This window comes from Desulfolithobacter dissulfuricans, from assembly GCF_025998535.1.
In the GTDB taxonomy this organism is placed as follows: domain Bacteria; phylum Desulfobacterota; class Desulfobulbia; order Desulfobulbales; family Desulfobulbaceae; genus Desulfolithobacter; species Desulfolithobacter dissulfuricans.
Genome location: NZ_AP024233.1, coordinates 57,672 through 288,357 on the forward strand (window position 1 = coordinate 57,672; position 230,686 = coordinate 288,357).

Genomic DNA, 230,686 nt, shown 5'->3' on the forward strand with positions numbered 1-230,686 from the left:
GCCGGGATCGTGCGCAGGGAATTTGGCATCGATCCGGATGAGATCGTCATCGGTAGTGTTGCCCGGTTGGATCCGGTAAAAAATTTTCCCGGTTTGGTCGGGGCCTTTGCAGCGGCCGTCCAAAAAGGGCTGGCTGCCAGGCTGTTTATAGTCGGGGACGGTCCCCAGATGGATGAACTCCGCACACTTGCCATTGAGTCGGGCTGCGGAAACTCCGTGCTCTTTGCCGGCCGCCGAAGCGATGTGCCCCTGTGTCTGCGTGCCATGGATATCTACGTGCAACCTTCATTTTATGAGGGTTTTTCCATGACCATTCTGGAGGCGTTGAGTACAGGGCTGCCGGTTATCTCTTATGATGTTGGAGGAACGCATGAAATGGTGCGTGACGGGTATAATGGGATGCTGCTGAGCGACAAAGAGGACAAAGCCCTGGCTGAGGCCATGCTGTATCTGGCTGTAGACGAACAGCAGCGGCTGGAGATGGGAAAAAAAGGCCGTGCATTGATTGAAGGGAATTTTTCACTTGCCGGCATGATACAAAAATATGACGAACTTTTCAGTTTTTCTCCTGGGGAAGAAAATCTTGCCTGATGGCATTTTGTTCACATGGAATTCAATGCACCCATAATAATTCTGGAACATGGTGGAGTCGCGCGAGGCTGTGAGCCGGTAACTGTAGGGATACCCCTGCCCAGGGGAATGCTGATGGATACGGTTGGTCTGGTTCTGCTGGATCCGGAGAGGGGACGATTACCACTGCAGAGCCAACCTCTTGCCCGCTGGCAGGACGGCAGCCTCAAGTGGATTCTGCTCGATTTTCAGGCCCGGATTCCGGCTAATGCTGCAAAAGAACTGCTGCTGGAAAATAAGGTAACCCGCCAGGAGAATCCGTCGCCACAGTTGATGCTCAATGAGCAGGCAACAGAGCTGGTCATTGACAGCGGAGCTGCCCGTTTTCATGTCAGTACGGATATTTTAAGACCTTTTTCCCGAGTTGTGGTTGATGGGCGCGAGCTGCTTTCCGGACAGGGTTCTTCTGTTATCCTGACAGACCAGGATGGCGGGAAAAACCAGGCTACTGTTTCCTCATGGGAGTGGGAAGCCAGGGGACCTTTACGAGCTACCGTGAAACTGACGGGAATCTTTCTGTCTGAAAAAAAAACAGAACAGCTTTCTTTTATTGCCCGTCTTTCCTTTTTTGCAGGTCTTTCCACCTGCCAGATTGATCTTACGCTATGGAACCCGCGGGCAGCTGAACATCCGGGCGGGTTGTGGGACCTGGGGGATTCCGGTTCCTTCTTTTTCGATGATTTTTCCTTGCACCTGTTTCCGCTTGTTTCGAAAATGAAAAACATTGAGTACCTGGTGGAAGGAAAGCACTCCCAGCAGCAGGCTGAGAAGGCGGATCTGCAGATTTACCAGGACAGCAGCGGCGGTAAAAACTGGCAGAGCAGGAACCACGTCAACCGGAATAACGAAGTAAAAACATCTTTCCGTGGATATCGGGTTACTGTCGCAGGGGACAGGGTTATAGAGGGGCTGCGGGCTGAACCTTGTATTCGTATTCTAGGGGAAGATACATGTATAAGCGGTGGCGTAAGATATTTCTGGCAGAATTTCCCCAAGGCTCTTGAGGCTGATCAGAACAGAATTACCGTCCGTTTTTTTCCGGACCGGTTTGCCGATTTGTTCGAGTTGCAGGGTGGAGAGCGCAAGACCCATACCTGCCTGTTTGATTTTGGCAAAAAGGATCTGGCCGAATTGAGAGGATGGCTCCATGCTCCACTTGAGGTACGATCAACACCTGAATGGTATGCCGGTTCTCAGGCTATCCCCTACCTTATTCCGGCTGACCGGAATCGGGAAAAAGAACTCCAGAAACTCATTCAACCTGCCATAGAAGGGGGAAAAACTTTTTTTGACCGGCGTGAAATAATAGATGAATACGGATGGCGAAATTTCGGCGACTGGTATGCCGACCATGAAGCCGTCGGTTATAAAGGCCCCCAGCCTCTCGTTGCCCACTATAACAATCAGTATGATGGTATTTTCGGCACGACTTGTCAGTACCTGCAGGGAGGTGATTATCGGTGGTATCTGCTCGGTGATCAGTTATGCCGCCATGTGCGGGATATAGATATTTACCATACCGACAGGGACAAACCGGAATTCAACAAGGGGCTGTTGTGGCATACCGAGCATTACCTGCCTGCGGAAACCGCTACCCACCGCTGTTTTTCCAGAAGACATGCCGAGGCCCGCGATCTGAACTGCTATGGTGGCGGGCCGGCCATGTCTCACAATTATGCCGTTGGCCTGCTGTATCATTATTATCTCACAGGTGAGACTGCTTCAAAGGAAGCGGTGCTGGACCTGGCGGAATTTATCCATAATGTAATACGAAGCCGGACAACGCTGACCTATTTTCTTGTTGAGCTGGCCCGAAAGACAAGAACTGCCCTTAAAGGCTTGCTTAAGGGTCGGGCAATGGTGGATTTTGACAAGGTGTACTCAATGAATGGCCCTGGCCGCGGTTCCGGGAATTCACTCAGTACCCTGATGACAGCCTATGAGTTGACAGGTGACAAAAAGTATCTTCAGGCAGCGGAAGATGTAATTCAAATTTGTATTCATCCGGCAGACGACATTGACAAGATGGATATGCTGGATGTCGAAAACAGGTGGATGTACACGGTGTTCCTGCAGGCCCTGGGTAAATACCTCGATATTACAGCGGACGATGGCGCAGTACAGTTGTGGGAGTATGCGCGCGACAGCCTGCTCCATTACGGCCACTGGATGCTGGACAATGAATATCTCTACCTGGATACCCCTGAAAAACTGGAATTTCCCAATGAGACCTGGGCGGCCCAGGAAATACGAAAGTGTAACGTACTTTTATATGCAGCAAAATACAGCGCTCCGAAGGAACGGCAGCAGTTCTTTGACAAGGCCGTTTTCTTTTACCAGGGCTGCCTGGAGCAGCTACAGTCCTATGAAACAAGGGATCTAACCCGTCCCATAACCCTGTTGCTGCAGAATTGTCTCATGATACAATTCTTTCGTGAGCACCCAGGTACTGCAGCCGCAACCACCATGGCCCCAAGAGACAAGAAAAGGCCGCTTTTCTATAATTTAAGGAAAAGCCTGCTTTTCAGGCAGTTTTGGCATGTGATAAGGACTATCTCGCCCCGAGATGAGCTTGAATTTATCCGCTGGCGGATGAAATAGGACCGGTCATGGGCAAGTTTGCGATTATTTTCCTCCTGACTTTTGGGGGTGGCATTTTTGCAACCCTGGCAATTGACGCCTCCTGGGGGGTATATGCCTGGATAATCGAGTATTTTTTCAACCCTAAGATCAGGTGGTGGTATCATCAGCTTCCTGAACTCCGTTATTCCTTCCTCATTATTCTCAGCATTCTTGTCTCCTGGTTCATCAGGAGAAAAAAATATTCGCATAACCGCTTGCTGGACCTTCCCCAGACCAAGTGGATTGCAGCCATGGTGGCCATGTGCGGCCTGATAAACTTCTGGGCGGCCTGGCCGGAAATGCACTGGCTCTATTTTACTGCATTTGCCAAGCTGGTGGTTATTATTGCTGTTGTTTATAAGGTGATTGATACACCCCTCAAGCTGGAACGTATGATTTGGGCTTACATGTTTGGCGCTTTTTACATAGGATGGATTGCCTTTTCCTATGGTCGTACATCAGGGGGGCGGCTTGAAGGAGTTGGTTTTACCGATGGTATGGATGTCAATGCCGTTGCGGCTGCGATTTCATCCGTCATTCCTCTTGTTGTCTACTATGTGTTTTATGAGGAAAAAATCATTTTACGTGTCATCACTGTTGGTTTTCTGGCATTTATGCTGAATGCACTGATCATTGCCAACAGCCGTGGCGGGTTTCTTGGCTTGGTTGTTGCCATGGCATATTATTTTCTTCGCACCTTTTTTTCCTCAGTGTCTGGCAAAGAGGCTAAGAGATTCCAGTTTATTTTGATGGGCTGCTGTGCTGTCGGGATGTTTTTTTATCTTGCTGATGCTGCTTTCTGGGAACGGATGTCCACTCTGGGACAGGCGGCCGATCAGGCCAAAACCACTGCCGGCAGGACATATTTCTGGGTTAAGACTTTTGATCTTGTTCGCGAACATCCCTTTGGAGTCGGTATATGGGGGTACCAGTACCTCAGCCCGGAATTCATTCCCCCTGAAATGTTGACCTATGGCGAATTTGGTGCTCGCCGGGCCGTCCACTCAACCATTTTTCAGAGTTTTGCGGAATATGGTTATCTCGGTTTACTTTTGTTGGGGGGCCTTGTTGTCTCCAATTTCAGGTTTATCTGGAGGGTCCAGAAATGGTTACTGGCAGAGAATCTGCATAAACTGTATTTGAAATCAGTTTCCATTGAAAGTGCATTTGTCGCGTTCCTTGTTCCGGCTCTTTTTATAGATCGATTGTATGCCCAGTCTCTTTACATCGACATCGCCCTTATAGCATGTTTTGGTAATATCTATATGCTCCAGCTCCAGAAGAAGGATAATGAACAATAATGATGTCGTAAAAGTAATTATCAATGCCGACGACCTCGGCATGGATGCGCGAACCAATGAACTTGTGTTTGAGCTGATGGCAAAGAAGAAAATTACCTCTGCCACTATTATGGCCAATGGATCTGCATGCGAAGAGGCCGTGGCCTTGCATGAAAAATTTCCTGCTTGTTCCTTTGGTGTGCATTTGAACCTGACTTCCGGTATGCCGTTATCTGGCAATTTGGCATCCCTGGCACCTATTACAGATAGTGATGGGAGGTTTACCGGTCTTGACTCCCTTCTTTATGCTCCAAAAACGAGGATACTCATAAAAGGAGTTTATAATGAATTATCCTTGCAGATAAAGAAGTTACTGTCCTTGGGCTTGGACATAAGTCATATAGATTCTCATCAGCATATTCATAATATTCCCAGTATTTTTCCTGCGGTAAAGATGTTGCAGAAAAAATATGGTATACGGAGGATCCGGTTATCAAAAAATCTTTATTTACCTGATGATCATAATGTAATGCGTTACTTGAAGAAAAAAGCATTCAATTTTATTTTGAAAAAAATCGATAATTCTTTATCGACCGACCTGTTTACAGGTTTTGATACATTTTACCAGATCGGTAAAAGGGAAATGGTTGGATGTAACAGTGTAGAGGTAATGGTACATCTAAGAGAAGACTTTCAGCGTTGGTCAGATTATAAGATGTTGCAGAGTTCATGGGAAAGTGATTTGGTTTTTCCAGTTAAATTGATTTCTTACAATCAAATTAACTGAATTTGTATTGTTATGAATCCGACAATCGCTCACTGGTTATTTTTTGTTCCTGTTCGCTTGCTGCGTGGAGAGCCTATCTTGCAGTCGCTTTCTTTTGTGCGAAAATTCAGGATGATGGAGAGGGCGGAATTGTATCGGGTTCAGTTTGAGCTTTTACAGGCGCAGGTAACGCGTGCATATGATAACGTTCCGTATTTTCGTAATAGATGGAATTCACTGTTGGGTAATAAAGGCCAGGTTTCAACTTTACAGGACTTTGCCCGTCTTCCGATCATTGAAAAAAAAGATATTAAAGAGAATCGCGGGTTACTTGCCAATCCAGAAATAAAAAAATTTGATGTCAGGGGGACCAGTGGTTCTACCGGGACACCTTTGCAGTTCATAAAGGACAGACGGGCAACAGCCTTCATGGACGCTGTCATGTATGATGCATATTCCTGGCACGGAATTAACCTTGGAGATCGGCAGGCACGATTCTGGGGAATGCCCCATGATAAAAAAAATGAAACAATTGCCAGGTTAAAGGATTTTCTCATGAACAGGAAGCGGTTGTCCGCATTCCAGTTGTCGCAAGTTGAATACCAGAGATTTGCGGACCTTTTGAAAATCTGGCGTCCTCATTACTGTTATGGCTATCCGAGCCTGTTGTGTGAATTTGCTGGTTTTATTCTGTCGCATGACATCAATTTAGCTTCTCTTCGCATGAAAGCGGTTATTTGCACGGGAGAAGAACTGAAGGAGCAACAGAAAAAACTTTTAGGGCAAACTTTTCATTGCCCTGTAGTGAATGAGTATGGGTGTACAGAGGTTGGTGTCATAGGCTTTGAATGTACTGAGGGAAATATGCATGAAATGTCGCCCAATATTTATTTTGAGATTTTGAAGGGTGGGCAGCCGGTGCTTGACCAGGAAGGCGAGGTAGTTGTCACCGAACTGCATGCACAGACCTCTCCCTTTATTCGCTATAAAACAGGGGATCGTGGCATTCGCAGCAGTTCGACCTGTTCCTGCGGCTTGCCGTACCCGGTAATAAAAATTTTATCAGGTCGCATTGACGACTATATCCTCACGCCGGATGGGAGGAAAGTGTATGATGCAATTCTGGCATATACTCTGAAAAAGGGAATAAAAAAGTTTAAAGCTGTGCAACGGGACACAGGAACGCTTGAAATTATGATTGTCCCTGACCAGGGACTGACCGGGGAGCTATTAGAAACCTATGAAAAAAAATTTAAGAAGCACATATCTTCTGAAATGGAGTTTGTTTTTGTGAAAGTAGAAAATATCCCCAAGAGCGATCTGGCAAGTTACGTTATTTTAGGTCAGAAATTCATTAGGATGAGCAATAGCGATACATCTCCCATATTGCCGTCTGTTACAGTCGTCGTGCCTGTGAAAAATGAGGCAGCGTATATTAATCAGTGTTTACAGTCGCTGGTCAGTCAGGATTATCCGCAGGGCAAGGTCACTATTGTCGTTGTAGATAATGGATCAACTGATGGCACTCTGGAGATTGTCAGGTCCTACAGCGACAGGGTTGTTTTACTGGAAAAAAAAGACGGTACTATTGCGTCGTTGAGAAATTATGGTGCCCGATATCGGGACAGTGAGCTGATAGCTTTTCTTGATGGTGATTGTGTGGCTCCGATTAATTGGTTAAGTACAGGTAGCAAGATGTTAATGGCTGGTGAACGTCTATCATGCGTTGGCTTTGCCATGGCTCCTCCTGAAGAGAACAGTAGTTTTGTTGAAAAAATATGGTACGGTCTCGGAAATTCCAGTAGGCATGTGGGTACGGTTGAAGTTGATTGGCTGTGCAGCTTTAATTTAATGGTTAAAAAGAGTTTTTTTGATCGTGTTAATGGGTTTGATGAGCAACTTGAGACTGGCGAAGATTTTGATTTTGGCATTAGGCTGAATAAGATATCCAACGTATTGTTTTGTGATGATATTTTAATAGATCATCTAGATAATGTTTCGGGCTGGATAGTTTTTTTTAAGAAAGAGTTCTGGCGTGGTCGTGGTGCTCTATGGAATTACATGCGAAGCAAGGATAGAAGACGAGAATTTGTAAGCGTTGTGGTGCCGGTCACATATGTTTTAGTTTTATTGGCCTTCTTGATACTTTTCGTGATGGGGAGTATTTTTTCTCTATCCTGTTTGTTTTTCGTTCTGTTTTTGCCTCTTGTTGCCCTCTGCAAAAAGAAAGTTTTCACTATGGATACTCTGTTGCCAGGATGGTTGTTTTATTTTGTCTATTTAGTTGCTAGGGGAGTTTCTGCTTTTTGGAGGAAATAGTGGATCGAAAATTGCGAGCACTCTCTTGGCAGAGTAAAAAATCTTGGTTTAATTTTTGTTCCCTGTGGGGAAAGGAGAGTATGTCATGAATTTAAGGTGGACATGTTCCTGTTTTGTTTGTTTTGGCGTGTTGTTGGTTCCGAACTTATCATTATCTGCAGATTGGCAGCAAGCTTTGGAGGCGCAATTTGATATCGTTGAGACATTCGACCAATTACAGGACTGGCGGGGTGGCAACTATACGAGGGGCAGGAATCTTGATCAAGCTAATATGCCGAAAAAATTAGACGGATCGATTTCAATTTGGAATATGTTTGACTACTGGCCCACTGAACCCTCCCCAAACGATTGGATAGCTCATCATAGCGATGCGGATGTATGGCGTGCAACAGGGAAGTCATTACGAATGACTATGTGGGGGACAACAGGCCCTGGTCGTCTCGGAGCCTATTTCGGTGGAAGCAGTGTTGGTAGCATTGACCCGTACAGCACAAGTGGAGTGGTGACCTCTGGCTATCAGCAAGATGTTTATTTGTTTGAGATGATAAAGTTTGAACCTAATGCTTTCCCAAAAGATGCTGACGGTAATTATGCATATTATGCTTATTTTAAGTGGTTTGTTTTGTCAACAGGCAATACCGCTGCTAATGTGTGCGTAGAGGGTAGAGATGACTGTACTTACGGTGCATCTAACGTTCACACTATGTTGTACAGAAATGTAGATGACCAGCAGTTTAAGTTAGAGTATTATAATGACGCTAACTGGCCAGACTTTCCTGCAGATTTTCAAATGTGGAAGCCACTTAATAATATAGGAAACTTGAAAGAGTATATTGAAAATGAAAGGTGGTTTGGGCTAGAAGTGCATGTCCACATGGGTACTCCTGGGCAATATGATGGATACCAAGAGTATTGGATTTATGATGATACAGGTACAGAGCATTATGTCGGAAAATCACAGGGGATGATAATGATGACCGCCGCGCCAGGCCATGAGGATTGGGGATTTAATTATTTTTTTCAAGGTGGCAATATATCATACGGCTCTGTAGCCGATGAGCAAGGTTTAGATGTTAGTTTTTTTGTGGATGATATTATCATCGATGACCAGCGTATAGGCCCCGCTTATTTTCAGTTACTTTCCGGGAATGCGGTGAACAGTATGAACGTAACAGATGTAGAGCCTTCTCCGGGTATCTGGCTGAACAATTAACCTTATTAGTATTTATTGCATCTGGTTATTAATGGGTAGGCATTGGTCTGCCCATTATTGTTTATGATCCTGGTACGTGGAAAACATGAGCCAAAATCTGAAAAAATTTTTCCTTATATTTGGTCTGTTGCTCATTGCCGCTACGGCAGGCTCTGTTTATTGGCAACTTTCTCCTGGCAAATTTATTATTCACGGTGGGCGGTTGCTCGTGGCTCGGGTGTTGGGTACCGTTTATTTGAGCGACAATGCTGACGCCCGGAGAATACGGGTCAACTATTATCATGGAGGGGCTCGCACCCAGGATTATGTTGCTCCCGGTAACTCGTGGAAAAAACTTGATCAAGCGATTCCTGGCTTCACCTTTCTTGATGACTTGAGCAGGAATTACAGCCTGCCGTCAGAAGTACCATTTATTTATGAGGATTTGAAAGCTCCCTACTTGGTACTGTTGCGTACAAAATACGGCTTAGACGCGATTACGGCTGATTCTCCGGATGAGTTTTCGTCTATGCTGCAGCTGGGTAAATGGGTTGGTTCACTCTGGGATCATGGGGTCGATCCTTTGCCTGAAGAAGGGAAATATGATCCTCTTGCTATTTTGAGCAAATCGGAGCAGGGGAGCTCCTACTGGTGCGAGATCGCAGCTATCGTCATGGTCCAGGCCGCGACATCAATGGGATGGCCGTCCAGATTGGTTACAGCCTCTCGTGACGGATATCGTTGGGAACATGCTGTTGCAGAGCTCTGGTCAAATCAATTTGAGAAATGGTTTGTCATTGATGCCGATTATAATATTTTTTACATGGCCGATGGAAAGCCACTGTCAGCGTATGAATTATGTCGCTTCGGGCCGACCCTGCAGCAGAAGGGTAAGCTGCAGGTAAAAAAAATTGCTCCAATGAAGCCAAGTCTGAAACTCCAGGATTTGCTGCCTTATTATCGCTATGTCCATATTGATTTGCGGAACGACTGGTATTCCCGCAAACTGCGCCGGGGAAGTCCGGCCGGCGGTGACTTGGCGACTTGGTGGACGGCCCGGCCCGGCCTTGAACATCTTTTGACGGCAAAGAAGCGTGTCGATGACCAGTCTGTCTTTGACTGGCCTGTAAACATCGTATCAATTATTCCCGAAAAGCTCTCGTACAAAAAAAATAGTGATAATCCTGAACTTTATCTATCTTTATCAGGATATAGTCCTTATTTTGAGAGATTTCAAATTTCGTTGGATACTGCTGAATTTAAGAATTTGCAGGGTAGTATCTTTAGGATAGATTTGCAATCCGGAAGACATTGCCTGAGAGCGAGGATGATAACATCGGCCGGAAGTGCAGGGCCAGTAAGTTCAGTCTGTTTTGAGTATCAGTAATGAAGTTATATGGATATTAAACAACTTATTAAAAATATTTTTTCTAACTGGGGCATCTATGCATTAAGCATGATTGTCTCAATATTTCTTACTCCATTTATTATAGGATCATTGGGAAAAGGGTATTATGGTATATGGGTGCTGATTAATAGTTTAGTTGGTTATATGAATATCCTTGATTTTGGGGTTAGGCCAGCTGTTAACAGATATGTAGCAAAATATATCGGACTAGATGACAATGACGGTATTAGGCGTGTTATTTCCTCGTCAAGTATTATTCTGCTAGGAGTTGCTTGCATAGTGGTTGTCATCACATTTATTTTTGCTCATTTTTTGCCATTAATCTTTAATATTCATGAGTTAGATTTTCATGCCATTAAACTTTCGTTAATCGTTGTCGGGTTGGGTTTCGCTATTAGTTTGCCGTTGCAAATATCTGGCGCAGTTCTTGGAGCGTATGAGAGGTATGATATTCAGAATTTGAATAAATTTTTGATGCTAATAGCTCGGACTTTATTGATTGTTTATTTTTTGAAAAATAATAAAGGAATATTGTGCTTATCTCTTATTGTGTCGATAACCGGAATTGTTCAGTACTTGTTGGATTATATATCAGTTTCGACAATTTTTCACAAAGTGACGATTTCTTTGGGTTATTTTGACCCTGATCTTCTAAAGAAAATTTTATCGTTCGGATTTTTTAGTTTTATTATCCAAGTTAGTCTCCAGATTACTTATTATATAGATGTGACTGTTGTTGGTGTATTTTTATCAACATCTGCTGTTGCGGTATATTCGATATCGGCATCATTGGTTGAATATAGCAGGCAGCTTGTTGGTAATATGACTAGAGTATTTACACCTTCTTTGACAAAGCTTTTTTATAAAAAACGTGTGGATAAGATTTCAGAATATTATGTAGTGGCCACGCATTATACATCTGCTATATCTTTTCCGCTTGTTGCTGGTTTGGCAATACTGGGAGATGAGTTTATATTGCTTTGGGTAGGGGATGGCTTTTCGTCATCATATAGTATTATGTTGATTCTGTTGATTCCTCAAATAGTTGGACTTTCGCAGCAAATGTCAGCTCAGGTAATGTTTGGGTTTGGTAGAAATGACGTTTTGGCTTATCTTGAGATGGTATCTGCGTTTTTTAATTTGTGTTTAAGTATTGTTTTGGTGAAATTATTAGGGATGATTGGGGTGGCGTTGGCTACAGCTGTTCCTCTTCTAATAACGCATACTTTTCTTCTGCCATATATCGTTTGTCGTCGTTTAGATTTGTCAATAAGTAAATACATAAAAGACGGATATTTTAAGTCAATTCTCAATACATCAATCATGGCATTATATATTCTTTGTGTTAAAAGTATTTGGCCATCAGATTCTTGGATTGTTTTCTTGTCAACAGTAACTACTGCCGTACTGCTATATGGCTCAACGGGTTGGTTTATTTTGTTAGATGTCCGGACTAGAGAGAAAATATTAAGATATGTTAATGGGTTAAGTCAATATAATGTTTGATCTGTCTATTATTGTTTGCACTTATAATCGTGCGATCTCTCTCCAGAGGCTTGTAGATGGTTTTTGCCGTTGTATTGCGCCATCAGATTTAACTTGGGAACTGATTATAGTTGATAATAACTCCACTGATAATACATATTCTGTCCTGGAGGAAGCAAAAGAAAGTCTTGAGAATGTGACATATGTTAAGGAGCTGAAACAGGGGCTTTCGTTCGCAAGAAACAGGGGGATAGTTGAGGCAACGGGGCGTTTTCTTTTTTTTATGGATGATGACGCTGTTCCCTGTAGGAAATTTTTAGTTGCAATTCAGGAGGCTTTTGATCGATTTCCTGGGATTAGATGTTTTGGGACTAGGGTGATTTCATACTTCCCAAATAAGCCTGAATGGTTTGCGGTTGAGGGGCCTTATGCGTTAACTGGTATATTGGGAATATTTGACTTGGGGGACGAGGCAAGGCCGTTAACAGAAAGGGACCCAAATCCCCTAGGTTCCGGTTTATTAATTGAAAAGGAAATATTTTCCGAGGTAGGCTATTTCGACACGGATTTAGGGGTCAAGGGGGGGCAAAAATATCCAAGGCGTTCAGAGGATAGTGAGTTGATGAGGAGGGTCAGGGAGAAAGGGATTACTATTTGCTATCTCCCAAAACCGTTAGTGCACCACTATCCAGACTTGAATCGTTTTAATATGAAACATCTTAAAAAAATGTATATTGGAAGTGGGCTCGGAATTGGCGAAACTGTAAAATTCGAGGGGAAAAGAATATTTGGCGTTCCTCGATATTATTTGCGTGTTCTTTTGTCATGTTTTGGTAAATTTGTATGGTTTTATCTGCATGGAAATGGTGAGGCCTATGTTTATTATAAAACTCGATTCTGGCTTCATTTGGGGATGGTGTTAGGATCTTTAAGATTTCCCTTCTTCTCCTCAAAAACATAGCATTTTTCTGAATTAAAAAAAGGCAGTGCGTCGGTGGTAAAAACACACTGCCTGCCTTAATAATTTTGCCTGTAGATTATGGCGCTGGTGTAATCTTAATCCAGCATAGCTTAGTGTATGGGTCACTACCTGTAAATGTCAATGTTAGCCTTGAGTCTTTGACTTGTATAGTTTGTGTCCTTGTTATCCATGGATTTGATGAATCAACCCCTTCCTGATTTATTATAGTAACTCCTTCTGCATGTACGCTATTGAGTTCTTCTGGGGTTGGCCATGCGGGATCTCCTACTGATACTTCAACATCATAACTTCCGTTTGGAACAGATATTTCCCAAATCGCAGTTGGGTTGACAGCAATAAATGTATCATAAGCTTGGTCAGGAGACAATGTGCTATTTCTGTCTCTGATCGCTTCAATGTCATTGTTTATCCATCCATAACCATCGGTAGTGTTAAAGTCGTTTCCTGTGTCGGGAAGATAATCACTTGGAATTTCAGAGGTCTCTGGTTGGAAGTTAATGGCGTAACTTGCCGTGCTTTCAGTTGTGCTCGGTACTACCTGGAAATCTTGTACAGTGGAAATAAATTCGATGATCTGCTGTGGTGCAGAAAGTATTTCTGGGCTACCGTCTGATGGGACGGCAGCGATCTGGACAAAAAATGGGTATTGGTCTACGTCAAAACTGCAGGTAAGGGATGATGTTGTTGCCGGGTTTTCGTAGTTCTCGCAAGCGACGGTTTTGTTGGTCATCTGATCGTCATAGGCGTAATACATTTTATAGCCGCTGATACCGGAGGAATCGGCGATATTCCAGCTAATGGTCAAGGTTTGGCTTGATGCCAGTGAAATTGCAGGCATAAGCAGGGTCAATACGATAGCCCCCCAGATTCCTTTTTTACTCATGGTAACCTCACTTGATGGATAATCCGTTTTGGCAGCAAAAGTCGTTTCTTTTGTGTTTTTTTTGGACCTGTTTGTTAATATGCAAATTAGGTGCCTGTTTGAGCTGCTGCCCCGGTGGAGAAGGTTGTACAAGCGGTGTGCCTGTTCGGCATCAGTGAATTACAGGCATAATACATTTACCGCCTTTAAGAACTTTAATTTTTAGAAATCTGCCAGTGTGGAATATTCAGGGTCTGTGATCATGCTTCCAGAAGTGCTGGAAAGAAACTTTGAGTATTAAGAGTGCAATTTGTCAGACTGTGAACAGATCTTTTCCCGCGCAGATGCATTGATAAAAAACATCAGGGCAGTACGCCGATTTTGATCTTGAGCATTCTTTAAGAATGATCAGGTCGAAAGTATAAACCTGCTCCAGGAGATATTCAATGAAAAGGAAGAAAATTCTGTTCGTTTCTTACTACTATCCTCCGGCCGCTGGCCAGGCGCTTCCAGGAACCCAGCGCAGCGTGAAATTTATTCGCTACATGGATAGGTTTGAAAAATATGTTATGACAGTACGGCCAGAGTTGTATCCTGGTTATTTTACTCTGGACCATCCTGCCAGCTTGCCGGTGAATGGAGAGCAGATCGTCAGGACCGAAGTTTACGATATTTTCCAATTTTTAGTAAAGGTCAAAAACAGGCTACTGTTTCGACAGAATGGATCTGGTGCAGATGAAAATGAGCAGGATACAGGATCATCGGCTTGTAGTGGCGTATGCGGAAATGGAAATGCAGGGACTTTTCAAAAGTTGAAAGATATTGTTTCCGCTATGCTGACCTATCCAGATGAGGCAAACTGTTGGATTTTGCCTGCTGTCAGAAAAGGCAGAAAGTTGATAAAACAGGAAGGTGTTGATTATGTCTTTGCCACCGGCAAGCCGTGGTCTGCGCTTATTGTTGCTTTTTTCCTGAAAAAAAAAGGAGTTCAGCTCGTTATTGATTTTCGAGATCCCTGGGTCAATAACCCTTTTGAAACCAATATTTCAGGAGTGAGAAAAGCTGTTGATAAATTTCTCGAGAAAAAAGTGGTTCGAAAAGCCGACAGGGTTTTGCTGAATACTGAAGATCTGCGGCAGGAGTTTCTGAGACGTTACCCGACAGAACCAAAAGAAAAGTTTATTACCATGACAAATGGATATGATGCTGCCGACTTTGCTGTCAGTCTACAGGCCCCGAAAGACGGGGTGGCTTGTGAAGATAGAGATAACCTGGTTTTGACGCATGCCGGTCTGCTCTATGGTCTGCGTGATCCTATTGCCGTATTTAAGGCACTGGATCGGTATTATCAGCAATATAAAGAAAATCCTGAGGTAAATGTCATCTTTCGTCAGCTGGGAGACATTACTCTGGATTATAATTACCAGGATTATCTGCAATTCGATTCAAATGTAGAGGTATTTGACAATGTTGGGCAGGTACCATACAGCGAGTGCCTCGGCTATTTGTCCAGGTCGGATGTGCTCCTGATTATACAGCCTGATACAAAAACACAGATCCCCTCCAAGCTGTTTGAGTATATTTTCTTGAACAAGCCCATTCTGACCATTGCGCCACTGGATGGGGCGCTGGCCGCCATGATTAAACAGTACGGATTCGGTAAAATTTACGATCCCAGCGATGTAGATGGTATTCTGTCGTACTTTCATGATAAGGTGAAGGAGAAAAAGGAAAAGGGATACCTGCGCTGTGATTATGTTCATAGAGAGCGCTTTGATATAAAAAACATTACGGCTGAGTTTGAGCAGCTGCTGTTGGACGGGGCTGTCGCTTGAGATATGAGAAGCTACAGGGTGCGGTCGACTTGCGGATTTCTCCTGTTGCTCTTCAACTTTTTCCTTTCCATGAATGGTATTGTGCATGGTGCGACAGAGGAAGAGAGCCAGCAGGTTTATCGAGTTGAGATCTCCCGAGATACTGTAGTTTCATCGGTTCCCGGTGAACAGTCCGGTAATTGCGGTAAAAATAAAAGATTAAAAGTGAAGAGCCTGCAGGAGATGGTGCTCTTTGACATTGACTACCGTGCTGTACAGGGCAGGCTCATCTCTTCCGCTCTGCTTCATGTTCGTTCTGCTTCCCCGGTTAAAGCACCCCTTGCCCGGATAAGCGTATCTTCACTGGCCAGTCCTTGGGTGGAGGGCAATTCATCACGATATAAACCTGAAACAGGTAGTTCCTGTTTCAGGCAGGCCCGTTACCAGCAGCAGGAGTGGGCGTATCCAGGGAGTGATCTGATGGATGTTGTGCTGGGCCGGGGGAATACACTGTGGCGGTTTGCAGACTGTACTATGCCGGATGCTCAGGGGTGGCAAACCTGTGCAGTTGATCCAGCTGTAGTCGCAGCCCGTGTGAGTGGCCTGAGTTACGGTTTCTGTATGTATGATGACCTCGGTACAACCTGGTCGATTGTTTCCGGAAAGTTTGCAGAGGATATCCTGCCCAATCGTTTTTTTTACAGCCGGGAATCGTTGATAGGCAAGCCATTTCTGGAAATCCGTGTGGGGGACAGGGATACTGTTGCACCGCAGTCGGTGGAGAATGTTGACGTTGTTACCAATGGTCTTCCTGCCGGTGAAGCCGTTGTTTCCTGGAAGACTCCTTCTGATTACGGTGGAGGCAGAACCCTTGGTTTTCATGTAGAATATGAACGCGGAGATGGAACCAGGGCTGCATTCCCCCGTTATCTGGTTCCAATGGCCAGTCAGACCGGCGAAACTGTCCGCATGCGTATCAGGGATTTGTCTTTTGAAGGGGGCGAGACCATTACGCTCTCGATTACTGCTGTGGACAGTGTGGGGAACAGGAGTGCGCCGTTCATAAAGAACATTACCCTTGCCTCGGATCCCAGCCGTGCAGAACTGGAGGAATCTGACATCACGCCATTCTCTTCCTCAACAGACCTGCCTGTGGTTCATGGTCTTAAAGTTTCCGTTGTTGATGTTCTGGATAAGATAGACCCTGTTACCGGGAAAATGATTCCTGTTCAACAGCACGGGTATAAAGGCGGGAACCATCTCTATTCAGCCGAGAAACGGCTTGTACGCCTGCAATCTGCACGAAACGAATTTGTTGCTTTTCAGTTGAACCTGAACGGAGATTCGCCTCGTGTCAGGGTGTCAATGGCCAAGTATATTGACCCACATAAGGCCAACAATTTTGACCCATTTCGAGGCTGAAACGGCAGCCGTTTGGCTGTATCCTCTCTCCTTTTCCCAACCATACAAACCGGGAGGAGGAGGCAACCTTGAAGGGGTGGAACATGATACACAAAATCAAAGCGTTACATAGCAATGGGTCGGGGATGTCCATCCGTGGCATTGCGCGACGGCTGGGGATCTCCCGCAACACGGTCCGGAAGTACCTGGCCATGTCCGAGGAGGAGATCCAGGCCCGGCAGAGCAACCGTGAGAGGCGCAAGCTCCTCGATCCCCACCGGGCCTACATCCGGCATCTCATGGAGTCGTTTCCCGGCTTGAGCGCGGTGAAGATCCACCGCAAACTTAAGGAGAAACACCCTGACCTGCCGGTGTCGATCCGTACGGTGCGAAGATACGTGGCCCGGCTCAAGCAGACCTCCACGCTCAAGCAGGAGCGCTATTACGAGCCGGTTCTGGACATGGTCCCCGGGGTCCAATGCCAGGTGGACCCCGGCGAGTTGCGGGGAGTCCTGGTGGCCGGCCAGCCGACGACCGTCTACTTCGTGGTCTTTGTCCTCTCCTATTCGAGGCTGATGTACGTGGGGCTTTCTCCCCGGCCTATCGACACCGGCACGTTCATCCGCATGCACGACGCAGCGTTTCGGTACTTCGGCGGTCGGCCCGAGGAGTGCGTCTACGACCAGACCAGGCTGGTGGTGATCAAGGAACGCTACCGGGAGCTGACCCTCAACGAGCAGTTCCATGGCTATGCCACCGTAGCCGGTTTCCGGATCCGGGCCTGCGAGGGATACGACCCCGAGAGCAAGGGCAAGGTGGAAGCCGGGGTCCGGTACTTAAAGGGTAATGGACTGGCCGGGGAGCATTTTGACTCCTGGGCCGACCTGGAAGCCTATATGGCCGAATGGCTCGACGCCACGGCCAACGCCAGAAAGCACGGCAGCACTGGCGAGTCACCGCGGCAGCGCTACGAGCGGGACGAACGCGGCCACATGCGGCCGTACCTCACCCCGAGCATCGACTTCACCCCCGCCTGCCGGGAGACCCGCAAGGCGGACAAGACCGGGCTCGTCTCCTGGAAGAGCAACCGTTACTCGGTGCCCATGCGTTACCAGCGCGCCACGGTGGGGGTGCGCGAGGAGCAGGACTTCCTGGTGTTCCTGGACCTGGAGACCGGCGAGGAGATCACGCGGCACGCCCTGTGTCACGGCCGGGGCCAGGTGATCAAGAAGAAGTCCCACTACCGGGACAAGGCCCGGCGGATCGCCGACTGCGAGGCGGAGATCCAGCGCCGCCTGGGCGACGACGGCATCCGCATGAGCGCCCTGCTCAAGAAGGGCGCGCCGGACATCTACAAGGACCAGCTGACCGGCCTGATCCGCCTGCTGGACCGCCACGGGATCCCGGCCCCCCTGCTGGCGCATCTCCTCGACCAGCCGCGCCTGACCACCTCCCGCATTGAGGACTACCTGGAGGCGTACCGGAAGCGCCCGGACCTGCTCGACGAACTGCGGACAGGCCAGGAGCCCCGGGAGCGGCCGGCAGCCGCGGCCGACAGCGCCACCAGGGCCATGCTGCGCCCATACGCCGCTATCTGCGAGACAGGGGAGGTGAGCGATGCCGTCCATTGAGACCACCGTTGCCAAGTTCCGCGGCCTGCGCTGTACCAGCATCGCCGCCGGCCTCCCGGACCTGCTCGCCGCCGCCGAGACCAACGAGGTCTCATACCTGGAGTTCGCCGACATGCTGGTGGAGCACGAGCGCCGGCAGCGCAACCACAAGCGCATCCTCCGCAACCGCAAGGCGGCGGGCTTCCCCACAATCAAGCGGCTGGAGGAGTTCGACTACAGATACCAGACCACCATCACCAAGCGCCAGGTCAACGCCCTGCTCGATTTCTCCTTCATCGACAACCGCGAGAACCTGATCTTCATCGGCCCCCCGGGCGTGGGCAAGACCCACCTGGCCATCGGCATCGGCCACAAGGCCGTCGAGGCCGGCTACAAGGTCCTCTTCACCCGGGCCGCCGAACTGGTGGAGTCACTCGACCTGGCCCTGGCCAAGGGCGAGCTCAAGGCCAGGATAACGGCCCTGGCCAAAAACGACCTCCTGATCATCGACGAGCTCGGCTACCTGCCCATGAACAAAACCGCGCTCTACAACCTCTTCCAGCTCGTCAACAGCCTGTACGAGTACCGCTCCATCGTCGTCACCACCAACAAGGAGTTCACCGCCTGGGGCGACTTCTTCCACGACGACAACGTGGCGGTGCCCATCATCGACCGCCTGGTCCACCACTCCCGCGTCTTCATGCTCGGCGGCGAGAGCTACAGGCTGCGCCAGAAGCTGACAGGGTGACCGCCATGCAGGAGCGTCACGACAACGCATATCGCCTCCGTGGTCTCGACCTGGAACTCTCCCAGCCCGCTCTCCTTTCGGGCACCGGACAGGCTCTTGGCCAGGGGCCTCGGGTGGGTCAATTTTTTTGTCCGGGTGGGTCAATTTTGTCGTCCGGTAGTGGGTCAGTTTTTTTGGCTATTGACAGTCAGGGTAACCTTGAACTTTCCTGGTCATCCGAGGATCAAAACCAGGGTGTATCGATTTTCTTATGTGGAGTTGCCGAGCAAGGACTTGGGGCCAACACGCTATCTTCCCGATCCGCTTGTTGAGGAAAGGGGAGAGTTCGTAGTTCCGTCAAATGTCGGCCCTGTCAAGATTCCTGGTCAGCAAAACGTTTCTCTGCTCTGTGAGTTGTATGTTCCGCATGATTTTCCGGCCGGAACTGTTCTGGGGCAGCTGTCTATTACTTCCGGTCCGGAGACTTTCGAGATTCCTGTAATGCTAACAGTATGGAATTTTACCTTGCCCAACAAACTCTCGTTTGTTCCGGAGATGAACGCCTATGGAACGGTCTCTCCTTTTGAGGGGTATGACTATTACCGGCTGGCCCACGAGCATCGGACCTGCCTTAATCGCCTGCCCTACGGTTGGACAGGTAACCCTGCCTTTGCACCAAAGTGGGATGGAGAAAGGTTTACATGGACATCCTGGGACCGGGCCGTTGGACCGCTGCTTGACGGTACGGCCTTCCAAGGTCTGCCCCGCAGTGAGGAGCCGGTTGATGTTTTTTATCTTCCTTTTAATGAAAACTGGCCCGTCAATCTGTTTGATCATTATACGCCTTCGTACTGGGCAGACAGCGCGTTTGATGCGAATTATGAAGATGAACTCACCCGGGCCTTTTCCCTGTTTGCCGAACACTGTAATGAAAAGGCCTGGCATGAAACTATGCTGCAGTTTTACCTGAACAATAAATTACGGTACAGGCGGAAGAATCCAGCAAGCTCCGCACCCTGGACTTTTGATGAGCCTGTAGACCTGAAAGACTTCTGGGCGCTGCGTTGGTATGGCAACCTTTTTCACGCTGCAGTGGCAGCAAGCAGTGGGAAAGCTAAGCTTTGCTATAGGGCTGATATTTCGTACTCCCAGTTCGGTAGGAACACTCTTGTGGGGGTGACTGATATGGAGTATCTAGGCGGAAATACTCCCCAGAAAATCAGGATGAAAGAGAATGACGCATTACTTGCTGAAGGTTATTTTGCAGAATATGGAAACGTGAACCGGATTAACGCGGAAAATACCCTGCCGGTTCTCTGGTGCCTGGCTGCCTGGAGCAGGGGAGCAATCGGGGTGCTACCCTGGCAAACTGTGGGGACCAGTCGCAGCTGGCTCCTCGCTGATCAGAATGCACTGTTTTATCCAACGGAAAATGGTCCGGTGCCATCGTTGCGTCTGAAAGCATTTACCAGGGGGCAGCAGGATGTTGAATATCTTGTTCTATACAGTTTTGCTCATGACCAGCCGTTTCGGGTAACTGCTGGACTGCTTAAGAGTGAACTCGGGGACTGCAGTCGAGTGTGTACAGAAGTTCTGCAGAAGATGCAGGCCTGCAGAAGTTTCAGCCTGTAAGTCCTGCCAGATTGTGGGAACTGCGTTACAGAGTCGGGCGGATGGTTTCAGAAAAGTCCCCACCATACCAGAGGGAGCTTGTACGTCGAAACAGGCTGATCAGGGAAGGTGTTTCATTGCCGGAGATTGGCTATGTGCCCTCGGCACCACCGGTTGTGCCGCTGAAGCCGGCCTGTGACAGGTTTGCCCCCCGCTAAAAACGGACATAAACAAATTCCTGTACTTCGGGCTGGATGTACATGAGAATAAAAAAAACTTGAATGAAATAGAATGTAATTATTGCATTGACTTTGATATAGTGAATAATTTGTTTTCTGTGGTGCTGCTTCATTTGGCTACCTGTTAAAAATTCTTCGCAGAATTCTCTTGAAACGCCACTGGTACTGGATCTGTATTTCTCCTATTATAGCCTGTTGCAGATAAAACCAGAATTTAAGCGGGGGAGAGATGTTGATTTTTGAGCCGATGGGTTCATATCCGAGTTGTGTTAGTGTCTCTCCGGCAACGGTTTCAAACACATTGATCTGAAATGATGATAGATCCGTCATCCATTTTTGGGTAAGCCGTATGTCCGGTTTCCTGAACACATTTTTGCTCTGTTTCCGTTTGGTAATTACAGTTGAGTGTTCATAGTAATTCGTTAACTCACTCGCGTAGGGTTCATCGATGAAATCGCATATTTTTTTCAGCTCTTCCACATGGTTTCCGATCAGGTCTTCAAACTTGATAATATAGCACCTTTCCTGGTGCTGTCGGGCAAATTCCAGTTGGGTGTTGACCTCGCGCTGCCAGCGGAGGGCCCCATAGTATGTATTTACTCCAAGTCCCCACATGTTTTTGATGTAGGAGTTGGCAACAGCCCTTCCGTCTCGAATTATGAATATGATTCTGGCATCTGGAAAGGCAGCGCTCAGCGGGCCGAGACAGTGTGTAAGGTCTGGATCTTTTAATCCCCACCTCTTTTTCTTATTCTGTTCAAGAAATTTTTCCAGGTTTGCCCCCAATGACTCTTCCATGGCAAGGTCGATGTCTGCCATGATCTGTTCGCGGGTTCTTCCTTCACTGAAAATTTTTGTGACACCAGGAATTTCATTGCGGATAAAGATGTCCGGATGAACGGTGAGGATTCTGCACAATAACGTTGTTCCCGACCGTTGTGTGCCGATGATGAAAATGGGAGGCTTCATTGGGCGTCCTGCTGGAGTTGAATGGATGTGTTTGAATAGGGAGGTTAGGTATCAGTTTTTCAGCAATAATAGCGCTGAGTCTCTTGTTACCATCGATGTTCGGATGACCATCTCGAAAAAACAGTTTTTTTTGTTCCTTACCTTTGCGTAATTGTTCATATTCCTGGAAAACAGGAATATAGGGGATATTGTTCACCCTGCAGAATTCTTGCAGGTTTTTATTCTGGTATACTCCTCCGAATTCATCAGTGATAATCCGACCGTCTATCAGTATGAAGTGAGCACCATCTTTGTTAACATCTGATTGAAATTGTTGTAAAATTCTTAAGGTGACCGGCCAGGCCTTCTCGCGCATTACTTTTTTTCTGGCTTCCCTGGGATCTGTAATATTTGTGTTATCCTCGGTGGTTTCCTGGTTGAGCCGAAAGCGTATTTGCTCGAGAAGCGTATTGGCCTCGTTATATAACCTGCTTTCAAGGAGTTTGTTGGCCAGGAGGCGAAAGAGCAGGGATGATTTTTTTATGCGTGCCATTATGCTGGTCTCATCAACCGGCTGGGGAGGCACAAAGATTAGCTCATTGTTTTTGTTAATTTCAAAATAGGGGGATCGTGTTCTTTTGTGCGTCTCGAAAATATTGTCATGGAAGTCACTCATGAAATAACAGATGACGATATCCGGTGAAAAATATTTACCAATATATTTATAGGTGAGGTATTGACTTACTGTGGAGTCCTCAGCTGACGCCATATTAAGGACTTCAACAGTAATGCTTGGCTGCTTCCGGTTGATGTAGGTCTCAAGCAGGCTGGGAATAGTGTACTCTATCGGTACGCCTTCCGCTGTGGTCAGCGAATCTCCATAAATATGAATTCGCAGTGTGTTTTCTTTTTTCTGCCGGGTTCGCTCTATATCATGGAACCCCTGGCTGTTACTTCTGAAGATATTTGAATAACCTTTCTCGACATATCCATATGTCTCCTGGTTAGGGCAGAATCTGTCTCCCATGACAGGGTCATGGTAATAACAGGTGTTGTCGACCGGGATAAAAATTCTGGTCCATAGTTCGGCAACGCCTGTGGCAATCAGGAAATCAATACTAATAAAGAGTGACCAGAGAAGAAGTTTGCCTTTGTTCACGATTGCTGTTCAGTCTTTCTCTGGAGTTTGATATTGTGGTGTGTCTGTTTTTTATTTGGATTGTTCTGCCAGTTCAGCCAGAAAAAGAAGAAATTTTTCGCCAAGTATTCTCTGCCCTTTTTCATTGAGATGTCCGCCATCAGTTGTATAGGTGGGTACGAGCTCAAAGTTTACTATTCCTCCTTTCTTGACCACGCGTCTGCTGCCATCTGGGTTTGTTGATTCATGTTTTGCAAGATCGAAAATAGGTAATTCGTTCTCATATGTTGCAAGGAGCAGTTCATTGAATCGGTTAGCAGAACTGTGGTCATACTGATTAACCTTGCCGATGATTTTTTTAATGATATCTTTAACTCGCTTTTCCAGGCCACTCAATCCAGGTGCATAGCATGTCAGCGGAGTTGTAACAACGGCAAAGGTAGTGTTAGGGTATTTTTTGATCAGGTAATTCATTGTTGCACTGTACTTGTCAAAAACATCTTTGATATCTGTTTCAGGATTAAAGTCAACAAAACAGAACTTGAAGAAAGCTATGTCAGTGGAGTCACCATAGCCTGCTTCAATCTGTTCGCGAAATCCGTCGATCTTGGTGTAGGGATAAAAATTTTTTCCTACCCCGCCATGGACAAGCGCAGGCTTTGTGATGATTTTTCCAACATTTTTGGTCAGCAGTATGTTGAGTTTGATATTTTGATGTTCTTCAAGAATCAAGGTCAATCCCTGCAGGATGTTATTGCCGACAGAATGGTGGCCAAAGAATATCTTTTTCTGTGCAAGTTTGTCCCAGGTTGATTGTGGCACGTCCTGCAGTGAACTGTAAGCGGGTCGAGGCCCGCTGGCAGCTGACGCCGTCATTACCGAGCATATCATGACAAGGATGAACAGTACCATGGGAAAGATTTTGTGGTCTGCACACATGTTACGCCTCTTTCTGTTAAGCTTATCTGAAGGTATATGAAGGACGAGTTTAAATGTACTGTAAAAAAGTTTTTATTACAACCCGGTCAAGATCTGTTCAAAGCGTTGTATAAATAGTAATCTTCTGTTTTCAGAGGAAAAATCCATGATCGGGATGTGGATTAGGTGTTGGGAAAGAAAGCGCGTGTTTTCGTATCCACAGGGAAAGGTCGCCTGCATATTGCGGTAATAGTTTGGCGGATCAGGCCAGGCATTGAAGAGAAAGTATCCTGATCGATTGAGTTTCTGCAGGAAAAGATGAATATTTGAAATGCCGGACATTGTGAAAGATAGAAAGGCATACGACGGTACAGTCTCCGGTCTAACATGGATGAGTTGTATCTCCGGGTATTGTCTCAGGCTGTTATAAAGGTCTTTCCAGGCCCATCCTTGTTTCTGGTGTACTTTGTCAACCTGGTTCAGATTTTTGAGGAATCGCCGGGTAATTAAAGTGCTCGGCAGTCCGGTTTCCAGAGAGCAGGTCAGGTTTTCCTGCATGGGAGGCTCAGACCCCAGTGGAGGAGTCCGACTCTTCAGATAAGCATGAATGATACGAAGTGCTTTTATGGTTGAGAGGTATTCCCGTGGTGAGCTGCGGGCAGCGGCACCATCTGTAGTGCAGGGCAATGGTTTGCGTGATAACACGATTCCCCCGTGTTCATTCCCCAGTACTGTTTTGTACATGGAGAGTATTACCCAGTCACCAAAAGAACCCGCTGGTGTCTGGTTGCAGGAACCGCCGAAGGCCCGAGCACAGTCCTCAATGATGAGCAGGTCCGGATATTCAGCTTTAATCAGGGCTATGTCAGGATTGATATAGCCAAAGGAATGATCAATGAGAAGGCTGGCATCTGCCGGGGAGTGGTTATTCAGATAGTCGCGCAGCAGGTTAACGCGCATGTGCATGGTTTGAGGATCAACATCTATATGAACAGGAATTTTGCCTGCCTGAAGAACCAGTGCGGAAATTTCAGGACAGATAAAGCCGGGTAAAACGACAGTGGATCGTTTTTCATGCTTCAGTGCCTGAAAAAGTAATGTCCCGGCCCGTTTGCCCAAATAGATACACGGATATTGCGGAAATATTTCCTTTAGGCGGTGTCGCACTTGTGAAAATATCTCTGCGTAACCAAGCATGGATTGTTATTTTCAGGTTTTTCAGTGGTGTTGTTATGGGGCTGAAGGGCCCATGTCACACCCTGGCCGAGGATAGCAGGCCGTTGAAAAGCTGCCGCGCTTGATGATCCTGCGTCAAAATTCGGCTCAGGTAAGCAAGCTCGAAGTCTGCGCTTATCTGCGAAACTCCGAAATGCTCCTGCACTCCGTGTACACTACGCTTTTTCGCCTCATTTTTCCTTGTCTCATCTTCGTTCGCTACGTTTTTCAATGGTCTGATAGCCTATTGTTTTCGTTTGAGGATTTTTCGTAATCTTGTTTCCATATTCATTTTCTTGACAAGGGATCGCAGGGCTTCTTCTGTGGAGCTTAGGAAGCGCTGCAACTTTACCGCAACTCTCCAGAAACCTGGAGATGTAATGCGGGCCTCATAAGCGTCACATGAGTCATTGCCCAGAATTTTTTTGTATTCATTCTCTCCGAAACCAAAATTCAGTTCAGTCGGTTTGTCATGTTTGTAGAGATCCTGTAGGGCAAGAAAGTTTAATACAGAGCCGACCCCTGACTTTGAAAATGCAGGATCGTATCCGCATTCAGCATGATGGAAAACCCCATTGTATTGAAAACCAATCAGAAATGCCACGGGCTTCCTGTCAATTTGGATGAGATAGCTGCGCAACCATCCTCTTTCGGCTATATGCTGGTAAAATGCGATATCCCGGTCACTGTTTCTTGTTTTGGTGCCGAAAGTTTTAGCCTGCCATGTTTTTGGAAACAACGTATTGATGGCATTGAGGAAGTCTGGAACATGTGAAGGTTTCGTGGTTTTTAGGAACTCCACCCGGTCCGGAAATTTTTTATACAGACTGCGGACTCTACGACGAATTTTACCCCGGGTTTTGCCCTTGAGAGAGGCAAGCCAGGTTTCATAGGAATCTCCCAGGATGTGTTTCCGTATTTTTTCTGTTTTAGGTGAGGTAAATGTGAGTTTAAAATTCATGATCTGAAACTTGTTGTTTTTGCATTGTTCGTACAGGCGAGAGCTGCGGGTCAGATTTTCCAGGAGAATCAGATCAAAAGCGGAGTGCTGTTTTTTCAGAACATGGAAAATTGTTTCTATGCAATGGTAGGTATCAGCATGTCGTGAAAAAATAAAATCGCTATCCAGGACTTTCAGCAGCCGGACCTTGGGGCCGGGAAAATGAAACACACTGAAGGTGAAAGTAAGTCGGGTTTCAAGAATCAGGCACGGGGCCACGCATTCTATTGTGTTTTCATGAAGCAGTAAAATAATGAGCGGTTTGGCGTTCCCGGTTTTTTCCAGGTGATATTGTATGATTTCCGGATCCTGCCAGAAGCTGAAGTGTTCCGCGTGTTCACTCAGGAACTGTTTCCATGCAGGGGTGATCTTCTGAAGGTCATGAATGCTGGAAATAAGCTGTATCGTGTCAGGATGATTTTTTCCTGCAGGCTGTTTCATGGGCATATGGCATGTACCCCGTGTTGAAGATCTATGCTACGGTTTTTCAGAGCAGGAAGTATCATCTCCATAATAAATGGTACTTTTTCGTTGTTGTCGTGCAGAAGAACAATGTCCCGTGGTTGAAGAGTGTTTATGAGGCGGTTACCTATCGTGGAGGCAGTATCCTGTTTGTTGACTCCCCATTCACCTCCCTCATTGGACCATAGAACCGTTTTTAATCCTTGTGTTCTGGCAAGCAGAAGGGTGATGGGTGAAATAAAGCCTGCTGGTGGACGATAAAGAATCGGTTTATTGCCGGTTTTTTCTTCAATAATTTGCTGGCATCGGATAATGTCTCTTAAATATACTTTAAAAGAGGGTATCTTTTTATAATGGTGTGAGTAGGTATGGTTGCCGATGGTATGTCCCCGTTGAACAATCATTTCAAAGATATTGGGGAACATCGCAACTTTTTCCCCAATCACAAAAAAAACCGCATGAACATTATACTCTTCTAGCTGCTCCAGTATCCGAGGAGTAATTTTTTCGTCCGGGCCATCATCAAAGGTGAGAATAACAGCGTTGCCCGCAGAGGATGGAAGCCTGTGTACAAGAAAACTGTCTGGAATGAGAGATTTTATAGTATTTTTTATATATCCCGGCGAAAACATTAGATACTGGGCTGCTCTCTGTTTGGGTGGTTATCTGTCAAAAAAACAGACTTGATATTCTGCTTAGTTTTTCCATATCGCAGGCAAATAATAAAAATCCTAACGCCACATACTGAAAGGTAATGATGTTGCTTATCCCGTATGCAACTGGAGAGTTATGAACAAATTTTTTAATATTTCTGCTGGTATGTTTCTTGATGAAGTGGGTATACCCGTTCAGTATGGCCAGTCCGATGCCATGATAGAGACCCCAGAGGATAAAGTTCAGTCCGTCGCCGTGCCAGAGACCACAGACAAGGAAGGTGATCACAATGCAGATATTTGAAATTGTGACGGGCTTTTTCCGAAGTTTCTGGATGTTTCGAAATTTTCTTGCCAGTGGCCAGTAAATGTAATCGGTGAGCCAGGTGGTCAGTGACATGTGCCAGTTTGCCCAGAATTGTTGAAGATTTCGTTTGAAAAAAGGATAATTAAAGTTCTCCGGTAGATCAATCCCGACCATTCTTCCACATCCGATAGCCATGTCCGTGTAGCCGGAAAAATTAAAGTATATATACAGCATGTAGGCGTAGACGCCGATAACAATGTCTGTCTGTCTGGCTGTGCTTATATCCAGGGCTGCAATCGAGAACGGGTACAAAGAATCGCCGAGGACAATTTTTTTGAAAAGACCTGTTATGATTCGCTGGATACCCTTAAGCAGATTACGGCGCAAGTCTGAACCGGTGGCAATACTTTCTGCAAAGGCTGTATATCGGTTAATGGGTCCACTGAAAAAACTTGGAAAAAAAAGTGTGTAGTTGATGAATGTCAGCAGATTGAGATCGTGAATTTTTCCATTTCTGCTTTCGACGAGAAAATGTATGAATTTGAAGGAGAAATATGAAACTCCTATAAAAAATATGTGCTGTCCGGATGCAGAAAGAGGCAAGCCTCCTTGAAGAAGGTTGTTAAAGAATGATTGAATGATTGAATATTTGAAATAACAGAGAAAAAGTATGATCATCACAATTACAACTGTGATAATCCTGTTTTTCTTGATGCCTTTGTTTTCTGCAAGGTATCTTCCTGTGAAGTAGACAATGGCTGTCAGTGCGAGTAGGAGGGGAATAAGAACTGAGGAATTACTGACTGCAAGGCTGATAACCAGTAGGCTTACAGATATCATGAAACAGTTTCTGGTTAGGAGGCTTGCTTGAGTCCTCTGAAAAACTGTATAACAGGCAATGAAAATGACGGTAATGAGCCAGAATATTGTACCGGCATATGGTGTAATAGTCATTGCGCGTCCTTGGATATCCCTTCCTGTCTATTCTTGCTGGAATGGGTATGGGGCTCGAGTCTTGGTATGTGGTCGAGCCGGGGAAATCAGTTTTCAGGCCACCGGTAGTCTGATTAGCGCGATCGGCGCCTAACTTTGATGCCGATCTACTCTTATAGGTTTTGCAAACTTGGCTTTATGAATTTTATACGTTAGTACGAATGTACGATGTGTTTAACGGTGTCGTTGCCGCTGTTGCACTGGGTTTGTCCTTAAAAATGCACAGAAATAGAACCCTAATTTAACCGAGTTTCAGGCTAGCTTTCAACATGTATCTGTTATGAAGTAAATGATAACTATTTTATAGTACGGTATCAACGCGGGGGTTACAAATAACTGAAGGGAATATTCTGAGAGAAAATTACGCACACCCTTGCGGAGTTGGGCAGAATAGCCGCATCCTCCTCAGAAAACTGAGCGATCATCGTTTTTTTGTCTCTGCTAAACAATTTGGGCCGGATCCATTCCTGGAGTCCGGCCCATGCTTTCCACGTTTCAGGTAGCCTGAAAAAATATTTCTCTATAGAGTCGATATAAGGCTACCTTGAAAAATTGTATTTCGGAGTCTCGCAGGCTCGCTTACCTCGTCCTATCTCTGCGTCACAGCAAAATGAAAAATGCTCACATATGCTTAATATGCTGCGCTTTTTAATTTTGCTGTTCCTCGGAGTCTCCGCTTACCTGATCTTGAACGAAAATCCTAATTTTTCAAGGCACCCATAAGATAATCTTTACCTTGTTAATATATTCATTTTATTTCTATAATGTTGTTTATTTGAGGTGCAACGAGTTTGTTCCCGATAATTATTTCCCCAGTATATTCTCCCTCTTGACCATCGCTTGTGTAGGCAGTGATGGTGAATCTGTATGTCAGCTGTGGGTCGAGTCCGCTAATGGTGAAGCGTGTTACGTTGCCCACGTCTATGGGCGAGTTTCCTTCTGGCAGGCCTGTGCCGTCGTATGGCGGACCGGAGTCGCCAGTTTTGTAATAGAGTTTGTAGCCTGCCACTGGTTCAGGGTTGAGGCTCCAGATGAAGGTGACCGTGTCGCTTGTGGGCTCGGCAATGGAAACAGTCATGGTGGCGGTGTTGGAGTCCTGGATGCCATCATTCGCCTTGAAGGTAAAGGAATAGGACGCGTCCATGGAATCCGATAACAGTATGGTGAATTCTCCTGTTGCCGGATTGGTAAGGGTTACTGCGCTCAGCGGATCCGAGACGATGGTATAGGTCAGGGTATCGTTGTCTGCGTCTTCGGCTGTGAGGAAACCTGTAACAGACTGGCCTCGGGTTCCATTCATGGTGCCGTTGTTAGCCACTGGTGGGGTGTTGGTCGTTGCAATAGTGACGCTAACAGTGGCCGTGTTCGAGGTTGTAATGCCATCGCTGACAGCGAAAGTGAATGAGTCTGTTCCGCTGGCGTTCTGGTTTGGAGTGTAGGTGAACGCGCCGGTATTCTGGTCGGTTATGGTTGCCGTGCCAAGCGATCCGTTGCTGACGATGGTGTATGTGAGCGGATCCTTTTCCGGGTCGCTGGCCTGGAGTTGACCGTTGACCGGTGTGTTGCTTATCGTGCTCAGGGAGACATCGTAGGCTGTCGGCTGATCGTTTGTCGGCGTGATGGTGATGGAGACCGTTGCCGTGTTAGAGCTTGAGCTGCCGTCGCTTACGGACCAGGTGAAGGAATCGGTGCCGAAAAAGTCCGGGTTGGGCGTGTAGACAAAACTGCCGCTGGCACTGTCCGTGATGACGGCGAGTCCATGTTGTGCGTTGGACTGTAAGGTGTAGGTTAAGGTTGTTGAGTCGATATCCGCGGCGAGCAGGTTACCTGCCAGGGCGGTGTCTTCAGGACCGGAGAGGGTGACATCCTCTGCTGTTGGCGGGTCGTTCGCCGGGGTAATGGTGATGGCGACTGAGGCTGCATTGGATGTGCCGTTGTCATCAGTGGCGACGAACGTGAAGGTGTCGTTTCCGTTAACGTTGGGATTGGGCGTATAGGTATAGCTTCCTGACGTTCCATCCAGGGTGACAGTTCCCAGGCTGGGAAGAGCCTGTAGCTGATAGGTTATTGGCAGTCCGGACGAGTTTGTAGCGGTGACTGTGCCGGTTATCGTCTGGTCTTCGAGAGTGCTGATAGAACTGTCCAGGGCCACCGGTGGCTCTGCAGGTGGAGCGATTGTGGTGACTGGTTCAAGGATGACTTCCGGAGCATACGGGCTTTCATCGGTGCCTATATAGGCCGTAATGGTAAAATAATAGGTCGTGTTGTCGTCCAGGTTCGTGACTGTGTAGGTCGTTACATTGCCGACATCGATGGAGTTGGCATACGGCGGGCCAGAGGTTCCGGTGTTGTAATAGATGGTGTAGCCTTCCACCGGCTCGGGGTTCGCGGTCCAGGTGAACGTGGCATCCCGGGCAAAAGAAGGTATTGCCGACAGGAGAAAGCACACCGAAGCGAAGAGCGTGATGAGTGTTATGAAGTGTTTTCTTTTGCCCATTATGCAGCCAGTGAGTTGGTATTTTTTTATTTTTTGTTGAACAGCAGAAGTTTGTAGATTGCCGGCAGAATCCGAGAGGCCTTGTACTGTTGTTCGGTCATGATCTGTACCCTTGCCGTGGCGGTGTCCTGCTTACCGCTGTCGTCAGTAATGGTCAGCGTGATGGTATAGGTGCCTACGGCGCTATAGGTATGACTTGCGATCGGGCCGGTTCCTGTGGAACCGTCGCCGAAGTTCCAGCTGTACTGGACAATGGTCCCTGTTGTTGTAGATGGGGTGGAACTGGTGGCATCAGCTGTAACATACAGCGGCGCCGTGCCTGTGGTGCTGTTCAGCGAAATTATGGCTGTTGGCTCCGGGGTTGTCGTGCCGGTGTCGGTTGGGGCCGAAACAATGACCGGCAGGGTGGCACTGGCCGTTGCTCCGGCAGAGTCTTGAACTGTCAGCTCGGCGGTATAGTTGCCTGCTGCCAGGTACACGTGTGAGACCTGGGCCCCGGTTGCTGTGGATCCGTCGCCGAAATTCCACACGTAGGTCAGGGGATCGTTATCCGGGTCGGATGATCCTGATCCGTCGAAACTGATGGTCAAAGGGCTGGTGCCAACGGTGGTGCTGGCGGATATTGCCGCAACCGGTGGATTGTTGGGATTTGAAAGGTCGGTAACAGCAATTTGCACCGAGGTTGTCTGTATGGCGCCGGTATCGTCCTGTATGGTAAGGGAGACAGTGTATTCTCCTGCAGCAACAAAGGTGTGTTCTGTTACAGATTCGTAACTAGAAGCACTTCCGTCGCCGAAATTCCAGGTGTAGTTTGTAATGGTTCCACTACTGGTGGAGCCTGTGGCGTCAAAGGAGTAGGTGAAAGAGTTTTGGGTCTGCGCATACTGGATAGAGGGGACAAGCGCATCGTTGAAATATACTGTGAACGGTTGCGAGTGGGGGCTCTCTTCACCCGTGGTTGAGAAAGTGGTCATGGTGAAGGTGGTGCTGTTGTCGGCAACTTCGACGTCGCAGAGCATGGATGTCGCGTTGGGGTCGTTGATTTCACAGACATTGTTACCTGTCGCGTCATACAGCCGGTAGCCGGCGATGGTCACGTCAGAGTATTGCGCCGCGGTCCAGGTGATTTCAAGATGACGTTGCACAGCCAGAGCCGGGCCCGTGAGCATCAGGCTGAAGAGTATAAGGAGCGGCAGGAGGATTCTCATATTATGTACTGGGAGTTGAAGTTGCTGAAAAGTCCATTTATGACACGCTGATTGTCTAGCAGGATTCGTGCCATGGTGCACCTGCTTGTGGCTGGAGCCGTGGACAGAGGAACATCGGATGCTGTCTGCAGGTGGCCCGGGGCGAAGGCAGGGTGGAACACGTCATCTCCTGCAGACTATCTGGGCTGTTGCTGTTCGGCCATGGCCCATTGAAGCCATGAGAGCTGCTTGCCGGAAAAATCGTCTTTTTTTCTTTCGATGAATTGTTTCAGCAGGTCAAGGCTGTCAAAGGTTATGGAATAGTAGCCAGACGAATAGGCGCCGTGTCCGAGAAGGGAGGCCTTGCCGTTGTCGGCGAACTTCAGGATAAGTTCGTGGTTTTCATAGGAAGTGGCGGTGTCAGTGCGGGTAATGTTGCCATATTCTTCCCTGGTTTTGTCATTGTAATATTGCTGGACCAGGACAATAACCAGAATCAGGGCTGCGGTGGCCAGTAATCCGGCAATGCGGGTGGAGGTCCGGTTGTTGAAGAGGTCCCTGATGGACCAGGGGATCAGTTTGGTAATCGACGATTCTATGTCGCTGTGCGATGCCAGGACCGGTTCCAGCACTTTGCCGGTGTATTTTTCAATGGTGGATACCGCCTCACTGTCCGAAGGGTCGATCATGGCGATTTTGAGGGTATTATGTTCGCCGGTGGAGAGTGGTATCGCATTGTATTTTCTGCAGATATGTCTCGGCAGGATTTTTTTGACTTCTGGTGAAAACTCCTCCTTCACCCTGACGATATCAAGGCCAAGTTGTCTTGCCAGGGCCGAGTGGAGTTGTTCTTCCGAGATAATATTCATCTTGATCAGAAGATAACCCAGTCTGCGATTCCCCCGACCTGCAACTGCAGGGCCTTGTCCAGGTCTTCCTGGGTAATTACTCCAGCGGAAAGAAGCAGTTCGCCAAGACGTTGTTTTGTCGCCATTGTGCACCTTCTGGTAAAGATATATTCTTTGTTGTGTTCAAGACACCCCAAGATAATTATAGGCCACCGGAGAGTCCTTTTGCAAGGCAGGACTTGCAGGAGGTGAATTGTATCTGATTGGAGCTGCAGGGAAATTGGTCAGGGAAGGGATTGCAGGAGGTCCTCTATTGTCTGGCGCAGTAGGGGATCGCTGGTTTTCGTTTTTGCCTTGAGCAGGTTTTGCCTGGCAGGAGCTACTTGTTTCTGCTTCAGCTGGACCATGGCCAGGTGATAGAGAATCTGCGGATTATCCGGTTCAAGGCCGACGGCTTCTTCCAGGAGCCAGCCGGCCCGGACGGGCAGGTTTTTTTTGTAATAAACCCAGCCCAGCGTATCTGCGATGGCTGCATTGTCAGCAAGCCTGTCATAGGCTAGGGTGGCCAGACGCAGGGTTTCGTCTATATTTTCCGGTTGGTGTTCAAGGTAGAGCCAGGCCAGGTTATTGGCCAGCAGGGGAGAATCCGGTCTCTGGGACAAGGCTTCCTGAAGCAGGCCGATGGCTTTTTCAGGTTGTCCGGTGGAATTATAATACGACGCCAGTTTGATCTGTGCTTCCTCGAAGTTTTTAATACGGCTGGTCGCCTGCAGGAGTACCTGTTCCAGCTTTTCGGAGTGTTGAGGATACAGTTTAAAAAGTTGCAGGTATGTTTCCTTCATCTCGGGGTTTGCCTGGAGAGCCTGTTCGAAAGCATTTACGGCTTCTTCTTGGTTGCCAGCTGATAACAGGGTGAGGCCGTAGATATGGTACAGGTAGGCGGTGTTTCGGGCTTGGGCCTGGGCCTGTCTGAGAAATTTCAGGGCTTCTTCCTGGCGGCCCTGCTGGCAGAGAAGCCGGGTGTAGAGGAGGGTGGCATCAGCCAGGCTGGGTTCTTTGTCGATCAACTTCTGGAGGAGTGCCAGGGCCTGCTGTGGTTTGCCGGTGGTCGAAGAGATGATGCCTGCATAGTACACTGGGCCGGTCAGTGTCGAGTCAAGCAGAAAGGCCTTGTGAAGCCCTGTAAGAGCGTCGGTGTATTGTTTTCGCGCCAGCTGGATATTGCCCTGGATCTGGAAGGCCCGGGCATTTTCCGGTTCTCGCTCCTGGATACGCTGCACATGTTCAAGGGCCAGGTCGTACTCTCCGGTTTTGTAATAATAATCGGCAAGGGTTAGTTCGGCGGCGGTGAAATAGGAGTTCTGGGTCAAAGATGTAATCAGGCTCTTCTGGCCCAGGTTGTTCTGGCCGCTGGCCAGGTGCGCCAGGGCCAGTAGGTAATGGGCAATCGGCAGGCGGGGCTCTTTTTCCAGGGCCAGCTCCAGCTGAGATGCTGCAACCAGGTACTCTCCGGTATTCAGGTAGTATTTGCCCTTTAGCAGCAGAAAATCCACGTCCTGGTTTTCTGCTGGCGACAGCGTGGCCAGCAGGCTCTCTGCCTGGTCAAACTGTTCATCCAGGAGCAGGCTTTCCAGTTCCATTTTTTTGTAGAAACGGTTCTGGGGTGCTTGTTCCATCAGTTTTTTGTAGATGGACGCGGCCCTGGCGTAGTCGCCAGCCTCCAGAAACAGCTCAGCCCGTTGGACTTGGAGGTGCTGGTTGTTTGGAGCCTGGTCCAGGGCCTGCTGGAAAAAAAGATCAGCCTTTTCCCGCTCTCCTGTCAGCAGCCAGTAGTTGCCCATCTGCAGGAGAATCTCAGGAGATTTTGGCTGCTGAGCTGCCAGCTGTTCATAGACGGCGGCCGCTGCTGCGGTTTTATTCTGGCCCAGAAGGATAATGGCCAGTCGGGCCAGGGCCATCTGATTGCCCGGATCAAGGGCCAGTGCCTTCCGGTACTCATCGGTGGCAGGGAGGTAGCGTTCCTGGGCCGCAAGCAGGTCGCCGTGGAGGATCAGGTTGTCAGGGTCGTCTGGAAAAGATTTGAGTTTCTCCCAGCTGGCACGTGCTCCGGCCAGATCGAAAATTTGAAGTTGGAGCTTCAGGAGGTTGCGCAGTGTTTCCTGTGAATCCGGGTGGCTGGCAAGGTGTTTCTGGAAAGCCTGAAGAGCCTTGGGGTATTGGCCGCTCAGTTCGTAGGATTTGGCCAGGTTGTAATAAATATCGGGAGTCTCCGGGTTCAGGGAGAGCAGTTCGGTCCAGGTGGCAATGGCCTGGGCATACTGTCGAGAGGCCATATATTCCTTCGCCTGGCTGTAGAGCCGCTGGTTGCGCTGTTCTGGAGATTCACTGCAGGAAGCGCAAGCCAAAGCCGTTCCGATCAGCAATACGAGGAGAGGAATCCGGGCAGAATACAAGTTAGTGCCTGTCCAGAAATGGTCTTTCGGAGTCTCGCAGGCTCGCTTACCTCGCCCGATCTCTGCGTCATGCTCAAAAAATAATGCTCGGAATATTACGCATATGCCTGCGCTTATTTTTTTCGCATTCCTTGATCTCGAACGAAAATCCTCATTTCTGGACAGACACAAGTTACCATGCCTTGCTCGGAAAGAGTCCAAAACAGCTGAAATCGTATGTTCAAACTGTCGAGCCAGCGAGTGTCTCACGATCTGGATCCAAAGATGATATTGAGAAAAATCAGGCAGAAGAACCCGATAACAAGGGACAGGACCTTGTGGGACAGGGCGTAGTCAAAAAGTTTGAAGGGCAGGTCCAGGATCCAGGGTAGGCTGACCTCGCCTGATCCTCTGAAAGAGGCCCGGTCAGGGGCCTGTTGCCGGATGTTGTCGGATTCTGTATGTGGCTGGAACGTGTAACCACTGCCGGGCACTGCGAAGGATCTCGGGGGGAGGCCTGTATCAGCTTGTTTCTCTGGACTAATACTGTCTGTAATTCCTGGAAGGAGGCTATACCATTTTTGTTGTCACCCCTCGGGCTGGATCCGGCCTGGGCGGGCCTTGGAGCGGTCGATACCTGTCCCTGGACGGTTGCCAGTCGCTGCTGGAGCTTGCCAACCTCCCGTGCCAGACCATTTTGTTGTGCCAGAGTGTTTTTGATAGCCTGTATCCGCTGCCTTTCGCCTGATGCATTGGTCATAAGATCGATCATGCCTGACTGATACGAGCTGCCGAGCAACACCTTGGCCCGCTCCTGTATCTTTGCATATTCATCCAGGAGTTTTTTGATGCGCAGGTTGGCATACAGAAAGTTGGCAAAGGGGTCCTGGCTCGCGGTCAGCGGGTTCCTGAACAGGGAAAAGATGGGCATATTACTTTCGATAATGTCGGCAGGCACGAAGTTGTCCGAAGCCGGCAGCAGGATCGGTGGCGAGAGCGTCTTTTCTGTAAAGAGGTTAAGGTTATCCTGAACAGTGAAGGCAACCTGCCTTGAGCGGGCAGGAGCGTTTTCGCGCAGCAATACCGGGCTGTTCTCGGCCGGGTCCAGATAATATCCCCAGGCTGTCGGCCGGAGTGCAGCCAATGAGCACCCACAGGCGAGGCTCATGAAAAAGAAGAGGCGGAGTATCAGCACAGTATGAATGGAGTGAGATTGTGACGGCAATGATTGCTGGGCCGGGAACCGTTGTCGGCATTATGCGTCTGGCAGCGCAGCTATGCTGTATCGCTGTGGAAAATGTAAAGAGATATTTTATCTGTAAAGAGGTCCTGGAGCAAGGGTTATTTTTGTTTCAGGCTAGGAACACTGGTGCAGGGCATAGGAAGTCTGGTTGTTTCTGGAGACGGAGGGCGAAGGGAGGATGCGGTCTGGTGGTTGCAGCCAGAAGAGACAGGTGGGGCAGTCCGCACGGGCACTGCCCCGTCCTTGAGCAATTATTCTTCGACAGTTACTTCATCTTCTATTTTTTTGATAATTTTTTTGCCGATGCCTTTGACCTTGATAAGGTCCTCGATTGTTTTGAAGTTGCCTTTCTCCTGACGGTACCTGATGATAGCCTCGGCTTTGGCCTTTCCTATGCCGGGTAGGGTGGCCAGTTCCTTGGCATCGGCGGAGTTGATGTTGACCTTGGCAAAGGCGGCGGTGGCCAGGAAGAGGAGCAGGACGAGGGCGAGACAGATTCTTTTCATGGAGACCTCCGTGGTGAAAATAGTGGATGAGAAGGTTGATATGAGGTAAGTGTAGGGGCGCGACTTTTGATGTGTCAAGGTGTAAAAAGTATACAAAATTGAAGTGTTATGATTTTTCGTTGTCCTGCAATGTCTCTCGGCGAAAGGGATTGCGGGAAAAAATTATGGAGCCGTGGTATGGTTTCTTTTTGTTCTTCAGAAACGAGCAGGTAATAGAGTAGGGATATGCAGAAAAACAACAACACAAGTGAATATTCCGAGACCCTTGTCGTGCACTTTCGGCGGGCCGAAATGCTGCGCCAGGAGGCGGTGGGGCTGGTCTCCCTGGATTTGAATATCCGGCAGCTATGTGATCTGGAGCAACTGCTCAACCGGGCCTATTATCCCCTGTCAGGCTATCTGGGCCGGGCGAACTATGAAAGTGTGCTCGAGAAAATGCGCCTTGCCGACGGCACGGTCTGGCCGATACCGGTCTGTCTGGACGTGTCCGGCGAATTTGCCGAAAAACTGCAGCCAGGACAGCGACTGGCGCTCAATGACCAGGAGGGATTTCTGCTGGCCCTGCTCACCATCGAGGAGATCTGGCAATCGGACAAGCGGGCCGAGGCCCAGGCCGTGTATGGAACAGACGACCCGGCTGCCCATCCCGGTGTCAAGGCCCTTTACGAGCAGGTGGGAGAATACTACGTCGCCGGGTCGGTGGAAGGGGTTACCCTGCCCATTCATTACGATTTTCGTGATCTCCGGTTGACGCCCTCGGAGACGCACCGCCGTTTTACCCAGTATGGCTGGCGCCGGGTGCTTGGTTTCCATACCAGGGAATACCTGCACTGCGCCCACCGGGAAATGGTTCTGGCGGCGGCCCGGGAAGCGGGGGCCAGTATTTTTCTCCATCCTGTGGTGGGGCTTGAGCATCCCGGTAACATGGAGCATTACACCCATGTCCACTGTTACCAGGAGTTTGTGAAGCATTTTCCCAACAACATGATCATGCTGGGGATCACCCCGCTTGCCGAACGGTTTGCCGGGCCCCGTGAGGCCCTCTGGCACGCCCTGATCCGCCGGAACTACGGTTGCAGCCATTTCATGGTCGCGGAAGACCATGGTGATCCCTTTGCCGGTACCGGGCAGGAGCTGTTCTATCCCCGCCATGCGGCGCAGGAGCTGGTGGATTCGTTCAGTGAGGAATGTGGCATCAAGATGGTGCCGCAGCGGCAGATGGGCTACGTGGAGGATAAGGCGCAGTACGTGTTTCTGGACCAGGTCCAGAATGAAACGGTCAAGAACATCACCTCCGAGGAGTTGAAACGGCGCCTGGAGTGGGGGCTGGAGATACCGGACTGGTTCTCCTATCCGGAAGTGGTGGAGGAACTCAAGCGCGCCTTCCCGCCCCGCTCCAAACAGGGGTTTACTATTTTTCTCACCGGGCTCTCCGGCTCGGGAAAATCCACCATTGCCAAGGTCCTCATGGTGCGGTTCATGGAGATGCGCGATCGGCCGGTGACCCTGCTTGACGGTGATATTGTCCGGAAAAACCTCTCCTCGGAACTGAGCTTTAGCAAGGAGCACCGGAACCTAAACGTGACCCGCATCGGGTTCGTGGCCTCTGAGATCACCAAGAACGGCGGGATAGCCCTGTGTGCGCCCATCGCTCCCTACGAGGAGTCCCGCCAGGCAAACCGTGAGCTGATCAGCCGCTACGGCGGCTATATCGAGGTCTATGTCGCCACTCCGCTGGAGGTGTGTGAGCAGCGGGATCGCAAGGGGTTGTACGCCAAGGCCCGGGCCGGGCTGGTCAAGGGGGTTACCGGTGTCTCGGATCCCTATATCCCGCCCTCCAATCCCGAGATTGTCATCGATACCACCCGGCTGACTCCTGCCGAGGCCGTGCAGGAAATCTTTCTCTATCTCGAAGAACAGGGGTACATCAGGTAGTTTCGTGCAGGTCAGAAACAGACACTGGCTGGTTCTTTTCCTTATTTTTTTCGGTATTCCATTTTTTTTCTGGGGCGGACCGGGATACCATGCCGCCCGCTCCTTCAAGGCAGCCTGGGATCTCGGTCATATCCTCTTCTTCGGATGTTTCTCCTGGCTTGTCTTCCAGTATTATCAGACCCGGGAAGAGCTGCGATGTACCCTGCGGCTGTTCCTGGGCATCTTTATTCTCGTCCTGGTCCTTGGGATCGGGGTCGAGTTCATGCAGCTGGGCATTACCGGCCGTCATCCAGACCCTTATGATGTCCTGCGCAACCAGCTTGGATGCCTGGTGGCCTATGTTTTTTTCTGCTGCCGGAAGGAAAAATATCTTACCCTGCTGCGCACAACGGTACTGCTCATGCTGCTGCTTGCCGCCTGGCCCCTTTGCCGGGCACTGATCGACGAGCTGATCGCCAGAGAACAGTTCCCTGTCCTTGCCGATTTCGAGACCCCCTTTGAACTTGCAAGGTGGCGCGAGGGGAGGCAGCTGGCCTTTGACCGGACCCTGGCCCGCCATGGCAGAAAATCCATGCGGGTCCAGCTCAGCACGGCCATGTATTCGGGAACAGCTCTTTTCTACTTCCCCCATGACTGGCGTGGATATCGCTGGCTATCGTTGAGTGTGTACAATCCAGAGCCGGAGCCTGTTACCCTTCACTGCCGGATCCACGATCGGTGGCACAACAAATCCGGCCAGGCCTTTTCTGACCGTTTTCACGACAAATTTATCCTCCGGCCAGGGTGGAATGACCTGCGGATCAGCCTGGAGGCGGTCCGCCTCGCTCCGGCGGGACGCGAAATGGACATGCAGTATATTGAAAGTTTTGGTATATTTGTGATTCGGCGTGCAAAACCAATGGTGCTCCATGTCGATTATGTCTATCTTTCCAACTGAGATGCCGTGAGATTCTATCGCCCTCACTCCTTTTTCGCCCTCCTGCTGACCGGCTTTGTCTTTGTCTCCCTGCCGCTCTTGACCGCCCTGTACAGTTCGGTGCAGGTCATGGAAGACCTGGTGCAGCAGTCTGCGTTTGCCGTCTATCGTTCCGTGGATCGGGTTTCCAACAGTCGGCACCTGGTTGAACTGCTCCTTGACCAGGAACGCAAGGCCAGGCTGTACAACGTGCTGGGCGAGCCGTCCCAACTCGATGCGGTCAATCAAATACATGAGCAGGTTGCGGATATCCTGGAGCATTTTTCCATGGGCAGTGAAGATGCGGATCTCCTTGAACAGCTGGAGCAGTTGCGCGCCATGGAACAGTACCAGGTGGCGGTGCTCAACCGGATGACCTCGGGGCCGGAACTGCGCAAGAAAGAGCTGGAACAGGTGCTGGCCAGGTACCGCGATCTGAATGCCCTGGCCCTCAACGTGGCCCAGGCCAGCAATCAGCTGATGATTTCAGAGGTCGAGGCGCTTAAGGAAAAGGTTCGGGAGAACAAACAGATGCTTGCATGGCAGACCTCCGGTCTCATTGGTTTTTCTCTCCTGCTCATCGCCCTCTTCGTGGTCCTTATCTCCAAGCCGGTGGCCCAGATCGACCGGGGTATCGAACAGCTCGGTGATGGCGATTTCCAGACTCCCATCCACGTCTCCGGGCCCAAGGATCTGGAGGTCCTGGGGCAGAAACTGGACTGGCTTCGTAAGCGTCTGGCCCAGCTGGACCGGGAGAAGGTCAAGCTGGTGGCCCATATCTCCCACGAACTCAAGACCCCTCTTTCCTCCATCAAGGAGGGGGCCGGGCTGCTCAAGGAGGAGGTGGTCGGCGCCATGAACAGTCGTCAGCAGGATGTGGTCAGGATTCTTGATAAAAACTGTACCAAGCTACAGAAGCTCATCGAGAATATCCTTGATTTCAACATGGCCCAGGCGAGAAAAATACCCCTGGAGAAAAAACCGGTGCGGCTTGATGCGGTGATCGATGAGGTGGTTGCCGACCAGCGCAACTCCATCATTGCCCGCAGGATCAAACTGGATGTCCAGGTCTCCAAGGCTGTGGTCTCCGGTGACCGTACCCAGCTGAAGACCATTTTCGATAACCTGCTCTCCAATGCGATAAAGTTTGTCGCCGATGAGGGCGAGATCTCCATTCGGATGCATCAGGAAGACCGCAAGGTCACGGTGATGGTCGAAGACAACGGACCGGGTATCCGCGATCAGGAACGGTCCCGCATTTTTTCACCCTTTTACCAGGGAAAGAGCGCGAAAAGTACGGTGGTCAAGGGCTCTGGCCTCGGACTTGCAATTGCTAAAGAGTATGTGCAGAACCACGGCGGCTCAATCCGTCTGCTGTCCTCCCGCCAGGGGGCCAGATTTGCCGTGATTCTGCCACTGACCTCATGATGGGATTAACCTATGAAATTAACGTGTACCTGTCTGCTGCTGGCCTTTTTTCTTGTCGGTTGTGCCGAACTGGGGACACAGGGGAACGGTTCTGCCGGAAAATCGGTGCCGGCGGTGGTGTTTCAGTCCACCGATGCCAGTTACATCCTCGCCTGCATGGAGGAATTGCAGGGTATTAAAAGGAGTGAGTTCAATCGCTATTTCAAGACGCTGGCTGCCGGTATCGATCAGCGGCCCGACCGGGACAAGCTCCGTCTGATCTGTTTGAGCCTTAATCCAAAGGCCAGTTATAAACAGTTCCGGCTGGGGTTCACGCTTCTGCAACGCTATATCGAGTCCCATCCGGAAAACCGCGCTGACCTGAAAGGGTTGCTGGCTTTAGCGGCTCGCCTCGATCAGGCCAAGATCCAGCGCTGGACCGGCAGGAAAAAGCTCGAGGAAGAAAAAAAGGCCCTGGAGCAGAAAATTGACGAGTTGACCAATGAGCTGCAGCAGCGCGAGGTACGGATCCACGAGTTGCAGCAGCAGATCGAACAGCTGAAAAACATCGAGAACATCATAAAGAGTAGGGAACATTCCGCTGTGGGGACAGGTAGTTATGACTGACGGGCACACAATTTTACTGGTGGATGACGAGGCCGATCTGCTCAGTCTCTGGAAGCTCAGGCTGGAGAGCCATGGTTTTCAGGTGGAAACCGCGCTCAGCGGTGAAGAGGCGCTGGCCAAGATGCCGATCATTAATCCGCACCTGGTAATAACCGATCTGCGGATGCCGGGAATCGACGGGCTGGCCCTGTATGAGGCGGTACGCGAACGCAATCGCAGCGTCCCGGTCATTATCATCACCGCCCACGGTTCCATCCCCGAGGCCGTCGAGGCTACCAGGCAGGGCGTGTTCTCCTTTCTCACCAAGCCCATTGACGGCAAGGATCTGATCGAGGAGGCAGCCCGGGCCATCCGGCTTTCGGCCGGCGGAGGCGGGTCCGAGGAGGATGAGGAAGAGTGGCGCTCGGGCATCATCGGCAAGAGCGCGGTCATGGAGGAGCTTCTCTCCCGGGCAAGGCTGGTGGCAGAGACCGATGCCACAGTCCTGATCCGGGGCGAGAGCGGTACTGGCAAGGAGTTGCTGGCCATTGCCATTCACCGGGCAAGCTCCCGCAAAGATGGCCCTTTTATCCCGGTGAACTGCACGGCCATTCCCGAATCCCTGCTTGAATCCGAGCTTTTCGGCCATGTCAAGGGGTCGTTCACCGGCGCCACCAAAAGCTATGCCGGGCTGTTTCTCTCTGCCGACAAGGGGACGCTGTTCCTCGATGAAATCGGCGATATGCCGCTGCACCTGCAGGTCAAGCTGCTGCGGGTCCTGCAGGAGCGCCAGGTACGGCCGGTGGGCTCCACCCAGCCCGTACCGGTGGACGTGCGCATCATCTCCGCCACCCACCGGAACCTGGAAGAGGCCATCGAGAAAAAACAGTTCCGGGAGGACCTGTTCTACCGCCTCAACGTGGTTGGCCTGGAGCTGCCCCCCCTGCACGAGCGCAAGGAGGATATTCCCGTGCTGGCCGAATACTTTATCGACCAGCTCTCCAAAAACGGTGAGAAGAAGGTCAAGGGGTTCACCCCGGATGCCATGCAGACCCTGCTGGACGCGGCCTGGCCCGGCAATGTGCGCCAGCTCTACAATGTTATCGAGCATGCCGTGGCCCTGGCCACCTCGCCGCTCATTTCCGAAGACCTGCTCCATGACGCCATCAAGCAACATCAGAAAAAGATTCTTCCCCTGGCCGAGGCCCGCCGGCGGTTCGAGCAACAGTACCTGGTGCAGCTCCTGCAGACCACCCGGGGCAATGTCTCCCAGGCTGCCCGTATTGCCCGCCGCAACCGGACCGATTTCTACAAACTCCTTAACCGGCACCATATTGTGCCGTCCCTGTTCAAGTCCTGAGCCGCACGGTCTGCCAACGGCGCGGGCTGACCAGCGGCCGTCTTCCTCCGGCCGGATCTGGCCTACGGGCCTGCTTCCCAGCCTCTGTCGCAAAAACGCGACTTCATTTCGTTCTTCAGCAGGCAACGGACGCAGCAGGGCCGCATGACGTTGTCGCAAAAACGCGACTTGCTTTTTGCCGGGAGGCTCCGGGAGCAGGCTCCGGAGAGATCCTCTCTTCGCCCTGTCCGGTGGATATCCCTGATCTGGCCGCAGCTGGCTCGGCCAGCCTGGAGAGTCGGCAGGCTCTGGTCTCGATCATCAATACGCTGCTCCTCGGCTTGAATTAGCCACAGCGTCGGAGCGGTGCGGCTTGGCCTGGACACATGGAATCAGGCCGCATCCCAACGGTTCCCATGATTAATTCCGTCGAAATAATTGACAGATGGTGCTGTATACAGTAATCTTTCTCGAACCTGAATCCGGGTGATTCGCCTGGTTCGGGCCGAGTATTGGCCATCGTCGTACGCTGTTCCAGACCGTATCGGCCATCTTTCCCCCTTTCTTGTCATCAATGGATTGCAGGCAGTCTGCCGGTGTACAGCTGTATGCCTGAGCGTCGTGCACATGATGTAACTTTGGATTGTGGAGTTCGTATGTCAAAAAAAGCCATGGAGATGAACCCGGCCTTCAGCGCAGAAGTTGTTGCCGAGCCCGGCGGATCGCATCTCAACAGTTGTTTTTCCTGTGGTGCCTGCAGCGGCGCCTGTCCTGTCAGCCAGGCCATTCCGGAATTTGATCCCCGCAAGATAATCCACATGGTCCGCATGGGCATGGAAGAGCGGCTCCTGGGATCGGATATGCTCTGGTACTGTTCCAGCTGCCGCAGCTGTGTCTTTGTCTGTCCCCAGGATGTCAGCTTTGCCGATATCATGGGCGCGCTCTCCCGACTGGCCCTGAAAAAGGGTTTTGTCACTCCGCAGCAGCTGGTGGAAAAGGGCAAGGCTGCCCAGGTACAGCGCGATCTCTGTGTCTCCTGTCTGACCTGTGTCCGGGTCTGCCCCTGGGATATTCCGAAAATTGACGAGGGCGGCTTTGCCACCATCGATGTGGAAGCCTGCCGGGCGTGCGGCATCTGTGTGGCCGAATGTCCCGCCCAGGCCATCGTGCTCAATGAGTCTGAAGACGAAAAGCTGATCGCTGCCTGCGGCGCCTGATACGACGAGGAACGAGAAATGAGTTTTACACCAGATATTCGTGTTTTCAGCTGTCATTACACCTCGCAGCAGGGCTGTGTGCATGAGGGAAAGGAGCTCGCCGAGCTGGGTTTTCCAGAAAATGTCCGCCTGACCCGGGTGACCTGCACCGGCAAGCTTGAGGTGGTTACCCTGCTCAAGGCCTTTGAAGAGGGTGCCGATGGCGTTTATGTGGTAGGCTGTCCGGTGGATGGCTGCCATAACGTGAAAGGCTCGCAGCGGGCGGCCAAGAGGGTGGCCGCTGTCCGGGATGCCCTCAAGGAGCTCGACGTGGAGCCGGGCCGGGTGGAGATGTACCATCTGCCCCGTGGCCTGCACCCCGAATTCATCGATGCGGCCCGGGAGATGAACGAGCGCATCCAGGGGTTTGGCCCCAGCCCATTCAAGTAACCAGCATGGCTGGACCAGGTAAGCGACCGAAGGGAGACTCCGGGTAAGCGACCGAAGGGAGACTCCGGGTAAGCGACCGAAGGGAGACTCCGGATTTCGGCACTGTCCAGCCACAACCAGCTATGAAAATCACCCTGCAATTACTTAAGGTTGTGGTGATTTTTGGATAAACACAACAGTATTGAGATCCCTGATAAATGATATATGCGCCGGCCAGCCTGACCCGGCCGGGTGCAACAGAGTGACGAACCACAGGAGCTATTCATGATTGTAGCCGAGCGGAAACCGCTTTCTGAAATACTGGACATGGTGAAGGATTGTACGAAGATTCTGGTTCTGGCCTGCCGGGGCTGTGTTACGGTTTGCTCGGCCGGTGGCGAACGGGAAGCGGAAATCCTGGCCTCTCTTATCCGTCTTGGCATGAAGAAAAACGGTCGGGACGCCGAGGTGATCGTGGGCTCGCTGGTCCGCCAGTGTGACCGGGAGTATGTGGACACCATCGATGCCTGGAAGGGGCAGTACGATGCCATTGTCTCCACGGCCTGCGGGGTCGGGGTCAACTTTATCGCCAACCTGCGTCCGGAGGACAATGTCTTTCCTGCCCTCAACACCACTTTTTTCGGTGGTTCCGCCGAGCAGGGGATCTGGAGCGAGCAGTGTGCCGGCTGCGGAGACTGTGTCCTGCACCTCACCGGTGGTCTCTGTCCGGTGGCCCGTTGTGCCAAGAGCCTGATGAACGGTCCCTGTGGCGGTTCCGTCGATGGCCATTGCGAGATCCATCCGGAAGTGGACTGTGTCTGGCAGATGATCTATGACCGCATGGGACGGCTTGACCGGCAGAAGGAGCTGGTTGATTCCGCGCCTATCCGTGACTGGTCCACGGCCGGCCATGGTGGGCCCAGAAAACAGGTCCGGGAAGATCTGACCGTCTGAGAGTTTAAAACACGGTCTGGCCATGCTGCGGCGCCTGAGCCCCTTTTTTGTCGGTTTCCGGGTCGTCTCTCTTCCCGTCGGCCTCCGGGCGCCTTTTTTGCACACCATCTGAAAGAAATCATGACCTGCGCATTTCGAAATGACTGAGTTATCGCTTCGAGATGCGCAGCGCCTCGTCCTGGCCCATTGCGCGCCGCTCTCCTCCACCACGCTTCCGCTTCAGTACGGATATGGCCGCGTTCTGGCCGCATCACTTAAAAGTACCCGCCCCAAACCCTCCTATTCCCAGTCCACCCGGGACGGTTTTGCCGTGCCCGGCGTGAGTGCGGCAGAGCTGCGGGACCGCGCTGTCACTTTTCGCCTGACCGGGGAGATTGCCGCCGGTACCCTGGAAAGCGGCGCCCTGGCCCCGGGCTGTGTTATGCGGATCATGACCGGCGGTATGGTTCCGCGCCGCTGCGAACGGGTTGTACCCTTTGAAGACTGCCATGAAGAGGGAGAGCGGGTGGTGATACCCGCCAGCGCCCTCAGGCGGCAACAGACCTTTATCCGCAAAAAAGGCAGTGTCATGGGACGCGGCCGGGTGCTCGTTTCCAGAGGCACCAGGTTGCAGCCGGATCACTCCCTGCTCCTGGCGGAAAACGGCTATCACGAGGTCCCGGTCTACCGGCGGCCGCGGGTCTGGCTGCTGTGTACAGGCAGTGAACTGGTCAAGCCGGGCGGCGAAATCCTGCCCGGGCAGAAGATATCGGGCAATTCCGTCCTGCTCTCCGGACTGCTGGAAGCAGACGGCACCGGTTGCGAGGTGGCGGATCCGGTACCGGACGAGGCCGGGGCCATTGGTTCTGCCATCCGGGGTATCCTGCAACAGGAGCCCGACGTTCTGGTGACGACCGGTGGTATGGGGCCGGGAAAGTTTGATCTCATCGAACAGGTTTTCCAGGAGCTTGGCGGCCAGGTGCTCTATAACAGCCTTCGGGTTCGGCCTGGCAAGGCGACCCTCTTTGGTCTCCTGGGCCGGGTACGCTGTTTTGCCCTGCCCGGTCCGCCTCCGGCGGTCCGGCTGCTCTATCACGAGCTGGTCGCGCCAGCATTGCGAAGCCTGCAGGGGTTCTCCCGCCCGCTGCCCCTTCGGGTTCGGGCCTGGCTGAGCGAGTCGCTCTGTCTGCGCGGACAGGGTGTCATGAACATGAAAGGCGCGGTTGCCACTCTCCAGGATGGCCGGCTTGTGGTCCGCCAGGCCGGATTTCAGGACCGGGTCAACGCTATTCTGCTCTTTTCCGGCCGCAAAAAGACCTACCGGGCAGGCGATACCGTGTCCCTGCACCTGGTCGGTCCCCTGGCCTGACCCCAGCACCATCGACCAACGTAACCTGCCGGGTTATGTGATCCCTCCATAGGAGACCATCGCTCCATCTGTCCACTACCACCATGCCAGGTCTTCAGCACCCACCCCACGATCTTCATCCGCCCAAAAGACAATGTCTTTTCTACAGGTTATCCCTGAGGCTTCATCCCCTGGCAGGAAGGACAGAACCAGGTGGCCCTCCCGCCAAGCGCTGTCTTTTCAATGGGCGACCGGCAGTGTGGGCAGGGGTCTCCCGCCCGGTCATATACGCTGAGCTGGAGCTGGAAATAACCCGGCTTGCCACTGGAGCCCAGGAAATCGGAAATGGTACTGCCGCCGGCCCTGATGGCTGCCCGCAGGATCTCAGGAGTGGCGCCGGCGATCTGTTCCCATTGCTCCGGGTCAAGAAGGTTGACCGGAGTGGCCGGGTGTATTCTGGCGGCAAAAAGAATCTCATTGGCGTAGATATTGCCGATTCCAGCTACGCGTCGGCTGTCCATTAAAAAATTCTTTACCGGCTGTCGCCTCCCCGTGGCCAGGTGGGCCAGGGCTTCGCCGGTGAAGCCCCGCTCCAGTGGTTCCAGACCCCGCGAGCTGGAAAAATCATCTTCCATCTCCCTGGCATGTTTCCCCGGCCAGACCTCCACGCTGCCGAACCGGCGGCTGTCATTGAGCCGCAGCTCCAGGTCGTTGTCGAGCAGGAGACGGAGATGGTCGTGGCGCTCGCGGGGGGAGGCGGCTGGAAAGAGGCCCAGTCGTCCGGTCATCCCGAGGTGGATGACCAGCACGGCCTTGTTGCTCATCCGCAGGAGCAGGTATTTTGCCCGCCGGTCAATGGTCTCGATACGCTGGCCGCTGATCTCACGTTCCAGCAGTTCTCCAGGGATGGGAAAACGGAGCGGTTTGTCGCCCCAGCGGACCCGGACGACTCGTCGGTCCGGCAGGTGAGGCAGCAGGCCACGGCGGGTCACTTCAACTTCAGGAAGTTCTGGCATGGATCATGTAATCGTTGTGCAAGGGTGGTCTGTCCGGTCAGATGGCTGTCCAAGGTGACGGCCAGGATATAGGGTTCCAGGTCATATAGCATGACCTCGGCTGCCGGGGCAAGATCCAGGATTCGGAAGACAAGGAGAAGATCCTCTTTTCCGGCCCGGGCCGCAATGAGGCTGGTATCACCGAAAATGGCCGACCGGTCATGGAGGAAGCATTTCTTGATGGCCTCCTTGGCCGTCCAGATCATGGTCAGCAGTTTCTGCTCCGGGGCGTCTATCATCCGGGCCAGTATTTTTTTTTCTCCCGGGCTGGTGAACCGATCCTGGACGCCAGTGAGTCTGGCGCTGATCTCCTGGAGGTCCAGGCCACAGGGCACGTGTGCCGCCATCCCGCCCGCGTGGCGTCCGGAGTGGGTGATGGAGAGGAACAGCGGCTGGTTTGTCTTGCTTTCCTGTCTCTCAGGAAAAGGACGCCCCCCGGGTTCCATGCCTATGGCCAGTGACTGCAGTCGTTCCCTGTTCCGGCCGAGCAGTGTGAGGGCCGCCAGCTTGGCAACGATCCGGCCGGCCAGCCATTCCCGGCGTCGTTTTTCCCTGGAGAAGTCGTGGAAGCGCGTCAGCTCCCGCCTGTCCAGCACCTCTTCCGGCGGGTGGTTTTGGTACAGGGTGTCCTGGGGTGCCAGGGTGATGCAGTGGCGGACAGGGCTCTCCTGCAGGGAAATCCACGGTGCAGAAAGGGACAGGGAGGCAGGGAAGGGCGGAAACTCCCGGCTGGATCCTGGCTCTGGGTGGTGGTATATGGCTTCTTTTCCGGTCACGTCGACGGTGGGCTTGTTTTGTTTTTTCATCGCTTTGGTACCGTGGCAGCGGGATGGGAGGTTGTCGGTTATTTTACCCTATGCTTCCAGCGGTTTTTCAGGCTATAATACCGGAACTTTGTGGCTGCGCCTCCACCATTTTCTCTTTCTGAGAGTTTTTTATGGATTTTCTTGGCAATATCACCTCATTTGACGTCATTGTCGGGCTGATTTTTTTCTTTTTCCTCATCCGCGGGGGCTGGATCGGCTTCATGCGTCAGCTGGCCGCCTTTCTGGCCCTGGTAGGCAGTTACTGGGTTGCCGGCAGGTATACCAGCGAGATCGAACCCTATGTGAGCCGGGTGATGGATAATCCCAAGCTGATTTTCCTGGTCAGCTTCAGTCTGCTTTTTCTGGTCATGGCCATGCTCTTTATCCTCGGTGGCAAGGTGTTGCGCCGGGTCATGGAAATTTCCCTGCTCGGCTGGTTCGATCGCTTTCTCGGCCTCCTGCTTGGCGGGGTCAAGGGTATGGTGGTTGTTTCGCTCATGTACATGATCCTGGCCTCCAGCCTTTCCGGCTCAAACGAGCTGCTCCGCAAATCCCTCACCTCACCCTACCTGGCCCGGGGAGCCAATATCCTCTATGGCCTGCTTAACGATCCCCAGGTCCGGGCGCTTTTTCTACCCAAAGAGCCGGCCATCAAGGCGGAACCTGTTCCCGAGCACCGCGACCAGTATCAGGAGGAGTAATACCACCTGGCCAGTCGCCCGGGTGAGACTCCCAGGAGGCTGGCCGCCTGGATAAGCTGGTTGCGGAGTGTGGTCCGCACAAGTCCCAGCCGTTCCCAGCGGCGGGCCGAGGTGGTGACCCTGGCCCGGGCAAGCCGGATCCGGCCGATCTTTCGCAGTTGCCGGACCAGGGCAACGTCTTCCATGAGCGGCCAGTCCGGAAAGCCTCCGGCCTGAAAATAGGTTTCCCGCAGCATGAACAGGGCCTGGTCACCGTAGGGTTTCTGCAGCAGATGTGAACGGAGATTGGCCCCGAACTCGATGAGCCGAAAGCCCTTTTCCGGAGAGCCGATTCCGATCCGGAAGGCCCCGGCCGCGGTCCGGGGCCTGGCCAGGATCTCGAGCACATGGGTGGTCCAGTTGCCGGGCAGCAGTGTGTCGGCATGGAGGAAGAGCAGTATCCCCCCCGCGCGGCAAGGGCGCCCAGGTGCTGCTGAACCCCGCGCCCGGATGGGGAGCTGAGCAGTTGAACCGGAAAGGAAGCGGCGATGTCCCGGGTCTGGTCCGTGCTGCCGCCATCCACCACCAGGATTTCTTCTCCCGGGTGTGGGATCAGTTGTTCCAGGGTGGTGGCGATGGTTCCGGCTTCATTGTACACCGGGATGATGATGGAGATGGGCAAGGTCATCGGGTCGGTCGATATCACGGTGTCGAGGAAGAAGAGAGCAGCTCAGGCCGGCTTCCCGGATCCGCTCCATGGTCCGGGCGAAGACCCGGGAGCTGCCCCAGGGAATATTTTCAAACAGGTGTCGCAGCGCATGGACCTTTACCCCCCTGTGAATACCGATGAGATAGTAGCCGCCATCCACCGCCGGACCGAGCACGGCATCCTTGTGGCGGAGCCTGTCCAGAGCGGTGGCCAGCAGGTCGGGGTCGAGAAACGGGCAGTCGGATCCGACCAGGAGGATCCGACTGCCCCCGGCTTCGATCATGGTTTCCAGGGCATGGGCCATGCGCTCGCCCAGGGTTGCTCCCTCCTGGACATGGTAGGTCGCCTCACTACCCAGCCACTGCTGCATCAGCGATATGTCGGCGCCGGTATAAAAGATATGCAGATCAACCGGACGGAGGCTGGCAAGTATTCGGCCGCTGGTCATCATCCGTTCGGTGAGCGTTCTGTGCAGGTCTGTCGCCCCTTCCGGGCCCAGGGCAGGGATCAACCGGGTCTTGACTTCACCCGGCCGGGGATATCTGGTAAAGATAATGAGCTGTTCTGCGTGGAGGGTATCCATGGTGCCATGGTAAAATACTCCCGCCAAAAAGCCAATGAAAAGACCTGCCCGGACAGCCGAGATGATGCCGGAATGAAAAGAGGCTCCTCCGATCCTCGACCTGGAACGAAAATTCTCATTTTTCAAGGTAACCAAGAGAATGAAACGTGGACTACGCCGGAAAAAGACACCGGACGCCTACCGGGAACGGGTGTACCGGAGGGTGGCGGGCAGCGGACTGGTCTCCACCTTTGTCCGCATGGTGGAGACCGATCTCCATATCCTGGCCAGTTGCCCTGTGGAGGACCCGGCCCTGCTACTGGTTACCGAAACCCGGCGACAGCTTGAACACTACATTGCTGATCACCCCCTCTTTCTTGAATCCCTGATCCCGCTGCCCGATGATCCGCAGGCACCACCGCTGATCCGGGAGATGCTGTTGGCAGGCCGGCAGGCCGGGGTCGGGCCTATGGCGGCCGTAGCCGGGGTGGTAGCCGAGGCCGTGGGCCGTGGGCTGCTGGCAAGGGACGATGTCGCCGAGGTGATCGTGGAGAACGGTGGTGACATCTTCCTGGCCCGGCAGGTGGCAAGTGTGGTTTCGGTCTATGCCGGCGAATCCCCCTTAAGCGGACGGGTGGGGCTACGGATAGCAGCGCAGCGGATGCCGCTTGGGGTCTGCTGTTCCTCCGGGGCCATCGGCCACTCGCTCAGTCTTGGGCAGGCGGACGCGGTGGTGGTGACCGCCCCGTCCACTGCCCTGGCCGATGCCGCGGCCACACGCCTTGGTAACGAGGCCACGGGTCGAAGGCCGGTGGAGCGGGCCCTGGAGGTTGCCCGCGGGATCAAGGGGATCTCAGGGGTGCTCGTTATCGTCGGTGAGCAGCTTGGCGCCTGGGGCGATATTGAATTGGTGAAACCCTGAGTCAGCAGCCGGCCTCGGCCAGCAATGCTTCCCGGTGGCAGCGGGCAAAGAGGGTCACGTCCTCCTCCCAGGAGGCCATGCGGTTGATGCCCGCCTCACTCAGCCGTTTGTTCTCAAGGATCGAGTTGGTCGGGCGGGGGGCCGGAGTGGGGTAGTCGGCCGTGGTGCAGGGTTCGAGTCGGTACGGGATCTCCATGGCGCGCAGGAAGTGATCCGCACCGGCAAACCAGGTGGAAAAGCCCTCGGCCGTGGCATGGACAATGCCCGTCATGTCCGTTGGCAGCAGGGCCTCGATCTGCCTGGCCAGGCGCCAGGTCCAGGTGAGCGAGCCATACTGGTCGTCCACGACCCGCAGGGTGCGCCCGGGGTCGGCCAGGGCCAGCCGCAGCATGGTCTTGAGGAAATTCGGCCCGCCCATGCCGTAGAGCCAGGCCGTGCGCAGGATGAGAAAGTTATCCATCTCCCGGGCAATGGCCTGTTCGCCGGCCAGCTTGCTCCGGCCGTAGGTTGACAGCGGCTCGGTGGGATCTCCTTCCACCCAGGCCTGGGGGACCGGTTTTCTGCCGTCAAAGACATAATCGGTGGAGATATGGATGAGTCGGGCTCCCTGCCTCCTGGCGGCCCGGGCCAGGTGGGCCGGCCCGGAACCATTGACCGCCATGCATCGCTCCCTGTCTTCCTCGGCCTGGTCCACCCGGGTGTAGGCGGCGCAGTTGATTATCAAACCCGGGGCCAGGGCCTGGACTACCTCCGTCACCTGGTCCGGATCGGTGATGTCCAGCCGGGCGGAGGTCAGAGCGTCGACGCTATGTTTTTCAGAAAGAACGGCCTGGCAGTCCTGGCCGAGCTGGCCGCCTCCACCGGTGATCAGGATCTTCACTGTTCGGCCCGTCCATCGGGAATGGTATCCTGGAGCAGCTGCATGAGGTACTGGCCATACTGGTTCTTCAGCATTTTTGTCGCCAGTCGCTCCACCTGTTCCCGGTCGATATAACCCAGCCGGTAGGCGATCTCTTCCAGGCAGGCGATCTTGAGTCCCTGGCGTTCCTGGACTGCCTGGACATAGCTGGCTGCCTGCTGGAGGGAGTCGTGGGTGCCGGTGTCGAGCCAGCAGAAACCCCGCCCCAGCAGTTCCACCTTCAGCTTGCCTCGTTGCAGATAGGTGTTGTTGACATCGGTTATCTCCAGTTCGCCCCGGGCCGATGGTTTGATGGAGGCGGCAATGTCGACCACCTCGTTATCGTAAAAATAGAGCCCCGGGACTGCATAGCGTGACTTGGGATGGGCCGGTTTTTCTTCGATGCCGATCACCCTGTTGTTCCGGTCAAACTCGACCACGCCGTAGCGCTGGGGATCCTTGACCAGGTAGCCGAAGATGATGCCGCCGTCGGTGAGCTGGCTGCACCGCTTGACAATGTCGGCAAACCCGTGGCCGAAAAAGATATTGTCCCCCAGGACCAGGCAGACCGAATCGTTACCGATGAAATCGCGACCGATGACAAAGGCCTGGGCCAGCCCTTCGGGCCGTGGCTGCTCGGCATAGGAGATGTTGAGCCCCAGGTCGTGGCCGTTACCGAAGAGTTCGGAGAACCGGGGCAGGTCATAGGGCGTGGAGATGATCAGGATATCCCGGATACCGGCCAGCATGAGCACGGAAAGGGGGTAGTAGATCATCGGCTTGTCGTAGACCGGGATAAGCTGCTTGCTGATGACCCGGGTCAGGGGATAGAGGCGGGTGCCGGAGCCGCCGGCAAGAACGATACCCTTCATTGATCGAGATTCCTTGAATGCCCCCTTTGACTACTGCGCCAGGGATTTTGATGAATTGATGCTTCTAACTGGACCAAATCCTTGGAATAATATACCATAAGACGTGATGATTCTTCATACATCAAAATCCATTCGATAGCAACAGAGGTTTCCTATGGCTGCTCCCCTTAGCTGTTTTACCGCCTATGACGTCCGTGGTCGGCTTCCCGACGAGCTCAACAGTGATATTGTCCGCCGGATCGGTCTGGCCTTTGCTGACCAGTTCGGTATGCGCAGGGTGGTTGTCGGCCGTGACATGCGGCTCTCCAGCCCCGAGCTGGCGCAGGCCCTGGTGGAGGTCCTGACTTCCCAAGGCATCGATGTGGTCGATATCGGGCTCTGCGGCACGGAAGAGGTCTACTTTACCGTGTTTGCCGGAGAAAAGGAAGGGATCGACGGCGGCATCATGGTCACGGCCAGCCATAATCCGGCCGATTATAACGGCATGAAACTGGTCCAGCGCGGCGCCCGGCCCGTCTCCCGGGACTCGGGCCTGGATGCGGTGGCCGAAAAAGCAGCCTCCGAGTCCTGGTTCGCCGACATGCAGGCCCATTTTTCCGGTCGGCCCGGGACCTGTATCCGGGCCGAGGACAAGTCCGCCTATATCGACCACCTGCTTTCCTATGTGGATGTCTCGGCCCTGCCGCCGCTCAAGCTGTTGGTCAACCCGGGCAACGGCTGTGCCGGACCGGTGGTGGACCTGCTGGCGGAAAAACTGCCGTTCGAGTTTGTCCGGCTGTACTGGGAGCCGGACGGAACTTTCCCCAATGGCGTGCCCAACCCCCTGCTGCCGGAAAAGCGCGAGGCTACGGCCCGGGCCGTGCGGGAACACGGCGCGGACCTGGGAATCGCCTGGGACGGCGATTTTGACCGCTGTTTCTTCTACGACCATACCGGCCGGTTCATCGAGGGATACTATATGGTGGGGCTCCTGGCCGTGGCCATGCTGGCCAGGCATCCCGGGGCCACCATTCTCCATGATCCGCGGCTGGTCTGGAACACCATCGAGATGGTGACCGAGGCCGGCGGCTTCCCGGTGATGACCAAGACCGGTCACGCCTTCATAAAGGAGCGGATGCGTGAGCTCGATGCGGTCTACGGGGGCGAGATGTCGGCCCACCATTATTTCCGTGATTTTGGCTACTGTGATTCCGGGATGATCCCCTGGCTCTTGGTGGCCCAGCTCATGGGCCGCAGCGGGACGCCGCTGGCCGACATGGTGGATGCGCGGATGGAGAGATACCCGGTCAGTGGGGAGATAAACTCCCGGGTTTCGGATCCGGACGCGGTGATTGCCCGGGTGGAGGAGCGCTACGGTGATGGCGAGAAGGACTACACCGACGGGCTCAGCGTGAGTTATCCCCGCTATCGTTTCAATCTCCGCAAGTCCAATACCGAGCCGGTGCTGCGGCTCAACGTGGAAACCCGGGGTGACCGGGCCCTGCTCAGGGAAAAGACCGACGAGCTCCTGGCCCTGATCCGCTCCTGATAAGCGGCCCGCAAGGAATCGTCCTCGCCGGTCCTGTCTTAACAATGATGTAAAGGAGTCCTGCATGTCCATACAACCCGTGATTCTTGCCGGTGGCACCGGTACCCGGCTCTGGCCTCTGTCCCGCGAGCTCTATCCCAAGCAGGTCATCCGGCTGCTGGATGATCTTTCGCTCCTCCAGGCGACCCTTGAGCGGGTGGCCCTGCTGCCCGGGGTTTTGCCACCTGTTATCGTGGTCGGCGAAGAGCACCGGTTTCTGGTGAAGAACCAGGTGGAGGAATTGGGGACCTTTCCCCGTTATCATCTTCTTCTCGAGTCGGCGGGCCGCAATACGGCTCCGGCCGTCTGTGGCGCGGCCCTGTATGGCCGGCAACATGTGGGTGATGATGCGGTTCTCCTGGTATTGCCCGCCGATCACCTGGTGACCCGGCCCGAGGCCTTTGTCAAGGCAGTGACCCGGGCGGAAGTCCTGGCCCGGGACGGCTACCTGACCACCTTTGGCATCGTCCCCGAACGGCCGGAGACCGGCTATGGCTACATCGCCCGGGGGCAGGGGAGCCGGGTGGAAAAGTTTGTCGAGAAACCGGATCTGGAGACAGCGAAAGAGTATGTGGCCAGCGGTCGCTACTTCTGGAACTCAGGAATGTTTGCCTTTACCATTGAAACGCTTGTCCAGGAGATGGAGCGGTATGCGCCACAGATCGTGGAATCCATGAAGGAGGCCGTGGCCCGGGGAACGAGCGATGGGGTCTTCTTCCGGTTCGCGTCCGAGCAGATGGCCCGGTGCCCGTCCGACTCCATCGATTACGCCCTGATGGAGAAAACCGACCGGGCCGCCATGGTGGAGGCCGATATGGGCTGGAGTGATATCGGCTCCTGGCAGACCCTGTACGAGGTCTCGGACAAGGATGACCGGGGCAATGTCCTCCACGGTGATGTTGTGGCCGAGGATGTGGAGAACTGCCTTATCCGGGCCGAGGATACCCTGGTGGCGGCTCTGGGGCTGCGCGACACCATGATCCTCGAGACCGCGGATGCGGTGCTGGTGGCGCCGCTGGAGCGCTCCCAGGATGTGAAGAAGATCGTCGAGCGGCTGAAAAAGGAGGGCCGGGATGAATTCCGCTTCCACCGGACCGTGTACCGGCCGTGGGGCAGCTATACCAGCCTGGAGCTGGCCGGTCGGTTCCAGATCAAGCGGATATCCGTCAATCCCGGGGCCAAGCTCTCCCTGCAGATGCACCATCATCGGCATGAGCACTGGGTGGTGGTGGCGGGTACGGCCCGGGTGACCGTGGGGGACGAAGAGATTCTCCTGTTTGAAAATCAGTCCACCTATATTCCGGCCGGCTGCCGCCACCGGCTGGAAAATCCCGGCGTGATTCCCCTGGAACTCATTGAGGTCCAGATCGGCAGCTACCTGGGTGAGGATGATATCGTCCGCTTTGATGACGTGTATGGCCGGCAGGAGGAAACAGCCGGCGCTTCCCGGCAGGATGCTCAGTAGAGGGGCTGGTTCCGGGTCTCTGGATAGAGCTTGTGGAAGGCCTTGACGTAGTGTGAAATGGCCTTTTTGTCGTACTGGGCCACGTGGAAGAACTCGATGCCGCTCTGGTGCCGTTCGGCCACGGTCTTGGTATGGACAACCCGGCCCATCACGTCCACCAGCTCATCTTTGAGGCCCATGGTCAGCATGACCTGTTGGCCCAGGGCCAGGGGCAGGTGGGTCTCGATGAGCACCCCACCTTCACTGACATTGATGGTCCTGCCCATGGAGTATTCGCCCTGTTTCCCCTCCTTGTCCACCACAAGGTAGTCCAGGAGGTTCAGGGACTCCGGTCGAATCTCGCGCCTTCGTTCTTCAGTCATGGAATCTCTGTTCAGGTGGTTATAGTTTCGACCGCCGCTGTTCTCTGCCGTCCGGGTATTGGGGCATTCGCCCTCGCTGCCAGTATATTTTCCCGGACTTGAAAAGTCTACATTGTTCCATCTTTCTTGTCAAACCGTGCTTCCCTGAACAGGTCCGGGGGTCCGGGCGGCTCGCCATATTTTCACATGTTTGTAATTTTTTTTGACAGAATTGACATTATTGTGAAGATGTGTTGGCGGCGAGCGCCACCTTATTTGGGCGGTAAAAGTATTAAAATCAATATATTATGATTTTTGTTCGGGTCTGGCATACCATTTGATAACCTCTCCGTAACTGGTTTCCTGTGTCAGGCTGTGGAGGGTCTGGCGCAGGTGGTTTGAACTGTACTTTGTACTGTCTCTGAAAAAGATCAGAGGGGGAGCAGTGCATAACCAAAAAACAAGCAAAAGAAAAAAATGAGGAGAGTGTCTTATGAATTCCGGTGATACCGCCTTCATGCTGGTGGCAACCGCCATGGTCATGCTCATGACTCCCGGCCTGGCACTTTTTTACGGGGGGCTGGTCAGGTCGAAGAACGTGTTGTCCACGACCATGCAGAGTTTTTTCTGTCTGGGTATTATTTCCATTATCTGGGTGCTCTATGGCTACACCCTCTCCTTTGGTCCGGATATCGGCGGCTTTGTCGGCGGCCTCAAGTATCTCGGTCTCAAGGGTGTGGGGACGGGTATCGGCCCCTATTCCGATACCATTCCGGATCTGCTCTTTGTCGCCTTTCAGCTGATGTTCGCGATTATCACGCCGGCACTGATCACCGGCGCCTATGCCGAGCGGATGAAATTCACCGCCTTTGTTCTGTTCACTATTCTCTGGTCGACCCTGGTCTATTTTCCGGTCTGTCACTGGGTCTGGGGCGGTGGCTGGCTCGGTGAGATGGGGGCGCTGGATTTTGCCGGCGGCACGGTTATTCATATCAATTCCGGCGCCGCAGCGCTGGTGGCAGCCATTGTTATCGGCAAGCGCAAGGGCTGGGGGCGGGAAGCCATGCATCCGCATAACCTGCCCATGACCATTCTGGGTGCCGGAGTACTCTGGTTTGGCTGGTTCGGCTTCAATGCCGGATCTGCCCTCTCCGCCGGGCCCATAGCCGTTCTGGCCCTGTTCACCACCCAGGTGGCCACCGGCGCTGGCGCCGTGTCCTGGGTCCTGGCCGAATGGAAAATCCAGGGAAAACCCACTACTCTGGGCGCTGCGTCCGGTGCAGTGGCCGGCCTGGTCGCCATTACTCCGGGGGCCGGTTTTGTCGGGCCCATGTCCGCCATTCTGATCGGTCTGGTCGCCGGGGCGCTGTGTTACCTGGCTGTCCTGGCCAAGTCGCGGCTTGGTTATGACGATGCCCTGGACGTGGTCGGCGTCCACGGTGTTGGCGGCCTCTGGGGTGCGCTGGCCACCGGTATCTTTGCCTCCACGGCCTGGAATCCCGATGGAGCCAACGGTCTGCTGTACGGTAATGCCAATCAGCTGGTCATCCAGGCCATTGGTGCTGCGGCCGCTATCGGGTACTCGGTTGTCCTGACCTACATCATTCTCAAGGTCATTGACCTGATGATAGGACTGCGGGCAGATCAGGAAGACGAGGTCCAGGGTCTGGACGTGAGCGATCACAAAGAGGTCGGCTATACTTTCTGATCACTGAAAACGACCCGCCGGTCCGAAATCAGTTCTTCGGGCCGGCGGCCTGGCCTGCCGTCCAGCCGCGTCTTGTCTGGATGGAGGTGAATTGTTCCTTGATAATTTTGCTCTCTTCGTTACAATAATGTCTTAAATTTTACATTTTTGTAAATATTAAGATAAATGTAACCACAGGAGGGAGCAGTTATGAATGCAGCGGATACCGCCTTTATCCTGGCGGCAGCTGGACTGGTATTGTTGATGACCCCGGGTCTGGCCCTTTTCTATGCCGGGATGGTACGGAGCAACAACGTGCTCGGCACCATCATGCAGAGCCTGATCATGATTTCGATCATTTCGTTTGAATGGGTCTATATCGGCTACACCATGTCCTTTGGTCCGGATATCGGCGGTTTCATCGGCGATCTGTCCTGGTTTGCCCTCAAGGGGGTGACAACGGCGCCCAGTGACACCTATGCCACCACGATCCCGCAGATCGTGTTCATGATTTACCAGTGCATGTTCGCGGTGATCACTCCGGCGCTCATCACCGGTGCCTTCGCCGAACGGGTCCGTTTCGCCCCGTTCGTGGTCTTCAGCCTCCTGTGGGCCATCCTGGTCTACAATCCGGTCTGTCACTGGATCTGGGGGTCTGGCGGCTGGCTCGGCAAGATGGGAGTTCTGGACTTTGCCGGCGGCCTGGTGGTTCATGTAACCTGTGGGGCGGCGGCCCTGGCAGCGATTCTGGTCATCGGTCCGCGTCGGGGGTATGGTAAGGAAAATTTCATGCCCCACAACCTGCCCATGACCATGCTGGGTACCGGGTTGCTCTGGTTTGGCTGGTTCGGCTTCAACGGCGGTTCGGCCCTGGCGGCGGACAACGTGGCCGCCACGGCCTTTGTGGCCACCCATCTGGCCGGCATGGCGGGTATGGCCATGTGGACCATTATGGAATGGATAAAGCTTGGCAAACCGACTACCCTGGGAGCAGCATCCGGGGCCATTGCCGGCCTGGTCTGCTACCTGGCGGTCAGCGCCAAGACGCGGCTCGGCTATGACGACAGTCTCGACGTGGTCGGTATCCACGGCGTGGGCGGCGCGGTCGGCACCCTGCTGCTGGGGGTCTTTGCCTCCAGGGCGGTGAACCCGGGCGGCGTGGACGGCCTGATCGCCGGTGCCACCTCCCAGCTGGTCAGCCAGTTTATCGGTGTGGTCGTGGTCGGGGTCTACGCCTTTGTGGTCAGCTATGTCCTGGTCAAGGTGATTCACGCCACCATGGGGCTCAGGGTCAGCGAGGAATCCGAGGTCCAGGGCCTGGATTATGCCGAGCATTCGGAAACAGCGTACAATTAAAAAAAACATTCTGATTACCATCAATCTTCAGCATTGAAACCGGTGTCGGCCTCCCTTGTTTCACGGGACGCCATAAACCCGTCCCTGGGGGCTTGACTGTGGCCATCCAGGCCACAGACACCCGTGAAACAAGGGAGGCCGACACCTTCATCCATCGAAGGATGAATTTCAGTGGCAATTACAAAAAACATTGTCCCTGGTCGCTCGCCGTCCGTCACGGATTTGGGAGAATGTCTGGAGAGCCATGGGGCATGGATCCGCAAGGGTCCGGCCCCTGCCACAACAAACCATGAAACTCACCCAGGCAACACCAGGCCCCGGGGTGAGTTTCGGATAAACCGAAAGAGGGTATCTATGAAAAAGATCGAGGCCATTATCAAGCCGTTCAAGCTTGATGACGTGAAAGAGGCCCTGAATGGAATCGGCATCAAGGGAATGACCATCTCCGAGGTCAAGGGATACGGCCGTCAGAAGGGACATACGGAGATTTACCGAGGAGCGGAGTATGTCGTTGATTTTTTGCCTAAAATAAAGATTGAAATTATCACCGACACTGACCAGGTGGACAAGGTGATCGAGACCATCATCGAGGCCGCCAGGACCGGCAAGATCGGCGACGGCAAGATCTTCGTCCTGCCGGTGGAAAAGGTGGTCCGGGTGCGGACCGGAGAGACCGACCACGAGGCCATCTGATGTTGGCATATCCGGTCTGTTTTGCTGCTCCGGCAGGGTCTGACGCTGTCTGTCTTCGACACACTGCGGGGCATGGGTCCTGCGGGACCGCAAGGTGAGTGGACAACAGAAAAATCTGCGGGTCCAGCGGGAGGCCCTGGAAGAGCTGTGGCGCCTGGGACTTTCCGGGCACGAGCTCCTGAGCCGGCACACGACCCTGGTCGACCAGTTCATCATCGACCAGTTCCAGGCTTCCGAGGCCGTGGCCAGGGCCCGCGGCAATATCGCCCTTATAGCTCTCGGTGGCTACGGCCGCCGGGAGCTGTATCCGTTTTCAGACATCGATCTTTTGCTCCTGCACGACTGGAAGGCCGGCCGGTACATGCAGGATGTGGCCGAATCCATCCTCTATCCCCTTTGGGATGCCAATTTCGATGTGGGCCATTCGGTCCGTTCGGTCAAGGGGGCGGTCAACTTCGCCCGGGAGGATTTCATCTTTCAGGTCTCCCTCCTGGATGCCCGTTTCCTGGCCGGGTCGGAAGAGCTCTTTGACAAACTGTGGAAACGCTATCGGGCCAAGCTGCTCGACGGCAAGCGCAACCGTTTTGTCCAGACCATGGACCATTTCCGGGAGCAGCGGCGGGAGAAATATGGGAGCCACGCCTACCTGCTGGAGCCGCATATCAAGGAAGGCAAGGGTGGTATGCGCGATATCCAGGCCATGCTCTGGGTGGCCAAGGCGGTCTTTGGGCTGCCCGATCTCAGGGCCATTGAAGAGTCCGGCATGCTCCAGGCCGAGGAATGCCGTGCCTTCCAGGAGTCCTGGGACATGCTGGCCCGGATTCGTAACCGGCTCCATTACGTGAGCCGGCGCAAGAACGACCAGCTGATCTTTGAGTACCAGGAAGAGATCGCCACTGCTTTTGGCTATCATGACCAGGAGGGGCTGCTCGGGGTGGAGCAGTTCATGCGCCAGGTGTATGGTCATCTGCAGACCATTGCCGTGACCACGGATTATTTCTTCGAGCATGTGCATGAAGTGCTGGGGATCACCGGTACCGGGCGGGATGAAAAAAATCTGGAAAAGGCCGTCGTGCTCCGGGCCGGGACCATCCGGCTGGCGCGCCCCGATGAACTGGTCCAGCGGCCCTATCTCCTGATGCGGCTTTTCCTCCAGGCCGGGCGGACCGGTATGCCGCTCCACCACCGGACCCGGCAGCTGGTCAGTGCGCACCTCGGCCTGGTGGATGACCGGTTCCGGAGTTCCAGGCGGGTGGCCGGGATCTTCCTCGATCTTCTCATGGGGCCCGACCCCATGCCGGTTCTGGAAACCATGCTGGAGACCGGTCTGCTGACGGCCTACATCCCGGAGTTCGCCCGGGTGGAATCCCTGGCCCAGCATGATCTCTACCATATCTATACCGTGGATCGGCACCAGCTGCAGGCTGTGTCCGAACTAACCCGGCTCAAGCAGGAGGAGGATTCGGACCTGTTCCTCTCCCTGGCCTCCCCGCACCTGGTCTATCTCGCCGCGCTCCTGCACGATATCGGCAAGGGACAGGGAGTGGATCACAGCGTGCTCGGGGCCGAGCTGGTAGAGGATATCGGCCGTAGGCTCGGACTCCCGGCAGAGGAGCGGGCCTGTCTTTCTTTTCTGATCCGCTACCATCTCTACCTGCCGGAAAACGCCATGCGCCGCGATCTGGAAGACCAGGCCTTCATCGAGCAGGCCGCCGGCCTGATCGGCGATGTGGATCGGCTGACCATGCTCTACCTGCTCACCATTGCCGATTCCCGGGCCACAGGACCATCGGCCTGGTCGAGCTGGAAGGCGACCCTGCTGGCCGACATGTTTCTCAAGGTCAAGACCTGCCTCGAGGCCGGCTGCGGAAACGGGGACGAGGTGGATGACGGCTCCGAGGAGCAGGGCGTCAACTGGTTGCGCGAGCAGGTGCACTCTCTCCTTGAACCGGGTGAAGAGCTGCGGATGGATGTGGCCGGTCTCCCGGCCGACTACCTGACCAGTTTTACCCCCGAGATGGTGGTCCGTCACCTGCGCCTGCACCGGGATCAGGCCACGGTGCTGCAGCAGAAGGTGCTGATCTTTCCCGAGGCCAGGCCTGGGAGCTGGTCTCTGCTGATCATGAGCAAGGACCGGCCCGGACTGCTGGCAAAGCTCTGCGGGGTGCTGGCCCTGCACAACCTCTCGGTGCTGGCGGCCCAGATCTTCACCTGGCCCGACACCACGGTGGTGGATGTGCTCGATGTGGTGCCGGTGGCCCAGTCGGATTTCGAAGAGCAGGACTGGGAGGCCCTGGAGCGCGATGTCAATCTGGCTGTGAATCACCGGCTGGATGTCACCTACCAGCTTCATAAGCGGTTGCACGGGGTGGTGGGGATGCGGCCCCGGCGCAAGGTTCAGCAGCTGGTGCAGGAAGTGGTGGTTGATAACGAGACCTCCAGGCGCTTCACCGTTATCGAGGTCTACGGCGGCGACCGGCCGGGCACCCTGTACCGGCTCGCCCAGACCCTGGCCGATTTCGGCCTCGATATTCATCGGGCCCGGATCGCCACCGAGGTGGAACAGCTCATCGATATCTTTTACGTTACCCTTCGCAGCGGCGACAAGCTGACCGACGAAGAGATGGTGGACAAGGTGCGCAGCACGCTTTTGCACATCATTGCCGAGGATGGTAAAAACGCATGATTTTGATGCAGTTTCAGCGAGAAAATGGTATATCCTGGACAGCTGCCGGGCCGCATGGCACCGCGCAGGTTCAGTGGTATAGGGGAAAACGCCGGGTCAACCGGTTTAAGGCAATCATCCAATAATTGAAAGGAGATGAAACATGACACGCGATGAAATAATGAAAATCATTGAAGAGGAGAACGTGCATTTCTTCCGGCTGCAGTTCGTGGATATCTTCGGCTTTACGAAGAATATCGCGATTCCGCGCAGCCAGATCGAAAAAGCCCTTGACGGCGACATGATGTTCGACGGCTCTTCCATTGACGGCTTTGTCCGCATCAACGAGTCTGACATGTACCTGAAGCCGGATTATGACACCTTTACCGTCCTTCCCTGGAGGAACCAGGACGGGACCAACGCGGCCCGGATTATCTGCGATATTTACAAATCTGACGGAACCACTCCTTTCGAAGGTTGCCCCCGCAATAACCTCAAGCGTGTCCTGGCTGAGGCCAAGGAACTCGGCTACACCATGAACGTCGGTACCGAGTGCGAGTTCTTCCTGTTTGAAAAGGATGAGGCCGGTCGTCCCACCACCAACACCCATGACGTGGCCGGCTACTTTGACGTGGATCCCGACGACTGTGGCATCGACTGCCGCCGGGAGATCATCCACACCCTGGAGGCCATGGGTTTTGAGATCGAGGCGTCCCATCACGAGGTTGCCGAAGGTCAGCATGAGATCAACTTCAAGTATGCCGATGCCCTGGCAGCGGCCGACAACACCGTGACCTTTAAGTGGGTTGTCCGCTCCATCGCCGCCAAGTACGGCCTGCATGCCACCTTCATGCCCAAGCCTGTTTTCGGCATTAACGGTTCCGGCATGCACACCAACCAGTCGCTCTTCAACCTGGACGGCACCAACGCCTTCTTTGACGAGAACGGCCCCTGCAGCTCAGCGAAACCGCCTACCACTACATCGCCGGTATTGCCAAGAACGCCAAGGGCTTTGTTGCGGTAACCAACCCGCTGGTCAACTCCTACAAGCGCCTGGTGCCCGGCTACGAAGCCCCGGTCTACATTGCCTGGTCCGCTTCCAACCGCTCCGCCCTGATCCGGATTCCGGCTGCCCGCGGCCTGGCCACCCGGACCGAGGTTCGCTGCCCGGATCCGACCTGCAACCCCTACCTGGCTCTGGCCATCATGCTCAAATCCGGCCTGGACGGTGTGGTCAACAAGCTCGAGGCCCCGCCCTCTGTTGACCAGGACATCTTCTCCATGACCCCGGCCGAGAAGGAAGCCGCCGGTATCGACAGCCTGCCCGCCAACCTGCACGAGGCCATCGAGGCCATGAAGGCAAACCCCATTGCCAAGGATGCCCTTGGAGAGCATATCTTCACCAAGTACATCGAAGGCAAGGAAAAAGAGTGGGACTGCTACCGTACCGCTGTGACCGACTGGGAGATCAACAATTACATCGCCCGATACTAAAATTTTTCCGATTTTCCGGAATTAAAGAATTGAAAGGCCGCTGCCCGGGAATGGGCAGCGGCCTTTTGTGTTTGCCCGGCATGGCGGGCAAACCCAGCCTGCGGAACGCAGGCGTCACCCCGACCAGGGGGAAGACAATCCGAATCGCAAGGGCGTTGCTGGCAACGGCAGGGTCTGAAGGAAGCGATAGGAAGTGAGCGGTACATAGCGTAAGTGAACCTGATTCGGCGTCATAGGTGGGTAAGCGTGCACAATAGCGTGAAGCCCGATACCTGGTCAGACCTTTGGCGTGATTGAGGATGGGATTGCTCACCGGGAGTTCGCCTTAACCGGGGAAGCCTCCTAGCGTACTTGCAGTACGAGAGTTAAGGAAGGTTCAAGGAGAGATCCAAGGCCTACCGAAGCGGTGGGAGGTGGCAGATGATTCCGTAGTAGTGATGAAATCCCGGCCGGAGAAGCCTGGTAACAGCGTGGAGGATAAAACCGGGATGACCTGTCAGCGTTGTTTGACAGGGGCTGGTATTTGCCAAAAGCGGTATCAGTTGCGAAGGGATGAAGTTTATTTGAAGGTTCCCTGAAGATCATGGAGGTCTGGAGTCAGAACACAAGCTGCCCGACGGGGCGGGGCACATTTTCGGCGGTATGCTGTGAGAGGCCGTCTGCTGATTTTGGCCGTTCATCGGAGTAACCTGAACAGTTGAGCGTACATTGCCCATTGGGATAGAAGGCGCTCTCATTTGGGTGAAGACCCGGGGATTCCAGGCAGAAGTGGAGGGATGGGGACGCAGGACAGGAGCATGGTTGACGTTTGGTACAGTCTGTATGACCGGATGCTGAGCAGGGACGCTCTGCACAAGGCGTTTGGGAAGGTGAGGTCTGCGAAGGGAGCTGCCGGAATAGACGGCCAGTCCATCAAGGACTTTGCCGCATCAGCCGAAGCCAACATCGACTGTCTCCTGAAGGAACTGTGGGAAAAGAGTTACCAGCCACTGGCCGTGCGCCGGGTAGAGATACCCAAGCCAACCGGAGGAGTTCGGTTGCTCGGTATTCCAGCAGTCCGTGACCGTGTAGTGCAGCAGGCACTGCTCGACATTCTCCTGCCGATATTCGATCGGGATTTCCACCCGTCGAGCTATGGCTATCGCCCAGGCCGCAGTTGTCATCAGGCGATATCCAAGGCGACGATGTTTATCCGTGACTACGATCGAAAGTGGGTAGTTGATATGGATCTGTCCAAATGCTTTGACACCTTGGACCATGATCTCATCCTCAGCGCCTTTCGTCGCCGGATCAGGGACGGGAGTATCCTCGGTCTCCTGGAGAAGTTTCTGAAGAGCGGTGTAATGACGGATTCGGGATTTACGGCTAGCGAGATCGGCAGTCCACAGGGCGGCGTGATCAGCCCTCTGATAGCCAATGTGTATCTCGATTCTTTTGATCAATTCATGAAGAATCGTGGCCACCGAATAGTCCGCTATGCGGACGATATCCTGATTCTGTGCCAATCAAAGAAAGCGGCCGAGAATGCTCTTGAGCAGGCACGGCACTATCTTGAAGGAGAATTGCTGCTGACTGTCAACCGTGAAAAGACCCATATCTGCCACAGCAGTCGGGGCGTAAACTTTCTGGGAGTATCCGTATGCTCTCAGTATACGCAAATCCAGCGAGGCAAGATTAAGTCTTTCAAGGCAAAGGTCAAGGCAATGACCCGGCGTAATTCCCCGGTGAATCTTGAGAAAGTGATTGCAGATCTCAATCCGCTCTTGAGGGGATTTGCCAACTACTTCCGGATAGCGAACTGCACAGGAGAATTTTCAAGGCTGATGAGATGGATTCGGAGAAGACTGCGAGCCATCCAGCTGAAATTGTGGAAGAAGCCCAATCGGCTTCACCGCAGGCTGAGGCAGCTTGGATACAGGGGGAAGTTTGATGCGATCAAAATGAACTCCTGGGCCAATGCGGCAAGTCCTTTGAGCCATTATGCCCTGCCCAACGGATATTTACACCGGGGCTTGGGTCTCTTTGATCTTGGTGCTGTATCTACTGGAATCTCTGTTTCAATATGAAGGAAAATAAACAGGAGCCGTATACGAGACCCGTACGTACGGTTCTGTGAGAGGGATGAGGCAAGCGTAATTAACTTGCCTCACCCTACTCGATCGTTTTATGGCGAAATGCGGCCAAAAAAAGGCGCATGCCCGACCGGGCATGCGCCGGTGGTCGGAGAGGTTGCCATCCCTCCGACCCTTCCTCCTAGCGGTGCCTCTTCTTTCTGGCAAAACCTGCCAGTCCTGCCAGCCCGGCCCCGAACAGCACCATGGTGGCCGGTTCCGGTACCGGTGCCACGGCGACCGGTACTCCTCCTTCAATCACGTCGTTTGCCCCTGTATCAGTCCAGTGGAGGCCAATTTCCGCCCCGGGGTCCAGTGAATCAAGATCCATGGTGATCACTATGGAGTCGGTGGCCCCGTTCTGGTCTTCATCCTCCAGGGTCCAGCTGCCCTCTCCCAGCGAAATCTCCGTGTCCCCGGGATCATACCAGGTCTCCTGAAGTTCATCCGGACCGCCGTACACGATACTGCTGTCGTCCACTGCAAAGAGCGTGGCCGCTCCACCGCTGCTCAGGCCACTGGGTCCGGAAAACAGCCCGCTAAGATGAATGACCGCCTCCCATTGTTCCCCATTGCCGAAATAGTCTTCGTTGTAGCTGGTCGCCGCCGTGCCGTCGGGATTCCAGCCATCGGTGCTGATGAAAAGGTCGCCCGGTGCCTCGATAAACGGCAGGCCTGCCTGCCAGTAGAGAAAGAGGTTGGAGCGGATGGTGACCTCCAGGAGGGTGTCGGCAAAGGCGACCTCCATGGCGGTGATGTCATAGATGAAGCCGGGTCCGCGGACATCACGGTCCCCGGGAATCACCGTACCGGTGCTGCTGTTCCAGCCGCTCGCGCCCCAGTAGTTGTCAATGATTGGTATCGCCCCGGCCTCCTGCGTGGCAGCAAGGGGGATGGAGAGCACGCCGGCGATGAGAGCGGCACCAATCTTGTTCATGGAAAAACCTCGGATGTTTTTTGTCTGTTGGCTTTTTCAACTGCAAGTAGCATGCCTCCTTCTTTTATGTAATTATTTTAATAGGTTACCTGTGTTGTATCTGGCTGGGCAGTGGCTTAGGGCTCTTTTTCTCCGGAAAAACGGGAAAATCGTCAATTTTTTCCGAAAACCTGAAAATACGTATGGCCGGTTCGTTTTTGTGGAATCCTGCCCCGGGGTGTTTTGCCGGTTTTGGCGGCCGGTTGAAGTGAAAAAATCATCCCATTGGACCATGGTACAATGGACATGAGTTCTGGATGTGGTTCTCTTTAAAAGAGAATAACTGGTCTCTCCCTGGCCTTGGATGGACATGGAGAGGCGGTCATTTTGTACAACCCGGGAGAGAGCAGATATGGTGGAAAACAGCGGTGGACAGCAGCCGGCCGGGCCGGATGCACCGATGGAAGTCGGCAGGGTGGCGGTTCTGTACGGACGGGTCAGGGCCGTGGCCGGGGATGGGAGCCAGCGGCTCCTGCAGCCTGACAGTCCGGTTTTTGCCGGCGAGGTGATCGTCACCGGACCCGACGGGATGGTCTCCATTGTTTTTGACGATCAGCTCCAGACCCAGCTTGACCTGGGGAGGATGTCCGAGGTGCTGCTCGATGACGATGTTCATGGCGGGACGGATGGTCTGGATCTGCAGGACGCGGTCAGCGAGGTGGAGGATATCCAGCAGGCCCTGCTGGATCCGGATTTTGACCCCACCCTGGAAGAGGAGCCGCCGGCCGCTGGTCTGTCCCTTTCCGCAGGGGATCATTACTATGTCAAGTTCGATGCCATCGGGGCCGAGGTCCTGCCGGATAACCCTGTCGTCACCACTGACTCGCCGCCGGATTTTACCGCCCCGGATCCTGTGGCCGGGGAGGACAGGCCGCCGGTGGCTGCCGATCTGCAGCCCGTGGCCGAGCCGGACCAGGTCCAGGTAGAGGAATCGGCAGCAGCGCCCCGGGTGACAGCGGGCAACCTGCTGCAAAACGATGCCCCGGGCGATGGGCCGGTCACCGTAACCGGGGTGGAAATCGGCGGCGTGAGCTATACCATTGCCCCGGGCCAGACCGTGACCCATACCACTCCTCTGGGTGGCCAGCTGTCCGTGTCCAGCGATGGCTCCTACACCTACTCCATCCAGGGAGCCATCCTCCACGAAACCCATGGCCAGGGGGACGGGCTGGTCGACCAGGAGACCTTTACCTATACGGTAACCGATGGTGATGGCGATTCCTCCCGGAGCACCCTCACGGTCCATATTCTCGATTCCGCCCCCAGGCCGGGCCGGATTCCAACATGATCATGGAGGGCGGGAGGAAGGTAGTGCGACAAGCGTCGGTGGCAACCTTATTTTTGGCTGGGACGATGGACGGTATGAACCGGCGGCCGAAGACAGTCAGGGTGCTGACCAGGGGTTGCACCTGGTCCGGGTGGAGGGTGACCTGGCCCCCGGGGAGACCTTTGCCCTCGATACGCCCCTGGCCACCGTTCTTGGCGGCACCATAACCTTCCACAGCGATGGAAGCTATCTCTACACCGCCCCGGATCGGGTCGGCAATCCCCTGGATGGTGATGGCCATAATCAACCGGTCTCGGAACAGTTCACCTATACGGTGGAGGATCGGGACGGCAGTCCGGCCAGCGCTGTTCTCACCGTGACCGTGGTCGACAGTGAACCGGTGGCTGTCCAGGACAGTCTGGTCGTGGAAGAAGGACCGGGCAACCAGGTCAGTGGCAATGTGCTGGTAAATGACCAGGCCGGGGCAGATGGTGCCCTGCATCTCGTCGGGGTCAGCGGTGATTTTGCCGCCGGAGTGAGTTTTGCCCTGGATACGGAGCTGGCCACGGCCCAGGGTGGCACGATCATCTTTCATGCCGACGGCGGGTTTACCTACACTGCGCCGTCCAGCATCGACCACGGGGACTTGGTCCCGGACCGGGAACTCTTTTCCTGCCAGGTGGAAGACGGCGACGGTTCCCGGGATTCCGCCACCCTGTCGATCACGATCACCGACGATCAGCCTTCCTTTACCCTTACGCCGCCGATCCTTCTTGCCAACGAGACCGGCAACAGTCTGACCGCGGACCTGGGCCTTGTCTTCGGCGCCGATGGAGCGGCTCCGGCCGGGGAATCCCTCCAGATTGTCGGGACAACGGATGCCCACGGGTACGTGGTGGATAACGCCGGCCGCCAGCTCACCTCGGACGGCCAGAATCTGCTGTACCTGGACGATGGTCAGGGCACCCTGAGCGCAGTGCGCGAGTTCGACCACCACCCGGTTTTTACGGTCAACGTTGACCCTGAAACCGCCACCTGGACCGTGTCTCTGGATGAAACCTACGGGCTGGACCACACCCTGGTTCAGGATATCGGTGAAACAGTGAACGCAGGCAACCCCCTGGAGCTGCACTTCGACGCCCCGGTGAGTTCCATGAGTGCCACCCTGGAGGGCCTCGACAGCGTGGCCATCATGGGCAGTATCTATGGCGAACAGGCGGTCTGGACCGCCTGCCTGGACGGAGAACAGGTGGCCACCGGGGTGGTGAACGGTGATCTCCTTCTGGGTCAGGAACAGGTCCTGACCGTGGACCTGGCTCAGACCGGCTCCCTCTTTGACACGGTGGTGCTGGAATATGATGACGCGCCGGTGCCCCTGATGGGAGCCTACCGGGTTGTCTCGATCAGCAGCGAAATGAATCATTCGCTCAGCTATGATGTGGTGGCCACCGATGGGGACGGGGACACGGTTTCGGGTCGGCTCAATGTCGTGCTGGACGGGGATGGAGATATCATTGGCACCCATGGCCCGGATGTGATCGGTGGCAGCTCGGAAGGGGACATCCTTGTTGGCGGCGACGGGGATGATCTCATTCTGGGCCACGGCGGCGACGATACCCTTTTTGGCTCCAGTGGTAAAGATAGCCTGGATGGCGGGTCAGGGAACGATACCCTGGTCGGTGGTCCGGGCGAGGATATTCTGGTCGGTTCCGAGGGGGATGACGTCCTGTTCGGGGGTGATGCGGACGGCCTGCCAGGAGCCGGTGTCGACACCCTGACCGGCGACGGGGTGGCCGATTCCTCCGATGCGGGAGGTGATCTCTTTGCCGATGCCGGTGGTGATCTGCTCACCGATGGCACCGATGATCCCGGATATACCAGCGTGGATGACCTGGTGCCCCGCCGGAGCCCACCGTGTAGTGGTCACATCCTTTGGTTGCTGCCCGGGTTGGGAGCTCTCAACTCTGCTCTGTCCCATGGAGGAGCAGGGCCAGGTTCAGGCGGCCGCGGGTCCCGGTCTTGGCGTAGATGGCGCTCAGATGCGCCTTGACCGTTCGCTCCGTGATCTCCAGCCTGTGCGCAATCTGCGGGTTGGTGAGCCCCTGGGCAACCAGCGAGGCTATCTGGAACTCCCGGTCGGAGAGTTCGGGCAGGATCCTGTCCCGGCGCGATCCGGCCGCTGTTTCCGGGCTCCCGCTCGCTCCTTTTCCACCACCAAGCGACGTCCGGATCAGGTGGGCCATCAGCTGCTGGCCCACCCATACCGAGCCGGTGAGAATCACCCGCACCGCTTCCTGGAGTCTGGCCGGGGCGATGTAGGTGTTGGCATATCCCACCACTCCGAGACGGAGCAGGGCCAGTCCCTCGTTGTTGTCCGGCCGGTCGGAGAGGACAAAGAGTCGGCAATGCGCCATATTACGACAGAGCCGGCCGACGGTTTCCAGGTCCACCATGGTCCGGTGCAGCAGCAGAAGGTCTGGTTGTGCTTCGCGAAGCAGGATACCCAGATCCCTGAGGACCGAGGCATGGAAGATGTCATGCTGGCCGGAGAGGGCCGCCTGCCACCGGTTGCGCACCGGGTCGCGGTCACTGCAGATAATGAGGTTCATCTCGTGCTATCTCTCCCGCAGGGCCATCATCTTCGCCCGGAGCATGGGCTTGAGCAGGTAGGAGAGGATGGTCTTTTTTCCGGTCAGGATATCCACGGTGACCACCATGCCCGGGATGATGGGCAGGGGATTGTCGGCCGGGCCGAGGTAGTTGCGGTCGGTTCGCAGCCGGACAAGATAAAAACTGTTGCCCTTCTCGTCAGTGATCGAGTCGGCACTGATGTGCTCGAGCCTTGCCTCCAGGCCGCCGTAGACGGTGAAATCATAGGCCGTGAATTTGACCATGGCCTTCTGATCCGGGTGGAGAAAGGCGATATCGGCCGGCTTGATCCGCGCCTCGACGAGCAGGGTATCCTCCAGGGGGACGATCTCGATCAGGTCCATTCCGGGCTTGATGACTCCGCCCACGGTACTGACCAGGATCCGGTTGACCGTTCCCCGTACCGGCGAGCGGACCGCGGTCCGCTGGAGCCGGTCCATGAGGGCCACCGAGGTTGCCGAGAGTTCTTCCAGCCGGGCATAGGCCTCGCCAAGTTCTGTCTTGGCCTTGTTGGCAAAGGCGAGTCGTTTCTCTTCCAGTGCCTGCTCGGCCTCGACGATCCTGGACCGGCCCCGGGGTATGGCCAGCCGGGTCGATTCGATCTCTCCCTGCATCTGGCTGAGCTGGCGTTCCAGCCGCAGGACCTCCACCATGGAAACGGCGCCTTCCTTCATCAGCGGCCGGGTCATCTGCAGCTCTTTTTGCAGCAGGTCATGGGTCCGGGTCAGTTCCCGCAGCCTGGCTTCCAGCTCTGTCACTTCCTGCTGCCGCTGCCGGAGCTGTTCCCTGAGGACCTGCAGGGAGGCGGCCAGCTCCTTTTGTCTCGAGGCATGGAGCTCATGTTCCCGCTCACCGATAGCAGGCATCTCCCGCGCCACCTCTTCCGGAACCTCAAAGGGAGCCTGGTTGATTTCGGCCTCCAGCCGGGCGATCCTGGCCTTCAGGGCCAGGGTCTGGACACGGCTTTCCTGATACGGAGCCGAGAACCTGGTTTCGTCGATGCGCAGCAGCAGCTGCCCCCTGTCCACCACATCGCCCACCTGAACCAGAATCTCCGAGAGGATGCCGCCTTCCAGGTTCTGGATGACCTGTACCTGGCGGGAGGGTATGACCTTGCCGGTGGCCCGGGTGACCTCCTCTATCTCGGAATTGGCGGCCCAGTAGATGGCCAGGGCGAAAAAGAGCACCACCATCCACAGGATGAGCCGGCCGCCGCGGGGCGACTGGACGAGAATGGATGTGCGGATATCGGTTACCAGGTCCACGTCGCGGGCCGGCATACGCCGGAATATACCGGGAGATTTTTTCTGGTCGGGTTGTTTTTCTGTTCTGGCCATGGGTCGGTTACAGGCTCAGTTGTCCGGTCTTGAGCGCTTCCAGCACCCGGCTCCGGGGGCCGTCGGCAACCACGGTGCCGTTGTCGATTACGATGATCCGGTCCACCAGGTCAAGCAGGGAGGCCCGGTGGGTGATAAGGATCAGGGTCTTGGGGGCCAGGAGAGTGGTCAGGCGGGTCTTGAGGCGCGATTCGGTCCGGTTGTCCATGGCGCTCGATGGCTCGTCCAGCACCAGGACCGGCGGATCGTGGAGGATGGCCCGGGCCATGGCCACGCTCTGGCGCTGGCCGCCGGACAGGCCGCTGCCCTGTTCGCCAATCTCCATGTCAAAACCCATGGGGTGGTGATTGACGATTTCAGTGACTCCGGCCAGTTCCGCTGCCTGCAGGACGGTGTCGTCGTCCACATCGGGTGAACCAAGGATGATGTTGTCGCGGATGGTGCCCCGGAAGAGCACGATGTCTTGGGGCACGTAGCCGATGACACGGCGCAGCTGGGCTGGATCGATCTGCCGGATATCGGTCCCGTCCATGCAGACCATGCCCGCGGTCGGCTGGTAGAGTCCGAGCAGGAGCTTGCCCAGGGTGGTCTTGCCCGAGCCGATGGGGCCTATGATGCCCACCTTTTCCCCGGGCTCGATGGAGAGGGTGATGTTTTTCAGGGTCTCCACCTTCTGGTCCGGATAGGCAAAGTTGACCTGCTTCAGGCTGATAGCGCCGCGAAAGGTGGCCCGGTGGAGAAAGTTTTTCCCTGCCGGCCGTTCCACCGGCAGGGCCATGATCCGGTTCAGGGTCTGCAGGGCGGCCCGGGCCCGGTGAAACCGGGTGGCCAGGCTGACAACCTGGGACATGGGCGCCACGGCCTGGCGGGTCAGGATCACCAGGGCGATGAGACCGCCCTGGGTCAGCTCACCGGCAGCGATCCGGTACACCCCGGCAACAACCACTCCCACCACGGTCATGTTGAGGATGAAATTGGCCACATGGTTGACCGACGAGGAGAGGAACCTGGCCCGGGCACTCCATGTGGCGATGTAGGAGACCGCTTCCTCCCAGGCACGCTGGAGCTGGCCCTCGGCGCCGAGCATCTTGATGGTCTCGATACCCGACAGCCCCTCCACCAGGATACCGTTTTTCTGGGCCGCGGCGGAGAAATTCTTTTCCACCGCTTTTTTCAGGGGAACCTGGATCAGGGCCGCGTAGAGGAGCAGGAGAAGGATGGCCCCTGCGTGGATCAGGGCGATGGGGCCGCCCAGGTACCAGATCGCGCCCAGGGCCAGGAACATGAAAGGCAGGTCGATGAGCGCGGTGATGGAAAACGAGGTGATGAAGTCGCGGATCGATTCAAACTGCTGCAGGTTTTTGGCAAAGGCGCCGACGGATTTGGGGCGAAACTCCATCCGCAACCCGAGCACCTTTTCAAACAGCATGGCCGAGAGCTGCAGGTTGGCCTTCTTGCCAGCCTCGTCGACAAAATAGCTGCGCAGACCCCGCATGACGAGGTTGAACAGGTAGACCACGCCAATGCCGGTCGCCAGGACCCAGAGGGTCTCGAAGGCATTGTTGGGGATGACTCGGTCATAGACGTTCAGGGTGAAAAACGGTCCGGCCAGGCCAAAGACATTGATCAGAAACGAAGCGATCAACACATCGCGATAAATACGCCAGGATCGGGCCAGGGTGGACCAGAACCAGCGCTTTTCCCCGCCAGAGGTGTCCATGGTCTCCTGCCGGTTGCGGAACCTGGGGCGGACAAAGATGGCATAGCCGGTGTAGAACTCCTCCAGTTCGCTGCAGGCGAGGGTTTCTTCGCCCATTCCGGTTTCCGGCAGCAGCACGGTGATTCGCTGCCTGTCCCGGTCGATCTCCAGGGCTATACAGGCCCGGTGACCGTCAAGCAGCAGGACCGCCGGCAGTTCCAGGTTGGTCATGGAGGCCAGGGGCCGCTTGACGACTCGGGATGCCATTTGGGCCCGTTCGGCCGCCCTGGCAAAAAGCTCCACGGTGAGCCGGTTTCGCACCAGCGGCAGGCCGGCCCGCAGCGCGGTCCTCGAGGCCGGACAGCCGTGGATCCGGGCCAGCTGGACCAGGCAGTCGGTCAGGGGGTCGTCAAAGGTATCGGTATCACTGCCCGGGGTCCACTTGGTTTCCGGTTCGGCAGCCGTGGCAACGGTCATGGTTACAGTTCGGTTGGGTGTTGTTGTGCAGGGCGAAGTTGCATGCTACTATGATTTAAGCACAAGGACAGGGGGCGGTCAAATACTCTTTGGGAGATCAATATGTTATATGTCGAGCGTGATGAAGAGGGAAAGATTGTCGCCATCTGTCGGCAACCCGGAGACCGGGCCAGAGAAGCAAAGGGACTCCTGGATCCCGAGGTGCTCGACTTTTTTCGCGCTTCCGGGGAAAAGGACGGGCTTGCCCGGCTTCTTTCTCTTTCAGATACCAGTATCATCCGTGTCCTTGAAGACCTGATCGATCTGCTGGTGCGGAAAAACATTATCCTCTTTACCGAACTTCCCGAGGAGGCCCAGAAAAAAATTCAGGAACGCAGGCAGTTGCGGCGCAGGATAGGCCAGGATCCGCTCATTGTGGACGACATTCTGTGAGTTCGGGACTGGTTGGTGGTCTCTCTCTTCAGGCTATCTCCCGTGGCTGGTCGAGATGGTATCCCTGTAGGCCATCCAGGCTCAGGCCGCGGAGGAGGAGATGCTGGTCCGTTGTTTCCACCCCTTCTCCATGGACCGCGATTCCCAGGCTGTGGGCCACGCTGCACAGCGAATGGATGAAGAAATGGCTGTCGCTGCCCGCTGATACCAGCTCCCGGGTAAAGGCCCGGTCGATCTTGACATAATCGGGCTGAAGACTCTTCAGGTAGCCGAAATTGGCAAATCCCTGGCCAAAATGATCGATGCCGTAGCCATGGCCCAGGTCACGGATCCGACGGCCCAGTTCGGCCAGCAGTTCCAGGTGGTGGACCGCGGCAAATTCCGTAAACTCGAAGATGAGCCGTGGCCTGTCCCGGCCGGTCTCTTCCAGCCTGGCAAGCAGCCAGGTCGTAAACGGTCCGTCGGCCAGTGAGGTGGGGGAGATGTTGATTGCCAGCTGGTCGGCCCCGGCCTGTTCTTTGGTCAGCGCCATGGTTTTTTCCACCACGCTCCGGTCCAGTCGGGTGATCAGGCCCAACCGGTGGGCCAGGGGGACAAACTGTTCGGCCCGCAGCAGTCCGCCGTCACTTTCCCGTAAACGTGCCAGGATCTCCCGGTGAAGAACTCGCTGCGGATCATTCAGGGCCACACAGGCCTGACCGAACAGGACAATGGCCTCTTCGGCAATGGCCTGTTCCAGCACCTTTTTCCAGCCGATCCGGCCCCGGACAACATCCTCTATCCGCGTGGGGATCCGGCGGATCACCCACTGGTTCGGTCCCTTGCCGGAGGCCGCCTGCAGGGCGGAGTCGGCGCCGGCCAGAAGGCTGGAAAACGATGTCTTCCGGCCAAAGACCACCCCGCCGATGGAGCCCGTGTCTGACAGAGGATGGTTTTCCGCTCCCTGGTCCCAGAACCGCTGGCAGATGGCATCGGCCACATGGCTGGCCTCATCCAGGCCGGTGTCCGGGAGAAAGACCCCGAAATCACCGCCGGTGAGCCGGGCCACGGCGGCGCCGGGAATACCCCCTGTCCGCGCCCGGAGGAGATCGGCCACTGCCTGGATCCGTTCATCGCCGGCCTGAAAGCCTTTTTCCTCGTTGAGCTCTTTGAGCCCGGTTATGTGGACCAGGAGAAAGGCCCCACGGATCTCAGTCCCGGGCCGGTCCATCCAGCTGGCGACCTGGTTTTCCAGGTAGCGGCGGTTGCCCAGGTTGGTGAGGGGATCGCTGTAGGCCTGGCGACGCAGCTGCTGCGCGGTCCGGGCCTGTTCCTCGAACATGGTTTTGACCCGCAGGGTCGTCTGGTTCATGGCCTGGACTACCTGGCGCAATTCACGGGTCCTGGGCAAGGGTTCCTGGATTTCAAACCGGCGCTGGCTGAGGGCTCGGGCCTGATCTTCCACCCTGGCAAGCGGCCGGAGCAGCAGGCGCAGGCCCATGCCGCCGGCCAGGCAGGCCAGGGCGGCCAGGAGCAGGTACCAGCGCGTCATGTTGACAGTGGTGTCCCACAGGGAACTGTAGGCAAAACCCGGATGACTTTCCACTAGGATGGTTCCGGCCTGGAACCAGCCGTTCATGATCCCGGCCGTGGCACGGGGCGGTTCCAGGGGGACAAGGTGGATGAACCATGCGGGAACGGTATCCATGGCCACCTCCACGGACCGTTTGATTCGGACCTGTCCGTCCAGGTCCCTCAGCACGATGAGCCGGTAGTAGCCGCGGTCAAAGATGGTATTGACAATGGTCTCGGCCGCGGCCATGTCATCCTGTGCCGAGTAGGCGGAAATGGTCAGCCCCAGCGAGGTGGCGGTGTCCTGGGCATGGGACTGGAGCTGCTGCTGGAGATATGTCCTGGTGGCCTGCAGCCGGGTCACCCAGCTGACCGTGAACAGGGTCAGGATCAGGATCAGGATGAAGAGGAGGAGCTGGCGGAATAATGTCATGGAAGGCCTCGCTTAAAACAATCCTTTGGGAAGTCGGGTGAGTACGTCCTGCCAGCGACTGAGCCGGTCGCTGGGGCCGACAAACCGGCCCTGGCCCCGCTGTTTGGCCAGCCACAGGCCGGTGCCGTTAAAACTGTACACCGGCAGCAGATCCCGGCGGCGGGAAGCCGGTTTGATGGTTTTGTCCAGGTTGTCGAGGATGAGCGGTTCACTGCCCGGAGCCGGATAGTAGGTGACCACCATGTGGGCCAGGTTGTAGCGCAGCGCCTTGACATAAGTGAGGGTGAGCTGTCTGTCCGGGATACCCAGGGCGCGGAGGGTGAAGTACTTGGCCATGGCAAAGTCCTCGCAGTCGCCACCGCCACTGGCAAGAAATTCCACCGGCGTGGCCCAGTAATCCTGTTTCTTCCAGTGGATGGTATCATCGACAAAGTCCAGCCGGTTGAAAAAATCATTAACCTTCTCCAGCTTTTCCCACGTACTTCGGCTGGTATCATGGTTGATCAGTTCAACCCACTGGCGCAACCGTTTCCCGGCCTCCCGGCCATACTGGTGCCGGGCAGCCTCCAGGACAGAGGTGTCAAGGGAAAATCTGTCGGACAGGGCCAGGGAGGGGGAGATTCCCTGCAGGGTCGTAGCCAGAAGCAGGAGGATGAGAGCGGTTGCGTGCCGCCAGGGCGTCATGGTGGGCGGAGGACAGAGGTGAACTCTGCCCGCTCCCGGAGGGTACCGGTGATGGGCCGGGGGACCGGCGGGAACAGGTGGTTTAGCTGTCCTGTCTTTTTTCAGAGTTCTGGTCGTGGTTGTCAATACGGGCTTCCCGGGGCCACTTGAGCCCCAGTGTGTGGACCAGCCGGCCGCAGCCGTTGAGGATGCGACAGCAGGCATAGATGAGGTCATACCGGGCATGGACCAGATCCTGCTCCCCGTCGATCCGTTCGGCTTCGGCATCAAGCACGTCGAGCAGAGTCCGGCGGCCGATGTTCCACTGTTTGGTATAGGCCCGGGCCGTTGCCCTGCTGGCCTGGACCCGGGTTTCCAGAAACGGCAGCCGTTCCCGCACACTCTGATAGGCCATCCAGGAGAGACGGATGGACTCGATGATCTGGCGGCGAATGTTGTTGCGCAGTTCTCTCGCCTCCTGGACCAGGTGGCTGGTCTCCAGTCTACTGGCCTGGTCCCTTCCGCCCCGGAAGAGATTGTAGCGCAGGCGGACCATGGCCACCAGGTCGTCCTGGCCGCTATTGCTGTCATCGAACTCTTCTTTCCAGCTTCGATCCACTTCCAGGTCGATCCGGGGTAGAAGGGAACTCCTGGCTACCCTGGCTCGGGCCTGGCGGGCGGCGAGATCGGCTTCGGCGGATTTCAGGCTGGGATGCTCCCGCAGGGCCATGGCCTGGGCCTTTTCCAGGTCCGCCGGCAGTTCTTGGTCCAGGAGAGGTGGCTGGATCAGCTCTCCCGGCAGGTGACCGACCACGGCCTGATAGCTGGTTTTCGCATCCATCAGGTTGGTCCGGGCGGTAATCTCGTTTGCCCGGGCCAGGGCCAGGCGGCTGGTAATCTGCTCCATGTCGGTCCGGGTGGAAATACCGGACTCGCTGCGCAGCCTGATCTGATCGCTTATACGCTGGTGGATAATGAGATTTTCCCTGGCCAGCTGGAGTAGATCCTGCTGGCGGAGGACGTCGAGGTAGACTCTTGACGTCTTAAGCGCTATGTTTTCTGATATGGCCTGGAGCCGAAAGGCCGCGGCCCGGCTTCTGGACTGCTGCCGCCTGGTTTCATTGAGAGTGGCGAAACCGGCAAAGAGATTCTGGCGCAGGCTGATGGTGAGCTCCCGCGGGTCGATGTCCGAGTCCCCGGGATCGTACACCCGGCCGGTGCCGCTGCCGGCCAGGATGTCCACGGAGGGAAAGTAGTCGGCTCTGGCCTGGTTCACCTGGGTGGCCACGGCCTGGCGGCTGTGGACCGCGGAGCGGACCTCGGGATGGCTGTGGAGTATGGCGTCGACGGCTTCGGCCAGGGTTTCCGCCCTCAGGGGTACCGGCCCGGCGAGGAGTCGGGCTGTCATGGTCAGGCAGGCCATGAGGATAAGCAGTGTGGTTCTGTTCAAGTATGTCTCCTGCGAACAAAAAGCGGCATCCGGCATCCGGTGCATTGTTCAGGGGAAAAGCTCAATGATCGAGACGTGTTGTCTGCATTGTCGCACGTTCCTGACAGGTGGTCAAATTTTTTTTGCAGTTGAGCGGAACAGGGGGCTCTTTTGAAGGGAAACCAGTCGAGATCACGCACCATGTTGAAGAAACATCAGGAGCCATCACCGCTGGGTCAGGGGTTGGCCGAGGTCTTTGACCGCCGCAGCTGGAGGGTCCAGTGGGGGCTGGTCGGTCTGGTCCGGGACTGGTCCTCCATTGTCGGGGAGACTGTGGCCGTCCGGAGCATGCCGGCTTTTTTCCGCCGTGATGTGCTGTGGATCTATGTCGTCAGTCCCATCTGGATGCAGCAACTCCAGTTGCAGAAGCAGGATCTGCTGGACCGGATCCGCCGGTATCTGGACCGGGACGAGGTAGCTGATCTGCGCTGGCTGCTCTTTCCCCCGGAACTGCTGCCCGAGGATGAGAACCGGGAGTCGGGAACGATGCCCGAAAGGAGTGTGGCGCCGGAAGAGGAGGAGAGTTTTCGGGCCATGGTCTCCGGGATTGTGGATCCGGAGAGCCAGGAGGCCCTGTTCCGGTTGTGGCTCGCCTTCCGGAAAAAAGGGTCTGTCGAGAGGGATGAGGGTTGAGCCACGGGCCGTGATGGTCGGGCCGGGTGGTACGCCTGTCTTGCCGGGAGCCTGTAAATAGTATTATATGAAGAACCATTGGGCCCGGCACTGGTTGGCCCGGATACACTTCACTGTTCCCAAGGATGGTTTTTTTCGAGCTGAGATCATAACCTATGAAAAACATAATAGAACTTATCGGAAACACCCCGCTGGTCCCCATTGTCCGGTTGGCGGCCGGCCACAGGGCCACGGTGGTCGGCAAGCTGGAATCCCGCAACCCCGGCGGCTCGGTCAAGGACCGGATAGCCCTGTCGCTCATCGAAGCAGGGGAAAAGAGCGGCGAGCTGACCCCGGACAAGATCGTGCTCGAGGCCACCAGTGGCAACACCGGTATCGGCCTGGCCATGGTCTGCGCTGCCAAGGGGTATCGCTGTCAGCTGGTCATGCCCGAGTCGGCCAGTGTGGAGCGGCGGCAGATAATGCAGGCCTACGGGGCTGAAATCATCCTCACCCCGGCCAAGCGGGCCACCGATGGAGCCATCGAAAAGGTCTACGCCATGGCCCGCGAACATCCGGAACTCTACTATCTCACCGATCAGTTCAACAATCCCGCCAACTGGCAGGCCCATTATCAGACCACCGGGCCCGAGATCTGGGAGCAGACCGGCGGCCAGGTAACCGACATTATCACCACCCTGGGGACCTCGGGCACGGCCATGGGGTTGTGCCGCTGGTTCGCCGAGCACCATCCGGAGGTGCGGGTGATCGCGGTGGAGCCCTATTATGGCCACAAGATCCAGGGGCTCAAGAATATGAAGGAGTCGTATCGCCCCGGTATCTTTGATAAGTCCCTGCCCTACAAGATTGTCAACGTGGCCGACGACGATGCCTTCGAAATGGCGAGAATGCTGGCCCGGGAAGAGGGCATTTTTGTCGGCATGAGTTCGGGGGCGGCCATGGTGGCGGCCCTGGAGAGGGCCGGAGAGATCGACCAGGGCATGGTGGTGGCCATTTTACCCGATGGCGGTGAGCGCTACCTCAGCACCCCGCTGTTTGTGCCGCAGACCAGGCAGGAAAAAAAGCGCTCCACGCTTCGGTTCTACAACACCATGGCTCGGAAGAAGCAGCCCTTTGAGCCGATTGCCAAGAAACGGGTCACCTTCTATGCCTGCGGGCCCACGGCCTATGAACCGCCCAACCTGGCCCACTGCCGGCGGCTGGTGGTGGCCGACCTCATGGTCCGCTACCTGGAACTCAAGGGCTATGAGGTACAGTCCTACATGAACTTCACCGACTTGGACGACAACACCATTGCCGGGGCGGAAAAGGCGGGCCAGCCGCTCAAAGAGTTCACGGACAGGTATATCCAGGCCTTCAAGGAGGCGGCGGAAAAACTCGGGGTCAAGCAGGCCAGCGGCTATCCGCGAGCCTCAGAGCATGTCGGCGACATGATCGAGATTGCCCATGAACTGATCCACAAGGGATATGCCTACGAGAAGCACGGCTCCATCTATTTCGATATTTCCAAGTTCAAGCGCTATGGCCGCCTCTCCGGGGTGGACCTGGGCAAGATCCAGGTGGGCCGCACGGTGGACCTGGACGATTATGAAAAGGACAATCCCCGGGACTTTACTCTCCTCAAGCGCTCCACCCTGGGTGAACTGAAAAAGGGCATCTTTTTTGAAACCGACTGGGGCAATGTCCGGCCGGGCTGGCATATTGAGTGTTCCGCCATGTCCACCCGGTACCTGGGTGAGACCCTGGATATCCATACCGCCAGCCAGGATCTGATTTTTCCTCACCATGAGAACGAGATCGCCATTGCCGAGGCCCTGACCGGCAAACCGCTGGCCCGGTACTGGCTCCATTCCGGCCTGCTGCTCAAGGATGGGCGGAAGATGTCGGCCGAAGCCGGTAACGTGGTCGTCCTTGACGAGGTCCTGGAGCGGGGCTACACTGGTCGCGAGGTTCGCTTTCTACTCCTCGGAGTCCATTACCGCAAGCCACTCCATTTTTCCTATCGCCGTCTCGATTCGGTCCGCACCGCCCTGCGCCGCATCGACGAGTTCACCCGCAAGCTGCTCTGTCTGCCGCCGGGGCTGCCCCATCCGGAGGTCACCGTCTATGTCTCCCGTCTGGAGCAGCGGTTCTTCGAGGCCATGGATGATGATCTCAACATATCGGGCGCCATCGGTGCATTGTTTGATTTCATCAAGCATACCAATCCGGTTCTCCAGCAGTCCAGCCTGGATCGGGAGCAGAAGAACGATATCTTTGACCTGCTGCGCCGGATCAATTCCGTGCTTGGCATCATGTCACTTGACCAGTGTCCCCTGGCCCCGGAAATCGACCGCCTTATCAGGGAGCGGGAAGAGGCCCGGAAGGCAAAGGACTGGAAACGGGCCGACGAGGTGCGCGAGGAGCTTCAGCGCCTCGGCATCACCATCCACGATACCGCCAACGGGCCGGTCTGGGAACAGGCGGATGTGTGTCGGCTGTGCGACAGGGTGGAACCGCTGCAGGAAAATCCGGGGTCCCTGGAAGAGGGGTGAATTGTATATTGATTTCCGCCTGACTCCCCGGTACATTAGCAATCCATCGGATCTGCAGATCCTGCTGTCGACGGGTTAGTGCAGGATAAGAAAAAAAGAAAATTGCGCCAGTAGCTCAGCTGGATAGAGCAGCGGACTTCTAATCCGCAGGCCGAGGGTTCGAATCCTTCCTGGCGCGCCAGAACATCCCACAGACCCGGTCAGGAAGTTTTTCCTGGCCGGGTCTTTTTTTGGGGCAAAGAATCCAGGAGAGCGGCATGGTCCTGGCCGATGCCGCCCATCTGCACTTGGTTGTCATGAACCTCTGCACCAATGGAATCCAGGCCATGGGGGAGCAGGGCCGGGCGCTGAGCCTTTCGGCCGATCAGCCCGGAGGCCAGTCCATGGCCCGGCCGCCGAGGATATGCATGTGGATGTGGAAGACCGTCTGGCCGGCCTGCTCGCCGTTGTTGAAGACCACCCGGAAGTGGTCGATACCCTCCTTCTTGGCAATCTCGCTGCCGACCCGCATAAGTCTGCCGATCAGCTGTTCGTCTTCCGCGGCCACATCCGAAGGTCCGCTGATGTGTTTCTTGGGGATGACCAGAAAGTGGACCGGCGCCTGGGGCGCAATGTCGCGGAAGGCCAGGATCTCGTCATCTTCATGGAGGATGTCGGCGGGGATGTCCCCCTTGATGATCTTGCAGAACAGGCAGTTGTCAGACATACCATTTCCTCGGAAGCCTTGGGGTTGAATCGGACGTCCGGACCGGGTGTTTTGCCGGCCAGGACGGATTTCTGTACCTGCAGGCAATTATAAAGGACTTTGTCCGGATCATCACAGGATTTTTTGTTTTTCCAGGTCGGGTGGCAAAGTGGACCGTGATTTTTCCCTGCTCCTCAGCGTTCCGGACGGGCCGCGGTCTGCGGGGCGGACACGGGCTGTTTCGTGGCCCTGGGCTTGAGGCTGATACGCAGGATGCCCTCGGCAGCGGTGACCGCGGTGGGCTCCAGGGCAAGGGAAAGGAGCTTGTCTCCCGTTGTGGCTGTAAAGGGTGTGATGGTATTCAGGGGCAGGGGATAGGGCCTGTTGCCCAGGGCGGCCAGCAGGGGAAACAGGGTCGTGCCGGCGGAACCGCTTCGTTCCCGGGGTGGCATCCTGAAGTGCGGCGTCAGGTAGAGGATTTGCTTTTCCGGATCAAATTCGAGCCTGAGGTCGCAGGAAACCCCCATGGTCAGGGTGCCCACCTTCAGGCGCACGGTCTGGCCGCCCACCCGGGTTCGGATGCTGACGTCGCGACCGGCGATCATGGTGTCCAGCGAAAGGAGGTTGTCGTGGATCTGGAGCCGATCGATGGCGCGGATTTCAATGGTTCCCTCAAAAGAGTCGTTTTCCGGCGCAAAAGAGAGCGGCAGGAGTGAGCGCAGGGTCTGGAGAATGGCGGACTGGGTTACGGTGATGGTCACCGGCTCCCGGCTGGCCGAGGCCGGTGGGCAGGCTGCCAGCAGGAAAAGAACCGACAACAGGATGCAGAGGCGTAAAAAGGACATGACAGGACCGGGAATTTTGGAGTTTGATACCAGTAATTTCTTCCTCCTGAATCAGTGAAGCTGGACAATTCAGATATCAAAAAACAATACACTGATTCAAGGTTGTTGGCAGGATAATGGAAAACAGGCAGGTGTGCAATTGCAGAGTATGTCGGATAACAGGGTGGTCCTGCGGGTGATCTCGGAATGCGGCCTTGCCGGGGCACCGGATGTCCTGACGCGGCAGATCAAAAAGGATCTGACCATCAAAAATCCCAAGTACCTGGCCGCCCGGCGCTACTCGCGCTGGATCGGCCGGGATCTCAAACCTGAACTCTATTTTTTCCGGGAGCAGGGTGACGAGCTGTTCTTCCCCCGGGGCTACGGCAACCGGGCCGTACAGCTCTGCCGTCAGCTGACCGGCCAGCCACCGGAGATCATCGATCAGCGCCGGCTACTGGAGCCGCTGGAACTGGAGTTTTCAGGCCAGCTCCGGCCCTACCAGGAACAGGCCGTGCAGGCGGTGATCCGGCGGTCCTTCGGAGTGCTTGAGGCCGGCACCGGCTCGGGTAAAACCGTTATGGCCCTGGCCGTGGTGGCGGCCAGGCGGCAGCCAACCATTATTCTGGTCCATTCCAAAGAGCTGCTCCACCAGTGGCGGGAGCGGATTCGCACCTTCCTCGGCCTGGAAGCTGGCCTGGCCGGAGATGGCCGGTTCGATCCCCGGCCGGTGACCGTGGCCATTGTCAATACGGCCCGCAGGCGGCTCCCCCAGCTCACTCCCCTTTTCGGACAGCTCATTGTCGATGAATGTCACCGGGTACCGGCCAGCCTGTTCACCGATGTGGTCAGTGGTTTTGACGCCCATTTCATGCTCGGGCTCTCGGCCACCGCCTTTCGCCGGGAAGACGGGATGACCCGGCTGATCTACTGCTACATGGGCGATCGGGTCCATGCGGTGGATCCCGGCGTCCTTGCCGCCAGCGGTGCCGTGGTCCGGCCCGAGCTTGTCCAGAAGGAAACCGGCTTTAGAAGCGGCTACCGCGGTGAGTATACCAAACTGATCAAGGGGCTGGTTGCCGATGAGCAGCGCAACGAGCAGATAGCCGATGATATCGCCAGGCTGGTGCAGGACGGCCATCAGGGGACGGTCCTGGTGGTGTCGGACCGGGTCGCCCACTGCGAGATCTTGCGCCGCAAGCTGTACCGCCGGAAAGTGGATGCGGCCCTGCTCACCGGCAGGGTGCCTCCGGAGCTGCGGGCCAGAATCGTCCGTGAGGTGCAGGAGGGTCAGGTGCCGGTGTTGATCTCCACGGTTCAGCTCATCGGCGAGGGGTTTGACTGCCCGGGTCTCTCCACTCTGGTCCTGGCCACGCCCATCAAGTTCGAGGGACGGCTGCTGCAGGTGGTGGGGAGGGTCATGCGTCCGGCAGAGGGCAAGAAGGCCCTGGTGATCGACTATGTGGATGTCAAGGTTCCGGTCCTGCGCCGCTCTGCCGAGGCCAGGGCTGAGGTGTTGTCCCGCTGGTAGGTCGGGCTCCGTTCCTGCATCCGGGAGGGCCTGGTGGTAATCTCCTTGTCTTTTTGTTTTTTCTTGTGTATACTGAACAATTTTATAGTTGGGTACTCAAGCGCGAAGCCGACTTCGCGCTTTTTCTGTGTTTGCCCGGCATGGCGGGCAAACCCAGCCTGCGGAACGCAGGCGTCACCCCGACCAGGGGGAAGACAATCCGAATCGCAAGGGCGTTGCTGGCAACGGCAGGGTCTGAAGGAAGCGATAGGAAGTGAGCGGTACATAGCGTAAGTGAACCTGATTCGGCGTCATAGGTGGGTAAGCGTGCACAATAGCGTGAAGCCCGATACCTGGTCAGACCTTTGGCGTGATTGAGGATGGGATTGCTCACCGGGAGTTCGCCTTAACCGGGGAAGCCTCCTAGCGTACTTGCAGTACGAGAGTTAAGGAAGGTTCAAGGAGAGATCCAAGGCCTACCGAAGCGGTGGGAGGTGGCAGATGATTCCGTAGTAGTGATGAAATCCCGGCCGGAGAAGCCTGGTAACAGCGTGGAGGATAAAACCGGGATGACCTGTCAGCGTTGTTTGACAGGGGCTGGTATTTGCCAAAAGCGGTATCAGTTGCGAAGGGATGAAGTTTATTTGAAGGTTCCCTGAAGATCATGGAGGTCTGGAGTCAGAACACAAGCTGCCCGACGGGGCGGGGCACATTTTCGGCGGTATGCTGTGAGAGGCCGTCTGCTGATTTTGGCCGTTCATCGGAGTAACCTGAACAGTTGAGCGTACATTGCCCATTGGGATAGAAGGCGCTCTCATTTGGGTGAAGACCCGGGGATTCCAGGCAGAAGTGGAGGGATGGGGACGCAGGACAGGAGCATGGTTGACGTTTGGTACAGTCTGTATGACCGGATGCTGAGCAGGGACGCTCTGCACAAGGCGTTTGGGAAGGTGAGGTCTGCGAAGGGAGCTGCCGGAATAGACGGCCAGTCCATCAAGGACTTTGCCGCATCAGCCGAAGCCAACATCGACTGTCTCCTGAAGGAACTGTGGGAAAAGAGTTACCAGCCACTGGCCGTGCGCCGGGTAGAGATACCCAAGCCAACCGGAGGAGTTCGGTTGCTCGGTATTCCAGCAGTCCGTGACCGTGTAGTGCAGCAGGCACTGCTCGACATTCTCCTGCCGATATTCGATCGGGATTTCCACCCGTCGAGCTATGGCTATCGCCCAGGCCGCAGTTGTCATCAGGCGATATCCAAGGCGACGATGTTTATCCGTGACTACGATCGAAAGTGGGTAGTTGATATGGATCTGTCCAAATGCTTTGACACCTTGGACCATGATCTCATCCTCAGCGCCTTTCGTCGCCGGATCAGGGACGGGAGTATCCTCGGTCTCCTGGAGAAGTTTCTGAAGAGCGGTGTAATGACGGATTCGGGATTTACGGCTAGCGAGATCGGCAGTCCACAGGGCGGCGTGATCAGCCCTCTGATAGCCAATGTGTATCTCGATTCTTTTGATCAATTCATGAAGAATCGTGGCCACCGAATAGTCCGCTATGCGGACGATATCCTGATTCTGTGCCAATCAAAGAAAGCGGCCGAGAATGCTCTTGAGCAGGCACGGCACTATCTTGAAGGAGAATTGCTGCTGACTGTCAACCGTGAAAAGACCCATATCTGCCACAGCAGTCGGGGCGTAAACTTTCTGGGAGTATCCGTATGCTCTCAGTATACGCAAATCCAGCGAGGCAAGATTAAGTCTTTCAAGGCAAAGGTCAAGGCAATGACCCGGCGTAATTCCCCGGTGAATCTTGAGAAAGTGATTGCAGATCTCAATCCGCTCTTGAGGGGATTTGCCAACTACTTCCGGATAGCGAACTGCACAGGAGAATTTTCAAGGCTGATGAGATGGATTCGGAGAAGACTGCGAGCCATCCAGCTGAAATTGTGGAAGAAGCCCAATCGGCTTCACCGCAGGCTGAGGCAGCTTGGATACAGGGGGAAGTTTGATGCGATCAAAATGAACTCCTGGGCCAATGCGGCAAGTCCTTTGAGCCATTATGCCCTGCCCAACGGATATTTACACCGGGGCTTGGGTCTCTTTGATCTTGGTGCTGTATCTACTGGAATCTCTGTTTCAATATGAAGGAAAATAAACAGGAGCCGTATACGAGACCCGTACGTACGGTTCTGTGAGAGGGATGAGGCAAGCGTAATTAACTTGCCTCACCCTACTCGATTTTCAGGCTCCCGGATAGCTCTGGAGCCGTTTTTGTAAGGATATTATGCAGCAGGACAAGATCAGAAACGTGGCCATCATTGCCCACGTCGACCATGGCAAGACAACCCTCGTGGATCAGCTTTTTCGCCAGAGTGGCATGTTCCGTGACAATCAGCAGGTGGCTGAGCGGCTCATGGACTCCATGGACCTGGAGCGGGAGCGGGGGATTACCATTGCCTCCAAAAATGGTTCCTATAACTATGGCGACTACCAGATAAATATCATCGATACTCCGGGCCATGCCGATTTCGGCGGCCAGGTGGAGCGTGTCCTGCGCATGGCCGATGGGGCGCTTTTGCTGGTGGATGCCCAGGAAGGTCCCATGCCCCAGACCTTTTTCGTGGTCAAGAAGGCCTTGGCCGCCAAGCTGCCCATCCTGGTGGTGGTTAACAAGATCGACAAGGAAGCGGCCCGCTGCGAATGGTGTGTGGACCAGGTCTTTGACCTGCTCGGCCGGCTCGATGCTCCGGACGAAATTCTGGATTTTCCCGTGGTTTACGGTTCGGCCAAAGAGGGGTTCATGGTCGCTGACCCCGAGTATACCGCGGTGCCGGGCAAGGGGATGGAGCTGATTTCCGAGATGATCATCAACCACGTGCCGCCGCCGGCCGGTGACCCGGAGGCGCCGCTGCAGCTCCAGATCAACACCATCGACTATTCGCCCTATCTGGGGCGGCTCGGTATCGGCAAGGTGGTCAACGGAACCCTGAATCTCAATGATTCGGTGGTGGTGGCCCGCCGAGACGGCTCCATCAAGCCGGTACGGATCAACAAGATCTTCGGTTTTGCCGGCAATACGCAGGTGCCGCTGGAGCAGGCGGTTACCGGCAACATAGTGGCTGTGGCCGGCATGGACGATGTCACCGTGGGCGTGACCTTCACTGACCCGGACGATCCCCGGCCGCTGCCCCTGATCGAGATCGACCCGCCGACCATTTCCATGAACTTCATTCCCAATGATTCGCCCTTTGCCGGCCAGGATGGCAAATTCGTCACCTCGCGCCACCTGGAAGAGCGGTTGTCACGGGAGATTCTTGCCGATGTGGCCCTGCAGGTGGAGCCGCTCACCGATGGAGTGGGCTTCCGGGTTTCGGGCCGGGGTGAGCTCCATCTCTCCATACTGATCGAAAAGATGCGGCGGGAAGGCTACGAGTTCCAGGTCACCCGGCCCCATGTCATCATGCGGGAGGAGAACGGCAAGACCATGGAGCCCTACGAGGAGCTGACCGTGGACGTGGACGAGCAGTACCAGGGCGTGGTGATCGAGAAACTGGGCAAGCTGAAAGGGGTTCTTGAGGACATGCAGGTGGAAAACCAGATGACGCGGATGAAGTTCAAGGTGCCCACCCGAGGTCTCCTGGGCTACCGTTCCGAGTTCATGACCGATACCCGCGGTATGGGGGTGATGAACTACGTGTTCGCCGAATGGGGGCCCTATGCCGGCGAGATCCAGAACCGGAGCAACGGGGTGATGATCGTCAAGGAGAACTGCACCAGCGTGGCCTATGCCCTGTTCAATCTCCAGGATCGCGGAGAGCTCTTTATCGGTCCCGGCGAGGAGTTGTACAAGGGCCAGATCATCGGCGAGCATTGCCGGCCTGCCGACCTGGTGGTCAATCCGGCCAAAGGCAAGAAACTGACCAACATGCGGGCCTCGGGTTCCGACGAGGCGGTGATCCTCACCCCGCCGCGGGAGATGAGTCTCGAGGACTGTATTGCCTACATCAACGATGACGAACTGGTGGAGATCACCCCGAAAATCATCCGGCTGCGCAAGAGTCGGGATGCCAAAATCCGGGCGTAACTGTATGAAATATATGCAAAAGCTCTCGTCAGTTCCGGCCGGTGTATCGCCCTGCTGGCCGGAGTTGAGAACTTCAGCTGCAACCGCAGCTGCAAGAAAACTTGTATGTTAGCACACATGCCATGAAAGATCTGATCCTGTTGGGAATCGCTCTGCTGGCGGGAATCGGAGCCCTGGTCCTGTTTCTGCGCCGCTCGGGTGACGACTGCGCCCCCTGACTGCTCATGTATGGCTCCATAGGTGTGGGGCTGGCGGTCTATCTGGTGCTCAAGGCGCTGTTGTAGGGCTTGCCCGGTGGAGGGATAGAGGTTACTTCAATACCGGTTGCTGAAGTAATCGCTGAGAATCTGTCCGTGGTCAAAGACCAGGGGCGGTAATCGGTCGCGGGTGAATATTTTTGCCTGCCGGGCATCGTCCCCGCCCCTGGGCGTGCCGTCGGCAGTGGCGATGAAGACCGTGGAGGCCGTGTGCTGACGCGGGTCGCGTTTCGGGTCGGAATAGGTATGGAACTGGCGCACCAGGACCACCTCCAGTCCGGTCTCCTCCTTCGCCTCGCGGATTGCAGCCTCTTCAAACGATTCCCCGTAGTCGACAAATCCTCCGGGCAGGGCCCAGCCAAAAGGCGGATTCCCGCGCTCGATCAGGACAATACCTTCCCCGGTTTCAATGATAATATCCACCGTGGGCACCGGGTTTCTGTAGACGGGTATCTCGGCCCCGCATTGCGGACATTTCACTGCAGACACAAGCTCCTGATTTCCTCCCAGCTCGATACGGTGGGCAGCTGGTGCTTCCCTTTGTTCCAGGGCTGGGAAAAGACGATGGGAGTAATGCCGTGTTCCGGCAGCTGCAGGCAGGTCTCGGCCCGGTCATCGATGAACCACTCCAGTCCCCGATCCCTGATGTGGCGCGGCTTGTCATCATGGGCACCCATGGCGACAATGTGAATCCGCGGCAGGGTCGAGGGGGGCAGAACCGTGGCCAGCCACTCACTGACCGGTTCGGGATGGGGCCGGGCCGTGACCAGGGTGACCGGTGCCTTTTCGCTCAGTTCTCCCAGGACTTCTACAGCCCCGGGCATGGGCTTGAGACCGGTGCCCACTGAGTCCAGCAGGATTTTCATGAATATGGCCTGGATCGCCGAAGGATCCATGGCCAGGCATTCCTCCACCTCGAAGCTGGTGATATCCTCGAGCCGGATATCGCACCGGCCATACTCCTCGCAGGCCAGCCTGATAAAGGCTTCGGCCGTATCCGCCACCACCCCGTCGAAATCAAAGCCGAGCCGGGCCGGATCGATGGTCTTGCTATTTCTCTTCTGTGTGGCTGTCCTGTTCATGGTACATGGCCTCCAGGCGCCGAACGCGCTGGACAAGATTCTCGTTCACCGGGGTGGGAATGCCGAGTTTTTTCCCCAGGGCAACCACGGCCCCGTTGATGGCATCAATCTCGGTGGTCTTTTTGTTCCGTACATCCTGGAGCATGGACGAGACGTTATGCCGGGTCTGGCGGCAGACCTGGAAGACGGTCCGTATGGGATCGCCGTTCACGGTAATACCAAGGGCCCGGGCCACGGCCACGGCTTCTGCCACGGCCTTTTTCATGGGTTCGCGCAGGGAGCAGGAGGTCAGCAGCTGGCCGTTTGTCCGGTTGTAGATGGCGCTCAGCGCGTTGATACCCACGTTGATGAAAAGCTTGTGCCAGTGGTGTTTCTCCGGATTGTCCGTGTAGCGGGCCTGGAAGCCGGCCTCCTCGAACAGTCTGGCCAGCGAGCGCAGTCGCTCTGTGGCTTCCGGCACCACCGGAACAAGCAACCCGAAACGGGTGAGGCCGCTGCCGCCGTGGCGTACCCGGCCTTCCCCTTCCAGGGTCGCCCCTTCCGAGGTGATGCCCACCGCCGGGATACCCCGGCTCTGCCGGAGAATATCCGGGTGGAGGATACCGTTCTGCAGGCCGATGACCAGGGTTTCCCGGGTGATAAGGGGGCTGGCATGATCCAGGCAGGCGCGAAGGGTGGCCGTCTTGGTGCAGCAGATCAGGATGTCACAGGTGGAAATGTCCGCAGGAAGGGCGGTTGCCTTCACCGGGACCGATATGGAGCGCTCCTTTTCCTGGAGCCGGATGCCGGCCTGGCTGATACGTTCAGCCCGGTCCGGCCTGTAATCAAGAAGCCAGAGCCTTGTCTGGCTCTGGCTCCCCTGGGTCTGAAGAAAGAGAGTGATACGGGCCGCCAGCAGGGAACCAAGGGCTCCAGGCCCGGCAATCACTAGTTTCATGGTTGTCTATTTTACGGTCGCATCTTCGATGATCGCCTTGTACATGTATCCGGCCCCGAAGTCACGGTCGGCGTGCAGGGTACCCTCGGCCTCGACCACGGAACCGATGGCCGGGTCTGCCTGGGTGGTTACCACCAGGTCATGGCTGTTTTCCAGTGGCGAGCCGCTGCCGTCCTGGATGTGGACCCAGTTCTTGCCCATAATTGCCCGGGAGACCTTCATGACCTTGCCCCGGACCTTGACCTTCTTGTCGTTGAGTTCCTTGGCCTTGGCGAAAATCTCGCCGACAGTGTAGGCGTTGTCGCCCTTGGCTTTTTCCACTTTGACATCAGCCGAAGGGACCACGGCCCCACTGGCCCCCGGGGAAGCCGCCATGGCCGCTGCGTCCATGGTCAGGTCACCGCCCATGCCCATGTTGGCGTGGGGGTTGGCCGCTCCGGTCTCGGCCTGGAGGGCGGCGGCAAAGGAGTTGTCACCTCCGCCGGTACCACCCATCATGGGACCACCCCCGCCCATCTGGTGCGGATTGAAGGCCACGTCCCCTTCGCCGATACCGGACGAAAAGACAATGGTTTCAAAGGTGCGGCCCAGGGTTTTGGACTTAAAATTGGCCATCACCATGCCCGGCATGGCCGTCACCTCTTTGCCCACTTCGACCTTGGCCTGGGGAACAGCGACCCAGATCTTTCCCTGGGAAGTCTCCAGGTTGATATAGGTGTAGCCGGCGGCGTTCATGGTCTCCAGGACCTTGCCCTTGATGGGCTTGCCGTCCAGACCCATTTCGGGTGCAGGGACATTGTTTTTGCCCTCCGTGGCCGTGTCGGAGGCAAAGGCCGGGGTGGCAAGGAGGGCGAGCATGAGGGCGCCGCATAAGAACCTATGATGATACTTCATTGATTTCTCCATTATGTATGAGGAATAAGAATCTCTTCCTGGCTGGAAGCGCTATGCAGCAATAATGCCTGCCGCATACGAATGTTTCTACATATACGATTTCACGCCATCTCTGTCAACCATCACAGTGAGGGTGGCGATGGATAATGATAATGGATGGCGATTTCCCGGGCCCAGACTTGGTAGCCACGGGTGGACAGGTGGACCCCGTCGTTCAGGAAACAGGGTTGGGTAATGGGCAGGCAGTACTGCTCGAAGGGTTTGACCATGTCGAGAAAATCACAACCGGTCTCCCGGCATATGGATTCCAACTCCCGGTTGACCCTGGCAATGTCCTCCCTGCCGGGCCAGGGAAGGGCCATGGGTAGCATGGAGGTAAGGGTCAGGTTCGTCTCCGGACAGAGACCGAGGACTCTGGGCAGCATACTGCGGTAGATGGCGGGAAAGTAGTGGTTGCCCATGAGCAGGTTGTTGGTGCCGCACATGATGAGGATCGCGTCGGCCTCCGCCCGGGTAACCTCGTCTCCGATCCGGACGGCCAGATCTTCCACTGTCTCGCCGGCAACGCCGCGGTTGATAACATTGACCCCCGGCAGCAGGGCCGGCCAGTCGCCAAATTCTATCAGAGAATCACCGATAAGTAACAAAGTGTGCATAAAACGCCTCCCGGGGCGATCTTGTTTGAGCTTACGGGTTGGTTAACGGTTGGCACCCTGCCTTGACTGCAGGACCACGCAGCCCATGGGCGCCACCCGGGCCCTGGTGCCCGGTCGGACAACCGGGGCCTGGTCTGGTTTGAGAATATGGCTGGTGGAGTCGCTGTCGGCGGTGTCGATTATCCTGTGCCAGATTCGTCCGGTTCGAGGCTCAGGGGGAGGCGGGACCAGGAAGTGTTCGAGGGTGGTCCGATGGCCGTTGAGCATGACAAAGAAATCGTCATCACCGTCCGGAGGCAGGGTGGCGCCGTTCAGGGTAAAAGCGAGGATTCTGGCCTGTTCGGACCAGTCCTGCATGCCCGGTTCTCTGGCCTGCCAGATAATCTCCTGGGCCTGGGGTGGATGGTCGGGATCACTGCCGGGAACGAAGAAATCGTCCCGTCGGAAGATCGGGTGGGCTTTTCGCAGAGCGATAAGGTGCTGGAAAAACTGGTGCATGGAATGGTTTTTCTTCACCAGCTCCCAGTTGATCCAGGAAATTTTATTGTCCTGGCACCAGGCATTGTTGTTGCCGTGCTGGGTCCGGCAGAATTCGTCCCCGGCCACCAGCATGGGTACGCCCTGGGAGAGAAAGAGAATCACTGCCATGGTCCGGATGCGCCGGCGCCGCAGCTCGTTGATCGCCCGATCACCGGTCTCGCCCTCGACGCCGGAGTTCCAGCTTATGTTGTTGTTTTCCCCGTCCCGGTTGTCCTCGCCGTTCATCCTGTTGTGTTTTTTGTTGTAGCTCACCAGGTCCCAGAGGGTGAAACCGTCGTGGCTGGTAATGAAGTTGATGGAGTTGCATGGTCTCCGGTCACTGTGCTGGTAGAGATCCGAGCTGCCGGCTATCCGGGTGGCCAGGTGGGGTACCGAACCGGGCAGACCGCACATGAAGGCCCGGACATCGTCCCGGAAGCGGCCGTTCCATTCGGCCCAGCGCGGGTGGGTGGAAAAGCTGCCCACCTGGTAAAGTCCGGCTGCGTCCCAGGCCTCGGCAATGATCTTGGTATCGGCGAGCACCGGATCCTCGGCGATCATCTCCACCATAGGCGGGTTGGCCAGTACCTGGCCCTGCTGGTCACGGCCCAGGATCGAGGCCAGGTCGAACCGGAAACCGTCCACGTGCATCTCCACCACCCACCAGCGCAGGGAATCCATGATCAGGCTGCGGACAACCGGGTGGTTGCAGTTGCAGGTATTGCCGCAACCGGAAAAGTTGAGATAGGCCCGGGTCCACGGGTCGAGCAGGTAATAGATGGTGTTGTCGATGCCCTTGAAATGCAGGGTCGGCCCCTGGGCTCCGCCTTCGGCTGTATGATTGTAGACCATGTCGAGAATCACCTCGATTCCGGCCCGGTGCAGGGCCTTGACCATGTCCCGGAATTCGTCCAGGACCCGGGCGGGTTCACTGGCATAGCCACTTTTGGGGGCGAAAAAGGAGAGAGGGTTGTAGCCCCAGTAGTCCTTTAGCCGTTCTCCGGTATCCGGGTCGCGGAAAAAGCACTGGTTCTCGTCAAATTCAGTGACCGGCATGAGCTCCACCGCAGTGATTCCCAGCTCCCGAAGGTAGTCACACTGCTCGGCCACCCCGCGAAATGTGCCGGGATGGGCCACTCCGGAGGAGGGATGCCGGGTGAAGCCGCGGACATGCATTTCATAGATGATGGTGTCTTTGAGCGGCCTGGTCAGTGGCCGGTCGCCTTCCCAGTCATAGCAGGTATCCGGGACCAGGCTGCAGGGGGTCTGGCCCAGGCAGAAACGTTGTTTGCCCCAGGGTGCCGGACGGATGGCCCGGGTGTACGGGTCCAGCAGGACCAACCGGTCATCGAACCGGTGGCCGCTGCCATCGGGATCGTAGGGGCCTGCGAGCCGGTAACCATAGAAAAATTTCTCAGGCAGCTCCTGGAGCAGAATATGCCATACATCTCCGGTCTTGTTGATCTTCGGATCAAGGGGGATTTCTGTGCGCTGGAGGCCGGCATTGGTTTCCCGTTCAAGGATCAGGGAGACCTGTTCTGCATGGCGGGAAAACAGGGCGAAGTTGATTCCGTGCTGCAGGCGGGAAGGTCCCAGAGGCACCGGAACCCCAGGTTGAACCGGGAAGCTATTTTTCATCTTGACTTGATAATGGTTATTATTATATGCTGAATACATGGAGTAATAACACCAAGTATTACCTTACCCGGTTTCGCGTCCCGGCGCCATGCCAGTCATGGCGGCAACAGGGCATGAAACCACCATATCATGTGGAGGAATTATGGGCTTTTTCAAAAAAATCGGCCTGACCGACCATCCGACCATCGACTGGGAGATGACCCCTGAATACACCTTTGGAACCTTTGAGAGCTGGGGTGGCAAGGAGCGGGTCCGCAGCAAGCGGGAACGGATCTATTATTTTTTCATTGACAACTGGGGCGAGAAGCCCAAGCTTTGTCTTATGGAGCGCGGCATCCGCCATGCCCGGGTGGTGGCCGAGATCCAGGCCCCCCGTGACATGATTCAGCACTGCGTGGACAGCCAGGGCAAGGTGGCGCTCTTTGAGCGCAGTTTTGCCATTAACGAGCAGCTCAGGAAATGGCTCGAGGAAAACATCATCGAGACCGGTGATATCTCCAGGGTTGTGGTTCTCGAGGAGGAAAAAGGCGAGGTGCTTGGTGATCCCGGGCTGCCTTCCCGTCGGGATCCGCTGCCGGAAGGACTGCGTTGTGTGGAGCTGCCCTCCCAGCCCTGTGAGCTCAGCGAGGAGGACGTGACCCGTCTTGTCAGGGCCCATGATTTTGTCGACACGGACCGGAATCCCGAGGGGAATTTTACCGGCTACCTTGTGGATAATCACGATCATCTCACGGTTTCCGACCGGGCGACCGGGCTCATGTGGATGCGCTCCGGTATCGATATCATGAGTCACCGGATGATGAAAAAAGAGATCGAGCGCATCAACCGGGAGGGGTTTGCCGGCTTTACTGACTGGCGCCTGCCCACTATGGCTGAGGCCATGTCCTTGATGCGGAGGGAAAAAAGTGAGCGCGACCAGTTTTTGCACCCCTGTTTTTCCGCTGAGCAGCCTTTTATATTTGTTGCTGCCACCCGCAGCCCCGGAGGATACTGGTTCGTGGACTACAAACAGGGGCGAGCTTTCTGGTCCTCGGGAACCATCCCCGGTGGTTTCGGTCGCCTGTGCCGGACGGAAAAAGCAGCTGCCCGGTGAGAAAGCTGTTGAAGTATTGATTACCAAATTGTAAATATAACAACTGTGGCAATATGACCTGAACTGAACTGGAGCATGGTCCTGTGAAACATCGCATACTGGTTGTTGACGACGAAGAACAGATACGTTCGATGCTCACGCAGATGCTTGAGCAGGAGGGGTATGAGGTTCATACCGCAGAGAACGGGGAACAGGGCATGGATCTGGTCTGCCGGCATGCCTTTGACCTGGTGATCACCGACATGATCATGCCGGTAAAAGACGGGCTCAAGTTCATCATGGAGCTGGTGCGGGATTATCCGGATCTCAAGATCCTGGCCATCTCTGGCGGCGGGGCCATCAAAGCGGAACGGTATCTGACCATGGCCGGCTATCTGGGCGATATCGCCACCCTGGAGAAACCGTTCAAGCGTGAGACCCTGCTGGATATGGTACGGGAGCAACTCGACAAGGTATAAGGCACCACCCTGTTTTTTCAGGGCCTTGGCCAGGACATAAAAAAGGGCAGACGTTTTCGTCTGCCCTTTTTTTGTGCAGTGTTTTCTCTCAGTTGAGCGTGGCCTCTTTTTTCTGTTTTTTTTCGGTCTCCGCCCGGACCAGCTGGATCTGCTGTTTGCGCTTAAAACCGTATTCCACCAGGTGCTTGAGGTCATCCCACATGGTTTCGCTGCCCATGATCGCAACGACGATGGAGTCGCTGCCCCGGGTAAACATGCCCACGTAGGTCTGGCGGGCCGCATTGGTATAACCGGTCTTTCCTCCCACCGCCCCTTTGATCCGCCACAGGGCCTTGTTGTGGTTTGTCAGCACCTGGCCGTACGAGGTCCGCACTTTGGTCCGGTTGATTCGGCGGGCAAACTCTTCATCCTGCATTACGTGGCGGAAAAGCTGGGCCAGGTCCCGGGCCGTGGATTGCTGTCCCCGGGCGGTCAGCCCCGTGGCGGTCCGACAGACCGTATTCTTCGCCCCCCACAGCCGGGCCCTCAGCGTCATCATTTCGGCGAATTCCTTTTCACTGCCGGCAATATTTTCGGCCAGAGCCACGCTGGCGTCGTTGGCCGAGGCCAGCAGGACCGCGTCGATCATGTCCGAGGCCTGATAGGTCTTACGCGGATCAAGGTATATCTTGGAGCGGGGCATGCGCGAGGCCCGCTGGCTGACTTTGATGGTTTCTTTTTCTTTCAGTGATTTCAGGGCGATCATGCCTGTAAGGATTTTTATGGTCGAGGCCGGCTGCCTGGGGACATCGGCATTCTTGGCAAAGATGGTGTCCCCGGTCCTGGCGTCGATGACAATGGCACTGCGGGCACTGATTTTTTTTCTGATACTGGGGAGATAGCTTCCGGTCGCTCTGCCGGCCCTGGTCTTGACCGCCCTGATATCGCCCTTTCGGCCCAGGGTAATGATCTGGCTGGTGCTTGCTGATATGCTTTTGCCGGCCGACCGCACGGCGATCGCGGGTTTCTGCTTGGCGGTGGCGGTGAGGACAGGGATTTGTGCGGCATGGCTCACCGGATGGGCAGGGGAGAACAGGATGCAGATAATGAAAAAAAAGAAGACGGAGACCCGGAGGCGGTTCATGGAAGACATGGTCAAATAGTAAGAAGTATCTCTGGATATCACCTGATTGTTATATGGAGAAGAGGTCGCTGTCAAGGGTTTTGCCCGGGGAGGAAGGAGTTCCGGTTGCTTTACATCCCATTACTGTTTGACATTGCGCCGGTTTCAGGTAATATCCTGAGGGTTTACACGTAAACCGGCTTTGTCTGGCCGTATAAGCCCGGGTCAGGCCGGTGTTGGACACCATCTGGTTTGCCGTATCGATCACAGGAGAAAGCATGGGGGCTGAAACTACTGCGGGGCAGCACAGGGACGAGACAGCGCATCTGCCTGTCCTTGTCCAGAACTGCCGGACGCTCAATGATCTGCTCGATGTCAGTTGCCGTCGTTTTGCCGACCAGGCAGCCGTTGGCATGGCCCTGGAAGAGCCATTGACCTATGGCGAATTTTACCGGCGGGTGCTCCTGATTGCCGCCCGGCTCCAGGAGATGGGAATTTCCCACGGTGATCGGGTGGCCATTCTGGCGGAAAATTCCCATAACTGGGTTACAGCTTACATGGCCATTGTCCGCCTGGGTGCGGCCGCAGTTCCCATTCTCCCTGATCTGCCCGAGGCCGATGTCCATCACATCCTTGGTGAGATGGAATGCACGGTCCTCTTCATTACCCAGCGGCAGATTGAAAAGATTTATGATCTGCAGCAGAATCTGGAACAGGTGGTGACCCTGGACGACTACCACGACCAGTCAGGCGTGGTGGTCACTACCCCGTTTTCCACCTTTCTGGACGAGGCGGAACAGGTCTTTGGCGAGGCCTTTGAGGCGGAGTCGCTGACCTTTCCCGAGGTCTCGGGCGATGATCTGGCCTCCATACTGTACACTTCGGGCACCTCCGGGTTTTCAAAGGCTGTTATGCTCACCCACGGCAATCTCTGCGCCAACGGCTATTCGGCCAACGGCATCATCGATATCAATCCCGGTTCGGTCTTCCTTTCGGTCCTGCCCATTTCCCATACCTACGAATTTACGGTCGGCTTTATCCTGGCGCTCATCAAGGGGGCCCGAATCGTTTATGCCGGCAAGACGCCCACCCCGGCGGTGCTGCAGAAGATCTGTGCCAGGGAAAAGCCCCATGTCATGCTGGTGGTCCCCCTGATCCTCGAGAAGATCTACAAGAAGCGGGTTCTGCCGGCCATTGAACAGTCCCGGGTGCTGGGATTCTGCTGCCGCTTCCGCATGGGACGACGGTTTGTCTACCGTAAGATCGTCTCCCGGCTGGTGGAGTTCTTCGGCGGCCGGCTGCAGATCATGGGGATTGGCGGAGCAGCCCTCAATCCTGAGGTGGAGGCGTTTCTCCGGGAAGGAAACTTTCCCTACCTGGTGGGCTATGGCCTGACCGAGTCGGCACCGCTGATCTCCGGCGGGCCGGAAAACGATTCCACCATCGCCCTCGGCTCGGCCGGCAAGCCCGTGCCCGGGGTGGAGGTCCGCATCGATGACCCTGATCCGGAGACCGGGATCGGCGAGATCCTGGCCACGGGTGAAAACATCATGCAGGGTTACTGGAACGATCCCGAGGCCACCAACGAGGTGTTCACCGATGACGGCTGGCTGCGGACCGGTGATCTGGGCTTTGTCGACGAGGCCGGCAACCTGCATATCAGGGGCCGCTGCAAGTCGGTGATCGTCATGGCCAGCGGCGAGAATATCTATCCTGAGGCCATTGAGCATAAACTCAATGCCTATCCGTTCGTGGTGGAGTCCCTGGTCCTGGAAAACAATGGTGTCCTGGAGGCCTGGATCTATCCCGATTACGAGCTGATCGACAACGAGACCCGGGGCCAGAGTCGGACCCAGCGCCACCAGTACATATCCGGCCTGCTCGACCAGATGCGCACCGAGGTCAACGCCCAGTTGCCCATCAATTCCCGGCTGTCCCGGATTCTGGAGCGGCGGGAGCCCTTTATCAAGACAGCCACCCATAAGATCAAACGGTACCTGTATTCGGCAGAAAACATGCTGCCTTGAGCCTGGGCTCCAGGGTGGCTTACCAGAGATAAAGAATAAAGGAGGAACGTGGATGAAGAAGATAGTTGGCACCAGCGCCCTGATTACCCTGCTCGCCGCCGGATCGGTCTATGCCGGCGGGTACCGGATTCCGGAGCAGTCGGTCAACTCCCTGGCCAGGGCCGGTGCGTACACAGCCTACACCCCCAATGCCGATGCCAGTTATTTCAACCCGGCCAACATGTCATGGCTTCCGGACCGCGGCTTGGTGGATGTCAACCTGATCTATATCAACCTGCCGTCCGTGACCTACACCGATGACCGTTCCTCTGCGTACAACGGCGAATCGAAAGAGGAGCATTTCTTTCTCCCCACCATCTTTGCGGTGTCTCCCGACTACAGCGGCTTCCGGGTCGGGTTCAGCCTGGCCTACCCCGGTGGCCTGTCCAAGCAGTGGGACCAGCCTTACCCGAAAACCTTTGCCGAGGAATTTTCCCTCAAGGTCATCGAGTTGGGCTCCAGCGTCTCCTATAAATTCTGCGATAAATTTTCCTTCGGCGGCGGCCTGCGGGTGATCTATTCCGATGCCCAGGTGAAGAGTAATGGTCAGATCGACGATACCCTGGGAGGTGTTTATGCCAGCAGGGACATGGATGGCGACACTCTGGAGCTGGGTTTCAACCTTGCGGCCAGTGTCAGGCCTGTCAAAGAGTCCAATATATCGGTGACCTACCGGTCCATGGTCGACCTCGGTTTCGATGGCACGGCCGATCTCTGGCGTTCCATTCCGCTGATTAACAGCGAGGCGACGTACAAAGGTCCTGGTTCGGTGGAGGTGCCCCTGCCTGCCATCCTGGCCATCGCCGGCTCGTACACCTTTTTTGACCGCTTGACCGTGGAACTGGAGTATGACCGGACCTACTGGTCCGAATATGAACATCTGGACTTCATTTACCCCTCACCACTTGCCGATCCTGTCCTGTACGCAGCTTTCGATGATCCCAAGCGCAAGGACTGGAAAGATACCGATTCCTGGCGCATCAGCGTGGTCTACGACGTCAACGAAGCCCTGACCCTGATGGCAGGTTTTGCCATTGACGAGAATCCGATCCCGGATTCCACCCTGGGCTTCGATCTGCCGGATTCCGACGCCAAACTCTATTCCCTTGGCTTCCGCTACCGGATGTCCGAGAAGCTGGAGATCGGCGCAGCCTATCTCTACGATGACAAGGACAGCCGCAGCGTCACCAACGACTATATCGACGGTACCTTTGACGACGGCGGAGCCCACCTGGTCAGCGTTGGCTTCAGCTATACCTTGTAGGCCCAACTTCTCCCAATGGGCCCGCATCAATGAGCAGGCCTGTGGTTTTGTCCGGGCGGAGTGATCTGATAACAGATCGCTCCGCCTTTTTTTGTGCCGAAACTTCTGTCTTCTGCGTCTCAGCCCAGGAGCAGGTTGTTGGCAAAGCGGATGATGGGCATGATGATCCTGGGGATAATCCCGATGTAGAAAAGAACCAGCAGGAGGATAAAACCAAAGGGCTCCAGCCGGGCATAGCTGCGGGCCAGGTCTTCCGGCAGTACGCCCATGAGAATCTTGGAGCCGTCCAGGGGCGGGATGGGCAGGCAGTTGAAGACCGCCAGCATGATGTTGATCCAGACCGAGGCTACCAGCATGCCGGCCAGCGGCCGGAGGACAAACATGGGCAGGATCGGCATCATGATCAGGATCTTGGCCAGGATGGCGCTGGCCACAGCCAGCAGCAGGTTGGCCCCCGGTCCGGCCAGGGCTACCAGCAGCATGCCTTTGCGCGGATCCTTGAAATAGGAGGGATTGACCGGTACCGGTTTGGCCCAGCCGATTTTCATGATGATAAAGGCGATGACCCCCAGTGGATCCAGATGTTTGAGCGGATTGAGGGTCAGTCGACCGGCGTTCCGGGCCGTGGGGTCGCCCAGGTTATAGGCCACGTAGCCGTGCGCCAGCTCATGGAAAGTGAGGGCGAAAAGAAAGGGCGGCGCCAGGATGATAAGTTGTTGAATGGTATGGTTGATGTCCATGCTGTCCTAATGTAGTGGAATAATAAAAAATAAAAGCGTTCATGTCGCCGGGCCCGTCCGGACCCGGAGCGGTGGCTCCCATGGCGTTGCCGTCTTGGCCAGGATCGTCTCCGCACACTTTCCAAAACAGGTAACCATTTTCAGGCGAAATGCAGCCTGCCGGAAGAGGAAATCAGGCCTGGTTCATGTCATCTTCCTGTTCTTCCGTGTCGGTTTTTCGCGCCTTGTCGCCATATTTTTCCAGGATGAACTCCCTGGCTGTCTTCTTGTCGGTTATCTCACCGTTGAGTTGGGTCTCGATCAGGTGGTTGAGCATGGTCCGGTACAGGGGGCCGGGGGTAAAGCCCATCTCCTGCAGGTCGTGGCCGCTCAGGAGCGGTTGGACCTTGCGCAGCTCGGTGACGAACCGGGACACGGCCTGCTGGATATGTTTTTTCCGGGCAATGGCCATCAGGTAGAGTAATCCTTCGTTGTCCAGGTCCTGGAGCAGCCAGTAGATTTCGCTGGGCTTCATGTGCGGCCGATGGAGCATGTCCCGGGCGATGCGGTCAGCCGCCGCCTTTTGCCGGACCAGGGTCTTCTCCAGTTTTTCCGGCAGTTCGAACCGTTTGCAGAAATTGATCAGTTCCCGGATCCGCGAACGGCTGTAGATGGCCAGCAGGTAAACGATCCATGGTTCACATTTTTCCTTGAGATAGAGCAGTTTGAACCAGGAGATGGCCCGTCCGGCCTGGGTGAGGACGTGGACAAAGCGGCGGTCAATCTTGAGGTTGGGGCGCAGATCCGGCCACAGGAACTGGAACAGGTCGAACTGGGCCATGCGCCGCAGGGCCGGGATCGGGTTGTCCTCGGAGAGAATCTGTTTGAGCTCACCCAGGAACCGGGGGCCGGAAAACCGGTCAAAAAGGTTCATCTTTACTGCGTTGCGGATCAGCTTCTCCGTGTGCCGGGTGATATGGAAGTCGAGCCGCTGTTCGATGCGGATGGCCCGGAAGATCCGGGTGGGGTCTTCGACAAAGCTCAGGTTGTGCAGGACCTGGATACGGCGTTCCCGGAGGTCGTTCTGGGAGCTGAAGAAGTCGATCAGGGTGCCGAAATGCTGCGGATTGAGATGGATGGCCATGGCGTTGATAGTGAAATCCCGGCGAAAGAGATCAAGCTTGATGGAGCTCAGCTCCACGGTGGGCATGGCGGCCGGATACTCGTAGTACTCCAGCCGGGCCGTTGCCACGTCCAGTCGCTGGCCGTCCGGGAGAATAACCGTGGCGGTGGCGAATTTTTCATGGGTTCGGACAGAGCCGTCGAGGCGTCTGGCCAGTTCTTTGGCAAAGCGGATTCCGTTGCCTTCGATGACGATATCAATGTCGAGGTTTTTCGTCTGCAGAAGCAGGTCACGGACAAAGCCGCCCACTACATAGGCATTGTAGCCCAGGTCCTCGGCCACGGTGCCGATCTTCTGCAACAGTACCATGATGTCCCGGCCCAGGTTTTCCGCCATCAGGTTGCTCAGGTTGCGGGTTCTGGCCACCGAGGGATGTTCGTCTTCCTGGAGCAGACCTTTGGGCAGGTGGGACGGGTCCCCGACCAGCAGGTTGAGGAGGTCGGTACGGGTGATCACTCCCTTGACCCGTTCGTCCTCCACCACCGGAATCAACCGCTGCCGGTATTCGATGATCAGCTCCTGGATGTCGGCTAGGGTGGCGTCGGGCGGCAGGGTGGCGATTTCCGTGGTCATGTATTCGCTCACCGGCAGGTGGCCAAGCTTGTGAAAGATCGCCTTTTCCACCACCCGCCGGGATATGAGGCCCAGTACCCCGGTGGGCTCGGTGGTTTTGTCCGGGCCTGCGGCCTTTTCCACCACCGGCAGGACCGTGATATTGTAGCGGGTCAGGAGCTGATTGGCCTCCTCGATGCAGACATCCGGGGTCACGGCGATCACCGGTGAGGACATGAGTTCGCCGGCCATGGCCCGGGGACGTACGTAGCGGTGCAGCAAATGGACAAGTTTGTCTTCTGCTTCAAAAAGCGTCATGTCCCTGATGGTGGCCGAGGCGGCCGAGGCATGGCCGCCGCCGCCAAAATCCCGGGCGATGAATCCCACATTGACCTCTGGAATCCGACTGCGGGCAATGAGATAGAGCCTCTCTCCCATCTGGAGCAGGGCAAAGAGGGCATCCAGGTTTTCCATGACCATAAGGCGTCGGACAATGACAGCGAAGTTGTCCACATATTCGGGCAGGGTCAGCTTGGAGACCGCGATCTCCACCGAGCCTATGGTGTAAGTCGTGGTGTTTTTGATCAGATCGCCCAGCAGTCCCACCTGGTCCGAGGAGAGGTCGACAGAAAGAAACTGGGTGACGATATCCAGATTGGCACCCTGCTCAAGCAGCCAGGCAGCAGCTTCCAGGTCGGCGGGGGTGGTGGTGGAGTGCAGGAACGAGCCGGTGTCTTCGTAGATCCCCAATGCCATCAGGGTGGCTTCCTCCGCAGAGACCTCTATCTTCCGCTCACGAAAGATCCGGGTGAAGATAGTGGTGGTTGAGCCAAGCGGCTCGACGATTTCCAGGGTTGCCCCCAGGTCCGAGGGCGAGTCGGGATGGTGGTCGTAGAGGTGCAGTTCCAGGCCATGATTGGTCAGGCAGCGGGCCAGGGGGCCGATACGCCGGGCCTGCCGGGTGTCCACCACGATGAGGCGTCTGATCTTCTCCGGCTCAATATGCTTGAGTTTTTTGAAGTCATAGAGATTGCGCATCTCCTGGGCCAGATAAAGCCGCACGTTTTTTTCCTGCGATCCGGCAAAGACCAGTTCAGCCTCGGGATAGAGTTTTCTGGCGGCAATCATGGAGGCCAGGCCGTCGAAATCAGCATTGAGGTGGGTGGTGATCACTTCCATGATGGGGCGCGCCCTCCCTGTATGGGCCTTGGAATCGGCTCGGAGTTGTTCATTTGGAGGCTTGCTCCTCCCTGGTCTGGACCCTGATCAGGGGGATCTGCTGCCTGGCCAGGTCGCCCCGGGTGATGGAGTTACCGTCCAGGATACGTTGCCTGATCATGGCTTCCAGTTGTTCTCCCTGCCTGTCCAGGAAACCCTGAAGGGCGGGTTTGCGCAGGATGACCCCGCGGGACAGCAGTGTCTCGCCGCGTTCCCGGGCGATGTGATTGAATAGCTTGACCGTGCATCTGCCTCGATTTTCGGGTCGGATCTCCGGGGTGGAAATTGGAGGTTCCGGCTGGCTTCGGAGGGTGCGGTGGCGGCCGCCCCGGCGGAAAATTGCCCCGGCCAGACCAGGCATGGCGGCAGACAGAGCCAGGATTGCTCCGTCCGGGAGCTCCAGGTCAACGCTGTCGGCCGGGATGGAGTTGAGGAAGATTGTCTGAATCCGCTCCTGCAGGTAGCTGTCGGTGAAGTTCGGCAGGGTGCGGAGGAGTTGGCGGATGGTCTGGCCGGGTTTGAGTTTCACAATAAAGCCACTCTGGAGCATGGAGGTGAACCGGATTGTTGTCCCGGGCTCAATCACGAGTTCCAGGGTCGGGATCTGCTCAGGGGTGCATGAGGGGGGCTGGCAGGTAACCATAGTTCTCTCCAGGCGCGGTTTCAACCGCTCCAGCTGTAGATAAGAGGCAGGGTGCCAAAGGCGATCAGGATTCCCAGGCCAACCATGGCCGAGGTCAGCCGCGGCTTGAGCCCGGCAATGGAGGCCATGGCTCCGGCCGTGACCATGGGCGGCATACCGGTTTCAAAGATGGCCACCCGCACCGCGGTACCGCTCAGGCCAAGGAGCCGGCACAGGTAGAGAAAAAGCAGCGGCACCACCAGCAGCCGCAGCAGCAATCCGGCGCCAAAGGGGATCAGTTCCCGGCGGGGCAGGAGGATCTGGACCTGGAAACCGATGGCCACGAGCACCACAGGAACCAGGGAGGAGGCCGTGGTTTCCAGCAGTCTGTCTACCCAGCCCGGTACGGCGCCCACGGGCAGGAAAAGGGCCACCATCAGGGCCATGAAAGGTGGAAAGAGGAGGATCTTTTTCAGGACCGACGCCAGGGTCTGTTTTTCGCCAGTGCCGTACAGGGCCAGGATGACCGTACCATAAGTTGACAGAGCCAGAAAGGAGCCGAACTGATCGTAGAGCAGGGCGTAGCGCACCGCGCCGCCGCCGAAGTACTGTTCCACCATGGGGATGCCAAGAAAGGAGGTATTGCCCAGCGGCACCATGAGCAGCAGGGCACCGGTGGTTTCCCGGTCCCAGTGCAGGAGCTTTGCCAGGGCGTATACCAGGCCCGCCGAGCAGAATACCACCAGCCAGGGCATGAGAACCGGGACCAGAACCGAGGTGGAAAAATCAAGCCCGGGGACCCGGTCGAGGATCAGTGCCGGCAGGGCGAGATAGATAACGTACAGGTTGAGACTCCTGTCCGTATCAGCAGGGAAGACCGCAAGCCAGCGGCAGCCTTGGCCGGCCAGCAGGAGGATGAGAAAGGGCAATGTCTGTTCCATGGTAATCAGGGTATTGTGTCACAGGTTCTCTATCCATGTGGTTCATGTTTATCAAATCTTACCTGCAGGGTATCCGTGCGGTCCCCGGGTGGCAAGTTGAAATTTTCCTGCGGGTACAATCGGTCCGGAAGGCCGCCATAGGGAGGTGGATCCACCTCTGGAGAGGCATTTAAATATGCTTGACAAAAATGCCGGTGGTTTATATAGTTATCTGCTCTAAGGATTGATGGGCGGGTGTAGCTCAGTTGGCAGAGCACAAGCTTCCCAAGCTTGGGGTCGCGGGTTCGAGCCCCGTTGCCCGCTCCAACGCAAAGCGCGTCGATCCGCTGGTTCGCATGATTTCAGATGTGCGGGTTGGCAGGTGTCATACGCCGGTACTGTGTCGGTGTTTTGAAAGTGGGCTCTGCCCGCTTTTTTTATTGCTTTTTGCCGGGACCTGCACTTCTGCTGAAACGGAGGGGGCGGGGTCGAATGGATATATGGTCCGGGTTCCGTGGTGGCCTGGGAAAGATGTGAGTGGTCGAGATGGAGTCTGAAAATAATCCGATAATACAGGCTATTGAAGCCTATGCAACGCCCCTGCTCCGCGACATGGGCCTGGAGCTTGTGGAGGTGCAGTATCGCCGTGAAGGACATGGCTGGGTTGTGCGGCTCTTTATCGACCGGGAAGGCGGAGTCACCATTGATGACTGTGCCTCGGTAAGCCGACAGTTGAGCGCCTGGCTCGATGTGGAAGATCTGATCAGCCACGCCTACAATCTGGAAGTTTCGTCGCCCGGTCTGGAACGACCGCTGAAGAAGCGGGAAGACTTTATCCGTTTTGCCGGACGCAAGGCGCGGGTCAAGCTCCAGGAGCCCCTGGATGGACGGCGGGTCTTCACCGGCATCATCGATCGGGTCGAGGAGGACGGTGTGGTGCTGCTCCTTGATGAGGGGCCTGTTACCCTGGCCTTTGATGCCATGGCCCGGGCCCGGCTGTCACTCTGACCGGGACCGGGAAACCGAATAACCAGTATGGCTGGACCAGGTAAGCGACCGAAGGGAGACTCCGGGTAAGCGACCGAAGGGAGACTCCGGGTTTTGGCACTGTTCAGCCGCAACTACTTTGATAATCACCTTGGCAACCCCACACCCCGGGGCGATTTTTATATAGATATTGCCGGGCGGCCCCAGGCCCGGAACGCCAGAGACGAAAAAGAATGCACGCCGGACAAAACGGCAACCGTGTGAGGTGGAGAAGTAAAGAAAATGTTTACAGACTTGAAGCGGATAATCGATCAGATCAGCCGGGACAAAGGTATTGACCGGACACTGTTGGTAGAAGCCATTGAGGAGGCCGTGCGTTCTGCTGTCAGGAAGAAATACGGAAGCCGCCGGGATATCGAGGTTCAGTTCAACGAGGAACTGGGCGAGGTGGAGGTTTTTCAGTTCCGCACCGTTGTCGAAGAGGTGGAGGACGAGGAAACCGAGATCTCTCTTGAAGAGGCCCGGGTCCTGGATCCTGAGGTCGAGCTTGGCGATGATCTGGGTGAAAAGCTGGAAAATATTGCCGATCTTGGCCGGATCGCGGCCCAGTCGGCCAAGCAGGTCATCATCCATCGGATGCGCGACGCCGAGCGGGAGGTCATCTACGAGATGTTCCGCGACCGGCAGGGTACCATTGTCAACGGTATTGTCCAGCGATTCGAGCGGGGCAACATGATCGTCAACCTGGGCCGGACCGATGCGGTTCTGCCCCGGGAGGGCCAGATTCCCAAGCGCTCTTTCAAGCAGGGAGACCGAATCCGGGCCTATCTCCTGGAAGTGCGCCAGGACAGCCGGGATTCCCAGCTCATCCTGAGCCGAACCTGCAACGAATTTCTTATCAAACTCTTTGAGATGGAAGTGCCGGAGATTGCCGAGGGAATCGTCAAGATCATGGGTGCCTCCCGTGAGCCCGGTTTCCGGGCCAAAATAGCGGTCTCCTCTCTGGAGTCGGATGTGGATCCGGTGGGCGCCTGTGTCGGCCTCAAGGGATCCCGGGTCCAGAATGTGGTCCAGGAACTCCAGGGCGAGCGTATCGATATCGTCCCCTGGAATCCGGATCCGGCCAAGTATGTCTACAACGCCCTGGCCCCGGCCGAGGTTTCCATGGTTATTGTCGATGAGGACGAACACCAGCTGCTGGTGGTGGTTCCCGATGATCAGCTGTCGCTGGCCATCGGCCGCCAGGGTCAGAATGTGCGGCTGGCCTCCCGGTTGATCGGCTGGCGGATCGACGTCAAGAGCGAGACCCGGTACGCCAACCTGGAGGATAAGGGATACCAGACCCTGATCGCCATTGAAAGCGTGGATGAGAACCTGGCAGACAAGCTCTTTGCCGCCGGCATCCGCTCGGCCAGAGACCTGGCATCGGCTGACATCGAAGAGCTGATGCAGCTGGCGATGATCGATGAGGAGCGGGCCCTGGAACTCAAGGACCTGGCCGCTGCCTGGGTGGCTTCGGCTCCCGAGGCCCTGGCCGCCCTGGAGCGTGGTGAGGACGAGGAGGAGTTTGAGGCTGCTCCCGGTAATGTCATCGAGGGTGGAGGGGAACCGGAACCGCTCGAACCGCCCGATTCAGAAGGTTTTGAGCAGTCGGGAACCGAGGGGGGCGAGGAGATCGTTGCCGCTGAACCGGATTCCGCAGAAGCGGTAGTCGAGCACTCGCCATCCGGAGACAGTGCCCAGGCAGAGGAAGGTGCTCTGGATCAGGAAAGCGGGGACAGCACCGACCGGTGAAACGGGGGCATGTGCCGATCCGTATGTGCCGTGGCTGTGGACGGCGAGCGCCGAAACAGGAACTGGTGCGCTTTATCTGGGATCATGGCGAGATCAGGGAAGATGCCTCGGGCAACATGCCGGGACGCGGCGTATACTGCTGCGAGAACACAGTGTGCCGTACGCGGCTGTTGAAAAAAAAGAACATGAAAATACTGAAGCAGGCATTGCGGCTTCAACTTGATAAGGGCATTTTGAGAAAAGAGAGTTCTCGGAAAAGCCAAGAGTTTGACGGGAGTAATAGATGAGCAGGGTCCGTGTTTACGAGCTGGCCAAAGAGGCTGGTTTCAAAAGTAAAGAGCTGGCTGACAAGCTGATAGCATTGGGCTATCCGATCAAGAGCCATAGCTCAACGGTTGACGAGGCTACGGCCGCCGAGATTCGCCGCAAGGTGTTTGGTTCTGGTACTATTGAAGTCGGGGAAGAGCGGATTACGGTCAGGAAAAAACCTGCTGTCGTCAGGACGAAAGTCACTACGGTCCGGCGCCGCTCCAGGGCGGAGAAGGAAGAAACCGCCCGCAAGGCCGAAGAGGAGCTGCTCGCAGCCCAGGCCTCCCTGGAGGAAGAAAAGGCTGCTGCCGCCAAGGAGAGGGTTGCGGAGCCGGAGGTCAGGGAAGAAAGCGAAGCACCGGCGGTTACCCCGGAAGGTGAAACAACGGAGGCAGGAGCTGCACCTGAGGCCGTGGAGGGTACTCCTCCGGCGGCCGGGGCTGAGCAAGAGCCTGCGTCGGCGCCTGAGGTACCAGCTGGTGCCGGAGAAGTAGCCGGCAAAGGAATCCGGGAAGAAGATCCCGAAACCACTGGCAAAGAGACCGGCGGATCTGCTCAGCCCATCGCCGAGGAACCTCCGGTTCAGCCGGCCAGGCCGGAGGTCAAACGGGCCAAGGGTTTGGCCAGGGTGGTTGGTAAAGTTGATATCAAGGTCGAGCCCGAGCGGCCGCGGCCCCAGCGACGTACCGGTCGACTCCAGGCCGGTGGTGCACCAGCCGTGGCCGATGCCGGTCCGGGACCTGCAGCCAGACCCGCAGGCAAGGGCAAGGGTAAAAAGAAATCCGTGGTCGATGCCGGCGGCGACAACGGATTTGGCAAGCCGCGGAAGAAAGGCGGTCGCAAGGGCCGCAAGGTGGACTTCAGCCGCGGGGACGAGGCTGAATTTGTCCGCTATCGCAAGAAGAAGAAAAAAGGCGGGGCCAGGCGTGACAAGACACCTTCGGCTCCTGTCGCCGAGACCAAGGCCATCAAGAAGCGGATCAAGGTCTTTGAGACCATTACCGTGGGTGATCTTGCAAAACGAATGGGGGTCAAGGCCAGCGAAGTGATTGCCCAGCTCATGGGACTCGGGGTCATGGCCACGGTCAACCAGGCCCTGGATGTGGATACCGCCACCCTGGTTGCTGCCGACTTCGGCTACGAGGTCGAGCAGGGCATGACCGAAGAGATCGAAATCATGCAGCTCCAGGAGCAGGAAGAGGGGGGCGAGGAGCAGCCGCGTCCGCCGGTGGTCACGGTCATGGGTCATGTCGACCATGGTAAGACATCCATCCTGGATGCCATCCGCAAGACCGATGTGGCCTCGGGCGAGGCGGGCGGTATTACCCAGCATATAGGCGCCTATCATGTCCAGGCATCCTCGGGCGGGGTCACCTTTGTCGATACCCCAGGTCATGCCGCCTTCACCGAGATGCGCTCCCGTGGAGCCCAGGTTACCGATATTGTGGTCCTGGTTGTGGCCGCCGATGACGGGGTCATGGATCAGACCCGCGAGGCCATCGCCCACGCCAAGGCCGCCGGGGTGCCCATTGTTGTCGCGGTCAACAAGATCGACAAGGACAACGCTGATCCGGAACGGGTCAAGCGGGAACTGGGTGAATTCGGGCTGATCCCCGAGGAGTGGGGTGGTGATACCATCTACTGCGAGACCTCGGCCAAGCGTAATATCGGCATCGACGAGCTGCTGGAAAATATCCAGCTCCAGGCGGAAATTCTGGAACTCAAGGCCGATCCCAGCCGTAAGGCCCGCGGAACGGTGATCGAGGCCCAGCTCCATAAGGGCCGTGGTCCGGTGGCCACCGTCCTGGTCCAGGAAGGAACGCTTCGGGTCGGGGATTATTTCGTCGCCGGGCTCTATTCGGGCAAGGTCCGTTCCCTGACCAATGATCGCGGTGAGCAGGTCAGGGAAGCCGGGCCCGCCATGCCGGTGGAGGTCCAGGGGCTGTCCGGAGTGCCTTCGGCCGGTGACGAGTTCGTCGTGGTCAAGGACGAGAAGATGGCCAAGTCGGTTTCGGCCTCCCGACAGCTCAAGGCCCGGGAAACCGAGCTGGCATCGGCCTCCAAAGTTTCGCTGGACAATCTCTTTGAAAAGATTGCCGAGCAGGAGGTCAAGGAACTGCGGATCATCCTCCGGGCCGATGTCCAGGGTACTCTGGAGGCCTTTGGCCAGGCGGCGGAAAAACTTTCCACCGACGAGATCCGGGTTCGGGTCCTGCACGAGGGGACCGGTTCGATCACGGAAAACGATATCCATCTCGCGGCCGCCTCAGATGCCATCATCATCGGCTTCAATGTCCGGCCCACGGTCAAGGTCAAGGAACTGGCCGAACGGGAGCAGGTGGATGTCCGGTCCTATGATGTCATCTATCATGCCCTGGAGGATATCCAGAAGGCCATGGTCGGTATGCTGGAGCCAACCTACGAGGAACAGGTGATCGGCACGGCCGAGGTTCGGGAAACTTTCCAGGTGCCCAAAGTCGGCACCATTGCCGGCTGTTTTGTCATCGATGGCAAGATTGAGCGCAACGCCGGGGTCCGGGTCCTGCGGGACGGGGTGGTCATTTACAACGGCAAGATCGCTTCGCTCAGGCGTTTCAAGGATGATGTCAAGGAAGTCCAGTCCGGGTACGAGTGTGGTATCGGGGTGGAAAACTTCAATGACATCAAGGTCGGAGATCACCTTGAGGCCTACACCATGATCGAGGTGGAAGCCACCCTGTAACCAGCATGGCTGGACCGGGTAAGCGACCGAAGGGAGACTCCGGGTTTCGGCACTGTCCAGCTACAATAAATCATGAAAATCACCCCGCAATTACTTAAGGTTGTGGTGGTTTTCGACTAAACTTCTATTGGAGTTTTCCGGGTCAGGGTAGGAGGCGGGACCGGCTTTCCGCTCTTTCCGCGGCCCGCCCCGGCAACTCCTGAAGATATCTGGATAACGAGCAGACCATACGAATGGATTTTGATTTTACCCTGCCTGGTCTGGGTCGTCCGCAGAGCGCGCGGCCCAAACGGGTGGGAGAGGCGATACAGCGCGAGCTGGCAATGCTTTTGCTCCGCAAGGTGCGGGATCCCAGGCTGCATCAGGTGACTGTGACCAGTGTGGAAATGTCCCCGGACCTGAAGCGGGCCAAGGTGTTCTTCATCGTGGCCCTGGGCGGTGACTCTGCCAAAGCGCGCAAGGGACTGGAACGGGCCCGCGGTTTTTTCCGGACCCACATAGCCAGGACCCTGAACCTGCGCTACACCCCGGACCTGATTTTCCGTCAGGACATGGAAAACAGGGGCGCGGACCGGCTTGAGGAACTGTTTGCGGAAATCGCCCGACAGAGGAACGATGATGGCGACAATTCCTGATTCCATAGTCCAGGCTATCCGGGAAACCTCCAATATCGTCCTGGCCACCCACATCAACCCGGATGGTGACGCTCTTGGTTCCCTGCTGGGACTGGCAAGTGTTCTCGAGGCCATGGGTAAGGAGGTCGTGCGGTACCTGGAGGAACCGGTATCGCATCTCTATGATTTTCTGCCCGAGACCCAGAAGGTGGTCAACGACCTGGGGTCGGTGCAGCGTTTTATCGAAGAGTCCGGGGATGATATTCTTGCTATTTCCCTGGACTGTGGTGATATGCAGCGGCTTGGCCAGAGCGGTCCCTGGCTGATGAAGACCCGCCCTTTCGTGGTGATCGACCACCATAAGGGCAATAACGGCTTTGGGGACCTGACCTGGATCGAACCGCACCGATCCTCCACCGGCGAGATGATCTATGACCTGGCCTGCGTCCTGGGCCAGCCGCTGTCCAGAAACGCGGCCGTCTGTCTCTATACCGCCATTCTTACCGATACCGGATCATTCCACTACGAATCCACCAGCGCCCACACTTTTGAGGTGGCCTCTCGGCTCCTGGAGTGTGGCGTCCAGCCGGACAAGGTGGCCCAGAGTCTGTATGACAACTATACCGTCGGTCGCCTTCGGCTCATGCAGCTGGTCCTGGCCACCCTGGAGACTTTTTACCAGGACCGCATTGCCCTGCTCCGGGTGACCCGTTCCATGCTCGGACGGACTGGGACGGGCCTGGAGGATACGGAAAATTTCATCAACCTGGCCCGTTCCATCGCCACCGTGGAGGTGGCGGTGTTTTTCAAGGAGACCGATAATAACATGATTTCGGTCAGCCTGCGGGCCAAGGGTCACTGTGATGTGGCCAGGGTGGCGGCCCGGTTCGGGGGCGGCGGACATCGCAACGCCGCAGGTTTCCGGCAGTCAGGCCTCGATATGGACCGGCTCCGCGACCGGTTGCTGCCCCTGCTCATGCAGGAACTGGAAAGCTGAGCATGACGGCCGATATATCCACCGGAGCGCAACAGTTTGCCGGTGTGTTTCTCCTTGATAAACCCGCAGGCATGACCTCGTTTGCGGTGGTCCGCACGGTGCGGCGGCTGCTGGGGATAAAGAAGGTGGGCCACGCCGGGACCCTTGATCCCTTTGCCACCGGTCTGCTCATTGTCTGTGCCGGCCGGCCGGCCACCCGGCTCATTGACCGGTTCATGGCTGGAACCAAGGAGTATGTGGCCATACTGCAGCTCGGCGAGGAGACCGAGACCCAGGATCCGGAAGGAAAGGTAACCTCCGTGTGCCAGGTTTCGGATTTTGACGACTCACGCATCGATCAGATCCTGCAGGGCTTTGTCGGCCCGGGACTGCAGGCACCGCCACCCTTTTCGGCGGCCAAGCACAGGGGAAAACCGCTCTACCATTATGCGCGCCAGGGGATAATGATTGAAAAAGAGCCCAAGGCCATTGAAATTTATTCTCTTGTCCGGGATCACTACGATCCGCAGACCCATCGGTTGACCATCACGGTCACCTGCAGCCGCGGGACCTATATCCGGGTGCTGGCGGCAGACATTGGCCGGGAATTGGGCTGTGGCGCTCATCTCGTGGCTCTGCGGCGGATACGGAGCGGCTCGTTTTCCGTCGCCGAGAGTCTGCCGGTCGCGGAGCTCTCAACCGGGGAGGGCCGGGAGCGGCTGCTGGAGTCCATGCTGCCGCTTGAGAGTGTGCTGCAGATACTGGATCAGACCTAAATCCTGCAGTTGTCCGGCATTCGAACGTCGATACAGGCACATCTACTGCGTCGGTTTCACCGGTTTCGTGCTCGACGTACCAACAGTACGCCTGCGCCGAAACCGGCTCGCCTCCTTGTATCTGCACCTGTCTCGACGTTCTCGGTGCACGAACAGTCATGCGGCCTGGGCGCATGACGACTGTAGGATTTAGGTCAGACAGAAACGGTTTTGCCATAGAAAAGGTTTGGCAGGGCCGGTGACCGCTTGCCTGTTCCCCTGTCGGGATGCAGATTTTTCTTGTCTCTTTCATCCCTGTCTGGTTTGTAGGGAAGGAGAAACGGTGGCGCGCAATGATATTGAGTTTTGCGCTTCAGGTGGGTATGTTTCAGCTCACGACCCTGAGCAGGGGTAGCGAGCTGAAACATGGTACCTGCAGCGGGTACTTTTTATAGATGATGTAGATTGTATTGTCCTGCGGATCGCCCCTCTGGTCCGGGTAACAGGGCATGGTATCCAGACTCCTGCGGAGGCTGAGGGAAACGCGCCCGGCGCGTTAACGGCTTCCCTGGCAGCAGAAGGAAAACAATTGGAGGTGCATTGTGGCACAGGACGCAACCAAGAAGAAAGAAATCATTGAAAAATTCAAAACGCATGAGGGTGATACCGGTTCCCCGGAGGTACAGATCGCTCTGCTCACCGACCGGATCCAGTATCTGACCGAGCATTTCCGGACCCACCACAAGGATCATCATTCCCGCCGTGGTCTGCTGAAGCTTGTCGGTCAGCGGCGGAGTCTGCTGCGGTATCTCAAGCGAAAAGACATCAACCGGTACCGGAGCCTGATCAAGGAACTCGGTATCCGTAAGTAGTTTATCTGTCAGGTAATCAGAACTCCGGGGGCAGGGCCCCCGGAGTGTTTTTGCAGGAAAATCATCTGGGCTCAAACGTGGGTGGAGGGTGATTTTCAAGGTCAGCCATGGTGGTCACGACCTTGGGCAGGGGGACCGCCAGGCTGGTTTATTTCACATCAGGAAGACATAAGATGGAAAACAAAAGATAGCAGCTTGCTGTCTTCTGTCCTCTGTCTTCTGTCTTCCGACCGAAGGAGTGTACATGTACAAGAAAGTAGAAACTGAAATCGGTGGCCGTACCATCGCCGTCGAAACTGGAAAAATCGCCAAACAGGCCAATGGATCGGTGGTGGTTTCCTGCGGGGATACCATCGTCCTGGTTACGGCGGTGGGTGAAAAACAGTCCAAGGACATGGGGTTTCTCCCCCTTACCATCGAATACCAGGAGCGTCTTTATGCCGCCGGTCGAATTCCGGGCAGCTATTTCCGCCGCGAAATCGGCCGGCCCAGTGAAAAGGAAGTGCTGACCTGCCGTCTCATCGACCGGCCGCTGCGGCCTCTGTTCCCGGAAGGCTACATGAACGAGACCCAGGTCATCATCACGGTCTTTTCCGCCGACCAGGAGATCGACCCGGATATCCTGGCCATGAACGGAGCTTCGGCTGCGCTCATCATCTCGGACATTCCCTATGCCACTCCCATCGCCGCTGCCCGGGTGGGCTATGTGAACGGCGAGTACATTCTCAACCCGACCAGGAGCGAACTGGAAGAATCGGCCATGGACCTGGTGGTCGCCGGTACCCGTTCCGCTGTGGTCATGGTTGAGGGCAGTGCCGGTGAGCTGTCCGAAGAGGTGGTCATGGAGGCCATTTTCTTTGCCCATCAGGGGATTCAGCCGCTCATTGACATGCAGGAGAAACTGCGTGAGGAGGTGGGCAAACCCAAGTGGGAGGTGACGCCGCCGGCCATCGACGAGACCCTCAGGGCCCGGGTGGAAGAACTGGCCGCCGAGGGCATGGAGAAAGTGGTTAACACTGCCGCCAAGATGGAACGCAGTGCGGCCTATGACGAGCTCAAGGCCCAGATCCTCGAACAGCTCGACGAGGAAGAGTACGAGAGCGAGTCCCAGGTCTTTTCCCTGCTTGGCGACTACAGGAAACGGGTCATGCGCGAACAGCTGGTCCAGCAGGGTAAACGGCTGGATGGCCGGTCATTCGACGAAGTGCGGCCGGTGAGCTGCGAGGTGGGCTGTCTGCCGCGCACCCATGGATCGGCCCTGTTCACCCGGGGGGAAACTCAGGCCATGGTGGTCTGTACCCTGGGATCGGAGCGTGATGAACAGCATCTGGAAGGGCTTAGCGGCGATGAATACCGCCATTTCATGCTCCATTATAATTTCCCGCCGTTCTGTGTCGGCGAGGTCCGTTTCCTACGTGGTCCCAGCCGGCGCGATATCGGTCACGGTACCCTGGCCCGGCGTGGCCTCGAGGCGGTACTGCCCGATGAAGAGACTTTCCCCTATGTCATCCGGATCGTCTCAGAGGTCCTGGAGTCCAACGGCTCCTCTTCCATGGCCACGGTCTGTGGTGGATCCCTGGCCCTGATGGATGCCGGTGTGCCCATCAAGGCCCCGGTCTCCGGCGTGGCCATGGGACTGATCAAGGAAGGGGACAAGCTGGTGGTGCTCACCGATATCCTCGGCGATGAGGATCATCTGGGCGACATGGACTTCAAAGTGGTGGGAACCGCCAAGGGTATCACCTCCCTGCAGATGGACATCAAGATCGATGGCGTTGACCGTGACGTGATGACCCGGGCCCTGGCCCAGGCCCGCGACGGCCGCCTGCATATCCTCGAGAAGATGACCGAGGCCCTTCCTGAGCCCCGGGGAACACTCTCCGAGCATGCGCCCAAGTACATCACCATGCAGATCAATCCGGATAAGATCCGGGATATCATCGGTCCGGGCGGCAAGGTGATCCGGGAGATGACCGCCGAGTTCGACGCCAAGATCGAGGTCGAAGACAACGGTACGGTCAAGATCTTCACCACCGATGGTGAAGCGGCCAAGGGCCTGGTTGCCCGTATCGAGGAATTGACCGCCATGCCTGAAGTGGGCCGGATCTACGAGGGCGTGGTGAAGACGGTCAAGGATTTCGGTGCTTTTGTCGAAATTCTTCCCGGTACCGATGGCATGGTCCATATTTCCGAACTGGAAAACCGGCGGGTCAACAAGGTCACCGACGTGCTCAACGAAGGAGATACCGTCCGGGTCAAGGTCCTGGAAATCGATAACCGTGGCCGTATCCGGCTGAGCCGCAAGGCCGCGTTGGAAGAAAAAAAATAAAAATAGAACAGATCCTGGTCTCTGACGGGACCGTGATATGCAGGGGAGTGGAATTTGTATCCACTCCCTTTTTTTTTGTGGCTTTTGTGCTCCTGTCCCCTGGAGTCAGATCCCGACTTCAGGTACGTTCAAACCGGTTCCGTTCCATGGTGCGAACCTGTCCCGGTCTCTCCCAGGGGCAGCCGGATGATAAAGGTGGTTCCCTCGCCGGGGATGCTGGAGCAGACCAGCTGGCCTCCATGCTTCTCTGTTACCACGCTGTGAGATATGGCCAGCCCCTGGCCCGAGCCCTTGCCCACATCCTTGGTAGTGAAAAAGGGATCAAATATCTTGTCCTGGATCTCCGTGGGGATGCCGGAACCGTTGTCACGGATCACTATTTCCGCCCAGCCGTCCCGAACCCGGGTGGAGATGTGGATCACGCCCCGATCCATATCTGTTTTCCGGATCTTGTCGTCAACGGCATGGGCGGCGTTGACCAGCATGTTGAGGATGACCTGGCCCATCTCATCGGTCAGGCAGGGAACCGGAGGTAGATTCTCGTCCAGGGCGGTCTCCAGGTCAGCCACGTACTTGTACTCATTTCTGGCCACCGTGGTGGTGGTGATTATGAGTTTGTTAAGGTCGGTGGGCTCTTTTTCCCTGCTGCCGGGATGGGAGAATTCCTTCATGGCCTGGACAATAGCGGTTACCCGGCGGACACCCTCCCGTGACTGGTCGATGGCCTGGGGGATCTCTTCCTGGAGAAATTCCCAGTCGGTCTCTTCCAGGGTCTTTTGCAGGGCTTCGAGCTCCTCTTCGGAAAGGTCCTGGTCTGCAGCCTTCCTGATACAGCGGGTGACCTGTTCCATGAGCCGGGTGATATCAGCAAAACTCTCGCCGAGAAAATCGAGGTTGGTACTGACATACTGGGTCGGGGTATTGATCTCATGGGCAATGCCGGCGGCCAGCTGCCCCACGGCCTCCAGTTTCTGGGCATGGAGCAGCTGGGTCTGGAGGTGGTCGCGTTCTTTTTCGGTCCGGATCCGTTCGGTGATATCCCGCACCACGGCGATAAACCGGCCTTCCTCGCCCTCGGGTACCACATACTGGCAGAGGACTTCCACTGGAATCTCGACCCCGTCGCGGTGCCTGAGACGGGTCATCATGGTCAGCGATTCCTGCTCCCCCTGGACCAGGGGTGCCAGTATCTTCCGCACGGTCTCCTCGTCCAGGTCCGGGCTGATATCCAGCGGTGTCATCACGCTGAGCTCATCGGCCGTGAAACCGGTATGTATTTCCGCCCCGCGGTTGGCATAGATGAAATGGAGACTGTCTGGATCAAACATGAAGACCGCGTCCTTTGTCTGGTCCAGGGAGAGCTTGAAGTTGGTGAGCCTGTTTTCGGCCCGTTTCCGTTCCATCAGTTCCTCGTCCAGCTGGTGCATGGTCTGGCGCAGCTGGCTGTTGAGGTGGCGGAAGTAGAGGGTTGTCGAGCCGGCAGCTATGATCAGGACAAGGAGCAGGAGGAGGAAATACCAGTATTTTTCCAGGATGTCCCGGGCCGTGATCCGGCCCAGATCGGCATAAGGTCCGATACCAAGTTCCTTGAGGCACTCGTGCACCGGCTGGTAATTGAGAGGAATGGTCCAGCCGGCCATGTGGGCTGCCCTGGCCGCCGGGTCGTCCGGGGACATCTGCAGGAGGATGATGGCGATCTTCTGGGCAAACTCGGCCGGTACATGCTGCAGCTTGGCAATGGGCCATTCGGGATAGAGGGCTGTGCTCAGGAGAAAGGGAAACGATTGCTCCTTGCAGGTCTGGTCATGGAGAACCCGGATGTCGGTCAGGTTGATCTTGCCCTCCAGGGCCATCCGTTCCAGGGTATCCGTGCGCACGGTACCCACATCCACCTCCTGGTTCAGGACCGCGTAGACCACGGCATCGTGGGTGCCGCCGAATCTGAGCTCGGCAATGTCGCGCCGGGGATCGATGCCGTGGCGGAGCAGGTGACGCCAGGCCATCTGCCAGCCACCGAAGGACTGTCTGGCCACTGCCATGAATCGTTTCCCGCGCAGATCTGCATAGGAGGTGATGTCGCCTCGGTCTGCCCGGGAGAAGATCACCCCGCCGAATCGGGTCAGGACCCGGTTGAGCCGGCGGTTTTTCAGGGTGGCGATCCGGCTGATATTGAATTCTTCTTCCAGGCTTACATAAAACGACGGGTTGGTCAGGATGAAGTCCACGCTTCCGTTGCTCACCGCCGGGGCCAGTTCGTTGAAATCCAGCGGGACGATGGTGAAACGGAAATCCGGCATGTTCTTGTGGAGATATCTGGCGGTTGGGCTCCATTTTTCCAGGCATTTTTCCTTGCCCCGCTTGGCCAGTACCCCGATCCTGACCAGGCCCTGGTCGGACTCCACCCGGGCCTGGCCCACGCCCGGGACCAGGAGAAAAGAACCGATCAGCAGGTAGCAGATAACTCCACTCGTCCAGGCCGGGAAGATCCTGCCCAGGCTGGCCTGGAGCAAAGAGAATGTGTTACGCATCTTCATTCTTCCATACTCCTTTCTTCGAGCAAGTTCCAGAAACCCTGCCACTGGTCCCCCTGTCCAGCCAGCCCGAGTCGGTCCAGGTAAGCTTCGTCGAGCTCTGGTACGCAGCCCGGTAGCAGGGAACCGTTGTTTTGGTGGTAGAGTACATCGGCAATATGAACGGCCAGGGCCGGGCTGAAGCTCTCTTCGGGAAAGTCGCTGAGCCGGTGGTGAAAGCCGATGGCCTCGATCACCGGCGATGGCAATCCCCAGAGTCCGAGTAGATAGGCTCCCACGTCGTCATGGCTGGCCTGGAAGATCTCTTTTTCCGCCATGTGCAGACATATCTCCCGCTCCCCGGCCAGCCGCACGGCCTGTTCAAACTGATCGGGCAGGGTGGAGAGAAGAATCAGTTTGCCGATGTCATGGAGGATGCCGGCAATGAAGCTGTTGTCAGCCAGTTCCCTGTTATCGGACTTGGATATGGCAATTTCCCTGGCGAGCCTGCCGGTTTTCAGGCTGTGTTCCCAAAGGGCGTCCACGGAAAAGAACGAGGAGGTGGTCTTGAGCTCGGTAAAAACCTGGACCCCGAGGACCAGGGCCTTGATGGTGTCCAGGCCCAGCAGGTTGACGGCCCGGCTTGGGCTGTCGATGGTTTTGTAGAGACCGAAAAAGGCCGAGTTCACCAGCTGCAGCACCTTGGCGCTCATGGCGAGATCCTGTTCAATAAGGTGGGCCACGTCCTGGATGGAGGAATCTGGATCGCGCAGCAGCCGCTGGAGGTCGGCATAAAGGGAGGGCAGGCTGGGCAGGGAACCCAGCCGCGAGATCAGGATCTTCAGTTGATCGTTGGTTATCAAGTCATGGAGGGCCGTGGCCCTGTCCAGTACGGCTTTGAGCTGTTCAGGGGAACAGGGTTTGGAGAGGAACTGATGGACCACCCCGACGGTCCGCAGGATCGCCTTTTCATCGGCATGGCCTGTGAGCATGATCCGGATGGCATGGGGGTAGGTTTCCTGGATCAGGGTGAGCAGCTCGGCACCGTCCATTCCCGGCATGCGCATGTCCGAGACCACCACGTCAAAGGGTTCTTCCGCCATGACCTTGAGGGCCTCCCGGCCACTGTCGGCAAAGGCCAGGACCCACTGGTGGCGCATGGGGCGCAGCATGCGGCGCAGCCCAGAGAGAATATTTGGTTCGTCATCGACAAAGAGTATTCTTTTTTTGCTCATCGCTCTTGTTCATGGCCCTCCCTGGCATTGACAGAAAGGGGAGGGATTGCAGGTTCATGGTGATACGTGATGCCCTGATCTCAGCACTCGTTGTTCCGGTTCAGAGCCTCCGCCACGGTCCGGGCCAGGACTGGGAGGGAGAGCGGCTTGGGCAGCACGTCGTGGATACCGGAGTTTCCGGCCTTTTCCTCTGTCGTGCGGGTGCCGTATCCGCTGCAGAGAAGGACTGGGAGATCGGGACGGATGTCGATCATCTGTTCGGCCAGCTCCGTGCCCAGCAGACCCGGCATGGTCTGGTCCGTTATTACCAGATCGAACCGCTGTGGATCGCGGCAAAAGGTCTCCAGGGCCAGGCGACTGTCGGTCTCTCCGGTGACCTGGTATCCCAGGTGGGCCAGCATGCGGATCCCCAGGTCCACCAGCATCGGGTCATCATCGATAAAAAGTATCCGTCCCGCCCCGGCGGTAGGAAAGGGTAGGCGAATCTTCCTTTACCGCTTCCTGGCAGGTGGTGGGAAAGTAGAGCTTGAATGTGGTCCCGTCGCCCGGCGTTGAGGTGACGGTTATGGTTCCGCCTGTCTCCTTGACTATGCCATGGACCACGCTGAGTCCCATGCCGGTTCCCTGGTCCTTGGGCTTGGTGGTGAAAAAGGGGTCAAAGATTCGTTCCATGGTCTGCTCGTCCATGCCGCAGCCATTATCCCTGACGGTGAGCTCCAGATAGCATCCCGGTTCAAGTACCTCCGGTAACCCGGGCCTGGATCCGTTCACCAGGACCGGAGTCAACCGGAGATCGATATGTCCTTTTTCCCCTTCCATGGCCTGGAAACTGTTGGTACAGAGATTCATGATCACCTGGTGGATCTCCGTGGGTGAGGCCAGGATCTTTTCACTGTCCACAGTGGATTGAAAGGAAATATCAATGGTGGCCGGCAGGCTGGCCCGCAGCAGCTTGATCACCTCCTTGATAATCGGGGTCATGGAAACGGGCTGTTTCTCCCGGGTTGACTTGCGGCTGAAGGTCAGGATCTGGGCTACCAGGTCCCGGGCCCGACAGCAGGCCGTGCGGATCTGGTCCAGATCATCCTCGATGTACTCCTGCTGCCTGCTTTTCAGGAGGGCCAGTTCGGTAAAACCGAGGATAGCCCCGAGAATGTTATTGAAATCATGGGCAATGCCCCGGCCAGCGTACCGATGGCCTCAAGCTTTTGCGCCTGATGCAGCTGGGCGGTACGTTTTTTGATTTCTTTTTCCAGGTGGTGCTGGTAGCGTCTGTTTTCCCGGATCAGCGAGGCCCGTTCCATGGCCTGGGAGATGGCCTGTTTGATTACCTCCATGTCGTCGATGGGTTTGGTGATATAGTCCCAGGCACCAATACGGATCGCCTTGATGGCATCGGTCAGTGTACCCATGCCGGAGACGATGATAACCGGGGTGTCCGGGGCTTCCCTCCGGATATGGGCCAGGATGTCCAACCCGCCGAGTCCCGGCAGGCAGAGGTCGGTGAGAACAACATCGGGTCTGCGGGTCCTGAAGGCATTGAGGCCGGCGTGGCCGTCACCGGCCTGGATGACGGTATACTGCTGTTCTTGCAGATACAGCGCAATCACCTTGCGGATGAGTGGATCGTCCTCAATGATCAGGATGGACAGTTTCTGGATATCGCCCTCTGGAAGAGCGGTTTGTCGTGTCGTAGGCATGAAACCGAACCTTCTCCCGGCTACCATGAAAAATTGTCTTTTCGCTTGATCTCGGTGTTCCAGGAAAAATTTTATCCCCGGAACAGTACGCACAGGCCTGTGGTAAAATTTTTCTCAATCCTTGAGCTCAAACGAAAATTCTAGTTTTTCAAAATAGCCTCCCATGGGTTGGCCAGCAGGTGGCGTGGCATGGCATGCGGGCATGTGATACCGGAGCCGAGGCTGATAGCAACTTCGGAACCGTCGATGCTCCGGGAATGAACCCTATATTTTATTGTGGCACATCCTGGGGTGAAAAGGCAAATATTTAGCCTGTGATTATCTTCAATATCGGATAGTTGCGTTTCGAAGGCCATGGTGTTTCGGGGATGATTCCTCAAAACCATTGGCCTGGAGAGTTTTTGCGCATGGAGTTACAAATGGAAAGAGTGATTGTATCGTTTTGCTGGTTGAAAAAAAATCTGCCTTCAGGCGGGAAACTGCCGGAATATGCCTCTGAACTGGCCTCGGGGATGGATGTGGCCGCCGCCCTGGATGAGCCTTTGACCCTGGAGCCCGGAGAACGGGCGCTGGTGCCCACAGGTTTTGGCCTGGCGATTCCGGCCGGGTTCGAGGTCCAGGTCCGTCCCAGATCCGGGTTGGCGGTAAAGCATGGCCTGACGGTGATCAACGCCCCTGGTACCATCGATGCCGATTATCGGGGCGAGATCAAGGTAGCCCTGGTCAACCTGGGTCGGGAACCCTTCACCATTCACCCGGGGGACCGCATTGCCCAGCTGGTCCTGGCTCCGGTCTGCCAGGCCCGGCTTGAGGTGGTGGAGACGCTGGATGTTACCGACCGGGGTAGTGGTGGATTCGGACACACCGGGGTATGAGCATGCGCTGCTGCGTTCTGGGGAGTGGTTCCAGGGGCAACTGTACCCTGGTGGAGTCCGGTGGTACCCGGCTGCTTATCGATGGCGGATTCTCGGGCCGGGAGATCGCCCGGAGGCTTGAGCTGATCGGCCACTCGGTGGACCGTCTGACCGCGATCCTGGTCACCCATGAACACAACGATCATATCAGCGGGGTCGGGGTTCTGTCCCGTCGCTGCAGCCTGCCGGTCTGGGCCAATGGCCCGACCCACCGGGCCTCCTCGTCGAGGATGAAAAAACTCTTCTGCCGCCGGGAGTTCGCCACCGGCGAGCGTTTCACCATCAATGGTCTTGAAATCCATCCCTTTGCCGTCTCCCACGATACGGTGGATCCGGTGGGTTTTGTTATCAGTGACGGGCATCATACCCTGGGCTATTGTACCGATACCGGGCGGATTACCCGGCTTATCAGCCATCATCTGAGTCGCTGCCAGGGTCTCATCCTGGAGGCCAACCATGATCCGCAGATGCTCATGGATGGCCCCTATCCCATGCCGCTCAAACAGCGGGTGCGTTCCAGCCAGGGGCACCTGGCCAACGGTGAAGCCGGCTCCTTCCTTCGCCAGATCTGCCAGGCCTCGTTGCGCCAGGTGATCCTGGCCCATTTGAGCGAGACCAACAACGAGCCCCGTCTGGCCCTGGAGACTATCCAAAACAGTCTGGGCGACCTGGAGCACGGGCTGGTGCTCACCGTCTCGACCCAGGACCGGCCGACCCCGCTTATCACTATCTGATTACCATCAATCTTCAGCATTGAAGTCGGTGTCGGTCTCACTTGTTTCACGGGACGCCATAAACCCGTCCCTGGGGGCTTGACTGTGGCCATCCAGGCCACAGACACCCGTGAAACAAGTGAGGCCGACACCTTCATCCATCGGTGGCTGAATTTCAGTGGTAATCACATATCACTATATGAATATGGAGGTCAGCCTCTGGGATGGAACCGCTGGTGAATGGCCTTGAGGCGGTTTTTGTCGACCTGGGTATAGATCTGGGTGGTGGTGATGTCGCTGTGGCCAAGCATCATCTGGACGGCCCGCAGATCGGCGCCTCCGGCCAGTAGATGGGTGGCAAAGGAGTGGCGCAGCATGTGCGGGCTGACCCGTTGGCGGATGCCGGCGTTTCTTGCTGCCTCGGTGATGATCTGCCAGAACCGGTTGCGGGTCATGGCCCGTCCTCGGGTGGTGACGAAAAACAGGGTGGAGGGCCGGTTTTTAAGCAGCAGGGGGCGGCCCTGCTCCAGGTAGGTGGTTAACCGTTCCCGGGTGATTTCATCAAAGGGAACCATTCGCTCCTTGTTGCCCTTGCCGAGAACACGCACATGACAGCTGGTAAGGTTGCAGCTGCGCAGTGGCAGGTTGACGAGCTCCGAGACCCGGATGCCGGTGGCATAGAGAAGGTGGAGCATGGCATGGTTGCGCAGGACAAGGGGGGTCGGGGCCGGCGGCAGGGTCAGCAGCCGGTCCACCTCGGAGATGCTCAGGGCCTTGGGCAGGCTGCGGCCCGTCCGGGGCGGATCGATATCCAGGACCGGATTGGTGCTCAGTACGCCCTGGCCGCTGAGAAAGGCAAAAAACGAGCGCAGGGCGGCCAGTCGCCGGGCGTTACTTCGCGAACCAATGCCCTGTTTGTGGCAGTGAAGGAAAAAGTCCCGGATGTGGCTGGTGGTGATCTCGGCCGGATCGGTGATCTGTCGGCTCAGAAAATCGAGGAAAAAATGCAGGTCCGAGCCATAGGCCTCGATGGTATGGGGCGCCAGTCTCTTCTGGACCGTCAGGTACGAGAGATAGCTGTCTAACAGATTCTGGAAAGCAGTTTTGCTCAGGGGCAATGCGGGGGTTGAAGAATAAAAAAAAGGTCTGCCCGGCCAGGCAGACCTTTTCCGTACTAGTACCGGCTTCTCATCCGGTTGTACTTGCGAAGCTTGCGCAGGGCTTCGGCCTTTTTGCGACGGCGTTTGATACTGGGTTTTTCGTAGTATTCACGCCGTTTGAGTTCGCGTTTGATGCCATCGATCTGCAGTTTCTTTTTCAGCTGTCGGATGGCATACTCAAGGTCGCCCCGTACTTCTACTTCGATCATTGGAAATCACATCCTTTGCTGGCGGCAGGCCGCCGGTTAAGTGGTTATGAAATAAGTACCTGAATATGTCAATTTATTCCGGGGGGAGGCTGTTGTCAATAGGAAAATTCCCTGGCCGTTCAGCCAGTTCGGCGAAAAGCCCTCCCTCCCCGCATATCCGGTGTCTCACTGGTACCGGGTGGGGTCGGGGACACCGGCCCTGGCAAAACCCTGTTTTCGCAGGATGCAGGAATCGCAGCGACCGCAGGCGTATCCCTCCGGTGAGGGATCGTAACAGCTGTGGGTCATGCCGTAATCCACCCCCAGTTCCATGCCCTTTCTGATGATATCCGCCTTGCTCATGTGCAGAAGCGGGGTCTTGATCCGGATCCTGGTGGTACCTTCGACTCCGGCTTTGGTGGCCAGGTTGGCCATCTTTTCAAAGGCGCTGATGAATTCCGGTCGGCAGTCGGGATAGCCGCTGTAGTCAATGGCGTTGACCCCGATGAATATGGAATCCGCCCCCAGAACCTCGGCCCAGCCCAGGGCAAAGGAGAGAAAGATGGTGTTGCGGGCCGGGACATAGGTTACCGGGATTTCACCTTCTTCGTGGCCAGGGTGGTCCGCCTTGGGGACCTCGATATCGTCGGTGAGGGCGGAGCCGCCGATATCTCGCATGTTGATGTCGATGACCAGATGTTCTTCGACTCCCATGAGGTGGGCAAGCTTTCTGGCCGCCGCCAGTTCCTGCATGTGGCGCTGCCCGTAGCGGAAACTGAGGGCATGGACGGAGTAGCCCTCGGCCCGGGCCAGGGCCAGCACTGTGGTGGAGTCGAGGCCGCCGCTGAAAAGAATCACTGCTTTTTTTTCCTGCTGCTCCATGGCTGGTGTCTATACTCCTCTTGTGTTGGGGTCCCAGATGATCTTGTGGAGCTGCGCCTGGAGCCGTACTTCCAGGCTGTCCTCAAGGATCCACCGGGCCAGGGTGGCGTGGTCCAGTTTGTTCGCAATGGCTGAAAGCAGGATGGTGGTCCCGCGCAGGGCGGGCCCGACCCGCCGAATAATCTCCCGGGCCCACTCATAGTCGTGTCGGTCACCGAGGACGAATTTGATTTCATCGGCGGGAGTGAGACGGTGGAGATTTTCCAGGTCGTTTTGCTCCACCTCGCCGCTGGATGGACATTTCAGGTCCATGATCCGTATACAGCGGCTGTCCACCTGGCTGATATCCAGGCTGCCGTTGGTCTCCAGCAGTACCCGGTACCCGCAGTCCAGTAGGCGGCGGACAAGTTCCGGGGTTTCTTCCTGCAGGAGCGGCTCGCCACCGGTGATCTCCACAAGGGAACATCGGTGGAGCCTGAGCTGGTGTTCGATCTGCTCCAGAGTCATCGGTCGCCCCTGGTCAAAGGCATACCGGGTGTCACAATAGGTGCAGCGGAGGTTGCAGCCGGTGAGGCGGACAAAGATACAGGGCAACCCGGCATAGGTCGATTCACCCTGGATACTGTAAAATATTTCATTGACCACGAGTGCCATGTTCAATCGTCGCCCGTCTGGAGTTCCTGCCGGGGAAATATCTTGCCCGGGTTAAGTATGTCGTTTGGATCAAAGAGGTTCTTGATTTTTTGCATGAGCGCAAGGGCAGTGGGGTCGAGTTCCTGGGCGAGAAAGGACGACTTGGTGATGCCGATACCATGTTCCCCGGACAGGGTGCCCTGGAGCTTGAGGACCCGGGTGAAGAGCTCCTCTCTGGCCTTGAGAGCTCGCTCAAGCTCAGCCTGGTCGGTTTTGTCCAGCATGATATTGACGTGGATATTGCCGTCGCCGGCATGGCCGAAGGTGAGGATGGTCAGCTCGAGTCGCTGGCTCAGTTCGGTGGTGAACCGGACCAGCTCGGGAATCCTTGAGCGCGGGACCACCACGTCCTCGCTGATCTTGTGGGGCCTGATGGCAAAGGTGGCCGGGGATATGGCCCGGCGAGCCTGCCAGAGTTCCCGGATCTCGTCATCGTCTGTCGCCTGGCGATACGAGATCTTCCTGTCGGCAAGAAACCGGAGCAGCCTTCGGCTCTGGTCGGACACCTCGGTCTTGCTGCCATCCAGCTCCACCAGCAGCAGGGCCTCGGTGGACTTGGGCAGGGGGAGGGAAATCCTGTCCGCCACCACGCTGATGGCTGTTTTGTCCATGTACTCCAGGGTGCAGGGCGAGAGGCCGGATTGAATGATTTCCGCCACCAGGCCGGTGGCGCGAGACAGGGAGTCCAGGGTCAAGAGAAAGGTGGTCCTGGCCTCCGGGGCCGGCAGAAGCCGCAGGATCAGCCTGGTGAAGATCCCCAGGGTGCCTTCGGAGCCGGCGAAGAGATGGGTCAGGTCATAGCCGGTCACCCCCTTTTCGGTGCGGACCCCGGTCCGCATGATCTCTCCGGTGGGCAGGACCACTTCCAGGCCCAGGAGAGAGTCGCGGGTTACGCCATATTTCACCGCGCTCGGGCCACCGGCGCATTCTGCCACGTTGCCGCCGATGGTGCAGAATTTCAAGCTGGCAGGGTCCGGGGCATACATGAGTCCATGGTGACGGACAGCTTCCTGCAGCTCACCGGTGATGACCCCGGGTTCCACCACACAGAGCATGTTGTCCGCATCGATCTCCACGATCCGGTTCATCCGGCTGCAGGCCAGAACCACGCCGCCCCGCACCGGCAGGGAGCCGCCGGTCATGCCGCTGCCCGCCCCCCGGGCAACCACCGGAAACCGGTGCTGGTTGGCCAGGCGAAGGATGGCCGCCACCTGCGTCGCCCGGTCGGGAAACAGGACCACCTCAGGCATGAAGGCCTGACCGCTGGCGTCATAACTGTAGCAGGCAAGTTCTTCCGGCGAGGTCAGGCAGTGTTCCTGGCCGACAATGGCTGCCAGCTGCTTACAAAGGGATTTTTCCATGGTCGCCAAGGTAGCGTAAAACGAAACGATGGACCAGCATTAAAGAGGGGATGACAGGGTAGAATTGAAAAAAACAGGGTCCAACCGGGCGCAGGCCACGGGAATGGTGGGATGATTGCGTTGAGGGAATCCATTTTCTGGAAGAACGCAGACCTGTCGGCAACCGTGCCGGGGAAAAAGCTGGAGGCAGGAGCCGGTCCCGCCTCCAGCTTACACTTTCGGTTTCTCAGGATACGCCATGCTGGCGGAGGAAGCTTGAATAGCGCTTGTCGGTCTTCATGATGTGGTTGACCAGCCAGTCCTTGAGGAACTCCAGCAGGGACATGTCCAGCTCTGCCCCGGCATGGAACTGCTGCTGGAACTCAACGACCTGCTTGACCAGTTTTTCATGCACGTTTTTATGCTGCTTCGTTTCACTGTAGCCATACTGGTCGAAGAGTCTTTCTTCGGTCTGGAAATGGGTGGCTGTGTAGTTGACCAGCTCGTCCAGGATCTCACCGGATACCGTACGGTTTTCACCATTGATCACAGCCCGGTAGAGACGGTTGATCAGGTCGACCAGTTTTTTGTGCTGATTGTCGATGGTCTCAATCCCCACAGACAGGGCACTGCTCCAGGCGAAGATAGTATCCTTGCCACTGTCCAGACCGCTTTCCTGGAGCGAGGCATCCAGAATTTCCCGGGCAATCTTGAAACGACCGGTCTCCTTCCGGACCTCGTCGACAATGGCGGTGAGCAGCTGGGCGCTGATTTCCACCTGGATACTGCATTTCCGCGAATTATCGGCCAGCTCGCTGACCTCGGAGATATCGCGGGCGATTTCCCCGGCCACAGCCGAACTCTGAGCAACGTTTTCATTGACCTCGCTGATACCCTGGGCCGCCTCGGTCACATTGGCCGAGATATCGCTGGTGACACTGGTCTGTTCTTCCACAGCGGTGGCAATGGAGGAGACGATGTCGTTGACGTCGTTTATCACCTGGGATATCTGCTGGATTTCACCAACCGTGTCGTCGGTGGACTGCTGGATGGAATTGATCCGGTTCTTGATCTCACCGGTGGCCTCGGCGGTCTGTTTGGCCAACTCCTTGATCTCATTGGCCACGACCGCAAATCCCTTGCCGGCCTCACCGGCCCGGGCTGCCTCGATGGTGGCGTTCAGGGCCAGGAGGTTGGTCTGTTCGGAAATTTCGGTGATTACCTCGGTGACCTTGGAGATTTCCCGGGCCGCCTCGCCCAGGGTGTTGACCTTTTCTGAGGAGCTTTCCGCATACCGGACCGCCTCCTGGGTAATACGGCTGGCCTTGTCGGTGTTGCCGGCGATTTCCCTGACTGCCGAGGACATCTCCTCCACCGCAGTGGCGACAATGTTGACATTGTTGGCCGCCTGCTCGCTGGCCATGGAAACCGTGTTCATGTTGACGCTCATTTCCTCGGTGGCCGCGGCTACAGCGGTGGCCCGCTCGGCCGACTGGAGGGCGTCGCCCGACATCTCCTCGGCCGCCTTTTCAAGATCCCTGGATGTGGAGCTGAGTCGACTGCTTTCAGCAGTGACCTTGCCGATGAGCTGCTGCAGGCTGACGACCATGTCATGGAGGGCGGCCAGCAGGCTGGACTGGTCGCCGGGCTGTTTGCTGATCTCGATATCCAGGTCTCCCCCGGCGATCCGCCGGGCCATGTTCACCATGCTGGTCGGCTCGCCGCCCAGGAGCCGGAGAATCGAGCGGGCATTGAGCATCAGGATGATGATGACAATGGCCAGCCCACCCAGGCTGCCGAAGACGAACAGCCGGCGCATCTGGGAGACCATTTTCGAGTTGGCCTGCTTGATATCGTCACGAATGGTCTGGGCCGTGGTCTGGATATCCTGGCGCAGATCGGCGATAACAGTGTTTATGGCGGTGAGGATCTCGGAGGATTCCCGGCCGAGAATGGTTTCGATCTGCTCTTCGTTGGATTCGATCAGTTCCTCGAAGTGTTCCTGCATGGTCGCGGCTTTGGCCCGGGCCGAGGTCATGTCCAGGGCCAGGTAGACCATCCCCAACTTGTCTCCGTCGGATTCCACCTGCTGGCCGATAACCAGTACATCAGGGTCATCCTGGGCTTTCTTGATGATCACGTCGATATCCGGCCGTCCTTTCTCAGGCAGATAGGATTTGAGCTTTTCGTTCCTGCGGTTCAGGTAGCGGGTCAGCGGTCGGCCGGAGAGATCCTGGTAGAAGACAAAGACCACGTTTGGATTCTTGTGGGCCCCGCGCACATACTGGTTGAGGGCGGCGTAGTCCTTGGCAAGCAGTGCCGGGCCGGCCATCTGGGCCAGGAGCAGGGCCACGGTCTGGCCGTTTTGCCGCCGCATCTGCCGGAGCTCTTGCTGGATGGAATCCGCTGTCTCGGTCAGGGCGTCACGGGAGGCCCTGGTCAGGGCCTCCTTGACCGAGTCTCTCATCTGCCGAAGTTTTTTTTGATGATGGGAAGCAAGCTTTTCCAGGTCAGAGTTGACCATTTCGGCGAGCTGGTCGAAGCCGGCGCCGATCTTGTCGTTCATCACCAGGCTGGCGCGGTTTTGCATGACGACAATATAAGTGATCGCGCCAACGATGCAAAGTGTCATGGCAACGGCGACAGGAGCTATGAGCTGTATTCGGAAATTATTGCGCAGGAATGATTTCATAAGCTTCCTCTATCCTGAAAATTCAGTATTGCATTTGATAGCTTTTGCAAAAAGTGTATCACCTCGATGACACCTTGTGAAGGTGTTTTGTGGAAAAATGATTGGAGAGCGGAAAAGTCATGGTAGGAAATTTTCCTTGAGGCATAATGGCAGATGAAAAATCCACCTTTGAAAAAAACATGGGGAGTGAGGAGATGAAGAAATTGCGTCTGGCACTGCTCGCCGGCGGCACCTCCGGCGAGCGCGAGGTGTCTCTCAAGGGAGCGGCCGAGGTGGAAAAGGCTCTGGATCCGGCAAAATACAAGGTGGTTCGCTATGATCCGGCCACCGACCTGGCCCGGCTTGCCGCCGAGGCGAATGAGCTCGATGTGGCCTTTATCCTCCTGCACGGCCTGCATGGGGAAGACGGGACCATTCAGGGTTTTCTGGACCTGCTGGGTGTTCCCTATCAGGGGGCGGGGGTGCTTGGCAGCGCGCTGGCGATGGATAAGAACCTGGCCAAGGCTCTCTACCGTCTGCACGGGCTACCGGTAGCCCCGTGGGAGATGGCCAGACCAGCGGATATCACCGACCCGAAGCGGTTGCTCGCCACCCTCAGACTGCCGCTGGTGGTCAAGCCGGTCCGCCAGGGATCGTCGCTGGGCATGTCCATCGTCCACCAGGCAGGAGATTTACCCCCGGCCCTGGAGCTGGCCTTCACTCATGACACCGAGGTCATGGTGGAGGAATTTGTCAGCGGCACGGAGATAACCGTGGGTGTGCTCGGCAATGACGAGCTCGAAGCCCTGCCGCTGGTGGAGATCATACCGGACAGCCGGTTTGAATTTTTTGATTACGAGGCCAAGTATCAGCCTGGGGCCACCACCGAGATCTGTCCCGCCCGGGTGAGCGATCGGGTCCGGGACCAGGCTCAGAAATACTCCATTCTGGCCCACCGTGCCCTCAAATTGCGGGGCTACAGTCGCACCGACATGATCGTTGCCGGTGAGGAGATCTTTCTCCTGGAGACCAACACCATCCCCGGCATGACCCCCACCAGCCTCTTTCCCCAGGCCGCAGCCGAGTATGGGCTTTCCTTTTCAGCCCTGCTCGACCGTCTCATCGAGCTGGCCCTTGAGCGGCAAACTGGTGGTTGATTCAAGTGCCTGTCTGTCCTGACAAAAAAAGCATGAAGTTTTTCTCTCCATGCCCTTTTTGATGATGACCTGTCGGGAATCCGCGATACTTAAAACCGATTTTCGAAATAGGGCGCAAGCACCTCCGGCAACCGCACGGTGCCATCTTCCTGCTGGTAATTTTCCAGGATGGCCAGCAGAGTACGGCCCACGGCCAGCCCGGAGCCGTTCAGGGTGTGTACCAGGCGGCTTTTTCTGGCCCCTTCGGGCCGGTAGCGGATACCCATGCGCCGGGCCTGGAAGTCAAGGAAGTTGGAGCAGGACGAGATCTCGCGAAAGGTGTTCTGGCCCGGGAGCCAGACCTCGATGTCATAGGTCTTGGTGGCCGAAAAGCCAAGATCACCGGTACAAAGCGTCACTACCCGGTAGGGCAGCTCAAGAAGCTGCAGGACCTCCTCGGCATCGGCCAGCAGGCTTTCCAGCTCCTGGTCAGAGGTCTCCGGGGTACAGAACTTGACCAGCTCCACTTTCTCGAACTGGTGCTGACGGATGAGTCCCCGGGTATCCTTGCCATAGGAGCCGGCCTCGGAACGGAAACAGGGGGTATAGGCGGTGTACTTGATGGGCAGGTCCGTCTCTGCCAGGGTCTCGCCGCTGTGGATATTGGTCACCGGTACCTCGGCGGTTGGGATCAGCCACAGGTCCCAGTCTTCGATCTTGAACAGGTCGTCCTTGAACTTGGGCAGCTGGCCGGTGCCGGTCATGGTTCTGGTGTTGACCATGAACGGTGGCAGGACCTCGGTGTAGCCATGTTTCTGGGTATGGAGGTCGAGGAAGAAGTTGATCAGGGCCCGTTCCAGCCGGGAGGCGAACCCCTTGAGCAGGGCAAAGCGGGCTCCGGCCAGCTTGGCCGAGGTCTCAAAATCCAGGATCCCCAGCTGTTCGCCGATTTCCCAGTGCGGCTTCGGGGTGAAGGTAAACTCCGGCGGGGTGCCCCAGCGGCGAATTTCCACGTTGTCGCTGTCATCCCGGCCAACCGGTACCGAGTCATCGCACAGGTTGGGGATGGAGAGGACGATGCGGTCCAGTTCTTCCTGGACCGTGGCCAGTTCCGCGTCCAGCTTCTTGATGCGGGCGGAAACCTCCCGCATTTCCACGATCAGCGGTTCTGCCTTCTCGTGTTCCCCCTCTTTTTTGAGCCGGGCGATTTCCCGCGAGACAGTGTTGCGCCGATTTTTGAGGTTTTCCACTTCGGCCAGCAGGTCGCGCCGCCGGCTGTCGGTACGGGCAAATGCATCGATGAGTGCCGGATCCAGGCCCCGGCGGATGGTTTTTTCACGGACCAGTTCCAGGTTTTCCCGGAGAAAACGTAGTTCAAGCATGATTTTTGTTTATGTGACTCTGTTATGCCGGCAGGACCGGACAGGATCGAAGGGAATGACGACTGTTTTTCTATCACGGCCGCCTGGTCAGCGCAATGTTAAATCTTTTCTCTGTTCGATGGTAAGAGGCCACAGGCCCCTATCTTCGGATTCCCGCTTACCTGCGGCCAGTCGCTCCTGCACAGGTCCGGGACACCTGCGACGATGTGCGGCCACCCAACCGGCTGACATGGTCTGCAGGCAGACGGTTTGTTTCCTCCGGTCACCGCCTGTCCGGGACGTGCGGCAAAATACCCTCATCATGTGGATTCAGGTTTTGCTTTTGAGGCTTTGATTTGCTACCTTAACCTGGAGCCTGAATCAGTGAACCTGAAATTTCGCCGCCGCCAGGTAAGCGAAAACTCAGGGAAGAGGCCCTTTTTTTAGAGTGACGCTCTGTCAAAGGGTTGATGACGCAGCGGATGTGGTGAAATTCCAGATCCCGAAGGGCGGCATCACATTACGACAGGTGACTTGCAACACCCTATGGCACCTGTCCTTTTTGATTTTGATTCAAAAGACAGATAACAAAAAAGCAATAATTTTTCCGTCATTGATTCAGGTGGAAAACAACGGGCAACAATGGTCGATGGCCCACCCGTGGTATTGCTGCTCAAGTTGGGTGATTTTCTCTTTTTTCTGTTGATGGAGTGTTCGTTTCTGTCGTGACTTCGACCAGTTTCAATAACGGCCTGGTGCTGTTTCTCTCCGAGCTGCGGCGCTCGATCCGGGGCCTTGGCCTGGCCGTCATGGTCATGACCGTGGTCCTGTTTATCGGCTCTTCGGGTTTAATTTCGGTATTCCAGGAACATCTGCATGAGAAACTCTATTTTTTCTCGGTGGCGGGTCCGTTCCTGGCCCATGTGAAGATTGCCTTTTTCGGTGCACTCTACCTGTTGATGCCGTGGATCATGTATGTGCTCTGGAAGGCCCTGGGCGCGCCCTTCGGGGTTCGGGGTAAAAAGCTCTTCTGGTTTGTGTTCGCCACCTGTTTGCTCTTTTATGCCGGCACCATCTTCTGCTACATGGTCACCCTGCCGCTGGGGGTCAAGTTTCTGCTCGGTTTCCAGTCCCAGGAGCTGCGGCCGGTGATTTCCATTGGCCGGTTTGTCAACTTTGTCACCATCTTCGTCCTGGCCTTCGGCGTCATTTTTGAACTGCCGGTATTCATGATTTTCTGCGCCCAGGTGGGTGTGATCTCCCGCCGCACCTTTGAAAAAAACCGGCGCTATGCCATCCTGGTCATTGCCATCCTGGCCGCCCTGCTGACCCCCACACCGGATGTGGTCAACATGGCCCTCATGGGTGGGCCGCTTTACCTGCTCTATGAGGCGGGTATCCTGGTGATCAGGCTGCTGCGGTTGGATGAAAAACGACAGGAGCGGGCCAAGGCCCTGGCCCTGGTCGGACAGAATCCGGAGGAGGGTAGCCCGGTGTCCAGGCCCGAGCAATAAAACGGACCTCTGGTGTTCAGAACTCCTGGACGGTGATGCCGTGGCGCTGCAGCAGGGCCGTGGTCACCCCGGCCAGGGGGGTGGTTCCACACGATGGGCTGCCGCTTTTTAAAAAGGCCAGGTCTATATCCATCATCTCTGCCAGCAGGAGAACCTGGCGGGCACCACGGATGAAGGCCTCGGTAAGATCCTCCCCGTTCCGGGTCAGGACCCGGGCCCGGCCATCCAGGACCTGGAAGCCATCGCCTCCAATGAGCTCCGCCGGTGGCCGCGGTGTGGGCAGCCCGCCCAGCTGTTCCGGACAGACCGGGATCCAGTGGTACGGGGCCAGGGCTTCCATGCAGGGCCTGGAGTATTTGATACAGCCGTCATAACGGGTGTACAGTCCGGTCAGGCAGGCGCTGACCAGGCATTTTTTTACAGTATGCATAACAGTTTCAGTACCTATGGCCTCCCCATCCCGTCCCTTGACCGGCTATGAAAAACGGCGGTTGCGTCAGATCATCGTCGTGGTGATCGTCCTGGTGCTGCTCTGGGTCCTGTTCGCCCCGGGCGGGGGCTACCTGCAGTACCGGCGGCTGCAGAAAGAGATTGATACCCTGGTCCGGGAGAATATGGTCCTGGAAGAGCAGAACGGTCTCTTGCGCCAGGAGATAAACCGTCTTCAGCGGGACGAGGCCTATCTTGAAGAGCTGGCCAGGAAGAAGTACGGTCTGCTCAGGAAAAACGAAGAGGTGTTTGATTTCGGTCCGGCCACCCCTTCCAACAGGAAAAAGGAATAAAAAAGGACAGGAGGCGTACTGGAGACAGACACTGCTCCCGCCACTGTCCTCTTTTTTGTGCCGGTATCGGTCAGGCCACCCGGGCCTGATTCGACTACGCTCAGGAAAAACCACCCTTGGAGGAGCAGCCGGACATGGCCCCGCCCGGGATGGAGGCGCCCCCAGGTCCAATGCGGAACGAGGCGGCGGAAATGGTTTTTTTCACGTTGAGACTGCCGCATTTCTCGCACTTGACAGTCTCGCTCGACCGGGATCCGGTGGTCAGCACTTCAAAATGCTGGCCGCAGTCCTTGCAGACGTATTCATAGATTGGCATGGTGTGTACTCCTTTGGAACTTTTTGATATTGTAAAATATTAAAAGGGTTGAACCTGTTATATGTTCTTTGTTCTTCTTTGATCTGAATCGACGCCCATAAGATAAGCATTGAGCTTCCAGTTGTCAGCAAAAAAACAGCCAGATATGTCCAGGTCGGAGGAAGCCGCGCTCCGGCTCTCGCCGCGTAACGGCACCATTCTCCTTGGGGAGGTGCGGCGTCTGCTCCGTTTCCACCAGCAGCTCGGCATTTTCCGCTACCCGGCGTCGAAAGCTCTGCGGTCTTTTCTGCGCCGTGACAGGCAACCCGTTGTTTCCGGTTCGGCGCCACTCCGCCCCGGGTTCACGCCGGACAGGGTTATGTCTGAACCCCTGCCCGAGGCAGGCCCCCTCCTGGCGCAGTTGGAGGAGGAACTGGCCCGCTGTACCCGCTGTCCGCTGGCGAAAGAGCGCCGGGGCGTGGTTCCCGGCCAGGGCAGTCACCGGCCCAGACTGGTGGTGGTGGGAGACTGGTCTGTCCAGCAGGGGACCTTTGAAGCTGGGCTGATCTGGGGTCGGGAAGAGGACGCCATGTTCTGGAAGATGATGGCGGCCATCGGCCTGGACCGGGAATCGGTCTATGTCACCAACACCGTCAAATGCTGCTCTGGAAAGGCGGATATTTCCCCTGCCTGCGAACAGGCGTGCCGGGCCTGGCTGGAGCGGGAACTGGCCGCTTTTACCCCCCGGGTGATCTGTGGTATGGGCGAGAGCGCGGCCCGGATTCTACTCGACAGCCGGGCGCCCCTGGTCCGCCTCCGGGGCCGGTTTCACCGCTATAGGCTGGCCCGGAATAACGCTATTCGTATCATGCCCACCTTCCACCCCCGTTTTCTCCTCCGTCACCCGGAGATGAAGAAGGCGGTGTGGCTGGACCTGCAGGCGATCCAGCGGTGTCTGCAGGCCAGATGAGAACTGTGATCGGCCTTTGTCTCACTCCCCGGGTGAACGCATGGCCACAAGGCCGCGCCGGCCCAGTTCCTTGAAGAACGAGGTGACCGCAATCTCGGCCTCGCGCTGTTCCAGCTGATAGAGCTCCTGGAATGCGGTCACGATCTCCCCAACGCTTTTTTCTCCGTCCACCAGTTTCCAGACCGTCATTCCCAGAATATCGAGCTGCAGTTTTCTGGTGATGACCGCGTTCTGCTGCAGGCTGAACCGTTTGAAAACACCCTGGAACCAGGGTCTGACCTCCACCGGCCAGCTAAGTCGCAGTTCACCGTTTTCCTGCATTTCATCCTCCACTTCCGGGTTGCGGACCGGGATGCAGGCAAGGGCGTGGCGTCGGTCCTGGGGGCTGGGCGTGGCTGGAGTCTTTTTTCTAAACAGCATGGTTTTCGCTCCGGGATCCGCGTAGCGGGCGGATGGTGAAATCTCTGCAGAGTTGCTGGAGCAGGGCATGATCGAGCCGCCGGTGGCTGCGGGCCTGCAGGCCGAGAATCACGTTGTGGTCGGCCAGGTGCCACAGCCGGAGCCAGCGGCCCGCCGCCTTTCTCCGCAGCCGGCCGACAAAACGCTGGACAGGTGTCGGTTCCCGGTACCAGTGGAAAACGTTTTCCTTTTTCTTTTCCCGGTCCTCCATCGGTGTCCCGGCAAGCTGGCCGGCAAAACCTGCCAGGCCCTGGCGGTGCAGTATCGCGTCGGCTGGCCGGAATCGCAACAGTTCAACCCGGTGGTCGCCGATCCGGTAGCTGATCCGGAACCGGCCGGCAAGAAACTCCTGGCCTTCCAGTCGGGCTCCGGAAGGGAGCAGAGCCCGGATATCAAAGACTGTCACCAGCTGTCCGGCGTTCCCGGGGTGATCCTGGAAACTGTCCAGGATCATCTCGGCTTCGCCTGCCTCGCCATGGAACTGGAGGATCGTCACCCTGGCACATCGGCGACAGTGGAGGAGCAGGCCTGTCCCGGCCTGTCCACCGCCCTGCCAGCGGAATCCGTGCCAGCCAAAACGGTCAAGATGGTTCTGCCACCGGTCCGGGACAGTCCAGGGGCTTAATCCTCCCCCGTCCCTGCCCAGAGAACGGTGCAGCTTCTTGAGAATCTGGCCGGCATCAAAGCCGCGACCGGCCTCCTGCCACCTGACGGCCAGGGCCGGCTGGTACCGGGCCTCAAGGAGCAGGTAATCCCTGCGGAGCACCGTCGGCTGCCAGTCCGGTGGTATCATCAGGCGGATACCGTTCCAGGCCAGCTCCCGCATCGGTACGGTCTGCCCGGCCATCAGCGGGGAATCATCTTGACCCAGTCCTCGGGAGAGAGCTGCTGCCGGGTCCTGTGGTCTGTTTGTTGCCGGGTCCGGGCATGGGTCAGTTTCCGGAAGCATTTTTCCTCGGCCCGTATCCTTTCCGGCAGGCTGAGCTTGACCGTGTTGCCGGTGGATTCATCGGGATTTTGCAGGTTATGCTGGAGCACCAGGGTCACCCGGTTGCCTTGCCTGTCCGTAAAGGTCCATTTCCAGGCCTTGACCACCCCGAAGGCGTCACCCACATACTCATCGGGCTCGCCGAACCGGTCCTTGTACTTCTTCATCAGTTTCTTGAAGAAACGCTCGGAGCTGTCCTTGTACTTGAGTTTGATCTTGACGATTTCCCCGGGCCGCTCACAGACGCCATAGTAGATGATTCCCTTGCGAAAACCGGGGATATTCTCCACCACCACCTGGTTGAGAAAGTTGCGGTAGGAGATGAAGTCATAATCTTCCACCGAGCTGCCCAGACTGAAACCACCTATTTCGTGCGGGACCGGTGCACCCTGGCCGGCGTGGGCGGGAGGCGGGCTGGTGAGAAAAATGCAGACAGCGAGCAGGAAGTGTTTCATTTTTTTCCTCGTCCGGTGTTGGTGTCACATGAAATCCGCTTCGGTCAGGGTAATGGCCTCCAGCGCCTCCTCACTCAGCCGATCCAGAAGAAAATTGGTCTGGGCCACGAACCGCTGGATGCGGAGTTCAACTATTTTTTCCACCGCCGATATATAGCGCTCCGGGTAGCGTTCCATGACTCGGCGAAAGGCCTCTCTGGTGAGAGAATAGAGCACAGTCTCACTCCGGGCCACGGCGCAGAAGGGCGAGTTGAATTTTGAAACCAGGGACAGCTCGCCAAAATAATTGAGTTCCTCGCCCTTGAGCTCCTGGAAAAGAAAAAGCTTGTTCTCCCGGTGATGGCAGATGGCGACCTGGCCCGAAACGATGAGGAACATCCGGTCACAGGGAGTGGCATGGCGCAGAATGATATCGCCCTTGTGGTAATGTTCCTTCTGGGCAAGGTAGGCATAAAGTCGGAGGATATCAAGCGGTGTCTCTGCGAAAACAGGCAGCCGTCTCAGAAACAGCAGGGCCTGCTCTATGTGGTCCTGGGAAAAGATATGCTGCGATTTAGTTTCCTCTGGTGAGTTCATAAAAGGCTCCTTTACGTGCCATGAGTTCGTCATACTTGCCCTGTTCTATGATCGAGCCGGCCTTGAGGACCACGATCCGGTCATAGGATGGGGCCAGGTCCAGCCGGTGCATGACCGCGATTACGGTCTTGCGCCGGTCCCGGAACCGGGTACTGACCAGCTCCTGTATACGGGCCTGGGAGGCGTTATCCAGGCTGGCAGTGGCCTCGTCCATGATCAGGATCGGCGTGTCGCGCATGAAGGCCCGGGCAATGGCCAGTTTCTGCTGCTGGCCGCCGGAAAGCCGGTCCCCCTTGCTGCCGACATGAAAGTTGAGACCGATATCCAGGATGTCGTCAAGCAGGTCTTCCTTTTCAAATGCCTTGCTGGCCAGCTGAATCAGCCGGGAGTCGATCTTGTCCGCGGTTTTCAGGGCGCCGAAAAGGATATTGTCGAGCAGGGTATGGGAGTAGAGATACTGGCTGGGACAGTATGGGATAAAAGTACATCTATCTCCACATTTTTCATTCTTGCCGCAGGGTCGGAGGGTACCCTTGCTCAGGCAGTGGTCCAGATCGACCCGGGCGACCTCACGGAGAAACCGGTGGCGCAGTTCCAGGATATTCCGGTCGAGTCCCTGGGGCAGCGAGGTGATCTTGTGGACCGCCGGGATGAAGCGCAGGGCCAGGATGAGCAGCATCCGCTGGTCGGTGGCGCTGGTGGGCAGGTCACCGTTGAGTTTCCTTACCAGTTCGGCATAGGCCTGGAGTTCCGTGGGTTCCATCGGTGTGCTGCGGAAAAAGAACTCGTCGTCAGCATAGTCACCGAGAAGTTCCACTGTATGGATGGCAATGGAAAATCCGAGCTCCAGCAGGGGCTCCAGCATCCCGGTCCGTTCCAGGAGCTGCATGAATTCGCGGTTGTCCGGCAGGTTATCGGTGGCAAAGAGGTTATCCGCCCCTTCGCCGAATACGATGTTGTCATGAATGCTCGAGTAGTAGAGGAAACTGCGGGCGTTGTAGAATTCCACCGTATCGGCGAACTCGTGCCGCAGGTCGATGCTGATGATTTGCCGCATGCGCAGGAACCGCTCCCTGAATGGTTCGCACTGCTCCTCGTCAAGTACGCTCTGGAAGCCAAACCGGATGATATCCTCCTCGAGGCCCACGTCGCGGACCGCTTGGAGAATAGTCCGCCGCTCCGGTTCGATGTGCGGATCGCCACCGTGCAGGGCCTGGACCCCGTAGAGCAGGTTCTGGCGGATGGTGCCGGTGAAGATGAACGGCCGCTGGGCGATCATGGTCATGTTGTGGTTGATGTCCTGCTTGCTCAGGGTGGCGATGTCGTAGCCATCGAGAAGGATGGAGCCGCTGGTGAGGTCGTAGAGCTGGGCGATGAGCAGGACCAGGGTGGATTTCCCGGATCCGGAGAAGCCGACCAGGGCCACCTGTTCACCGGCCTGGATGTCCAGGTTGATCCGCTGGAGCAGTTTGATGTCGGTGTTGATGGAAAATCCTGCGTTTTTTATCTCGATATTACCTTCGAGCTGCAGCGGTTCCCGCCCTTCGGGCAGGATCGAGTGGGCCGGATCCATGTCAAAGATCTGCATGATCTGTCGATAGCGGACCCTGGCATCCTGGTAGGACTGGTAGTACTCGATCATCTCCTTCCAGGGATCGTAGACCTTTTCGTAGGCCGAGAGGAAGGCCACCAGCGCGCCGAGGGTAAACTTGCCGTGGATGGCCAGGTAGCCGCCCACCAGGAAGAGGATGAACGGCCCGAAAGACTGGAACAGGTTGTTAGCGAACTTGATGCCGTATTTGACGAAGAAGAGTTTCTTCAGATGGTTGTAGAGGGCCCGGATATGATTGCCGATCCGGCGCTCCTCAAGGTTATAGCTGGCATTGGCGTGGATTTCGTGGATGCCGGAGATGGCCTCGTTGACCACGTTGGCCATGGAGCGGACGGTCTTGATTCGCCTCCGGTTGAGACGGTTGTATTTTTTCTGCAGCAGGGGGATGACTATTACTTCCAGGGGATAGACTCCCATGCTCAAAAGGGCCAGCAGTGGACTGAGGCTGTACATGTAGCCGAGGAAGACCACAAAGGTCAGAATGGAGGTCAGGGGGATGGCCAGGGCGCCGCCGAGGAAGAAACCAATGGCATTGAGTTCCGACGTCATGGCCGAGACCACGGTACCCGGCTGCATCTTCCGGTAGAACTGCAGGGGCAGCTGGAGGATGTGGTGGTAGAGTTCCTGGCGCATCTCCACCAGGATTTTCTGGCCGATGATGGTCTGCAGGACATTGATGGCGTACTTGGATATTCCGGCCAGGGTCACGGCGCCGATATAGAGCCCGCAGTAGAGAAAGAGCAGATCCTGCTTGCGCAGGTGGATGGCCTCGTTGATGATCCGTTTCTGCATCTCCAGGGGAAAGACCCGGAAAAAGAGGCTGGCGAGGATGATGGCGAGCAGGATCAGCTGCATGCCGCGGTGGCGGTGCAGAATCCAGGAAAAGAGAGGGCGTCTGGTGACTCGCATGTTCAGCAAAGACCTTGGGCCGGAAGGCCTGTCCGGGAAGACATGGTGCCGTCCATGTTGCCGGGCCGGCCTGGTTGTGGAAAAATGAACGGATGGATTTTCGCAGGATCAGGAGGATAATGCAAGGCCTATTTTAGACCGGGAGCCCCGCCAATGCCCGCCAGGCCGGTCCTGGAAGCGAGGCGGGGATATTTTCCCTCCAGGAGGGGGAATTAGTCTGGATATGATCGCGGTGACGTGCTACTAATTGGCAGTTTGTTTCCACCTGTTTTCTTCAGAAAGGAGTCGTCATGGCAGTACACGAGATTTCCCATCCCCTGGTCAGGCACAAGCTGGGGCTGCTGCGGGAAAAGGATATTTCCACCAGAGAATTTCGCGAGCTGGCATCCGAGGTCGGCATGCTGCTCACCTACGAGGCCACCAAGGATCTGCCGGCGGAAAAAGTGACCATCGAATGCTGGTCCGGGCCGGTGGAGGTGGAGCGGATCAAGGGCAAGAAGATCACCGTGGTTCCCATTCTCCGGGCCGGGCTCGGCATGATGGACGGGGTGCTTAAGGCCATTCCCAGCGCCAAGGTATCGGTGGTGGGGCTGTATCGCAATGAAGAGACCCTGGAACCGGTGGTCTATTTCGAAAAACTGGTTCAGGACATTTCGGAACGCAAGGCCATGATTCTCGATCCCATGCTGGCCACTGGCGGGACCCTGATCGCCACCATCGACATGCTGAAAAAGGCGGGTTGCAGGGATATCAACGGTATCTTTCTGGTCGCCGCTCCGGAAGGGATCAAGCGGCTGGAGGAGGCCCATCCGGATGTGGATATCTGGGTGGCCGGAATCGACGATCATCTCAACGAGCAGGGGTATATCATCCCGGGCTCGGTGATGCCGGTGACAAGATCTTCGGCACCAAGTAAGGTCCTGCGGACCGGTTGTCCGACAATGACAAACCATAGCGAGTAAGGAGAAGAGTGAAAGCATGAATGCGGAAAGTGATACCAGCAGTATCTTCCGGCAGGCCCTGGTCGGCCTGCAGATGTTGTTTGTTGCCTTTGGTGCCCTGGTCCTGGTACCGATCCTCACCGGACTGGACCCCAACGTGGCCCTGTTCACCGCCGGCCTGGGAACCCTGCTCTTTCAGGTCATCACCAAACGGCAGGTCCCCATTTTTCTGGCCTCCTCCTTTGCCTTTATCGCTCCGATCATCTACGGCGTGCAGACCTGGGGAATTCCCGGCACCCTGTCCGGCCTGCTGGCCGCCGGTCTGGTCTATGTCCTGCTGGCCCTGCTGATCAAGGCCCGGGGTCGCGGTATCATCAAAAAGGTCCTGCCGCCGGTGGTGGTCGGTCCGGTCATCATGGTGATCGGCCTGTCGCTGGCGCCGGTGGCCGTCCACCTGGCCATGGGCAAAACCGGCGACGGCACGGCGGTGCTGGTGGCCAAGGGGCCGGCCCTGGCCGTGGCCCTGGTCTCGCTGCTGGTGACCATCCTCGCGGTACTGCTCGGCCGGGGCATGATCCGGCTGATCTCTATTCTTATCGGTATCACAGCCGGATACATTCTGTCGGTTGTGCTGGGGCTGGTGGATTTCACCCCGGTGCTGGAGGCGCCGCTCTTCCGGGTGCCGGCTTTTGTCCTCCCCCAGCTCAACTGGCAGGCGATCCTGTTCATCGTTCCGGTGGCCATCGCCCCGGCCATCGAACATATCGGCGACATGCTGGCCATCAGCCATGTCACCGGTAAGAACTATCTGGAAAAACCTGGTCTGCACCGGACGCTGATGGGAGACGGGCTGGCCACCTCCCTGGCGGCCATGCTCGGCGGTCCCCCCAATACCACCTATTCCGAGGTCACCGGGGCCGTGACCCTGACCCGAGCCTTCAATCCAGCGGTTATGACCTGGGCAGCCCTGGCAGCCATTGTCCTGTCCTTTTCCGGTACCCTGGGCGCCCTGCTGGCCACCATACCTACCCCGGTCATGGGCGGGATCATGACCCTGCTCTTCGGTACCATCGCCACCATCGGCATGAACACCCTGGTCCGGGAGGGAACGGACCTGGCCAAGCCGCGCAACCTGGTCATCGTCTCCCTTATTCTGGTCTTCGGTGTCGGAGACATGGCTCTGGGGTATGCAGGTTTCATGGTCAAGGGTATTGGGCTCTCCGCCATTGTCGGCGTGCTCCTCAACCTGCTTCTGCCCGGCAAGAGCGGTTCGGTGGCCACTGAGGTCGGAGATCTGTAGATGGCTCTGCGAATGTTTTCGCCCGCCCTGCCGGTCTTGTGAAATTTTTAATTTTCCAGGGCAGCGAGGGTGATTGTGACTGATATACGGTTTTGTCAATAGACAGTAGACGGCGGTTTCCCGGATCCGGGGGAGCCGCCGTTTTTTTTTCAGGTCCAGCTTGCTCAATCACAGAAAAAATTTATAGTGAACAGGTAACCATCGATCAGAAAACCATTGCATCCCTGCAGGGAGGAGGTGCCAGTTGAAGATCTGCATACCCAGGGAAACCCATCCCGGTGAGACACGGGTGCCGGTGGTACCGGCCACGGTGAAGAAGCTGATCGGTCTTGGGGCCCAGGTCCTGGTGGAAAGCGGGCTGGGACGCAGCTGCCGTTTCGAGGATGAGGCGTATCTGGAGGCCGGGGCCCGACTGGTGGACGACCGCACCGAGCTCCTGGGCCAGGCCGACATGGTCCTTCGGCTGCGCAAGCCGCCCCTGGAAGAGGTGGACGTGCTCAGGCCGGGTACCATCCAGGTCAGCTATCTTGATCCTTTCAACGAACAGACCCTGCTGGAGCGGTTGCGGGAACGCAGGATTTCCGCCTTCAGCCTGGAGATGATACCGCGGACCACCATTGCCCAGAAGATGGATGTGCTCAGCTCCCAGGCCAACCTGGGTGGGTACGTGGCGGTGATCCTGGCCGCCGAACAGCTGGACCGGATCCTGCCCATGATGACCACCCCGGCCGGAACCATCAAGCCGGCCCGGGTCTTTATCATCGGTGTCGGCGTGGCCGGTCTCCAGGCCATTGCCACTGCCCGGCGCCTGGGCGCCCGCGTGGAGGCCTTTGACACCCGGCCCGAGGTCAAGGAGCAGGTCCAGTCGCTCGGGGCCCGGTTCGTGGAGATCGACCTGGGCGAGACCGGCTCTACCAGGGACGGCTATGCCCGGGCCCTGACCCCTGAGCAGCTTGAAAAACAGAAGCAGGGCATGGCCCGGGCCTGCGAGCTGGCCGATGTGGTCATCACCACGGCCCAGGTCTTTGGCCGCCCGGCGCCCCGGATCATCGACCGGCCCATCATCGACCGCATGCAGCCGGGTTCGGTGATAGTGGACATGGCGGTGGAGACGGGCGGCAATGTGGAAGGCTCCCGGGTGGACGAGGTGGTGGAAATCGGCGGAGTGCGGATCATCGGTTTTGCTAACCTGCCCGGCCGGGTGGCGGTGACCGCCTCGGAAATGTTTTCCGCAAACCTCGGCAACTTTGTCGACCATTTCTGGGACCGGGAGAGCAAAACCTTCCGGCTCGAGCTGGAAAACGATCTGGTCCAGGGGGCCCTGATCACCCATGCCGGGGAGATCTTCAGCCAGACCTACAAGCAAATCATGAGCAAGTGAGGCCGATTCCATGGATGCTGTCTATCTCGCGTTTGTCTTTGTCCTGACCATCTTTCTTGGCTTTGAACTGATCGCCAAGGTCCCCTCCACCCTGCACACGCCGCTGATGTCCGGCTCCAACGCCATCTCCGGCATCACCCTGGTGGGGGCCATTGCCTCGCTCAAGCTGGGTAGTGGCTTTTTCGCCACCCTGCTCGGGGTGCTGGCGGTGATCTTTGCCACCATCAACGTGGTGGGCGGCTATGCCGTGACCAATCGGATGCTGGAGATGTTCAAGAAAAAGGATGATGGAGGTGCGGTGTGAATCTGTTTATCAATTTCAGCTACCTGGTGGCCGCGGTTCTGTTCATCTTCGGCCTGAAGATGCTCAGCTCGCCGGCCACGGCCCGGCGGGGCAACCTGGTTTCGGCCTGCGGCATGCTGCTGGCCGTGGTGGTGACCCTGCTGGCTTCGGGGCTGGCCTATGTCTGGATTGTCCTGGGACTGGTCATCGGTTCCGGCATCGGCCTGGTGGCCGCCCGTCGGGTGGAGATGACCCAGATGCCGGAGATGGTGGCCCTGTTCAACGGGTTCGGTGGCATAGCCAGCCTGCTCCTGGCCTGGGGCGAGTTCCACCAGGGCCATGAGTACACCGCCTTTCTCCTCACCGTGACTTTCCTCTCGGCCTTTATCGGCGGGGTTACCTTCTCCGGCTCCATGGTCGCCTTCGGCAAGCTCAGTGAACGGATGCCGAGCCGACCGCTGACCTTTGCCGGCCAGCATCTGGTCAATGGCGCCATTCTGCTTCTGGCCGTGGTTTCGGGAATCCTGTTTGCCATGACCGGTGGCTATGGCTGGTTTCTGCTCACCGTGGTCCTGGCCCTGGTCTTCGGTGTGACCTCGGTTATCCCCATCGGCGGTGCCGACATGCCGGTGGTGATCTCGCTTCTGAACTCCTACTCGGGCCTGGCCGCCTGTGCCGCCGGTTTCGTGATCCACAACAATATCCTGATCGTGGCCGGTGCACTGGTCGGGGCCTCGGGAGTGATCCTCACCAATATCATGTGCAAGGCCATGAACCGTTCCCTGGCCAATGTCCTCTTTTCCGGTTTCGGCGCGACATCGAAAAAGAGTGAAGGACCCCAGGGCGAGGTCCGGCCCGCCACGGCTGAGGATGTTTACTACCTGCTGGAGGCCGCCGACACGGTGGTCTTTGTCCCCGGTTACGGCCTGGCCGTGGCCCAGGCCCAGCATGCGGTCCGCGAACTGGGTGAGCTGCTGGAGAAAAACGGCACCGAGGTTCTCTATGCCATCCATCCGGTGGCCGGCCGCATGCCGGGCCACATGAACGTCCTGCTGGCCGAGGCCAACGTGCCCTATGATCAGCTCGTGGAAATGGATGAGATCAATCCGCGCATGGACAGTGTCGATGTCTGCGTGGTGATCGGCGCCAACGACGTGGTCAATCCGGCGGCTCTCGATGATCCGGACAGTCCCATCTACGGTATGCCCATCATCGAGACCCATCGGGCCCGAACCGTGGTGGTGCTCAAACGCTCCATGGGGGCCGGGTTTGCCGGGATCCAGAATGCGCTGTTCTTTTATCCCAATACCAGGATGTATTTCGGCGACGCCAAGGCCTCTTTGCAGGCACTCATTGCCGAGTTCAAGGACGTGGATTAAGAAACGCTGGAACGCGGGAAGGGGTGTGGCGGGAGTATGGCGTCTTTCCAGAGAATCTGTTTCTCTGGAAAGACGCCTTTTTGTTTGCTTATTTCAGGTTTGTTAATCAGGCGGAAAGGCCAAGAGCTTCGCGCTTCTGCCGTATCCGCTCATCAATCAGGTCTGCTGCCTTGAACGGATCCGGTTCGATGCCGAAGCAGGCGCCGACCAGATCGTCGAGACCACTCAGAGCCAGGTCGGTAACGACCTTTGAGCCGGTGATGTTGGGCGGATGGCCAAGATGGGTGTAGATACCCGAGGCCACCGCGTAGGTGCCGATGGTGGCTGCCTTTTCCGAATACCACTCCGGCGAGGAGGCGGCCAGGGGCAGATCGGCGATGGTAACTCCGAGTTCATTGGCCAGCAGGGCCGCCAGCTGCAGGATCCGGGCGTTGTCCACGCAGGAACCCATGTGGACCACCGGTGGGATACCGAGCGCCCCGCAGATTTCTTTCAATCCCGGGCCGGCCATGTCGATGGCCTCCGGGACCAGGAGCCCGGCCTTGCCAGCGGCCGTGGTCACGCAGCCGGTGACAAGGACCAGAATATCTTTTTTGATCAGCTCGCGGGCCAGGTTGACATTGCAGTGGTCGTGCTTGTACTTGGGGTTGTTGCAGCCGACAATGGCCACGGCGCCACGGATCTTGCCGGCCTTGATCGCCTCGATGAGCGGGGTCAGGGTGCCGCCCAGGGCCTCCAGCAGGGCCTCGTTGGAAAAACCGGTGACAATGTCGACCGGGTCGCAGGGAATCTCCACCCGATCCTGGTCGCGGAGCGGAAAGCGTTCGATGGCCATCCGTACCACGCGGCGGGCCTGGTCCATGCCGTTGTGCATCTCGAACTTGACATGCTCGGCCCCGGTGAAACGGGCCTTGTCGGCGGTGGTGATCATCTTGGTGTGGAAGCAGTTGCCCACCTGGACCAGGCTCGGCATGATGCACTGGTAATCGACCACGATAAGCTCCACCGCCCCGGTGATAATGGCCAGCTCGGTCATCAGGTGGTTGCCGGCCATGGGGATACCCTGGCGCATCATCAGTTCGTTACCCGTGCAGCAAAGTCCGGCCAGATTGATGCCGGCGGCCCCTTTCTCTTTGGCCAGGGCGATAAGCTCAGGATCGTTGACCGCCTCCATGATCTTCTCCGAGACAATGGGATTATGGCCATGAACCAGGATATTGACATGGTCCTTCTTGAGTACCCCCAGATTGACCTGGGCTTTGCGCGGTTTCGGGGTCCCAAACAGAATGTCTGATATTTCCGTGGCGATCATGGAGCCGGCCCAGCCATCGGCCAGGCACATACGGGCGCTGTGGAGCATGGTGTTGGCGGCGTCGTTGTCGCAGCCCATATGGGTCCGGTGCATCATCTCGGTGATCTCCCGATCGACGCCGCGCGGGGTGATGCCCAGTTTCCGCCAGGTTTCCTGCTGCTTCTCAGGCAGCCGGCTGACAAAACAGACCTGGGAGCGCTGGCTGCCGAAACTGGCCCAGAATTCTTCGACCAGGTCCCTGGCGATATCGAGCAGTTCTCGTCCCTCCACAGCAATGCCCAGCTCTTCGGCTATTCGCCGTAGCTTGGCCTCGTCTTTTATCTGGTAATCTTCGGTTTCCCCATGGGCCACGGCGTGAAAGGCCTCGATGCAGTCCCGACCATGGTCCGAGTGGCCGGCCGCACCACCGGCCAGGAAGCGGCCGAAGTTGCGGGCCACGATCACGTCGGTGTCGGCACCGCACACGCCCAGAGGCGCTTTCTTGGATATCCGGCACGGACCCATGGTGCAGATCCGGCAGCAGATCCCGCTTTCACCAAAGGTGCAGTGCGGAGTCTGTTGCAGGAGTCGGTCCCAGGCTGTTTCAATGCCTTCCTTTTCCGCCTTGGCAAGCATCTTGTGGGCGTCCTCCCACAGGGAGCGTTCCTCGATAGGTGGTAGTTCCTTGGCCATGATACATCTCCTTTGCAAACGGTTTCCGATTTTAACTGTTAGTACAGTGTTTGGTGTTTGACACAGTATACCCGGCAGAAAACAGTCCAACTGTCAGATAGCTGACAGAAGAGAAAAAATATTTGTTGGCCGAGGAAAAAACCGAAAGGCTCAGGCGTTGGGGTAAGCCTTCAGCAGTTCCAGGTTCGGTATAAGAAAGATGCCGCGTCCTTCCCTCAGGATCACCTCGCTGCGCAGCATCTCGCCGATGATGGTGGACACGGTCTGACGAGAGGAACCGACAATGGCGGCCAACTGGCCCATGGTCAGGTCCAGTCGGATACGGATACCGCCTGCGTCCTGCTCACCGTTATGGAGGGCCTCGTGGACCAGTAAATCTGTCAGCCGCTGGCTGATATCCTTGAACACCAGAGAATAGATGATGGAAAATGACTGTTTAAGCAGTTCGCCGAGGATGGAGATGATGGTCCGCGACAGGGCCGGGTGGATGGACATGTAGGCATGGAAGGTGTCGGTGGGCATGGTCAGCAGGGTAACCTCGGTCAGGGTCTGGACATAGGCCCGGGTGTGGGTAGTGTAGATGTCGCCTGGCTCGAGAACCGCGAGAGAAAACTCCTTGTCCTCGACGCCAAGATAGATCCGGAGCCTGCCGGCGCTGACAATGAAGACCAGGTTGTCTGCGTCGCCGGGACTGAACAGAAGCTGGCCTGCCGGCCGGGTTATCCTGGTGAACTTTTCGAGAAAGGGGCGGTATTTTTCCTGCTTGAGTTCCTGGAGCAGGTTGATGGAGGACATCTTGGTTTTCATGGTCCTAGTATGACACGCTTCCTTTGTGCTGTAAAGCCCGGCAAGCCGTCCTGCAGGGCGGTCAGTAGGCCATGTAACTCAGTGATTTGAGGATCAGGGCAAAACCCATGGCAAACATACCGGTCAGCCCCATGCCGCAGGAGAACCCGGCCAGCAGGACCGGGGCGTACTGGCGCCACATGGAACCGTAGCGTTTGTGAAAATAGTAGCGGCCCAAGAGCGCTCCGGCCATCTCCAGGATGATGCCGTGCGGCGTGGACTGGCCCAGGCCGCGCACCACCCCGTAGATCAGCAGCACCGGCAACCCGAGAATTGAGAGAATCATGTACATGAAAAGGCCCAGACCCAGGCCGGAGAGGACATAGCTCGAGTTGAGGGCCTGGAAGAAGAGCGAGTTGCCCTCCAGAGTGGATGTCTGCATGAGCAGGGTGTTGAGGGCCTGGAGATGCCACAGTTCCTGGGCATAGGGGTAGGAACTGGACGGGATCGGCGCCAGTCGCCAGATGAACTGGGAAAAGAGCAGGCTTGATATCATGACCACCGGAAAGACCACCAGTTCCGCCTTGATGATGCCGCGCAGAGAGGTCCCGGTGAGCTCGATCTCCCGAAAGCCCACCGTGGCCTCGCCATAGTTGTGGATGGGAATGGGCGCATACCATATTTCGATTCCCTGGTAGCCGAAATACTTGGCCCCGGCAATGAAACTGGCCTCCCGGACCAGGGGCAGGCTGACAAACTGTCCGGCGATACCCTCCATCCGGGCGGTGATGTAGGAGATGATCGGGGTGTAGATGAAGCCGTAGCCGATGAAGAAGATCCACGGGAAGTTGGGCACCAGGAGGATGCAGAGCCCTACATAGGACAAGGTGGAGACGATATAGATGGTGATGGAGAGCCAGAAATTGATATCGCCCCGACCCGGCGGCGGGTTGAACAGGGCCTGGAGGCCGCCACGGCCTGCGCTGTTCTTGCCAAAGGAACGGAGTACGGTCCAGACGCCGATCACGCCGATGGCCAGGCCCAGGCCGATGCCGAAACTCATGTAGAAATCAAAATTATTGGCAAACACAGTGTCCACCGTGGCCATACCCTGGTGCCAGCGGTGGAGGATGCCCTGTTTCCAGAGGATGGGGTTGAGCACCACGGTGATGATCAGCCCTGCCAGGCCGCCGACCACAGCCCAGAAGGGCAGGACCATGCCGATGAAGACCAGGCCCAGGTCGAGCTGCAGTCCGGTGGCCACCGCCGGCAGCACCTCTTCGGTGTGACGGGTCAGTTCGATCCAGGGAATGGGGATCAACCCGATGGGCTCGGTGAAGATGAGTCCCGACACCACGGGCAGCAGGACATAAATGGATCCGAACAGCAGGCCGATAACCCCGCCGATGGAAAAGACCCGCCATTTCCAGCCGCTCTTCTTTTCTTCCTCGGTCTCGGCCAGGGCCATGGTCCCCAGCGCCCCCACCGGCGCCATGGGGAAGGGGAGCCGCTCCACGTCCGAGGTGATCCGGTACAGGGCGTACCCCAGGCCGAAACGGTCCACCCGCTGAATGATCTGGGAACCCACCAGGAGCAGGATCGGGATCAGCCAGTCGCGGTGGAAAAAGGTGCGCTGGGCCATGGAATCGGAACTGGCCGCGGGCGCCACCCAGGACGGAATGAATTCGGTGAGGCCCAGCATCTTGGCCGCATCGGACTGGACCAGGTACTGGTTCCAGAGAAGTCCCTGGAAGGGTGAGGCCAGGGCTGCGCCGGCCATGTAGTAGAGGATGAATATCTCCTGCTGCTTAAGGCTGGTGTGGGCCCGCCGGGCGATCTCGGCAAAGAGGATGATGGTGACCCAGCGGGCCGCCGGGCCGATGCCGGAACCGATGACCAGCTGCAGGTACATGGAACCCGGCATCATCAGAAAACCGATGAACACGGCCCCGACCACGGTCTTCCAGTCAAACCCCTCCTCGAAGTGATCCGGCGGAGTCAGCAGGTCGCGGTATTCCTTGAGTTCCTTGTCGTCGTACATAGGGTAACGAAGAATTTTCCTTAATCGGGCAGAACCTGATAGCCGCCATCGGTGAACAGGCCGATGATTGCCCAGCTGCCACCCATGAGCATGTCACCGATGATAAGACCGATGAAAAAGAGCCGCAATCTGCGAAAGAGCAATACCCCGCCGTAGCGCATGCAGATGGCGTTGCACAGCCAGCCGATGAAGAACGAAAACCAAAGAATCCGCATGCTCGACGAGTAGGCGGTCAAGTAGCCGATGGGGTGGATGGGCCACCAGTAGAACCGGTGGTAACAGGCCACCAGGACCAGCATGACCAGGGCTCCGGCCAGGGAGAACACCTTGACCCAGTGACTCGGGCCCTGGCCGGATTCGTTGAGCCGGACCACGTTTTCATACACCCCGGTGGTAGTGCGGATGGCCCAGTCCAGTTGCAGTTCCCGGATCCCGTAGCGGTAACAGAGCGCCATCATGGCCACAAAAGACACTGTCACCGCCACCAGCAGGGTGGCGCCGATACCGGCCAGCAGCAGCCGCCGGTTGCGCATGGTGTGATGCACCTGGCGGGCATGGAGCAGAGAGGGCATGAGCGATTCGCGCAGGTCAACGAACAGCATCTTCTGGGCCACGGCGGCCACCAGCAGGCCCACCTGGCCAAACAGGCCGGGGCCGAAAAGGATGAGCAGGCCGTCCATGGGGCCGCAGTCAGGGTGAAATAGGCCAGGCCGCCCTGGCAGATGATCCGCGAGGCCACCAGAGTGATCATGAAAAAGACTGCTACCAGCAGGGTGGCGGTCTGGAGCCGCATGCCGAAGAAAACCGCCCACAGGACGATTCCCGCCATGGCGGCTACCCCGATCCAGAAGGCGAGTCGGACCGAAAACCATTCGGTTTCCACCACCACCGGGCCGGGCCGGAAAGCCTGACGCAGGACATCGCGCAGGTGGTATCTGGAGAGCCAGAGCAGGAAGAGAAAGAACACCCCGTAGGCGCCGATCATCTGGGTCTCCTCGGGTCGGGCCAGGGTGGGACCGAAGGTGACCCCCAGGGAGGCGGCCGGAATGTTATATCCCAGGACCGAGAGCAGGCCGACGAGCAGAGCGCCAAGGAGGAAGAACAGCCAGAAGGAGAGCGAGATCTGCCGGGCGGTGAGAAAGGCAAAGCCGATGAAGGCCGGATAGATGTAGATCTTGAGCTTGTGGAATCCGGCCAGCAGACCGTGCTTGGGAAAATAGGGGCCGGCCAGCAGCAGGGTGGGCAGCTGGGGCACGGAGGGGTAGTAGTAGTGGAGGCCGCCCAGCAGGTGCAGACAGATGGGGATGGACAGTCCCCAGAGGAGGTAGGGATGAAGTAGAAATCCGCCCAGGTTGTCCTGGTCCAGGCTCTCTTCCATGAGCCGGGGTACCCGCAGCAGGGGAAGGTCATGCGTTCGTTGTGGATCCACTGGCGGGAAAACAGGTTGATGACGGCGATCATCACCGTGTAGCAGAGCAGGATGAATACGGACCAGGCCAGCAGCGGGCGCTGCCAGTCCTGCCAGGGAATATGGCGGATGACGTCCAGCCAGCCCATGTCGCGGCCTCCCTCCAGGCCGTTGTAGAGGAGTTCGACGGTGGCGGGATCAGGATAGAGCCAGCCGGGCAGCAGGGGGTGGAGAAGCTGCTGCCAGTTGTTCTCGGCGGTGGCGAACTGGAACGGGGCGGTGAGATTGATAAAAAAGGTCCGGGTCAGTCCGGTATAGGCGATACCCGAGGCCAGGACCATCTGGATCCAGATCACCAGCAGTTCCTGGCCGGTGATCCAGCGGCCACGGGGCAGGATCCGGTGGAGAAAGGCGGCCAGCAGGGTGGAGATGAACAGGATGTAGAAGGGGGCCAGCGGGAAATGGCCGCCTCCCAGGGGGTAGCCTGGTGGTAGATATTGTTGAGCGGGGTCAGGGCGCAGATCACCCCGGAGAGCAGCAACCCGATGAGCACGGCCCGGGCCCGGATCATCGGGTGCAGAGCGGCGGATTGAGAGGGACTGCCTGCCGGGTTCATGATTCTCGCTCCCTGGTATTTCCTGCCGCCTGGAGAAACAGGGCCGCATACTCCCGGTGCCCCTCGTCATCCAGGGACCGCCAGGCCAGCAGCTGTTTACGCAGCCCGTTGAGAAACTGTTTGTTGGCCCGGTACCAGAGGGCGAACTCCCCGGCCAGCCGGGTCAGCCTCACCCTGATCTCGAGGAATTCCTTGCCTTCCCGAGCCGGACAGAAATGGATCTCCACCCTCTGTACAATACCGAAGTCAAAGGGCGCAAGCCATACTTTGGCCCTCAGGTGGACACAGCCGTCTCCATGGTCCAGGACTCTGGCCAGGCCGGAGTGGTCGGCCAGCAGCTCCACCTCGCCGGTGCTGAAGAGGCCGTGGGAGACATCCTGGTGGCCAAGGAGGTAGCTGTAAAGAAAGCCGCAGATGGAGGCGTGCTCGTGGTACCGCATGAGAAAGGGCAGGGTTACCTCGATGGTGTCTTCTCTGGCCTTGGGCATGGACCAGGAGCGGTTGACATCGGGGATGGCGATGGCCGCGGCCATGCGGGAGGGATAGATCACCGACAGCAGCACTACGCCCATGACCAGGACCAGGGCCGCCACCCCGGCGGTGGAGGAATAGTTGACAGTGATCCCCTGCCAGAGCTGGGTGTCGGCCAGCAGGACCGCACTGGTCTGGGCCAGGAGGTAGCCGAGCACCACCGAGATGACCCCGAAGGCCAGGGCCTCGGCCACAAAGAGAAAGGAGACATGGGTCGGGGCCAGGCCCACCGAGGTGTAGACTGCGATTTCCCGCTTGCGTTCATGGACCGAGCTGATCATGGTGTTGAGGACAATGAGTACCGAGATCAACAGCGGGATTATGATGCCCGGTATACCGGAATAGGAGATGGTTTCGGCCCCGTTGTAGAGAAAGACACCGTTTTTTTCGCCGCTGAACAGGGCCAGGCCGAACCGTTCGTTGAGCCGGGCGGCCTGGGCTGACGGATCGCCGGGCGGTGGTTTGATGGCCACCCCCTTGAGGCGGCCGCCAAGCGCCAGCAGGGTGTCGGCGGGCAGAATCAGGATCTGGTCCGGCTCCAGGTGGCGGTAGCGGCCCTGGAAGCTGCGCACGTCCTCGCCGGATTCCAGGGCTTCCTTTTCCACCTCGCTCATTTCCATACCATTCTCGGACGGGAAGACCACCGGGGTGAGGGTTTCTCCGTCCAGGTCCGGACGCTGGCCAAGGAGCTGCTCGGAAAATACCCCGATGATCTGCAGCTCAAGACCCCACAGGTTCAGGGTCCGCTGATCGGCCGATCTCCGGGGATCAAAGCCGATCCGCCTGGCCAGGCGCGTCGGGATCAGGACACTGTTTCGTTCCCCGCTCCGGAACCAGCGGCCAGCCACCAGGATATCATCGAGGCCGGTCACCGCCGGTTCGGTAGCGCCAAGGCCGATCAGGCCGTGGAAGATACCGGTGGTCGGACCGGACCGGATCTGGATGGTCGGCGGCCGATCGGGCTCGTCGCCCTGGAACCAGATCCGCGGCGAGATTACCGCCGTGGTATCAAAGAGCAGACTGAAGGCGAAAAGGGCTTCCCGGGGCAGATCGTTCCAGCCGATATCCTTGAGCAGCATGCCTTGATAGGGGGCCTGGTCGGTGAACTGGAGCCGGTTCTGGGTCCGCACCGACTTAACGGTGGTGAAACTCATGATGGTGAAGGTGAGGATGACCAGGGTCAGGCAGGTAAGACCGGTGCGCAGCCGCCGGCGGCGCAGGTTGGAGACCCCGAGGAAAAAGGCGGCCACAAAGGCCTTCCAGGCGGATATCTCCGAGGGCCGTCGGTGGGAGGCCCGCCGCTGCAGGACCTGCATCTCCTGCTCGAAACGCGCAACGATGATCACCGTGACCAGCAGGGAAAGACCGATGATGAAAAAGGCCAGGATGACCACCGTGGGGCTGTAGGCCAGCTTGAAGGCCGGGTGGACCTGGGAGATCACGCCGATGAGCAGGAGCAGCAGGCCGGAAAAGGCGACAATGCGCTTGTAGATGGAGACAAAGCCGAACAGGAGGCGCTCCATGCAGAAGGCAAATGGGACAAAGAGGGCGATGTAGAAGAGAACCCCGAAGAGAACATCCTTCTGGGTCTGTTCCACGTGGAGGTAGACCTGGCTGGCCAGGGCCCAGGAGCGGGAGGCCTGTTCCCGGAAGATATCGTAGCGTTTGGCGGTCAGGGCGCGGGCGGCCCGTTCCAGGGTCTGTTCCCCTTCCCGGCGCAGGGTTTTAATGCGCTGGTTGTGGATTCCGTGTTCTTCCAGGTTTTCGATCCGCGGTCCCAGCAGGGTCCACATGTCCCGAGCGGCCAGAAAGTCGGTATGGGGAAGCCTGGGATTGGCATCGATCAGGTAACCCCGGCCCAGTGGCTGCTCGAGGCTACCATTGGTGAGGATCATCTTCCTGGCCAGGACGGTGTCCGACAGGGTCAGCTTGAGTGGCGTGCGCGGTTCGAGAAAGATGGAGCCGATGGTGGAGGCACGGGTGTCGAGGCGGGAATACCAGGAGCGCAGGGGTGGGGCCTCCCGGCGGCCGTCGATGAGCTGCATTTTTGTCAGGTAGCGAAAACTGCGTGGTTCCAGCAGGTTGAAAATGGTGGTCTGGCGGCAGGGAAACATGACCAGATCGGTTTTCATGGCCCGGCGCCGCATCTTGATCCGGTAGGCGGCTTTTCCGGTCAGTTTCTTGTCAATGGCCCACAGGGCGTTGCCGTCGCGCTCGGAGAAGCGGTATCCCTCGAGAATGACCTTGTCCAGCACATGTTTTTTATCCGCCACCCCCTTGAGCAGGAAACGGCCCCGCCGGTCGGTGATGACGTGGTAGCGGGCCGGACCCTGGTACGCCAGAATGACCGTGCCCGGCGCCGGGCTGTCGGGAAATAGTTCGCCCTGGAGCAGCAGCGAGGTCCGGCCGCTGATGGTGGCAAAGCCGTTGCGGATCCTGGTATGGTTCAGGGTGGCCGCCCGGTCCAGGCTATCGAGGAGCTGGCGGACCAGCTGGAACTGGCGGCGGGCAAAGCCCCAGTCGATCCGTCCGGGTGTATCGAACGGGGTTCCCCACCAGGGGCGGATATCGCCGGTGGTGGCCAGGGTCAGGCCCACCAGGCCGGCCAGGCTGGCCACCTCGCCCCGAGTTGCGGCCGGTCCGGCAGCAGGTCCTGCCAGGGCTGGAGCCGGTTGGGCCGCAGGAAGGAGATAAAGGACGGAGCGTCACTGGCGGCCCGGGCTGCACCCTGTTCCAGGGCCGCGTTGAGGTTGCGGTAGCTCGAGGTCCGGTTGATCATGGGCCGCAGGGGATAGAGAAAGCCCCCATGGAAGGCCCCCAGGCCGGATCCCTGGCTGGACAGGTGGAGGGAGACCACGGCCTGTATGGTGGTCCGGTCAAGCTGGGACCGCAAGGTTGCCAGGTGCTGGAGCATGTCCTGTTCGGCCTGGATCTCTGCCAGTACCTGCCTGTGTTCTGCCACTGCCAGGGTTGTGATCTCCTGGAGGATTTTTTCCTCTTCCGGGTGCATATCTGTAAAGCTGGTCCGCCAGCTCAACCGGCGCAGTTGCAACCGGTGGCTGGCAAGCTCCCGGATCTGCGCTTCCCGCCCTTCTCTGGTTTCAAGCCTCAGCTGCATCAGGCGGGTGGTCAGGGCGTCGATCTGTTTTTTGAGCGGCTCCTTGATGGCCTCCTGGAACAGAGAACCCCTGTCCGGTTGCAGAGACCTGTTGCGGTACTGGTCAATGACCTCGAGCCAGGCCAGGACCTGCTGGCGTTCTTTTTTGAGGCCTCTGACCATTTTCCGCAGTGTTTTCTCCGACGTGGTCAGGCACCAGATCGCCTCCCGCATGCCTGCCTGGGCCTGGGCCCGTGCTCCGGTGGCCAGGAGGAGAAAGGAACGTTTCGGCGGATTTGCGCCCAGGATATCGGCCAGTTCCAGCAGCGTGCTGATGGAAAGGGCCTCGTCCGCGCCCGGGGCGGCGCCGGGCAGAAAGACCGAAGCGTCGTAGGCCGCCTCGACGATGATCAGCTCCTGGCCAAGCTCAGGATCTGTGCCGGGAAACAGGGCGCCGATATTTTCGCTCACCGCCGCCTCCCAGTTCAGGCCACCGCGGAGACGGGCTGAAATCTTCTCTCCTCGCTCCAGCCTGGCAGGCAGGTCCTCCAGGGACGCGGCTTCCACCCAGAAGCAGGGAAAGTCGATGGGGGAGAGTTCCTCTTTCTCCTTGAACCGGCTGCGGACAGGGGTGTTCCGGTTGACAAAGATCAGGGCCCGGGCACCCAGGGCAGCAGCAATCTCCCAGTTGCGGCCCGAATCAAAATCCATCAGGATGATACTGCCCTTGATTTCATGGCCGTTGAAGTCACTGGTTTCCCCTCGGCCCACGTAGATCAGCGGACCCGTGATCCCCTCTGGCGGCAATTTTTCCGGGGTGATCTGGTTGTAAATAAAGGGTTTGAGTTCAAAGGTGGCACCGCCGACATAGAGGGCGGCGTAGCTGGCTTGCAGGACCGGGACGGTGAAGGGTAGGGAAAAGAGCTTCTCAGGCCCGGCGCTCTTCAGCCGGTTGCGGACATAGGCGGCCGCCCGCCGGTTGCCCGGAGTGCCGGTGGAGCGGTCTTCAAGGCCTGCCAGGAAGTGGACGGTATCTTCCAGGGAGGAGGATGTGGCGAGAGCCAGTGTCGGCAGACCAGACAGCAGGACCAGGAGCATGGCCACAAGCAGCACCGGTGGCCGGGGCCTGGAGCAGATTGATGCTGCCGGGGAGTTCACTGGATGGTGCCCACCGAGATGTTGAGCTCGTCGCGCTCTTCGATCTTGTCGATCCGGCCGTCACGAATCCAGATGACCTGGTCCGAGACCGAGAGCATTTTGAAGTCGTGGGTGGCGGAGATGACGGTCACCCCGCGTTCACTGCTCATCTCCTTGAGCAGCCTGATGATCTCTTCCCCGGTGGTCAGGTCCAGATTGCCGGTGGGTTCGTCGGCCAGGATGATGGCTGGATTGTTGGCCAGGGCCCGGGCCACGGCCACCCGCTGCTGCTGGCCGCCGGAAAGCTCGAAGGGCTTGTGGTCGCACCGATCCCGGAGTCCCACCAGCTCCAGCAGGTTCATGCCCCGCTCCACGGCTTCATCGTTGGTCGTGCCGGCAAAGATCATCGGCAGGGTGACGTTTTCCAGTGCGGTCATCACCGGGATCAGGTTGAAGGTCTGGAAGATGTAGCCGATCTTGCGGCAGCGCAGCCAGGCCAGTTCGTAGGCGTCAAGCTGGGCGATGTCCACCTCGTCGATGAACACCTTGCCCGAAGTGGGTTTGTCCAGGCCGCCGATCATGTTGAACAAGGTGGACTTACCTGAACCCGAGGGGCCCATGATGGAGATGTAGCGGCCTGCCTCGATGGTCAGGTTGATGCCCTTGAGCACCTCCAGGGTATGTTTGCCAAGCTGGAAGGTTTTGACCACGTCGCTTGTCCGGACAATGATGTGTGAGGCCATGGGAGACTATTTTAAGGAGTATGGGTTATTGTTCCACCCGCATGGCCTCCACCGGTTCCATGCGGGCCGCGGTGATGGCGGGATAGATAACACCGAGCAGGCTGAGCAGACAGCCTACCCCGGTGGCGGTCAGCCCAGTCCGCGCCAGTTCGGCCAGGGGCAGGACAGGAAAGATGAGTGAGCCCATGGAGATGGCCGAGGCGAGGATGGCGGTGGCACCACCCAGCAGGGCGCCGATGGCGGCTCCGGCCAGTCCCTGCATGGCGGCTTCGAGGAGAAAGAGCCGCAGGATGAACCGGTCCAGGGCTCCCAGGCATTTCATGGTGCCTATTTCCCGGAACCGCTCGGTCACGGCCATGAGCTGGGCATTGACGATGCCGACCACGCAGACCAGCAGGGAGAGGATGACAATCCAGCGCTGTTTGGCGGTTTCGCCGATACCACCCATGGCAGGGGTTACGTCGTAGCCGGCATGCTCCAGGGCGCGCAGGGCCTCCCGGGTGCCGGAATGCAGCAGGCTGGTGGCGATATCGGTACTTGCCTGGACATGGGCCAGAAACGCCACTGCCAGCACCAGCGAGGTAGTGGTGATCAGGGAGCGGAACAGGCGAACCCGGATGGATTTGTAGGCGATCTCCACCGATTTCGCAAAGGGCAGGGCGACAAGGCGTTCCATGGCATTTTCCGAAAAATCTCAACCTGTACAAAACAAAAGAAGAATGATTCTCCGTCCACTATATCAGAAAAACTCTGGGCGGCAAACAATCAAAGAAGATCTTCCCGGATCAGATCGTGAAAGGTCAGAACCCGGATCCGCGGTGCCCGGGCGAGGGTCTCCAGCAGTATCTCCAGAAATGTAAAGGCTGACCCGTTCATGAGCTGGTGATGGAGCATGATCCCGGCGACACCGGTCTGCACCGCCTGTTCCAGCTCATGGAGCAGGTTGTCCATGCCCTGTTCCGGCTGGTTTTCCTTCCTGGTATGCAGATCCACGTTCATGGCCAGGTCCGGCAGTCCGGCCGGCGGGAGCGGCCTGGCATTTCGGAAGCGTGAAACAGCCTGGAAACCAAGGGAGACCAGGGATTCCAGGGTGGCCTGGGAACAGCGGTTCCAGGGCGGGGTGAAGACCGGGCAGAAGAGGTCGCCCAGCAGGTTCCGGAGATGGTCGCGCCCGGCCCGCAGGTCCCGGTGGATATCTTCAGGGGCCCGATCTTCGCCGAACTCGGCTTTTTTGCTCTCCGGGCCCTGGTGATTGCTGTGGGACAACCCATGCTGGTGCCAGCACCACAGTGGGCTGGCCACATGGAACCGGTCCATTGTCTCCCAGCTTTCCCGGTCGATCCAGCGCGGGACTACGGCCAGGTTGAGAGGGGTCTGGAAAAGCTGGAACAGTTCCATCATGGTGATGAATTCCGGGTCCATCCGGCCGATATCATCGGCTCGAAAGGAGACAACCAGATCCCGGCCGGTTGTCCACGGCCCGTTGAGTATGGCCTGCAACCTGGTGGGCAGATCCGGAGGCAGGGGGCGGGTCCAGAGAGAACCGGTGGTCATCGGCATGCTCCTTTGCTGATAAGTGCCTGCGCTGCTTCTCTGGCACCGTCAAGGCGGATATCCGGTCGGATACGTTGCCGCCGGAGCATGTGGTCCATCCTGTTCGCCAGCCGTCCTGGTTCCAGGTCATGTCGGTCAACGATTTCCAGGCAGGTCAGGGGGAGGAGCCGCTCGGCCCGGAGCCGCTGTTCCCGGTTCTGGCCAAAGGGGTGGATCAGGGCCGGGATGGTGGCGGCCACCACGTTCATGGTGGTGTTGTACCCGCCCATGGAGATGGAGAGATCGGCCGCGGCCAGCCAGGCGGGGAAGATATCGGTAAAGCGGGACAACCGGAGCCTGTCCTTGCCAAAGGGTGTCTCGGGCCTGGCCACGAGAGAGGCCTCCTTCCGCAGCCTGGTCACCTGCGCCTCTGCCATGTAGGGGCCGGTGAAGAGCTGCATCCGGGCCGGAAAATCCAGGGAGCCGTGGGCCAGAGTTGCGGCCTGGAGCAGGGCGGCGCCGACACTGCCGCCGCCGGCACTGGCCACGATCAGCAACTCGTCGGCAGACAGCCCCAGCCTCCGTCGCAACCTTGTCCGGTCGTCCGCTTCCGGCGGATGGCAGATATAGCCGGTATAGCGGACCGGGATCCGGATATCCCCCATCCTGGAAAAGGTCTCGTCGAGCCGGATTACCTGTTCATCGCCATGGATCAGGAGGAGATCAAAGTAGCGGTTCAGCTGTTCAATCACCCTGGTTTCGAACTTTTCCGCCTGGTCTTTTTCCACCAGGATATCGCGGACGCTGGAGGCCGTGAAGCAGCCGGACCGGTTTGCCAGGGCAAGGAGGGGTTCGAGCTCAAAGCGAAAGCCCTTGCGGCCAAAGGGATAAAGCTCGACCAGGAGGATATCGGGTTTCTCGGCAATGAACAGTTCGAGAAGCAACCGGACCCTTTCCTCCTTGACCTGGGCAAGGTCGGCCTGCGGGTCCACGGGCTGGAGGCCGGAAAAGCCGGGATCCATCTTCAGGCCGGGCAGCAGGATCGGCCGTACGTGGGCTGGAATCTCCACTGCCGCCGGGGGACCGCCCAGGACCAGGATAACCTCATGGCTGCTCAGCCGTTTAAGTATTTCCAGGGTCCGGCAGAGATGGCCGATCCCCAGGACATGCTGGCAGTAGACAAGCAGTTTCATGGCGTCGGGGTATCCAGGAAAAGGGCATTGGCCTGGCGGAGCACCAGTTTATCCCGCCGGTATTCCAGCATATGCAGACCATAGCCGCGCAGCAGCCTGGGCTCGTCCGGGAGAAATTTTCTTGCAAGCAGGTGATAGAGCACACACTTGATGTTGCCCTCGTGGCAGACAACCAGGATCCTCTGGCCCGGCCAGCGGCCTCCGGCTTCTTCCAGGGCGGCCATGGTCCGGGCAAGTACCTCCCGCCGGGATTCCCCTCCCGGCGGCCGGAAGTCCCAGCCCTTTTTTCCCTCGGCCTGGACCCGGTCCCTGAATCGGTTGGAGAGTTCCGGAAAAGTGAGCCCGCTCCAGCGGCCCCAGTCCTGTTCCCTGAGTCGCCCGTCAAAATCGACCTCCAGGTCCAGAGTAGTGTTCACCAGTTCCACTGTTTCCCGCGCCCGGCCCAGATCAGAGGCCAGTATCCTGTCCCACGGGCAGTCGGCCAGCTGTCGTCCCCACATCCGGGCCATCTGCCGACCAACAGTGCTCAGTCTGGAGTTCAGACGCCCCTGGATACGGCGCTCTTCGTTCCAGAGCGTCCGGGCGTGGCGGATCAGGCCAAGGGTGGTGGGAGGTGTGTTGTTCATGCCAGCGCCGGGATGTGGTGGCGGTATATCCGGGCAAGTTTTTCGGCCAGCCGCCGGTTGTCAAAGCTGGTTTCCACCAGCTTCCGGCCCGAGCGCGAAGACCTACGGCGCAAGTTGTGGTCGGTCAGCAGCCGCAGGATGGCCTTGGCCATGGCCTCGGGATTTTCCGGCTCCACCAGCAGGCCGGTCTCCCCATGGCGAACGATCTCGGACAGGGCGGAGACCGTGGTCGCCACCGCAGGCAGTTCCATGGCCTGGGTCTCCACCAGGACATTGGGAATGCCGTCCCGGTCGCCGTTTTCAGCGATCTGGCAGCCAAGGACAAAGAGGTCGGCCCGGCGGAACTCCTCGATGACCTGTTCGTGGGGCAGGGTACCGAGCCAGCGGCACCGGTCCTGGAGGCCCAGGTCAAAGATCAGGCCAAGGATCTGATCCCGGTCGTCGCCGCTGCCGATCAGGGTGTAGCGAAAATCGACACCCCGGTCCCGAAGCAGGGCCAGGGCCCGGAGGATGGTGGGGATCCCCTTTTTTTCGGTCAACCGGGCGACGGTAAGCAGCCGGTAGGGTTCCCGGGGCTCATTTCTGGTCACCCCGCCGGAAAAGAGCTGCAGGTCAATTCCGTGGTACACGCAGTGGATCGGGGTGTCGACGCCTCCGGCCAGCTCCTGAAGATATTTTTTGTTGTAGTTGGTGCAGGTGACCACAAAGGAGGCCAGACTGATCTTTTCCCGTAACTGCGCCCGGTTGGAGGTATAGATGTCCTTGGCATGGGCGGTGAAGCTGAAGTTCAGGCCGCTTTGCATGGAGGAGAACAGGGCCACCGAGCTGGGGGAATGGGCGAAATGGGCGTGGAGATGGACCACATCCGGATGACGCCTGAGCAGGTGGCCGCTCAGGTAGCCGGCCTGGAGCAGGTGTTTGACGGTCCCCAGGCTGCGGGTCCGGGCAAAACGTTCGCCGGCCTTGCCCAGGGCGGCCAGGAAACGGTGCGGCTCACGAACAGCCAGCATGGCTGTGGGCAGCACCAGGCGCGGAAAATCGGTGAACAGCTCTGTTGGCAGGTAGTCGACCCCGGCCCGGATCCGCCGGACACTGTCGTGGCAGAAGGGCTCCCGGGGATGACGCATGGAAAAGATGCGGATGCGGAAGCCAAGCTCTTCGAGCAGCAGGATTTCATTGGAGATAAAGGACTCGGAGATCCGTGGATAGCCCTTGAGGATCATTCCCAGTGTCGGTCCGGTCATGGATGTGGTTCCTGCAGATTGGGTTGATGTGGCACCTGTCTTTCAGCCTCCCTGGAGCAGTTCCTGGACCCCGACAATGCGGGCGTTTCTTAGCAACCGGTCCCGGCAGCTGGTCAGTGCCTGCAGGGTGGCCTGGTTGGGATGACCGATGCCGATGGCCCAGCCGTCTGCTCTTGCCTTTTCCACCAGCCGTTCCAGTTGCCGGCAGACGTCTTTCTGATTGTGGACGTTATCCAGGAACACATGCCGTCGACCGGTGGGCAGGCCCAGCTTCTTTGCTTCCTTCATGCCGGTGCTCTTTGGGGTGGTGTAGGAGTCGATGAAAAAGAACCCGTGTCTGGCCAGGACCGACAAAACCTGGCGCATGGCTGCGGGATCTTCGGTGAACTTTGACCCCATGTGGTTGTTGGCGCCGATGGCGTGGGGAACGGCCAGCAGGTTGTCCCGGGTGATCGATCGTAGTATCTCCGGCGGATCCGTGACATGGAGGGTGCCTGGCCCCGGGTCCCAGGCCGGATTCCTGGCCTCCATGGGCAGATGGACCAGGATGTCGCGCCCGGCCAGGTAGGCCAGTTCTTCCTGGTGCAGGGTGAAGGGCGCGTGGGGCAGAAAGGAGAAGGTGAGGTTCATGTCCAGCCCGATCAGCCGGTTGCCAAGCTTCTCATGGTACCCCATGTCGTCGATGATGATGGCGATCCTCGGCACGATCTCCACCGGCCCGGTCCCGCCGCAACAACCGGATTCAGTCTCCTCACCGGCCCCGGACGCGACCTCGGGTTCAGGCAGGTCGGGCTCTTCAAAGGGAGGGGGGGCTGGCGTGGGAGCGGTTGCCCTGGCCTGGACGGTTTCGGCCGTTATCCTGCCAGGCCTGTCAGCACGTTCCGGTTCCTGCCTGTCACGACATCCAGCCAGACCAAGTCCCAGGACCAGGCCGATAAGAAGAGAGCACAGACCGCCCCTGGAGAAAAAGAAAAATAAAAAATTTTGCAGGCCGGTCATGATCAGCTGTTCCGCGACAGGATGTACAGGGCCAGGGTGCGCAGCAGCCCGTAGATTTCCTGACACCCGTCCCGGAAAATATCCAGGGCGCCAATTCCCCCGGCCACCAACTCCTCGGCGGTCTTCCTGGCCGTGGCATAGCCGTCGTACTGTTCCATCATCGAACAGATCGTGGCGTAGGCGGCGGCATCGTCCCGGTCGCCCAGGATGCAGTCGGAAATGGTGGAGCGGTCTGTCGCCGAGGCAGCTCCCAGGGTATGGATAAGGGGCAGGGTGAGTTTGCCCTCGATGAAATCATTGCCTGTTTTCTTGCCCGTGGCCTCCTGGTCGCCCAGGTAGTCGAGCAGGTCGTCGATCACCTGGAAGGCGGCGCCGATCCGGGCCCCGTAGGTGCGCAGGGCCTCCCGCTGCCCGGGGGTGGCACCTGCGAAAATAGCGCCGATTTCACAGGTAGAACTGATCAGACGACCGGTTTTCCGCTCGATGACATCAAAGTACTGCTGGCTGCTTACCGAGGGGTTGGCCACGTGACGCAGCTGGAGGAACTCGCCGTCCACCATGGCGGTGGTGGCGCTGCAGAACACTTCCAGACCCTCGGGCCCGGCCAGGTGCCCGATGAGGTACATGGAACGGGCATGAAGCCAGTCACCGGCCAGGATGGCGGCTGCCATGCCATATTTCGCCCCCACAGCCTCCCGACCCCGCCGGGTGGCGGCATGGTCGATGACGTCGTCATGGATCAGGGTCGCCACATGCAGGTATTCAAAGGCTGCGGCAAGGCGGTAAATGGCATCGTCGTCGCAGCCGCAGATCCGGGCTGAAAGAATGGCCAGCAGGGGACGGATCCGTTTGCCACCGCCAAAGAGGGCGTATTCGAGCACTTCGATGAGCAGGGGATCGTTGCCGGCCAGGCACTGGGCCAGGTCGTGGCGCATGGTCTCTTCCACCAGAGAGTTTTCCCGGCCTGCGGCATCTTTGAGCCTGGTGATGTCTGCGGGAGATAGTTGAAGGCTCATAACCATTGTGGGGTGTTAAACAGGGAATGTCGCTTCATGAAATCGTGTCCTGATTTTTTAAGGTAGCCTTTTTATGCTCCATCCTGCCGGTCGGCAAAAAAATCCTCCACCTCCTTGAGATCACGGCAGATCGGGGCCGGGGGCAGACTCTTTAGAAATTTCCTGCCATAGCCCTTGGTGTAGAGCCGGATATCGAGGATGGCCATGACGCCGCGGTCTCTGCCGGTGCGCATGAGCCGACCCACCCCCTGGCGCAGGCCAAGGATGGCCCGGGGGACCTGGAATTCGAAAAAAGGGTTGCCACCGTTGTCTTTTATTCGATTGATCCGGGCCATAATAACAGGGTCGCTGGGGACTTCAAACGGTAATTTGTCGATGACGAGAAGGCTCAGCGATTCACCCGGGATATTGACCCCTTCCCAGAAACTGGAAACTCCGAGGAGCACCGAGGATCGTTCCTCGCCAAACCGGGTCAACAGCTCGTGGCGGGGCGCGGTTCCCTGACGCAGCAGGGGATACTCCAGGGTATTTTGCAGGCTGTGCCAGGCCTGTTCCATGGCCTGGTAGCTGGTGAAAAGAACCAGGGCCCGTCCCCGGGAAAGGGTGAGAAGCTCCCGGAGCTGTTCATGGAGGGCCTCGGTATATCCAGGGGCGGCGGGCTCGGGGAAGCCTTTTGGTGGAATGTAGAGCAGGGTCCGGTTGCGGTAATCAAAGGGTGAGGGAAAGGAAAGGGATGGGGTGTCCTCGGGCAGCCCCAACCGTTTTTTGAAATAACCAAAGGAGTTGCCGGTGGACAGGGTGGCCGAGGTGAAGATGCAGCCGCTGACCGAGGTAAAGAGGGTGGACTGCAGGTCCCGGGCCACGTCCACCGGGGTGGCGGACAGGGTGAGGTTTTTTTCGGTCCGCTCAAACCAGAGGACAAACCGGGTATCCTCCTCGCTGTCGGCAGGCTCGGTACTCAGTATCTGTTCCAGCCGGCTGGCAAGATCCGCCGCCCGCTGGCCATACTGTTCCCAGGGCTCGTCGCCGCTGCCGAGGTTTTCCAGGGCCTTGCCAAGACGACGCAGGCCATCCACCAGGGTATCACGCAGGCTCAGCAGTTCGGGCCTGTTTTCCAGGAGCTGCTGCAGGGGAAAACGTCCCCGCTCAGGGGGAAAGGCATCGGTAAACTGGTGGGTCAGACCGTCCAGGGAGCGGGCCTGCTGCAGGATCTGGTCCCGATGTCGACCGCCGAGACCGCTCTGGGCGCTGCGCTCCACATCTGCCACCAGGTCGAGGACCTGGTAGCGGGAAAAGGAGAGACCAAAAAAGGTGGTGGCCACGTTTTCCACGTGGTGGGCCTCGTCAAAGATCACCGCCTCGTACCGGGGCAGAACCTCCCCGTATCCGGAACGGCGGACAGCCAGGTCGGAAAAGAGCAGGTGATGGTTGACCACCAGGATCCGTGAAGAGGCGGCTTCCCGGCGGAGCCGGTTGAGAAAGCAGGCCGGGCCGTCCGGACAGTCGCTGCCGAGGCAGAAATGGGACTGGCAGCATATCTTCTGCCACAGGGGCGAGTTGCCGGGCAGCCAGTCCAGTTCGGCCCGGTCGGCGAAGATCGTTGCGGACAGCCACTCGTTGATCCTGTCCGCCCGCTCGTTGGTAAAGAGTTCGCCCTGGGCCGCGCTGCGGAGCTGGTGCCAGCGATAGAGACAGAGATAGTTCTGCCTCCCCTTGACGCAGAGCGCTTTCAGGCTCGGATCGATATATTGCCGGATAAAAGGGATTTCATGCTTGAGAATCTGATCCTGCAGGTTGCGGGTATTGGTGGACACCACCACCCGCCGCCCGGAGAGGACCGCCGGCACCAGGTAGGCCAGGGTCTTGCCCAGCCCGGTTTCCGCCTCCACCACCAGGCACTCGGCCCGCTCCCCCGGTGGGGTATCAAACTCGTCCGGAAAATCCAGTACCTCGGCCACGGCCCGGGCCATTTCCTCCTGGCCTGGCCGGGGTTCGAATCCGTCGAGGTGGGTTGCCAGGATACCGTCGGGGCCGAATATCTTTTCTATGGAATCGATCATGGTCTGTGAAAGTAGGAGCGGGCAGTCTTCCAGGTCCAGAGGCTTGTCGGACCTCGGGAGTTTTTTCGGTCCCGGTGGTCCCTGGTCAGGAACCTGGCAGATTCGGCTCTGTTTCCTGTCCGACAATGTCTCTGGCCACTTCGGCTACCTGCGGGTCAGGGTCGTTGACCAGGGGGTGCACGTGGGCAAGGGCTTTTTCCGTGCCAATGATTCCCAGAACGCTGACCGCTTCGCCCCTGATCCAGGTCGGCGTGTTGTTGTCCAGTTGGCGAACCAGGGAATCGATGGCCAGCTCCACCTGGTCGGGCCGCTGTTCCACCAGGTATTCAAACAGGACCGAAACACCCAGCCGGACGGCGAACCGTTCGTCCCGGAGCAGGTCCCCGGTCCAGTCGTAGTACCGCGGTTCGGCCTTGAACATGGCGACAATGTTTTCCACATGGCCCATTTCCAGAAAGTCACCGATCACTTCAAGCAGGGTTTCATCGCTGACTTCACCGGTGGCTGCAGGGTGTGATGACATGATCTTGAATCCGTGACGGAAAAATTATTGTTTCTTTGTTATCTGCCTTGAATCACGATAAAAAAGGAAAGAGCGCCAGGTGTATTTTAAATCATCCATCGTAATGAAGCCGCCCTCCGGGAGCTGTACTTTCACCGTATACGCTGCGTCATCAACCCACTGATAGAGCGTCACTCTAATCAATGGGCCTCTTCCTGGCGTATACGGTGAAATTCCAGCTTCACGGATTCAGGAGTGTATTTTTTCCTTCTCGTTTCAGGACCGGGCCCGGCCGGGGAATCGATCGGTTGCCGGCCACAATACCACAGCTTACCACCATCAGGTGGCACAGGCAATCCGAGAATGGGCTCCCTTGCTTGACATGGGGTTTTTTCAGCGGTATTAACAAAACCATGCCCATCGAAACCTGAATCCACGCCAACCGGATGGTGGTCCGGCAGCAAGGCCGGCCTTGAGCGGCGCTGGTCCGGATTCAGAACACAAGGAGCGGCCATGTCCAAGGACGATCCCCTGCAGCCCGAATGTTCCCCCTCTTCCCTGCCCAGGGAACAGCTTCTCGAAGAACGGGAGGCGATCGTCATTGTCGACGATTACCCGGAACTTGTCCACCTTGTGGCCGATTTTCTCCGTGAGAAGGGTTTTCCCGTGCTGACTGCTGCTTCGGCGGCCGGGCTGCGTGAGCATCTGGAGCAGCATCCGGTGGCCCTGGTTCTGCTGGATATCGGCCTGCCTGATGGTGATGGCAGGGAGCTGCTGCCGGAACTGAAACAGCAGTTTCCCGACACCTCCATCATCATGCTCACCGCGGTGACCGATCTCCAGACGGCGCTGGCCTGTTTACGCCTCGGCGCCGACGATTACCTCACCAAGCCGCTCCAGTTCACCGATTTTCTCCAGACGGTCTGCCGGGTGCTTGAAAAGCGACGTTTGACCATCAACAACCGTCGCTATCAGCTGCAGCTCGAACAGGCCCATTTCCGGATCGGTCTCCTGCACGAGTTGACCATGAAAATGAATTCGGCCTACCTGAGCATGACCGAGCTCGATGAGATACTCCAGGCTATTCTGGTGGGAATCACGGCCCGGGAAGGGCTGGGCTTCAACCGGGCCTTTCTTGCCCTTTTTGACGACGAGGGTGAGGTGCTTGAAGGGCGGCTGGCCATCGGCCCGGGCCGGCGGGAGGATGCCGGGGATATCTGGCGTGAAATGCGGGAGAAGGAGCTTGGCTTTCAGGAGATTCTCGACAGTATCAAGGCCCACTGCTTCACCGGAGACAGCGAGGTTAACCGGATTGTCCAGGCCATGCGGGTGGAGGGCTGGCATGACGATCATATCCTGATTCGGGCGGTCCGGGAACGGCGTTCCATCAATGTGAAGGAAGGGCAAAGTGACTGCCCGGTGGATCCTGGCCTGATCGGTCTTTTGCAGGAGGAGTCCTTTGTGGTGGTGCCCCTCTATTCCCCCAGCCGCGCTCTGGGGGTGTTGATCGCTGATCATTTTGTCACCAGGGAGTCCATCACCGAGGACCTGATCCGGGCCCTGGAGAGTTTCGCAAGCCAGGCCAGCCTGGCCATCGAACACTGCCATCTCTACATGTCCATGGAACGCAAGATCCGTGAGTTGGAGGCCATGACCCGCGAGTTGGAGAAGAACAAGGACATGCTGGTCGAGGCGGAACGGTATTCCGCCCTGGGTCACATGGCGGCCCAGCTGGCACATAATATTCGCAACCCCATTACCTCCATAGGCGGTACCGCCAGGTTGCTTGCCAGGAAGACCAGTGATCCCGAGTGGCTCAAGTTTCTCAACATGATGACCCGGGAGGCCACCAGGATCGAAAAGACCCTCATCGATCTCTTCTCCTTTGTCGAACAGACGGAACCGGTGCGCAGGTCCGTATCGCTCTACCAGCTGATTCAGAAATCCCTGGTTCTCTGCTACAGCACAATGCAGCGCTACCATATAGTCCATGAACTGATCCTGCCGGAGCCGGAACCGGTTCTGGATATCGATCCGGACCAGATTGGCCAGGTACTGGTACACTTGATCCGCAACGCGGTGGAGGCCATGGCCAGCGGCGGCCGGCTGACCATCGAGGTGCAGCGCCATGGGGACGAAATCGCGATCATTGTACGAGACACCGGCGTGGGCATAGCTGATTTCAACCTGGAGCGCGCCACCGCGCCTTTCTTCACCACCAAGACCTATGGCACCGGCATGGGGCTGACCCTGGTCAAACGTATCGTCAAGGACCATGGCGGCCGACTGGAGATACAGTCCGGAACCGGAGAGAACGGGGGGACGGAGGTCGTGGTTTCCCTGCCTGCCTCGCCGATGCCCTGAACCATCTTCAACCCAGGTTCAACTTTTTTCGCCTCGATTCCACGAGGCCGCCACAGCGCCAAAAGCAAGAAGACAACCGACCTGAAAGGTACGCCTGAGGGCCGAGAGAAAGGCGGGTGCAAGTTCCGGCCGATAATCTTTCATGTCCAGCCCGCCGGTGAGGCGGGAAAAATACCAGGAAAAAAGCAGGGCAGCCAGCGCGGTCCCCAGCAGCATACCCATGTTCCGGGCCGTGGCCAGCAGGCTCGAGGTGACCCCGGCCTGGTGATTGTTGACCCCGGCCAGGGCCGAGGCCGAGTTGGGGGCCAGGAACATGGCCTGGCCAAAACCGAGAAGAGCCAGGCTGGCGCCAATACCTCCAAGAGGCGTGTTTCTGGACAGACCGGTGAGGAGAACCAGGCTGAGCAGGCAGCAGAGAAGGCCGGTGGTGGCGACGATTCTCGCCCCGATCCGGTCGTACAGTCTACCGGCCACAGGGGCGACAAAGAATACGCACAGGGGAATGGCCATCATCACAAAGCCGATGGTGTCTGAACCAAGCTCCCGGACGTTGGCCAGGTAGAACGGGATGAGGAGGATGACAAAAAAGAGGACCATGAAAGAGAGCATGGACGAAAGAATGGCCATGGCCAGAAAACGTTGTCTGATCAGTCGGAGGGGAAGCAGTGGGTTGCGGGTGGAACGTTCGTGCAGGAGCAGGGCGATCCAGGTGATCCCGGTGCCAAGTCCGGCAACCAGGGTTGTCAGACGGCCGGGTTCCCGGGGGGTGGTCTGGCCGTGGGCCATGGCGCTGGTGAGCACCACAGTGGTGGAGACAGCAAGGATCCATAGTAGAGCGCCCTTCAGATCAAAGGGCGGGCTGGTCTGCTTGCGAAAGTCTTCCGGCGAAGACAGGTCCAGGGTGTTGAGTCCCGGGAGAACAGGTAGACCAGCACCCCCACCGGCACGGTGATCAGAAAAATGAGCCGCCAGTGCAACCAGTGGATGATCAGGCCGGAGAGGACCGGGCCGCCCATCAGGCCAAGTGAGGTGGCAATGCCGATCTTGCCCAGGGCCGCACCCAGCTGGCCCGGGGATAGACTGCCCGGATCAGGGCCGGGCCAACGGCCATCATCATGGAACCGCCCAAAGCCTGGACAAAGCGGCTCAGGATAAGGAGATGGATGGTCGGGGTCAGCGAGGAACAGAGTGAGCCCAGTGAAAAAATCACCAGGCCGAGACGGTATATCCGGCCCGGGCCATAGCGGGTGGAAAAATACCCCAGAACAGCAAAAGTCCCGTGATGGTCAGCAGGTAGACAAGAACTACCCACTGGGTCATGGCCAGACTGCTGCCAAAATCGCGCATCAGGGTCGGCAGGGCCACATTGACCATGGAGCTGTCCAGGGTGGACATGAACACCCCGGCGCCGACTATGGGGAGGATCGCTTCAGGGCGCATTTGTGTTCAACAGAGTGATGCCCAAAAAAAAACGGACCCACCAGAAGGCGGGTCCGTTGTTCCTACACAGCAAAATGTGTCAGATCTGCATCAAACTTAGAATTTGATCTGCATTTTGGCCATGGCACCGAAAGCGGTGTCGTCGGCTGCGGTGGGATCGTCGAAATCCGGGGCCAGCATACCGGCGCCGAAGTAGAGGTCAGCTCCTTCGGATACGGTGTACTTGAGCATGGCGGACAGCTCGAAGGCAGAACCGTCGAGGTTGGTGGCCGGATTGTTGTCGTCATCGCTGAAGTCAACATAGACCAGGTTACCGGTCAGGCTCATGTTGTCGCTGATGGCGTACTTGACGGTCGGGGCGATCCACCACCACTCGGTGCTGCTGTCACCGACATTGGAAACCACAGACAGAGGCTCGATGTCACCGATCATGATCCAGCCGAAGTCACCGTCAGCGGTATAACCGTTGCGGGTGATACCGATGTTGACAGACGGAGTCATGGCGCCCATGGCGTAGGCAAGGTTTGCATACAGACCGATGCCGTTATCATCGGTTCCCTGTACGTCGGACTCCTTGTAGGCCAGCTCGGCTGCAATGCTCAGAGCGTCAACCTTACCGTCCAGATGAATAGAACCGAGGAAACCGGAAGCGTCAGTATGGGGGGTAGTGGTGGTAACGGTGTTCAGCTCAATGCTGTCACCATCCTGAACTGCGAAGCTGTTATCAAGGTCGTCGATGACAGTAGTTGTGGAGATGTCTTCGATCCGCTCGTCATCCTGGTACCGGGCGTATGCCTTTACCGACCAGGCGTCGTTGATCTTGCTGGAAACAACAAGACCGTAGGCGCGGAAGTCGTTGTCGTCATTGACATCGGTCGGGCCGTTGTCGCCAACGTTGGCATCATCCTTGGTGTCCACCAGGGCCTTGACGGTCAGGCCGCCGGCTTTATACTGAAGCATGACCCGGCTGGGACGGGTATCATAGGAGAAGAACTCGGAGAAGTTGCCGACCATGCGGCCACCCATCAGGGTAACATTACCCATGGGAATACCGATGTAGCCGTAGTCAACCCAGATGTTTTTGTCTTCAGTGTAGGCACCCCAGCCTTGGCCATCCCACTTGTAGTCGTCAAAGCGCATCCGGGCCTTCATGAAGGCGCCGCCTTTTGCCTTGGCATCAACTTTTACCCGGATACGGGAATCAAAGTAGTCCCAGCCATCCTTGGTGGTGGCACCGAAATCATAGCTGTCCTTGTAGACGTAGCGGACACGGGCATCACCACTCAGGCTAACCTCGGCCACGGCGGCGGAAGCCATGGCGCCGACCAGCATCAGGCCGGCAGCTGCAGCAATTACTTTCTTCATCTCTTCTCTCCTTTCTGTTTATGTAGAACGGTTGTTCCTGCTCCTGACAGTCCGACCGCAGGAGCAAAATTTTACTTCATGATTAGGTGCAGAATATTCCTTCCGGTACGGGTCGTCAAGTTTTTTTTACCTGTGTACAAATTTTTTTACCGTTCTTCTCTTCATGTCCTCCGGTAAGGGATTGGGCAGATCCGCGCTGGTGCCAGTTGTCTCACCGGGTCACTTTCTTTCCCATCTCATACATGTGGATGGTGCAGGCCTTGGAGCCGAAGAAAAACATCGGATAACTCTCCGGTGACTGGGAGAAGTAGAGACGGATCCTTCCGTCCTGTGCCTGGTCACCGGCCGGAACAACCTGGTACCCGGCGGTGTAGCCCGGCAACTTGCCGGTTTCCCACAGGGTATACATTCTTCCATCCTTCCAGCTGAGGCCAGCGATGGAACTGCCCTCAAAGTACTGCATTTTTTTCAGGTAGGGCACGTGGGTGAGTCGGTTGCGACCGATGATCAGGTCGGGCTTGCCGTCGCCGTTCATGTCGCGGGCAGCGATCCTGGTGTGAATCTTGAACATCATTTCGCTGGAAATGGATTTGGTGCCGTAATAGTTCCTGCTGGCCCCGTAACTGGCGCCGGATTTCCACAACTCCACTCCCTGCCGGTCAAAGATGTGCATCTTGTTGCCCCGGTCCAGGCCGATGATTTCCTGGGATCCATCCTGGTCCAGGTCCACCAGGGCGAAATCAAACAGGGTGTAGCCCGGCGGGATGGAGATTTTCTGCACCGGCTGCAGGACATTGTCCGGTCCATAATTCAGCTCGTAAATGGTCTCGCCCACGGGGCTGTCGATGCCGCTTTTCTGGCCGAGGAGGATCTGTTTTCTGGTCGGATCGACACTGGGGCGCAGGTACCAGGGCACGTTCTGTCGGATAATGGTCGCCTGCTTGCCGTTCCACTCGATAATCGCCGAGGCGGGCTCTGTGCGGTTGCTGGCACTGACATAGATTTCCCGGCGGCCGTTGCCGTCCAGGTCCGCGATATTGATGGCATGGATGGCGATATAGTCCGCCAGATCGATGACGCCCTTCTTGCTGAAGTGTTCATCCACATACTGATAGATGTGCAGCGCCTGGCGGGTGGCCAGAACGATTTCCTGGGTGCCGTCTCCGTCCAGGTCGGCGACGTCCATGTCCGCAGGGTCCACATCCAGTTCGCGGCTCTTGCGGGCCATGAGCAGGCTGAAATCTTTTGCACCGGCCAGCCCGGATCCGGTGTCCTGGTAAATGCCTTCCTTGAAGGCCCGTTCGGGATGGGCGGTTTCGAATCCGTCCAGGCCGTCCTGTCGACCTTTGGTGGTGTCGGCAGACGCGGTGGTGTCCGGTCTCGGAATTGAAAAGACATCGGCGGCGATATCCCAGGCCAGGCTGTCCACGGCCTGGACCGCTTCGCCGATATCGCCAATGGGCCGCGAAAACATCCGGAGCTGTGAGTTTTCGCCGCCAAGGACAAAGACCGATATCCTGGTGGTGTTCTCTTCCCTGTTTTCAGCCACACTGCCAAGGACAAGATAATCCGCTCCCTGTTGTTTCAGGATGTCGCGGACCGGCTGCTGCCTGCCGGACTGGAGATCATGGGTCAGTTTCCTGGTCTCGCTGGTCTTGTGCAGGGCGATAATGGGTGCCCGGCTGGCCAGCCGCGTGGCCAGGATGGAGGCAAGCCCATCGCCCAGGTAGTCATATGGGCCCTGTATTTCAATGGAAAAAGGGAGGAAAACAACTTTACTTTCCCGGGCTCCGTTCGGGGCGGTCTGGCCTTTTACCGTGGAAATCGTCAGAAAAAGAAACAGGAACAACAGAATGGAGGAACGCGGTGACGACAGGATCATGAACACCCTCTTGGCTGGTTGGGACGATATTCAATACGGATGAAGCAAAATATTCGCCGCATTAGAGCATCAGCATGACCACTGTGCAAGCAAAAACAGCAGAGGAGAACCTATGGAGAAGCCGGGACGTTCCTGCGGTTTCGGAGTGAACGGATACGAACATGGGGTGCCTTGAAAAATAAGAATTTTCGTTCGAGATCAAGGAGCAGGAAAATTAAAAAGCGCAGCATATTAGCCATATGTGAGCATTTTTCATTTCGAAGTCTTCGCTTATCTGCTGTGACGCAGAAATCGGACGAAAAGGCAATTCTTCAAGGTAGCCTATGATGGAAAGGAAAAAACGTATTAGTAGGAAAAGGTGATGGAAACACCGCCGTAAAATACATCCCGGGTGGTTTCATCGACCTGGAGATTGGCCGAATCGGGATCGGCGGTGTCAGAGGTTGCCGACATGGTGCGGGACCACTGGAGTTCCGGAGTAATGGTGACCCGGTTCTGAATCAGCACCGGCATGCTCAGCAGCAGAGAGAGAATACGGTTATCTTCCTCGGCAAAGGGATCATCCATGAGGGCGGTTTTGGAGTCAATCCCCAGCGAGATGTTGTCGTCCAGTTTGAATGTTCTGGAAAGGTCCACTGCCAGATACCAGGCCCTTGAGGGGTCATGGGGTGTATGCTCACTCATTCCCAGCAGAAGGGTGGGCTGGCTCTTGTCGTCCGGTGTGGTGTAGAGGTAGCCGGCGGAAAAACCAAGCAGGCCGGAAGAACCTTCGTAGGACAGGGTGATATTCTGCCCGTCAAGCAGGTCGCCATCTTTGAACAGCTTTCGTTCGCTGCCTGGAACTGGCTGAAGCGAAAAGGAAAATCCAGTCTGCTCCGGTTCCAGACCCTTGAGGCCGGCCGAGAGCAGAAAACCGTTGACAGCACTGTCCCTGCCGGAGAAGACAGAAATTTTTCCGCTGTCTTCGGCCATGGCAGGCAGCACGCTGCAGGTCATGAGCGCGGCTGCTGTCATCAATGCTGGAATGATTCCTTTGAGTTTCATTTTCCCCTAGTGTCTGTTTGATAACTATCCTTACCTTCATAATACCATCGTCCCGGAGAAAGGCAATACAAAAAATTGTACTTTTTCTCCGTCACCCGGCAAGTCCACCTACATGTCATCAAGACGTTCCTGCCCGATGCAGGTACCCAGGGGAATTGGCTGGCCCACGGCCACAACCCCGGGCTTTGGGTAGGTTATGGTGGTAAAGGTCCAGCGGGAATACCCCATTCCCACCTGCTGCCCATCCGGGCCGCGAAGGACGACACCGCGGTAGGGACAGGCCAGGTCACCTTCGTAGGTTCTGGCCATGAAGGCCCATTGCTGCAGCAGTTTTACGGACGGTTCGGCCCTGGCCCAGGCTCGACTGGTTTGCAGCCGGTAGCGGTTGTCGATGACGATCACCGCATCGGGATCGTTTTCCGAGCCGAGAAAATAATAGGTATGATCCGGGATGACGGTTGCGCTCTGGAACAGACCATCCACCCGGTCGCTGTATCGGGCCTGCCCGCTGGACACGGTGGCGCATCCGCTGATAAGAGCGGACAGGAGCAGGAGAGCGGTTATAACGGACCGGATCGACAGGGTACGGTCCCGGGCCGGACCCGGGAGGGGCTGGTGTATTTCAGGCATGGTTGTTCCCTTGTTGAAAGTGTTTTTTGTTCTTTGTTCTGTCTGGTGCTGGTTGGTGCCGGCGTGTTGCAACATATTTCTAATTGACATTGATAAGAACTATTCCTGCAATTGTCCAGAAAGTGTTATACCTCCGGCAGGGGTGATGCGAATGGTTCTGTTTTTTATTGCCTGTTGCCGCCCCAGCGGGTAGGTTTTGCCAGGGTATTTCAAGTTAAACTGAATCAGTGTGAAACCGTGCTGTTATGGAATTTCAACCGGCAACCCAGTCCCTGGCCACCCTGCGTGCCTCCCTGAAGGAGGCCCGCCGCCGGCCACACGGTAATGTCCACCGGGGCAAGCTCTATATCTCGCCCGAGGCCTTCCATACTGCCGGGACCGAGACCAACCTCTGTATCAGCAGATTTTCCATCCTCGACTGCACCGGTAATATCCATATAGGTCCCTGGTGCATGATCGGCGCTCGCAGCCGCATCTATACCCATGACCACATCCATCAGGGACGTCGACCGCTTCTCGAGCAGCAGGAACGGCATGGTGTCATCTGGCAGGACAAGTATATCGGTCGTGATGTGTGGATCCATGAAAATGCGTTGGTACTCTACCAGGTGACTGAAATTCCCGATGGGGTGGTCCTCGGCGCCGGGGCCGTATTGACTAAAAATCCAGGACCCTACGAGATCTGGGCCGGGGTTCCGGCCCGGAAGATCGGTGATCGGCGGGACCTCTCCCCGCTGGAGATCCGGGAACTGGTGCATCGTAAACCCTTCACCCTGAAGGATTACCTGGGCGAGACGTGGCAGACGACGGATTATACAATATTTTGATGTACTCCCACGACACGTATGGGCTGGGGCATATCCGCCGGACCATGTCCATTGCCTCGCACCTGCGGACGCGGGATGTCAACGTGCTGATCCTGACCGGTTCGCCCATTGCCGGTCGGTTCTCCCTGCCGGAAAATGTCGATTTTGTCCGGATTCCCGGGATGATCAAGAAGACCAACGATGAGTACCATTCCCTCTCCATCCGGATCAATCCCGAGCACGCCCTGAATATCCGTAAATCCATCATCCTGGCTACGGCCCAGACCTTCCGGCCAGACCTCTTCATCGTCGACAAGGAACCCCTGGGCCTCAAAAAAGAGGTCCTGCCCACCCTGCAATGGCTCCGCCACCATACTCCGGCTGCGAAAACGGTCCTTGGCCTGCGTGATATCATGGACGACCGGGACACGGTTCGGGCTGATTGGGAACATAAAGGCGTGTATGAGCACCTGGAGACCCTCTACTCGGAAATCTGGATCTATGGCCGCCAGGATATCTACGACGCCGTGGTCGAGTACCGGATTCCGGAGTCTGTCCAGGAGAAGACCTGTTTCACAGGCTACCTGCCCCGGCGGGTTGCCTCCGAAAAGGTGGTGCGCAAGACCAGGAAGAAATTCTGTGTCCGTGACGGTGAGAAGATGGTTGTCCTGACCACCGGTGGGGGCGGCGATGGCTTTGAGATGATGGATACCTATCTTACCATGCTGGAGAAGGAACCTCTGTCCGGGATCAAGTCGGTCCTGGTGACCGGTCCGTTCATGCCCCGGCAGCAGCGCCGCCAACTCTCCAGCCGGGCCCGGGGGCGCCCGGTCAAGGTCCTGCCCTTCTATCCCCGCATGGAAGAGATGTTCGGGGCTGCAGACCTGGTCATCTCCATGGGCGGATACAACACTATCTGCGAGATCCTCAGCCAGAAGACACCCTCGTTGATCATCCCCCGGGAAACCCCGCGCCAGGAACAGTTGCTTCGGGCCCGGGCATTCAAGAAAAAGAACCTGGTCGAATATCTTGCATGGTCGGAGCTGACCCCGGAACGGATGCGGCAACGGATCACCGGGATGCTGGATCAGCTGGAACAGTATCGGGCGGTCATCGAGACCTTCCGCCTGGATGGTGTCGACCATATCAAGCAGCGGTTGGCCGTGTTTCGGCAGGAGGCCGAAACCGGAACTGCTGGAGGGGTTACTGAATTCGACCGGTAATCAGGGCGAAGAAGGAGTCGTCCGGCGCGGCAAAGAACCAGCCCAGGTGACTGCGGCAGGTGGCGCAGATGGCCAGCTGCCAGGTGTAGCCGGCAAACCAGGTGAACTCACTGGTGGGGTGGCCAAGGACCCGGCAGCCCGGTGCCCGGCGGAAACAGCGCAGCTCGAAGGCGATACCGGACGGGTTGAAAAAAGCGTGTTCGTGGCTGCTGTTGACGGAAATGGCCTGGGATCGGCTGGTGACAGGGGCACGGCAATTGGCGCAGCGCAGGGGGGTGTCGTCCTGTGCGGCAATGTGGTCCTCGGAGCGGCTGCGGGGCTGGTCACGGTCCCGGGAGCGGTTCCGCTCGCTTCTCTGCTGCAGCGGGGCGTGGACTCTCCGGCGCCGCGTTTCCGCGTCGCCGGGTCCCTGTGTCGTTGTCACCCCTGCTGGCATGGATCCTGTCCCGTTCTACCCGGCGCCACCTTCCCGGTAATGGTTGACGATGGCCTGTACCATGTCGGAAATGGTATAGCGCTCTGGTTGTATATCGACCTTCAGGCCGGCATCGGTGACCGTCCTGGCGGTGATCGGCCCTATGGCGGCAATGGTAACCCCATCCATCAACCGGTGCAGTTCCTCCTGGTCCCGGGCATCGACCATGGTCAGGAAGTTGCGCACCGTGGATGAGCTGGTAAAGGTGATCAGGTCGATCATACCGCTCTGGAGCTGTTCGCGCAGTTCCTCCTTCCGCCCCTGGGGAGGCACGTTCCGATACACCGGGGCGACCTGCACTTCGGCCCCGGCCGCGGTCAGTCTCTGCGGCAGCACCTCCCGGGCCTTGAGAGCCCGGGGCAGAAGAATGCGGGCTCCCTGGACCCCTTCCTGGATCAGTGCTTCGGCCAATCCTTCGCCGGTGAATTTTTCCGGCAGCAGGTCGGCACGGATACCATACCTCTGCAGTTCATCGGCCGTGGTCCGGCCCACCACCGCGATCCTGCAGCGCAGGTCCCGGGCATCCATCTTCAGCTCGAACAACCGTTTGAAAAACCAGGTGACCGCATTGATGCTGGTAAACAGCAGCCAGTCATAGGTGTCGATTTCGCCAAGAGCCGCATCCACTGCGCCGGTATCCTCCACCGGTTCGATATGGATGGTGGAGTATTCCAGGCAGTCGGCCCCGTTCTCCTCCAGCAGGGACACCAGCTCGCTGGCCTGTTCCCTGGTTCGGGTCACCACCACCTGTTTACCGAACAGTGGTCGTTTTTCAAACCAGTCAATGGTGTTTCGCAGCTTGACCACCTCGCCGACAATGACCAGGGCCGGCGGCTTGATACCGCTTTCCCGCACCACTTCGGTGATGGTCTCCAGGGTCCCTTCCACCGAGTGCTGCTGCGGGGTGGAGGCCCAGCGGACCACGGCCACCGGGGTCTGGGGATCCCGGCCGTGTTCGATCAGCTTGGCGGTGATGATGGGCAGGTTCTTGATACCCATGTAGACGACAATGGTCCCGGCGCCGGTAGCCAGTTTGTCCCAGGCGATATTGGATTCCTTCTTGGTCGGATCCTCGTGGCCGGTGACAAAGGCCACCGAGGCGGTATATCCCCTATGGGTGATAGGGATGCCGGCATAGGTGGCCGCGGCGGTGGCCGAAGTCACCCCGGGAACCACCTCAAAGGGAATCGAGGCCTGGACCAGTTCCTCGATCTCTTCCGCTCCCCGGCCGAAGATGAACGGATCACCGCCCTTGAGGCGGACCACCATCTTGCCCGCGCGGGCATGTTCCACCAGCAGACCGTTGATTTCCTGCTGGGTGAAGGCGTGCAGGCCGCCGCCCTTTTTGCCGGCATAGATCAGTTTGGCCGTGTCCGGCACGTGCCGGAGCAGTTTCTTGCTGGCCAGGTAATCGTAGACCACCACTTCGGCCCGCTCCAGGAGGTATTTTCCCCGCAGGGTGATGAGTCCTGGATCCCCGGGGCCGGCCCCGACCAGGTACACTTTGCCGGTTCTTTTAATTTTTTCGTCTGTATTGTTCATGAATGATTGATTGGCTGGGTTGCAACGGCCTGTTATGCCTGGTTGTTTTCTCCGTACACTTCATCGAGGATGGCCCTGCCGCCCCGGTCGAGCAGTACTTCCGCCAGATTCCGGCCCAGGCTGGCCGCCTCGGACACGGAACCGCTGGCCTGTTCCCTGAGTACGGTCTTGCCGTCCACCGAGGCGATCAGGCCGGTCAGGGTCAGGATGTCACCGTCCACAGTGGCATAGGCACCGATGGGAACCTGGCAGCCACCTTCCAGGCGCAGGAGGAAGGCCCGCTCCGCCGCCACTGCCAGTGCAGTTTCTTCATGGTGGAGAAACTGGAGTCCTTCCAGCAGCTCGCTGTCCGACTCGCGCAGTTCGATACCGAGCGAACCCTGACCGATGGCAGGCAGCATCTCCTCCACGGAGAAGAGCGCAGTGATCCGTTCCTGCATGCCAAGCCGGTTCAGGCCGGCTCCGGCCAGGATGATGGCATCGTACATGCCTTCGTCAAGTTTGCGCAGTCGGGTGTCCAGATTGCCGCGCAGGTCCTTTATTTCCAGGTCCGGCCGCAGACTGGCGAGCTGGGCCTTGCGGCGCAGACTCGAGGTGCCGATGGTCGCACCATGGGGCAACTCGGAAAGAGTTGCGTACTTGACCGAGATAAAGGCGTCCTGGGGCACCTCCCGGACCGGGACGACGGCCACGTGCAACCCGTCGGGCAGGTCGGTGGGGACATCTTTCATGGAGTGCACGGCCAGATCGACCCGCTTTTCGAGCAACGCGTCTTCGATCTCCTTGACAAAGAGCCCCTTGCCGCCCACCTTGGCCAAGGGCACGTCGAGGATCTTGTCGCCCTTGGTAGTGATCTTGACCAGCTCGACACTGGTGCCGGGGTGATGTGCTTCGATCTGGTTCTTGACCCAGGTGGACTGGGTGACAGCCAGCAGGCTGGCCCGTGTACCGATTTTGATTGTCTGTTTCATGGGAAGATGGAACTCTTGCGATAGGTCGTTAATCTGGTGAGGTTTGCGTATCAGTAGTTGTTTATAAACCACGAAGAACACGAAGGGCACGAAGAAAAAAAGAAAAAAGAAAAATCGTGTTGCTCGTGGTTTTCGTGGTGCCGGTACCTGTTACATCCCTGGTGGTCAGGTCCGGATCCGGTGTGTTCAGCGCTTTTTTTTGTTTTCGGATTGCTGCGTGGAGCAAAAAGACGATCCGGGGGAACCAGTGTAAAAGAAAAGAAGCCGCTTTCAAACTGAAAAAAGCGTTTTCATGCCTTGCGACATGAAAACGCTTTTTGTTGCTCGGGCAACCGTGAAAAAGAGTTGCTACGTTGTTTTGAACATCCTGTTACGGCAGTTCTTTCAGGATGGACTCGGAAACTTCCTTGATGTTCTTGGAGCCGTCCACGGAAATAACCTTGACGTCACCCTTGTTCTTGAAGTAGTTGACTGCGGCCATGGTGCCGGTCTTGTCGTCGTAGTAGATGTCGTGGCGCTTGTTGATGGCCTCTTCGTCCTGGTCATCGGCCCGGGTGGAGAGCTCGCCGCCGCAGACCCGGCAGACCAGCTTGCCGTCCTTTTCCACCGGCTTGATGGCCTCGAAGGCGATATGGTTGGGATGGTTGTTGTCGTTGGCACAGAGGCGGCGGCCCATGATGCGCTCCTTGGCCACTTCACGCGGCAGAACAATCTCGATCACGTAGTCGAGCTTCATGCCGGACTCCTGCAGGGCCTTGTCCAGGGCCTCGGCCTGGGCCAGGGAGCGGGGGAAGCCATCCAGCAGCCAGCCCTGATCCTTGTACTTGCCCAGTGTTTCCAGGACCATGGGGATGGTGATATCATCGGGAACCAGGTCGCCGCGCTCGATGTATTCCTTGGCCTTCTTGCCAAGCTCGGTCCCGCCCTTGATATGCTCGCGGAAAATGGCACCGGATTCGATATGGGCCAGGCCATACTTATCCTTGATAATAGCGCCCTGGGTGCCCTTGCCACTGCCGTTCGGTCCAAAAGCCAGAATGTTCATATCTGTCTCCTTGTGTTGGGTTAGAAAGAAGATGACCTTGTAACTTTATGATATGACAGGAGATGAAGGGTGCGGTGAAATGAATGACCCCTCATTAACCGGGAAACTATACCGTAACTTGGCCGTTTAAGCTATGAAAATATGTCCCTGGTCCGGGGTCGGGAAACGGTTGATTTGCGGATCTATTCACGGGGTCGGGATCCTCTGGGGCCTGCCATACTTTTTGACAACTTGGGGTAAAGAGGGTAGAAATGGCCGAATATGGTGCGGAACAACCGTTAACTGGTGCCTGGCCAGAAATGGTATTTTCGCCCGATCTCTGCGTTATGCTCAAAAAATAATGCTCGGAATATTACACATATGCCTGCGCTTATTTTTTTCGCATTCCTCGGAGTCTCCGCTTACCTGATCTCGAACGAAAATCCTCATTTCTGGACAGGCACTACCTGACCCTCAATTTGGGCTGACATATGCTGCACCAGGGAGGACACGAGCTCACGAAGAACACGAACCTCAATTCAGGACGAAGTTTTTTCTCTTCCTGCCCCTCGTGCTCTTCGTGGATTAAAACACAGCTTGGTTACAGGCACTTCATCCAGGACCTAAAAAGTAAAGAATAAAAGAATTTTATCATGAAAGAAATACGCGTAGGACTCATTGGCTTTGGTACTGTCGGCAGCGGGCTGGCCGAAGTACTGCTCGCCCAGCAGGAACGGTTGGAAAAGCGTTCCGGGCTTCGCATCCGGTTGGCCAAGGTGGCTGACATCAACATCTCCGAGATGCCACCCCAGTTTGGCGACGTGGCCCTGACAAACGATGCCGCCGATCTGATAGGTGATCCGGAAATCGATATCGTGGTCGAACTCATCGGCGGGATCCAGCCGGCAAAGACCTTTGTCATGAATGCCATCGCGGCCGGAAAACACGTGGTGACCGCCAACAAGGCCCTGCTCTCCCAGGAAGGCCGTGATATCTTTGCCGCCGCGGCCCGTCATGGAGTGGAAGTAGGCTTCGAGGCCAGTGTCGGCGGCGGTATCCCGGTGATCAAGGCCCTGCGCGAGGGATTGGTTGCCAATAAAATTCTCTCGATCATGGGCATCATGAACGGGACCGCCAACTACATCCTTACCCGGATGACCGATGAGGGTATTCCTTTTGACGAGGTGCTCAGAGACGCCCAGCAGCAGGGTTTTGCCGAGGCCGATCCCACCTATGATGTGGAGGGGATCGACACGGCCCACAAGCTGGCCATCCTCATGACCATGGCCTATGGGATGAATATCACCCACAACGATATCGCCACCGAGGGTATTTCCCGGATCGAACCGGTGGATATCGAGTTTGCCCGCGAGTTCGGCTGCAGGATCAAACTTCTGGCCATCAGCCGTAATCACGGCGATCACGTGGAGGCCCGGGTTCATGCGACCATGGTCCCGGAGCGTCACCTGCTGGCCAGTATCAGCGGCGCCTTCAACGCGATCCATTTCACCGGCGACATGGTAGGCAACGTTCTGCTCTACGGGCTCGGAGCCGGCAAGATGCCTACCGGTTCGGCCGTGGCTGCGGATATCGTCGATATCGCCCGTAATATCGCCACAGGTTCTGTCGGCCGGGTGCCGCCGCTTTCCTATCTCCCCGAGGAGATCAGCGACCGGAAAATAACCCCCATGGAGGAACTCTCCTGTCCCTATTACTTCCGTATCTCCGCCGTGGACAAGCCCGGGGTCCTCTCGGCCGTTTCGGGCATCCTCAGTCAGCATGATATTTCCATCGAGTCGGTGATCCAGAAGGGGCGCAAGCAGAGCGGCCCGGTATCCATTGTCATGCGAACCCATACCGCCCTGGAGTCCTCGGTGAGCAAGGCCCTGGCTGAAATCGACGCCCTGGACGTGGTGGCCGCGCCCACGGTCAAGATCCGGATTCTGGAAGAGGACGAATAGGGTCGTGAAATATATTCTGCTGGTCGGCGACGGCATGGGCGATACCCCGGTTCCGTCGCTGGCCGATACAACTCCGCTGGAAGTGGCCCGCAAGCCGGCCATCGACGCCCTGGCCCGCCGGTCCAGGCCCCTGCTGGTGCAGACCGTGCCGGAAGGGTATCCACCGGGTAGTGACGTGGCCAACCTCTCCCTGCTCGGTTATGCTCCCGAGCGCTATTATACCGGTCGGGCCCCCCTGGAAGCCGCCTCCATGGGAGTGGAAATCGAGCCCGGGGCCGTGGCTTTCCGCTGCAACCTGGTCACCGTCGAGCGAACCGGCGACGGCCGGATTATCATGCTTGATTACTCGGCCGGTCATATCTCCAGTGACGAGGGTCGGATCCTGATCGAGGCTATTCAGGCCGAATGCGGGACCGACCATTTGAGGTTTCATCCCGGGATCAGCTACCGCCACCTTCTGCTCCGCCAGGGCGAGGTGGACGGCCTGGTCACAGTGCCGCCCCATGATTACCTGGATCAGGACGTGACAGAGTTTTATAACAGGTATGCCACGGTGCCTGATCTGCAGCAGGTCATGGAACAGGCGGCCGCGATCCTGTCGGATCATCCGGTGAACCGTGAACGGGCTCGCCGGGGGCAGCTGGTGGCCAATGGTATCTGGCTCTGGGGCGAGGGTCGAAGCCCGGATATGGAGCCGCTCAGGGAGAAGTACGGCGTTTCCGGCAGCCTGATATCGGCGGTAGATCTGCTCAAGGGACTCGGGGTCTGCAGCGGTCTCAGGGTTCTGGAGGTCGAGGGGGCGACCGGCTATCTGGACACCAACTACCAGGGTAAGGCCCAGGCGGCGCTTGCGGCCCTGGAAGAGGACGATTTTGTCCTGGTGCACGTGGAGGCGCCTGACGAGGCCGGGCACCAGGGCAAGGTAGAGGACAAGGTCCAGGCCATCGAGGACTTTGATAAAAAAATCGTCGCCCCTATTGTCCAGACCATGGAAGAGCGCGGTGAGGACTTCCGGGTGGTGATCACCATGGATCATTACACCCCCCTGGCCCGCCGGACTCACGAAGACTGGCCGGTACCCATGATTATTTATGACTCCAGGGGCGTGTCCAACCCTCTTTCCAGGCCCTACACCGAGGAGAACGTCAAGCGGGCCGTGGCCGAGCGGGGGGAGCAACCGGTCAGCGGGCCGAGGTTCTTCCAGGCTTTTATCGATCCAGGCCAGGAGGCCGACTGATGGCCGGTCTGCAGCTCTCGTTGCAGGAACCGGTGTTCACCACCACCTACCGGGTCATCTACGGGGATACTGATGCCGGCGGGGTGATGTATAACGCCAATTACCTGCGGCTCTTCGAAATCGGTCGGACCGAGATGATGCGTGCCTGGGCCATGCCCTACAGCGAAATAGAGCAGGCCGGGTTCATCCTTCCGGTCACCGAGTCCTATCTCCGCTACAAGGCCCCGGCCCGCTATGATGACCTGCTGATCATCGCCACTTCCCTGGTGGAGCTGAAAAAGGTGTCCTGCCGCTTTACCTACCGGGTCAGCTGCCGGCGGGATGATCGTGAAATTCTCCTGGTCAAGGGGTTCACCAACCATGCCTGCATAACTCGTCAGGGAAAATTGACTCCCTTTCCTCCTGAAATACGGGACAAGATAGAGGGGATCGGGAAAAAAGCCTGTCCTTGAGCAAACGCGGCCTTGACAATCGGCCCGCTTCTGTTAATATTATCGACACGTGACGCGGGGTGGAGCAGTCTGGTAGCTCGTCGGGCTCATAACCCGAAGGTCGGTGGTTCAAATCCGCCCCCCGCTACCAAGTAAAATCAAAGGCTTAGGGAGTGCAGCTCCCTAAGCCTTTTTTGTGTTTGCCCGGCATGGCGGGCAAACCCAGCCTGCGGAACGCAGGCGTCACCCCGACCAGGGGGAAGACAATCCGAATCGCAAGGGCGTTGCTGGCAACGGCAGGGTCTGAAGGAAGCGATAGGAAGTGAGCGGTACATAGCGTAAGTGAACCTGATTCGGCGTCATAGGTGGGTAAGCGTGCACAATAGCGTGAAGCCCGATACCTGGTCAGACCTTTGGCGTGATTGAGGATGGGATTGCTCACCGGGAGTTCGCCTTAACCGGGGAAGCCTCCTAGCGTACTTGCAGTACGAGAGTTAAGGAAGGTTCAAGGAGAGATCCAAGGCCTACCGAAGCGGTGGGAGGTGGCAGATGATTCCGTAGTAGTGATGAAATCCCGGCCGGAGAAGCCTGGTAACAGCGTGGAGGATAAAACCGGGATGACCTGTCAGCGTTGTTTGACAGGGGCTGGTATTTGCCAAAAGCGGTATCAGTTGCGAAGGGATGAAGTTTATTTGAAGGTTCCCTGAAGATCATGGAGGTCTGGAGTCAGAACACAAGCTGCCCGACGGGGCGGGGCACATTTTCGGCGGTATGCTGTGAGAGGCCGTCTGCTGATTTTGGCCGTTCATCGGAGTAACCTGAACAGTTGAGCGTACATTGCCCATTGGGATAGAAGGCGCTCTCATTTGGGTGAAGACCCGGGGATTCCAGGCAGAAGTGGAGGGATGGGGACGCAGGACAGGAGCATGGTTGACGTTTGGTACAGTCTGTATGACCGGATGCTGAGCAGGGACGCTCTGCACAAGGCGTTTGGGAAGGTGAGGTCTGCGAAGGGAGCTGCCGGAATAGACGGCCAGTCCATCAAGGACTTTGCCGCATCAGCCGAAGCCAACATCGACTGTCTCCTGAAGGAACTGTGGGAAAAGAGTTACCAGCCACTGGCCGTGCGCCGGGTAGAGATACCCAAGCCAACCGGAGGAGTTCGGTTGCTCGGTATTCCAGCAGTCCGTGACCGTGTAGTGCAGCAGGCACTGCTCGACATTCTCCTGCCGATATTCGATCGGGATTTCCACCCGTCGAGCTATGGCTATCGCCCAGGCCGCAGTTGTCATCAGGCGATATCCAAGGCGACGATGTTTATCCGTGACTACGATCGAAAGTGGGTAGTTGATATGGATCTGTCCAAATGCTTTGACACCTTGGACCATGATCTCATCCTCAGCGCCTTTCGTCGCCGGATCAGGGACGGGAGTATCCTCGGTCTCCTGGAGAAGTTTCTGAAGAGCGGTGTAATGACGGATTCGGGATTTACGGCTAGCGAGATCGGCAGTCCACAGGGCGGCGTGATCAGCCCTCTGATAGCCAATGTGTATCTCGATTCTTTTGATCAATTCATGAAGAATCGTGGCCACCGAATAGTCCGCTATGCGGACGATATCCTGATTCTGTGCCAATCAAAGAAAGCGGCCGAGAATGCTCTTGAGCAGGCACGGCACTATCTTGAAGGAGAATTGCTGCTGACTGTCAACCGTGAAAAGACCCATATCTGCCACAGCAGTCGGGGCGTAAACTTTCTGGGAGTATCCGTATGCTCTCAGTATACGCAAATCCAGCGAGGCAAGATTAAGTCTTTCAAGGCAAAGGTCAAGGCAATGACCCGGCGTAATTCCCCGGTGAATCTTGAGAAAGTGATTGCAGATCTCAATCCGCTCTTGAGGGGATTTGCCAACTACTTCCGGATAGCGAACTGCACAGGAGAATTTTCAAGGCTGATGAGATGGATTCGGAGAAGACTGCGAGCCATCCAGCTGAAATTGTGGAAGAAGCCCAATCGGCTTCACCGCAGGCTGAGGCAGCTTGGATACAGGGGGAAGTTTGATGCGATCAAAATGAACTCCTGGGCCAATGCGGCAAGTCCTTTGAGCCATTATGCCCTGCCCAACGGATATTTACACCGGGGCTTGGGTCTCTTTGATCTTGGTGCTGTATCTACTGGAATCTCTGTTTCAATATGAAGGAAAATAAACAGGAGCCGTATACGAGACCCGTACGTACGGTTCTGTGAGAGGGATGAGGCAAGCGTAATTAACTTGCCTCACCCTACTCGATTTTATTCTGTTCTTATTACCACTGAAATTCAGCCATCGATGGATGAAGGTGTCGGGGCTTGCTTGTTGCACGGGTGTCTGTGGCCTGGATGGCCACAGTCAAGCCCCCAGGGACGGGTTTATGGCGTCCCCGTGAAACAAGCGAGGCCCGACACCGGTTTCAATGCCAAAAATTGATGGTAATCACATTTTTTTAAGGCTTTTTAGCGGATGTGGATGGTCATCAGTTTGCCGGTGTCCGGGTCTTTGCAGCGGATTTCCGCCCTGACCCTCTCGGGTGCTATGGGGGTTTTCAGCTTGAGACGGATGGTCAGCTCTCCTGGTTTCAGGCCCCGGAACAGCCAGCGAACGGTGCCCTTTTTGTGGTTATACTTCTTGAAGGCAGGGTTGGAGGAGGCAATCTCGGTCCCCGCCGGCAGGTGCTGGATGACGATCAGGCTGGCCGGGGCGGGCGGCTTGACAGTCAGCTGCAGGGTCAGCCCGGTGGAGGTACGGGTCAGGTACTTGCCGGTGATGACTCCCAGGGCCCAACTCCGGGATGCTGAAATCAGCAGGAGCAGGATGGTGACGGCTACCAGGGGTGCCAACCGTTTTCCGTGGTCGGTCATGGGGGCTCTCCTTAGCGTGATCATAGCGTGTTCTTCCCGATCTATGGCAGGACCTCGATGGCCCTGGTTTCCTGGTTCCAGCGGTATCCCGATCCCATCCACATCTCCTCGATCCTGTCCAGATCCAGGCCGGGAAGTTCGCCGTACCGGTCATACACTTCCAGAATCTCGTCGTCACTGATAACGTAGTCTCCGTTGGTGTCCGCCCAGTGGACCGGTTTCAGGACCATGGTGTCGTTGCCACCGGTGGCAACCTTCTGCTTGCTTTCCTGGCGGATGGCGACGTCGCCCCTGAACAGGAGTCGGGTTTCATAGGGACCCCGGGCTCGGGCCAGGTAGCCGCTATGCTTGGGGCCGTTGTCTTTCTTGTGGAGCCATTTCAATACATTGCCCGAGAGAATGGTGGCCTTGGGCATGGTCTGCAGGACCTCGACCCCCTCGGGTAGAACTTCGCGGACCAGGAAGGTCCGGTCGTCGCCGGTGGAGACTTTGATCACCACCGGGAAAGGCAGGCCCGGGGCACAGGCAGCAGGCAGGAGCCGGGTGGCCTGGATATCGGCCTTTCCCATATTCTCGGTATCGGGACGAAGAAAGGTCACGCCAAGCAGAAGAAGCATCAGGAGCCCGGCCGTAGCGAGCAGCGACCTGCCGGTGGGCAGGGAACCACCGGTCGCTTTCGGTGCCTCTGAAGAAGAGGTGTCCGGCTGCTGAATGTCCTTGCGCTCCCGGGATTCCAGGATCTCGTCCAGTTCGACTCCGAGTACCTCGGCCAGTCGGATACCGTTTTCCCTTTTGATGGTTGGGGAACGGTTGTTCTCCCAGCGCGAGATGGTGTCCGTGGTCACCCCGACACTGGTGGCCACGTAGAGCTGGGTCAGCCCCTGGGCTTCACGCAGCTGACGGATACGTGTCCCGTCGATACGGATCATGGGGATGCCCCCACTGGGTTTATCCTGTCTGGCCATGGTCTGCTGGATGCGCTCCAGGAAAGAGAAATGTTTCAGGGTTCTGTCTGATAATACGCCCTCCCGCAGCTCTTGAAAACCCTTTTCTGTTTTTCCGGGCTGGTTAGAGGTGTCCAGGTAACCTGCTGAAAAAACAGGCATGACGACCCGACATCGACCTGTATATAACCCCGTTTGCCCCCATGTCGTCTTTTTCCCCGACCCCGGGTGGTCTACAGTGTCAGGCAAGGGAGGGGGAAATGGTTCCTCTTTTCCGGAGTGCTGAATGGTGAGGATTGAAAACAGGAAACAGAAGAACAAAAACAAGAAAAGCGTATGGAGGTACTGATGAAAAAAAAGATGCAGATGCTCATGGCAGCGGTTGCTATGGTCGCCCTGGCAGGAACCAGTGTCCTGGCCGCGACCGGCAAGTGCACGGTGACCGAGATCAAGAAGAACGTGGTTGTCCTGGATTGCGGCAAAAGTGCAGCCAAGTTCAAGGTGAATGACAAGGTCAAGATCAAGACAATCAAGAAAAAGGCCATCGAAGGATGTTGAGGATGGCCACCTGATGACAGATCAGGAATAAGAGCCTCAAGGCCGCCTGGCCGGCCCGGAGGCTCCCCAGTTGCGAACAGGACCGGTTTGGAATTTCTGAACCGGTCCTTTTTTTGTCCTGCGGATAAACCAGCATGGCCGGACCAGGTAAGCGACCGAAGGGAGACTCCGGGTAAGCGACCGAAGGGAGACTCCGGGTTTCGGCACTGTCCAGCCACAACAGATAGCGAAGACTTCGAACCATGAAACTCACCCAGACAACACCAGGCCCCGGGGTGATTTTCGGATAAAAGTCCTGTCCAGGGGGAAGGAGAGGGGAGCATGGACGGGTTATCTGCCTGGCGGCAAGGCGCCAGGGGCCGGTGTCTGGACAACGAAAAAAGTCAGGTCGGGCCACGTGATCATTGTCGAGACTCCTGCTTTTGGGTAAGCTGGAACCTGCGGTACCCCTGCGTGCGGGGGTGATGGGTCGGAGATAATCGGCGCGGGAGAGGAGATCTTTGTTTGACGAGATGCTTGCAGGGCTTGGGCAGGGCCGGTGGCCGGACCTGGACATGCTTGTCCGGCGCTTTGACGTTGCCATGACCAAGAAGCTCGGGGTGGTCCGGCTGCCGCCCGCCTTCTGGATGAGTGATCCCAAGATCAACCCGAATACGAATCATCTTGTCTGGGCATCGTTTGTCCTGGGAGATCGCCAGCGCTGTGACCTGGCCCTGTCTGCTCTGGCCGTGGAGGAGCAGGTGCGCAGGGCCACAGATTTTGATCTGGATGATGCTCTGCACCGGTTGCTGGCCGAACTTCTTGCCCTGGTTCCCGATACGGCCCTGGGGCAACGGCTGCTGGCAAATGTCGTCCGCATGTACCCTGACCGGAAAGATCCCCTTCAGCTAGCCGGCATGGCTGGACCAGACGTGGCCAGTCACAACGAAGCATGAAAGGGAAATCGATGAACAGCGGCGAAACGACATGCGTCTGACTCCTTTCATATAACCTCCATCTCAGGACACTGGTCGTGATTAACGTAACCCTTGGTATAGCCATCCTGCTCGCCGTCGGGCTGCTGTCTGCCAAGTTCTTTCAGCTCCTGCGCCTGCCGTCGGTCACCGGTTTTATCCTGGCCGGACTGGCGCTCGGGCCGTCCTCGCTGGGCTGGATTACCGCCGAGACCATTGGTCATAACCTCAGCCACTTCACCGAGATCGCCCTGATGCTCATCGCCTTCGGTATCGGTGAGCATGTGGAGCTGCGCAAGCTGGGCTCGGTGGCCAGGGACGTGGGCTGGATCTCAGTGGTGCAGGCCCTGGCGGCCTTTGTCCTGGTGGTTGCCGGAACCTTCTTCACGGTCCGGCTGGTGTCGCCAACGCCTGGAACGGTGACCGACGCCATGGTTCTGGCCCTGCTGCTCGGGGCGGTGGCAGTGGCCACTGCTCCGGCCGCTATTCTCCACGTGGTGCGGGAAACCGGGGCCCGGGGGCCGCTGACATCCACTCTCATGGCCGTGGTGGCTGTGGACGACGGGCTGGCCATCATGATTTTCGGCATGGCCATGTCCGCCGCCCACCAGCTGGTGGGACCGGGTGAAGTATCGCCCTACGTGGCACTCCTTCTGTCTGTCTATGAAATCTGCGCCTCGCTGGTTATCGGGGTGGTGACCGGTTTCCTGATCGACTTTGCCCTGCACAAGCTGCATAACCGGGGGGAGATGCTCACCGGTGGGCTGGCCCTGCTCCTGCTCTGCGGGGAGTTGACCCGGATGCTGCACCTGTCGCCGCTGCTGGCCGGGATGGCGGCCGGCTTCACCATCATCAACCGGGCTGAGCGGGACGAGCGACTGTTCAGGACCCTCAACGCTTTTGAACCACCAATCTATGTCCTGTTCTTCACCCTGGCCGGGGCCCACCTGGATCTGGGGGCCCTGAAGCTGGCCGGCTGGGTGGGACTGGCCTATTTCATCTCCCGGGTTCTTGGAAAATATCTGGGCACTCTGCTTGGTGGCTACATATCCGGTGCCTCGCCGGTGGTCAGGAACTATCTGGGACTCTCCCTGATTCCCCAGGCCGGGGTCGCCATCGGTCTGGTGTTCATGATCAGCAGCGATCCACAGCTCGGTAGCTGGTCCTCGATCATTACTCCCGTGGTGCTGGCCAGCGTCGTGCTTTCCGAGCTCATTGGGCCGCTCCTGGTCCATATTAACCTGCTCAAGGGTGGAGAGATAGCCGAGTCAGAAGGGGAGCCCGGCTGCGAGGGCCGCAAGGGGATCGCCTGCAGGCTCTGGCTCCGCAGTCCCGAGGGCATCCGGCTGGCACCATGGCCCTGGGAGAAACTTCACCCTGCGGCCAATCCCCAGGGAGTGGTGGTGTTCGGGGCCTACCATTTTGCCACCGTCCGCGGTCTGGCCCGCATTGCCACCATCCTGGCCCACCATTACCATGCCCTGCCGCTGTCGGTTCGGATTCTGGACAAGCGTGAGCGGGGCAAGTTCTCCGAGGAGGAGCTGGGGGCCATGTTCCTGCCGGAGAAAGACGAGGCCGCAAGCCTGGGCTATCCCCTGCGGACCGAGGTCATCTATGACAGCCCGGCCTCCGGGCTGGTGGCGGCAGCGGAATACAACAATGCCCGGGCCGTGGTCCTGGGTTATCCGCGCGGGCACAAGACCTATGCCTTACGGAAGGTGGTGGACCAGGTGGCGGCCAATGTCCTCTGTCCGGTGGTGACGGTTCATTTCGTCGGAACCCTGGTCTGTGAGCGGATTCTGGTGCCCTTTCTCTTTTTCGAGGAGCTTGAGGAACTCCTGCCGGTGGTCGAGGCCGTGGCCACAGTCGGACATTCCCGGGTCACCTTCCTTCATCTCCTCCATCTCGACAGTTCCAGGGAGGAGATAGAGGCCAGTGAGCGTCGACTGGAGCAGTGGCTGGAGGAAAATTTCTTTGATGTCCAGACCCGGTTCCGGGTGGAGGCGGCCGAGTCCCGGCTGGAATCGATCCTCCAGGAATCCGCGTATCACGACTTCATTGTCATGGCCGCTGCCCGGCGAACCGGAATTAAACGGCTGTTTTTCGGGTCCCTGGCCGATGCCGTGGCCCGCAACTGTCAACATCCCGTGTTCGTGGTCCATGCTCCGGACCGGCGTCTGCTCGAAGCGGCAACCCTGCCGGAGTCTGCATGAAGTCCCCTGTTGTAGCGGTGATCGGCGGTGGTCCGGCCGGGCTCATGGCTGCCGGCCAGGCGGCCTCCTGCGGGGCCGCGGTGGTGCTGCTTGAAAAGATGCCGACTCCCGGCCGCAAACTCTGTATCACCGGCAAGGGGCGCTGCAATATCACAAACGTTGCCGAGCTCCCCGATTTTCTGGAACATTTCGGTGCAGGCGGCCGTTTTCTGCACCAGCCATTCGCCCGCTTTTTCACCCCGGCACTCCTTGCCTTTTTTGAAAACCTGGGGCTGCCGGTGGTGGTGGAGCGCGGTGGCCGGGTCTTTCCGCAAAGCGGGCAGGCCCGGGATGTCCTTCGGATCCTGCAGGGCTGGGTGCATCGGGCCGGGGTCAGGGTTCGGACCGGGGCTCCGGTTTCCCGCCTGCGGATTCGCGGGCAGCGGGTCATCGGTGTGGTCCTGGACAACGGAGAAAAAGTCTCCTGTGATGCGGTGGTGATCGCCACCGGTGGAGCCTCCTACCCGGGTACCGGCTCCACCGGGGATGGCTACCGGCTGGCCCGGGATACCGGTCACCTGCTGGTCGCACCCCGGCCGGCCCTGGTGCCACTGGAGACAGAGATGGATACCACACCCCTGGCCGGACTGTCACTTCGCAATGTCCAGGTCCGGCTGCTGGTCAAGGGGAAAAAGAAGCGCCAGCTTTTTGGCGAGATGGCCTTCACACGGTCGGGCGTTTCGGGTCCGGTGATTCTGACCCTGAGCGGCGCGGCGGTGGACGGGCTCCGGGCGGGGCAGCAGGTCAGTCTGGTGGTGGATCTGAAGCCGGCCCTGGACGAGCCGCGGCTGGATGCCCGACTGCTGAGGGATTTCTCGGCCCGGGCCCGGGAGCCGCTCTCCAGTGTTCTTCGCGGTCTGCTGCCGCGGGAACTGGTTGGAATCTGTCTCGCACAGACCGGGCTTGTCCCGGAAAAACCAGCGGCCCAGGTGCGGGCCAAGGAGCGCCGCCGGCTCAAGAGCTGGCTCAAGAACTTTCGCCTGGAGATCAGTGGCTATCGGCCCCTGAAAGAGGCCATTGTCACGGCCGGCGGAGTGGATACGCGCGAGGCGGATCCCCGGACCATGCAGTCAAAACGGGTGGCCGGGCTCTATTTTGCCGGTGAGGTGCTCGATATCCAGGGCGACACCGGGGGCTATAACCTGCAGGCGGCCTTTTCCACCGGCTGGCTGGCCGGGCGCTCGGCGGCCGGGACAACGGGGTGACCATGTTTCTGCCGACCACCGAAAAAGAACTTCGCCAGTTGGGCTGGGACCGGCCCGATATTATCCTGGTCACCGGCGATGCCTATATCGACTCGCCCTTTATCGGCGTGGCCCTGGTGGGCAAGATCCTCATGGCGGCCGGATACCGGGTGGCAGTGATCGCCCAGCCCGAGGTGGACTCGGGCCGCGATATAACCAGGTTGGGAGAGCCGAGGTTGTTCTGGGGCGTATCCGGCGGCTGCATCGACTCCATGGTGGCCAACCGTACAGCCACCGGCAAGCGACGACACCGGGATGACTACACCCCGGGCGGTGCCAATACCCGCCGCCCCGACCGGGCCGTCATTGTCTATGCCAACCTGATCCGTTCTCATTTCAAAAATACCTGTCCCATTGTCCTGGGTGGAATTGAGGCCAGCCTGCGCCGGATTGCCCATTACGACTACTGGTCCAGCAAGGTGCGCCGTTCCGTTCTTTTTGACGCAAAGGCGGATTATTTGCTCTACGGTATGGCGGACCGCTCAATAGTGGAACTGGCTGACGTATTGCAAAGCGGCAGGGATCCGCGGGCGATCCGTGGTCTCTGCTATGCTGCCGCCAGGCCGCCGGAGGAGTGCCTGGTTCTGCCATCGTTTCAGGAGACGGCGCAAAGCAAAACAGGCTTCCTCCGAATGTTTGAGCTGTTTTACCAGAACAATGATCCGGTAACCGCCCGGCCCCTGGCCCAGCAGCAGGATTCACGATTCCTGGTCCAGAATCCGCCTGCGCCGTATCTGAGCACCGAGGAACTCGACCAGGTACATGCGCTTCCGTTCGAACGGGAGCTGCATCCCTGGTATCGCCGGTTCGGGGAGGTTCGGGCTCTGGAAACCATCCGTTTTGCCATAACCACCCACCGGGGCTGCTACGGCGAGTGTAATTTCTGCGCCATTGCCGTGCACCAGGGACGAACCGTGCGTTGGCGCAGCCAGGAATCCATCCTGGCCGAGGCCCGGGATATCGCGGCCCATCCGCGGTTCAAGGGGGTCATTCAGGACGTGGGCGGGCCCACGGCCAACATGTATGGCTTTGAATGTCGTCGTAAACGCACAAAAGGATGTTGCCAGGACAAAAGGTGCCTGTATCCGGAGCCGTGCCCGGCGCTCGGTATCGATCACCGGCCCCAGGTCGAGCTTTTGCGCAGGCTCCGCCAAATCCCGGGAGTTCGCAAGGTGGTGGTGGCCTCGGGGGTCCGTTATGACATGATTCTGGCCGACCGGAAGCATGGGCGGGAATATCTGCGCCAGCTGGTCCGGCACCACATCTCCGGGCAGATGAAGGTAGCACCCGAGCATTGCGTGGACAAAGTGCTCGACTGCATGGGCAAGCCGGGCACCGGGAGCCTGCTGCGTTTTCGTGAGCTCTTTTACCAGCTCACCGAAAAAGAGGGGCTGCCGCAGTTTCTCACCTACTACATCATTGCCGCCCATCCCGGCTGCACCCGGGAAGACATGGCGGCCCTCAAACGGTTTGCCCGCGAGAAGCTCAAGCTGATTCCGCGCCAGGTTCAGGTGTTCACGCCCACCCCCTCCACCTGGTCCACCCTGATGTACTGGACCGGGAAAAACCCCTTCACCGGCACGCCCTGTTTTGTCGAACGGACCGCTGCCGGCCGGGAGAAGCAGAAACAGGTGCTGATTTCCGCCCTGGTTGACAGGAAGCAGGCTCCCGGGGACAGGGAGCGAGCAAAAAAACCGGCCCGCTCCGGGAGGCGTGGTCGAAAAGGGCGCCGGGGCGGAAAAACCGGCTCCAACTTGTGACAATCAGCAGGAGGAGAGAAAAATGCCCCATTTTGGACTCATGGACGAAGGTGAGATGATTCCCCGGGACGCCGCCCTCCTTCGGGCCCGGCTCCACGTGCGTTGCGGCCGACGCCGGCTTTTTGAGGGGAAGTTGCCGGAGGCGGTGGCCACCCTCTACGACGGTCTGCTGGCCGCCATGCGTTGGTACGCGCTCACCGACGGGGAGGTGCACCGCCAGATCCACACCCGGGGAGACAGACTGCTTGAAGACGATGTGGAATTGCAGAAACTCCTGCTGGAGCATGGGGCCTGGGATGATGTATTGGATTTTCAGGGGTTGCGCTCCCTGGTCGACGATGCCATGGAGGGGCGGCTGGCCGATTTTGACCGCCACCGTCTCATGGAGCAGATAGAAGCGGTCTTGACCCGGCTCGGGGTCCTGCCCTTTGACGAGGATGCTCTGCCGCCGGAGGATCCAGAGACCCTGTAGGAGCAGTCCGCCCGGGCTGCAACGAAGGAAAACCCAGATAAGAGAGGTGAACTATGGCCAAGGTAACATTCAAGGGAAACCCGGTGCACACGGTTGGTGACCTGCCGCAACTGGGGGATTTGGCGCCGGATTTTCTTCTCACCCGGACAGATCTCAGTGATGTCACTCTGCAGGATTTTGGTGGCAGGCGGGTGGTGCTTAATATCTTTCCCAGTGTGGACACACCGGTGTGCGCCACCACGGTGCGCCGTTTCAATGCCGAGATCAATACCATCGACAACGCGGTCTGTCTCTGTGTTTCGCTCGATCTGCCCTTTGCCCATGCCCGTTTCTGCGGTGCCGAAGGGCTTGACGATGTGATTTCGCTCTCCGAGCTGAGGAACCGGGATTTTGGTGATGCCTATGGGGTGCGGATCGCCGAAGGCCCGCTGGCCGGGTTGCTGGCCCGGGCTGTGGTGGTGCTCGACGGGTCTGGCCGCGTGCTCCACCGCGAGCTGGTGGCCGAGATCACCGACGAACCGGATTACGAGGCCGCCCTGTCCGTACTGCGGCAGTAATAACCCGGCTGGCCAGGGTCGTCATCGGCAGGGGCAGGCCTCAGGTTCTGGTCAGCAGGAAGTAGAACAGAACGGCCAGCCCCTCGATGGCCGCCAGGATACCGATGCCGATCAGGAGCTTCTGGCGGAAGCTGCGCGGTTCCCTGCGGGGAATGGGTTCCTGTTCGTCGTGCTGCCTGTCCTGTCTGGTCATGGCTGCTGGCTTTTCTTTTGAGATTACCATCAATCTTTGGCATTGAAACCGGTGTCGGCCTCGCTTGTTTCACGGGACGCCATAAACCCGTCCCTGGGGGCTTGACTGTGGCCATCCAGGCCACAGACACCCGTGCAACAAGCGAGGCCGACACCTTCATCCATCGCTGGCTGAATTTCAGTGGTAATCAGATGTTCTTTTTTTCCGGTAGACGATGGTGGGGCAGGGCGGATTTTTTATTTTTCAGCCTCTTTCTGCTGCGCCGCCACCTGGGCCCGGACCTGCTTGATGATATCAGACACCAGGGCGCCGGACGGGCCCTTGGCCATGGGATTGATCCGCACCAGCTCCTCCCAGACCGCCAGTGCTCCGTCCACGTCCTGGAAGTCATTTATCAGGATGACGCCCTTGTTGAACAGGGCCTGTTCGTGGCGGGGGTTGATTTTCAGGGCCCGATCCAGGGTGGCGATGGCCTCTTCTGGTTGCTTGTTGCGCCGGTACATGACGGCCAGATCGGTGAGAACATTGGTGTCTCCCGGCTGCAGTTCCAGGGCCTTGTTGTAGGCCCGGATGGCTTTGGCCGGCTGGTTCGAGTCAAAATAGGCGTGGCCGAGCTGGACCCAGGCGGCCACGTTGTCCGGGTTGTTCTTTGTCTCCTGTTCCAGTGAGGCGATGGCCCGGGTCATGTCGGGGTCTCCGGCGTTCTGACTGGTGGGCGGATGATTATGGCCTGCCGGCGGGGCATTGAAGACAGAGTAGACAACCCCGCTGAGAAAACCGGCAAACAGGGCAATGGAAACCGAGATGAGCAGCGTCTGGAGGGTATATTTCTTTTCAGAGGCCATGATGCTCCTTGGGTTGAGGCGTTGTGGCTGGATGGGCTGATTACAGCTCCCAGAACTTACCGAACGCAGGGAAAAAGGCAACCCTTTTCCCTTTGTCTGTTTCTGTTCTCTTTGTGTTTCTGCCTGTGAGTCCGTATTTTTTTTATTCCAGAAGACCTGTTTTCCCGCTTTTCCTCCCTCTCCTTCTGACTTTTCCCCGGGCCAGCTGGTGTTCCCAGGCCACGTTTTGTTTCTATTGTTTCATTTATGTAAACTTGCAAACCGATATGTTCATATTTGTGACGTAAATGTAATGAACTGTCGTGTCAAGGAGTGTGGTATCGGTGGATTGTCTTCAAGGGAAAGAGGTTGTAGATCCTTCCTGGTTGAGGGATGGCACCGGTTGGCGGCCCTGCTGGCGGACCTGTTGTTGAATATGGAATAAATATTGCAAAAACGTATGGTAACAACAAGCTCAAACACCAGGTATCAGCCATGCATGATTCGCTTACAGCAGAAGCAGGAAATTCAGCCGCCTGGGAAGAACGCACCGGCCCCAGAGCCACAGAAACCCTGGAAGTTCGGGCCCTGTACCGCATTGTTCAGCTCATCGGTTCGGCCGTGCATCTGGATTCGACCCTGGCCGAGGTGTTCAAGGTTCTCCACGACACCCTGCAGATGGAGCGGGCGACCCTGGCCATTCTCGACAACGACCGTTCACGGCTGGTGATCCGGGCCTCCTACGGGCTGTCCGTGGAAGAGGAAATGCGTGGTACCTACGCCCTGGACGAGGGGATTTACGGCCAGGTGTTCCAGAGCGGTACCCCCTGTATCGTTCCCGACATTCACAGCGAACCGCTCTTCCTCAACCGGACCGGAGCACGGAACAGGATTTCCAAGTCCACCCTGGCCTTTATCTGTGTTCCCGTGGTTCTGGGTGACGATGTTGTCGGCGTTCTCAGTGTGGACCGGCTGTTTGCCGCCGAGGTCAACCTGGAGGAGGATGTCCGTTTTCTCACCGTTCTCTCCACCATCATCGCCCAGTTCCTTCATCTGCACCAGGCCATCCGCAAGGATCGGGAACAGCTGGTCCTGGAAAACAAAAGCCTGAAGGCCGAACTCCATGGGCGCTACAACCGGCATTACATCATCGGCCAGTCCAAGGCGATTCAGGAAATTTTCTGGAGCATCGAACGGATAGCCCCGTCCAGGGCCACGGTGCTGCTGCTGGGTGAGTCCGGTACCGGCAAGGAACTGGTGGCCCGGGCCATCCACGAGGCCAGTGACCGCAAGAACAGGCCGCTTATCAAGATGAACTGTGCCGCCCTGCCGGAGAATCTGCTGGAAAGCGAACTCTTTGGCCATGAGAAGGGGGCCTTTACCGGAGCCGGCGCTGTCCGTCTGGGTCGGTTTGAACTCGCCGACGGCGGAACTCTTTTTCTTGACGAGATCGGCGAGATGCCCCTGTCCCTCCAGGCCAAGCTGCTCCGCGTCCTCCAGGAACAGCAGTTTGAGCGGCTGGGCTCCACACGGACCCTGAGTGTGGATGTGCGGATTATCGCGGCCACCAATGTCAGTCTGGAAAAAGCCGTGGCCGCCGGGACCTTCAGGAGCGATCTCTTCTACCGTCTGCACGTGGTGCCACTCAACCTGCCCCCGCTGCGGGAGCGGCGCGACGATATTCCCCTGCTGCTGGATCATTTTCTCCGCAGCAGCAACAAGCGAAACGGCAAGAATCTTCGCATGAGCCGGGAGTTTCTCGACTTTCTTACCGAGTATGACTGGCCCGGCAATGTCCGGGAGCTGCAGAACCTGATCGAGCGTCTGGTGATTCTCTCCAGTGGCGATGTCCTGCGGGTGGAGGATCTGCCCGAGTATCTGCTGACCCGGGAAACACCGGTTGTCACCCGGCGGCCTGCGACCCCGGAACATGCACCGGACAGCTCTACCCTGTCCCGCGATCCGGAGCCGCCAACGGTCCACAAGCCACTCCACGAGCTGGAACGCGACCAGGTGGAGGCGGCTCTCAAACGCCATGGCTGGGTCCAGGCCCGGGCCGCCCGCGAGTTGGGCTTGACCCAGCGCCAGATCGGCTACCGGATCAAGAAATACAACCTCAAGCGGCCGGAATACTACTGATCCCCTCTCCACTGGTCAGGCGGACCCTCTCTTCCGCGTTCCGGCCCCTGATCCTTACCTTCTGTTCCCCTGAACTAGCCCGCATATTTCACAAGCGATCTACTGCAAGGCCTGAAAACACCGCGCCTGCTGCGTCACAGCTTCAAAAAGAGTCCTCGAAATATTTCAATATGTCTGCGGCTCTTTTTGAAGCTGTTCCTCGAAGGTCTCTCTTCGTTCGCTATCTGCATCCACGGCGTTTTCAGACCTTTCGCCACGATCATTGTGAAATATGCGGGCTAGCAACCAGCTCTCTTCCTGCCGCGCTTCGGCGCCGCGGTACTTCTTTTCCTGTCCCTGATCCTGCCGGTCGCTCTGTTCAGAACACAAAGGGGGCAAAGAACACGGGGGCAGCCGTGGTCTGCTGCTGCGTGTTCTTTGCCCCCCTTCAACAATCAGGCAGATCTGGACTCTTTCCTCCTGATGGCCTTCCTTTTTTCAGCCGCAGCCGGTTCCGGCACCCATGCAACCGCTGCCGGAAGAGCATTTGCGCATTCTGCCCTGGAGGCTGGTCAGCCCTTTACCGGTATAGACGGCCTCCAGCCCCTTTTCGATGAATCCCGACATGACGATGGGCTTTATCTGTTTCTTTTTCAGGGTTTCCCTAGGGCTTTCGCCCAGGTCGTTGACCAGGATGGCCCGGCAGTCGCCCAGGATACGGCTGATGTTGAACCAGCGCTGGGAGCCGCCCCCGGCCGCGGGTGCCGGTCGTTCCTCGATAAGTTTGTAGCCACCCTGGCCGTCCTCGCCCCAGATCTGGAACCGGGTGGCCTCGCCGAGGTGCTGGTTGACAAGCACGCCTTCCAGGGTCGCCACCGCCACATAGGGCCGCTTGGCCACCGAGTGGCCGGGCAGCTTGGCGCAGGCCGAAAGACAGCCCCGCATCTCTTCGGTGCGGTCGTCGTCGAGCAACCCCACCGCATCGGCCCGGCAGCGGGTGCAGTGGCGCATCTGCGGCAGGTACTGTTCGGCCTCGTTGCGGATCCCGGTCATGTAGATCCTGGAGGGTTCCGGGATATTTTCAAATACCGTGTCGACGTTGGGGTACATGGCCATGCAGTTGAACAGGTCGGCGCCGAGATCGCGCATGGCCCGCGCCACCTTGATGATGTGATGGTCATTGACGCCGGGAATGGCGATGGTGTTGATCTTCACCGTGATGCCGTGTTTCTTCAACTCCCTGATCGATTGCAGCTGCCTGGCCAGGAGCAGTTCGGCCCCCTGGCGTCCCCGGTAGAGCACCCGGCCGTCCCGGACCCAGGAATAGATGTTTTTACTCACCTCGGGATCCACCGCATTGACCGTGACGGTCACGTGCGAGACCCCGATCTCGGCCAGCTCGGGCACGTAGGGGCTCAGGTTCATGCCGTTGGATGCCAGGCAGAGGATGGTTTCAGGGTATTCCCTGCGGATGAGACGCATGGTCTCCAGGGTTTCATCACCATTGGCAAACGGGTCGCCGGGGCCGGCAATGCCGGCCACCGAGATTCGCGGCTCCTTTTCCAGCACCCTGCCCATGTAGTAGAGGGCCTGTTCCGGGGTGAGGACGGTGGAGGTCACACCGGGACGCGACTCGTTGACGCAGTCATACTTGCGGTTGCAGTAGTTGCACTGGATATTGCACTTGGGCGCCACTGGCAGGTGGACCCGGCCGTACAGCCCCTTGACCTTGGCGTTGAAACAGGGATGCCGGTTGAAATCGAGTGGTGTTGTCATGGTGTGCTCCTTTATATGAATTCAGAGTTCTAAATCCTGTTTTCTGCGGGTTTTTCCGGCCTGGTCTTCTGCCTACATGTAGGCGTAGCCGACATCCGAGGCGTCCTGTTTGGCACCGATCATCGCATTGGTCACCGTGTCGAAGAGCTGCTGCGCCCCCTGGTAGCCGAGATGGAGAATGCGCTGGCCGCCGACCCGGTCGTGGATGGGAAAGCCCACCCGGACCAGGGGGATGGCCAGCTTTCTGGCCAGGGGATATCCCTTGGAGTGACCAATAATGAGATCGGGCTTGAGCGACCCGGCCATTTCACCGATGTCGAAGAAATCCATGTTTTCAAAAACCTGTGGCTGCTCCAGGAGAATATCACCGGTGAGTTTCTCGATGGTCCGGGCCAGCTTGCCCGACGAGCCGCCACTGGCGCAGAGCACCGGCTGGATACCGATTTCCGCCAGAAAGACGGTCAGGCCCGCAACCAGATCCTCTTCGCCATAGACAATGGCCCGTTTGCCGAAGATATATTTATGCCCGTCCACGTAGGCATCCACCAGTCGGCCCCGCTGGTGGACGTATTTTTCCGGCACCGTCCTGCCGCTGATTTCGGCAAGCAGGGCCAGAAAACGGTCGGTCTCTTCAATACCCATGGGTAACCCCAGCCGGTGGCATGGAACCTGGAACTTCTTCTCCAGAACTCTGGCACCCGAGTTGGAGTCGGCCAGGGTGTGGCCAAATTCGATGGAGAGCCGGCTCCTTCCCATGGACTCGATGCGCTCAAGCGGGGTGCCCCCGGCCGGAACTTTGACGTATTCCTTAAAGATGGGGCCATCCATGGTGGTGGAGAGATCCGGGAGCATGGTCCAGTCCAGGCCGAAATCGTCCAGGATCTCCTGGAGGAGCCGATAGTCGGCCGAGGAGACAAAGCCCGGCATCAGGTTGATGGTTTCGGTTTTCGGTCCTGATTCGGCCAGCTGTTCGACCACCGATTTCACCGCTGCGTGAAATCCCTCCATGTGGGTGCCCGAATAGCTGGGGGTGGATACGTGGATAAATTTGGGCAACCCCTCGGAACCGGCGGTGTCACGCTGGAATTCCCTGAGGTACATGGGCACGTCGTCGCCAATGGTCTCGGTGAGGCAGGTGGTGGCGATGCCGATCATGGCCGGGCGGTATTTTTCCGCCACATTGGTCAGGCCCTGTTTCAGGTTGGGGCCGCCACCATAGACCGCGTGCTTCTCGGAAAGCGAGGAGGAGGCGATATCGATGGGCTCGTTGTAGTGGCTGATGATATAGCGCCGCATGTAGGTGGCGCAGCCCTGGCAGCCGTGCAGATAAGGCACCGTGCCCTCGATACCCTTGAAGGCCAGGCAGGCACCCAGGGGCTTGCACAGCTTGCAGGCATTGGTGGTGGAAATATAGTTGGGCGGTGGATTCTTGCTCATGGTCGGTACCTGTCTGGTTTTCAATTATTGCCGGGGACAAAGCGCCATACCGGGCTCATGACCGAGTTGTAGACTTCCCGGGCGAAGTTGAGCATGCCGGTGAATCCGGCCAGGGCTTCCTTGCGTTCATGGTTGTGGTCACAGAACCCGATCCCCAGCTTGTAGGCAATGGGCCGTTCCTTGACCCCACCAACAAAGATGTCGACGCCCTTCTCCTTGAGAAAGGAGGTCAGCTCCAGGGGATTGGAGTCATCGACAATGACCGTGCCCGGATCGGTGATAGCGGCCAGCTCTTCATAATCTTCCGTGGTGCCGGTCTGGGAGCCCACCAGGACCACCTGCATGTCCACCAGGCGAAACGCCTTGACCAGGGAAAAGGCTTTGAAGGAGCCGCCCACGTAAATGGCGGCCTTTTTTCCAGCCAGGGCCCGGCGGTATTTTTCCAGCTTCGGGACCAGTTCGCTCACCTCCTGACGGACCAGTTCCCTGGTTCGGGCCATGATGGCTTCGGCCTCTGGATCACCGGGAAATTTTTTCAGGAAAAAGCGGGCGATGTCGTAGAGGGCCTCGGACATGTCCTCGATGCCGAAGTAAGAGACCCGCAGCGACGGAACCCCGTATTTCTCTTCCATCATGTTGGCCAGCCCCATGGTGGATCCGGAGCACTGGACCACGTTGAGAGCGGCGCCGTGGGCCCGGCGGATATCATCCACCCGGCCGTCACCGGTGATGTTGGCCACCACCTCGATGCCCATGCGCTCATAATACTTACGGACCATCCAGATCTCGCCGGCCAGGTTGAAGTCGCCGAGGATATTTATGGAAAAGCGGGAGATGGTCTCGGTCTCCCCGGTACCGATGAGCCGGAACATGGCGTCGCAGGCGGCCTGGTAGCCGGCCCGCTTGTTGCCCTTGAATCCCTCGGATTTGACCGGGATGACTGGGATACCGGTTTCCTTCTCCATCTCGCGGCAGACCGCTTCCAGGTCGTCGCCGATGATGCCGACGATACAGGTGGAGTAGACAAAGGCGGCCCTGGGATTGTGGCGGGCGATGAGTTCACGCAGGGCGCTGGCGAGTTTTTTCTCGCCCCCGAAGATGACGTCGCGTTCCTGGAGGTCGGTGGAAAAGGAAAGCCGGTGCAACTCCGGCCCCGAGGACAGGGCACCGCGGATATCCCAGGTGTAGACCGCGCAGCCGATAGGACCGTGCACCAGGTGCAGGGCATCGGCAATGGGGTAGAGGACCACCCTCGAACCGCAGAAGGTGCAGGCCCGCTGGCTCACGGCCCCGGCCAGGCTGTCCTTGTTGCAGACAATGGAAAACGGGGTCTTCCCCTTGATGTAGATCTGGTCAGCTCGCTCTTTCAGTGCAACTGCCACCATGGTCTTTCTCCTGATATGCGTTTGCGAATAGATGCTGCCAGGAGAAAGGCAAGAGGTGTGCCATGTGCGCTTTTTGTATTTTTCTTTATTGTTTCAGGTGGTTATCTTTGAATGTGTCTTTAGCGGCGACCGGGTGGATGGGGCCAACTTGTCAGGAAGAGGACAAAAAGGAAAGGGTGCTACAAAACTGTAGGCAAGGGGGAGCCAGGGGCCGGCCGGCAATGGGCCGGGCCCTGGTTTCAGATTGGCAGGACGCGGACGCGGGTGGAGCTGAAATCCGGGATCCCGGCCTGGACATCGACCATGGGCAGGTTGCCCAGGTGGTCGTCCCGCCGGGAGATATCGTTGGGGTTTATGCCCCTGCCCCGGCGGGGATCAGGGATCAGGACATCGCCTGAAACTACTCTGGAACCGCCCAGAAAGACAGATTGTCCGTCCTTCACCTCCACCCGGCCCGCACCATGGTAGGTGTGGCCGTAATGGAAGGAGATAGCCAGGCAGCCGGGACGGATGAGTCTTGTGGTCTGCACCTGTCCGGTAATGCCCCGGGGTGTGCTCCTGGAAACCAGCCGTACCCTGTCCCCGTCCTGTATTCCCAGGTTGCGGGCATCGTCGGCGTGCATGACGATATGGTTTTCAGGGAAGATTTCCAGGGCCGCGGGGTGGTTGATGGTCCGGGACTGGGTATGGACGTTCATCTTGTGGGTGACCACCTGGAAGGGATAGTCCCGGTCTTTTTCAGCCACCACATCGCCGGCCGAGTCGGTTGGTGGCCAGTAGTGGACTGTACCGGGGTAGCGCTCGCCGGTGAGTGCGTTTCTGGCCGCGGCCATCTCTTCATTGAAGAGCACCACCCGTTTAAGGCCATGTTTGAATTTCTGTCCGTCAAACTGGTCCTGGTATCTGGCAAAGATGCCGCCGCGGGCCAGGGCATGGCAAAGGGTTTTCCACTGCGGGTCCGGCAGGATGTCCCGGTATCTGGCCACGGGGTAGTTGGCTTCCACGAACCGCTGTTCTTCGGGCGTGGCAGCCGGCAACCCACCATTGGCAGCAATGTTGGCAAAGCCCCTGAGGTAAAAGTCCTCGCCCCGGAACAGGGGATGGAGGTTGCCCTCCCGGTCACCGATGGCCCTGGCGCCAAAGCCCGGCAATCCCAGGTGGTTTGCCAGGTCGATGAGAAAGGTTTCCAGGCAGAAGGGTCTGCCGTCCGCGGTCCTGGTGGTGAGTGGTTCGATGAGCGGGGTGCGCAGGGCGGTGAACCGGCAGGCTGGTGCATGGGGATGGATCCAGCCGTAATGCCCTTCAGCCCAGGTCACGTCCGGGATAATGTAATCGGCAAAGATATTGGATTCGTTGATCGTCGTGTCGATGGAGACATAGAGCGGCACCCGGTCCGGGTCGGCCAGGGTCTCTTTATACCGGGATCCGCCGGGGGTGGAATAGACCGGGTTGTAGAAGTAGTGGAACAGTACCCGGCACCGGTAGGGATAGCCGGCATCGATACCGTTCATGGTCTCGACACTGAGGCCACCCCTGGTGAAGGTGAACCAGGGACGGCTGGCCGGGTAGCCGCTGCCTCCCTGTTCCTTCCGGCGGCGGAACTCAGAGCTCTTTTCGTAGACCGCCTTTTCCCGGGAGAGCATTACCCCGCGGGGCTTGCGCCGGCCGGGGAACTTTTTCAGATCATAGAGCCCCCTGTGCCAGGCAGCGACCTTGCCGCCGGAACTCAGGTAGCCACCGCGCATCTCGATGGAACCTGTCATGACGTTCAACAGGGCAATGGCATAGGCCGCATAGGTGCCGCAGAGGTAGTTGCCGGCCCCGTGGTACTGGCACACCGCCGCCCTGAACCCATGGGCGGCGAACTCCCTGGCCGTGCGGGCGATCTTTTCGGGCGCGATACCGCACCACGAACCATACTCCTCCAGGGTATGGGCCTGCACTGCTTCCCGCATGAGCCTGAAACCGGTTTTGACCAGGACCCGTTCGCCGGTAGCCAGGGTGAGATGTCGTTCCTGGTCGAGCATGGCCCGGTCCACGGTGTCAAAGGGAATCGGGCTGCCATCTGCCGGGTCCAGGACCACGTAGCGTTCATCGGCCTTACTGTTGCCCGACGGAACCAGGTCGCCCAGGCGGAGAAAGGTCTGGCTACGCTCATGGCCCGGCTCGACGATGACCAGGTGGGTGGCGTTGGTGTAACAGCCATGGCCCAGTTTGTCCGCGGCCGCCGGACAGGGAGCCTGGAGGTATGCCCGGTCATAGGCCCCGTGGTCGATCATCCAGCGCAGCATACCCATGGCCAGGGCCCCGTCCTGGCCCGGCTTGACCGGCAGCCAGTCGTCGGCATGGACAGAACCGTTCTGGGCCCGGGGATCGACGATCACAAGCCGGACTTCACCCCGGGCATGCCGCCTGGCGATGGCCGCGCCATAGGTGTTGATCCCGGGCTGGAGGGCCTCGTAGATGTTGGCCCCGAACACCAGGATATATTCGGCCTCCCAGGGATTGGCCTTGAGTTCCCACTGTTTTTTTTCGCTCAGGGCAAAGTTGCCCATCCGGAAGCCGATTCCGCAGATATCGGTGTGGCCGACCCGGTTGATGGAGCCCATCGCGTCCTTGACAAAGCGGTTGATGAGAGCCTTGCGGCCGGTCTGCAGTCGGCCGGTCATGAAGACAAAGGTGTTGCGCACCGGTCCCAGCTCCGGGGCCCGGGGATCGATGGGTTCATCACTGTTGAGCTCGGCCAGGCCGGGGACGTGGCGGTCCTCGCCAAGGTGGCCAAACAGCTGGCCGCCCTCACTGATTTCCCGGATCAGCTGCTCCCATTCGATGGGCTCGAACTTGCCTTCGCCCCGGCGCCCGGCCCGCTTGAGTGGTCGGACGATCCGGTACGGGTCATAGACTGCGCCCAGGGCGTCGTGGGCCTTGCCGCAGACCGGGCTTGGTTTGTCCAGGACCCGGTCCACCGGGGTGTGGTAGGGTTCCGGTTCTCCCATGTGATTGTACGGGTGGTAGGGGTTACCGGCTATCTCCCTGAGCACGCCGTCCTGCACGGTTGCCCGGACACCGCAGCGGCCATTGCAGCTCAGACAGACCGAAAAGACGGTCCTGGTGTTGCCTGGTTTCCCATGCTGGAGGGTGCGGGGGTTGAGCCAGGATTTTTTTTCCTGTGTCCCGGCTCCGGCCCTGGGCGGAACCATGAGAGTGGCGGCCGCGGCGGCCGAACCGGCCAGCAGCTCCCGGCGGGAGAAGGAAGTTTTTTGTTGTTGCATGTTTCGTTTACTGCTCACGGGGTCCTCCTGCTTGCCTGGCGATGGGGGATGTAGCGTACCGCCGCTCCGTCGGTCCGGTCGGAATCCCGGAGCGTGAGTTGCGGGGCCCTGAGACAACGGGCGAATTCTCCCGCCGGTCTCAGGAGATCACCGAACAGCCGGGCTCCGGAGCTGCAGGCTTCCACACAGGAGGGAACACCACCGGCCACAAGACGGTCCAGGCAGAAGTCACACTTGTCCACCCTGTTGCCGTGGGCCGGGTCGGCAAACCGGGCCCCGTAGGGACAGGCTTCGATGCAGTCGCCGCATCCGTCGCACCTGGACCAGTCGGTAACCACCACGCCGTTGTCGAGATGGAAGGTGGCCTGGCGATCGCAGGCGGCCACGCAGGACGGGTCCTCGCACTGGTTGCACTGGATGGGGGTAAAGAGCAGGCCGCGCCCCCGGGCAAAGACCTCCTCCCGGATCAGAATACGGGTGTTGAACTGGTTCCTGGCGGTGTGGTTCCGGTTTTTGCAGGCAATGACACAGGACTGGCAGCCGGTACAGCGGTTGAGGTCGATGATCATGCCCCAGCGTACCGGTTGCTCCCTGTTCCGGTCCTGCCCTGCCAGGACTGGCTTGAGCCCGGCCGCGCCCAGGAGCAGGGCGCCGCTCTGGACTAGGAACTTTCTCCTTTCTTCCATCTCGTTCCTCCTCGTGGTGCTCACGGGAAACGGACTTGCTGTCCAGGCCGGGGCGGAAATCCCGGCCTGGCACCATCTAATCCTGGGTATAGGTGAACTTGTAGGCAAAGGAGCCCGGATCGAGCCAGTCCAGCGGCGTCCCGTTCACTTCGGCGTACGGATAGCCAAAGGTGTTGAGCGGGCCGGCCTGCTGGCGCGGGTTGAGGACGAGATCCCGGCCCACGGCCAGCTGGACCCGGTACGGATCCCAGGCGCCCCAGAAATACTGGCGGTACTCGGTGGTTTTCGGATCATCCAGCGACAGGTTTTCCTTGAGCATCATTTTGCGGACATCGGCCGGATCCACCGGCACCCAGCCGTAGCCCGGCAGGTAGAACTCGGCCCAGCAATGCTGCCAGGTGGTGATGTCCTGCAGCGGTTTTTTGCCCATGCGGATCCCCAGGATCTCGCGGGCCGGCACCTCGGCAGCCCGGGCCAAAGCGACAAAGACCGAGTGGATGTCGGTGCATTTTCCGCCAGGCTTTTGGAGCAGGCTGCAGACATCGCCCTTGCCGCAGCCCCGGGTGCTGGGATCCCGGTACATGTTTTCACAGGTCCAGTCATAGATCGCCTTGGCCTTGGCCAGGATCGTGGTCTTGCCCCGGGTTATTTTGTCGGCCAGCGCCTTGACCGACCCGGTAATGGGCCCCAGGCTGGTAGGCTGGAGCCACTGCTGGAACGCGGTCCGGTCCCAGCACGGCTCACGGGCCGGAAAGTCCCGTTTCACCACTTCCTTGCGTACCGCGTGGAAAGAGAGGGTGAGATGGCGGGCATCCTCGCCCGGCTTCCAGCGGGCATAGAGTATAGGTGTCTTGAATTTCTGATCGGTGTAGACTGCAGACTCGGCAAAATCCCCTTCCACCTTGATGTCGGTAATTAACTGGTTCTGGTCCGAGACCGGGTAGGGAATCCAGAGCCTGACCTCCTGGTTGGCAGGATGGTGGGACAGGTTGAACTCCATGACAATGGTCCCCGAGGCTGTGGTGGCCGATGCCAGGGCCGGGAGAAAGAGGATGGACATGGTGAGCAGGACAAGCAGTTTTTTCATACGAACCTCCAAAGGAATTATCTCGGTATGGTGTTGACGTATTTTTTCCTGGGAGGTGAAACTATTTGATTTGACTTTATAAGTCAAAGCGGAAATATCTATGATTCCTTTTTGGTGTATTGGTAAAATCTATTGGGCCCCCTGGCAGGAGAAGGACGGCCAATGGTGGAGATATGCTGGACCCTGCAGGAAGCAGTGTTGAGTGGGATAAAAAAAACCCCTGCCATTTCCAGTGGCAGGGGGAGAACCGTACGGTTCTGTCAGGGGACAGGCCAATACGACTGTAGATGCGGGTTGTCAGGTTCGATTCCTGGTGATACCGGATTTTCAGGTCCACCAGATGGACCGTTTGGGCGGGTTTCCGTGCTTTTCAAAGTTGTCTCCCGATTCTCTCAGAACTTCGGTAAGCTCCTCCACGGTAAAGTGGTAGCCGTCTTCCGCGGCCAGGGTCACAAACTCTTCCAAGGTTGCCGGTGCATCATATTTGGCGCGGATATGCTTGTCTTCCCCTCCGGCGATGAGTAATGCTTCAACATCTTTCTTTGCCATGTTCTGCTCCCTCCTGTAATGTCCGTTTCATATATCTGATCGTACCGTCAGTGGCGTTGCTGCTGATTGTCTCGGTTGCCCGGTGTGCTCCGGACGGTTCCTGTCCGGCTGGAACCAGGCAGCGAACCTGTGACCAGTTCACTGACCTGTTCGGCCAGTACGAGCATGTCCGCGATCTCTGCCATGGAGGGCGGGTCGATGTGATAGGTGTCCAGGTCACATATTTCCTGGTGCCTGTCCAGGGCCAGGAGTCGTTCCCGCATGGTGTCGATGGCGCCGGGAAACGTCTGGTCCATGGCCTCCACCAGGTCGTGCATGGTGTGGTTGTAGGGCAGGGTGCCATGGAACATCAGCGCGGCCATGAAGAATTTTTCAATGGCCATGGCGACGAGGTTGTAGAGGATTTCCGTTGTGAAGATGTTCCGGCGCCTGGCATAGCCTCCCCGGGCAGTGGCCAGGTACTGGTGGCCTTCTTTCAGAAAATCCTCCCAGTCGTCAATGGGTTGTCTCCTGATGCCATCCAGCGGTATCATGTTGGCGCCGGGAGACGGGGTGCGGACTGTATCGGTCATGTCAGATCTCCTTGCAGAGGCAGATAAGTCTTGTTTTGTGCCAGCCCTGGTGGCTGTAAAAGCCAAGCGCCGGCTGGTTGTTCCGGTCCGCGAGGAGCTGCAGGCGGGACGCGCCCCTTCTGCGGGCCCAGGCGGCCAGTTCCTCGAGCAGGCGACTGCCCACCCCGCACCGATGGTGCCCGGGCAGCACAACCACATCCTCCACCACCACCTTGGGCCCGCCAATGGCAGTGGAAATGAGTAGCTGGCCAGTGCACATGCCGATCACCCGGTCCTGTAGCTCGGCCACCAGGATGACGGCCTCCTGGCTGTCAAGGAGCAGGCCAAGGCCCTGGCGCTGCAGTGCCTCGTCAAAGCTGAAATCCTCCTCGATGGAAAAGAGGAGCTCGAGCAGGGCGGTCAGGGCCGGGAGATCCGCAGCCCGGGCCGGACGGATGATGAATGGTTGGGGGCGGCCCATGGTCGTCCGCTCAGGCTGACAGCAGGTATTCTGCCGCCGGTTCACCATCTTCCAGGCCGTCGAGAATCGTATCGATGGCCTCTTCACTGTTGACACCCTTGAACCACCAGTTTTCCGGCTGGATAACCATAATCGGCCCCTTTTCGCACTGCTTGAGGCAGGTGGTGGCCGTGACGAGACAGTCCAGTCCCCGGTCCAGCAGCTCTTCCTCCAGGTACTGTAAAAAGCCGTCGGTCTGCTTGTGACAGAGGCCTTTTTTGTCTCCGTCCACACGGAAACTCTGGCACAAAATGATCTGGCGTTCTGGTCTTGCCATGGGTCTTCTCCTCTGGTTTCTGCAAATATGGATAAATGGATAATCGCTCTATGCGGATCGGCCGGACGGTGGGTGTCCAGTGGCCGTGTTCCGCCGCGATCCGGTCGCGTTGTCGCTCCCGCCGGTTCATGCCGGCTGTGCGCAACCCTGTTTTTTCTTACCGCCACCGTAGAGCACGTCCACGGTTCCTTCGATGTTGTCCTCCATGGTCAGGACTCGTATCCCCAGGCTCGCCAGGACCTTTTTCGGGGCCTCACCGGCATGGGCGGCCAGGAGGGCGAAGCAGTCCTTGAGGCAGGCCTCGGCGAGGGTCTCCCAGCGCGAAGCGCCTTTTTCCGTGGCCGGGACCGGCCGGGCTTCCAGCAGACAGGTGAGGCCGTCTTCCCTGGGGCCGTAGATGAGGATGCGATCCGCCTGGCCAAGATGAAGGTCGATCTCCATGCCGCTGCCACTGACCACCGCCACATTGGGCCGCTCCCTGGTCGGCCTGGGCAGGATTGGTCCGGGGAAGGCAGCAGCTGAATCTGCATTGTCCGACAACGGGTCTGGCTGTTTTTCCTCCCTGAGGATGGTCACCTCAAGATAGTTGGCGCACTGTTTCCCGAGCTGGTCGAGCCGGGCCTCGTCCAGGGCTCCGGGTCCTTCCTGGTCTTCGCCGGGCGGGGAAAAGGGCACCAGGGTCATGGAGGAGGAGCCAAGACCGGCCATGTGCCGGGCTATCTCCTCCACCTGGTCCTCGTTGATCCCCGGGTAGACCGTGGTCCGGACATGGACCCTGATACCATGCCTGGCCAGCGTCTCCACGGCTTTGCGCTGTTCGGTTACCAGCAGGGCCGTGGACTGGGGCAGGGGGATGGTCCGTCTGCCCGGGCGGATCCAGGCGTAGAGGTCGGCTGCCGTCGCCGCCTCCAGGGTATCCACCAGGAGTGTCGCCTCGCTGACTCCCCTGGCCGCCAGGTCCGCCGCGTGGTCGGCCGCGCCCAGGCCCAGGGTGGTCAGGGACAGCTCCATTTCCGGATATAGGCTCCGGAGAAGCTCCAGGGTCTCCAGGGTCGGTTCGATGTCGGCCAGGGGATCACCCGGCCCCTCGAGGATGACCCGGCGAATATCCCGGCCTTCCTCGAGCAGCGATTCCAGGTAGCTCATGGCCTCACCCGGGCGCAGGGCCCCGGTTACCCTGGCCATGGGAAGGAAACGGATCCGGTTGTTGGCCCGGGCCGCCATCGGCAGGGTCAGCCGGGGTTCCGGGGGCCGGGTTGCGGGAAAGGGAAGAATTGTCATGGTCATTACCTCGGGAAAACAGGGGAACACCTGGCCTGCCGGAGTCCGGGAGCCGGCCGTTTGTCCGGCGGCCGGCCCGCGATCCGTCCAAACCGGTTAGAGAACGAGCTCAAAGCTGGTTTCAGGATCGTCACGATCCTTGCGGTCCAGCAGGGCGCCGAGGATTTTCTCCAGCAGGCGGATACCGCCCTTGTAGCCAACGGTGGGGAAGTACTGGTGGCCCTGGCGGTCCAGGATCGGGAAGCCCCAGCGGACCAGCGGGATATCCTCGTCCCGGGCGATGTACTTGCCGTAGGTGTTGCTGATGAGCAGGTCCACCGGCTCGTTTTTCATCCACTGGTGGAGCAGGAAGAGATCTCCCTTGGCCTTGACATTGACCTCGCAGGGCAGTCCCTCGGTGATCTCACGGATCCGTTTTTCGAACTTCTTGCCCGGCGTGCCGGTGACGATGTGCACCGGCAGCATGTCGATGGAGACCAGGAACTCGGTCATGGCGATGACCTGGTCGGGATCGCCGGCAATGGCCACTTTCTTGTGGTAGAGGTACTGGTGCATGTCGGAGATCAGGTCCAGCAGCTGGCCGCGCTCGCGGGCCAGGCTCTCGGGGACCGAAACCCCGGCGACGGTGCGCAGGGTATCGACGAACCGGTCGGTGGCCTTGAGGCCAAAGGGCATGTCGATGACCGTGCAGGGGACCTTGCACTGCTTGTCCAGTTCCCGGGCCGCCTCGCCGGAGCACCATTCGCCAAGGGCAAGGGTACCCACCGCATCACCGGTGGCCTTGAGTTCCTCGATGGTGGTGCCCCCTTGGGGAAACATGCTGAATTTCCCGGTCAAAGGGCCGTTGAGCACGCCGGACGTATCCGGAAACAGGATGGTATCTATCCCGAGCAGACCGGTTATCCGTTTGATCTCTTCCATGTCCGCCGGCTCGACCCAGCCGGGGATGATGTTGACCTTGCCGTTTTTTTTGCCGGTGTTCTCGGCCAGCTCGGTCATGGCCTTGACCATGGTAGAGAAGCCGGTCACGTGGGAGCCCACGTAACTCGGGGTCGAGGCGCAGAGAACGTATTTGTTTTTCGGGATTTTACCTTCAGCGTATCCTTTCTTGCGGATCTGCTTGAGGTCGTCACCGATGGTCTCGGACAGGCATGTGGTATGCACGGCGATGACATCTGGATCATAGATGGTGAAGATATTGTTGAAGGCCTGCATCAGGTTGGCCTGGCCCCCGAAAACCGAGGCACCTTCGGTGAAGGAGCTGGTGGCTGCGGATACGGGTTCCTTGTAATGCCGGGTCAGGGTGCTGCGGTGATAGGCGCAGCAGCCCTGGGAACCATGACTGTGTGGCAGGCATCCGTGGATGCCGAGCGCCGCGTACATGGCACCGATGGGCTGGCAGGTCTTGGCCGGATTGATGGTCAGGGCCTTGCGCTCGGATATTTCTTTTGGTGTATGTCTCAGTAGCATTTGTCTAACCTCTTTGAAGGGCAGGGTGACAGGTCACCCTGCATACTTATCCTGATTCCGTGACGTATGATCGTCTGGAGATCATTGACCGTACTTCACTGTACAGGAGTCTTCCGGTTTCACGGTTTCAGGTTATTCCCACACGTAGGCACCGGAGAGCTGGGGGTTCTCCTGCCATGGAGCCTTCATGTAGCTCCAGACCCGGCTGTTGACCAGCCGGTCGATCTCGTTGTAGAAGTTGATGGCGCCCTTGAAACCGGCATAGGGACCGCCGGAGTCATAGCTGTGGAGCTGTTTCATGGGGATGCCCAGCTTCTGGATGGAGAACTTCTCCTTGATGCCGGCGCAGAAGATGTCGGGCTTCATCAGTTCCACCAGTTTTTCGGCCTCGTACTGGTTCAGGTCGTCGATGACCAATGTCCCCTCTTCCATATCCGGCAGCAGCCCTTCGTAGGACTTGAACTTGAGTCCTGCTTCTTCCAGGGCCTTGAGCTCCTCGGGGGTCTTCCGCGGCCGGTAACGGGTCTCGTCCGGTTCCACCTCGATTTCCTCGATGTTGCGGCTGTCCGCGTCCACCTTGAGCTTGGGCAGAACGTGGCGGCCCTCGTAGTCGTCCCGGTGGGCGAACTCGTAGCCGGCCGAGATGGTTTTCATGCCCATCTCCTTGAACAACTCCTGGTAATGATGGGCCCGGGAGCCGCCGACAAAGATCATCGCCGTCTTGCCACTGGTCCGCGGCAGAACATCCTCCTGGGCCGCCTTGACCGCCGGCATCTCCTCTTCGATCACCTTTTCCACCCGGTCGATGAGCTCCTGGTCACCGAAATAGGCGGCGATCTTGCGCAAGCTCTTGGCCGTGGCCTCGGCGCCGATGAAGTTGACCTTGACCCAGGGGATACCGAACTTGGTCTCCAGCATGTCGGCCACGTAGTTGATGGACCGGTGGCACATGACGCAGTTCAGATCTGCCTGGTGCGAGGTGGCGAACTGGTCATAGGTGGAGTTGCCGGAAAAGGTGGCCACGTTGGTGATCCCGCATTTCTTGAAAATACGGTCGATCTCGAATCCGTCGCCGCCGATGTTGTATTCGCCCAGCAGGTTGATTCGGTACTCGCCTTCCTGCGGTTCGTCGTTGGTGCCGACGATATGGCGGAACACCTGGTTGTTGGCGATGTGATGACCGGCCGACTGGGAAACACCCTTGTACCCCTCGCAGGAAAAGGCAAACACGTTGCAGTCACCGAACTTTTCCTTCATCTTCCTGGCCACGGTGTGGATGTCGTCGCCGATGAGTCCGACCGGACAGGTGGCAAAGACGGCGATGGCCTTGGGATGAAAGGTGTCGTAGGCTTCCTGGATGGCCATCTCCAGCTTCTTCTCCCCGCCGAAGATGATGTCCGAATCCTGCATGTCGGTGGAAAAGGTGTAGTTCATGTACTGCTCGCCGTCTTCACCGGCATCGGTCTGGTTGCGCCGGGTCAGCCAGGCATAGAAGCTGCAGCCGATGGGGCCGTGTACCAGGTTGACGATGTCGCGGGTGGGGCCCAGGATAACGCCCTTGCAGCCGGCGTACGTGCAGCCGCGCATGGTAATGATGCCGGGAATGGTCCTGACGTTGGCCAGGATCTCCGGGGTGTCGTTTTCAAGGGCTTCGTTTATCAGTATCTGTCTGGCCCGCTTCCGGGCAACCTTGGGCGGATATTTCTTGAGCAGTTCCGCCTTGATGTCAGTGGGATCCCACTGCACCGGTTTTTTTTCAGGTGCTGTTGTCATCTATCTTCTCCTTGTCAGGCAATGGCTGTCTCGCCGGTTTCTCCGGTCCGTACCCGGACGGAATCCTTGACCGGCAGGACAAAGATCTTGCCGTCTCCAGGCTTGCCGGTCTGGTTGGTTGCGATGATAGCCTTGACCACGTCTGGAACTTTGTCATCCGGAACCACGGCAGTGATCATCCGCTTCGGATACAGCTTGCCTTTCTCGCCCAGCAGGGCCGCGGCTTCCTCGTATCCTTCCTCGACGCCCTGAAGGAGCTGCGGATTAACAAAGCCTTTGCCCCGGCCCTGGGCCTCGTGGGCGAAGAAGGCGTCGATCCCGGCGTCGGTCAGGGCCTGCTTGGTCTGGTTCATCATGTTGATGCGCACAACGGCGATGACCTCTTTCATGATGCCACCTCTTCTTCGGCCGGGGTATCGTCTTCCCTGGTGCCACTGCTGATGGTATAGACCTCCTCGACTTCGGTCACAAAGATCTTGCCGTCACCAAAAGCGCCGTTGGGGCTGGTGCGGGCCGTGTCCATGATGGTCTGGATGACGAAATCCTTGTCCTCCTCGTTCACCACGCTCATCAGCATGGTTTTCGGAATTTCATCGTAGGTGACGTCGCCGATCTTGATGCCGCGCTGTTTGCCGCGTCCGGCAACGGCGTACTTGGTTACGGCCGGGTATCCCGCGTCCATGAGGGCGGCGAGGACTTCATCGGCCTTTTCCGGCCGGACAATTGCTCTGATCATTATCATGATTTCTCTCCAGATTGAGTTGGGATGGACCAGACAACCAGGCCTGGTCAGGTGTAAATAGGGGTGCTCTCATTATGCCATCAGGCCAAAGTCCATGAGCAGTTTCTCAAGTTCCTCGATCTCCATGGGGGTGGGGACGACAAACTTTTCGTTCTCGTCGATGGCCTTGGCCAGGCCGCGGTACTCTTTGGCCTGCGGAACGTCGGAATTCCACTCGATGACCGTCTGGCGGTTGATTTCCGCCCGCTGGACATCGTTGTCCCGGGGGACGAAATAGATCATCCGGGTACCGAGTTTTTCGGCGAACTTCTCTATCATTTCCTTTTCATTGTCCACGTTCCGGGAGTTGCAGATCAGGCCGCCGAGCCGGACATTGCCGGACTGGGCGAACTTGACGATACCCTTGCTGATGTTGTTGGCTGCGTACATGGCCATCATCTCGCCGGAGACGACGATGTAGATCTCCTCGGCCTTGCCGTCGCGGATAGGCATGGCGAATCCGCCGCAGACCACGTCGCCCAGGACATCGTAGAAGGCGTAGTCCAGTTCTTCGCTCTCCTCATAGGCGCCCAGGGATTCCAGCATGTTGATGGAGGTGATGATACCCCGGCCGGCGCAGCCGACACCCGGTTCCGGACCGCCGGACTCAACGCACCAGGTGCCGCCGTAACCCAGTTTGCGGATATCCTCGAGTTCCACGTCTTCTCCTTCCTCGCGCAGGGTGTCGAGAACCGATTTCTGGGCCAGACCGCCAAGGAGAAGCCGGGTGGAGTCTGCCTTGGGATCGCAGCCGACCACCATGACCTTGCGGCCGATTTCAACCAGTCCTGCAACCGTGTTCTGGGTGGTGGTGGACTTGCCGATACCGCCTTTGCCGTAAATCGCTACCTTTCTCATTGTCGTGCCTCCTTTAAAAATGGGATGTTCTACCGGGTGTTCCGGATGTGTACTTGCCTGTGGTATGCCCTGGATAAGGCAAAGGGCGTGCCTGTTTTCGGAGACACGTTTTTTGAATGGGAAAACGAAGAGTTGTACGTTGATGGGAAGGGTTGTCAGGTCAGGTGTGGACAGGTTCGGAAGCCGGTTTTGTTGCGAATGTGACAACCCTGTACAGATGCGACATTTTTGTCAGGGTGATATGCAGGTTACAGTTTGCAGTTGGCAGTGAGGAGTGATGCGTGAGGAGAAATATTCATCTGGTTGCAGAAAAACCGGTTTTGTCAGATTTGACAGAAATGAGAGCAATTGAGAATTGGCGTATTGTTATGGCATCTTCCAATTTTTTTATAAAGATCACTTCAGTCGGTCATGTTTGGTTTCAATATTTTCCTACTGCTGGAAGTAAAATGAGCTGTTTGATGCTCAAAAGTTGCCAGATTGCTGTTTTATTGACAAGAAAGTCTGTTTTTCGTACGATCTGATGCAGATGTTGTGAAATCCTGGCTGGGTACAGAATCAGTAGTGCTGTTCAGGCAGGACTGCTTGATTTCGGCCCAGGAAAATTTTGTATTGCTGAAGCGTTTCTGCCAGGATAGTGAGCATGGAATGATATAAGGCGCTTGTTATCCAGTTTGAGGTGTTTGATATAAAGCCAAAATAACCTTAACTTGGTATTTTTACGTTGTTAGTGTGATTCGATCGGTGTAGGTTATCTAGACCTGTATAATTACTTGTTAAAAAAATAAGAAAAACATCACACAGAATCTCAAAGGTGCCCACGGAAAAGAATCCTCATGATGAAGATTTATAAAATCATTGGTCGTTTGGGCGACTTGATATGAAAATAAAAGCAAAACAACTTGATTAAAGAACGGTTTTGTTGTATTATAGGTGGTGACGAACTTTACCGACATCAGCAATTCCCGGACAAGCCTGAAACGTAGGTATAGCGTGAAATCTTACGACATTTTTCGTAAACTTTTTATCCAATCCAGAGGATCGGACCCAACATGCAAATATCGACGGTGTCATCATAACCTACTGGAATAACGACGATAAAAAACAAGATCCCGGTTATTTTTTTCTTGACAAGGCCTTGAAAGGGCGGTTCGCGTTTTTCTATGTGATTTCAATTAGTTGCATAGGAGAACGCCATGGACCAAATCAAACTCTACAACGTGGAACGTATTGTCAGCCTCATCACGGATCAGACCAAAACGGTGCGAAAGCATTGCAATGCTGATAACTTTATCCGAGTATTGCGCCGATGTTTTCAGGCGATCCCTGATCACCGCCAAGTCAGCAAAACGAGCATCTCCCTCGATGATGCTCTCATGTCAGCATACGCCATGTTCTCCCTCAAGGATCCCTCGTTGCTGGCTTTTGAAAATCGACGTCTCAACGAGGCCGAAAATCTGCGTGCCGTATTCGGTATCGAAAACATCGCCTCCGACACCCAGATGCGGGAAATCCTCGATCCTCTTTCGCCGCGTGAATTCAGATCAGGTTTTACCGCGGTATTCCGCATCCTCCAGCGCGGCAAAGACCTCGAAGCCATGACCTGTCTGGATGGACACTACCTGATCAGCGGTGACGGTACCGGTTTCTACTATTCGACAAAAGTCGGCAATGATTTCTGCCTCAGAAAGAAACAGGAAAACGGTAAACATGCCTACTACCAGCAGATGTATGGAGCAGCCATTGTCCATCCTGACAAACGGGAAGTCATTCCCTTCTGTCCCGAAATGATCAGCAACCAGGACGGCACCAGCAAGCAGGACTGTGAGCGGGCTGCTGCCCAGCGTTTCTGGCGAGAGTTCCGTCGCGAACACCCTCATCTTCCAGTCATCGTCACTGAAGACGCTCTGAGCAGCAATGCACCGCATATACGGGAGCTCAAGGCCTTGAACCTGCGTTTCATTCTTGGTGTCAAACCAGGTGACCATCAGTTTCTGTTCGAGCAGTTCGATGCCTCTGTCGAGACGGGTAAAGTGACGGAATTCAACATGGATGATCCCAGGGATCCAAAGAAATATCATGTCTTCCGCTACGTCAATGGCCTGTCCCTGAACAAGTCCAACCAGGATCTGAAGGTCAACCTGCTCGAGTACTGGCAAGCTGACGACAAGGGCAATGAACTGCGGTTTGCCTGGGTGACCGACCTGGAGATCACCAGGGAGAACGCCTATGAGATCATGCGGGCGGGCCGGGCCCGGTGGCGTATCGAAAATGAGACGTTCAATACCTTGAAGAACCAAGGGTATCATCTGGGACACAACTATGGCCTGGGGGCACAACATCTTTCAATGGTATTCACCACTCTGATGGTGCTGGCGTTTCTGGTTGACCAGGCTCAGCAGCTGGGATGCTGGCTTTTCCGCAAGGCCTGGGAAGAGTCCAGAAGCAAACGTCAGCTCTGGGAGAATGTCCGTAGTCGATTCAGGGAACTTCCTGTAGACTCGATGGAAACACTCTACCGGAGCATTGCTTTTGGCATCAAGGGGTACGTCGTCGAGGTGATCGAACCTGACGATGTGATGACCTGACCCGCCGTCAATCGGTGGGCTATATCAAAGAGCACGACCTGCCGCAAACAGGAGCGGCAAGGTAAGGGTGCAACTATGCTTAATTGTCAGGATATATCCCTTTTTTGGTTAACAACTTGGCGCATGATGGCGTGATCAAAGCGAAATAGCTTTACCGTCCCCTTGGGTGAACATAAATCTGCGCCTACCATGGCTCAGAATGCCCTTCACCGGGAATAGCTGATGGAGCCTTTAACAGTTCCTTTAGCTTTCACGGCGACTCTGGCAACAGATTATGCAAAAATTGAACGTGAGGCAAAGGGCTACCATGCAACCATGAAAGAAGAAGCAGGGAGTTTCAAGGAACTACTTGATTCATACAAATTAGAAGCAGAACAAGCTCTACAAGCAGTCAAAGATCAAGCTGCAGAAGCAGGTGTGGCAACAAACGCTCAAATATTTCTAACGGACTCGGAAAATCATGGCAGTACAGCAAAAAAATGGCTTACAGCAACAATTTGGTCTTCAATTGTCACTCTTGTAGTTGCCGTAATCTTCGTTGTAATCAGCTTCAATTACCAACCTGCAAACACTGCGGCTGCAATACAATATGTCGTCAGTAAGTTGATCTTGCTCTCAACCTTATCATTCGGCATTTTCTGGTGTGCCAGAAATTACAAATCAAGCAAACACAACGAAACACTCAACAAACATAGGGCAAATGCTCTCATGACATTCAGGGCGTTTGTTGAGGGTAGTGGCGAGCAACAAATTAAAGAAGCAATTCTCCTTCAAGCTGCCCAAGCAGCGTTTGTGAACCGTCCAACTGGTTATGAAGGGCAGGAAAAAGAATCCCAGAGTATAAACCCAGTTGTGGAGATATTAGGTAAAACTGTTGCTAAATCAGCAAGTTCCGCTCAATAAAGAAATAAAATGCAGTTAACACCTAGAAGGCCCACGCTTGTCAAGACGCAAAAGTAAATAGAAGCGATTTTTTCATCACTTTCAGCCGAAGGCTGACTGATCTTTGAAAACGCCCTGTCTTGGGTTTCATATTCGGTGACAGCAATTCTGCACCAAACACCTATTGAGGATCAACCATCCCGCCAGCAGGAAAGGAGTTGGTTTTCACTCGAAGCGGATAATCTGTCCGGTCGAGAATGGGCCCAACAACTGCTCGTCGGAGACCGGACAGATTATCCGCGAACTTGCAAGCAGTTCCTGCCGGGGACAGCTGCTGCAAGCAGGGCTTGCAGCGTCCTGGAAACGATCACGTACCCTCATGCCGTCCCAGTCAAAGAAGCGTGGTCATGCAAAAACTCAGCATGCCGGAGTTAGTGTCGGGTTCGGGGGAGGAGCAGAACCATATCAAAGAATCAGTATGTAAACGGAGCAGGACGGACGGCCAATCAAAGCAACTGGCTGCCGAGATGCGGCATAGCACCGATCAGTGTGGTTTCACCACATGATGCGTCTTCATCAATATCCGGTGCAGATACATGCTCGCTGAAAAACAACAACGGTGGCTCCAGTTAGACATCCGGTTCATCCGTCCCCTCCAGCTCATGCGGCAAGAAATCTGTTCATATCAAACCCCTGTCTGTTTTTGAGCATGAAGTACACGGCCCGCCCCAGCTTGTGGGCCAGGATGGACAGGCCCTTGCCCTTGCCGTGCTTACTGGTGATCTTCTGGAGATAGCGCTGCCCCCGCTCGTTACCCTTGAGAAAAAGCTGCGCGGCCTCTGAAAAAGCCCAGCGCAGATGGGCATTGCCGATCTTCCTGCCGGCTGTGCCATACTTTTTGCCATTGGACTCCTTGGCGCACTTGACCAGGCGGCAGTAGGAGGCAAAATCCTGCACCCTTGGAAAACGGTCGATATCCTCGATCTCATAGAGCAGGTTCAGAGCAATGATGCGACCCACGCCAGGGATGGTCTTGAGCAGGGCATAGGCCGTGGAGTCATGCTCTTTGGCACTTTTGATGATTTCCTGCTCGAGTACAGCAAGAACCTGATCATAGGTATCGATCATGTCCAGATTGGCTGCCACCGACATCTGGACTGCCGGATCATCGAAGCGCTCAAGCAGGTTCTCCCGGTTCTTTGCCTTGGCGATCCGTCCCAGGGGGAGCTGAAGGTTGTACTGACTGGCCGTGTTCTGTATGTGGGCCAGCAGTTCAGCCCGCTTGCGCATTAGATGATTACGCCTCCGCATCAGGTCACGGGTTGCCCGCATCTTCCTGGGATAGACATAGGCCATGGGGATCAGTCCTCCTTTCAGCAGGGCAGCTATCTTGTGGGAGTCGATCTTGTCGTTCTTGCTCTTGCCGCCGTGGATGGCCCGCATGTAGAGGGCATGACCCAGGACAAAGGGAATCCCCTCGTCCGCGCAGAGATCGGCGAGCCAGTACCAGGAAAACATGCACTCCGCACAGACGACGATGTCCTCCCGGAAAGGCTCTAGCACTCTGAGGAAGGTCTCCGGATTGGTTCTGATATTCCGGTGCAGGACAATCTCTCCTTCCCGGTTGAGGATGCAGAGATACATTTTGTTGGTGTGGAGGTCTATTCCGCAATAAAAATCATGCTGTTTGGTGTAAAATCTCATGAGAAGGCCTCCTTGCGTTGAGGTTGTTTGTGTTCTACTTCCATTATAGCAGCAACGGGCTGCCGGGAGCGAGGGGGCCTTCTCTATTATCAAATCGCTCCAGCTGACCGCCAATCCTCTGCGCTCCTTTGCGGCAGCTGAGCTCAGCCGTTATGCGTCAGAAAAAAATGAATCAGAATGACTTCTCAGCTCTGGACCCATTAGGCAAAGCACTGCTTGCTTATTGGAAAGGAGATAAATTAGCTCAAATAACACAAGAATATCGATCAGGAGAAACAAAAACGATTCCTGCTTCTATATTCTTTCGTAATATTAATGAGTTTTGTCCAACAGAACATGTTTTAGAGTACTGCCAAGGTCGTATTCTGGTAGTTGGAGCTGGTACTGGCGTTCACGCCTTAGAACTTGAGAAAAATGGTCATAATGTTACAGCGCTAGAGGTCAACCACCTGGCAGCTCAAATAATGAAAGAACGAGGAGTTAAAGACATTAGACGCTGTGATTTTTTTGAATTCACAGGTGAGTTATACGATACGATCATTATGCTCGGGCACAACATCGGAGTCTGTGAAACAGTAGGTCGATTAAATATTTTGCTTCAAAAATGCAGGTCTCTTTTAGTTCCCGGCGGGCAACTTTTGGCAAATTCTGTCAACGAATCGGTATCACGAAATATCATAAACAATCACGGATACCCAGGAGAACAAGAATTCCGTCTATCTTACGCAGGTAATTCAGGCCGGTGGATGCGTTGGTTGCATGTTGATTTTGAAACACTATCCAGAAAAGCAATTGAGTGTGAGTGGTCTATCGAGAAGCTCGTTGAAACTCAAGATGGGGAGTTTCTCGCAAGATTAATCGCAGCATAAAGGACCTGAAAAAGACGGCTCCTCGACGTTTTTATTCAAGTAGAAGGATTAACTCCTCGTCGCTGAGGGTTTTGCTGCCAGCGCTGCTGCGTAGCCGGTGGAGTAACTTTTCTATTTCATTGTCGTCCACCGGGTAACCCAGGGCCTGGAGGTGATTGAGCAGAGCACGGCGGCCGACCTTGTGGCCGAAGCGCAGGTTCCGCCGGGCGCCGACCATGTTCGGGTCATAGGGTTCGTACGTGGCTGGATTGCTGGTCAGGCCGTGCAGGTGGAGGCCGGTTTCACAGGTGAAGATGTCCTCGCCGACAACGGGATGGCCCGGAGTGATGGTGGTGCCGGCGACATTGCTGACCAGCAGGCAGAGGGGGCGCAGTTCGGCGGTGTGGTATCGTTTGAGCCCCTTTTTCAGGCAGAGAAAGCCAACGGTTTCTTCCAGCCGGCAGTTGCCTGCCCGTTCACCCAGGCCCAGCACCGTGGCGTCGATCCAGGCCGCGCCGGCTTCCTGGGCGGCTATGCTGTTGGCCGTGGCCATGCCGAAATCGTTGTGGGTATGGACGCCCAGGGCCAGGGTGGTTCTTTTCCCGATCCTCCGGACCAGGTCGGCGATCTCGGCCGGAGAACAGATACCCACGGTATCGGCCAGCCGGATCCTGGAGGCCCCGCTTTGTTCCGCGGTTTGTACCAGCTGATACAGAAACGGTCTGTCGGCACGGGTGGCGTCCTCCAGGCCGACAGAAACCAGCGGGATGCCGGCCTCGAGGGCCCTGGTGATGGATTCTTCCAGGGTGCGGAGAATCCAGGCCCGGTCCTTTTGCAGCCGCTCTTCTATATGGAGGTCCGAGGCGGGAATGGAGAGGGAGAGGACGTCCGGGGCGCAGGCCACGGCGAAGTCAATATCCTCCCGGCGGCAGCGGCACCAGAGGGCCAGGCGGCTCTGTTGGCCGATGCGCTCCCTGACCTGGCCGATGAACTCCGGAAGATGGGGGTTCCTGGCCGAGGCGATGCCAAGCTCGATCTCGTCGATGCCGACCCTTGCCAGCCGGGCGACGATCTCCAGCCGCTGGTCCGGGGAAAAGTGGACCCCGGGCGTCTGTTCGCCCTCGCGCAGGGTCGAGTCGACGATGCCCTGGAACGTCTTCAATGTGTGGGGTGGGCTGGTCATCCTGCAGGTTGTCCTCAACATTCCTCAATCTGTTTTCTGAAGCGGCGGATCTGCTGTTCGCGGATGGTGGCCATGTCCAGGTGGTAGATATCGTGGGGAAAGAGGAATTCCGCCACCCCGGAGTCAATAATGCGTTTGACCTCGTATTCATCATGGGCCACGTCGCGCTGGTAACGGTAGTTGAGGTAAGAACGGTTGGTGTGGATGATGAACTCCACCCGCATACCGCCCAGCCGGGCGAAGAACTTCAGCATCGGCGTCTTGGTTGAACTGCCGGTGGCCGTGCCGCCATAGTTCCCACCGGTCAGGGTGTCCGAGATGTCTTCCAGGGTCATGAAGGAGTTGGCCCGCACCGCGCTGCGCGTCAGGTGGCGGAGGAACAGCTTCACGTCGCCGATGGAGTTGAGTACCGCCATGAGGCCCAGTTCATCATCCACGGCCGCGGCCGGGTTTTTTTCGTTTTTGCGCAACAGCTTGAGCACCTTGGCCGCCGGTGGCTTTTTGCGGATGGTAACGTAGATCGGAACTTCCCGGTTTCCGTCGCGAAAGCGGCGCCGCTTGATCAGGGTCAGCTTCTCGCCGGGCTCGAGAGAAAGCCCGGCCGCCTCCTCCTCGGAGATGACCCGCACATCGGTGCAGGAGAAGTCTTCCGGGGCGTGGCGGCTGTGGAGGTAGCTGATCTTAAGGTCACCGATCTTCAGGCTCGGGCTCCAGACATAGTCGTTTAGGAAATCGAGGAACCGGGCGAACTGTTCCTCGGTCTCGGTTTCCCGTTCCCGCTGGTCGATGGAGCCGGCCAGGCCCATGAGCATCAGCTTGCGCTTGGCCTCGAAGCGGGCTTTGCGATGGAACCGGTCATCAAAGATGATCAGGAGCAGTTCCACCGGATCGTGGATGGTCTCGATCTCGTTGGTCATCTCGATGTGCGAGCTGTAAGGTGCCAGGACCTTGGCCCGCAGGGAATTGATGACGTCGTCGGCCGTGCGGGCGTAGTCGCGCAGGTAGCGGTTGATTTCACCGGAACTGCCGTCGATGCCGAACATGTTGCCCAGCAGTTTCTGGGCCCGGGCCCCGTTGCGGACACGCAGGCTGCGGTTGTGGATCAGGGTAAGAATTTCGTCAAAGGAGTTGATCCCCAGGAAGTCGAAAATCTGGTTGCGTACCGCCCAGTACTTTGTCTTGAGCAGCTGATCGCGGCACAGTTCCCGGACCCAGGCCTTGGTTTCCCTGGAAAAGGGATGGTGCAGGGGTGGCTCCGCCGTGATGGCGAAGGGCCCGTCCTGGAGCATGGCGGTGAATATGGATTTGCGGTTCAGTATACTCATGGTAACACAGGTCAGGTTGTCTGGTACCAGCGGGTGACCAGCCCGGAAAAATTCTGCAAGATCCGGAAAAAATCGTCCGCCAGGGTGCGCTGGCAGCGCATGGCTTCGTCAAGCAGGGATTCTATCCTGTTTGCCCGGGAAGGTAAAGGGAGACGCATCTGGTCCCGGTGCTGCAGCCGGTGTTCGATATCACAGGGATGGGCGGCATGATTGTCAAACTGCAGGCCGATGATATGGGGCCGGCCCTTGACGCAGAACGCCTCTACCACGCACTGGCTCGAGGTGGCCAGCAGAAGCATGTTGGGTGATACCGGT

195 protein-coding genes, 3 tRNA genes and 6 pseudogenes (2 of these 204 only partly in view) are annotated in these 230,686 nt (G+C 57.3%); 90 read left to right on the forward strand and 114 right to left on the reverse strand.

What is annotated here, in order from left to right:
* The 10 genes and pseudogenes from GF1_RS16310 to GF1_RS00295 form a co-directional block, all read left to right on the forward strand.
* On the forward strand, positions 1-591 hold the 3' portion of the coding sequence (locus GF1_RS16310; RefSeq protein WP_353740417.1) for a glycosyltransferase. It extends 549 nt beyond the left edge of the window; only the last 591 of its 1,140 coding nucleotides appear in the window; the start codon falls outside the window, past its left edge; its stop codon occupies positions 589-591.
* Between the two features lie 15 nt (positions 592-606).
* Positions 607-795 (forward strand): annotated as a pseudogene (locus GF1_RS16315) (RIFT barrel domain-containing protein); the annotation flags it as partial.
* Positions 796-1,686: 891 nt separating this feature from the next.
* Positions 1,687-3,231, forward strand: a complete 1,545-nt coding sequence (locus GF1_RS00260; protein ID WP_267927625.1) for a hypothetical protein — start codon at positions 1,687-1,689, stop codon at positions 3,229-3,231.
* Between the two features lie 8 nt (positions 3,232-3,239).
* Positions 3,240-4,553 carry an O-antigen ligase family protein gene (locus GF1_RS00265; RefSeq protein WP_267927626.1) on the forward strand — a complete coding sequence of 438 codons (1,314 nt, stop codon included), beginning with the start codon at positions 3,240-3,242 and terminating at the stop codon, positions 4,551-4,553.
* Positions 4,543-5,319: a ChbG/HpnK family deacetylase gene (locus tag GF1_RS00270; protein ID WP_267927627.1), complete on the forward strand. Its 777-nt coding sequence runs from the start codon at positions 4,543-4,545 to the stop codon at positions 5,317-5,319. Before GF1_RS00265 ends, GF1_RS00270 begins: the two co-directional genes overlap by 11 nt.
* A 12-nt stretch (positions 5,320-5,331) precedes the next feature.
* Entirely contained in the window at positions 5,332-7,617 is a 2,286-nt protein-coding gene (locus tag GF1_RS00275; protein WP_267927628.1) for a glycosyltransferase, read from the forward strand.
* 85 nt (positions 7,618-7,702) lie between these two features.
* Positions 7,703-8,830 (forward strand): hypothetical protein, encoded by a 1,128-nt coding sequence (locus GF1_RS00280; protein ID WP_267927629.1) that lies wholly within the window; start codon positions 7,703-7,705, stop codon positions 8,828-8,830.
* Between the two features lie 85 nt (positions 8,831-8,915).
* Positions 8,916-10,196: a transglutaminase domain-containing protein gene (locus GF1_RS00285; RefSeq protein WP_267927630.1), complete on the forward strand. Its 1,281-nt coding sequence runs from the start codon at positions 8,916-8,918 to the stop codon at positions 10,194-10,196.
* A 9-nt stretch (positions 10,197-10,205) separates the two neighbouring features.
* Positions 10,206-11,723 carry a lipopolysaccharide biosynthesis protein gene (locus GF1_RS00290; protein WP_267927631.1) on the forward strand — a complete coding sequence of 506 codons (1,518 nt, stop codon included), beginning with the start codon at positions 10,206-10,208 and terminating at the stop codon, positions 11,721-11,723.
* Positions 11,716-12,663, forward strand: a complete 948-nt coding sequence (locus GF1_RS00295; protein WP_267927632.1) for a glycosyltransferase family 2 protein — start codon at positions 11,716-11,718, stop codon at positions 12,661-12,663. Before GF1_RS00290 ends, GF1_RS00295 begins: the two co-directional genes overlap by 8 nt.
* Positions 12,664-12,739: 76 nt before the next feature.
* On the opposite strand, the gene GF1_RS00300 is transcribed toward GF1_RS00295, so the two are convergent.
* The gene (locus GF1_RS00300) at positions 12,740-13,567 is read right to left on the reverse strand and encodes a hypothetical protein (protein ID WP_267927633.1); all 828 of its coding nucleotides are present in this window, start codon (positions 13,565-13,567) and stop codon (positions 12,740-12,742) included.
* Positions 13,568-13,992: 425 nt separating this feature from the next.
* Here GF1_RS00300 and GF1_RS00305 point away from each other — a divergent pair, with 425 nt between their 5' ends.
* From GF1_RS00305 to istB, 4 genes are all read left to right on the forward strand, one after another.
* Positions 13,993-15,381 (forward strand): glycosyltransferase, encoded by a 1,389-nt coding sequence (locus GF1_RS00305; RefSeq protein ID WP_267927634.1) that lies wholly within the window; start codon positions 13,993-13,995, stop codon positions 15,379-15,381.
* Positions 15,382-15,426: 45 nt separating this feature from the next.
* Positions 15,427-16,782, forward strand: a complete 1,356-nt coding sequence (locus GF1_RS00310; protein WP_267927635.1) for a hypothetical protein — start codon at positions 15,427-15,429, stop codon at positions 16,780-16,782.
* 83 nt (positions 16,783-16,865) lie between these two features.
* Positions 16,866-18,392, forward strand: coding sequence for an IS21 family transposase (gene istA / locus GF1_RS00315; RefSeq protein ID WP_267927636.1), 1,527 nt, complete (start codon positions 16,866-16,868; stop codon positions 18,390-18,392).
* Entirely contained in the window at positions 18,379-19,119 is a 741-nt protein-coding gene (gene istB / locus GF1_RS00320; protein WP_267926245.1) for an IS21-like element helper ATPase IstB, read from the forward strand. Before istA ends, istB begins: the two co-directional genes overlap by 14 nt.
* Here istB and GF1_RS00325 read toward each other — a convergent pair.
* Positions 19,089-19,241 (reverse strand): hypothetical protein, encoded by a 153-nt coding sequence (locus GF1_RS00325; protein WP_267926244.1) that lies wholly within the window; start codon positions 19,239-19,241, stop codon positions 19,089-19,091. The two genes, istB and GF1_RS00325, sit on opposite strands and share 31 nt — an antisense overlap.
* 112 nt (positions 19,242-19,353) lie before the next feature.
* Between GF1_RS00325 and GF1_RS00330 the strand changes: the two genes are divergently transcribed.
* Positions 19,354-20,730, forward strand: a complete 1,377-nt coding sequence (locus GF1_RS00330; RefSeq protein ID WP_267927637.1) for a glycoside hydrolase domain-containing protein — start codon at positions 19,354-19,356, stop codon at positions 20,728-20,730.
* Between the two features lie 335 nt (positions 20,731-21,065).
* Here GF1_RS00330 and GF1_RS00335 read toward each other — a convergent pair whose 3' ends face one another.
* The 11 genes from GF1_RS00335 to GF1_RS00385 all read right to left on the reverse strand — a co-directional run bounded on the left by GF1_RS00335 (position 21,066) and on the right by GF1_RS00385 (position 35,816).
* Positions 21,066-21,917: a sulfotransferase family protein gene (locus GF1_RS00335; RefSeq protein WP_267927638.1), complete on the reverse strand. Its 852-nt coding sequence runs from the start codon at positions 21,915-21,917 to the stop codon at positions 21,066-21,068.
* Positions 21,820-23,055, reverse strand: coding sequence for an SGNH/GDSL hydrolase family protein (locus tag GF1_RS00340; RefSeq protein ID WP_267927639.1), 1,236 nt, complete (start codon positions 23,053-23,055; stop codon positions 21,820-21,822). The genes GF1_RS00335 and GF1_RS00340 overlap by 98 nt, the downstream gene beginning before the upstream one ends.
* A 51-nt stretch (positions 23,056-23,106) precedes the next feature.
* Entirely contained in the window at positions 23,107-23,946 is an 840-nt protein-coding gene (locus GF1_RS00345) for a hypothetical protein (RefSeq protein ID WP_267927640.1), read from the reverse strand.
* A 102-nt stretch (positions 23,947-24,048) separates the two neighbouring features.
* A complete protein-coding gene (locus tag GF1_RS00350; protein ID WP_267927641.1) occupies positions 24,049-25,149 on the reverse strand; it encodes a DegT/DnrJ/EryC1/StrS family aminotransferase in 1,101 nt (366 codons plus the stop codon).
* Between the two features lie 262 nt (positions 25,150-25,411).
* Entirely contained in the window at positions 25,412-26,608 is a 1,197-nt protein-coding gene (locus GF1_RS00355; RefSeq protein WP_267927642.1) for a GNAT family N-acetyltransferase, read from the reverse strand.
* Entirely contained in the window at positions 26,605-27,261 is a 657-nt protein-coding gene (locus tag GF1_RS00360; RefSeq protein WP_267927643.1) for a polysaccharide deacetylase family protein, read from the reverse strand. Before GF1_RS00360 ends, GF1_RS00355 begins: the two co-directional genes overlap by 4 nt.
* A 37-nt stretch (positions 27,262-27,298) precedes the next feature.
* Positions 27,299-28,543, reverse strand: a complete 1,245-nt coding sequence (locus GF1_RS00365) for an MBOAT family O-acyltransferase (protein ID WP_267927644.1) — start codon at positions 28,541-28,543, stop codon at positions 27,299-27,301.
* 787 nt (positions 28,544-29,330) lie between these two features.
* Positions 29,331-31,079, reverse strand: a complete 1,749-nt coding sequence (locus GF1_RS00370; RefSeq protein ID WP_267927646.1) for an Ig-like domain-containing protein — start codon at positions 31,077-31,079, stop codon at positions 29,331-29,333.
* A 26-nt stretch (positions 31,080-31,105) separates the two neighbouring features.
* Complete coding sequence (locus GF1_RS00375; RefSeq protein WP_267927647.1) at positions 31,106-32,287, reverse strand: PKD domain-containing protein; 1,182 nt, start codon at positions 32,285-32,287, stop codon at positions 31,106-31,108.
* A gap of 176 nt (positions 32,288-32,463) precedes the next feature.
* Positions 32,464-33,135, reverse strand: a complete 672-nt coding sequence (locus GF1_RS00380) for a GspE/PulE/PilB domain-containing protein (protein WP_267927648.1) — start codon at positions 33,133-33,135, stop codon at positions 32,464-32,466.
* 263 nt (positions 33,136-33,398) lie between these two features.
* Positions 33,399-35,816: a tetratricopeptide repeat protein gene (locus GF1_RS00385; RefSeq protein ID WP_267927649.1), complete on the reverse strand. Its 2,418-nt coding sequence runs from the start codon at positions 35,814-35,816 to the stop codon at positions 33,399-33,401.
* Positions 35,817-36,394: 578 nt separating this feature from the next.
* On the opposite strand from GF1_RS00385, the gene GF1_RS00390 reads away from it, so the two are divergent.
* Positions 36,395-36,577, forward strand: coding sequence for a hypothetical protein (locus GF1_RS00390; RefSeq protein ID WP_267927650.1), 183 nt, complete (start codon positions 36,395-36,397; stop codon positions 36,575-36,577).
* 463 nt (positions 36,578-37,040) lie between these two features.
* Here the strand turns inward: GF1_RS00390 and GF1_RS00395 are convergent, their stop codons facing one another.
* Entirely contained in the window at positions 37,041-37,295 is a 255-nt protein-coding gene (locus GF1_RS00395; protein ID WP_267927651.1) for a ComEA family DNA-binding protein, read from the reverse strand.
* Between the two features lie 225 nt (positions 37,296-37,520).
* On the opposite strand from GF1_RS00395, the gene GF1_RS00400 reads away from it, so the two are divergent.
* The 9 genes from GF1_RS00400 to GF1_RS00440 all read left to right on the forward strand — a co-directional run bounded on the left by GF1_RS00400 (position 37,521) and on the right by GF1_RS00440 (position 47,464).
* On the forward strand, positions 37,521-39,230 hold the full coding sequence (locus GF1_RS00400; protein WP_267927652.1) for a bifunctional sulfate adenylyltransferase/adenylylsulfate kinase: 1,710 nt from the start codon (positions 37,521-37,523) through the stop codon (positions 39,228-39,230).
* A 4-nt stretch (positions 39,231-39,234) separates the two neighbouring features.
* Positions 39,235-40,167 carry a VanZ family protein gene (locus GF1_RS00405; RefSeq protein ID WP_267927653.1) on the forward strand — a complete coding sequence of 311 codons (933 nt, stop codon included), beginning with the start codon at positions 39,235-39,237 and terminating at the stop codon, positions 40,165-40,167.
* A gap of 6 nt (positions 40,168-40,173) precedes the next feature.
* Positions 40,174-41,613, forward strand: a complete 1,440-nt coding sequence (locus GF1_RS00410; RefSeq protein ID WP_267927654.1) for a HAMP domain-containing sensor histidine kinase — start codon at positions 40,174-40,176, stop codon at positions 41,611-41,613.
* Positions 41,614-41,625: 12 nt separating this feature from the next.
* The gene (locus tag GF1_RS00415; protein WP_267927655.1) at positions 41,626-42,219 is read left to right on the forward strand and encodes a hypothetical protein; all 594 of its coding nucleotides are present in this window, start codon (positions 41,626-41,628) and stop codon (positions 42,217-42,219) included.
* The gene (locus tag GF1_RS00420; protein ID WP_267927656.1) at positions 42,212-43,558 is read left to right on the forward strand and encodes a sigma 54-interacting transcriptional regulator; all 1,347 of its coding nucleotides are present in this window, start codon (positions 42,212-42,214) and stop codon (positions 43,556-43,558) included. Before GF1_RS00415 ends, GF1_RS00420 begins: the two co-directional genes overlap by 8 nt.
* 635 nt (positions 43,559-44,193) lie before the next feature.
* The gene (locus tag GF1_RS00425) at positions 44,194-44,754 is read left to right on the forward strand and encodes a 4Fe-4S dicluster domain-containing protein (RefSeq protein WP_267927657.1); all 561 of its coding nucleotides are present in this window, start codon (positions 44,194-44,196) and stop codon (positions 44,752-44,754) included.
* An 18-nt stretch (positions 44,755-44,772) separates the two neighbouring features.
* On the forward strand, positions 44,773-45,183 hold the full coding sequence (locus tag GF1_RS00430; RefSeq protein ID WP_267927658.1) for a hydrogenase iron-sulfur subunit: 411 nt from the start codon (positions 44,773-44,775) through the stop codon (positions 45,181-45,183).
* Positions 45,184-45,447: 264 nt separating this feature from the next.
* Positions 45,448-46,116: a methylenetetrahydrofolate reductase C-terminal domain-containing protein gene (locus GF1_RS00435; RefSeq protein WP_267927659.1), complete on the forward strand. Its 669-nt coding sequence runs from the start codon at positions 45,448-45,450 to the stop codon at positions 46,114-46,116.
* A 139-nt stretch (positions 46,117-46,255) separates the two neighbouring features.
* A complete protein-coding gene (locus tag GF1_RS00440) occupies positions 46,256-47,464 on the forward strand; it encodes a molybdopterin molybdotransferase MoeA (protein ID WP_267927660.1) in 1,209 nt (402 codons plus the stop codon).
* Between the two features lie 149 nt (positions 47,465-47,613).
* Here the strand turns inward: GF1_RS00440 and mutM are convergent, their stop codons facing one another.
* Together mutM and GF1_RS00450 are read right to left on the reverse strand one after the other, a co-directional pair.
* Positions 47,614-48,459 (reverse strand): bifunctional DNA-formamidopyrimidine glycosylase/DNA-(apurinic or apyrimidinic site) lyase, encoded by an 846-nt coding sequence (gene mutM, locus GF1_RS00445; RefSeq protein WP_267927661.1) that lies wholly within the window; start codon positions 48,457-48,459, stop codon positions 47,614-47,616.
* Complete coding sequence (locus tag GF1_RS00450) at positions 48,432-49,304, reverse strand: 4'-phosphopantetheinyl transferase family protein (RefSeq protein WP_267927662.1); 873 nt, start codon at positions 49,302-49,304, stop codon at positions 48,432-48,434. Before GF1_RS00450 ends, mutM begins: the two co-directional genes overlap by 28 nt.
* Before the next feature lie 131 nt (positions 49,305-49,435).
* Between GF1_RS00450 and GF1_RS00455 the strand changes: the two genes are divergently transcribed.
* The gene (locus GF1_RS00455) at positions 49,436-50,005 is read left to right on the forward strand and encodes a CvpA family protein (RefSeq protein ID WP_267927663.1); all 570 of its coding nucleotides are present in this window, start codon (positions 49,436-49,438) and stop codon (positions 50,003-50,005) included.
* On the opposite strand, the gene GF1_RS00460 is transcribed toward GF1_RS00455, so the two are convergent.
* The 3 genes and pseudogenes from GF1_RS00460 to GF1_RS00465 all read right to left on the reverse strand — a co-directional run bounded on the left by GF1_RS00460 (position 49,993) and on the right by GF1_RS00465 (position 51,276).
* Positions 49,993-50,391 (reverse strand): hypothetical protein, encoded by a 399-nt coding sequence (locus GF1_RS00460; RefSeq protein ID WP_267927664.1) that lies wholly within the window; start codon positions 50,389-50,391, stop codon positions 49,993-49,995. The genes GF1_RS00455 and GF1_RS00460 overlap by 13 nt on opposite strands.
* Positions 50,392-50,507: 116 nt before the next feature.
* Positions 50,508-50,672, reverse strand: a pseudogene (locus tag GF1_RS16320) (glycosyltransferase); the annotation flags it as partial.
* On the reverse strand, positions 50,632-51,276 hold the full coding sequence (locus GF1_RS00465) for a TIGR04282 family arsenosugar biosynthesis glycosyltransferase (RefSeq protein WP_267927665.1): 645 nt from the start codon (positions 51,274-51,276) through the stop codon (positions 50,632-50,634). The pseudogene GF1_RS16320 and the gene GF1_RS00465, both read right to left, overlap by 41 nt.
* A gap of 139 nt (positions 51,277-51,415) precedes the next feature.
* On the opposite strand from GF1_RS00465, the gene GF1_RS00470 reads away from it, so the two are divergent.
* Positions 51,416-52,177 (forward strand): UPF0280 family protein, encoded by a 762-nt coding sequence (locus GF1_RS00470; RefSeq protein ID WP_267927666.1) that lies wholly within the window; start codon positions 51,416-51,418, stop codon positions 52,175-52,177.
* Position 52,178: 1 nt separating this feature from the next.
* Here the strand turns inward: GF1_RS00470 and rfbD are convergent, their stop codons facing one another.
* Together rfbD and rfbA are read right to left on the reverse strand one after the other, a co-directional pair.
* Positions 52,179-53,057, reverse strand: a complete 879-nt coding sequence (gene rfbD / locus GF1_RS00475) for a dTDP-4-dehydrorhamnose reductase (protein ID WP_267927667.1) — start codon at positions 53,055-53,057, stop codon at positions 52,179-52,181.
* Positions 53,054-53,947, reverse strand: coding sequence for a glucose-1-phosphate thymidylyltransferase RfbA (rfbA, locus tag GF1_RS00480; RefSeq protein WP_267927668.1), 894 nt, complete (start codon positions 53,945-53,947; stop codon positions 53,054-53,056). Before rfbA ends, rfbD begins: the two co-directional genes overlap by 4 nt.
* Before the next feature lie 154 nt (positions 53,948-54,101).
* Here rfbA and GF1_RS00485 point away from each other — a divergent pair, with 154 nt between their 5' ends.
* Both GF1_RS00485 and GF1_RS00490 read left to right on the forward strand, forming a co-directional pair.
* A complete protein-coding gene (locus tag GF1_RS00485; RefSeq protein ID WP_267927669.1) occupies positions 54,102-55,475 on the forward strand; it encodes a phosphohexomutase domain-containing protein in 1,374 nt (457 codons plus the stop codon).
* A gap of 64 nt (positions 55,476-55,539) precedes the next feature.
* Entirely contained in the window at positions 55,540-56,979 is a 1,440-nt protein-coding gene (locus GF1_RS00490; RefSeq protein ID WP_267927670.1) for a mannose-1-phosphate guanylyltransferase/mannose-6-phosphate isomerase, read from the forward strand.
* Here GF1_RS00490 and GF1_RS00495 read toward each other — a convergent pair.
* Positions 56,973-57,341: a PilZ domain-containing protein gene (locus tag GF1_RS00495; RefSeq protein ID WP_267927671.1), complete on the reverse strand. Its 369-nt coding sequence runs from the start codon at positions 57,339-57,341 to the stop codon at positions 56,973-56,975. The two genes, GF1_RS00490 and GF1_RS00495, sit on opposite strands and share 7 nt — an antisense overlap.
* Before the next feature lie 472 nt (positions 57,342-57,813).
* Between GF1_RS00495 and GF1_RS00500 the strand changes: the two genes are divergently transcribed.
* From GF1_RS00500 to ltrA (GF1_RS00525), 6 genes and pseudogenes are all read left to right on the forward strand, one after another.
* A complete protein-coding gene (locus GF1_RS00500; RefSeq protein WP_267927673.1) occupies positions 57,814-59,028 on the forward strand; it encodes an ammonium transporter in 1,215 nt (404 codons plus the stop codon).
* Between the two features lie 189 nt (positions 59,029-59,217).
* Positions 59,218-60,363 carry an ammonium transporter gene (locus GF1_RS00505; RefSeq protein ID WP_267927674.1) on the forward strand — a complete coding sequence of 382 codons (1,146 nt, stop codon included), beginning with the start codon at positions 59,218-59,220 and terminating at the stop codon, positions 60,361-60,363.
* Positions 60,364-60,717: 354 nt separating this feature from the next.
* Positions 60,718-61,056 (forward strand): P-II family nitrogen regulator, encoded by a 339-nt coding sequence (locus GF1_RS00510; RefSeq protein WP_267927675.1) that lies wholly within the window; start codon positions 60,718-60,720, stop codon positions 61,054-61,056.
* A 94-nt stretch (positions 61,057-61,150) separates the two neighbouring features.
* Entirely contained in the window at positions 61,151-63,742 is a 2,592-nt protein-coding gene (glnD, locus tag GF1_RS00515) for a [protein-PII] uridylyltransferase (RefSeq protein WP_267927676.1), read from the forward strand.
* Between the two features lie 142 nt (positions 63,743-63,884).
* Positions 63,885-65,215: pseudogene (gene glnA, locus GF1_RS00520) on the forward strand (type I glutamate--ammonia ligase).
* A gap of 797 nt (positions 65,216-66,012) precedes the next feature.
* The gene (gene ltrA, locus GF1_RS00525) at positions 66,013-67,281 is read left to right on the forward strand and encodes a group II intron reverse transcriptase/maturase (RefSeq protein ID WP_267926322.1); all 1,269 of its coding nucleotides are present in this window, start codon (positions 66,013-66,015) and stop codon (positions 67,279-67,281) included.
* Positions 67,282-67,468: 187 nt separating this feature from the next.
* Here the strand turns inward: ltrA (GF1_RS00525) and GF1_RS00530 are convergent, their stop codons facing one another.
* Complete coding sequence (locus GF1_RS00530) at positions 67,469-68,263, reverse strand: PEP-CTERM sorting domain-containing protein (RefSeq protein WP_267927677.1); 795 nt, start codon at positions 68,261-68,263, stop codon at positions 67,469-67,471.
* A 391-nt stretch (positions 68,264-68,654) separates the two neighbouring features.
* On the opposite strand from GF1_RS00530, the gene GF1_RS00535 reads away from it, so the two are divergent.
* Positions 68,655-69,590: a retention module-containing protein gene (locus tag GF1_RS00535; RefSeq protein ID WP_267927678.1), complete on the forward strand. Its 936-nt coding sequence runs from the start codon at positions 68,655-68,657 to the stop codon at positions 69,588-69,590.
* Complete coding sequence (locus GF1_RS16120) at positions 69,514-71,619, forward strand: Ig-like domain-containing protein (protein WP_326491572.1); 2,106 nt, start codon at positions 69,514-69,516, stop codon at positions 71,617-71,619. Before GF1_RS00535 ends, GF1_RS16120 begins: the two co-directional genes overlap by 77 nt.
* Here the strand turns inward: GF1_RS16120 and GF1_RS00550 are convergent.
* From GF1_RS00550 to GF1_RS00560, 3 genes are read right to left on the reverse strand one after another with little or no spacing between them, the layout of a single operon-like run.
* Positions 71,528-72,178, reverse strand: a complete 651-nt coding sequence (locus GF1_RS00550) for a response regulator transcription factor (protein ID WP_267927679.1) — start codon at positions 72,176-72,178, stop codon at positions 71,528-71,530. The two genes, GF1_RS16120 and GF1_RS00550, sit on opposite strands and share 92 nt — an antisense overlap.
* A 6-nt stretch (positions 72,179-72,184) precedes the next feature.
* A complete protein-coding gene (locus GF1_RS00555) occupies positions 72,185-73,555 on the reverse strand; it encodes an HlyD family type I secretion periplasmic adaptor subunit (RefSeq protein WP_267927680.1) in 1,371 nt (456 codons plus the stop codon).
* A 7-nt stretch (positions 73,556-73,562) separates the two neighbouring features.
* The gene (locus GF1_RS00560; protein WP_267927681.1) at positions 73,563-75,731 is read right to left on the reverse strand and encodes a type I secretion system permease/ATPase; all 2,169 of its coding nucleotides are present in this window, start codon (positions 75,729-75,731) and stop codon (positions 73,563-73,565) included.
* A gap of 102 nt (positions 75,732-75,833) precedes the next feature.
* On the opposite strand from GF1_RS00560, the gene GF1_RS00565 reads away from it, so the two are divergent.
* Complete coding sequence (locus tag GF1_RS00565) at positions 75,834-76,163, forward strand: hypothetical protein (protein ID WP_267927682.1); 330 nt, start codon at positions 75,834-75,836, stop codon at positions 76,161-76,163.
* Positions 76,164-76,191: 28 nt separating this feature from the next.
* Here GF1_RS00565 and GF1_RS00570 read toward each other — a convergent pair whose 3' ends face one another.
* From GF1_RS00570 to GF1_RS00580, 3 genes are all read right to left on the reverse strand, one after another.
* Entirely contained in the window at positions 76,192-78,147 is a 1,956-nt protein-coding gene (locus tag GF1_RS00570) for an EAL domain-containing protein (protein ID WP_267927683.1), read from the reverse strand.
* A gap of 12 nt (positions 78,148-78,159) precedes the next feature.
* The gene (locus GF1_RS00575; RefSeq protein WP_267927684.1) at positions 78,160-78,831 is read right to left on the reverse strand and encodes a transglutaminase-like cysteine peptidase; all 672 of its coding nucleotides are present in this window, start codon (positions 78,829-78,831) and stop codon (positions 78,160-78,162) included.
* A gap of 82 nt (positions 78,832-78,913) precedes the next feature.
* Positions 78,914-80,260 carry a TolC family outer membrane protein gene (locus GF1_RS00580; protein WP_267927685.1) on the reverse strand — a complete coding sequence of 449 codons (1,347 nt, stop codon included), beginning with the start codon at positions 80,258-80,260 and terminating at the stop codon, positions 78,914-78,916.
* A gap of 180 nt (positions 80,261-80,440) precedes the next feature.
* Between GF1_RS00580 and GF1_RS00585 the strand changes: the two genes are divergently transcribed.
* From GF1_RS00585 to GF1_RS00595, 3 genes are all read left to right on the forward strand, one after another.
* Positions 80,441-80,932, forward strand: a complete 492-nt coding sequence (locus GF1_RS00585; protein ID WP_267927686.1) for a DciA family protein — start codon at positions 80,441-80,443, stop codon at positions 80,930-80,932.
* Positions 80,933-81,087: 155 nt separating this feature from the next.
* Positions 81,088-83,466, forward strand: coding sequence for a cysteine--tRNA ligase (gene cysS / locus GF1_RS00590; RefSeq protein ID WP_267927687.1), 2,379 nt, complete (start codon positions 81,088-81,090; stop codon positions 83,464-83,466).
* A gap of 104 nt (positions 83,467-83,570) precedes the next feature.
* Positions 83,571-83,647, forward strand: a tRNA-Arg gene (locus GF1_RS00595).
* A gap of 183 nt (positions 83,648-83,830) precedes the next feature.
* Here the strand turns inward: GF1_RS00595 and GF1_RS00600 are convergent.
* Together GF1_RS00600 and GF1_RS00605 are read right to left on the reverse strand one after the other, a co-directional pair.
* On the reverse strand, positions 83,831-84,172 hold the full coding sequence (locus GF1_RS00600) for a histidine triad nucleotide-binding protein (protein ID WP_267927688.1): 342 nt from the start codon (positions 84,170-84,172) through the stop codon (positions 83,831-83,833).
* Positions 84,173-84,345: 173 nt separating this feature from the next.
* A complete protein-coding gene (locus tag GF1_RS00605; RefSeq protein ID WP_267927689.1) occupies positions 84,346-84,996 on the reverse strand; it encodes a hypothetical protein in 651 nt (216 codons plus the stop codon).
* Positions 84,997-85,129: 133 nt separating this feature from the next.
* Between GF1_RS00605 and GF1_RS00610 the strand changes: the two genes are divergently transcribed.
* The 3 genes from GF1_RS00610 to typA all read left to right on the forward strand — a co-directional run bounded on the left by GF1_RS00610 (position 85,130) and on the right by typA (position 90,571).
* Positions 85,130-86,506: a DEAD/DEAH box helicase gene (locus GF1_RS00610; protein ID WP_267927690.1), complete on the forward strand. Its 1,377-nt coding sequence runs from the start codon at positions 85,130-85,132 to the stop codon at positions 86,504-86,506.
* Between the two features lie 857 nt (positions 86,507-87,363).
* Positions 87,364-88,632, forward strand: a complete 1,269-nt coding sequence (gene ltrA, locus GF1_RS00615) for a group II intron reverse transcriptase/maturase (protein WP_267926322.1) — start codon at positions 87,364-87,366, stop codon at positions 88,630-88,632.
* 139 nt (positions 88,633-88,771) lie between these two features.
* Positions 88,772-90,571, forward strand: a complete 1,800-nt coding sequence (typA, locus tag GF1_RS00620; protein ID WP_267927691.1) for a translational GTPase TypA — start codon at positions 88,772-88,774, stop codon at positions 90,569-90,571.
* Between the two features lie 314 nt (positions 90,572-90,885).
* Here typA and GF1_RS00625 read toward each other — a convergent pair whose 3' ends face one another.
* From GF1_RS00625 to glgX, 6 genes are all read right to left on the reverse strand, one after another.
* Positions 90,886-91,308, reverse strand: coding sequence for an NUDIX hydrolase (locus GF1_RS00625; protein WP_267929089.1), 423 nt, complete (start codon positions 91,306-91,308; stop codon positions 90,886-90,888).
* Positions 91,305-91,910 (reverse strand): 5' nucleotidase, NT5C type, encoded by a 606-nt coding sequence (locus GF1_RS00630; RefSeq protein WP_267927692.1) that lies wholly within the window; start codon positions 91,908-91,910, stop codon positions 91,305-91,307. Before GF1_RS00630 ends, GF1_RS00625 begins: the two co-directional genes overlap by 4 nt.
* The gene (locus tag GF1_RS00635; RefSeq protein WP_267927693.1) at positions 91,879-92,847 is read right to left on the reverse strand and encodes a ketopantoate reductase family protein; all 969 of its coding nucleotides are present in this window, start codon (positions 92,845-92,847) and stop codon (positions 91,879-91,881) included. The genes GF1_RS00630 and GF1_RS00635 overlap by 32 nt, the downstream gene beginning before the upstream one ends.
* Positions 92,848-92,853: 6 nt before the next feature.
* Entirely contained in the window at positions 92,854-93,741 is an 888-nt protein-coding gene (locus tag GF1_RS00640) for a DNA-binding protein (protein WP_267927694.1), read from the reverse strand.
* A 122-nt stretch (positions 93,742-93,863) separates the two neighbouring features.
* Complete coding sequence (locus tag GF1_RS00645) at positions 93,864-94,397, reverse strand: GDSL-type esterase/lipase family protein (protein WP_267927695.1); 534 nt, start codon at positions 94,395-94,397, stop codon at positions 93,864-93,866.
* Between the two features lie 42 nt (positions 94,398-94,439).
* Positions 94,440-96,554, reverse strand: a complete 2,115-nt coding sequence (gene glgX / locus GF1_RS00650; protein WP_267927696.1) for a glycogen debranching protein GlgX — start codon at positions 96,552-96,554, stop codon at positions 94,440-94,442.
* A gap of 142 nt (positions 96,555-96,696) precedes the next feature.
* Between glgX and GF1_RS00655 the strand changes: the two genes are divergently transcribed.
* Both GF1_RS00655 and GF1_RS00660 read left to right on the forward strand, forming a co-directional pair.
* Positions 96,697-97,647, forward strand: coding sequence for an Lcl C-terminal domain-containing protein (locus tag GF1_RS00655; RefSeq protein WP_267927697.1), 951 nt, complete (start codon positions 96,697-96,699; stop codon positions 97,645-97,647).
* Positions 97,648-97,730: 83 nt separating this feature from the next.
* Entirely contained in the window at positions 97,731-98,105 is a 375-nt protein-coding gene (locus GF1_RS00660; protein ID WP_267927698.1) for a response regulator, read from the forward strand.
* 88 nt (positions 98,106-98,193) lie between these two features.
* Here the strand turns inward: GF1_RS00660 and GF1_RS00665 are convergent, their stop codons facing one another.
* Positions 98,194-99,228 carry a D-alanyl-D-alanine carboxypeptidase family protein gene (locus tag GF1_RS00665; RefSeq protein WP_267927699.1) on the reverse strand — a complete coding sequence of 345 codons (1,035 nt, stop codon included), beginning with the start codon at positions 99,226-99,228 and terminating at the stop codon, positions 98,194-98,196.
* Between the two features lie 257 nt (positions 99,229-99,485).
* Between GF1_RS00665 and GF1_RS00670 the strand changes: the two genes are divergently transcribed.
* Positions 99,486-101,234 carry an AMP-binding protein gene (locus GF1_RS00670; protein WP_267927700.1) on the forward strand — a complete coding sequence of 583 codons (1,749 nt, stop codon included), beginning with the start codon at positions 99,486-99,488 and terminating at the stop codon, positions 101,232-101,234.
* 52 nt (positions 101,235-101,286) lie between these two features.
* Positions 101,287-102,537, forward strand: coding sequence for an OmpP1/FadL family transporter (locus tag GF1_RS00675; protein WP_267927701.1), 1,251 nt, complete (start codon positions 101,287-101,289; stop codon positions 102,535-102,537).
* Between the two features lie 119 nt (positions 102,538-102,656).
* On the opposite strand, the gene GF1_RS00680 is transcribed toward GF1_RS00675, so the two are convergent.
* The 4 genes from GF1_RS00680 to GF1_RS00695 all read right to left on the reverse strand — a co-directional run bounded on the left by GF1_RS00680 (position 102,657) and on the right by GF1_RS00695 (position 107,772).
* Positions 102,657-103,277, reverse strand: a complete 621-nt coding sequence (locus tag GF1_RS00680; protein WP_267927702.1) for a site-2 protease family protein — start codon at positions 103,275-103,277, stop codon at positions 102,657-102,659.
* Positions 103,278-103,449: 172 nt separating this feature from the next.
* Positions 103,450-106,170, reverse strand: a complete 2,721-nt coding sequence (locus GF1_RS00685; protein ID WP_267927703.1) for a CBS domain-containing protein — start codon at positions 106,168-106,170, stop codon at positions 103,450-103,452.
* A 49-nt stretch (positions 106,171-106,219) separates the two neighbouring features.
* Entirely contained in the window at positions 106,220-106,852 is a 633-nt protein-coding gene (locus GF1_RS00690) for a hypothetical protein (protein ID WP_267927704.1), read from the reverse strand.
* Between the two features lie 20 nt (positions 106,853-106,872).
* Complete coding sequence (locus GF1_RS00695) at positions 106,873-107,772, reverse strand: AEC family transporter (RefSeq protein WP_267927705.1); 900 nt, start codon at positions 107,770-107,772, stop codon at positions 106,873-106,875.
* A 230-nt stretch (positions 107,773-108,002) separates the two neighbouring features.
* Here GF1_RS00695 and GF1_RS00700 point away from each other — a divergent pair.
* The 11 genes from GF1_RS00700 to pnp all read left to right on the forward strand — a co-directional run bounded on the left by GF1_RS00700 (position 108,003) and on the right by pnp (position 119,109).
* Positions 108,003-108,078 (forward strand) — tRNA-Gly (locus GF1_RS00700).
* A gap of 219 nt (positions 108,079-108,297) precedes the next feature.
* Positions 108,298-108,759 carry a ribosome maturation factor RimP gene (rimP, locus tag GF1_RS00705; RefSeq protein ID WP_267927706.1) on the forward strand — a complete coding sequence of 154 codons (462 nt, stop codon included), beginning with the start codon at positions 108,298-108,300 and terminating at the stop codon, positions 108,757-108,759.
* Positions 108,760-108,852: 93 nt separating this feature from the next.
* Complete coding sequence (locus GF1_RS00710) at positions 108,853-109,002, forward strand: hypothetical protein (RefSeq protein WP_267927707.1); 150 nt, start codon at positions 108,853-108,855, stop codon at positions 109,000-109,002.
* A gap of 18 nt (positions 109,003-109,020) precedes the next feature.
* Positions 109,021-110,532: a transcription termination factor NusA gene (nusA, locus tag GF1_RS00715; protein WP_267927708.1), complete on the forward strand. Its 1,512-nt coding sequence runs from the start codon at positions 109,021-109,023 to the stop codon at positions 110,530-110,532.
* A 23-nt stretch (positions 110,533-110,555) separates the two neighbouring features.
* Positions 110,556-110,819: a YlxR family protein gene (locus GF1_RS16325; protein ID WP_353740434.1), complete on the forward strand. Its 264-nt coding sequence runs from the start codon at positions 110,556-110,558 to the stop codon at positions 110,817-110,819.
* Positions 110,816-113,563, forward strand: a complete 2,748-nt coding sequence (gene infB, locus GF1_RS00720) for a translation initiation factor IF-2 (RefSeq protein ID WP_267927709.1) — start codon at positions 110,816-110,818, stop codon at positions 113,561-113,563. The genes GF1_RS16325 and infB overlap by 4 nt, the downstream gene beginning before the upstream one ends.
* Positions 113,564-113,796: 233 nt before the next feature.
* A complete protein-coding gene (gene rbfA, locus GF1_RS00725) occupies positions 113,797-114,198 on the forward strand; it encodes a 30S ribosome-binding factor RbfA (protein WP_267927710.1) in 402 nt (133 codons plus the stop codon).
* Entirely contained in the window at positions 114,179-115,174 is a 996-nt protein-coding gene (locus GF1_RS00730; protein WP_267927711.1) for a DHH family phosphoesterase, read from the forward strand. The genes rbfA and GF1_RS00730 overlap by 20 nt, the downstream gene beginning before the upstream one ends.
* A gap of 2 nt (positions 115,175-115,176) precedes the next feature.
* Complete coding sequence (truB, locus tag GF1_RS00735; protein ID WP_267927712.1) at positions 115,177-115,929, forward strand: tRNA pseudouridine(55) synthase TruB; 753 nt, start codon at positions 115,177-115,179, stop codon at positions 115,927-115,929.
* A gap of 581 nt (positions 115,930-116,510) precedes the next feature.
* Complete coding sequence (gene rpsO / locus GF1_RS00740) at positions 116,511-116,780, forward strand: 30S ribosomal protein S15 (RefSeq protein WP_267927713.1); 270 nt, start codon at positions 116,511-116,513, stop codon at positions 116,778-116,780.
* A gap of 244 nt (positions 116,781-117,024) precedes the next feature.
* On the forward strand, positions 117,025-119,109 hold the full coding sequence (pnp, locus tag GF1_RS00745; protein WP_267927714.1) for a polyribonucleotide nucleotidyltransferase: 2,085 nt from the start codon (positions 117,025-117,027) through the stop codon (positions 119,107-119,109).
* 128 nt (positions 119,110-119,237) lie between these two features.
* Here the strand turns inward: pnp and GF1_RS00750 are convergent, their stop codons facing one another.
* The 6 genes and pseudogenes from GF1_RS00750 to GF1_RS00770 form a co-directional block, all read right to left on the reverse strand.
* Positions 119,238-121,637, reverse strand: coding sequence for a sensor histidine kinase (locus tag GF1_RS00750; RefSeq protein WP_267927715.1), 2,400 nt, complete (start codon positions 121,635-121,637; stop codon positions 119,238-119,240).
* Between the two features lie 2 nt (positions 121,638-121,639).
* A complete protein-coding gene (locus GF1_RS00755) occupies positions 121,640-122,854 on the reverse strand; it encodes a response regulator (protein WP_267927716.1) in 1,215 nt (404 codons plus the stop codon).
* 80 nt (positions 122,855-122,934) lie between these two features.
* Positions 122,935-123,279 (reverse strand): response regulator, encoded by a 345-nt coding sequence (locus GF1_RS00760; RefSeq protein ID WP_267927717.1) that lies wholly within the window; start codon positions 123,277-123,279, stop codon positions 122,935-122,937.
* A 7-nt stretch (positions 123,280-123,286) separates the two neighbouring features.
* On the reverse strand, positions 123,287-123,835 hold the full coding sequence (locus GF1_RS00765) for a sensor histidine kinase (RefSeq protein ID WP_267927718.1): 549 nt from the start codon (positions 123,833-123,835) through the stop codon (positions 123,287-123,289).
* 84 nt (positions 123,836-123,919) lie between these two features.
* Positions 123,920-124,009 (reverse strand): annotated as a pseudogene (locus GF1_RS16330) (hypothetical protein); the annotation flags it as partial.
* Positions 123,967-124,554: a response regulator gene (locus GF1_RS00770; RefSeq protein WP_267927719.1), complete on the reverse strand. Its 588-nt coding sequence runs from the start codon at positions 124,552-124,554 to the stop codon at positions 123,967-123,969. The pseudogene GF1_RS16330 and the gene GF1_RS00770, both read right to left, overlap by 43 nt.
* Before the next feature lie 419 nt (positions 124,555-124,973).
* Between GF1_RS00770 and dut the strand changes: the two genes are divergently transcribed.
* Complete coding sequence (gene dut / locus GF1_RS00775; protein WP_267927720.1) at positions 124,974-125,429, forward strand: dUTP diphosphatase; 456 nt, start codon at positions 124,974-124,976, stop codon at positions 125,427-125,429.
* On the forward strand, positions 125,426-126,202 hold the full coding sequence (locus GF1_RS00780; protein ID WP_267927721.1) for an MBL fold metallo-hydrolase: 777 nt from the start codon (positions 125,426-125,428) through the stop codon (positions 126,200-126,202). Before dut ends, GF1_RS00780 begins: the two co-directional genes overlap by 4 nt.
* 191 nt (positions 126,203-126,393) lie before the next feature.
* Here GF1_RS00780 and xerD read toward each other — a convergent pair whose 3' ends face one another.
* The 6 genes from xerD to GF1_RS00810 form a co-directional block, all read right to left on the reverse strand.
* Positions 126,394-127,299 (reverse strand): site-specific tyrosine recombinase XerD, encoded by a 906-nt coding sequence (gene xerD / locus GF1_RS00785; RefSeq protein WP_267927722.1) that lies wholly within the window; start codon positions 127,297-127,299, stop codon positions 126,394-126,396.
* A gap of 56 nt (positions 127,300-127,355) precedes the next feature.
* Positions 127,356-127,550, reverse strand: coding sequence for a 30S ribosomal protein S21 (gene rpsU / locus GF1_RS00790; protein ID WP_267927723.1), 195 nt, complete (start codon positions 127,548-127,550; stop codon positions 127,356-127,358).
* A 165-nt stretch (positions 127,551-127,715) separates the two neighbouring features.
* Positions 127,716-128,411 (reverse strand): 7-cyano-7-deazaguanine synthase QueC, encoded by a 696-nt coding sequence (gene queC / locus GF1_RS00795; protein WP_267927724.1) that lies wholly within the window; start codon positions 128,409-128,411, stop codon positions 127,716-127,718.
* A gap of 9 nt (positions 128,412-128,420) precedes the next feature.
* Entirely contained in the window at positions 128,421-129,065 is a 645-nt protein-coding gene (locus GF1_RS00800; protein WP_267927725.1) for a radical SAM protein, read from the reverse strand.
* Between the two features lie 2 nt (positions 129,066-129,067).
* Complete coding sequence (locus GF1_RS00805) at positions 129,068-130,465, reverse strand: FAD-binding oxidoreductase (protein WP_267927727.1); 1,398 nt, start codon at positions 130,463-130,465, stop codon at positions 129,068-129,070.
* A gap of 226 nt (positions 130,466-130,691) precedes the next feature.
* Positions 130,692-133,136, reverse strand: a complete 2,445-nt coding sequence (locus GF1_RS00810) for a bacteriohemerythrin (protein WP_267927728.1) — start codon at positions 133,134-133,136, stop codon at positions 130,692-130,694.
* A gap of 194 nt (positions 133,137-133,330) precedes the next feature.
* Between GF1_RS00810 and GF1_RS00815 the strand changes: the two genes are divergently transcribed.
* Positions 133,331-134,272, forward strand: a complete 942-nt coding sequence (locus GF1_RS00815; RefSeq protein WP_267929090.1) for a D-alanine--D-alanine ligase family protein — start codon at positions 133,331-133,333, stop codon at positions 134,270-134,272.
* An 89-nt stretch (positions 134,273-134,361) separates the two neighbouring features.
* On the opposite strand, the gene serS is transcribed toward GF1_RS00815, so the two are convergent.
* On the reverse strand, positions 134,362-135,633 hold the full coding sequence (serS, locus tag GF1_RS00820) for a serine--tRNA ligase (protein ID WP_267927729.1): 1,272 nt from the start codon (positions 135,631-135,633) through the stop codon (positions 134,362-134,364).
* A gap of 704 nt (positions 135,634-136,337) precedes the next feature.
* Here serS and tatC point away from each other — a divergent pair.
* Entirely contained in the window at positions 136,338-137,126 is a 789-nt protein-coding gene (tatC, locus tag GF1_RS00825; protein ID WP_267927730.1) for a twin-arginine translocase subunit TatC, read from the forward strand.
* Positions 137,127-137,142: 16 nt separating this feature from the next.
* Here tatC and GF1_RS00830 read toward each other — a convergent pair whose 3' ends face one another.
* Positions 137,143-137,556: a 2-thiouracil desulfurase family protein gene (locus GF1_RS00830; protein WP_267927731.1), complete on the reverse strand. Its 414-nt coding sequence runs from the start codon at positions 137,554-137,556 to the stop codon at positions 137,143-137,145.
* Between the two features lie 16 nt (positions 137,557-137,572).
* Between GF1_RS00830 and GF1_RS00835 the strand changes: the two genes are divergently transcribed.
* The gene (locus tag GF1_RS00835; protein WP_267927732.1) at positions 137,573-137,908 is read left to right on the forward strand and encodes an FtsB family cell division protein; all 336 of its coding nucleotides are present in this window, start codon (positions 137,573-137,575) and stop codon (positions 137,906-137,908) included.
* A gap of 100 nt (positions 137,909-138,008) precedes the next feature.
* Here GF1_RS00835 and GF1_RS00840 read toward each other — a convergent pair whose 3' ends face one another.
* The gene (locus GF1_RS00840; RefSeq protein WP_267927733.1) at positions 138,009-138,224 is read right to left on the reverse strand and encodes an FmdB family zinc ribbon protein; all 216 of its coding nucleotides are present in this window, start codon (positions 138,222-138,224) and stop codon (positions 138,009-138,011) included.
* 145 nt (positions 138,225-138,369) lie between these two features.
* On the opposite strand from GF1_RS00840, the gene GF1_RS00845 reads away from it, so the two are divergent.
* Positions 138,370-139,173: a uracil-DNA glycosylase gene (locus tag GF1_RS00845; protein ID WP_267927734.1), complete on the forward strand. Its 804-nt coding sequence runs from the start codon at positions 138,370-138,372 to the stop codon at positions 139,171-139,173.
* Between the two features lie 21 nt (positions 139,174-139,194).
* On the opposite strand, the gene GF1_RS00850 is transcribed toward GF1_RS00845, so the two are convergent.
* The 5 genes from GF1_RS00850 to GF1_RS00870 are packed head-to-tail and all read right to left on the reverse strand — an operon-like array spanning position 139,195 to position 144,172.
* Complete coding sequence (locus GF1_RS00850; protein WP_267927735.1) at positions 139,195-139,593, reverse strand: PqqD family protein; 399 nt, start codon at positions 139,591-139,593, stop codon at positions 139,195-139,197.
* Positions 139,583-140,479, reverse strand: a complete 897-nt coding sequence (locus GF1_RS00855) for a hypothetical protein (protein WP_267927736.1) — start codon at positions 140,477-140,479, stop codon at positions 139,583-139,585. The genes GF1_RS00850 and GF1_RS00855 overlap by 11 nt, the downstream gene beginning before the upstream one ends.
* Positions 140,479-141,075 carry a hypothetical protein gene (locus GF1_RS00860; protein ID WP_267927737.1) on the reverse strand — a complete coding sequence of 199 codons (597 nt, stop codon included), beginning with the start codon at positions 141,073-141,075 and terminating at the stop codon, positions 140,479-140,481. Before GF1_RS00860 ends, GF1_RS00855 begins: the two co-directional genes overlap by 1 nt.
* 24 nt (positions 141,076-141,099) lie before the next feature.
* Positions 141,100-141,651: a cyclic nucleotide-binding domain-containing protein gene (locus tag GF1_RS00865; protein ID WP_267927738.1), complete on the reverse strand. Its 552-nt coding sequence runs from the start codon at positions 141,649-141,651 to the stop codon at positions 141,100-141,102.
* Positions 141,629-144,172 carry an ABC transporter transmembrane domain-containing protein gene (locus GF1_RS00870; RefSeq protein ID WP_267927739.1) on the reverse strand — a complete coding sequence of 848 codons (2,544 nt, stop codon included), beginning with the start codon at positions 144,170-144,172 and terminating at the stop codon, positions 141,629-141,631. Before GF1_RS00870 ends, GF1_RS00865 begins: the two co-directional genes overlap by 23 nt.
* A 290-nt stretch (positions 144,173-144,462) precedes the next feature.
* Between GF1_RS00870 and upp the strand changes: the two are divergent.
* From upp to GF1_RS00895, 5 genes and pseudogenes are all read left to right on the forward strand, one after another.
* Positions 144,463-145,088, forward strand: a pseudogene (gene upp / locus GF1_RS00875) (uracil phosphoribosyltransferase).
* Positions 145,089-145,150: 62 nt separating this feature from the next.
* A complete protein-coding gene (locus GF1_RS00880) occupies positions 145,151-146,413 on the forward strand; it encodes a uracil-xanthine permease family protein (RefSeq protein ID WP_267927740.1) in 1,263 nt (420 codons plus the stop codon).
* A gap of 244 nt (positions 146,414-146,657) precedes the next feature.
* The gene (locus tag GF1_RS00885) at positions 146,658-147,794 is read left to right on the forward strand and encodes a Re/Si-specific NAD(P)(+) transhydrogenase subunit alpha (protein ID WP_267927741.1); all 1,137 of its coding nucleotides are present in this window, start codon (positions 146,658-146,660) and stop codon (positions 147,792-147,794) included.
* A gap of 10 nt (positions 147,795-147,804) precedes the next feature.
* Positions 147,805-148,098, forward strand: a complete 294-nt coding sequence (locus tag GF1_RS00890) for an NAD(P) transhydrogenase subunit alpha part 2 (RefSeq protein WP_267927742.1) — start codon at positions 147,805-147,807, stop codon at positions 148,096-148,098.
* A complete protein-coding gene (locus tag GF1_RS00895; RefSeq protein ID WP_267927744.1) occupies positions 148,095-149,456 on the forward strand; it encodes an NAD(P)(+) transhydrogenase (Re/Si-specific) subunit beta in 1,362 nt (453 codons plus the stop codon). Before GF1_RS00890 ends, GF1_RS00895 begins: the two co-directional genes overlap by 4 nt.
* 106 nt (positions 149,457-149,562) lie before the next feature.
* On the opposite strand, the gene cooS is transcribed toward GF1_RS00895, so the two are convergent.
* The 16 genes and pseudogenes from cooS to GF1_RS00985 all read right to left on the reverse strand — a co-directional run bounded on the left by cooS (position 149,563) and on the right by GF1_RS00985 (position 170,993).
* Complete coding sequence (gene cooS / locus GF1_RS00900) at positions 149,563-151,440, reverse strand: anaerobic carbon-monoxide dehydrogenase catalytic subunit (protein ID WP_267927745.1); 1,878 nt, start codon at positions 151,438-151,440, stop codon at positions 149,563-149,565.
* Between the two features lie 150 nt (positions 151,441-151,590).
* Positions 151,591-152,247 (reverse strand): Crp/Fnr family transcriptional regulator, encoded by a 657-nt coding sequence (locus GF1_RS00905; RefSeq protein ID WP_267927746.1) that lies wholly within the window; start codon positions 152,245-152,247, stop codon positions 151,591-151,593.
* A gap of 61 nt (positions 152,248-152,308) precedes the next feature.
* Positions 152,309-154,267 (reverse strand): OPT family oligopeptide transporter, encoded by a 1,959-nt coding sequence (locus GF1_RS00910; RefSeq protein WP_267927747.1) that lies wholly within the window; start codon positions 154,265-154,267, stop codon positions 152,309-152,311.
* Between the two features lie 20 nt (positions 154,268-154,287).
* Positions 154,288-156,291: pseudogene (locus GF1_RS16335) on the reverse strand (DUF6785 family protein).
* Positions 156,288-159,440, reverse strand: coding sequence for an ABC transporter permease (locus tag GF1_RS00930; RefSeq protein WP_267927751.1), 3,153 nt, complete (start codon positions 159,438-159,440; stop codon positions 156,288-156,290). Before GF1_RS00930 ends, GF1_RS16335 begins: the two are co-directional and overlap by 4 nt.
* Positions 159,410-161,077 carry a PA domain-containing protein gene (locus GF1_RS00935; RefSeq protein ID WP_267927752.1) on the reverse strand — a complete coding sequence of 556 codons (1,668 nt, stop codon included), beginning with the start codon at positions 161,075-161,077 and terminating at the stop codon, positions 159,410-159,412. Before GF1_RS00935 ends, GF1_RS00930 begins: the two co-directional genes overlap by 31 nt.
* Positions 161,074-161,799: an ABC transporter ATP-binding protein gene (locus tag GF1_RS00940; protein WP_267927753.1), complete on the reverse strand. Its 726-nt coding sequence runs from the start codon at positions 161,797-161,799 to the stop codon at positions 161,074-161,076. The genes GF1_RS00935 and GF1_RS00940 overlap by 4 nt, the downstream gene beginning before the upstream one ends.
* A gap of 25 nt (positions 161,800-161,824) precedes the next feature.
* Positions 161,825-162,475 carry an ABC transporter permease gene (locus tag GF1_RS00945; protein WP_267927754.1) on the reverse strand — a complete coding sequence of 217 codons (651 nt, stop codon included), beginning with the start codon at positions 162,473-162,475 and terminating at the stop codon, positions 161,825-161,827.
* An 89-nt stretch (positions 162,476-162,564) separates the two neighbouring features.
* Complete coding sequence (locus tag GF1_RS00950; protein WP_267927755.1) at positions 162,565-163,353, reverse strand: polysaccharide deacetylase family protein; 789 nt, start codon at positions 163,351-163,353, stop codon at positions 162,565-162,567.
* Positions 163,350-164,525 carry a glycosyltransferase family protein gene (locus tag GF1_RS00955; protein WP_267927756.1) on the reverse strand — a complete coding sequence of 392 codons (1,176 nt, stop codon included), beginning with the start codon at positions 164,523-164,525 and terminating at the stop codon, positions 163,350-163,352. Before GF1_RS00955 ends, GF1_RS00950 begins: the two co-directional genes overlap by 4 nt.
* Entirely contained in the window at positions 164,522-165,151 is a 630-nt protein-coding gene (locus tag GF1_RS00960; RefSeq protein WP_267927757.1) for a histidine phosphatase family protein, read from the reverse strand. Before GF1_RS00960 ends, GF1_RS00955 begins: the two co-directional genes overlap by 4 nt.
* Entirely contained in the window at positions 165,148-166,395 is a 1,248-nt protein-coding gene (locus tag GF1_RS00965; protein ID WP_267927758.1) for a glycosyltransferase family 4 protein, read from the reverse strand. The genes GF1_RS00960 and GF1_RS00965 overlap by 4 nt, the downstream gene beginning before the upstream one ends.
* A gap of 42 nt (positions 166,396-166,437) precedes the next feature.
* The gene (locus GF1_RS00970; RefSeq protein WP_267927759.1) at positions 166,438-167,394 is read right to left on the reverse strand and encodes a divergent polysaccharide deacetylase family protein; all 957 of its coding nucleotides are present in this window, start codon (positions 167,392-167,394) and stop codon (positions 166,438-166,440) included.
* Between the two features lie 2 nt (positions 167,395-167,396).
* On the reverse strand, positions 167,397-168,410 hold the full coding sequence (locus GF1_RS00975) for a polyprenyl synthetase family protein (RefSeq protein WP_267927760.1): 1,014 nt from the start codon (positions 168,408-168,410) through the stop codon (positions 167,397-167,399).
* 71 nt (positions 168,411-168,481) lie between these two features.
* Positions 168,482-170,470, reverse strand: coding sequence for a DNA repair helicase YoaA (yoaA, locus tag GF1_RS00980; protein WP_267927761.1), 1,989 nt, complete (start codon positions 170,468-170,470; stop codon positions 168,482-168,484).
* 85 nt (positions 170,471-170,555) lie between these two features.
* Positions 170,556-170,993: a HEAT repeat domain-containing protein gene (locus tag GF1_RS00985; protein WP_267927762.1), complete on the reverse strand. Its 438-nt coding sequence runs from the start codon at positions 170,991-170,993 to the stop codon at positions 170,556-170,558.
* A 492-nt stretch (positions 170,994-171,485) separates the two neighbouring features.
* Here GF1_RS00985 and GF1_RS00990 point away from each other — a divergent pair, with 492 nt between their 5' ends.
* Positions 171,486-173,336: a response regulator gene (locus tag GF1_RS00990; RefSeq protein ID WP_267927763.1), complete on the forward strand. Its 1,851-nt coding sequence runs from the start codon at positions 171,486-171,488 to the stop codon at positions 173,334-173,336.
* A gap of 18 nt (positions 173,337-173,354) precedes the next feature.
* Here the strand turns inward: GF1_RS00990 and GF1_RS00995 are convergent, their stop codons facing one another.
* The 8 genes from GF1_RS00995 to GF1_RS01025 all read right to left on the reverse strand — a co-directional run bounded on the left by GF1_RS00995 (position 173,355) and on the right by GF1_RS01025 (position 179,697).
* The gene (locus GF1_RS00995; RefSeq protein WP_326491577.1) at positions 173,355-174,140 is read right to left on the reverse strand and encodes an MFS transporter; all 786 of its coding nucleotides are present in this window, start codon (positions 174,138-174,140) and stop codon (positions 173,355-173,357) included.
* A gap of 38 nt (positions 174,141-174,178) precedes the next feature.
* Positions 174,179-174,352 carry a hypothetical protein gene (locus tag GF1_RS16340; protein WP_353740419.1) on the reverse strand — a complete coding sequence of 58 codons (174 nt, stop codon included), beginning with the start codon at positions 174,350-174,352 and terminating at the stop codon, positions 174,179-174,181.
* Positions 174,352-174,546, reverse strand: a complete 195-nt coding sequence (locus GF1_RS01000) for a hypothetical protein (protein WP_267927764.1) — start codon at positions 174,544-174,546, stop codon at positions 174,352-174,354. The genes GF1_RS16340 and GF1_RS01000 overlap by 1 nt, the downstream gene beginning before the upstream one ends.
* On the reverse strand, positions 174,543-174,776 hold the full coding sequence (locus GF1_RS01005; RefSeq protein ID WP_267927765.1) for a hypothetical protein: 234 nt from the start codon (positions 174,774-174,776) through the stop codon (positions 174,543-174,545). The genes GF1_RS01000 and GF1_RS01005 overlap by 4 nt, the downstream gene beginning before the upstream one ends.
* A gap of 96 nt (positions 174,777-174,872) precedes the next feature.
* On the reverse strand, positions 174,873-176,141 hold the full coding sequence (locus tag GF1_RS01010) for a porin (protein ID WP_267927766.1): 1,269 nt from the start codon (positions 176,139-176,141) through the stop codon (positions 174,873-174,875).
* A gap of 211 nt (positions 176,142-176,352) precedes the next feature.
* A complete protein-coding gene (locus GF1_RS01015) occupies positions 176,353-178,023 on the reverse strand; it encodes an FG-GAP-like repeat-containing protein (protein WP_267927767.1) in 1,671 nt (556 codons plus the stop codon).
* Between the two features lie 345 nt (positions 178,024-178,368).
* Positions 178,369-179,067 (reverse strand): hypothetical protein, encoded by a 699-nt coding sequence (locus GF1_RS01020; RefSeq protein WP_267927768.1) that lies wholly within the window; start codon positions 179,065-179,067, stop codon positions 178,369-178,371.
* A gap of 108 nt (positions 179,068-179,175) precedes the next feature.
* Complete coding sequence (locus tag GF1_RS01025; RefSeq protein ID WP_267927769.1) at positions 179,176-179,697, reverse strand: hypothetical protein; 522 nt, start codon at positions 179,695-179,697, stop codon at positions 179,176-179,178.
* Positions 179,698-179,942: 245 nt separating this feature from the next.
* Between GF1_RS01025 and GF1_RS01030 the strand changes: the two genes are divergently transcribed.
* Entirely contained in the window at positions 179,943-180,524 is a 582-nt protein-coding gene (locus tag GF1_RS01030) for an acyltransferase (RefSeq protein WP_267927770.1), read from the forward strand.
* Positions 180,524-181,726 carry a glycosyltransferase family protein gene (locus tag GF1_RS01035; protein ID WP_267927771.1) on the forward strand — a complete coding sequence of 401 codons (1,203 nt, stop codon included), beginning with the start codon at positions 180,524-180,526 and terminating at the stop codon, positions 181,724-181,726. Before GF1_RS01030 ends, GF1_RS01035 begins: the two co-directional genes overlap by 1 nt.
* Here the strand turns inward: GF1_RS01035 and GF1_RS01040 are convergent.
* From GF1_RS01040 to GF1_RS01055, 4 genes are all read right to left on the reverse strand, one after another.
* Positions 181,707-182,150: a cereblon family protein gene (locus GF1_RS01040; RefSeq protein WP_267927772.1), complete on the reverse strand. Its 444-nt coding sequence runs from the start codon at positions 182,148-182,150 to the stop codon at positions 181,707-181,709. The two genes, GF1_RS01035 and GF1_RS01040, sit on opposite strands and share 20 nt — an antisense overlap.
* A 27-nt stretch (positions 182,151-182,177) precedes the next feature.
* Positions 182,178-183,743: a uroporphyrinogen-III C-methyltransferase gene (gene cobA / locus GF1_RS01045; protein ID WP_267927773.1), complete on the reverse strand. Its 1,566-nt coding sequence runs from the start codon at positions 183,741-183,743 to the stop codon at positions 182,178-182,180.
* A 32-nt stretch (positions 183,744-183,775) separates the two neighbouring features.
* A complete protein-coding gene (gene hemC, locus GF1_RS01050) occupies positions 183,776-184,714 on the reverse strand; it encodes a hydroxymethylbilane synthase (RefSeq protein WP_267927774.1) in 939 nt (312 codons plus the stop codon).
* Between the two features lie 370 nt (positions 184,715-185,084).
* Complete coding sequence (locus GF1_RS01055; RefSeq protein ID WP_267927775.1) at positions 185,085-185,759, reverse strand: adenylate kinase; 675 nt, start codon at positions 185,757-185,759, stop codon at positions 185,085-185,087.
* A 632-nt stretch (positions 185,760-186,391) separates the two neighbouring features.
* Between GF1_RS01055 and GF1_RS01060 the strand changes: the two genes are divergently transcribed.
* The 5 genes from GF1_RS01060 (at position 186,392) to ltrA (GF1_RS01080) (ending at position 191,562) form a co-directional block, all read left to right on the forward strand.
* Positions 186,392-187,699 carry a homoserine dehydrogenase gene (locus GF1_RS01060; RefSeq protein WP_267927776.1) on the forward strand — a complete coding sequence of 436 codons (1,308 nt, stop codon included), beginning with the start codon at positions 186,392-186,394 and terminating at the stop codon, positions 187,697-187,699.
* A gap of 4 nt (positions 187,700-187,703) precedes the next feature.
* Positions 187,704-188,936 carry a cofactor-independent phosphoglycerate mutase gene (locus tag GF1_RS01065; RefSeq protein ID WP_267927777.1) on the forward strand — a complete coding sequence of 411 codons (1,233 nt, stop codon included), beginning with the start codon at positions 187,704-187,706 and terminating at the stop codon, positions 188,934-188,936.
* Positions 188,936-189,388, forward strand: coding sequence for an acyl-CoA thioesterase (locus GF1_RS01070; protein WP_267927778.1), 453 nt, complete (start codon positions 188,936-188,938; stop codon positions 189,386-189,388). Before GF1_RS01065 ends, GF1_RS01070 begins: the two co-directional genes overlap by 1 nt.
* 53 nt (positions 189,389-189,441) lie before the next feature.
* Positions 189,442-189,518 (forward strand) — tRNA-Met (locus GF1_RS01075).
* 775 nt (positions 189,519-190,293) lie between these two features.
* The gene (ltrA, locus tag GF1_RS01080) at positions 190,294-191,562 is read left to right on the forward strand and encodes a group II intron reverse transcriptase/maturase (protein WP_267926322.1); all 1,269 of its coding nucleotides are present in this window, start codon (positions 190,294-190,296) and stop codon (positions 191,560-191,562) included.
* A gap of 296 nt (positions 191,563-191,858) precedes the next feature.
* On the opposite strand, the gene GF1_RS01085 is transcribed toward ltrA (GF1_RS01080), so the two are convergent.
* The gene (locus GF1_RS01085; RefSeq protein ID WP_267927779.1) at positions 191,859-192,263 is read right to left on the reverse strand and encodes a hypothetical protein; all 405 of its coding nucleotides are present in this window, start codon (positions 192,261-192,263) and stop codon (positions 191,859-191,861) included.
* A gap of 41 nt (positions 192,264-192,304) precedes the next feature.
* A complete protein-coding gene (locus GF1_RS01090; RefSeq protein ID WP_267927780.1) occupies positions 192,305-193,228 on the reverse strand; it encodes a helix-turn-helix transcriptional regulator in 924 nt (307 codons plus the stop codon).
* 327 nt (positions 193,229-193,555) lie between these two features.
* On the opposite strand from GF1_RS01090, the gene GF1_RS01095 reads away from it, so the two are divergent.
* The 7 genes from GF1_RS01095 (at position 193,556) to tpx (ending at position 201,003) form a co-directional block, all read left to right on the forward strand.
* Positions 193,556-193,765: a hypothetical protein gene (locus GF1_RS01095; RefSeq protein WP_267927781.1), complete on the forward strand. Its 210-nt coding sequence runs from the start codon at positions 193,556-193,558 to the stop codon at positions 193,763-193,765.
* Positions 193,766-194,265: 500 nt separating this feature from the next.
* Complete coding sequence (locus GF1_RS01100) at positions 194,266-194,700, forward strand: hypothetical protein (RefSeq protein WP_267927782.1); 435 nt, start codon at positions 194,266-194,268, stop codon at positions 194,698-194,700.
* Between the two features lie 77 nt (positions 194,701-194,777).
* Entirely contained in the window at positions 194,778-196,931 is a 2,154-nt protein-coding gene (locus GF1_RS01105; protein ID WP_267927783.1) for a cation:proton antiporter domain-containing protein, read from the forward strand.
* Positions 196,928-198,175: a BaiN/RdsA family NAD(P)/FAD-dependent oxidoreductase gene (locus GF1_RS01110; protein WP_267927784.1), complete on the forward strand. Its 1,248-nt coding sequence runs from the start codon at positions 196,928-196,930 to the stop codon at positions 198,173-198,175. The genes GF1_RS01105 and GF1_RS01110 overlap by 4 nt, the downstream gene beginning before the upstream one ends.
* Before the next feature lie 2 nt (positions 198,176-198,177).
* Positions 198,178-199,974: a YgiQ family radical SAM protein gene (locus GF1_RS01115; protein WP_267929092.1), complete on the forward strand. Its 1,797-nt coding sequence runs from the start codon at positions 198,178-198,180 to the stop codon at positions 199,972-199,974.
* A 22-nt stretch (positions 199,975-199,996) separates the two neighbouring features.
* Positions 199,997-200,446: a hypothetical protein gene (locus GF1_RS01120; RefSeq protein WP_267927785.1), complete on the forward strand. Its 450-nt coding sequence runs from the start codon at positions 199,997-199,999 to the stop codon at positions 200,444-200,446.
* Positions 200,447-200,499: 53 nt separating this feature from the next.
* Positions 200,500-201,003 carry a thiol peroxidase gene (tpx, locus tag GF1_RS01125; RefSeq protein WP_267927786.1) on the forward strand — a complete coding sequence of 168 codons (504 nt, stop codon included), beginning with the start codon at positions 200,500-200,502 and terminating at the stop codon, positions 201,001-201,003.
* A gap of 40 nt (positions 201,004-201,043) precedes the next feature.
* Here tpx and GF1_RS01130 read toward each other — a convergent pair whose 3' ends face one another.
* On the reverse strand, positions 201,044-201,196 hold the full coding sequence (locus GF1_RS01130) for a hypothetical protein (RefSeq protein WP_267927787.1): 153 nt from the start codon (positions 201,194-201,196) through the stop codon (positions 201,044-201,046).
* Between the two features lie 236 nt (positions 201,197-201,432).
* A complete protein-coding gene (locus tag GF1_RS01135) occupies positions 201,433-202,041 on the reverse strand; it encodes a tetratricopeptide repeat protein (protein WP_267927788.1) in 609 nt (202 codons plus the stop codon).
* A 474-nt stretch (positions 202,042-202,515) separates the two neighbouring features.
* Here GF1_RS01135 and nifA point away from each other — a divergent pair, with 474 nt between their 5' ends.
* A complete protein-coding gene (gene nifA, locus GF1_RS01140; RefSeq protein WP_267927789.1) occupies positions 202,516-204,159 on the forward strand; it encodes a nif-specific transcriptional activator NifA in 1,644 nt (547 codons plus the stop codon).
* A 477-nt stretch (positions 204,160-204,636) separates the two neighbouring features.
* Here the strand turns inward: nifA and nifB are convergent, their stop codons facing one another.
* The 16 genes from nifB to nifH form a co-directional block, all read right to left on the reverse strand.
* The gene (gene nifB, locus GF1_RS01145) at positions 204,637-205,914 is read right to left on the reverse strand and encodes a nitrogenase cofactor biosynthesis protein NifB (protein WP_267927790.1); all 1,278 of its coding nucleotides are present in this window, start codon (positions 205,912-205,914) and stop codon (positions 204,637-204,639) included.
* Between the two features lie 72 nt (positions 205,915-205,986).
* Complete coding sequence (locus tag GF1_RS01150) at positions 205,987-207,351, reverse strand: nitrogenase component 1 (protein WP_267927791.1); 1,365 nt, start codon at positions 207,349-207,351, stop codon at positions 205,987-205,989.
* 20 nt (positions 207,352-207,371) lie between these two features.
* Positions 207,372-208,736, reverse strand: a complete 1,365-nt coding sequence (gene nifE, locus GF1_RS01155) for a nitrogenase iron-molybdenum cofactor biosynthesis protein NifE (RefSeq protein ID WP_267927792.1) — start codon at positions 208,734-208,736, stop codon at positions 207,372-207,374.
* 239 nt (positions 208,737-208,975) lie between these two features.
* Complete coding sequence (locus GF1_RS01160; RefSeq protein ID WP_267927793.1) at positions 208,976-212,026, reverse strand: molybdopterin-dependent oxidoreductase; 3,051 nt, start codon at positions 212,024-212,026, stop codon at positions 208,976-208,978.
* The gene (locus tag GF1_RS01165) at positions 212,023-212,694 is read right to left on the reverse strand and encodes a 4Fe-4S dicluster domain-containing protein (protein ID WP_267927794.1); all 672 of its coding nucleotides are present in this window, start codon (positions 212,692-212,694) and stop codon (positions 212,023-212,025) included. The genes GF1_RS01160 and GF1_RS01165 overlap by 4 nt, the downstream gene beginning before the upstream one ends.
* 76 nt (positions 212,695-212,770) lie before the next feature.
* Entirely contained in the window at positions 212,771-213,781 is a 1,011-nt protein-coding gene (locus GF1_RS01170) for a transglutaminase-like domain-containing protein (RefSeq protein WP_267927795.1), read from the reverse strand.
* Between the two features lie 327 nt (positions 213,782-214,108).
* A complete protein-coding gene (locus tag GF1_RS01175; protein WP_267927796.1) occupies positions 214,109-214,330 on the reverse strand; it encodes a Nif11-like leader peptide family natural product precursor in 222 nt (73 codons plus the stop codon).
* Between the two features lie 47 nt (positions 214,331-214,377).
* Positions 214,378-214,902 carry a hypothetical protein gene (locus GF1_RS01180; RefSeq protein ID WP_267927797.1) on the reverse strand — a complete coding sequence of 175 codons (525 nt, stop codon included), beginning with the start codon at positions 214,900-214,902 and terminating at the stop codon, positions 214,378-214,380.
* A gap of 1 nt (position 214,903) precedes the next feature.
* A complete protein-coding gene (locus tag GF1_RS01185; RefSeq protein WP_267927798.1) occupies positions 214,904-215,362 on the reverse strand; it encodes a GNAT family N-acetyltransferase in 459 nt (152 codons plus the stop codon).
* A gap of 10 nt (positions 215,363-215,372) precedes the next feature.
* Positions 215,373-215,678, reverse strand: a complete 306-nt coding sequence (locus tag GF1_RS01190) for a (2Fe-2S) ferredoxin domain-containing protein (RefSeq protein ID WP_267927799.1) — start codon at positions 215,676-215,678, stop codon at positions 215,373-215,375.
* A 126-nt stretch (positions 215,679-215,804) separates the two neighbouring features.
* Entirely contained in the window at positions 215,805-216,959 is a 1,155-nt protein-coding gene (locus tag GF1_RS01195) for a NifB/NifX family molybdenum-iron cluster-binding protein (RefSeq protein ID WP_267927800.1), read from the reverse strand.
* 96 nt (positions 216,960-217,055) lie between these two features.
* Positions 217,056-218,429 (reverse strand): nitrogenase molybdenum-iron protein subunit beta, encoded by a 1,374-nt coding sequence (gene nifK, locus GF1_RS01200; RefSeq protein WP_267927801.1) that lies wholly within the window; start codon positions 218,427-218,429, stop codon positions 217,056-217,058.
* 132 nt (positions 218,430-218,561) lie between these two features.
* Positions 218,562-220,202 carry a nitrogenase molybdenum-iron protein alpha chain gene (gene nifD / locus GF1_RS01205; RefSeq protein ID WP_267927802.1) on the reverse strand — a complete coding sequence of 547 codons (1,641 nt, stop codon included), beginning with the start codon at positions 220,200-220,202 and terminating at the stop codon, positions 218,562-218,564.
* Between the two features lie 14 nt (positions 220,203-220,216).
* A complete protein-coding gene (locus tag GF1_RS01210; RefSeq protein ID WP_267927803.1) occupies positions 220,217-220,591 on the reverse strand; it encodes a P-II family nitrogen regulator in 375 nt (124 codons plus the stop codon).
* Complete coding sequence (locus GF1_RS01215) at positions 220,588-220,947, reverse strand: P-II family nitrogen regulator (RefSeq protein ID WP_353740436.1); 360 nt, start codon at positions 220,945-220,947, stop codon at positions 220,588-220,590. The genes GF1_RS01210 and GF1_RS01215 overlap by 4 nt, the downstream gene beginning before the upstream one ends.
* A gap of 69 nt (positions 220,948-221,016) precedes the next feature.
* Positions 221,017-221,841, reverse strand: coding sequence for a nitrogenase iron protein (gene nifH, locus GF1_RS01220; RefSeq protein ID WP_267927805.1), 825 nt, complete (start codon positions 221,839-221,841; stop codon positions 221,017-221,019).
* Positions 221,842-222,122: 281 nt separating this feature from the next.
* Here nifH and GF1_RS01225 point away from each other — a divergent pair, with 281 nt between their 5' ends.
* From GF1_RS01225 to GF1_RS01235, 3 genes are all read left to right on the forward strand, one after another.
* The gene (locus tag GF1_RS01225; RefSeq protein ID WP_267927806.1) at positions 222,123-222,365 is read left to right on the forward strand and encodes a hypothetical protein; all 243 of its coding nucleotides are present in this window, start codon (positions 222,123-222,125) and stop codon (positions 222,363-222,365) included.
* Positions 222,366-223,037: 672 nt separating this feature from the next.
* Entirely contained in the window at positions 223,038-224,429 is a 1,392-nt protein-coding gene (locus tag GF1_RS01230) for a transposase (RefSeq protein WP_267926018.1), read from the forward strand.
* A gap of 222 nt (positions 224,430-224,651) precedes the next feature.
* The gene (locus GF1_RS01235; protein WP_267927807.1) at positions 224,652-225,332 is read left to right on the forward strand and encodes a hypothetical protein; all 681 of its coding nucleotides are present in this window, start codon (positions 224,652-224,654) and stop codon (positions 225,330-225,332) included.
* Positions 225,333-225,971: 639 nt separating this feature from the next.
* Here GF1_RS01235 and GF1_RS01240 read toward each other — a convergent pair.
* A complete protein-coding gene (locus GF1_RS01240; RefSeq protein WP_267927808.1) occupies positions 225,972-227,015 on the reverse strand; it encodes an IS110 family RNA-guided transposase in 1,044 nt (347 codons plus the stop codon).
* Positions 227,016-227,167: 152 nt separating this feature from the next.
* On the opposite strand from GF1_RS01240, the gene GF1_RS01245 reads away from it, so the two are divergent.
* Complete coding sequence (locus GF1_RS01245) at positions 227,168-227,884, forward strand: class I SAM-dependent methyltransferase (protein ID WP_267927809.1); 717 nt, start codon at positions 227,168-227,170, stop codon at positions 227,882-227,884.
* 31 nt (positions 227,885-227,915) lie between these two features.
* On the opposite strand, the gene GF1_RS01250 is transcribed toward GF1_RS01245, so the two are convergent.
* The 3 genes in view from GF1_RS01250 to GF1_RS01260 are tightly spaced (at most 14 nt apart) and all read right to left on the reverse strand, a layout consistent with a single transcriptional unit that may run on beyond the window.
* Positions 227,916-229,046, reverse strand: a complete 1,131-nt coding sequence (locus GF1_RS01250) for a LeuA family protein (protein ID WP_267927810.1) — start codon at positions 229,044-229,046, stop codon at positions 227,916-227,918.
* Positions 229,047-229,060: 14 nt separating this feature from the next.
* Entirely contained in the window at positions 229,061-230,371 is a 1,311-nt protein-coding gene (locus tag GF1_RS01255) for a hypothetical protein (protein ID WP_267927811.1), read from the reverse strand.
* Between the two features lie 11 nt (positions 230,372-230,382).
* Positions 230,383-230,686, reverse strand: partial view of a type 1 glutamine amidotransferase gene (locus GF1_RS01260; protein ID WP_267927812.1) — the 3' portion only. 440 nt of this gene lie beyond the right edge of the window; the window shows 304 of its 744 coding nt (coding positions 441-744); its start codon lies beyond the right edge, outside the window; its stop codon occupies positions 230,383-230,385.

Coding starts and splice junctions, on each gene's coding strand:
- GF1_RS00265 (WP_267927626.1), top strand. CDS start 3,240: ATGGGCAAGTTTGCGATTATTTTCCTCCTGACTTTTGGGGGTGGCATT.
- GF1_RS00270 (WP_267927627.1), top strand. CDS start 4,543: ATGAACAATAATGATGTCGTAAAAGTAATTATCAATGCCGACGACCTC.
- GF1_RS00275 (WP_267927628.1), top strand. CDS start 5,332: ATGAATCCGACAATCGCTCACTGGTTATTTTTTGTTCCTGTTCGCTTG.
- GF1_RS00280 (WP_267927629.1), top strand. CDS start 7,703: ATGAATTTAAGGTGGACATGTTCCTGTTTTGTTTGTTTTGGCGTGTTG.
- GF1_RS00285 (WP_267927630.1), top strand. CDS start 8,916: ATGAGCCAAAATCTGAAAAAATTTTTCCTTATATTTGGTCTGTTGCTC.
- GF1_RS00290 (WP_267927631.1), top strand. CDS start 10,206: ATGGATATTAAACAACTTATTAAAAATATTTTTTCTAACTGGGGCATC.
- GF1_RS00295 (WP_267927632.1), top strand. CDS start 11,716: ATGTTTGATCTGTCTATTATTGTTTGCACTTATAATCGTGCGATCTCT.
- GF1_RS00300 (WP_267927633.1), bottom strand. CDS start 13,567: ATGAGTAAAAAAGGAATCTGGGGGGCTATCGTATTGACCCTGCTTATG.
- GF1_RS00305 (WP_267927634.1), top strand. CDS start 13,993: ATGAAAAGGAAGAAAATTCTGTTCGTTTCTTACTACTATCCTCCGGCC.
- istA (WP_267927636.1), top strand. CDS start 16,866: ATGATACACAAAATCAAAGCGTTACATAGCAATGGGTCGGGGATGTCC.
- istB (WP_267926245.1), top strand. CDS start 18,379: ATGCCGTCCATTGAGACCACCGTTGCCAAGTTCCGCGGCCTGCGCTGT.
- GF1_RS00335 (WP_267927638.1), bottom strand. CDS start 21,917: ATGAAGCCTCCCATTTTCATCATCGGCACACAACGGTCGGGAACAACG.
- GF1_RS00345 (WP_267927640.1), bottom strand. CDS start 23,946: ATGGTACTGTTCATCCTTGTCATGATATGCTCGGTAATGACGGCGTCA.
- GF1_RS00350 (WP_267927641.1), bottom strand. CDS start 25,149: ATGCTTGGTTACGCAGAGATATTTTCACAAGTGCGACACCGCCTAAAG.
- GF1_RS00355 (WP_267927642.1), bottom strand. CDS start 26,608: ATGAAACAGCCTGCAGGAAAAAATCATCCTGACACGATACAGCTTATT.
- GF1_RS00360 (WP_267927643.1), bottom strand. CDS start 27,261: ATGTTTTCGCCGGGATATATAAAAAATACTATAAAATCTCTCATTCCA.
- GF1_RS00365 (WP_267927644.1), bottom strand. CDS start 28,543: ATGACTATTACACCATATGCCGGTACAATATTCTGGCTCATTACCGTC.
- GF1_RS00370 (WP_267927646.1), bottom strand. CDS start 31,079: ATGGGCAAAAGAAAACACTTCATAACACTCATCACGCTCTTCGCTTCG.
- GF1_RS00375 (WP_267927647.1), bottom strand. CDS start 32,287: ATGAGAATCCTCCTGCCGCTCCTTATACTCTTCAGCCTGATGCTCACG.
- GF1_RS00380 (WP_267927648.1), bottom strand. CDS start 33,135: ATGAATATTATCTCGGAAGAACAACTCCACTCGGCCCTGGCAAGACAA.
- GF1_RS00390 (WP_267927650.1), top strand. CDS start 36,395: ATGCGCAGGTTGGCATACAGAAAGTTGGCAAAGGGGTCCTGGCTCGCG.
- GF1_RS00395 (WP_267927651.1), bottom strand. CDS start 37,295: ATGAAAAGAATCTGTCTCGCCCTCGTCCTGCTCCTCTTCCTGGCCACC.
- GF1_RS00400 (WP_267927652.1), top strand. CDS start 37,521: ATGCAGAAAAACAACAACACAAGTGAATATTCCGAGACCCTTGTCGTG.
- GF1_RS00415 (WP_267927655.1), top strand. CDS start 41,626: ATGAAATTAACGTGTACCTGTCTGCTGCTGGCCTTTTTTCTTGTCGGT.
- GF1_RS00420 (WP_267927656.1), top strand. CDS start 42,212: ATGACTGACGGGCACACAATTTTACTGGTGGATGACGAGGCCGATCTG.
- GF1_RS00425 (WP_267927657.1), top strand. CDS start 44,194: ATGTCAAAAAAAGCCATGGAGATGAACCCGGCCTTCAGCGCAGAAGTT.
- GF1_RS00430 (WP_267927658.1), top strand. CDS start 44,773: ATGAGTTTTACACCAGATATTCGTGTTTTCAGCTGTCATTACACCTCG.
- GF1_RS00435 (WP_267927659.1), top strand. CDS start 45,448: ATGATTGTAGCCGAGCGGAAACCGCTTTCTGAAATACTGGACATGGTG.
- GF1_RS00440 (WP_267927660.1), top strand. CDS start 46,256: ATGACTGAGTTATCGCTTCGAGATGCGCAGCGCCTCGTCCTGGCCCAT.
- mutM (WP_267927661.1), bottom strand. CDS start 48,459: ATGCCAGAACTTCCTGAAGTTGAAGTGACCCGCCGTGGCCTGCTGCCT.
- GF1_RS00450 (WP_267927662.1), bottom strand. CDS start 49,304: ATGAAAAAACAAAACAAGCCCACCGTCGACGTGACCGGAAAAGAAGCC.
- GF1_RS00455 (WP_267927663.1), top strand. CDS start 49,436: ATGGATTTTCTTGGCAATATCACCTCATTTGACGTCATTGTCGGGCTG.
- GF1_RS00465 (WP_267927665.1), bottom strand. CDS start 51,276: ATGGATACCCTCCACGCAGAACAGCTCATTATCTTTACCAGATATCCC.
- GF1_RS00470 (WP_267927666.1), top strand. CDS start 51,416: ATGAAACGTGGACTACGCCGGAAAAAGACACCGGACGCCTACCGGGAA.
- rfbA (WP_267927668.1), bottom strand. CDS start 53,947: ATGAAGGGTATCGTTCTTGCCGGCGGCTCCGGCACCCGCCTCTATCCC.
- GF1_RS00485 (WP_267927669.1), top strand. CDS start 54,102: ATGGCTGCTCCCCTTAGCTGTTTTACCGCCTATGACGTCCGTGGTCGG.
- GF1_RS00490 (WP_267927670.1), top strand. CDS start 55,540: ATGTCCATACAACCCGTGATTCTTGCCGGTGGCACCGGTACCCGGCTC.
- GF1_RS00495 (WP_267927671.1), bottom strand. CDS start 57,341: ATGACTGAAGAACGAAGGCGCGAGATTCGACCGGAGTCCCTGAACCTC.
- GF1_RS00500 (WP_267927673.1), top strand. CDS start 57,814: ATGAATTCCGGTGATACCGCCTTCATGCTGGTGGCAACCGCCATGGTC.
- GF1_RS00505 (WP_267927674.1), top strand. CDS start 59,218: ATGAATGCAGCGGATACCGCCTTTATCCTGGCGGCAGCTGGACTGGTA.
- GF1_RS00510 (WP_267927675.1), top strand. CDS start 60,718: ATGAAAAAGATCGAGGCCATTATCAAGCCGTTCAAGCTTGATGACGTG.
- ltrA (WP_267926322.1), top strand. CDS start 66,013: ATGGTTGACGTTTGGTACAGTCTGTATGACCGGATGCTGAGCAGGGAC.
- GF1_RS00530 (WP_267927677.1), bottom strand. CDS start 68,263: ATGAACAAGATTGGTGCCGCTCTCATCGCCGGCGTGCTCTCCATCCCC.
- GF1_RS00535 (WP_267927678.1), top strand. CDS start 68,655: ATGGTGGAAAACAGCGGTGGACAGCAGCCGGCCGGGCCGGATGCACCG.
- GF1_RS16120 (WP_326491572.1), top strand. CDS start 69,514: ATGGCGATTCCTCCCGGAGCACCCTCACGGTCCATATTCTCGATTCCG.
- GF1_RS00550 (WP_267927679.1), bottom strand. CDS start 72,178: ATGAACCTCATTATCTGCAGTGACCGCGACCCGGTGCGCAACCGGTGG.
- GF1_RS00555 (WP_267927680.1), bottom strand. CDS start 73,555: ATGGCCAGAACAGAAAAACAACCCGACCAGAAAAAATCTCCCGGTATA.
- GF1_RS00560 (WP_267927681.1), bottom strand. CDS start 75,731: ATGACCGTTGCCACGGCTGCCGAACCGGAAACCAAGTGGACCCCGGGC.
- GF1_RS00565 (WP_267927682.1), top strand. CDS start 75,834: ATGTTATATGTCGAGCGTGATGAAGAGGGAAAGATTGTCGCCATCTGT.
- GF1_RS00570 (WP_267927683.1), bottom strand. CDS start 78,147: ATGACATTATTCCGCCAGCTCCTCCTCTTCATCCTGATCCTGATCCTG.
- GF1_RS00575 (WP_267927684.1), bottom strand. CDS start 78,831: ATGACGCCCTGGCGGCACGCAACCGCTCTCATCCTCCTGCTTCTGGCT.
- GF1_RS00585 (WP_267927686.1), top strand. CDS start 80,441: ATGTTGAAGAAACATCAGGAGCCATCACCGCTGGGTCAGGGGTTGGCC.
- cysS (WP_267927687.1), top strand. CDS start 81,088: ATGAAAAACATAATAGAACTTATCGGAAACACCCCGCTGGTCCCCATT.
- GF1_RS00600 (WP_267927688.1), bottom strand. CDS start 84,172: ATGTCTGACAACTGCCTGTTCTGCAAGATCATCAAGGGGGACATCCCC.
- GF1_RS00605 (WP_267927689.1), bottom strand. CDS start 84,996: ATGTCCTTTTTACGCCTCTGCATCCTGTTGTCGGTTCTTTTCCTGCTG.
- ltrA (WP_267926322.1), top strand. CDS start 87,364: ATGGTTGACGTTTGGTACAGTCTGTATGACCGGATGCTGAGCAGGGAC.
- typA (WP_267927691.1), top strand. CDS start 88,772: ATGCAGCAGGACAAGATCAGAAACGTGGCCATCATTGCCCACGTCGAC.
- GF1_RS00630 (WP_267927692.1), bottom strand. CDS start 91,910: ATGAACAGGACAGCCACACAGAAGAGAAATAGCAAGACCATCGATCCG.
- GF1_RS00635 (WP_267927693.1), bottom strand. CDS start 92,847: ATGAAACTAGTGATTGCCGGGCCTGGAGCCCTTGGTTCCCTGCTGGCG.
- GF1_RS00640 (WP_267927694.1), bottom strand. CDS start 93,741: ATGAAGTATCATCATAGGTTCTTATGCGGCGCCCTCATGCTCGCCCTC.
- GF1_RS00645 (WP_267927695.1), bottom strand. CDS start 94,397: ATGCACACTTTGTTACTTATCGGTGATTCTCTGATAGAATTTGGCGAC.
- glgX (WP_267927696.1), bottom strand. CDS start 96,554: ATGAAAAATAGCTTCCCGGTTCAACCTGGGGTTCCGGTGCCTCTGGGA.
- GF1_RS00655 (WP_267927697.1), top strand. CDS start 96,697: ATGGGCTTTTTCAAAAAAATCGGCCTGACCGACCATCCGACCATCGAC.
- GF1_RS00665 (WP_267927699.1), bottom strand. CDS start 99,228: ATGAACCGCCTCCGGGTCTCCGTCTTCTTTTTTTTCATTATCTGCATC.
- GF1_RS00670 (WP_267927700.1), top strand. CDS start 99,486: ATGGGGGCTGAAACTACTGCGGGGCAGCACAGGGACGAGACAGCGCAT.
- GF1_RS00675 (WP_267927701.1), top strand. CDS start 101,287: ATGAAGAAGATAGTTGGCACCAGCGCCCTGATTACCCTGCTCGCCGCC.
- GF1_RS00680 (WP_267927702.1), bottom strand. CDS start 103,277: ATGGACATCAACCATACCATTCAACAACTTATCATCCTGGCGCCGCCC.
- GF1_RS00685 (WP_267927703.1), bottom strand. CDS start 106,170: ATGGAAGTGATCACCACCCACCTCAATGCTGATTTCGACGGCCTGGCC.
- GF1_RS00690 (WP_267927704.1), bottom strand. CDS start 106,852: ATGGTTACCTGCCAGCCCCCCTCATGCACCCCTGAGCAGATCCCGACC.
- GF1_RS00695 (WP_267927705.1), bottom strand. CDS start 107,772: ATGGAACAGACATTGCCCTTTCTCATCCTCCTGCTGGCCGGCCAAGGC.
- rimP (WP_267927706.1), top strand. CDS start 108,298: ATGGAGTCTGAAAATAATCCGATAATACAGGCTATTGAAGCCTATGCA.
- nusA (WP_267927708.1), top strand. CDS start 109,021: ATGTTTACAGACTTGAAGCGGATAATCGATCAGATCAGCCGGGACAAA.
- GF1_RS16325 (WP_353740434.1), top strand. CDS start 110,556: ATGTGCCGTGGCTGTGGACGGCGAGCGCCGAAACAGGAACTGGTGCGC.
- infB (WP_267927709.1), top strand. CDS start 110,816: ATGAGCAGGGTCCGTGTTTACGAGCTGGCCAAAGAGGCTGGTTTCAAA.
- rbfA (WP_267927710.1), top strand. CDS start 113,797: ATGGATTTTGATTTTACCCTGCCTGGTCTGGGTCGTCCGCAGAGCGCG.
- GF1_RS00730 (WP_267927711.1), top strand. CDS start 114,179: ATGATGGCGACAATTCCTGATTCCATAGTCCAGGCTATCCGGGAAACC.
- truB (WP_267927712.1), top strand. CDS start 115,177: ATGACGGCCGATATATCCACCGGAGCGCAACAGTTTGCCGGTGTGTTT.
- pnp (WP_267927714.1), top strand. CDS start 117,025: ATGTACAAGAAAGTAGAAACTGAAATCGGTGGCCGTACCATCGCCGTC.
- GF1_RS00750 (WP_267927715.1), bottom strand. CDS start 121,637: ATGCGTAACACATTCTCTTTGCTCCAGGCCAGCCTGGGCAGGATCTTC.
- GF1_RS00755 (WP_267927716.1), bottom strand. CDS start 122,854: ATGAGCAAAAAAAGAATACTCTTTGTCGATGACGAACCAAATATTCTC.
- GF1_RS00760 (WP_267927717.1), bottom strand. CDS start 123,279: ATGCTGGTGGACCTGGGGATCCGCATGCTGGCCCACCTGGGATACCAG.
- GF1_RS00765 (WP_267927718.1), bottom strand. CDS start 123,835: ATGACCCCGATTATCAAGGAGGTGATCAAGCTGCTGCGGGCCAGCCTG.
- GF1_RS00770 (WP_267927719.1), bottom strand. CDS start 124,554: ATGCCTACGACACGACAAACCGCTCTTCCAGAGGGCGATATCCAGAAA.
- dut (WP_267927720.1), top strand. CDS start 124,974: ATGGAAAGAGTGATTGTATCGTTTTGCTGGTTGAAAAAAAATCTGCCT.
- GF1_RS00780 (WP_267927721.1), top strand. CDS start 125,426: ATGAGCATGCGCTGCTGCGTTCTGGGGAGTGGTTCCAGGGGCAACTGT.
- rpsU (WP_267927723.1), bottom strand. CDS start 127,550: ATGATCGAAGTAGAAGTACGGGGCGACCTTGAGTATGCCATCCGACAG.
- queC (WP_267927724.1), bottom strand. CDS start 128,411: ATGGAGCAGCAGGAAAAAAAAGCAGTGATTCTTTTCAGCGGCGGCCTC.
- GF1_RS00800 (WP_267927725.1), bottom strand. CDS start 129,065: ATGGCACTCGTGGTCAATGAAATATTTTACAGTATCCAGGGTGAATCG.
- GF1_RS00805 (WP_267927727.1), bottom strand. CDS start 130,465: ATGGAAAAATCCCTTTGTAAGCAGCTGGCAGCCATTGTCGGCCAGGAA.
- GF1_RS00810 (WP_267927728.1), bottom strand. CDS start 133,136: ATGAAATCATTCCTGCGCAATAATTTCCGAATACAGCTCATAGCTCCT.
- GF1_RS00815 (WP_267929090.1), top strand. CDS start 133,331: ATGAAGAAATTGCGTCTGGCACTGCTCGCCGGCGGCACCTCCGGCGAG.
- serS (WP_267927729.1), bottom strand. CDS start 135,633: ATGCTTGAACTACGTTTTCTCCGGGAAAACCTGGAACTGGTCCGTGAA.
- GF1_RS00830 (WP_267927731.1), bottom strand. CDS start 137,556: ATGCATACTGTAAAAAAATGCCTGGTCAGCGCCTGCCTGACCGGACTG.
- GF1_RS00835 (WP_267927732.1), top strand. CDS start 137,573: ATGGCCTCCCCATCCCGTCCCTTGACCGGCTATGAAAAACGGCGGTTG.
- GF1_RS00840 (WP_267927733.1), bottom strand. CDS start 138,224: ATGCCAATCTATGAATACGTCTGCAAGGACTGCGGCCAGCATTTTGAA.
- GF1_RS00845 (WP_267927734.1), top strand. CDS start 138,370: ATGTCCAGGTCGGAGGAAGCCGCGCTCCGGCTCTCGCCGCGTAACGGC.
- GF1_RS00850 (WP_267927735.1), bottom strand. CDS start 139,593: ATGCTGTTTAGAAAAAAGACTCCAGCCACGCCCAGCCCCCAGGACCGA.
- GF1_RS00855 (WP_267927736.1), bottom strand. CDS start 140,479: ATGGCCGGGCAGACCGTACCGATGCGGGAGCTGGCCTGGAACGGTATC.
- GF1_RS00860 (WP_267927737.1), bottom strand. CDS start 141,075: ATGAAACACTTCCTGCTCGCTGTCTGCATTTTTCTCACCAGCCCGCCT.
- GF1_RS00865 (WP_267927738.1), bottom strand. CDS start 141,651: ATGAACTCACCAGAGGAAACTAAATCGCAGCATATCTTTTCCCAGGAC.
- GF1_RS00870 (WP_267927739.1), bottom strand. CDS start 144,172: ATGCGAGTCACCAGACGCCCTCTCTTTTCCTGGATTCTGCACCGCCAC.
- GF1_RS00880 (WP_267927740.1), top strand. CDS start 145,151: ATGAATGCGGAAAGTGATACCAGCAGTATCTTCCGGCAGGCCCTGGTC.
- GF1_RS00890 (WP_267927742.1), top strand. CDS start 147,805: ATGGATGCTGTCTATCTCGCGTTTGTCTTTGTCCTGACCATCTTTCTT.
- cooS (WP_267927745.1), bottom strand. CDS start 151,440: ATGGCCAAGGAACTACCACCTATCGAGGAACGCTCCCTGTGGGAGGAC.
- GF1_RS00905 (WP_267927746.1), bottom strand. CDS start 152,247: ATGAAAACCAAGATGTCCTCCATCAACCTGCTCCAGGAACTCAAGCAG.
- GF1_RS00910 (WP_267927747.1), bottom strand. CDS start 154,267: ATGTACGACGACAAGGAACTCAAGGAATACCGCGACCTGCTGACTCCG.
- GF1_RS00940 (WP_267927753.1), bottom strand. CDS start 161,799: ATGGCCTCACACATCATTGTCCGGACAAGCGACGTGGTCAAAACCTTC.
- GF1_RS00945 (WP_267927754.1), bottom strand. CDS start 162,475: ATGGAACGCCTTGTCGCCCTGCCCTTTGCGAAATCGGTGGAGATCGCC.
- GF1_RS00950 (WP_267927755.1), bottom strand. CDS start 163,353: ATGACCACCGGTTCTCTCTGGACCCGCCCCCTGCCTCCGGATCTGCCC.
- GF1_RS00955 (WP_267927756.1), bottom strand. CDS start 164,525: ATGAAACTGCTTGTCTACTGCCAGCATGTCCTGGGGATCGGCCATCTC.
- GF1_RS00960 (WP_267927757.1), bottom strand. CDS start 165,151: ATGAACAACACACCTCCCACCACCCTTGGCCTGATCCGCCACGCCCGG.
- GF1_RS00965 (WP_267927758.1), bottom strand. CDS start 166,395: ATGACCGGACCGACACTGGGAATGATCCTCAAGGGCTATCCACGGATC.
- GF1_RS00970 (WP_267927759.1), bottom strand. CDS start 167,394: ATGACCGGCCTGCAAAATTTTTTATTTTTCTTTTTCTCCAGGGGCGGT.
- GF1_RS00975 (WP_267927760.1), bottom strand. CDS start 168,410: ATGAGCCTTCAACTATCTCCCGCAGACATCACCAGGCTCAAAGATGCC.
- yoaA (WP_267927761.1), bottom strand. CDS start 170,470: ATGATCGATTCCATAGAAAAGATATTCGGCCCCGACGGTATCCTGGCA.
- GF1_RS00985 (WP_267927762.1), bottom strand. CDS start 170,993: ATGTCATCACACCCTGCAGCCACCGGTGAAGTCAGCGATGAAACCCTG.
- GF1_RS00990 (WP_267927763.1), top strand. CDS start 171,486: ATGTCCAAGGACGATCCCCTGCAGCCCGAATGTTCCCCCTCTTCCCTG.
- GF1_RS16340 (WP_353740419.1), bottom strand. CDS start 174,352: ATGGGCGGCCCGGTCCTCTCCGGCCTGATCATCCACTGGTTGCACTGG.
- GF1_RS01005 (WP_267927765.1), bottom strand. CDS start 174,776: ATGCGCCCTGAAGCGATCCTCCCCATAGTCGGCGCCGGGGTGTTCATG.
- GF1_RS01010 (WP_267927766.1), bottom strand. CDS start 176,141: ATGAAGAAAGTAATTGCTGCAGCTGCCGGCCTGATGCTGGTCGGCGCC.
- GF1_RS01015 (WP_267927767.1), bottom strand. CDS start 178,023: ATGATCCTGTCGTCACCGCGTTCCTCCATTCTGTTGTTCCTGTTTCTT.
- GF1_RS01020 (WP_267927768.1), bottom strand. CDS start 179,067: ATGAAACTCAAAGGAATCATTCCAGCATTGATGACAGCAGCCGCGCTC.
- GF1_RS01025 (WP_267927769.1), bottom strand. CDS start 179,697: ATGCCTGAAATACACCAGCCCCTCCCGGGTCCGGCCCGGGACCGTACC.
- GF1_RS01030 (WP_267927770.1), top strand. CDS start 179,943: ATGGAATTTCAACCGGCAACCCAGTCCCTGGCCACCCTGCGTGCCTCC.
- GF1_RS01035 (WP_267927771.1), top strand. CDS start 180,524: ATGTACTCCCACGACACGTATGGGCTGGGGCATATCCGCCGGACCATG.
- cobA (WP_267927773.1), bottom strand. CDS start 183,743: ATGAACAATACAGACGAAAAAATTAAAAGAACCGGCAAAGTGTACCTG.
- hemC (WP_267927774.1), bottom strand. CDS start 184,714: ATGAAACAGACAATCAAAATCGGTACACGGGCCAGCCTGCTGGCTGTC.
- GF1_RS01055 (WP_267927775.1), bottom strand. CDS start 185,759: ATGAACATTCTGGCTTTTGGACCGAACGGCAGTGGCAAGGGCACCCAG.
- GF1_RS01060 (WP_267927776.1), top strand. CDS start 186,392: ATGAAAGAAATACGCGTAGGACTCATTGGCTTTGGTACTGTCGGCAGC.
- GF1_RS01070 (WP_267927778.1), top strand. CDS start 188,936: ATGGCCGGTCTGCAGCTCTCGTTGCAGGAACCGGTGTTCACCACCACC.
- ltrA (WP_267926322.1), top strand. CDS start 190,294: ATGGTTGACGTTTGGTACAGTCTGTATGACCGGATGCTGAGCAGGGAC.
- GF1_RS01085 (WP_267927779.1), bottom strand. CDS start 192,263: ATGACCGACCACGGAAAACGGTTGGCACCCCTGGTAGCCGTCACCATC.
- GF1_RS01090 (WP_267927780.1), bottom strand. CDS start 193,228: ATGGCCAGACAGGATAAACCCAGTGGGGGCATCCCCATGATCCGTATC.
- GF1_RS01095 (WP_267927781.1), top strand. CDS start 193,556: ATGAAAAAAAAGATGCAGATGCTCATGGCAGCGGTTGCTATGGTCGCC.
- GF1_RS01110 (WP_267927784.1), top strand. CDS start 196,928: ATGAAGTCCCCTGTTGTAGCGGTGATCGGCGGTGGTCCGGCCGGGCTC.
- GF1_RS01115 (WP_267929092.1), top strand. CDS start 198,178: ATGTTTCTGCCGACCACCGAAAAAGAACTTCGCCAGTTGGGCTGGGAC.
- GF1_RS01120 (WP_267927785.1), top strand. CDS start 199,997: ATGCCCCATTTTGGACTCATGGACGAAGGTGAGATGATTCCCCGGGAC.
- tpx (WP_267927786.1), top strand. CDS start 200,500: ATGGCCAAGGTAACATTCAAGGGAAACCCGGTGCACACGGTTGGTGAC.
- GF1_RS01130 (WP_267927787.1), bottom strand. CDS start 201,196: ATGACCAGACAGGACAGGCAGCACGACGAACAGGAACCCATTCCCCGC.
- GF1_RS01135 (WP_267927788.1), bottom strand. CDS start 202,041: ATGGCCTCTGAAAAGAAATATACCCTCCAGACGCTGCTCATCTCGGTT.
- nifA (WP_267927789.1), top strand. CDS start 202,516: ATGCATGATTCGCTTACAGCAGAAGCAGGAAATTCAGCCGCCTGGGAA.
- nifB (WP_267927790.1), bottom strand. CDS start 205,914: ATGACAACACCACTCGATTTCAACCGGCATCCCTGTTTCAACGCCAAG.
- GF1_RS01150 (WP_267927791.1), bottom strand. CDS start 207,351: ATGAGCAAGAATCCACCGCCCAACTATATTTCCACCACCAATGCCTGC.
- nifE (WP_267927792.1), bottom strand. CDS start 208,736: ATGGTGGCAGTTGCACTGAAAGAGCGAGCTGACCAGATCTACATCAAG.
- GF1_RS01165 (WP_267927794.1), bottom strand. CDS start 212,694: ATGGAAGAAAGGAGAAAGTTCCTAGTCCAGAGCGGCGCCCTGCTCCTG.
- GF1_RS01170 (WP_267927795.1), bottom strand. CDS start 213,781: ATGAAAAAACTGCTTGTCCTGCTCACCATGTCCATCCTCTTTCTCCCG.
- GF1_RS01175 (WP_267927796.1), bottom strand. CDS start 214,330: ATGGCAAAGAAAGATGTTGAAGCATTACTCATCGCCGGAGGGGAAGAC.
- GF1_RS01180 (WP_267927797.1), bottom strand. CDS start 214,902: ATGACCGATACAGTCCGCACCCCGTCTCCCGGCGCCAACATGATACCG.
- GF1_RS01185 (WP_267927798.1), bottom strand. CDS start 215,362: ATGGGCCGCCCCCAACCATTCATCATCCGTCCGGCCCGGGCTGCGGAT.
- GF1_RS01190 (WP_267927799.1), bottom strand. CDS start 215,678: ATGGCAAGACCAGAACGCCAGATCATTTTGTGCCAGAGTTTCCGTGTG.
- GF1_RS01195 (WP_267927800.1), bottom strand. CDS start 216,959: ATGACAATTCTTCCCTTTCCCGCAACCCGGCCCCCGGAACCCCGGCTG.
- nifK (WP_267927801.1), bottom strand. CDS start 218,429: ATGCTACTGAGACATACACCAAAAGAAATATCCGAGCGCAAGGCCCTG.
- nifD (WP_267927802.1), bottom strand. CDS start 220,202: ATGACAACAGCACCTGAAAAAAAACCGGTGCAGTGGGATCCCACTGAC.
- GF1_RS01210 (WP_267927803.1), bottom strand. CDS start 220,591: ATGAAAGAGGTCATCGCCGTTGTGCGCATCAACATGATGAACCAGACC.
- nifH (WP_267927805.1), bottom strand. CDS start 221,841: ATGAGAAAGGTAGCGATTTACGGCAAAGGCGGTATCGGCAAGTCCACC.
- GF1_RS01230 (WP_267926018.1), top strand. CDS start 223,038: ATGGACCAAATCAAACTCTACAACGTGGAACGTATTGTCAGCCTCATC.
- GF1_RS01235 (WP_267927807.1), top strand. CDS start 224,652: ATGGAGCCTTTAACAGTTCCTTTAGCTTTCACGGCGACTCTGGCAACA.
- GF1_RS01240 (WP_267927808.1), bottom strand. CDS start 227,015: ATGAGATTTTACACCAAACAGCATGATTTTTATTGCGGAATAGACCTC.
- GF1_RS01245 (WP_267927809.1), top strand. CDS start 227,168: ATGCGTCAGAAAAAAATGAATCAGAATGACTTCTCAGCTCTGGACCCA.
- GF1_RS01250 (WP_267927810.1), bottom strand. CDS start 229,046: ATGACCAGCCCACCCCACACATTGAAGACGTTCCAGGGCATCGTCGAC.
- GF1_RS01255 (WP_267927811.1), bottom strand. CDS start 230,371: ATGAGTATACTGAACCGCAAATCCATATTCACCGCCATGCTCCAGGAC.